This window comes from Pseudomonas sp. LS.1a, from assembly GCF_022533585.1.
Lineage (GTDB): Bacteria > Pseudomonadota > Gammaproteobacteria > Pseudomonadales > Pseudomonadaceae > Aquipseudomonas.
In genome coordinates this window covers 2,425,309-2,650,363 of the sequence record NZ_CP092827.1, presented here as the reverse complement: position 1 = coordinate 2,650,363, position 225,055 = coordinate 2,425,309, and the positions used below count along the sequence as shown (strand labels likewise).

Here is a 225,055-nt window from a genome sequence, read left to right as displayed (position 1 = left end):
CCAGCATTGCACGGTGATCGCGAACTGCTGTTCGAGGCGCTGGCCAACCTGGTGGGCAACGGCATCAAGTTCACGCCTGAGGGTGGGCGGGTGCGGATTGCTGCCACCCAGGATGACAAGGGCCTGCACCTGGCCATCGAGGACAGCGGGCCGGGTATTCCGCAAGAGGAACGTGCGGCAGTGCTGAAGCGCTTCTACCGTAGCGATGAAGGCCACCGCCATGCGGGGTTCGGGCTGGGGTTGTCGATCGTTGCGGCGATCGTCGACCTGCATGGGTTCGGGCTGGAGGTGGGGGAAAGCGAATTGGGTGGGGCCAGGTTGGTTCTACATTGCCCATTGGCTGGACTGGCCAAATAAAAGCCGGGGCCGCAAAGCGGCCCCCTTGAAGTCGATCAGTCAGCCAGACGCCAGGTAGTCCCACCCTTGCTGTCTTCCAGCACCACACCCATGGCGGTCAGCTGGTCGCGAATACGGTCGGACTCGGCCCAGTTCTTGTCCGCACGCGCCTGCAGGCGCGCCTGGATCAAGCCCTCGACCTCAGCGGCATCCACCTTGCCTTCGGCACCAGCACGCAGGAAGTCATCGGCTTCCAGCTGCAGCACACCCAGCACATCACCCAGCTCGCGCAGGCGACCGGCAAGGCCGGCAGCGGCCTCCACGTCGCTGTCGCGCAGGCGGTTGATCTCGCGCACCAGGTCGAACAGCACGGCGCAGGCTTCGGGGGTGCCGAAGTCATCGTTCATGGCCACGCTGAAGCGCTCGACAAACTCTTCGCCACCCTTGGCCGCCACCCGCGGCAAGCCGCGCAAGGCGTGGTAGAAGCGCTCCAGTGCGCCCTTGGCATCACGCAGGCTGTCTTCCGAGTAGTTGATTGCGCTGCGGTAGTGGCTGGCCACCAGCAGGTAACGCACCACTTCCGGGTGATACTTTTCGAGCACGTCGCGGATGGTGAAGAAGTTGTTCAACGACTTGGACATCTTCTCGCCATTGATACGGATCATGCCGCAGTGCATCCAGGCATTGGCGTACTGCTTGCCGGTGGCCGCCTCGCTCTGGGCAATCTCGTTCTCGTGGTGCGGGAACTCCAGGTCACTACCGCCACCGTGGATGTCGAAGCTTTCACCCAGGCAGCAGGTGGACATCACCGAGCACTCGATGTGCCAGCCCGGACGCCCCGGGCCCCATGGCGATTCCCAGCTCGGCTCGCCCGGCTTGACGCCCTTCCACAGCACGAAGTCCAGCGGGTCCTGCTTGGCTTCGTCGACCTCGATACGGGCACCGATGCGCAGGTCTTCGATCTTCTTGCGCGAGAGCTTGCCGTAGCCGACGAACTTGCCGACGCGGTAGTACACGTCGCCATTGCCCGGGGCGTAGGCGTAACCCTTGTCGATCAGGGTCTGGATCATTGCGTGCATGCCGGCGATATGGTCGGTGGCACGCGGCTCCTGGTCCGGCGGCAGGATGTTCAGGCGGCGCTCGTCTTCGTGCATCGCGTCGATCATGCGGGCGGTCAAGGCGTCGAAGCTCTCGCCGTTCTCGTTGGCCCGGTTGATGATCTTGTCATCGATGTCGGTGATGTTACGCACGTAGGTCAGCTCATAGCCGCTCTTGCGCAGCCAGCGGGTGACCAGGTCGAAGGCCACCATGCTGCGGCCATGGCCCAGGTGGCAGTAGTCGTATACGGTCATGCCGCACACGTACATGCGCACCTTGTTGCCATCCAGCGGCTTGAAGACTTCCTTCGCTTTGCTCAGCGTGTTGTAGATGGTAAGCACGGCGGTTCCTCAGCTGCCCCAGGAGTCACGCAGGGTGACAGTGCGGTTGAACACCGGGCGCCCCGGCTGGCTGTCTTTCAGGTCGGCGCAGAAGTAGCCTTCGCGTTCGAACTGGAAGCGGTCCTCGGGCTGCGCCTGGGCCAACGACGGCTCGGCACGGCAGCCGCTGAGCACTTGCAGCGAACCTGGGTTGATGTTGTCCAGGAAGCTGCCGCCCTCCTCGGTCTTTTCCGGGTTCGGCGAGCGGAACAGACGGTCGTACAGGCGCACTTCGCACTCGACGCTGCCCTCGGCCGGCACCCAGTGGATCACGCCCTTGACCTTGCGGCCTTCCGGGTTCTTGCCCAGCGTGTCCGGGTCGTACGAGCAACGCAGCTCGACGATGTTGCCGTCGGCATCCTTGATCGCCTCGTCGGCGCGGATCACGTAGCTGCCGCGCAGGCGCACTTCACCGGCCGGCTCCAGGCGCTTGTAGCCCTTCGGCGGCTCTTCCATGAAATCGTCGCGGTCGATGTACAGCTCACGGGAGAACGGCAGCACGCGCACGCCCATGTCTTCCTTCGGGTGGCGCGGCAGTTCGAGCTGCTCGACCTGGCCTTCCGGATAGTTGGTGATGACCACTTTCAGCGGGCGCAGCACGCACATGGCGCGCGGCGCGGTGCGGTCCAGGTCGTCACGGATGCTGAACTCGAGCATCGACATGTCGACCACGCCGTCGGAACGGTTGGTGCCGATCATTTCGCAGAAGTTACGAATCGAGGCCGGGGTGTAGCCACGGCGACGGAAGCCGGACAGGGTCGACATGCGCGGGTCGTCCCAGCCTTCGACGTGCTTTTCGTCAACCAGCTGCTTGAGCTTGCGCTTGGATGTGATGGTGTAGTTCAGGTTCAGGCGGCTGAACTCGTACTGGCGCGGGTGAGCCGGCACCGGCAGGTTGTCGAGGAACCAGTCGTACAGCGGACGATGCCCTTCGAACTCCAGGGTGCAGATCGAGTGGGTGATGCCCTCGATCGCGTCCGACTGGCCGTGGGTAAAGTCGTAGTTGGGGTAGATGCACCACTTGTCACCGGTCTGGTGGTGGTGGGCATGGCGGATGCGGTACAGGATCGGGTCGCGCAGGTTCATGTTCGGCGAGGCCATGTCGATCTTGGCCCGCAGCACGCGCTCGCCGTCCTTGAACTCGCCAGCCTTCATGCGGGCGAACAGGTCGAGGTTCTCTTCAACGCTGCGCTCGCGGAACGGGCTGTTCTTGCCCGGTTCCTTGAGATTGCCACGGTATTCCTTGGCTTGCTCAGGGGTAAGGTCGCAAACGTAGGCCTTGCCACGCTTGATCAGCTCGACCGCCCAATCGTGCAGCTGGTCGAAGTAGTCGGAGGCGTAGCGCACGTCGCCGGCCCAGTCGAAGCCCAGCCACTTGACATCGCTCTGGATGGCGTCGATGTACTCCTGGTCTTCCTTGGCCGGGTTGGTATCGTCGAAACGCAGGTGGCAAACGCCCCCGAATTCCTTGGCCAGGCCGAAGTTGACGCAGATCGACTTGGCGTGACCGATATGCAGGTAGCCATTGGGCTCCGGCGGGAAACGGGTGACGATGCTGCTGTGCTTGCCCGAGTCCAGGTCGGCCTGGATGATCGGCCGCAGGAAGTTCGCAGGGACAGCGGGGGCGCCTTTGGCAGCGGCGTTGGGCGCGTTGTCGGCAGTGGGCTTGCTCATAGGATCCTTGAATGCACGTGTCCGGCCTGGGTAGGCCGATTGAATCAAAGGGCCTATCATAGCCGAAGCAGTCAAGCTGCTGACAGCCGGGCCCGGACAAACTGGCGTGATTTATCACGGCTTTTTGCCGCAGCCTGGCAAAATGGCCAGTGCGCGCCATGTGTCGCGATCGCCTGATCCTGCGTCAGGTGATAACCCGCGCCCTGCGCACCCTAATTCCCGATTGCCTTGAAAGAGCGAGTTTCAGCATGTCCAAAGTCAAACTGAGCACCAACCACGGCGACATCGTCCTGCAACTGGACGCCGAGAAAGCGCCGCTGACTACCGAAAACTTCGTTCAGTACGTCAAGGACGGCCACTACAACGGCACCGTGTTCCACCGCGTGATCAAGGGCTTCATGATCCAGGGCGGCGGCTTCGAGCCTGGCATGAGCCAGAAGAAAACCCGCGCCAGCATCCAGAACGAAGCCGACAACGGCCTGAAGAACAAGAAGTACAGCATCGCCATGGCCCGCACCATGGAGCCGCACTCCGCCTCGGCGCAGTTCTTCATCAACTCGTCCGACAACGACTTCCTCAACCACAGCGGCAAGAACGTGCAGGGCTGGGGCTATGCGGTATTCGGCGAAGTGATCGAAGGCCGTGAAATCGTCGACGCCATCGAAAAAGTCGCCACTGGCTCCAAGGCTGGCCACCAGGACGTGCCAAAAGACGACGTGGTCATCGAGAAAGCCGAGATCATTGAGTGATCCTGCTGATCTCCGATCTGCACCTGCAAGAAGAACGCCCGGACATTACCCGGGCGTTTCTTGATCTGCTCGATGGCCGTGCCCGCCACGCCCAGGCGTTGTACATCCTTGGCGACTTCTTCGAAGCCTGGATCGGTGACGATGCCATGACACCCTTCCAGCAGTCGGTCTGCCACGCCATGCGTCGGCTGAGCGACAGCGGCACGGCCATCTACCTGATGCACGGCAATCGTGACTTCCTGATTGGCCAGGCCTTTTGCGACGCTGCCGGCTGCACGTTGCTGCATGACCCCAGCGTGATCGAACTGGGCGGTGAACAGGTGCTGCTGATGCATGGCGATACCTTGTGCACCCGCGACCTGGCCTACATGAAAATGCGCCGTCTGCTGCGCAACCCGCTGAGTCTGTGGCTGTTGCGGCACCTGCCGCTGTCGGCCCGCTACAAGCTGGCACGCAAGCTGCGCAGCGAAAGCCGCACGCAAACGCGGATGAAGTCCACCGAAATTGTCGATGTCACGCCGGAGGAAGTACCGAAGGTGATGGCGGCGCATGGTGTGCGCACCTTGGTGCATGGGCATACCCATCGGCCGGCGATACACAAGCTGGTGGTCGACGGGCAACCGGCACGGCGTATCGTGCTGGGCGACTGGGACCGCCGGGGCTGGGCCTTGCAGGTTGACGAGCAAGGGTTTCAGCTGGCGCCGTTCGAGTTTTCCTGACCGACCGAGTCGCCTTCTTCGCGGGCGTGCCCGCGAAGAGGCCGGTATGCCTTACTGCTGGACCACCGCCCCCTTGTCCCGCTCACTGATCACCACTTCCCGGTACTCGGGATCAGCCTTGATCTGCGCCTCGGTAAACGGAATCACCGCCAGTTGCCTGGCCGCAAACGCCCTGGTCTGGTCACTGGCATGCACCGAAGCCGCTTCACTCGACTGGGAAAACGCCAGCAATCCACGGGCCTCTGGCCCCTTGTCGGTAAAGCTGACCAGCTGCAGGTAGCTGGTACCACTGACCACCAGCCGCTTGCCCTGCCCTTGCGGCACACTGTAGATCGCGTTGTACACACCCAATGCCTGCGGGCCACCCGGCACCGGCGTGCCATCGCTCGCCTGTTGCACCTGCCCCCAACGCGCCTCCCCCGCTATGCCGCTGTCACTCACCTGCTTGAGCGAAGCCAGCGCGGCCTGGTGCAGCAGCTTGCGCACGGCCGCCTGCTCGACCGCCAGCCCACGCGGGGTGTGCTGCGGATCGGCCGGGTCGAAGGCCACCCGCCAGCTTTCCGGGTGCTCGGCCAGGGCATCGAACAGGTTCTGAAAGTGCACCAGGCCAATGCCACTGTCCAGGTCAGCCTTGCCATTCCAGGCCGCCAGGCTACTGCATACGGCACGCACATCCGCATCGGCGCCCTTGCACCATTGCAGCAGGTCAGGCAGTACCAGGCGGGCCAGGTAGACCTCGTCATCGGTCACCATGCGCTGCAGGTCGTCAACGCCCAACCGGGCCTGACCCTGCAGGCGTTGCAGGGCAAAGCGGCCACGCATGCCCAGCGGCTGGTCACTGCGGCTGACCAGCGGCGAATAACCGGTCAGCGGCTGCGCCGGGTTGGCCATCCAGGCCGGGTCGTTGGAGTTCTGCACGAAATCTTCGCGCTCCAGGCTCGGCAGCAGCCGTGCCGGGAAGATCCCCGGCTGCGCGGCCTGCGCATCGACCTTCCACTGGCATGCGCTGCGTGAACCATCCAGTACCACCAGGCGCCCTTGCGCCTGCGGGTTGCTGCATGCGCCCAGCAGTTGCTGATCCACATAAGGCACTACTGACTGGTTCAGGTACAGGGCCTTGCCAGCCTGGTCCACCGCCAGCGTGTTGACCCAGGGAATGCCCTGCAGTTGTTCGATCGAGTCTTTCAACGTCACCAGGCTATCGGCACGGTTGATCTGGTACCACTGCTGCAACACCCGGGTATTTTCGAGGTTGGCGTCGCGCAGGCTGTAGGCCACATGTGCATCCCAGTCCAGGCGCCCTGGCCATTGCACCACTGGGCCGAACTGCGAGCTGTAGACCTGGCGCTGTACCTGGCTCAGGCCGCCATCCTCGGCCTTGACCGCAACGCTGACGGTTTGCCGGGTCAGCGGAAGCGATTTGCCATCAAGCAGGTAGCGGGTCGGGTCCTTGGGGTCTAGTTGCAGGCGGTACAGGGTAAAGTGCTTCGACGTATCGACGGTGTGCGTCCAGGCCAGATGCTGGTTGAAACCGATGTTGACCACTGGCAGGCCCGGCAATGCCGCCCCCATCACATCGAGCTGGCCGGGAATGGTCAGCTGCATCTGGTAAAAGCGCAGGCCGCCCATCCATGGGAAGTGCGGGTTGGCCAGCAACAGGCCGCGACCATTAGCCGAACGCTGCGCCCCGACGGCCACTGCATTGCTACCGCGTTCCGTGGCAAAGCGTTGCTGCCGGGCCAGCGCCGTGGCAAACCCTGTCGGCGCTTGCTGGCTGGCCAGTGTTGGCGGTTGCGCCCCCGCCAGCGCTTCGACGAACTGCCCGACACCGCCTTCAGCCAGCAGCCGACGAGTCAGTTTGACCAGGTCCTCGCTGCTGATCGGCCGCAGCCACTCGCCGTTGCCACATTCGGCGGGCAACCCTTGGCTGCGGCGCTCGACCAGCGCCCGGTTGTAGCCGCTGGCATAGCCTGCCAGCAGTGCCTGTACCGGCACCGGCTGCGCCTGCAAGAACGCATCGACTGCCGCCGGCGTGTTGAGCCAGGTGAAGAACACATCACTGGCCAGGTTGTCACGCTGCTCCAGGGTCTTGCCCTTGGCACCGAAGTAGCGTGAGCGCTCGCCGCTCACGGTCAGCACTTCATTGGCCAGCAGGCACAGGTTGTCCTGGGCGTAGGCGTAGCCGATGCCGTAGCCCAGGCCACGCTCGTCCTTGGCCACGATGTGCGGCACTCCGTAACTGGTTCGGCGAATCTGCGCACTGGCATCGGCTGCGGCGGACTGCGCCGGCGCTGCACCGACGCTGAAGGCTATCAGGGCTGCGGCCAGGCCAGCGCAAATCATGGGACGGGAAAGTGGAAACACGGGCACTCCTCGGCTTCGGGGTCATCCCGATCAGACGAATGGCCAGGTGAAAATTTTACGTACTACAAGGCAATGGAACGTCTTGAACAGAACCAGGCAATTTTTTTTTCGAGTGGGCTGCAGTTTTTCCGTTCTCATTCGTCCTAGTCAGTGAGGCACCCATATTTCGGGTTCGTCCACGAAAAGGAGCATTCACATGTACAACCCGCAAACCTCGATCCAGGCTGGGCGCGTCCCAGGCAAAGCACCCAAGGAACAGGGCGTATTTGCTGACGAACGCATCGGCAACGAACATATCCGCGAACTATTGCGCAGCTTCGGCCTGCGCACCAGCCTGATCCGCCTGAAGGTCATCGATGCCTTGCACGCCGCCGACCGCAATGGCCGCAGCATTGGCGTGCGCGGCGTGCACGCGCAACTGGAACAGCTGGACATCCCGCTGTCGTTCCTCAGCGTGCGCGAAGTGCTCAAGCGGCTGTGCGCCGAGGGCGTCATCCAGCTGGGCAGCGACAAATGCTACAGCCTCAACCCCCAGGCGCGCGCCGTGCTGGAGCAAACGCCTTCGCGCTGAGCGCATGGCCGGCCATGACTGGCCGGCCCGCCAGGCTCAAGGCTTGACCTTGCGCCGCAGAATGCCGTTGATCACCACGACCACCACGGCGATGGCGATGGCCAGCATCTGGAAGGTCTGCTCACTGATCGTGCCCTGCTTCTGCAGGTGGGACAGGCCCAGCATCAGGCCCAGTACCACCAGGATGATCAGAAGAGAATATTTGAGGCGCTGCACGTGTGTCATCGAAGGTTCCTTGCAACATCAGGGGCAAATGGCTCGCAACGAGCCGCGCCAATGATACAACGGCCACCAGCCCCGGCGCTGCATTTCCTGCTGGGTGGGGCGGCGACTGCCTGAAAGCATGGGGCTCCCAAGCACTCATGCCGGAGGCACCATGTACAAACCCCTGCTGTTCACATCGCTGTTTCTGACACCCTTTTCCCTTCATGCACTGGACACCCACCAGGTCCCGGCCGAGCAACTGCTCGAACTGGGCCGCGAACTGGCTGCCCATGCCGGTGCCAGCCAATGGCAACAACTCTGGCAGCGCGTGCGCCAGGCGGGTTATCTGCAGGCGCAGGGTGCTCCGCTGCATTTCAGCGCACCGCCGGCGCAACTACCCGAACTGGCCATGCAAACCCTGGCCCGGGCCGACCAGGTACAAGCGCTGCACCAGACCCAGGCACTGTACCGCCGCAGCTTTGCCGACCAGATCATCGGCCGGCGTGGCGGGCAGCCGCTGCATGCGCTGTGCCTGCTGGTCGATTGGCGCACGTTGCCACAAGGCATGCGCGACACGCCACAGGCCTATCTGCGCAGCGCCAGTCTGCTGAGCAGCTATCCGTGCGAATGAGGGTTACCAGACCCAGTACGCAACACAGGGAGAAACCAGATGGGAAATCACTCGCCACATCCAAATGTTGAAGCCATGTCCTACAACGCCGGATATCGCTGCCTGCAAAACCTGTTCGCTGAAGCTACAACCCCCAACCCATATGCCGCCTAGCGACGCGCCTCGGCTGTCACAGAAAATCCAGTCACACCTTCGACATAACGCCGCTGGTGATCGGGTAGCACAGCCCATCCGCCCCGAAGGAGCGCCATATGCAATTGCCAGACTTGAGCCACATCGATATCAGCCAACTGCCCCACTCGCTGCAGGCCCTGATCGACTGCATCGGCATCGACAACGCCTACCAGCTGACCTGCGCCTACGGCGGCAGGCCCAAGTACATCCCCAAGCACCGCGAGCGCACCAAGCTTGCCGACGTGCTGCCGGCCGAAGCGCTCGACGCGCTGATCAAGCGCTTTGCCGGTGTGGCCCTGGAAATCCCCAAGGCTGACCACTTCCTGCGCCAGTTGCGCAACCTGCAGATCCAGAAGGAAAGCGCCAGCGGCTTGTCCCGCAGCCTGCTGGCCGACAAGTACGGCCTGAGCCTGCGCCAGATCGGCAACATCCGTCGCCAGGAACCTTGCGCTCGCTGAAGCCCAAGCATCGTGGCCGCCATTGACGGCCACCTTACCCCACTAGAAAGAGCATCCCGATATGTCGATCGATAACAGCCTCATCGGCTCCGTAATCAATGCCCTGCCGATGGACCGCATGATCGCAGGCCCCCTGCAGGCCATGGTCCAGGCGCAGGTCACCGCAAGCAAGTCGTACGCTGACTTCCTGATGCAAGTGTGCGTCCAGGATGGCAAGGCCGTTGCCATCCAGTTCGACTACGACGAAACCATCGTCGACGAACAAGGCGAGTACAAGGGCGTGGTCAGCAAGACCATGAAAGTGCCGCTGGTGGCGGCCATCACCCACCCGAACATCGCCATCGAAGAGGGTAATGTCGAGTTCGAATTGACCATCAATCAGATGTCGGAAGACGTATCCACCAAGGACATGAGTGCAACCGCGACCGGTTCACTGGGCTGGGGACCGTTCCGGCTGAACGTCAAGGGCAGCATCAGCCACAAGTCCACGCAAACCCGCAAGACCGACACCCGCGCCCGCTATGCCTTCAACACCACGCTCAAACGCCAGGAACCGCCTGAGGCGATGATGCGGGTGATCGAATTCCTTACAGACGCGGCCACCAAACCGACCGTGGTCAAGACGGCAGCCCTGAAAAGCCCCGACGAAATCTCGCAGGCTGACACCCTGAATGGCAAATCGGTCGGTGCGAGCGCTGGTGCTGGTGCTGGTGCTGGTGCTGATGTTGGTGCTGGTGTTGGTGCTGATGCCGGAGCCGAAATACCTTGAACTGCTGCCACCTGCAAAGCAGCCCCCATTATGTGAATGGGGGCACCATCGGCACAGAGGAAGCAAGTGAATGGACAAAGCCCCCGCCCCCATGACCTCCATCGACCTGCGCGAAATCACCCGCGGCCTGCAGGAAGCCGCCAGCGCTACCAACAGCCTGATCGCGCAGCAGTACATCAACCTGTTCGACCAGTTCTTCGACTGCGACACCGAGGCGTTGGGCGCCCCGATGAAAGCCAAGATGGTCGAGGTGGCCATGGACGGCCAACACATCATGCGCGTGCCGCTGTTCGCGCTGGTGTCGCCCAAGGGCCTGGCCCTTGAACGCATGCAGGTCGACCTGTCGGTAAGGGTCAAAGGCACCGAAGCACAACAGGCTGTGCTGACCGAGGGCGAAAACAAGGCCGCGAGCTTCAAGGTCACCATTGGCGGCCAAGGCCGTCAGGGCGACAGCCGTGACCCTGATGAAGTGCAGATCCGCATGCAGTTCCAGGCCAGCGAACCGAACTCAGCATTAAAATCCCTGCAAATACTGGATTTCTATAGTAGTTATCCCACCCAATGTGCTTTCTGATGTACTAATCGATCAACGTTGGCATGGGCAATATGCGCAACCAGGCCGCCGAACTGATCAACCCAATCAGTGAACCGGGCCAGCAGGGCCGCCTAACGCTTTGAGCTGGTAGTCGGTGACCGCCTGGAACTGCGACTCGGCAATCATCCGCAGACGCTCCACCTCTTCCGCCGGCTCATTCGAAGCCTGTGCCTCATGGTAACGCTTCAATGCCTCTACGGCGTCGGTGTACATGGGATGGTCAGGGTAAAGGATCGGCGGCTTACACTTCATCGGGGTTCCATCCTGAGGCGGCCATCATTGAATGGTAGCCGGTGCCCGTCCTGCTTGGATTAACTGGTAATCGATAACCGCTTGGTATAGCGAATCCGCCAATAGCCGTAGGCGCTCGACCTCTTCAGGCGGCGCGCCACGGTCCTGGGATTGGTGATACTCGCGCATCGCGTCGATAGCCTGCTGAATCAGCGGTTCGCCAGCCTCGACCATCCCGATAAAGGTGCGCTTGTCCATTGCCCTGCTCCGTCCCAGTAGACGCCTAATCATAGGCAAGCACTACGGAGCCCACCACCCCCCAAAAGCCGACCAGACAACACGAATCGCTATTGGTTCAAGATACGTTTGACGATACAATTTGCGGCTAACGCAAAAAAACAAACCGGGATCTCGATGTCTACTATCAGGGTTGATATACAAGTCTTACGTGGGCTTGCCGTCTTATTCGTTGTTCTTGAACACTTGGCTATACCGGGATTCCAGTATGGATATCTGGGCGTAGACATATTCTTTGTAATCTCAGGATTCTTGATTACATCGATTGTTGCAAGAGGACTTGAGCGCGATAAGTTCTCCTTCAAAGAGTTCTATCTTCGCCGCGCCAAGCGGCTGCTACCGGCATCGTTCGTAACGATCCTTGCAACTATCATTGCGGCTAAGTTCTTCCTGCCGCCAATGCAGATCGACTCGCTGAAGCAGCAGATCATCGGTGCGCTGACATTCTCCACAAACTTCGTACTGCTCAGCCAGGCTGGCTACTTCGACCTTGAGTCGGCAACCAAACCTCTGTTGCACATGTGGTCGCTGGCGGTCGAAGAACAGTTCTACTTCTTTGTACCTGCCCTGCTGGCCTTCACTCCGGCCAAGCACTGGCGGAAGATCCTTGTGGTGCTCGCCATCGCCAGCTTTGTTGGCTGCCTGTACCTGTCCTTGAGCAACCAGTCGGCAGCGTTCTACCTGCTCCCAACTCGGGCTTGGGAACTGCTGATCGGCAGCATTGCGTCGATGCTTGTGTACAGCACCGCCGTAAAAAGCGTTGCATCGAAGATGGCTATCCCTGCCTTTGCCGTGCTGCTGGCCTCGCCTTTCGTGAACTCTGGACTGTCGCACCCCGGCCTGGACGCAGTAATCGTTTGCTTCGCAACGGCCATCGTACTTCTGGCGAATCACCGGCTGATCAACAGCAAGGTTTGGACGCCAATCGAGAAAGCGGGCGACATTTCCTACTCCCTGTACCTGGTGCACTGGCCAATCATTGCAATCGCGAACGCCTCAATCGGTACCGAGAGCATGACAGTAAAGGCGACCCTGTTCGCTGCCTCGCTGGCCACGGCCGTCGCGCTGTACAACCTGGTGGAAAAGCCTTTCCGGGTTATGCAGTACGGCTTCAAGCCGTCGCTGGTCGTCTTCCCTGCCCTGACCCTGGCCCTGTTCGGCCTTTCGCATTCGTTCCTGAAGGTCCAGTCGGCGGAGAAGATCGAGAAGCTGTTCGCCCCTAACTACGGCCTTGACCGATCCTGCGGCACTAACATCTATAAAGACACCGAGAAGTGCCGGACCTCGCAAGATCCGAAGATCATCGTGTGGGGCGACTCCTATGCGATGCACAACATTCCCGGCCTGGCCCAGTCGCAGAAGATCGATATCCGCCAGGCCACCCGCAGCGCATGTGCACCCTTCCTGAACACCGCGCCGAACACCAAGCGGAGCAACTTCGAAGAGCAGGCCCGCCAGTGCGTTGGCTTCAACGACAGTGCCTTCAAGTTCATCAGCGAAACCCCATCGATCAAGACCGTTATCCTGGCGGGCTCGTACGGGCAGTACATGCAAGACACCTACGAGTCGATTTCCTTCGACACCAACGGTGCAATGCAGGTTGAGAAGTCGACCCCAGAGCGCGCCATGAAGGACATGCGCAATGTGGTTGAAAAGCTGAAGGCTCTCGGCAAGCAGGTCGTGATCATTGCCCCGCCACCGCCGCTCAACACTACTATCGTGAGCTGCATTCAGGGGGAGATGGCCAACCCGTCGCTCACCAATCAATCGAACAAGTGCCTGCTCGACAGGGCGTTGTTCGAGCGGTCGCACAAGAATGTGCTCAACCTCATGAAGTACGCCGAGACCACTCTCGGTGCCAAAGTGATCTACCTGTCCGACGCGCTCTGTGATGCCAAGTCGTGCAAAACGATCATTGATGGCGTTCCGATCTACCGGGACCCAGGTCACCTGAGCACCACCGGCTCTGTGAAGCTGTACCAGAAAATGCCTAACATCCTGGCAGGCATCAACAGCAATAGCTGACTGCAGGTGAAAGGTTGAATTCGCTGCGGCGCCTGGTCTACACGACGGGCGCCGCAGTGCTTTCAGTCCGCGAGTTTACGCGCCAGACAGGCAGTCATGAGCATAAGCAGTTCGTCGTACCGAACCCCATAGCGGTTCCCTGCCGGTGTTGCTGGCTTGGTCATCACCGTTTCCTCATGGGTGAATTCCCACAGGCTTTCCTCCGTGGCCATGCTCTCCTCGACCCCTTCGTAAAGCGTTACCTCTTCCGACTCCGGGGTTGCTGGAAAGAATACGCGCCCCAGGCGATGCACTTCATACACCGCATCAGTCGCAGGCCATTCGTCATAGCACAAGAGAGCGTACGCGAATGGATCAAGGCCCTCTGACTCAAACGCTTCCTTCACCTGCTGGGCACCTACCCCGAAGTGCCAACGCGCACCATCGCCCTTGGAGCTAACAGCGTCTTTGAGTCGGTAGCGAATGGCGTTAATTTTGGCGCAAGCCTTGGATTCAGCCTCCAAGATCTCGCTCTCGTCCTGCTTGTCACGCAGGTCTGACGTAATGATCGCGCCGGTACCGGCATATACAGCACTGGCTCGGTGAGCGGCATCGCCGAAGGACATTGCGTTGTCTGTACTTGGCGCGGTCGCGGCAGGTGCGATCTTCAGGCTGAACGAGTTATCACCGATCTGCCAATCACCAGTAGCGGCGTAGTACACGGCGAATGCATTCTTTGTTGGCGTTGCAACCTGCAGGCCAGCATATCCAACACCATCCGTCGCCACGCCATATGCGGTATTACCTACCGACTCGAGCACGTGACGAGCAGCAGACAGCGGAGAAGCACCGGAAACGTCATGCCGGTATCTCCACCGTCCAGACAGCGTACCCACGTAGTCACCGGTTGCATGGCAGTACACAGGGTTTGCCTTGTCGCCGCTCAAAGGGTTGCCCGAGACGTTGAGGATCGCACTGAGGATCGAAGTGCGCCGGCCTGGGTGCGCGATTTCCGTGACGTTCTTCTCGGCGCCGGCAGTCATCGTGACTGCATAGGTAGCCGTGTCATGCGAAGCGACTTGGGCGTAGTTCCGGTTGGCCTGCCAGCGCACAGGCTCCAGCATATCGCCTGCGGTGAGGATGCCCACGAACATGTTCTGGTCAGCGCCTAGCGCGGTGATGATGCCGCGCTTCTGTGCTCCAGTTGTCCCGGTGCTATTGATCATTGCACCACTGAACACGTTCAGGTCGCCCTTACCGACGACGATGCCAGTGTTGCAGGCAAGACTGACGATGCCGGTGGCAACGCAGCTGCTCACCCCGGTGTCATCCAGCGTTGTTTGCCCATAACCAACGGCGTATCCGGAGTTAAAGGCGATGATGTCCGAGAGAATCGAGTAACGGGTGTTGTTCTTGTACTCGATGGCATACTCCTTGATGCCCTTACAGAAGATCCCAGACTGCCTGGAAAAAACTCCGTTATCTATAAGCGTGCCGTTTGTGTTGTCGCTGTTATCGAAGTCACCACTTACGTAAATGTCTTCAAAGACAATGTTTTCTCTTCGAACGTTAATGTCAGTCGAGTAAGCAATAACGCCTGTGCCGATGCCGCCGTGTGATTTAACGGAAACGTTTTTCACGCGGGAGTGCGGCTGGTCGATCAGTACAATTCCGTGACCGTTATCCGTGGACAGCGCCTTGTTCATTTCAATCGTGAAATCGGAAAGACTCAAACCATCCAGGCCTTGGAAGTTCAGAAGGTTAGATGCGCCGACTCGGTTGAAAGTAGTTAAGTTGTTGCCCTCGCCACGGAGAGCGAAACGATCGGTTCCTGTCAGGCTGACCACTGACAGGTTAATCAGTCCAGGGCCAAGGATTGCGGTTTGCTTTTTCGCCCTTGCTTCAGCCGCAAGGTTGGCCATTGCCGTGTTGTTCAGCGTTGCGCCATCGGCAACCACGCCAACGTCAGCCCCGGTCAGGCGCTCGCCATTCTTGTCGTACTGAGTTCGGCCGCGGTAGCCGATCATGCCGGCGCCTTTGTAGGACAGCGTTCGGTTAGCGAGATCCAGTGCCAAATCAGAGGCTGAACCAGATGCCGGGATCACAAGGATAGGGTTGCCAGCGGCGTCAAACGCCAAGATCCGGTCTGCCCTAGAGGACGCGCCTGGCATCTGACTCAGGGTCTCGCCCTGGGGAGCACGCACGGTACGCAGCATCTGGGCGTCCGTGTACTGCATGTTTCCCGCCGAAAGGCTGTCTGCATATGCCTTCGTTACAGCATCTGCTGCCTCGGTTGGCACACCGAGGTTCTTGATCTGGCGGCCTTCGGCATCGTAGTAGTTGCGTCCGATGGGCCGGAGCAGCGCACGGCGAAGAATCGAGAAGGCCTGCTGAATCAGCATGGTCAGCCGGTCAAAGACCGTTTCGTGCGTCTCTGCCAGGAAGCGCCCTTGGTTGCGCAGGTCAGTAGGCTGAACCGCCTGCATGATTCGCGAGATGGTGAGCAGTGCGCCCGGCGTCGCCAGGTAGCCTGCTGCATACGCCGATGTGAGAGTGCCCCCGCTTTGGGATGAGGCTCCCGTCAGCGTGAACTGGGTGCCCAGCACAAGCGTTTCAGAGGTGCCATCCTGCTTGATCAGTACCGCCTCAATGTCGGAGTTCTGCAGGAACCGGTACGGGATCGGAAACGCCGGGCCCCCGGATACGTATTCAATCACGCTATCAGTGGTCGAGACGGTCAATTTTCTATGCTCCAGAAATGCGAAAGCCCCGCACTTGGCGGGGCTCTCTTGGGTCAAACAGGTGGGTTAGGTAAACTTCATGAACGTCTTCCTCATGGGTGCGCATGGGGTGGAAACAAAAAGCCCCGGGCGTTGCGAGCGCCTGGGGCTTTTGCTTTTGAAGGGGGCGTCAGTTGCCGACGGCGGCACCAAGATCTGGCGCCCTTGCTGGGCCTACTTCTCCAGGCTCCCACCAATAGCTTTGGCCGAACTCTCGCTGTGCACGGCGCTGCATGCGGTTCAGGTACCCAGGCGAGAAGTACTCCTGCAGCTGGTGGAAGACCATGTGATCGGTGGCAGCCTTGGTGTACCAAAGGTTCGCCCCGGGCAGGTGCCCTTTCCCAAGCTGGATCAGGCGGGCGCCGATCACGTCGGCATCCCGGTCGCCCAGGGCCGCATCAGCAGTGACGCCGCGCAGGTTCAGCAGAGTTTCGAGGTCACCGGCCAGCGGGCCGCCGAAGGCTGCGAGCGCAGAGGTGCCGCCCTGCGTGGTGTTGGAGAACAGGAAGTCGCCGTACAGCGACAGCGCGCCACCCTTGAGCATCGAGGCCAGGCCGAAGCGCAGGCCCGGCACGCCGCCCAGTTCGTCGTCCAGCATGTTCTTGGGATCACGGCCCGAGGCTATCTCGTTGACCTGAGTTGCGATTGCGCCAAGCACCGTGGCTGTGGCGAACAGCGCAGCGGCATATCCCGCCTTGCCCCAACCGGTCTGCTGGGCCATGGCCCGGCGCCAGTGCTTCGAAATCATCGAGATCGGGAACGACTTGAACTGCCAGAAGCTGCGCATGATCTCGCCGCTCCAGGTGCCGCGCTGGTTGTTCCCGTGCATGAAGGCGCGCTCACGGGCGCCTGGCGCCGGGATAGCCATGTTGGTCTCGTCGAGAACCATTCCAAGCAGGCGGGTGGCGGCTTGCTCCCGCAAGCGGGTTGGGGAAACGCCAACCTTCTGTGCTAGCGGCGTCAGGGCTGCATCGGATATGCGGTAGATGCTACCCGGGGTCAGTACCTGGTCGCCGGCCCCGCGCCAGTCTTCCGGCTCGGCAAGGCGCCATACCGACCAATCCTGATCAGTTATGCCGCGTTGCTGCATCAGCTTGCGGTCGCCCTCTTCCAGGGCTGCCAGGGAATCGAACCGGCGCGTGAGGTCACCGGTAACGTCCATCATGGTCGCGCCGAATGCACGGCGGTTGCCGGCGTCAATGGCGTTCATGCCAGAGATTTGCATGACCTTGGTGGCGGCGGCTTGCGACCACTTGGCAGCGCGGCCAGCTATCTCAGCATCGGTACCAAGACCTTCCTCACCCCAGCGCGCCAGGCTGCCGATCAGTTGATCGATGCCAAGGCCGGCGCGCATGGCCAGGCGCCGGTGGCTGGCGTTGGCCGGGTTGAGCATGCGCAGCTCGTTACCCAGCACCTTCATTACGGGCATGCCGTTCATCTTGGCAACCAGCGCCAGCGTCCCCTGGTCGCTGAGCCCGGTGATCACTGCCGAACCCAGCTTGCCCGCCACGTTCGTGGCGCGGTAGGTGTCGAACGCGTTGGCCAGCGCGGCCGATGCCGGTGGCTCGCGGGTACCGGCCACCTCGGTATACAGCTGCTCCAGGCGCTTCACGCGCTTATCGATCTTGGCCTTTGCCTCGGGCTTGGCCTGAGTCATCTGCTTGGCGGCCGTCTCGGTGTGGTACCGCATGGCGTGGTTGGGGTTTGGCCCCATCACCTCGATTAGCGCGATGTCGCGGGCGGCTCGGTCGATGTGCCCGAACATCAGGTCCATCAGGCCTTTGTCACCGTACTTGGCCTGGGCCGCCAGGTAGGCATCGGCATCGCGGTAATGGATCTGGCGCGACTCGCTGCCACGGTTGGCGCGGGCGCCGTTGCCCATGGCCCGCCCCGGCTCCAGCTTGTTCACGCCACCGGTGGCCACCGTCTCCCAGGCGTTGGTGAAGAACTCAGCCAGCTCGGCGTCACTCATTCGGGTGCCATCAGCCTTGAAGTATTTGGATCGGTTCGCCCACTGCACATGGTCGGCGATCCACTGATCTTTGGCCCTGGCCACCTTCAGTTGGCTGTGGCTACGCGGAATCGCCCAGTCATCGAGGTAGCCGACATCGCCGCCGGCGCGGTTGAAACGCTCACGTAGGCGATTGGCGACATCGGCGAATTGCTTGGCCCCGACCTTCGCCTCTGGCACACCGCTGTCCTGGCCGTGCAGTTCCTGCACCAGGGCCCGGGCCTTTGCCTCGTCCGCGAAGAGGCCGAGGAACTTGCCGCGCGTCATGTCGATGGCTTCGAGCATGGATGACATGGCTTCGTCCCGGATCGCGCGGCTGGACGACTCGATCGACATGATGCCGGGATAGTCCGAGGCGAAGGCCAGCAGGCGATCCAGGCCCTTGAGGGGATCATCGGGGAACTGAGCCATAACGTTCTGCACCCGGTCATGCGCCAGGATGGTCAGAGCAACGCGCTGCTTCTTCTTGGCGGCCTCTGCCTGCTGCTCCTTGGCGGCGGCATTGGCGGCTTCGGTCAGCCGATCTGCCGAGGTCTTCATCTGCCAAGCCTGCGGGTCTGCCTGGGCCAGCTGGCGCAAGTTGCGGCTTATGCGGCCCTCAATGTCCTTGATTTGTTCCTGGGTGAGCGCGCGGCCAATGGCCTGCTGAACCGCCTGGATACATTGCTGTTTCATCAGTTACCGAACCTCAGCGCGCACAGGGCGGCAGCAAGGAAGCCTTTGGAGTCGTTGGCAGCCTGGGCAATCTCGGCGTCAGCCTCGGCCAGGAGTTCACGGGCGGAGACGGTCACCGGTGTGCCGTCCTCGTTGATGGCGCCGGTAGGCACCTGCAGGTCACGTTCGCCCGCGGCTACTGCGTCGAGCAGCGCCGGCAATGCTGGGTCGATTCCGTCAATGGGAGTCGAACCAGGGAGGCCTGCAACGCTTTCCGCTGCCGGCGTTACGCTTTCGGCGCCAGGTGTTTCGGCTTGGGCCGATACTGTTTCAGGTGCTGCGGGAGCGGAACCACTGGTTTCAGCCTGCTGATTGGCCTGCGGCCCCCGTGGTTGCTGGACTTCACCTGTGGGAGCGGAATCGCTTACTGGCGTGCGCGGCTCGACGACTGGCGTGGGCTCTTCGATCAGCTGGCCGCTCTCGCGCAGCATGCGCTGGATGTCCTCGGCTGCCAGGCGGTTTAGGGCCATGCCGTGATCCGGTGCCACGCTGCTGGCCAGGGCGGAGCGCTTGAAGGCGCTGCCGATCTGCTCGGCGCGTTGATCCACCTGTTTTTGCAGTCGTGCCGGGGTTTCGCCTCGATCCATGGCGGCCAGCTCGGACCGGGCGCGCTCGGCAGCACGGTTGCCTTCCAGCTGCTGATTCAACTCATCGATGCGAGCTTGGGCAGAAACACGCTGCTCGTCGATGGCCTGCCGCTGCTGGGCAATGCTGTCACGGGCCGCCCGCTCGGCCTGCTTGCGGGTCATGCGCTGCTGCTGGAATTCCTTGGCAGCCTGCCGGTAGGTGTTGCCAGCTGCTTCGCGCGCCTGGTCCAGTTCGTTAAGGCTGCGGCGTAGGCCGGTCACTTCGGCGCGAATGTCGCGGACGTTGGGTAGGCCTGCTGCCGCCACTGGCTCAAGCTCTGCCCGGGCAGTGGCGAACACCTCTTGCTGTGCCTGGTCGCGCACCACCGCTTCCTCTGGCCCTACACGGTTGGAGCGGATGAAAGCGGTATCGTCCATGAGGCTGGTGACGTTGACCGGTTCGCCACGGCTCATCTGCTCAAGCGCAATATCAAGAGCATTCTGATGCGCAGCGCTTGACCGGGCGTTGACCGGCGCACCAGGTGCCGTGCCGTGCTGGGCGTGGAACCCATTGTTGCCAGCCAGCGCGGCGTCGACGGTTTCAGGTGACGCTGCTGGAGCGCCCGACATGGCCCGGCCAAGCCCCCAGAAAGCGCCACCGAGCAGGCCGTCGATGGCCATGGCCTGAGCATCAAGCGCCCTATACTGCTGGGCCTGCTGGGTGTAGCCGTTGCTCTCCAGCACCTGGCCAACGCCGCCGCGGGCCAGGGCGCCAAGCGCAACGTTGGCGCCGGCAGTTGCGGCAAGGTCTGCAACAGGCTGGGCCAGCAGACGGGCCGCCGGCAGGAATGCACCAGCAGCCAGGGTTCCGCCCTCGATCGCGCCTGCAAGTGCTGCAGTCTTGGGGTCGACGCCCTCGCCACGCAGTTCGCTGAAGCGCTGCTCACCCATGGATAGGCCGACGCCACCAGCGGCAACAGGCAGGCCGCCCGAAGCAGCGCCTAACGCAAAGCGGGTACCAACATCGCCCAGGCCGAACAGGATCTGCGCGGCTGTGCCGTTGGTTTGAGCATCCGGGCGCAGGCGCTCGGTCACCGCCAGGCGCTGCTGGCCGATGGCGGCGCGCCTTGCGATCTCTTCTTCATCGGTGGGCACTTCGAACAGAATGGCCTGGTCCGGGTCGTTCCCGTATTGGGCCGCCTGCAGCGCCAGCTGGGTGGCACCCTGGGCGATACCGCTGAACAGCGCTGTGCCAGAGCCATCCCAGAAATTGGGCTCCGGCGGGGTCAGCGCAGGGTTGGCCAGCGCATCCTGCTCAAGCGCCTGCTGATCGTTGAAGGCCAGGTCAGTGATAAAGCTCACTGGTCACCCCCGTTCACGTTGATCATTAGCGGCTTGCCGTCAGCACCGTACTTGTACTGATTGCCCTGCATCACGTAATAAACGCCGTCGCGGGCTTGGCGCAGGGTCAGTGCGCTGGCCGTGGCCAGGTCCTGTTCACTCATGCCCTGGGCTTTCATTGTTTCCGCCAGGCGCTGCTGGGCGACCTGCTCGAACGTATCGCCCGGCATGCCCCATGGCGCTAGAGTTGATGAGCCGTTGAAGTCGACGACATCACCCACGGTGGCCTTGATGGCTTTCTTCATAAGCGCGTTATTGACCTCGCCCGACACATCGCCGGCCTCGGCCGCAGCGCCGGTGTAGTAGGACTTCACAGCCTGGGCCGCCAGCGAATACGACTGAGGCTGACCGGCGAACACCGTCCCGAGCTGCTTGCCCAAGGCCAGATCGAAGTCAGTCTGCTTGGGTATCGGGAACCTGCCGCCGCCATCCTGACCTTTCTGGGCCTTGGACTTGTTCAGGATCGACTCACCAAGGGCCATGGTCTTGGCCACATCGCCGCTTTGAACCACATCATCCGGGCGGAACCAGTGGGTGCCGGTGGTCAGCGACCGCTGCTTACCCGCCAGCATGCCGGCCAGCGCGCGAACGGGAGAATCCGGGGCGATCTGCTGCATTGCCCCGGCATAGGCCCGGTCATCGCCCATCGCAGCATGAAGCTTGCCGAACAGTTGGGACTGCTGATCAGGGCTCATCTGATCGATCTGGGCAGAGAGTGCCTTGGCTTCCTGGGGCAGCAAAGGTTTCAAGGCGACCGTGGGGCCGAACTTCTGGCGCATTCCCTGGAGCGCAGAGACGCGATCAGCCAGCACAGCCGGCAGGTTTTCCGAGTTCAGGTCCAGTGGCTCAATGCCGCCGCCCAAGCGCTGCTGGAAGTAGTCGAGCGGCGCCTCGGCCATCATCTTGGCGTTCGTTTCAATCGCCCGGCCCAGCCTGGCAAGGTTGTTGGCCTGGGCAACGGTACCGCCATTGTTCTGCAGCTCGGCCTGAAGCTTGCCGTAGTAGGCGGCCTGCTGGTCAATTGGCTGGCGCAGCACTTGCTGGGTGGCCACCTCCTGCTTGCGCAGTTCGTTGAACTCGGCTGCGGCCGCCGTGCCCTGTACCTGCTTGCCCCAGTTGGACCACATATCGTCGGTGGCTGGGATGCCGCTGGCGATCTGAGCGTTGATCTTCCCCAGAGCGCGGTCGGCACGGGCCTCGGCGCGCAGCTGGGCCATCTCTGCCTTCTGCTGCAGGCGCTCGACCTTACCGTCGATCGAGCTGCCAACTTGGGTCAGGTCATCGGCCGTCAGGTACTGCTGGTACTGCTTGAGTGCGGATTGCGCCTTGTACGGGTCCTGGGCCGCCTGGCGCTTCAAGATGTCCGAATACATGTTGCTGGTGGCCTTCGTGCGGTTGGCCTCCAGCACCTCTGGCGCCCAGCCATTGCGCTGGGCCTGCAACTCCAGGATGCCGTCAATACGGGAATGGCTGGATGCGATGGCCTCTGGATCGTTGTAGTTCAGGGCCGCGGTGTTGAGCGCAGTGGCAATGGCCGCCTTGTCGACCTGGTTCTTGTACTCCTGCTGCTCACCAAACTCATAGCTGCCCAGCTTTCCCTGCAGTTGGGCCCGGCGTTGCAGTGCCGCCTGCGAGAACATCTGGCGCTGCTGCTCGTTGGCCAGGCTGCTGGCGATGGCCTCGCGCTGCTGGTCGAACTGGGTCAGCGTGTCGTTGGTGACGTTCAGGGCGGCCTGGCCCTTCTTGGTAAAGGCGCCTGTCTCAGGGTTGAAGATGGCCTCGTTCTGCCAGGTGCCGAGCTGGTTGTCGGCGTTGAGCACGGCAGTCTGGTTGGCCTCGCGCATTTCGCGTTCGTGAACATCGGCCAAGTCGCCGGCAAGGTTGGAAAAGCCGCGCGCCAAGCCCGACGCATCTACGGATGCCTGGGCCACGCGCGGCGCGGCGACGACTTCCGGCGCCACGCGGCGCATCTGGATCTGGGGGATTCGTGCGGCCATGCTCAACCCCTGCTGTACATGTTGTAGGCCTGGCCACCACCAGTCAGCAGCGAGCCGAAGGCATTTAGGCGCCGCGTGCGGAAATCAGCCTTGGCCTGCTTGATGCCCTCATTGCCCTGGGAGACTAGGCCCATCGCCTGGTTGAAGGCGTTGCGGCGAAGCTGATCAGCGTCCTGGCGGGCAATGTCCAGAGTGCCCTGCTCGATCCGGCCGGCAGAGCCTTCGCCGACCGTAACGCCATTGGCTGCGAAACCAGTGCGCTGGCTGGCTGCCGCCTGCCTTCCCTGCTCGTTGGCCAGGTCTGCGGCGAAGTCGCCCTGATTGATTACGTCGCGCGCCTGATCGTCCAAGTAACGCTGCTGCCGCTTGGCGGCCTTCACCGCGTCTTTGCCCTGCTGAATCTGGGAGTACGCGCTAAGCAGGCCACCGCCCGCTGCTGCGCCAGCACCTGCTGCTGCGCCCATTACAACCCCCTCAATGTCATTGGGTGGAACAACTCGCCGTTCACCCCATAGGGCACGGCCTTGTGCATGTGGAATCCGAGCCAGCGCAGCCAGCGAAGGGCCTTCACATAGCGGGCATCGGTGTAATTGATCAGCACCTTGTGGCGCTGGCGCATGGCGGCGACCTCCCGGTCGCACTCGATCAGGAAAGCGCGCTGGTTCCGCTCAATGGCCGTGGTGCTGATCAGCCAAGGAACACCGGTCTGTTCGTCCAGCTTGATGTCACCGAACATGGCAACCACGCGGCCATTCACCACGTAGGCCCTGGGGTTCAAGCTCTTCTCAACCGAGTAGCGCAGCTCCTGCTCTACGGTCAGGCCACGGATGGCCTCGAACTCCAGCTGATCCTGGATTCGCGCGTTCGCAACCGTCATTTCGATCAGCCGGTCATCGACCGGCAGCATCTCAGCCGCCGGCCTGGACATTGGGCATGACCCCCAGAATGGTGAGCGGAAGCGGGTCGGACTGGCGAATGAACAGGCGACCCTCGGAGTTCCAGTTGCAAGGGATCTCCATCTCAGCACGCCCTGTGAGCAGTTCGATCGGCTCGCCATAGTTCTCGCCAGCACGCTGCTTGAACTCGTCTAGGTTGTCGGCGTTCGGGCCGGCAAAGATGCCCCGGCTTTCCTGGCACAGCACAACCACCTGGTTAATGCGCTTCTTCGAGCCAAGGAACGCTTGGTTGTTCTGCAGGGTGATATCAAGCGTTTCGAAGTCGGCGGTGATAGGCAAGCCGACATGAGCCACCAAGGTTGGGTTATCCAGCGTGATGGCGCCTGCGGTGACAACCTGCTGACGCACTACGTTGCCATCGCCCAGGATGCTGACGGTCTTGCCTTCTAGGTGGCCCAGGCCGGAAATTGCCGTTGCAGCCAGGCCCCATCGAGTCGCGGGGATACCGCGTAGAGACTCCGGAACGATGGTCTGTGGCTCAACGGTAACGACGGTTGGCGAGGTGTAGGCGTTGATTTTCAGCACAACCCTGTCGCCCTCGACGGAATCCGTACCGGCGCCGTGCATGACCACATACCGGCTCACCATGCCGGAGTTGAAGGTAGCGACACCCACGGTCAGCGTGAGCAGGTTCGGGAATTTCCAGTCGGTACCGCCCGTCAGGACCGCGCTTCCTGGCTGGCGGCCGTCATAGGTAAGCCCGCAATCGACAAAGAACGCCCGGTCGAACCAATAGTCGCCGGTACCGAACTTGGTCAGCTGGCGGCTGGCCATGCGCTCGATGTAGCGCTTCGTCACACCATTGATGGTGCGCCGCACGACCATGTACAGGGCGTCCTCGTCATCTTCCGGCACGCTGGCCACCGCCTCGACTGCGCCATCTGTGTCATGCCAGCTCCAGCCGTAGACCTGCTGGTCTGGCAGGAAAGTGAAGCCCAAGAGCATGCCGTCGTTCCTAGCCATCCACAGCACGCCGTTTGGCGCCAGGGCGAATGCCTGATCCTGGATGGTGAACCCGCGCAGCAGGTGCGACGACAGCACGCTTACATCCTGCGGCTGGAAGCCGTCCGAAACGTAGTTGTAAGCCAGCGTCGAGAGCTTGCCGCCCCGCGCCTGGATGTAGAGCGCCGTGTTGGCGTAGATGGCCGGGATGACGTCGCTGGAGCCGAAGTAGCTCTGTTCGACCGCCGACACGTTGGCCGGCGTAACCCCAGAATCGCTAGAGCCGGTAATGGCGATCTCAGCGCCAGAGGTCATGGCCAGCAGTTCACGCAGCGACACCAGGTGACGGATCTGGTTGACCTGCCGGCTGGCGATGACGAATTCGATACTGTCGTGGTCCTTGCTCGGGTCGGAGTAACCGAAGTTGTGGAAGTCCCCGGTGCGCGACATCCACACGGTCTGCGGGTTGGCGGTGCTGGCAGCAAAGGCCATGCGCTGCTGGTAGTAACCAACGACCGAGGGGTTATTCCCATCAGCAAACGGGTTGTAGCCAATAGGCACGGTGTTGTCGGTTTCGGGCGTGATGTTGATGTCGTTGAAGGTCACGCCGGCCGACTGCCCGATGAAGCCGAACACACCAGATGACTTGTTCTTGTAAACGTTGTAGTGATCGGCGCCGGCAACTGCGGTCCATGCCAGGGTTGCCCCGGGCTTGTCGTCGAAGCTGTTCACCGTGGCCGTGTTGCTGGCCCACGACTCGACGGAGCCTTCCGAGATGCTGCTTACAGCGGTGACCTTGTATTGATATTCGGTGGTGTCGCCGGAACCGCCCGTACGCGGCGTTGCGGCAAGGCCAGTAGGCGCTGCAATGCCAGGCTCGAAGGTAATGGCCGTCAACGTCCAGTTGGTGGGCGCCAGGCGCGACAACTCACGCGGCGGGTGATCTGGATGCACGATGGTCATCACATCAGCCGACTGGGTGAACTTGAGGTCAGGCAGCTGGGCCGTGGTGTACGGGGAAGCGATCTCGTATGGTGTGACGCCGCTGACCACCTGCCCGCCCATGCTGATGAAGCGGATATACAGGTTGCCGAACTCCAAGATGTAGGTCTGTTCGGTCGAGAACTGAAACGGGATCAGCCTGGCACGGGCCGCGCTGTCCTTCACCTCGGCGATGAAGCGCGTGCCGGAGCGGTTCTGCACACCACCCTCAGGCAGCACCACGAAGTTCCGACAGGTCTTGAGCGCGGTGTAGTAACGAGCCAGATCAACCCGGGCATAGGTGGCCGGCGCGACCTCGCCAGCGCTGAAGGACGGCTGGATAACGTCAGTCATGCGCCGCGCCCCGTGATGAAAATGGATTCGCGCTGGTACTGCGTGACTCCCTCGTTGAGGGCTGCTGCAGCAGCGGTCAGGATCTCGGCCCTGTATTCGGCAGCACAGGCCGAGGCGATACCGGCATCTTTCGCCAGCGGTGCAACGATCTGGCTGGCCAGGTACCAAGACAGAGCCGAAACGAAGATGGGGTCGAACATCTCCGGTGACTCGACCTTCAACGTGTACTCCAGGGTTGCCGGCGAAACGTTGGTGCTGATCAGGCGCTGGCTGGTCCCGTTGATGATCCGGAACGGGATGCGCGGAATTTCCGGCATCTGGCAGTCCATGCCAGCCGGCCATACGCCCTGCGGAAAGACCGGGTTGACGATGCGGCGCACCCGCATGCAGTCGTTCGGCACGGCGTACGCGTAGGGGTATTCGGGGTTCGGGTTAACGGCGACTTCGGCCAGCTGAGCGAAGGCAGTGGCGAAACCCCAGTCGCAGTCGGCGCGCAGCACAAAGTCCCGGCAGCTCTCGTAGAACTGCTTGCAGATCCGGGCAGGCGTGCTGGCTTCCTCCAGGTCATCGATGCGAGTGCTATTGCCGATGCGGAAGAGCGCAATATTGCAGATGTCGATCACAGATGACATTGATGCTGGCTCCTTGAAAAAGGGCCCCGAAGGGCCCTGGATGCGGGATGGTGCTGACTCAGGCGTCCGGGCCGTCGTCGTCATCGTCGGGGTTGCCGCCTCCACCGCCATCCGCCCCGCCGCCCTGGCTGCCGGTGTTGGCGTTGGTGGTGTCGTCAGGCTTCACATACGGCTCGCCGCCAGCGATCAGGCGATCGGCTTCGGCCTGGGCCTCTTCCTTGTTGGCGCCGACGAAATCGCCGATCTTCTCGCCTGCTGCATTGATGACGATGTAGCGGCCGCCGCCGTTGTGCTTGACGGTGAAGGCTGGCTGCGGCGCCCCGCCGCCCTGGCTGCCGGTGTTGGTACCAGCCACAGGCTTGGTTGCGGCTGATGGCGTCCAGCCCTGCGGCTGCATCCACTTGCCCAGGTGGCCTTCCTTCTGGATCTCGAAGGGTTCGCCACCAGCCTCTGGTGGGTCTTGGATCTTTCCGCCGTAGTAGCCGCGCTCGAGTGCGATAACTTTCATGGCTGCTCCTTACGCAATTACGAAGCCGCTGGCGTAGGTAGCAGTGTCCTGCACATCCTTCACCAGGCCAGCCCAGAAAGTGCCAGCAGTGAGTGGACCGGTGCCAACGGTGTAGTTGACGCGGAGGTAGCGGCGAACGCCGCGCGGGACGGACACAGCCACAGGACGCTTGCCGGCAGCCATGTCGGCCAGAGCGGTAGCGCCAGAGTCAAACAGAGTGACCCAGGTGGCGTTGTCGTCACTGGTCTGCAACTGGAAGTTAACGGTTGCAGCGCCAGCAGCAGTGGCGGCAGCCAGCACAGCGACTACCAGAAACATGGGTTCGCCTGCCCCGATGTCGCGGCGGGTGTTGCCATGGGTCAACGGGCCCAGGTCGATAACGTCGGTCGATGCCGCCGTGGCGGTGACTGCCTGACCAGTCAAGCCGCTGAACAGGTTCAGCTTGTCGGTGATCATGAGGATTCTCCAAAGATGGATTGGCGGGTGAAGCGCCGATCAAACGACCGGCGATTCAGAGTTGAGCAGTGCGTCCACGGTGCGGAACGGCACGCCGCGCAGGCTGGTGATGAACTCGCCGTCGTACTCCTGGATCTTGAGCTGGACGTTGGCCTTGTTCATCGCCTGGATGTCCAGGCACTCGCGGATGGTGCGGTTCATGTAGAAGGCCGGGCGGCCCATGCGCAGGTTCGGGATGCGGTGAACTGCACGAATCATCGCCTCGATGATCTTGACGCTGGTGCCGTTGGTGTCGGCCAGCAGATCGCTGATGTCGATGTTGCAAATGCGGACTGCGTAGCGCCAGTCGCGCAGAGCGATACCGCAGTCCCACTTGTAGTGGTCGCGGTAGGCGCGGAACACGCGGTTGGTGCCAGAGCCGTCGTCTACCAGCTCGATACCCATGTCGTTGTGGTCCAGGCCGGCCTTGGAACCCTTCGGGTAGATGCCGTGCACGGTCTGGTCACCCCAGACAATCAGCCAGATAGAGGCGTTGTCCGAGCCAGCGCCACCCATCTTGATGATGTTCTGACCGTTCTTCGCCGTGCTGTCGCTGTAACGAGGCGCCATCCCCAGGAACTTGGCAGGCTCCAGAGCGCTGTTGTTGTAGAAAAGGCCGGTGGCCATGTCCTGGTTCATGCCCTCGATGTAAGCGGCGTTCTCGGACAGGCGGAATGCGGCAGTGTTGCCGTTGAGGTTGGCCAGAGCCTCGTCAACGATGCCGAGGTTTTCCAGCATCGCGCAGGTCTCGTCGACCTGAACGGTGGTGGACTTGGTGCGCAGAATACCGGCGTTCAGCGCACGGTATGTGCCGGTCGGCAGGCCGGTACGGATGGTGGTGCGGTGACCGGTAGCGAGGTTGCCTTCCTGCCAAAGCATGTCGGGCAGAATCTCGTTGGTCTGGCTCAGCATCTCAATGATGCGCGCCGGTTTGCTGTCGGGGTCCTGCCGCTTGGCCCAATCGGCCAGCGTCAGGGAGGTTTGGGCGATAACGGCCATGGTTCACTCCTTAGGATTTGCCGTAGAAGACTTCGGCGTCGGTTTTTCGGGATTGGTTGCCGGAACCGCTATGCAGCTGGCCCTCGGCCAACTGCTGGCCGATCCGGTGGAAGAGCCGAACAACTTCGGGATGGGAGCCCAGGCCGGACTCCTTGAGCATGGTGCTCAGCTCGGGGGTACCGAACTGGGCCAGGGCTTTCTGGGCAACGCCTACGTTGGCGTCGAAGTTGGCGCCGCCGAAGGCTGCGTCCTCGCGCAGGGACTTTTCCCAGCCGGAAACCAGGCCTTGGCGCTGTTCCAGGCCGGCTTGCTCGGCGGCCAGGGCGCGCTTGGCGTCGAAGGCAACGAGCTTGTCAGCCTGTTCCTGGGTCAAGCCCAGCTCCTTGAACAGGGGGCTGACCTCTGCCAGCTGCTGCTCGCTCATTGCGTAGCCTTCGGGTAGTTCCTTGAAGGCGTAGGCTTCGGGGACAACGGGCTTCTGCGCCTGCTCGCCCTCGCCTTCCTGCTTCTGGCCTTGCTGCTGGCCTTCCTGGGTTTGCTGGTTGGCGTCACCGGCCTGCTGTTGCTGCTGGCCTTGGGCGCCCTGGTCGCCGCCGAGGATGTTGCTCTGTGGCTCGGCAGAGGTCGTGGCAGCGGCTGCACCACCGGCCTGGCTGCCATCGGCGCCGGCTTCGTTCATGAGGAAGTGACCGAGACGGCCGTGGATGAAGAGGTTCATGCGTTTGCCTCGTCGGGTTTGGTGGTGTTCTCCGCGACCATCACCTGATACAGGTGCGGGCACAGGGTATTGATGCGCTCCAGCAGGCTCAGGCCGTGCTGGCGGCGACCTTCGTTGAAGGCCATTGGGATTGGCTGCGGGTCGTAGACCGGGTGGAACACGCGGGCGGCTTCAAGCTGCTTCCAGGCCAGGCGCCGGCCCCGGGGATCAGCCATCAGCCACTTGAAGTCCTGAGCCGCCTGCTCTTGCTCCAGGCGTGCGGCGTCCTCCCGCTTCTGCAGAATCTCGGCGTCGTCGAACATTTAGGCCCCCAGCATCTGGCCCAGGACGTTGTCCGGGGTGACTTCGGTTTCGGACAGGAGCTTGGCGCCCTGGATTGCAGAGCCCATGGCCTGCTGGGCTTGCTCGGCCTGCTGCTGTCGGGCGCGCTGCTCGCGAATAGCGGCGACCTCGTCATCACCGCGAACAACGGTCGGAACCACGCCGATAGCGTCGGCGTATTCCTCAATGAGCTGGTCTGAGTTGACCTTGTCCAGAACCTCGGGGAAGGCGCCAGACAGGTTGCCGGCCAAGGTCGCGAAGCGCTCCAGACCCAGCACGTTCTGAGACTTCTGCGCCTGAGCCAGGATCGACACGTACTCGGCCTGGATCTCGCTGTTGGCGTCAATCAGCTCCTGCGGCGGTGGCGGCAGCAGTGGGTCGCCATCGATGATGCCGGCCCAGATCGGCATGGACTGGCGCAGCATGATGTTGAAGGTGCGATCGATCAGCGGGTCGAGTAATTCATCGTTGATGCGCTCGAGCACTGGCCCGAGCATCAGCATCTTCTCTTCCTTGCGGGCCGCGATCTCCGTGGCGGTACGCACGGTGTCGAGCTGGCTCACCATCAGGAACAGGTCAACGAAGAACGCCTCGTTGATCCGGCCTTCGTGCTCCTGAATCTTCGCCTGAATTGGCGACAACCAGGATGGGTTTGGCTGGTAGATCGGCGCCATCTGGTTTTGGCCGCCCACCATGGGGACATAGGTCACACCACCTGGGATGGTGCTGCTGGGCTGGCCACGCAGTTCAGCGGGCGCCTGCAGGGGTGGGTTGGCCCCTGTCTCGGTCATGCGGGCAGCCTGGCGCTCGTACAGTTGCAGGGCCTTCACATCGCCCAGGCAGATTCGACCTGGGCCGGTACCGTAGGCATCACCCGGCATCGACTCCCAGCGCACGGCCATGGCCGGGAATTCGTGATAGCCGCGGTCCTCCAGCACCATGTCGCCTGGCGCACCCGTTTCCCAGGTCAGCGCCGAGAACGGCAGATTGCGGCTGCCAGCGCGGTCTGGGTTAGCGTGCATGTTCAGCTCGACGCGCTGGGCGCAGCTGATGAACTGGTCACCGTTGTTGTTCTCGTACAGAGCCCTGGAAGCTGGGCTCAGCGCCTCCAAGCCGAACTTCTGCACCAACTGGTTCACTGTCCACTTGAACTCGCGGTAGATGGCAGCGGCGCGGCCGTCTGCGCCGTTCGATATCCAGTATTCACCCCAAGTGAAGGCTTCGCAGCGGATCACGGTGTCTGGGTGCTCGTCTACCCAGATGCAGCCGGTGCCGAAGGTGCACATCTCCTGGTAACAGGTCGGCAGCACCTGATACAGGTTCGAGCGCAGGAAGACATCGCGCATGCGCTGGGTGCACTCGTAGAACCACGACTTGACCGGGCCGAACTCCATGATGGCCCTGGCCACAGGCGCTAGGTTGAACCATGGGCGCGCTGGCGAGGTGATGCCGCTCATCATCCCCGACGCCGTGGTGCGGCTGGCCATGGTGGCCCGGTTGTTGATGATCTTGTTGTTGCGGCGGTCGCCACGGTTGGTGTCGTCGTTCATCACCCGGGAGCGCATGGGCAGGATGAAGTCGGAGATCTCCTTGGCGTTGGTGTCCCAGGAAGCGCGCTCGTTCTTCAGCGCTGACAGCCGCTTCTCGGCCAGCTTGCGTGGGCTGTCGGTGGCCATGGTTATTGCCCCAGCAAAGTCTTGGTGGCGGTCGGTGCTGCGGCCGCGCTGGCCCCGCCAAGGATGGTGGAACTGATACCGGCAGCCTTGGCACGGCGGCGCTTGTCGTCGGCAAAGCCCTGCGCATCAGCGTTCGATACGTCGTTGGTATCAACGTCCTGGGCCGTGGTGGTATCGGTCTTCGGCGTGTCGAAGGAATCGCCGAGCACAGCACTGCTCAGGCCCAGGGTCGCGACGTTTGCCGCCTTCTTGACTGCTCCGCCCATGGGGTTTGTCCTCAGTTGAAAGGGTCGTATTCGGATTGATGGCTGCCGTTGACGCCGCCATTGCCTTGGTACTGGGCCTTCATCACCGGCATGGTGAAGGTCAGGGCCAGCGCGTCACCGTCGTCGGGGCTGATGCCTAGGCGCTTCTTGATGTCTTTCTTCTTCTCCAGCGCGATCTGGTCCGACGAGTTGTGGTCGTACTCAGGGCTGGTGAGCTCGGTTTCGAGCTCGGTGTCGCTCTCGATGGCCAGGCCCAACTTGATGGCCTCACGCATGCGCCACCAGATGTAGGTCCGCATGTTGGCGTAGTGCCGGTCGGGCGCCTGGCTGGCGAAGTTCACATCGATGATCATCACGCCAGGCAGCAGGCGCCGGAGCTGGTCAGCAACTGGACCGCCAACGCCGGTGGAGTCGACGAAGACCGCGTCCGGCCGGTGCTCCACCACCAGGGTGCAGACCTTGGCAATGAACGGCGTGGTGTTGCGCGTCTCGCTGCCCGGGATCTTGATCGGCTTGATGCTCTTGGCATCCATGCCGCGCCGGAAGCGGATGACGTTGTTGTCCATGCCGCCGCGGGCAATGTCGATGCCGCACACCAGGGCGTCGTCCAGGCCGTACACGCCTTCGCGCCGCATGGCCTCGGCCACCCAGTCGGTTGGAATCAGCTGCAAGTCGGAAGCCCTCGGGAACATGCCGCGTACGCGGATACGGACGAAGTCGCTGTCCTCGCCGTAGTCGGCGATCCACTTGGCGATTTGCGTCTTGTTGGTGCCGTCGACGGTTCGGCTGTCGACCTGCCGGTGCCGCCAGCGGTGCTTGAACTTGGTAAAGCACTCGCGGAAGCGGCCACTGTTACGGGTCGGGTTGCCGAAGGCAGCCCAGATGATCTCTGTGTCGGCATCGGTCAGGGCGCCCTCTGCCACTTCCCACACCAGGTCGGCGATAGCCGAGGCCTCGTCGAAGATCAGCAGGATGCGTTTGCCTTCGTTGTGCAGGCCGGCGAACGCCTCGGTGTTGGTGTCGGACCATGGCACCGCATCGATGCGCCAGTTCTTTTCGTGGTCCGGGTCGGTGCTGATCAGCGCGGTACCGGTCAGCTTGAACCAGTGGGCGGTGATCGAAAGCCTGTTCCACTTGGCCACCTCGGGCCAGGTCTTGGTCCGCAGCTGGCTCTCGGTGTTGGCGGTGACCACGCCACGGGTATCGACCTCGGTGTCGAGCGCCCACTTGATGACCCAGGACACCAGCGCCGACTTGCCGATACCGTGGCCGCTTGCCACCGCCTCGCGGATTACCTCGCCTCGGTCCTTCGCGCCGGCCCGCAGCTGTTCGCCGATCGAGTCCAGCACTTGACGCTGCCACTTTCGGGGGCCGGTCTTGTTGGCCAGCTCGCCGCCTGCCTCATCCCATGGGAACGCGTACAGCACGTACCCCAGCGGATCATCCGAGAAACTGGCGATGTCGTTTGCCAGTTCCTGCTCGTAATCAATCTCGCTGTTTGAGGCGTTCACGGGCTTTCGCCATCCTGTCGGCTAAGCCGGTAACGTTCACCTCGACCTGCTCCTTGAAGGCGTTCACGTTCACATGCTTGCCCAGCAGCTCCAGGTTGCGGACCTTGTCGGGCCATTTGATCTTCTTGAGGATGCCGACCATGTCCCGGTCCTTGCCCTGCCCTTCGAACATCTCGGCCAAGTCGAAGCCAACCAGGTACTGGCGCCACGCCTTGGGCCACTGCTTGAGCGGCTTGAGGGAAAGGTCGTCCTCCAGGATGTCCAGCAGGTCGAGCTGGTCGATCTCTACGAGCCGTTGCAGCACATAGTCGGCGTCGACCTTGAGCCGCTTGTTGCGCTCACCCATGGCCGCCTCGATGGCTTGGGCAACCTCTGGGATCTGCATCAGGGCATATGCCTGGTCCTTGGCCCCCTTCTTGGCGTATCCGGCCCTGATCGCTGCCTGGGTGGCATTCAGATCCACCAGGTACTCAGCCACAAACCGGTGGCGCTTCACGGTCATGGCCATGGGAATTCCTCACTGCGCGATGGGGCAGGCCTTGCTGACCCAGTCCTGCAGGGCTGTCAGTTGGCGGATGGCGTCGTCGCCGTCGTTGGCGATTCGGACAATTCGTTCAGCAGCCGCTGGGTCAAGTTCGGCTCGCGCTTCTGCATGGCCCAGGCCGGCGGTGGTGGAAGATCCTGTGGCGCCGCAGCTGGTGGCGAGGACTGACAACCGGCGCTGGCCAGCAGCGACATCAGCACGAAGGCTCGCATTGGTCTGGTTCGCACGTTCGCGCTCCTGGGTGTGTTGGGTGTCGAGGTCGGCCAGCAGCTTGATGGTGTTGCGGCGGGACTCGGCTGCGGCTTTCAGCGTTGCCACCTGCTGGGTGGCTTGGTCCAGTGCCAGGGACTGGGCCTCGATCTTCTGCCAGCCGGCGTAGATGACCACGCCGCAGGCAAGCAGGCCGGCCATCAGATAGTTGGTCATTGGCTCTTACCTCCGGTACCAGGTCAGCTGGTAGCAGCGTGCATCAGCGGGGATCTCGGCCATGGGCCAGCGCAGGCAATCCATGTGCTTGCGCTCTGGCCGTGTGCGGCTCAGCCGTAGCGTCTGGACCAGATAGGCAGACCCGGCAGCGGTGGTGATGAAGTCGCCGACCGCAATGCCATCGGCGCCATCGATGTACAGCTTGCAGGGGGTGTACGGCTGCTTCCGGCTCATTGCGCGCCCATGCACTTGGCGTGTCGTTCGAGCTGGCGCTGCCAGACGCCCCAGCACCGCTTGTTGCCCGGGGTCGAGCAGTCGTAGCCGGCGGCGAACTTGTACTTGAGCAGGTCGTTGCAGGCCTGGACGTAGTTGCCGGCCAGCAGGTCGCGGCGCATCGATGACGGCCGCCAGTTGCCCATGCCGTACTGGCCGACGAAGTCCATGTACAGGTCGAACTCTTCCTGATGCAGCTTTACGCCCGGCAGGCTGGCGGCAAACTGCTTCTCGGCCTGGCTGTTGAGCGTGCGGGCCAGCACCTCGGCGCGCTGGCGGGTGATGGTGTCGCCCATCTTGACCGGCCTGCCGTCTTCCCACCTGGTGGAGCCGTGGCCGATGGTGGGAACGTCGCCCTTGGTGGGGATGACCGCGACAGGCGTGAAGCCCTCACTGGCCTTCCAGGCGCCGAAGCCGGCCAGGCTCATGGTCAGCAGGCCCACGGCCACCCGATTGCGCACGCTCATCGCTGGCATTGCTCGCGCAGGGCCTGGATACGGGCCTGGCTCTCTGCCGCCTCCCGGCGATCCTTGCGGATCTGGAAGTACGTGTTGACCAGGAAGCCGATCAAGGCGATGGCCACGCCGGCGAAGCCAACCCAGTTCACCTGGGAAAGCCAGCCGACAAAGCCGGTACTGGCGCCGACGAGCATGCCCTTGTTCGCCACAGAGGCGCCGACTGCTTCAACGATGCCTTCCGGTTTCGACATTGGGTTGCTCCTTGCTGGGGCTTTCATGGGGCCTCCAGAAACGCAAAACCCCGCTCGATGGCGGGGTCGTTTGATTGTTTGCAGGCAAGAAAAAAACCCGCTCAATGGCGGGTTTTAGTGTTTCGGGTGCTGCTTGTCACAGTGGGGAAATCATGCCGAAACCCGCACATTTTTGTCAAGCTTGGGCAAAACGTCCCAAGTGGAAGCTGCAAACAGCTGAGATCTTTCCACGCCACAAAATCCCATTTTCAGGCATGGGGTTTTGACCAGGCGCGTAGAACTGGGCGTCTTTGAGGTGAATGAAATTGATCGAAGCTCCTGGCTCATCATCACCTGGTAGCGGATCTCCGTACGTCGAAATTGCATCCCGAAGAGGACCCTCATCTTCGCCTAACCAAGGCCCTGCGAATTCCTCAGCGAATGCCTTGAAGTAGGTTACATGGGAGATAAGCGTGCCGCTCACGATGCCTGTTGGGGTATGGAGTGTTAGTCCAAACTCCATCCCATTCTGGTTGGCCCACGACGCAAGCTTTTGAAGGAACCAATCAGTGCCCTTCCCGCGCCAAGATTGCTCAATATCGACTAGCGCTTTCGAAACATCCTCAGTGGCTGGAGGCTCGCCCACGCTCTGAACTTCACTTTCCATGTTGCATTCCTGATTGCTGAGTGAGTGCCGAGCATACTCCAACATAGAGGCATGGTGACATCATGCGGTCTCGCTATCATCACTCAGCACCATGCTTCGATGTGCGGCGAGGTCGCTCAAGGCTCCGTGCACGAACGCATTGAAAACCCTTGAGCAGGTCGTGAACTCATCAGCCGCCTCTTCAAGCCGCTCGACAGTCCATGTTCCATTTTTACCGCCGACTCTCTGTCCGCCGTCGCTGTCTGTGAAGGGATTTCCGTGAACGAAGTCGTTGCGGATATCAACCAGTGGATCAAATTGATCAGCGGCCTGTAGCAAGCTTGTTCTCAGGGCATCATCTTCAATTTGCTCCGAAAGCTTTCTGAATCTTTTCTTCACCACCCCAGACGTCAGTTCGGTGAGTTTTGTGATTGATCCAGGCTCCATGCGCTCGCAGCACCAAATAACATCCCATTCGAGTCTGCCAAAAGCATACAGAGCAACACCGAGCGCCGCTGCATAGCCAGGGTCCATTGGAATGCTTAGTCTGTCGTCCTTCAAGCTGCCTCCCTCTCTTCGCTTAGCACGCGCCCAACTGGGCGCAAGCACATGCCGTCGATGATACCAGCCTGATCGAACATCAGCTGCACCAGCCAGCCCCACTGCCTGGCCCAGTTGCGGCTATCCAGCTCAACGCCGTGGTTGTCTGCCAGCCAGTCGCGGAATACCCACTGGGCAGCCATCGGGTCAGGGTTGGCGCCCATTCCGCCCTGCACCATGTGCCGGTACCGAACCAGCACGCCACGGGCAACCCAGTACTCGCGGCTGTACAGGTGGCACGTGCGCTTCTCGCCGCGCTCTTTCAGGGCCAGGTGCACGTGGCTGGCCAGCAGCTCGACCGCCGACTCTTCCCAGTTGTTCGACACCTCGGTGCTGATCACTGGGGCGTACAGGTGGTGGCCGAACACCTGGTACCGAGGGTGAAGGCTGGCAATGGCATGCTGCACCCTCCCCGCCAGCGCCATGTGGGCGCACTTACCCGTGTTCTCCCAGCGCTCCGGCCGGGTTTCGTTCGCCACATACCCGCGCTTGGCGAGCTTTGCCCCCTCCAGCCCGTGGTGCATGACGCTGTCCCAGGGCGTGTAGAACGCGTCGTGCCATGCGAGGCGTGCGCTTCCAAGTCTCATACTGCCCCCTTGCGTAGTTCCGCGTAGATCGTTGTGTTGCGGGTCAAGCTGCTGCCTCCAGCGGCACAATGCGCACGTGCACGCCCGGAACTTCGCCGTAGCGCTTGCGCACGAACGCGTCGACGACCTGAACGTCGTCTTTCCATACCACGCCGTTGAGGCCGTCGTAGATCGCCTTGACTACGTTGTCCATGTCGGGTTTCTTGGTCGGGAACAGCTCGCCGGCAATGGCCATGGCCTTCCGCTTTTTCGACATGGATTGAGGGATGGCCAGGACGATGCGCATCTCGACCATGACGGCGCCTTCCAGCAGCGTGCGGCCGGCCATGGCTTCGGTACCGGCCAGCGCGATGAGGCCCTCGTAGCTGGCGGTCTTCTGCGGGGTGAACATGCGGGCATGGCCGCCTACGCGACAGATGCGTGGTCTGCCCTTCCCCACGGGTTCGCCTGGCACCAGGAACTGAACTGGCTTGAGGTCAGCCATTGGCCACCTCCGCAGCAGCCCGCTTGGCCTTCTCGATCAACGTCCTGGCCACATGAACCAGGGTCAGTCGTACCGGCGTCGGAATCGACTGGGGTTCGAAACTGGTGCTGGCTAAGAACCACTTCACCGCACGGAAGTACTGCGACTTCTGGCGGCGGGCGATGGAGACGTCGCGGCTTAACGCAAGAATCTGGCCGTGAGACTGGTCATGTGAGGCAGCCCATCCACGCCAGGCGATGTTCAGCACCGTGTTGGCGTAGGTGTCTTCGTAACGGCACGCCTTGATCACATCCACAGGCATGATGAATTGGCCACTTGCCCAGGCCTCGAATTGATCTCGAATGGTGGAATTGCTCATGCCGGCCTCCGAATGCCGAGCTTGGCCAGCAGCAGCGCACGTGCTGCCTTGCCATCAGTGGGGATGTTCTGTGCGGTTACCAGGTCGCGGGCTTCCTGGTGTGACTTGGCCAGCTGGGCCTTCATACCGCTGTCGTGCTCAATGCCCTGGGCGATACGGCCATCGAGTGGCTGGGCGTTCTGGGCGCGGCGCTGCACGATGGCGTAGTTGCGTTCGAAGCGCTGGTACAGGGCCTTGTCGCTGTGCTTGGCGCTGCGCAGATCGAACGTGCCGGTGGCTTCTGCGGCTACGCGCACCGCTTCGTGGCTGTACTTGCCCATCAGGGCCTCGGTCCATGCCTGGTCGACTGGCGGCAGGCCAGGCACATGCAGGCACATGGCGCGAAACTCGGTTGCATCCGGCGGCCAAGACTCCTTGCCTGTATTGGCGGCAGCCAGCTCGATCATGCGGCGCAGGCCGTTCGCGATTTGCAGGCCACTGAGCCCGCCGAGGATCTTTGCCCATGCGTGGTCAGCCTTCGGCGCGTCACCGAAGTTGCTGGTCCACTTGTGGCCATACGTCTGGGTCATCGTGATCCAAAGTTTCTCCAGCAGTCCAAGGCTCAGCGGTTCCGGCGCCTTCTCCGCGGGCTGCTCGCTGCGCTGCGACGTTCGCTTCGACCCTGTCGACGGCAGAGAGACGACGTTGTTGACCAGGTTGTTGAGCTGAGCCTGTACCTGTTCTTGAGTTTGCATGGGTGTTCCCCCCGGCTTGCGCCTGGCGAAGATTGCGTTTCAGGTGGCTGGCCAGTGCGTGCTCCCACTTGGCCTGGGTGCGGTGGTCGTCCGGCGATGCGAGCCAGAACGAGCGAAATTCCAGGAACTGGTCCTGGTCGAAGGCCTGCTGCGTGATGCCCATCTGGAGCAACACGGCCTGGAAAGTCTTCTGGCTTGGCTGCCAGTCGGCAGTCATGGCGAAGCGGACGCGGGAATCGAAATCGTCCTCGCGCGCTGGTGGTGGTGTTTCTTCTGTATCTGTATCTGTATCTGGGGGCGTTACCGTAACGTTACGTGCCTGTTTCTTCTTTGCTCGATGCGCTGCAACCCTTGCCTTGCTTGAGTCGGATGTGAACTGTCGCTTGTCCCAGGCGATGACGCGGCACGCTTCATCAATCAGCCCTTTGGCCAAAAACAGCGCTTTTGTGGCCTGCCACTGCTCATCGGTAATGCGCATCTGAAATGCGATTTCCGTTTCATGTAACGTTACATCGCCGTTACTGCAACGCAGGCAAAGCAGCATGATGAAGCGGCGCTGGTCAGCCTCGCTCATCATCTGCACCTTGGGGTCGGTGGCGAACTCGCCATACATCCGGAACCAGTCCACGGGTTACCCCTCCTCGAGCTGGTCCAGGCCTTGGACGTGCTCCATCCACCGCTTGGAACCGTGAATGAACATCTCGATGTCGCGCTCGTTGAAGCAGCGCATCTCGCTGGGCACGACCTTCAAGTCGAGGACTGCAAGGATCTGCGCGAACTGCTCGAACTTCTCCGGGCGCATGCGGCTGATGGTCGCTTCGTCGCAACCGACTGCAAGCGCAATCGGCGCGTTACCGACCGAAGTCACGCGCTGCAAGATGAAGTGCAAATTCTTGCGGGCCCTTGTGGCCTGCTCCGGGCTTAATTGGGTGGTCGTCATGATCAGGCCGCCGATTTCGAATCAGCGTTCGGATAGAGATCCGGTCTGAGCTCATGACGCGGGATGCCCGTCGCCTCCTCGACCGAAAGCACGCGCTCAGCTGGGATTTTTCCGGTCGTGCACCAGTGCTGCACTGCCTGAGGCTTTATGTTCAGTAATCGGGCCAATTTGGATTGGCCCCCTGCAGCCTTCGCCGCTCGGGTTGGGGGGTTATCACTCATAACGGTCTCTCCTTGAAATTTGTAGAAACTCTACAAATTACAATCGAGACCTACAAGCAAAATTTGCAATGATGCTTGTAAGGACAAAAGGTATTTTCAGGCGATGACTACTATCGCAAACCGTATTGCCGAGGCCAGGAAGGCTTTGGAAATGAACCAATCCGAGCTTGCCCGGACCCTTGACGTTTCGCCGCAGGCCGTCCAAAGCTGGGAGTCTGGAAAGGCCAGACCTAGAGGAGCACGGCTAGAGATCCTCGCCAAGGTTCTGGGGAGGAGCGTTGAGTGGCTGATGACAGGCCAGGATCCGAACCTCACCGTTGAAGAGGCAGCATTCCGCATGGACGCTGCGTACCGCATCAATCAGATTAGATCCAAGATCTACGATACGAGCAGCACGCCAGAAGAAGGCGCGCGCAGGATGAAGGGTATTGCAGAGTATTTGATGCTTAAGGACCAGCTCAAGCAGGCCGAAAGCGAGATGCGGGAGCTGCTGATCAACGCCATGAGGGAAAACGATTGGTACAACAGGATCACAGATACTCGGCTGATGATGGAAATCCTGACCATCACGCAGGCTGCCGCTGAGGGAAAGCTGTTGATGACAGAAATATCGATGCTGGACACGATTTACGAGCGCCTCAGCAAGCTTGAGGGTGCGCCAGATCATACTGAGTAGCAATGCTCCCCTTTCGAAAGCCCGGGTATCCGGGCTTTTTTTTGCCCAAAAAAAATGTGCGCCCCATTGATTTACAAGCAATCTACAATTTTCATCGCCTGAAATTACAAATTACACTTGGCAAATACAATTTTCATTTGTAGATTTTGCTCATCCGGACCTAACCGAACGCAATCGGAAGGAATCGGATGGGCCGCAGCGAGCCAAGGCCCCATCCAGTGGTTTGACGGGTGGAACGGGATACAGGGGAAGCCTCACCCCAGGTGCGCAGCGTGGAGCACCGCATAAACGAGAGCCGACAGCATGCAGAGCGTGGTCGGCTGTTGGGCCCCAAGGGCCCCCGAACCAAGTCATCGCCCAGTCCGCAGGTGGCGTGTAACAGCGGCCCGCACCAGAAGATTTCGCGTCAGCGCCCAGCTCGGGCGCTTTCGGAAGTCAACCGGAGCACTCCCCCATGAACACCAACTACACCGTCATCCACCCGGATGGCACCGAACTGAACTTGCACATGAACCTGCCGGCGGCGCCGACGCTGCAAACCCTGCGCAGCCTGATCGTGCCGCACCTGGCCGGCGGCGACCTGGAGCAGGTCGGTGTGCTGCACAACGGCAAGGGCACCGACATGTTCGTCGACGAAGAGGGCCTGCTGAAACGCCTGCCCCGCAACGACAAGGCGACGGAGATCTACCGCGCCCACTACCTCAAGCAGAACCTGGGCGTTGACCCGGAGCAGCTTGGCTTCATCGCCGGCACCGCGGTCATCTTCGATCGCCGCGTCTGGTTCTGATTTCACTGGAGGAACAAGCAATGGGTTTGGACGTTTCTGCATACAGCAAGCTGGTCGAGGCGCCTGACGCCGAGCGCGACACTGACGGCGAGCTGGTCGACTACGACAACTACCGCGACTTCTATTTCAACCAGCATTTCCCTGGTCGAGCTGAAGGCCTGAAGGAAGGGATTGCCTACAAGCTTGGCGAAGAAGGATCTGGACTCAGCACCGGCTACGGCCAGTACAGCGCCTGGCGGGAAGAGTTGGCAAAGCTCGCAGGCTACGTGCCAGACGACAACCCAAGCGACGAGTACGAAAAGCGCTTTCCTCACTTCGGCGGTGCCAACCGAGCAGGCCAAGGCCCGTTTTATGAGCAGATCTTGTTCTCGGATTGCGACGGCACCATCGGCCCGGTGGTCAGCGCCAAGCTTGCCAAGGACTACGCCGACTTTGCAGAGAAAGCCGAGGCTGTTGGCGGCTACTTCTGGGAAAAGTACCAGGAGTGGAAAGTTGCCTTCGAAGTTGCTGCTGACGGCGGTGCCGTAGTTTTCCACTGATTCCCTGACAGCCGGAAAGACGGCCCGGTGCACCTGGTTCCCCCATCACCAGGCTGTATCGGGGTGTGATCTGCAATGCGCATGCTGATGCGCTGTTTACTGGGCACAAGCGGCCACAGGCAGAAATGCCGTGATTAGAGCAGCTGGATGGCTCCGCTTCCAAGCCAGCATGCCGGAGATTAGCACCGGCCAGATCGCACCCCGATGCAGACCCCTGCACACCCTAAGACTCACCTTCGTGAGCCTTACACACCCTAAAGCTCACCGGTTTGAACATTAAGCCGGCACAACTGAGGGCTCCACCATGTTCAACCAAACCGCGCAGACGGTGTTCGACGAGAGCATCGAGCGAGCGCTTGCGTCACCACCGGGCGAACTGGTGGCGGCCTCCGAAACTGAACTGAGCTATGTGGCCGGCATGGCCGCTTACGCCCTGGCACGCGGAGACATCACTGCCGAGCAGCGCGACCTGATCACCATGCGCATCGACATGGCGCGCTTTCGCTTGCTGGCTCAAATGCTCCGCACTCAGCGCCTTGCCTTGGCTGCACGGCCATGAGCGCTTATGACCGCTGGCTTGACCCGCCCGACCCGGACGACGAGCCAGAACCCGAAGAAGACGATGCCGAGCCGGACGCTTACCCGTTCCAGGCCGGCGACTGGCGCTCGGACGAGCGCGACATTCAACTGGAGCGCCGTTATGACTGCTAAGTGCCGGGGCTTCATCGCCCCAAACGCCCAGCAAATGGTTGAAGCCCTGCAACGTCAGGGCTTTTTCATGTTCCGCGACCTGCCACTGGGCACCACGATCCGCATTCGTCGCGGGATGTTCGTTGTGAGGTTTCCATGAGCTACTCACGGACCGACTACTACGCCGAGGGGTTGGCCGAAGCCTTCGAAGAACATGGAGTCACGGCGACCGCTGAGCAGATCCGCGCAATCGCAAGTGACGTTGCTGGCTGGGCCGAGTGCATAGGCATGGCATTCCATGTTCCGGCTGGAGATCCGCGCGACAGCGAGCTCGCCGACCTTCGCAAGCAACTTGAGCGAGAACGCAACAAGGTTGTGTGTGGAGCCTGCAAAGGCTCAGGCCTTCTGCGCTTTCAGGGCCCGTACCACGGCTCAACGTCCACCTGCCACAAATGCAATGGCGCAGGCAGGCACGAGCCATGACCGCCGCCCAACGCCGGCGCCGCCACCTGATCTGGCGCGGCGCTACCACTTCCCTCCTTGGCTGGGCCGGCTGGCTGACGCTGGTTGCCCTGGCTGACCTCATTACCCGATAGGAACCTCTCGCCATGAGCGATCTTGCGATCAAGCCCACGTTCAGCCTCGCCCCGCAAAACATCGAGGAAGCGCTGAAATTCGCCGACTACCTGTCCAAGTCGACCATTGTCCCCAAGGACTTCGCCAACAACCCCGGCAACATCCTGGTTGCCATTCAGTGGGGCATGGAACTGGGCCTGCAGCCCATGCAGGCCATGCAGAACATCGCGGTTATCAACGGCCGCCCAGCCCTGTGGGGTGACGCCGTAATCGCCCTGGTCCGCTCTTCGCCGCTCTGCGAGTACATCTACGAGAGCGACGACGGCGAGACGGCCACCTGCCGGGTGAAGCGCCGCAACGAAGAAGAGCAGGTGCGCACGTTCAGCATGGCCGAGGCCAAGGCGGCCGGCCTGGCCGGCAAGCAGGGCCCATGGAGCCAGTACCCGAAGCGGATGCGCCAGATGCGCGCCCGGGCATTCGCCATGCGCGACGTTTTCCCCGATGTGCTGCGCGGCATGCCGGTCGCCGAGGAACTACAGGACACCCCAACCGAGCGCGAGCTGAACCAGGCCCACGTGCGAAAGGCCGACCAGCCGAAGCAGTTGCCTGCCTACCCGGATAGCAAGCTCGACGAGAGCAGCGAGCAGTGGCGCGGCCTTATCGCCGCAGGGCGAACCAGCCCTGACCACCTGATCGCAACGATCCAGAGCAAATACACCATCACTCCCGAGCAGATCGAGCGTATCCGCTCCCTGGCTCCAATCGAAGGAGAAGCCACCAATGCAAGTGCATAACGTCCAGCAAGGCACGCCCGAGTGGCACGCCCTTCGCTCCAGCTACTTCACCGCTTCGGAGGCGCCCGCGATGATGGGCGCCTCGAAGTACCAGAACCGCAACGATCTGCTGGCAATGAAGAAGACCGGCATCGTGCCGGAGGTAACGCCCCAGCAGCAGGCCATCTTCGACCGCGGGCATGCTACCGAAGAAATGGCCCGCCCCCTGGTCGAGGAAATGCTGGGGGAGGAGCTTTACCCAATCGTCGGTACCAGCGGCAACCTACTGGCCTCGATGGACGGGGCCACGATGCTCGGCGACACGCTGTTCGAGCACAAGCTGTGGAACGCCACCCTGGCAGCAGCAGTGGTCGCCGGAGAGTTGGAGCCGCATTACTACTGGCAGCTGGAGCAGCAACTGCTGGTCAGTGGCGCAGAGCGCGTGATCTTCGTCTGCTCGGACGGCACCCGCGACAACTTCGTGCACCTGGAGTACCAACCGGTAGCCGGTCGCCGCGAGCAACTGGTGGCAGGCTGGGCCCAGTTCGAAGAAGACCTGGCCTACTTCGAGGTGAAAGAGGCCAAGGTCGAGGCCATCGGCGCGGCGCCCGATCAGTTGCCGGCTCTGCGCATTGAAGTAACCGGCATGGTCACCGCCAGCAACCTGGATGCCTTCAAGTCACACGCCCTGGAGGTGTTCAGCAACATCAACACCGAGCTCAAGACCGATCAGGACTTCGCGGACGCCGAGAAGACCGTGAAGTGGTGCGGCGATGTTGAGGAGCGCCTGAAAGCAGCCAAAGAGCACGCCCTGAGCCAGACCGAGAGCATCGACGCCCTGTTCAAGGCGATCGACGACATCGCCGCCGAGGCTCGCCGCAAGCGCCTGGAGCTCGACAAGCTGGTCAAGTCCCGCAAGGACAGCATCCGAACCGAGATCGTGATGGACTCGGCCAAGGCCCTGCAGGACCACATCGACCAGATCGACGCCACCCTAGGCGGCCGCATCCGCATGCCGAAGGTGCACGCCAACTTTGCCGAGTCCATCAAAGGCAAGCGCACCATCGACAGCCTGAACGAAGCGGCCGGCGCCGAACTAGCCCGGGCGAAGATCGAGGCCAGCCGCATCGGCGACCTGATCCGCTTGAACATCGCCAGCCTTAACGAACTGGCCGCCGACCACAAGTTCCTGTTCCACGACGCGCAGGACCTGGTGCAGAAGGCCAACGACGACCTGGTGGCACTGATCAAGGTCCGGGTCAGTGAACACGAGCAGGCAGAGCAGAAGAAGCGCGACGACGCCGAGCTGGCGCGCCAGCAGGCTGAACAGAAGGCCGCCAAGCAGACTCTGCCCCGGGATGACGAGAAACCTTTGCAGCAGGCTCCGCAACAGGTCGCCCAGGCAGATCCGGCGCCAGCAGTTACGCCGATCACCAGCGCAACGCCAACTGCACAGTCCGTCGCCGATGATGGCCGACGCATCAAGCTGGGCGACATCAGCAACACCCTGGGCTTCAACCTAACCGCCGACTTCCTGGCCTCGCTGGGCTTTGAGGCGGTCGCGCAAGAGTGCTCGGCCAAGCTGTACCGCGCCAGCGACTTCGAAGCCATCTGCACCGCGCTGATCCACCACATCCAATCGGTTCGGCACAGCCAGGCAGCCGCGTAATGGCCAGCCAGAGCGTGGAAGAACTGTACGACCAGGTCGAAGAGTTCACTTCCCTGCTGGCTGCTGCCGAGCTGCACGCCAATGGCGCCTGGGAAGAAGAATTCATCGAAAATATGCGGGCCAGCTTCAAGCGCTACGGCCCGCGCACCCTTCTGAGCGTTCACCAGCAGAAAAAGCTGGAGCAGATCGCCAAGTACTGAGGAAACCCCATTAAAGTAGAACACCGCGAAGCCATCGAGAAAGCCAAGCTGCACGGAACCTCCCCAATGGTGTTCGCCCACCAGTTGCTGGTGCACGACCTGGTCGAAGCCGCCCTCTTCGAACTGCGCAACATCAAGATGCCCTTTGGACGACTGGGCGAAGACGACCAGCAAGAAGTCATCGACCGCATCACCAAGCAGGCCGAGGATGCCGCGTGGACCGCAGTTGGCATCATCAGCTCGCGCAGCGTGGACACCATCCCCATCACCATTGCCGACTCGAAGTTCAAGTCCAAGAACATCACGGTGACCGGCGTGGTGGATGCTCAAGACCCGAACCGGCACGGCCTGGTTGATCTGTCCGGCAAACTGGCGCTGCTGGTGCTGGCGCCAAGCGACTATGCCGAGGGCCTGGACGGCATCCGGGCCGAGCGTGACCAGCATGAGTTGCCGCTGAGTGCTGCTGAGCGGATCGCCGGCATGGGACTGGATCTTGGCCCGGGTCGCCAGCAGGAAGAAGAGGAACTGCCCGACGGACCTGACCCGCTCTACGAAGAGGCGCTGTCCTTCGTCCGCAGCACCCGCCGCGCCTCGATCTCGGCGATCCAGCGCCACCTGAAGATCGGTTACAACCGGGCAACCCGGATGATCGAGCAGATGGAAGCCGATGGCGTGGTTACCCCCATCGACTCCAACGGTGGCCGCGAGGTTATTTGCCAGGCTGAGCAGCACCCGGTCGACAAGATCATCGAACAGGGTGACGCCGGCAGCACCATTCTGGGCAAGGAGTTCGGCGACTACGACTATGACGATGCCAAGCAGTTGGTGGTGCTCAAGTCGAACGGCAGCCCGTTCAAGGCCCACTGGCTGCAAAGCCGCCTGGCACTGAGCACTGAGCAGGTTACGGCTCTGCTGATTCGCTTGCTCGACGACAAGGTGCTGGAACTGGATGAAGAAGGTGAATCGTCCATGGACCACATCTACAAGGTCGTGGCAACGCTCGACCAGGTCGTCTGACCTCATCACTGCAACACCCTCAGGGCGCGGAATGGCGCCCTTTTTCATGCCTGCGCCAGTCCAGCTGGCGCCACCTCTTCAAGGACGGCAGCATGCTGATCAAGAAAAAACTGACTCACTTCCACTTCTGCTGCGGCCTGGGCGGCGGCGCCAAGGGCTTCAATCGGGCCAAGCCTATCGTTGGCAACATGCAGGCAGAGTGGGAATGCCTTGGCGGTGTGGACGTTGACCCGGCCGGCCTGGCTGACTTCAAGCGCCTGTCCGGTGTCGACGGAACGCTGATTGACCTGTTTACCCGCGACCAGTACACACGCTTCCACGGTAAGGAGCCGCCAGCCGGCTGGGTTGAGGCTGGCCCCGACGATATTCGCCGCGCCGCGCAGTACCGTCGTCCCGATGCCGTGTTCATCAGTTCCCCCTGCAAGGGCGCCAGCGGTCTGCAGTCGGAGAAGATGAGCCTGACCCCGAAGTATCAGGCCTTGAACGAACTTACCCTGCGCTGCATCTGGCTTATGGGCGAGGCCTGGCGCGATGACCCGGTTCCGCTGCTGGTGTTCGAGAACGTTCCCCGCCTGGCCAGCCGTGGCCGGCACCTACTGGACCAGATCGGCGCCCTGCTCAGCCACTTCGGCTACGCGGTTGCCGAAACCACCCACGATTGCGGCGTCATCGGCGGCCTGGCCCAGAGCCGCAAGCGCTTCTTGCTGGTGGCTCGCCATGTCGAGAAGGTGCCCCCGTTCCTGTACGAGCCAGAGAAGAAGTGCCTGCGCGCCGTTGGCGACATCCTCGGCCGTATGCCGCTGGCCGGCGATATCGAGCAGGCCGGCCCCATGCACCGGGTACCGGCCCTGCAATGGAAAACCTGGGTTCGATTGGCTCTGGTGGAGGCCGGCAAGGACTGGCGCAGCCTGAACGACCTGGCGATCGAAGATGGCTACCTGCGCGACCTGATCATCGTTCCGCAATTCCGCGACGGATTCCTTGGCGTGCATGACTGGCAGGAGGCCGCTGGCACCGTCGCTGCTCGCAGCGGGCCAACCAACGGCAAGTTCTCGGTCGCCGACCCGCGCGCGATGGCCGGGGCCCTGCAATACCAGCAATACGGGGTTCGTCGCTGGCAAGACACCAGTGGCGCGGTGATCGGCGTCAAGAGCCCGGGGCAAGGCACATTCAGCGTTGCGGACCCGCGCCGAGGTGGAGAAGGCTTCGGCAAATACCAGGTGACGCCGTTCGCTTGTTCCGCCAACACGGTAATTGCCGGCAGCACCACTGGCCAGGGCGCCTTTGCCGTACAGGACCCGCGCTATCACAACTGGCACCCAGGCGCGTCGAGCCGAAAGCTCAACGTGGTAGCCATGAACCAGACTGCTGGAACCGTGACCGGCTCGCAGCAGGTGGCCAGCGGTGCCCTGTCGATCGCTGACCCACGCCCGGGCATGCGCCGCAGCAAGGGCGATGCCTACCTTACCGGCGGCCATTACGGCGTGGTGCCCTGGAATGGCCAGGCTGGTGCGGTTTCCGCCAGCGCCATGCACGACAACGGGCGCTGGAGCATCGCAGACCCTCGCCTGCCCGAGGCCAATGACCGGCTGACCTGCGTAATCGAATCGCTCGACGGAACCTGGCACCGGCCTTTCACCACTCTGGAGCTGGCGGCGCTACAAAGCCTGGTCGAGCCCGAGGAGCAACTAGAGCTGGACGGACTGAGCGATCAGGCCTGGCGCGAACGAATCGGCAACGCGGTGCCGCCGGCAGCCGCGGAAGCCATCGCCAACGTGATGGGCACCACCCTGCTACTGGCCGCCCAAGGCGAAACCTTCATGCTCAGCAGCATGCCCATCTGGGTTCGCCCGGTTGCAGTAGGACTGAGTGTTTCCCAGCAAGTGCGGGATTAGGATGTGGCACCAGCGGCAATCTCCTGGCCGCGCTTAATGCCGTCATTGATCGCCTGTTCAATCGTGAGGCCTTTTACATCCTCCTGATATTCCTCATGAACAGGTTTTCCCTCAGCAGTGTAAACGCCGATAAATAGCTGAACCTCTCCCGAATCAATTCTTCGGCCACGCACATCCACGTAGCCACCACCAGGAAGAGCGGCCTCCATGCTCGAAAAGTTCTTGGGATTAGCCGCCCACTGGAAATAAGTCTTCGTACGAGCCGTTGATCTCACATTCACCGCAGTTCTCCCGCTGAAAGTTGAAACACGAGTAAGGCACAGCCTTCCAGATCTCGCCAATCAACCAGGTGACACCATGAACCCAATCGCCCAGGCGGCCCTTGACCGGGCCCGCCGCCCTACCCCTGCGCCCGCGCCAGCCACGGCGTACTCCACCGAAACTGCCACCCGCCCCAAGCCAATCCCGGTGCTGGTAGTGCACGGCCCCATCAACGAATTCATGCGCCAGCAGGCTCGCAAAGAGGCCACCGACACGGTTCTGGCCATGCACCGAACGCTGGCCGCCACCAACGGCGTGGCCCTGGTCGTGGAACACCTCAAGCGCACCGCCGCCGACAAGCCCGGCAGCCACATCGCCGGTTACCTGGACGTCATTCAACTACTGGAGCAAGGGCAATGAACAACGACAACAGACTGCCGCCATGTGACGCGGAAGTGTTCGAAAACGGTGAAAGCGTTGGGCTATTCGATAGCTTCGAGAAGGAAGACATTGAACGCCTGTGCAAGGGCTTGTCAGCCGTGACTGGCTGGCGAATCGACTGGAGCTACTTCGCTGGTCGCCCGCATGTTCGCGCGCTTTCGCCAGCCGAGCAGTACCCAGGATTGGCTACCGCATGGTTTGACCCAGGCTATCAGGAGTTCATAACAGCAGAAGGGCGTGCGGCAACGCTGCGCATTGGAGACGGTGACAGGCTTACACGCTACAGCGTGCCGCTGTTCACCGGAGCCCAGGTTGGCGAGATTGTGGCGCTGAGAAGCGCCCACCTGCGGGCCGGTGAGCGTGAGGAAGAACTGCGCACTGAGTTGGCTGCGGTTCGCCAGCACAAGAACGACTACATGCAAGCTGCCGAGGAAACACGGGCCGCACTGATGGCCGACATTGAGCGCCTGCGCAATGAACTCGGGGAAGCCAAGGACGAGTACGACAGATCAGCGAACCGGGTAAACCAGCTGCAGGCCGACCTGACGGCGCGGGACCAACAGATCGATGCGCTGCGCCAAGGAATGAAGGGTGATTACGACCTGGACGCCTGGCTGGCCTTTGTCGAAGAGGCGCCGCAATTGCGCCTGGATGCCGAGCGTTATCGGTGGCTGCGGGACAAAGCTCACACCGCCGACTGGGAATTCATCGGCGGCCAAACGCCTGACGCTGGAGAGGCAGAGATCGATGCGGCCATGGCCAAGGAGGCGCAGACATGAAGCCCCTCACCGTCTTCTGGGCCTGCCTCACCGCAGCTGCCTTTGCCTTCCTGATCGGCGTGGTGCTCACCATCTACGCCACCAACCACCGCATTGCCCAGGCCGATGACCAGCACCCGCCACCACCCGCCGGCGACCAGTTCGACGAAGGGCCGGTGCTGGTCCGGCTGCCGGCCGCACACCTTGCCCCTGTCCGTTACATTTTCTGAGAGGTCACCATGAACACCGCCGAGATACCCGACGATGTCGAACTTATCCGCGTGGCCGAAGTGCTGCGCATCACCGGCCTGAGCCGCAGCACCCTCTACGAGAAGATGATGGCAAACCAGTTCCCGAAGCAGGTCAACTTGGGGACGCGGTCGGTGGCCTGGGTGAAGTCTGAGGTACAGGCCTGGGCCAGGGAGAGGATCAGCGCGGCTCGAAACTGCTGATCAATCTGCCAGCAGGCCGTCCAGGTAGTCTGCCCAATCCTGCATCATTCCCTTCCTCTGCTCCACGAACTCAGCATGGTTGTATGCGTCGCCGATGTGCGATAGCTGAGCGTCGACCCACTTCTCGTTGTATCCCATCTCGTTCAAGGCGGTAGAGATCGTCGCGCGTATTCCGTGCCCGGTCAGCCTGTCCTTGTATCCCATGTTCTTCAAAGCATTATTCACCGAGTTATCACTCATCGGCTTTCGCGGGTCATGGCGACCCGCGATAAGCAGGTGGCCGTGATTGCTCAGTTGATGCGCACGCTTTGCCTCTTCCACCGCTTGGCGCGACAACGGGACCAAGTATGGTGGGATATCTCCCCCCTTCGTTCGAACCCTGCTTTGCAACTGTTTCACGACGCCGGCCGGCACTGACCACATACCGCCATCGAAGTCGAACTGATCGATCGTTGCCTTGCGCAACTCGATCGTTCGGACACCGGTAAGCAGTAGCAGCTTGATCGCACTGCGAACAGATTCGCTGCATCCGGAATCGCGCAACGTCAACAGGAACTCTTTCAGCTCATGCCGACGCAAAAATGGATGGTGCTGCACTGGCGGTTCCGGTATGGAAACGATGTCCAGGTCAGACGCCGGGTTTACCTCCAGCAATCCTTCTGCCATGCCATAGCGGAAGATCTCGTTCAGCCAGGTTCTACACTTCCTGGCGACATTGAGCGCTCCACGTTTCTCCACCTTCCGCATAGTGCGCAGCACATCAGCGCGCTTTATTTCGCCAATTGGCAGTCGACCAATTTCGGGGATCAGGTCCTTGTCCAGGTATAAGCGGGACAACACAGCGGAGCCCTTTCTCGCTGCAGACCATCGCGGCAACTTGAACTCATACCACCGGTTGGCCACAGCCTCGAAGGTGTTCGCATGATTCACAGCTGCCTCTGCTCGAGCATGCCGTCGTTCTACGCGCGGATCGATACCCTTGGCCACCAATGCTCTGGCCTCATCTCTACGGACGCGGGCGTCACGCAAGCCAATGGCTGGGTAGACGCCCATCGAGATGCGCGCCTGCTTTCCGTGCCAGGTGAAACGGTAGTGCCAGGACTTCGTCCCATTCTCGGCGATGTACAGGAACAGGCCGTCCGAATCCTTCAGGGTGTAGGGCTTGTCTTTGGACCTGGCTTGCCTGGCCGCAGTATCTGTGAGGGGCATTTAGTACATCCAATGGCAATCGAATTTCCGATGTGCTGATGAATGTACTAAAAATGTTCGGAATGTACAGGGCGTGGTCGTATTATATCGGACAACGACTTTCCGGCATGACCAGCAAATGCTGGGTTACTCGGACACCTCAAGACAACCTAGGACCCACATGCAGTTCCAGGCCAGCGAACCACCAGAAGCCCTCAACCGGCTGATCGAGGAATACACCAGCATGATCGTCCCGGTACGTGCCCCCAGCCCGCCGCCCTCGCCCGATACCAATGAATTCATCGAGGCGGCCACCGTCCGCTGATGGCCGCCCCGCACCGGCTCAGAAGTCACGCTTGTAGAAGATGTCCAGTGAGCTGGCCAGCCCGCTGGCGGCCTCAAGGTACACTTTCTTGCTCAGCTTGTAGCGCAACGCAATGGTGTTTGCGGGCTCGAACACCCCTACCCCGTAGCGCAGGCTCAGTTTCTCGGTAAGGTTGCCGCTGGCGACCACGCTGGTCGTATTGCCCGAACCTTCGGTGTCCAGCTGGAAGTCGTCGATGCCCAGGTTCGAGGCCAGGCTGCCGGTGATGCCGGCGCTACCCGCCAGCCCCAGGCCCAAGGCCGCCTCGGCGAGCATGTTGTTGTCTTCGCCGGAGGCGCCCAGCGGCCGTCCCAATACCAGGTACGACAGCGCCTGCTCCTGGCTCATGGCCGGCTCGGAGAACACTTTGCTGGTGGGCTGTTCGGCACTGCCGCTCAGGCGGATACCGGCAATCACGTCGTCGACCTTGCGGATCGCCTCAATGTCCAGGTAGGGCTGGTCGATCGGGCCTGCGAACAGCAGCCGCGCACGGCGGATGGTCAGGCGCTGGCCGTAGGCACGGTAGCGGCCGTCGGCCAGGCTCAGCTCGCCACGGGTATCGAGGTTGTCGCCGATGTGCACATGGCCGAGCAGGTTGGCCTTGAGGCCAAAGCCACTGAACGAAAGCTTGTCGCGGCCCACTTCGACATCGATGTCCATGGCCATCGCCATGGGTGGCTTGCCCTCTTCGGTCTGGTGGCCGACGATCACCGTGTCATCCGAGACCTTGACAGTGGAGGGTGGCAGCTCGCGCACGGTGATCGTGCCCTTGGGCACCTGGACCTTGCCGGTCACCGCCAGCTTGTCATCGATCAGGCGCAAGGTCAGGTCGGGGGCGACCTCCAGCGTCGCATAGGGCTCGACCGTGACAGGTAGTTGCTGGCCCTGCAGACGCAGGTCCATGCCCAGTGCCTGGCCCCAGGTGAGGTTACCACTCAACTGGCCACGCCCCGCCTCGCCACTGCGCCAGCTGCCATTGAGCTGTACCTGCTCGCCAGCAATCAATGCCTGCAATGACAAGTCCTCGAGACTGACCGGCAGCTCGGCGCCACTGACTTCGCCGCCGCTGAGCATCAGGTTGCCATTGACCTGCGGGGCCAGCAAGGTGCCCGACAGCCGGCCACTGCCATTGAGCTGCCCGGCAAGGCGCTCGACCATCGGCACGAACGGACGCGCCACTGACAGGTCAAGGCCGGCCAGGCGGAAATCACCTGACAGTGGCTTGTTCTTGCCCAGTGGGTCGAGGCGGGTGTTGACGTTCAGCTCGCCCAGGCGCTCGCCGCGGAACGCCAGCCGGGTATCGATGCGCCGCGGCGCCAGGGTGCTATCCAGGCGCAGGGCCTGGTACGGGAAGTCGAGCCAGCGGTCCTTGTCACGCACGCGCAGGGTACCGCCACTGGCGTCGACGACGATGTTGCCCTTGGGACCGCTAGCCGGGATGTCCAGATTGATGTCGGCATTGAGCAGGCCCTGCCAGGCAAAGTCCTTCGGCAGCCACTGGGCCAGGCTGTCCAGCGGAAACTGCTTGAGGTGGTAACGCAAGCGTGGCTCGGGGGCCAGGCGCTGGTCTTCACCACACAAGCTGGCCTGGCCGGAGCGCCAGCAGTGCGCAGCAAAGTCCAGTTGCCCGCTGGCGAGCCGCTGCAGGCGCGCCGGTGCCTGCAATTGCCAGTCCTGGCCGCCGGCCTGGACCCGTCCACTGGCCAGGCGCCCACGCCAGTCACCCTTGTTCAACTGGCCATCCAGGCCGAGGTCGAGCTTGAGTTGCGGGCCGTCCAGCGCCAGGGTCAGCGCTTGCTGGCGAATGTCGCCTTTGCCGTTGGCCTGCAAGGTGCCCAATGCCGTGTCACCCAGGTGAATGCCGCTGGCCTTGAGCTCGATCACGCCGCGCTGGGCGTTGTCCAGGCGGGCATCCAGGTCCAGCTGCTGCAGGCGGTTTTCCGCCTGTGCCAGCCGCAGGCCCTGCAGGGTCAGCGTACCTTGCGGGGCCTGCAAGGTGCCGGCGACGTCCAGCCGGCCCTTGACCTGGCCCTGCAACCCTGGCCACAACTGGCCCAGGCGCGGCAGGTCGAGGTCGAGCCGCCCGGCCAGGCGCTGCTGCAGGCTGCCACTGCCATTGATACGGTTATCACCCAACTGGACTGCCAAGGCGCCCAAGGTCCAGCTCTGCCCTGCCCCTTGGGCCTGCACCTTGAGCATTGCCGGCTGGCCGCGCAAACGGCCTTTCAGGTCAAGCTGGGCATCGAGGCTCAGCGCGTCGCCTTTCATTTCGCCTTTGCTGCGCAGCGGCCCCGCCAGGGTACCCGGCAGCTCGGCCAGCCAAAAGGCCGGGTCGAGCGCCGACAGCTGCAGGTCGACATCCCATGCCAGGTTGTCGGCAAAACGCACGGCGACACTGCCGGCAGCCTTGCCTTGCCCGGCGGTCAGCGCCAATTGCGGCAGCTTCACCTGGCTCAGGTCACCCTCGAACGGGCTGGCCAGGCTGAACGCGCCGGCCGGGCCGATCAGGTCGCCATTGAAGGTGCCCTGGTAGTTGCCATCGCGATAATGCACCTGGGCCCCGAGGCGCTTGAGCGTGACCTCGGGCGGCGCCTCCAGTGGATACAGCCGCAGCCACGGGAAGTCCTGCCAGTCCAGTCGGGCATCGGCGACCAGGCCTTGCTGCCAGTCAGCCGTGGCCTGCAACTTGACCCGCTGGGTATCGCTGGCATTCAGGTCCAGGGCATCGAGCCTGACGCCTTTGCTGTCGACCAGCCCGGACAACAGCAGGGCGATCGGCGACTGCTCGGCCGGCAGGCTGGCCGCCCCCGACAGTTGATAGCCCTTGAGCAGGTCACCACTGGCATCGAGCTTGAGCTGGTTGAACTGCACGGTATCGGGCAACGAGCCAACCGGCTTGAATGCCTCGGAGCGGATCTGCAAGGTCGCCGGCAGGTGCTCGGCCAACGCCTGCAATTGCCCGCTCAACGTGGCGTCAAGGTAACCGCTACTGGCGCCGGCAAGCTTCAGGGTTTTCTGTAACTCACCAGTGGCGGTCAGCGCCAGCTGCCAGGGTTTGCCGTCTACCGCAGGCAGTTGCAGCTGCGCCTGGAGTTGCACCGGCCAGTCAGCTTCGGGCTGCAGGTTGCCCTGCAGGTTCAATTGCAGGGCGTCACGCTGCAGGTGCAGGCTGTCGATGCGCAGCCCGGTGCTGGTCCAGTGCGCCGCCAGTTGCAAGTCGCCAAGCAGGTCACTGCCATCCAGGCGCAACTGGCCAACCTTGACCTCACCCAGTTCGATGTCCAGCGGCAAGCGCAGGGCCGGCAACTGCAGCGGGCCACTGTCGGCCGACTCGGCGCCGGGCGCAAAGGCCATGTCGATACGCTGCGCCTGCAATTGGTCAATGCACAAGGCAGAGCGCAACAGGCATGCCGGTGACCAGGCCAGCAGCGGTGCCTGCACCTCTACCGTGCTGCCACCATCGGCCCAGCTCAGCCGGCTGGCTTGCCAGCTACCTGCCAGGCGGCCCTGGAAGTCAGCGACCTCAAGCCCGGGCACCTTGCCCAGCACCCAGCGGCTGCCAGCCTCGGTCCCCAGCAGCAGGCCGAGTGCCAGGCCCAGGCTCGCAACGACCCCGAGCAGGCCCGGCAGAATGTACTTGATCACGCGTTTCACAACTCAGGCCCCATGGAAAAGTGCAGGCGAATTCCCCCTTCATCATCCAGCGCCTTGGCCAGGTCCAGGCGCAGCGGCCCGACTGGCGACACCCAGCGCACGCCAAAACCGACACCGGTCTTGAGGCTTGGCAGTTCCAGGTCGTTGAACGAGTTGCCCTGGTCGACGAAGGTTGCCAGCCGCCACTTTTCGGTCAACGAATACTGGTACTCGACACTGCCGGCCACCAGGTAGCGCCCGCCAATGCGGTCACCGTCGCTGTTCTTCGGCGACAGGGTCTGGTAGTCGTAGCCGCGCACGCTCTGGTCGCCACCGGCGAAGAAGCGCAGCGAGGGCGGAATGTTGTTCTTGAAGCCATTGGTCGCGCTGCCACCGAACTGCACCCGGCCAAGCAGGCGGTGGTCATGGCCAAGGGTGGTCAGGCCCTTGAGCAGCACGTTGCCATGCAGCAGGTTGGTGTCCGAGACCAGCCCTTCCTTGGCCGCCTGCACATCGAACTGCAGGCGGTAACCGTTATGTGGGTCGATGCGGTTGTCACTGCGCAGGAAGGAGAAACTCACACCCGGCATCAGCAGGTTGCTCAACCCGGAGTCATCACCCAGGCGGTATTCCTCGCGCTGGTACTTGAGGGAAATCACCCGCTGCCAGCCGCTGGCCAGCTTGCTGTGCCACTCGGGGCCCACCGTCAGCAGTTTGCTGAGGGTATCGGTGCCGGCAATTTCTTCGTTCTGGTAGCCGCCGGCAAAGCGCAACTTGTCGGTCAGCGGTGGGTCGAGGGGAATGTCGTACCAAAGACCGACGTTCTGCCGTGGCGCCGACAGTTCGGTTTCCCAGCCGTAGCTATGGCCCTGCGGGTTGACCCAGTGGCGGGTCCAGTTGGCCTTGCCGCGTGGCCCGACGTCGGTCGAGAAGCCCAGGCCCAGGCCCATGGTGCGCGGCTTGCGGGTTTCCAGGCGGACATCCACGGGGATTTCTTCGCCCACGGCGGCGGTGGGCGCCGCATCCACGCGCACGCCTTCGAAGTAGCCGCTCGATTGCAGGTCATTGTTCAGCTCGGCGATCAGTTCCGAGTCGTAAGGTGTACCCGGCTTGAACGAGACCATGCGTTGCAACAGGTCGTCGTCCAGCGGTGTGTCGCCACCAAAGGTGACGGCGCCCAGGTGATAGCGCGGGCCGCTCTGGTAGACCAGTTCGATATCGGCCACCCCGGCCTGGGGGTCGACCGCCAGGCGCTGGCGGCTGAAGCGCCCACTGAAGAAGCCATAGCGCGACGCCTGGTTCTGGATCAGCCGCTTGGCATCTTCGTAATGGCCGTGGTTGAGTTGTTCGCCCGCGCGCAGGGCCTTGCTGTCGGGCACGCGAAAGGCCTTCATATCGCTGGCGGGGCCTTCGATGCGCACGGTCACGTTGCGCAGGCGAATGGGCTCGCCGGGGTCGATGGTGATGATCAGTTGCGGGGAACGGTCAGCCTCGCTGGCGGGCTTGACCTCGGTATCGATCTGCGCCTGGTAGTAGCCAAGTGCCTGCGCAGCTTTGCGCGCCTGCTCCTGGGCGCCGCGACTGAAGCGCAGCAGCGCTTCTTCATCGCGGTCACCAAGGGTACCGATATAGCCTTCGACATTGGCCTTGAGCGCCTTGTTGGCCGGTTTGACCTTCACCAGCAACTCACTCTGGCCCCATGCTGCGAAACTGGCGACCCAGATAACCAGGCCCCAGGTCAATCTTCCTGAATACGTCATGCGGCGCATGCTACCAGAGCCGGGCGCTCAAGGGAGCCGCCGCACGGTCTGCTCAGGCAAAAGCAGAATTGGAAGAGACCGGATTGGGATGGAAGAACACCCTCTCCCGGATTGGTCCTACAGCTACCTCGCCAATTTCCTCATAGCCCTGGCGCTGGTAAAAGGCCAGGTAGTGCTCGTTGCCAGTGTCCAGCACCACACCTTGGGTGCCAGGGTCGTCTGCGCACCAGTCATGCACAGCTTGTAACAATTGCTCGCCGTAGTGCTTGCCCTGAAATTGCGGGTGCACGCCCAACAGCGGCAGCACATGCACCTGATCGGTGGGCAGGCAGGTGGCCAGGGCGGCCTGATAGTCCATGTAGCGACGCGTACAGCGCAGGCCGGTACCCAATATCATGCGCAGGCGCCAGGCCCAGCTATCGGCCACCCCCAGCCGGCGCAGGGGCGGCACGATCAGGGCCAGGGCGATCAGACGGTCCTCCACCAGCAGGCCGATGGCAGGCAACTGCAAGTAGAAATGCTGGCGTACCCATTCGCGCACCATCACCCGCAGGCGCTGCTCATAGCCTGGGCGTTGGGCCTCGAAGATATAGGCGAAGGTAGGTTCATGACGGTAGGCGTTGTACAACAGCGAACGCGCCTCGCGGCTGTAGCCGTCATCGAGCAGGCAGACTCGGGCCGTAACGGCAGTGGTTTCAGGCATTGCGGGCAGTCCTCCTGGAATGGGCGTACAAGTGCCCTGGCAAGGACGTTAGCAGCAGGCTCCCGAAGCCGCCATGCTGGTGATGGCAAGCGATGTCGGCTAGCATCGCGCCTTTTACCGGGATTATCTTTCCATGAAGATCGTCTGTTTCAACATCAACGGCCTGCGGGCCCGCCCGCACCAGCTGGCGGCGCTGATCGAAAAGCACCAGCCGGACGTGATCGGCCTGCAGGAAACCAAGGTCAGCGACGATCAGTTCCCGCTGGCCGACGTGCAGGCGCTGGGCTACCACGTGCATTACCACGGCCAGAAAGGCCACTATGGCGTGGCCCTGCTGTCGCGCCAGGCACCGCTGAGCCTGCACAAGGGCTTCGCCAGCGATGAAGAAGACGCCCAGCGCCGCTTCATCTGGGGCACCTTCGCCGATGCCGATGGCACCCCTATTACCATCATGAACGGCTACTTCCCCCAGGGTGAAAGCCGTGACCATCCCACCAAGTTCCCGGCCAAGCAGCGCTTCTACAGCGACCTGCAGGCGCTGCTGGAAGGCCAGTTCCGCAACGACCAGCCACTGCTGGTGATGGGCGACATGAATATCTCGCCGCAGGACTGCGACATCGGCATCGGCCCGGACAACGCCAAGCGCTGGCTCAAGACCGGCAAGTGCAGCTTCCTGCCGGAGGAGCGCGAGTGGATGGAACGTTTGAAAGGCTGGGGCCTGGTGGACAGCTTCCGCCACCTGTACCCGGAGGTGAGCGACCGCTTCAGCTGGTTCGACTACCGCAGCCGCGGCTTCGAGGACGAGCCCAAGCGCGGCCTGCGCATCGACCTGATCATGGCCTCGCAGCACCTGGTGCCGCGGATCAAGGCGGCGGGTGTGGACTATGAACTGCGCGGGATGGAAAAGCCGTCGGACCATGCGCCGATCTGGCTGGAATTGAGCTGAATTTGGGATGAGCCACTAGACTTGGGTCTTGTGTTGCCTGTGGGATCGAGCGCCGCGCGGGCGGCGCTCGATCCCACAGACACCACAAGACCCATGGCATGCCCCTTGAGCCTCCTGCTCACAAACCCAACCGCAACGCCTCCCCCACCCCCGCCCCGCGCACATCGTCCGCCGCGCTGACCAACGCAAAGTTGTAAGCCCCATGCGACCAGTACCGCGCCTCCAGCTGGCCATCCACCCGCTGCCCGTCAGGCATGCGCCGGTACTGATCGCCCGGTGAGCGCAGGAACAGGCTGATGCGCTGGCCCTTGCCATCCTCGAACACCAGCAATGCCGCCGGCCCTCGCTCATTGCTGAGCAGGCGCGCACCCACCGGTTTGAAACCGTAGCCGGCCAGGTCCGGCAACTGGCCCACGCTTTTGAAGTGGCGCCCCAGCCAGTCGCGCAACTGCTCCGGGTCGCTGGCCTGAATATCCAGTGCCTCGCTGCCGGCAAACAGGCGGTGCGCCTGAACCGCATCGGCCATCGGCAGGTCGGCACGCGCCAAGGTGGCATCGCGCACCTGCCAACCACCCAGGCCACCCACGCCCAACGCCAACAACAATACCGCCGCCGTGGCCCAGCGGCGCTGGCGGCGTTGGCGCAATTGCCGGCGCAACTGCCCCAGGTCCAGCTGCGCAGCCCCGGGCACTTCGCCAAACCCGGCCAACACCGCACGCAGGCGCCGGGCATCGGCACGCCAGCCCTCGACCTTGGCCGCAGCCTGCGGATTGGCCGCCAGCCAGGCCTGCACCTCGGCCCGGCGCACAGGCTCCAGGCGCTCGTCGACATAGGCGTGCAGTTCGTCTTCGCTGGGGATCAGGCGCGTCATTTCAGTCTCCGCAAGGCCGGGGGCTGGGGGCTGCCCTCGGTGAGTTCGCGCAAGGCATTGCGGGCGCGCGACAGGCGCGACATCACAGTGCCGATAGGGATACCCAGGGCCTGGGCGGCCTCCTTGTAGCTCAAACCTTCGATGCTGACCAGCAGCAGCAACGCACGCTGTTCTGCCGTGAGCCGGGCGAAAGCCTGCAGGTCGGCCTGGGCCAGGACAATGGCCTCGAGGTTGTCGCCAACCGGCTCGTCGTCGCGCTCGCCGCGGCCGAACCAGGACAGCCAGCGCGCATGCAGGCGCTCGCGGCGCTTACCGTCGAGGAAAAGCCGATAAAGGATGGTGAACAGCCAGGCCCGCAGTGCATCGGCGTCGCGTTGCTGGTCGCGCCGGCTCAAGGCCCGCTCGACCGTGGCCTGCACCAGGTCGTCGGCACTGCCCGGCTCGCGGGTCAGCCACACGGCAAAGCGGCGCAGGCGGGCCAGTAGCTCGCGCCACTGGTGGTCGTCCAGATCATGCATGGCAAAGTCCCGGCCTCTGGGGTTGTCAGTGTAAAAGGCTGACGCCTGTGAGGAAATTCTATTCCCGAAAAGGGAATAAGTTTTTCCCTGCACCGTCGTACCGGCACCTTCACTGAACCGGACAATCACCATGAACTCACCCCTGCACGGCCCGGCCAAGGCCCTGCGCCTGGCCGCCATCGGCGCCGTGATGCTGGCCGCGGGCGCCGGCTTTGCCTATGCCGCCGGCTGGTTTGGCGAAACCCGCCTGACCCCACAGCGCATCATCGACACCTTCGAAGCCCAGGCCGGGCATTACCCGGGTTACCGGAAAAACCACGCCAAGGGCCTGTGCGTCAGCGGCTACTTCCAGCCCAGCGGGCAGGCCGCCAGCCTGTCCACGGCGCGGGCGTTCAGCCAGCCGCGGGTGCCAGTGATCGGCCGCTTCGCCATTGGCGGCGCCAACCCGTTCGCGCCGGACACCGGCATACCGGTGCGCAGCCTGGCCATCGAGCTGAGCACCGACGACGGGCAGGTCTGGCGTACTGGCATGAACAACCCACCGGTGCTGGCGGTAAGCACGCCGCAAGCCTTCTATGAGCAGGTACTGGCGGGAGCACCAGACCCGGCCACCGGCAAACCGGACCCGGGCAAACTGCAGGCATTTTTCGCCGCCCACCCGGAAAGCGCGGCGTTTCGCCAGTGGGCGGCGGGCTACACGCCCAGCAACAGTTTCGCCAGCACGCAATACCACAGCATCAACGCCTTCCGCCTGATCGACGCAAGCGGTGCGGCCCACCCGGTGCGTTGGCAACTGGAGCCGCAAACGGCGTTTGCCGCCCTGCCTGCCCAAGTCGATGACAAACAGTTCCTGCAGCACGACCTGCAGCAACGCCTGGCCCAAGGCCCGCTGCGCTGGACGCTGCGCCTGGTGCTGGCGGAGCCTGGCGATGCGGTGGACGACCCTGCCAGACCCTGGCCTGCCGAACGGCGCAGCGTGGACGCCGGCACGCTGGTGCTGGAGCAGGTCGACGGCCCCGAGCAAGGGGCCTGCCGCGACCTCAACTTCGACCCGCTGATCCTGCCCCGGGGCATCCAGGCCTCCGCCGACCCGATCCTCGCGGCCCGTTCGGCCGCCTACTCAGAATCCTTCAACCGCCGCAGCCGCGAATCGCTCGGCACCGGAGCCCGCCCATGAAAACCGACACCTTCCACCCCCTTGCCCGCCTGTTGCACTGGCTGATGGCCGTGCTGATCCTGGCCATGTTGTTCATCGGTGTGAGCATGGTCGCCGACCTGTCGCCACGCCACCCCGTGCTGATCGGGCTGCACAAGGCCACCGGCCTGGCCCTGCTGGTACTGGTGTTGCTGCGCATCGGCGTACGCCTGGCCCTGCCCCACCCGCCCCTGCCGCACGACCTGCCCACACTGCAGCGCTGGGCCGCCGGGGCCTCGCACCTGCTGCTCTATGGCCTGATGCTGGCCATGCCGCTGCTGGGCTGGGCCATGCTGTCGGCCGGTGGCTACCCACGCCCGTTGGGTTTACCGGCCATCGCCCCCCATGACCTGCAGTTGTACGCCGTGCTGCGCCAGGCCCATGGCTGGGCTGGCTACCTGCTGTTCGCCACGGTGCTGGTGCATGTGGGCGCGGCCTTGATGCACGGGTGGGTGCGCCACGACGGCGTGTTGCGTAGCATGTGGCCAGGCCCACTGCGCCGCAGCGAATGACGCTCGGCAACCCAGGGCCTCGACAATCGATAATAGTTCTTATCATTTTCGGCTTTTTATTTGCCGCACCGCCCTGGACTGCCCTATGAACGTCGCAAAGGATCCTGCCACCCTTACCCCCGCCAGCACCCTGGACCTGCGTCCCCTGCTGCTGGCCAACATGGCCTGTACCATGTCGATGATGGCCTTCGTCGCCCTGATCGGCCCGATCGCCCGTCAGCTCGGCATGGCCACCTGGCAAGCCGGTGCCGCCGTTACCGTGGCGGGCGTGGTCTGGGTGCTGCTGGCCCGGCCCTGGGGGCGCGCGGCGGACCGCCTGGGCCGTCGGCGCATCCTGCTGCTGGGCAGCGCCGGCTTCACCCTGGCCTATTGGCTGCTATGCCTGTTCGTCGAAGGCGCACTGCGCTGGCTGCCGGGGGCGAGCCTTGCCTTCATCGGCCTGATGGTCGCGCGCGGCTGCATCGGCGCCTTCTATGCGGCCATTCCGGTGGGCTGCAATGCGCTGATCGCCGACCATGTCGAACCGCAACGCCGGGCCCGGGCCATGGCCTCGCTGGGGGCGGCCAACGCCGTTGGCCTGGTGGTGGGGCCGGCGCTGGCGGCGCTGCTGGCGCGGCATAGCCTGAGCCTGCCGTTCCATATCATGTCGCTGCTGCCAGCCAGTGCCTTCCTGGTCCTGCTGTTCACCCTCAAGCCGCAGGCGCTGCCGCACAGCCATGCCCCCAGCCCGGTGCGGCTGAACGACCCGCGCCTGCGCCGGCCCTTGCTGGTGGCGTTCAGCGCCATGCTCAGCGTCACGGTGTCACAGATCATCGTCGGTTTCTTCGCCCTCGACCGCCTGCACCTGGGCCCGGCCCAAGCCGCCCAGGCCGCCGGCATCGCCCTGACCACGGTGGGCGTGGCACTGATCCTGGCACAGGTGCTGCTGCGCCAGCTGGAATGGCCGCCGCTGAAGATGATCCGGGTCGGCGCCACGGTGTCGGCCTTGGGCTTTGCCTGCGGCTCGCTCGCCACCACGGCACCCTGGCTGTGGGCTTGCTACTTCGTCGCGGCGGCGGGCATGGGCTTTGTCTTCCCGGCGTTTTCGGCGCTGGCAGCCAATGCCATGCACGCCTCCGAGCAAGGCGCCACGGCCGGCTCCATCGGTGCTGCCCAAGGCATGGGCGCAGTGATCGGACCACTGGCCGGCACCCTGGTATATGCCATCGATCCACGCTTGCCATTCCTGGCGGTGGCAGCGCTGTTGCTGCTGGTCGGGTTATGGCCGATACCGCGCGATCAGCGGGCCTGACAAGCACAGCGCGCAAGTGTGCAGAGTGTGTTTTAATGCGCATCGCTCATTATTTTTGACACCTCTGATTACAAGGCGGCTATGGACACGGGGACGCGACTCAAACTGGTGCGTGAACGCAACAACCTCTCCCAACGGGAACTGGCCCGCCGCAGCGGGCTGACCAATTCGACGATCTCACAGATCGAGCAGAATCGCGTCAGCCCTTCGGTCAGCTCCCTGAAAAAACTGCTCGAAGGCATTCCGATGAGCCTGGCGGAGTTCTTCAGCTTCGACGAGCCGGTGCGCGAAGAGCGCTACGTGTTCCGTGGCAGCGAACAGCCAGACCTGGGCCGCAACGGCCTGCGTATGCTGCTGGTCGGAGCCAGTGTCGAAGGCCGGCAGATGCGCATGCTGCGTGAGCTGTATGCACCGGGTGCCGATTCGGGCGAACCGATCGTGCATGCCGAGGGTGAAGAGTGTGGCCTGGTCACCCGCGGCACCGTCGAGTTGTGGGTCGATGGCCAGGTGAGCGTGCTCAACTCGGGCGACGGGTACTACATTCCCACTACCCTGCCGCACAGTTTCAAGAACATCGGCCCGGACGAGGCCGAGATCATCAGCGCCAACACCCCGGCTAACTTCTGATTGCTTCATGCGTGGGGGATGGCACCGGCTTCGCCGGTGTTCGCGGCTAAAGCCGCCCCCACAGGTAAAGCGCCAACCCTGTGGGAGCGCGCATTCAGGTGGGGCTGCCGGCGCCCTGACGCAGAGCCTCTTCGACAAAGTCCAGGCGGTCCTGGCCGAAGAACATCTCGTCACCGACGAAGCAGGTCGGCGCGCCAAACACCCCGCGCCCCACTGCCTCTTCGGTCGCGTGCCTGAGCGCAGCCTTCACCTCGTCATCACCCGCCAGCGCGCGAAATGCTTGCGGGTCGAAGCCGCCCTGGCTGAGCGTCTCGTCGAGGACGGCGCTATCGCCCAGGTTACGGCGCTGCACAAACAGCCCGTTGAACAGCACCGCCACTAACGCCTCGAACCGTTCCGGCGAACGCAGCTGGGTGCCCATTGCCCCGCGCATCAGGGTCAAGGTATTGACCGGGAAACCCGGCGGCAACTCGAACGGAACCCCATAGCGCGCGGCGAAGCGCGCCAGGTCGGTGAACATGTAACGACCCTTGGCCGGAATCATGACCGGCGAGGCGTTGCCGGTGGCCTGGAAAACCCCGCCCAGCAGCATCGGCCGGTAGCGCAGCGTGGCACCCTGGCGGGCACACAGGCCAGGCAGTCGGGTCCAGGCCAGGTAGCTGGCCGGGCTGCCCAGGTCAAAAAAGAAATCGACAGTCTTGTGCATGGTTACGGTCCTTGCTCGGTGAAAGGGGTTTACCAGCGTTCCATCCAGGGGCGCAGGTCCAGCTCGAAAGTCCAGGCGTCGCGGGGCTGGGCGTGCAGGAACCAGTAGCTGTCGGCGATGTGGGCCGGGGCGAGGATGCCATCCTGGTCCTTGAGGGCGTAGCGGTCAGGGAAACTGTCACGAATGAAAGCAGTGTCGATAGCCCCGTCCACCACCACATGGGCGACATGGATGTTCCGCGGCCCCAGTTCGCGTGCCATGCTCTGGGCCAGGGCGCGCAAGGCGTGCTTGGCCCCGGCGAAAGCCGCAAAGCCCGCCGCGCCACGGGTGCCGGCGGTGGCACCGGTGAACAGAATGGTGCCGCGCTCGCGCTGGACCATGCGCCGGGCCACCGCCTGAGCGGTAAGGAAACCGGCAAAACAGGCCATCTCCCAGATCTTGAAGTATTTGCGCGGGGTTTCCTCAAGAATGCTACAGGGCACATTGGCGCCGATATTGAACACAAATGCTTCGATCGGGCCGATATCACGCTCGATGGTTTCGACCAGCGCGGCCACCTCCTCCTCCTTGCGCGCATCGGAGCCAAAACCGTGGGCCTGGCCGCCGGCAGCGCGGATTTCGTCCAGCAGCGGCTGCAACTTGTCAGCCTGGCGCCGGGTCACACAGGCAATGTAGCCCTCGCGGGCAAAGCGCTTGGCGATCTCGCCACCGGTGGCATCCCCCGCACCTATCACCAGCACTACTTTTTGTTGTTCTGCCATGCCTGCCTCCATAGGTAAATGATCGTTTAGTAAACGAACGCTATGTTATGATCGCCGCCACCGTCAAGCCCGCCTGCAGAGGCAAGTGAATGCGCTACACCAACGAACACAAGCAGCAAACCCGTCAGCGGTTGCTGGCCAGCAGCGGCGCGCTGGCCAAACGAGGGGGGTTTTCCAGCACCGGTGTGGCCGGGCTGATGAAGGCAATCGGCCTGACCGGTGGCGCCTTCTACAACCACTTCCCGTCCAAGGACGACCTGTTCACCGAGGTAGTGCGGCAGGAACTGTGCAACAGCCCGCTGGCGCGCCTGGCCAACCAGGCGGCCAGCCGCGAACGCCTGGGCCGTTGCCTGCAGCAGTACCTGAGCCTGGCCCACCTGCACAATGCCGAAGGTGGCTGCCCGCTGCCGCCGTTGGGAGTGGAGATTGCCCGGGCCCAAGCCCCCGTGCGCGCGGTGGCCGAGCATTGGCTGGTGGAACTGCACCGGGCCTGGAGCGCGACCCTGGAGGACGACGAGTTGGCCTGGGTGCTGATCAGTCAGTGCGTCGGCGCCTTGCTGGTCGGGCGCATGCTGGCCACAGAAAGCGTGCAGTCGCAGGTACTGGACGCCAGCCGCCACTTCGTCGAGAAGGCCCTGCATGAAGCGGATTAGCCTCCTGCTGGGGCTGCTGCTGGCCCTGCCTGCCCTCGCCGAACAGGCCTGCCCGCCAGGGCAGTACCAGGTGTGCCTGATGGGGTGTTTCTGTGCGCCCATCGACCCCGGGCAAGCCGGGCAGATTTTCAAGGACGTGGAAGTGCTGGCTTCGTCCAGCCTGACCTACGCCTTGCATCAGGCACGCGACGAAGCCACTGCCAGCGGCGTCGAGCCGATCCCGTTGCATATCCGCGCGCAACTCGAACCCTGGTACGACTTTGCCGTACTCGACGCGGCACGCTTCCGGGTAGGTGACGAACAGCAGATGAGCGCGGCCAATGCTCTGCTGCAGAACCCCGACGTGAACGCCGTGACGCTGATCGACACGATCATCTTCCGCCGCCCCGCCGATGCCGAGGACAACGTGGCGTTGTGGGCCCACGAGCTCAAGCATGTGCAGCAGTATCAGCAGTTGGGTGTGGAAGAGTTCGCCCGGCGCTATACGCGCAACTACGACGACCTGGAAGCGCCGGCCTACAAGATCGAGGCCGAGGTCAGCAAGGCGCTGCGCGAGCGTGGTTCAGGGCAGGCGAGATAGTAGCAGCGGCGCTTTACCCTGTGGGAGCGGCCTTGTATCGCGAAAGGGCTGCGCAGCAGCCCCCTGAGTTCGGCGTGGGGCATATATTGCCGGGGCCGCTTTGCGGCCCTTTCGCGACACAAGGCCGCTCCCACAACTGTTACGCCGCCGAAGCTTCTTCAGCCACCTGCTCACGGCTGGCATAACGCTGCGCCAGCACCGCACAAACCATCAGCTGGATCTGATGGAACAGCATCAGCGGCAGGATCATCGCACCTATGCCACTGCCGACGAACAGTACCTGGGCCATGGGAACGCCAGTGGCCAGGCTCTTCTTCGAACCGGCGAACAGGATGGTAATGCGGTCCTCCAGGTCAAAGCCCAGCAGCTTGCCGAGCAGCCGGGTACCGAACAGCACCACCGCCAGCAATATCCCGCACACGGCAAACAACCCGGCCAGGTGCTGCGGCGATACCGTGTGCCACAGCCCGGTAACCACCGCCTCGCTGAACGCGGTGTAGACCACCAGCAGGATCGAGCCCTGGTCCACCACCTTGAGCCAGCGCGCATTGCGCTTGACCCAGGCGCCGATCCAGCGCCGGGCGACCTGCCCGGCCACGAACGGCACCAGCAGCTGCAGGGTGATCTTCAGCACTGCATCCAGGCCAGAACCGGTATCACCGCTGGCCCCCAGCAACATCATCACCAGCAACGGCGTGAGGAAGATGCCCAGCAGGCTGGATGCCGCCGCGCTGCAAATGGCCGCTGGCACATTCCCACGCGCCAGCGAGGTGAAGGCGATGGCCGACTGCACGGTGGCCGGCAAGGCACACAGGTAGAGCACGCCCAGGTACAGTTCGTTGCCCACCAACGGCACGAACAGCGGCTTGAACGCCAGGCCCAGCAGCGGGAACAGCACGAAGGTGCAGGAAAACACCAGCAAGTGCAGGCGCCAGTGCCCGGCACCGGCGATGATCGCCTCGCGCGACAGCTTGGCGCCGTGCAGGAAGAACAGCAGGCCGATGGCCAGGTTGGTCAGCCAACCGAAATACACCGCGCCGTCGCCCGAGCAAGGCAGCACGGTGGCTATCAGCACCACCCCGAGCAAGGCCAGGGTGAAATTGTCGAATAACATGCGCAAATACTTCATCACAGTTTCCGTCTTGTCATTGTGCAAGGGCAGACGATAAGGTCTTCGGCTTTTCGCCGCTAACGCCGGAACCCCCACCGGTATCGCTCAACGGACACGCTCCAGCACAGGACCCGCCCATGCCCCTCTCCCGCCTGGCTGCACTTGCTGCCGCCCTCACCCTCACCTTGGGCCACAGTGCCGCCCACGCCAATGACCAGTTGCAGGCCAAGGTCGACCAGATCATCCGCCCGCTGATGCAGGAGCAAGGCATCACCGGCATGGCCGTGGCGATCTATGCTCGCGACCACGCGCACTACTTCAGCTATGGCGTGGCCAGCAAGGCCGACAATGTGCCGGTCAGCCGCGACACGCTGTTCGAGATCGGCTCGCTGAGCAAGACCTACACCGCCACCCTGGCCGCACTGGCCAGTGCCGAAGGCAAGCTGGACCTCGATGCCCCGGCCAAGCGCTATCACCCGGCCCTTGCCGGTACCTCCATCGGCGAGGCGAGCGTGCTGGAGCTGGGCGCCTACAGTGCCGACTGCCTGCCGTTGCAGTTCCCGGATGCGGTGCAGACACCGCAGCAGGTGGTCGATTTCTTCCGCCACTGGCAACCCCGCGCCAAACCCGGCACCCAGCGCTGCTACTCCAACCCCAGCCTGGGCTTGTTCGGCGACCTGGCCGCCCGCGCGCAACATCAGCCGTTTTCCACACTGATGAGCGAGGGCCTGCTGAAACAGATGGGCCTGGAAAACACCTATCTGCAGGTCCCGGCGAGCGCCCAGGGGCTGTACGCCCAAGGTTATGACGCTGACGACAAGCCAGTGCGTGTCAGCCCCGGCCCTTACGCCGACGAAGCCTACGGCATCAAGACCAGCGCCAGCGACCTGCTGCGCTATGTGCGCCTGCACATGCAGCCGGAGGGCCTGCCCCCGGCGCTGGTGCAAGCCACGGCCATTACCCGGCAGGGCTACTTCCAGGTCGGCGCCATGACCCAGGGCCTGGGTTGGGAGCGCTACCCCTACCCGGTCACGCTAAGCACCTTGGTAGATGGCAATGGCCCGCAGCTTATCCGTGAACCGCAGGCAACCACGCGGCTGCAACCCGCCCAGCCTGCGCTGTCGGCAGCCTGGTACAACAAGACCGGCTCGACCAATGGTTTCGGCGCCTACGCCGCCTTCGTGCCCGCCGAACAACTGGCCGTGGTGTTGCTGGCCAACCGAAATTACCCGAACGAAGCCCGGGTGCGCGCAGCCTTCGACATTCTGTCCGGGCTGTAGTGCCGGCAACGATTGTCGAACAAAACGACAGAATGTAGTGAGAAAAAATATTCACTACAAAACGGTTGACGCCGTTCATCGCCCTTGGGCATGATGAAGCCGTCTCCCCGATCGGGAGCGGTGGCAAGGGTGTTCCAGACGGCCTGCGCGGTAACGCAGGCCGTCCGTGGAGAGGGAAACTGTCCAAAAGGCAGCGTGAGAAAGCCCCTGTTGCGATGCTGCTGTAGCAGCCTTGGTAGAGCGCTACACCGTGGTAGCGCCAACTGTGAAAAATCACCTATGAATGGGTAATGGGGGCTTTATGATGAACTTGAACAACAATCCGACTATCGACCAATTGGCCCAGCTGTTCGCCGTGCGCAAGGACAGCCTTGACGACCATTTGCTGTGGGTCAGCCAGACCGGTGAAGTGCGCCTCGACCGCCTGCCACCGAACACCGTCGAAGATGAATTCGAAGAGCACCTGCCCAGCATGCGTGCCCGCTTCAAGGTCTACCGCCGTGGCCAAGGCTACGTCGGCAAGAAGGCCGCCGCCGACACCGAGTTCGTTGGCCGCGTCCTGCAGACCCTGCAACAAGAATGGCCCGCTGCCCGTGAGCAGCAGGCAGTCAAGGTGATCGAACCGCTCAACTGAGGGTTCCCACCCTTACCTGAGCCCGGCCCGCATAGGCCGGGCTTTTTCATGCCTGGCGCCGCTGGCTGGCGCGTTCCGGCAGCGGCAAGGCGCCGGTTGCCATCGCCCGGGCGCGGTCAACACCCCACACCAGGGCGCGGGTCATGGTCTCGCCTGGCCGTGCGGGGTAGTACTCCTCCAGCAGTGCCCGCCCATCCCCGGCATACAGCCCCAGGAACAGTTGGGTCGCCCCCAGGCGCGACAAGCGAACCTGCACGTCCAGGGTGGTACCGTCACTGAGTGCTTCGTCGTGGCAGCGGCTGTGCAGCTGGGCGTCGGCCCACTGCCAATAGGTCTCTTCCCTGACTCGCATGCGCATTCAATCCTCCGTTGCTGGAATGCCGCGCCAGAAAACCACAGCCTTGGCCATCCTGCGAGCGCTACCCGACAATGCCATGAGGCGGATCAAGAAATGGCAATAAAAACCCCGCCATTCGGCGGGGTTGTGCTGGAGCGGGATCACTTCTTCAGCGGAACCCGCGGCATGAAGCGGCCTTTTTTACTGCGCTGCAGGTGTGCAGGCTGGAGCTGTTCGGAATCATCCAGCGTCATGTGGGCGAAGCCCAGGCGGAATGCCGCCTGGCCGCAACGCACCTGGCTGTTGATCGGGAACGCGTCGTTCAGGTCTTCGAAAAAGGATTCGCTCATGCCCTGTCTCCCTCCAGTGGCGGACGCGCCGGCAACCAGAACAGTTGCCCAGGTAAACGCGACCAGTGAAAGTGAGACTAGCTGGTCATTTGCAGACCGCCCAGGCTGATGCCCTGGACCCGACCAGCGGCAGAACGCTCTACTTCAGGCGCACCGCCGTGCCGGTAGCAAATACCACGACCATGCCGCCCTGTACCGACGGCATGCTGATCTCGAAATCCACCCCCACTACCGCATCGGCTTGCAACTGGCGTGCCCGCGCCTTCAGTTCTTCGGTGGCCTGTTCACGCGCTTCGCGCAGTGCGCTTTCCAGGGTTTGCGAACGGCCGCCGAAGAAGTCGCGAAAACGTGCAAAGAAATCGCGCACGAAGTTGATGCCCTGCACCGATTCGGAACTGACCACGCCCAGGTATTCGGCAATCGGGTGGCCTTCGAGCTGGCTGGTGGTGGAAATGATCATGGGGTGCACTCCATTGGCCTGGCAAAAAAGGCCGATTCTAACAGAGCGCAATTCCCCTCGCGGATACGCCTCCATTGTGGGAGCGCGCAGTTTTTCAGATTTTCAGTCAGGCTGTGCTTGAAGGGGACAACTACGCGCTGACCGCGCGTAGCCGCTGGCCAATGCGGGCGCCGAACACGTTCACCAGCAACCCGGCCATTACCAGCAAGGCGCCCCAACCCTGGGTTGCAGTCAAACGCTCGCCCAGCAACAACGCCGACGAACTCAGGCCAATCACTGGCACCAGCAGCGAGAATGGCGCCACCTTGCCGGCCGGGTGGCGCGACAGCAGTTTGCTCCACAGGCTGTAGCCGAGCATGGTGGCGACAAATGCCAGGTAGGCCAGGGCCAATACCGAACTCCAGCTGATATTGGCCAGGGCATGGCCAATGCGCTCTGGCCCTTCCAGCCACCAGGAGAGTGCCAGGAACGGCAGTGGCGGGATCAGCCCGCCCCAAATCACCAGCGCCACCAGGTCAACCGAGCCAAAGCGCCGGGTAATGATGTTGCCCAAGCCCCACATGGCGCCGCCACACAGGGTCAGCACCAGCGCCAGCATCGGCACATGGCCACCGTCTTCGCTGCCGATAAGCGCCAGGCCGCTGGCCGCTACCAGCAGCCCCAGCACGCTGGCCAGGCGCAGCCGCTCACCGAGGAACAGAGCGGCGAAACCCAGGGTGAAGAACGCCTGCGACTGCAGGATCAGCGAGGCCAGCCCTGGCGGCATGCCGCTGTACATGGCCTGGAACAGGAACGCGAACTGGCCCAGCGAAATGGTCGCACCGTAGGCGATCAGCCAGCGCCAGGGCAGCTTCGGCCGCTTGACCAGCAAGATCGCCGGAAACGCCACCAACAAGAAGCGCAATGCCCCCAGCAACATCGGCGGCAAGCCATCGAGGCCAACCTTGATGACCACGAAGTTGACTCCCCACGCGACAATCACCACCAGCGCGATGAGCAGGTCCTTGAGTGGCATTGCAGCTTCCTTCTTCAGGTTTTCTAGACATATTTCGTTACAGCATAAGGTTATTTCGTTGCCAGGGACCAGCACAGTTACCGCCGATCATTGCGCAACAGCACACTGTTCAACTCCCAACACACTGCTTGACCTGACTTGTATATACATGCTCACATGATGACCAGGTCATCCGCCTCGCGTCCCCGCCGATGACTGACTCGCTTAGACAAGAACAATGAAGCGGAGCCACTGTATGTCCAGCAAACCCGTACTCGAGCGGCGCTCGATCGACTACATCCCCGAGACTGAACGCCATGGGCGCGTGTACAGTCAGTTCACCCTGTGGCTCGGCGCCAACTTGCAAATCACGGCGATCGTGACCGGCGCCCTGGCCGTGGTGCTCGGTGGCGATGTGTTCTGGTCGCTGATCGGCCTGCTGCTCGGTCAAGTGATCGGCGGCGCGGTCATGGCCCTCCATGCCGCTCAGGGCCCTCGTCTGGGGCTGCCGCAGATGATTTCCAGCCGCGTGCAGTTCGGTGTCTACGGCGCGGCCATCCCGATGGTGCTGGTATGCCTGATGTACCTGGGCTTCACCGCCACCGGCACGGTGCTCTCCGGACAGGCGATCGGCCAGTTGCTCAACGTCAGCGACAGCACCGGCATCCTGATGTTCGCCAGCATAATCGTGCTCGCCACCCTGGCCGGATACCGGGTGATCCACTGGATCGGCCGAGTCGCCAGCGTGCTGGGCATCATCGCCTTCGTCTACCTGTTCAGTCGCATCATGCTGCTGGCCGACATCGGGCAGTTACTCGACAATCGCCACTTCAGTTGGGCATCGTTCCTGCTCGCCGTATCGCTGGCGGCGTCCTGGCAGATCGCCTTCGGCCCCTATGTGGCCGACTACTCGCGCTACCTGCCCAGTAACACGTCACCACTCAAAACCTTCCTCGCCGCGGGTCTGGGTTCGGTGATCGGCGCCCAGGCGTCAATGATCCTCGGGGTATTCGCCGCCGCCATTGCCGGTGCCCGGTTCTCCGGTCACGAAGTGGCCTACATCGTCGGCCTGGGTGGCGCCGGCAGCACCGCAGCGCTGCTGTATTTCTGCATCGCCTTTGGCAAGGTGACCATCTCGACGCTGAATTCCTATGGCAGCTTCATGTGCATTGCCACCATCATCAGCGGCTTCCGTGGCCACCTGGCGATCAGCCGTGCACAGCGCCTGCTGTTCGTGCTGGGCATCGTCGGCGCCGCCACCCTGGTGGCTTTGCTTGGCCAGCATTCGTTTCTCAGCGCGTTCAAATCCTTCATCCTCTTCCTGCTGACGTTCTTCGTGCCGTGGAGCGCGGTCAACCTGGTCGACTACTACTTCATCACCAAGGAGCGATACGACATCCCCGCCCTTGCCGACCCGCAGGGCCGATACGGCCGCTGGAACTGGCCAGGAATCATCGTCTACACCGTGGGCGTGTTGATACAGATGCCGTTCATCGACACCAAACTGTACACAGGGCCGCTGGTCGCGCACCTGGGCGGTGTGGATATCTCGTGGCTGATCGGCCTGGTAGTGCCGAGCGTGCTGTACTACTGGGTGGCACGGCGGCGGGCGCAAGAGGCACCGGCAGCGATGATCGTGCCTGAGCTCCGCTAAGCCCCTCGCCGACAGCCTAGAAACGTCTTGCCCTCGCAAGCGCGATGCGAGGGCAAGACGGCTTTCACCGCGAGCGCGCCAATGTCAACGACGATAGTCCGGCGCGACTCGCTCCAGCATCCGCAACAACGCCGCCCACGCCAGCTGCAGCGCATCCGGATCCGTCAGCTCGCCCTGCTTCAAGCCCCGCCCCGGATCATTGAACTGCCGCTCGGTATGCGTACACACTTCGGCGGGCGGTAAAATCACCTGCCCGGCACTCTGTGCCGCCAACTGGATCTCGCACGCCTTCTCCAGGTAGTACATGCGCAGGAACGCTTCGGCCACGCTGCGCCCGGTGGTCAGCAGACCATGGTTGCGCAGGATCATCACCGGCTTGTCGCCCAGGTCGGTCACCAGGCGTTGCTGCTCATCCATATCCAGCGCAATCCCTTCGTAGGCGTGGTACGCCACCTTGCCGTAAAACTCCATGGACATCTGGTTGAGCGGTAGCAGCCCGCACTCCAGCGCCGCCACTGCGCAACCTGCCCGGGTGTGGGTATGCAGCACGCAATGGGCATCCTCGCGGGCGGCGTGGATGGCACTGTGAATGACGAAACCGGCCGGGTTGACCGGGTGCGGCGTCGGTTCGACCGGCCGGCCCTGCAGGTCGATCTTCACCAGGCTCGAGGCCGTGATCTCATCGAACAACAGGCCGTACGGGTTGATCAGGAAGTGATGTTGCGGCCCCGGCAGGCGCAGGGAAACATGGGTGAAGATCAGGTCGCTCATGCGCAAATGGGCGATCAGTCGATAGCAGGCGGCCAGCTCCTGGCGCAGGCTTTGTTCCGTAGCGTTCATCATCGTTGTCCCTGTGCAGAAAGCTACTTGCTGGCCCACGCATTGAAGCGCTGCTCCAGCTCTTCTCCATGGTCGACCCAGAATTCCACATTCATCGCCAACGCCCCTTGCAGGTTTTGCGGCGAAGTAGGCACCCAACTGGCCAAGGACGGGTCAAGCTTCGCTGCCGCCCGGGTGTTGGTCGGCCCATACGGAATCTGCTCCACATAGCGCACCTGGGTATCCGGCTGGTTGGCATAGGCGATCAGCCGCTTGGCCTGGTCGACATGCCGCGAGCCCTTGATGATCGCCCAGTAATCCATGCCATACAGGCTGCCAGGCCAGACCACCGCCAGCGGGCTGCCCTGTTGAGCCGCCACGGCGATGCGCCCGCTGTAGGTCGAGGTCATCACCACGTCACCCGCCGCCAGCCACTGGGCAGGCTGGGCGCCGGCGTCCCACCACTGGATATACGGCTTCAGTTCGCCGAGTTTGGCAAAAGCACGCTCGACCCCGGCCGGCGTGGCCAGCACCTGGTACACATCCTCGACCTTGACCCCGTCGGCCATCAGGGCGAACTCCAGGTTGTACACCGCACGCTTGCGCAGGCCGCGCTTGCCCGGGTACTTGTTCACGTCCCAGAAGTCGGCCCACGACGCCGGCGCCTGGGCCAGCTTGCTGCGGTCATAGGCGATGGCCACGCTCCATACCAACGCGGCCGAGCCACAGGCCTGCGCAGCATCGGCAATCAGTTCGCCCGCGTGCCCCAGGCGCTGCCAGTCCAGCTGCTCGTAAATACCCTCGTCGCAGCCGCGCATCAGGTCAGGCCCTTCGATCTGCACCACGTCCCAGTCGACATTGCCGGTATCTGCCATTACCTGGATCCGCGCCATTTCACCGTTGTACTCGCTCTGGATCAGCTTGCTGCCATCCTGGGCACTGAACGGCTTGAAGATCGCCTCGTCCTGGGCTTTCTGGCCTGCACCACCGTAGCCGACCACGACCATCTGCGGTGCCGCTTGCGCACTGCCCAGGCCCATGGCCAGCAACGCTGCGCAAAAGCCGCTTACACGTGGGAATACCTGCATCGTAGTTGCCTCCTGCCGGTGCCCGAGGGGCCCGTTTTCTTGTTGTAGTGAGGTCACGCCCTCGCCACGAGGGTGAGAAAAACCTAGTCGCCGAGCAGTAAAAAAACAAGTTGATTTTTTACTGGCGCTACACTTTCATAACAAAACAAGAACAACACCGCACCGGAGCCGCCTGTATGCAGACCGCCTTCCCTCACCTGTTCGACGCCTTGCAGATCCGCGGCAAACGCTTGAAAAACCGCATCATGTCCACCGGCCACGACACCTGCCTGCCCACCGACAACCTGGTCAACGACAAGCTCATCGCCTACCAGCGCGCCCGCGCTGCCGGTGGCGTCGGCCTGATCGTGCTGCAGGTGGCCGGGGTTCATGACAGCGCCCGCTACACCTCGCATGTGCTGATGGCCACCGACGATGCCTGCATAGAGGGCTACCGCCAGCTTGCCGAGGCCTGCCATGAGCATGGCACCGTGGTGCTGTCGCAACTGTTCCATCCTGGGCGGGAGATCATGGAATCGGCGGACGGCTTGCTAGCGGTGGCCTACTCGGCATCCGCGGTGCCCAATGAACGCTTCCGGGTGATGCCGCGCGCACTGGACCAGGCAATGATCGACGAGATCGTTCAGGGCTATGCCAGCGCTGCACGCCGCCTGCACCAGGCCGGGCTGGATGGCGTTGAAGTGGTGGCCAGCCATGGCTACCTGCCTGCGCAGTTCCTCAACCCGCGGGTAAACCAGCGCACAGACGGCTACAACGGTGAACTGGAGCAGCGCCTGCGGTTCCTGCGCGAAGTGCTGGCCGCCGTACGCGCGGCCACCGACGAGCAGTTCATCATCGGCCTGCGCATCAGTGCCGACGAGCGCGACAGCCAGGGGCTGAGCGAGGACGAGTCGCTGGCCGCAGCGGTTGCCCTGCAGGGCCAGCTCGATTACTTGCACATAGTTGCCGGCACGTCGGCGTCCCTGGGCGGCGCGGTGCATATCGTGCCGCCGATGGCCATCGAGCCGGCATACCTGGCCCGTGAGGCCGGCACCTTCAAGCAACACCTGGATATCCCGCTGTTCGTCACCGGCCGTATCAACCAGCCACAGGAAGCCGAACTGATCCTGGCCCGTGGCCAGGCCGATGTCTGCGGCATGACCCGTGCGCTGATCTGCGACCCGCAGATGCCGAACAAGACCGAGCAGGGCCAGGTCGAGGACGTACGTGCCTGCATTGCCTGCAACCAGGCCTGCATCGGCCATTTCCACCGTGGCCTGCCCATTTCCTGCATCCAGCGGCCGGAAACCGGCCGCGAGTTGCAGTACGGGCAGCTGACACCCACCCCCCATCCCAAACGTATTCTCGTGGCCGGTGGCGGGCCCGCCGGCATGAAAGCCGCCGCAGTAGCCGCTGCGCGCGGGCATCAGGTCACGCTGTACGAAGCGGGCCCGCAGCTCGGCGGCCAGGTGCTGCTGGCCCAGTTGCTGCCACGGCGCAGCGAGTTCGGTGGCGCCAGTACCAACCTGCAACGGGAAATGGCCCTGGCGGGCGTGGAAGTGGTGCGCAACACCCGGGTCGACCGCGCACTGGTCGCGCGTGAACGCCCCGACCTGGTGATCGCGGCCACCGGTGCCACCCCCTACTGGCCGGCGTTCGAGCGTACCGGTGATCTACAGGTAGTGGATGCCTGGCAAATACTGCGCAATGAAGCAAAACCGGGGCGCTCGGTGCTGGTGATCGACTGGCGCTGCGACTGGATCGGCCCAGGCATCGCCGAACGCCTGGTGCGCGAAGGCCACCAGGTACAACTGGCGGTCAATGGCACCCATTGCGGCGAAAGCCTGCCGCTGTACGTGCGCGACCAACTGGCCGGCGAGCTGCATCGCCTGGGCATCCCCATCACACCCTATGCCCGCCTGTATGGCAGCGACGACAACACGGTGTACCTGCAGCACACCGCCAGCGGCGAACCGATGATCTTCGAAGGCATCGACACCCTGGTACTGTGCCTGGGCCATCAACCGGAAGACCGCCTGGCCATGGAGCTGGCTGGCCTGGTGGAGGTGCGCCGCGTTGGCGACTGCCTGGCGCCGCGTACCGTCGAAGAAGCGATTCATGATGGCCTGACGGTTGCCTGGGCGCTCTGAGGCTGTACATACTGCAGCTTTTACGATGGACCGACGTGCATGAGCCAACTCCCCCAGCCCCCCACCAGCGAAGCCGGGGGCGCCGCGCCGCAGTTTCTCGGCAGCCGCATTCGCGGCCTGCGCAAGCGCCGTGGCATGACCCTGGCGGAGCTGGCCACGCACAGTGAACTGACCGCTGGCTACATCAGCCAGCTGGAGCGCAACCTCTCCTATCCGTCGATCCCGGCGCTGTTCAACATCGCCCGCAGCCTGGGTGTAACCATCCAGTGGTTCTTCGCCAGTGAAGCCACCACTGCGCCCGAGGACCAGGGCTATGTGGTACGACGCAACAGCCGCCTGAGCGTGCACTACGAAGATGGCATCGTCGATCAACTGCTCACGCCCCAGCCCAACCGCCAGCTGGAAATCCTGCATTCGCGCTTCCCCCCGGGCAGCTACAGCCAGCAGAGCTACAGCCATGACGGTGAAGAGGCTGGCTACATCCTCAGTGGCAGCTTCGAGCTGTGGGTGGGCGAACGGCATTTCCAGCTGGGTGAGGGGGACAGTTTCAGCTTCTCGAGCCAGGAACCGCATCGCTATGGCAACCCCGGCGAGGTGGATGCCGTGGTGATCTGGGTAATCACGCCGCCAACATTCTGAAGCATGCTCGCTCCCCAATATCCAGCAACAGGGTCTACCTTGTTAACCGAACTTTAGAGGAGCACCACCATGAAGCAGATCCTGATCATTGGCGCGGGCTTTGCCGGCCTGTGGAGCGCGCTCAGCGCCGTCCGCCAGCTTGACCTCCATGGCCGCAAGGATGTCGAGGTCACCTTGCTTGCCCCCCAGGCCGAGCTGCATGTGCGCCCGCGCTTCTACGAACCCGACGTACACACCATGGCCGCGCCGTTGCAGGAGCTGTTCGATGCCGTCAACGTCCGCTTCGTGCAAGGCACGGCCTTCCACATCGATGAAGCGGCCCGCCGCGTCAGCTACCGCACCCGCAGCGGCACCCAGTGCGCCCTGCCCTACGACCGGCTGATCATGGCCTGCGGCAGCGAGCTCAACCGGCCTGACATGGTCGGCATCGAGCATGTGTTCGATGTCGACAAGCTCGACAGCGCCGCGCGCCTGGAAACCCATCTGAAATCACTGGCCAGCCTGCCCGACACACCGGCACGCAATACCGTAGTGGTGGCCGGCGGTGGCTTTACCGGCATCGAGACCGCCACCGAACTGCCGGCCCGCCTGCGCGAAATCCTCGGAGAGGGCCCGGCGTTGCGCGTGGTGGTGGTCGACCGTGGGGCGAGGATTGGCGCATCCCTGGGTGATGGCATCCGCCCCGCCATCGAGCAGGCCTCCGAGGCCCTGGGCGTGGAGTGGATCTGTGGCGCCACGGTAGCCTCGGTGGACCCTGCCGGCGTGCAGCTGGACAACGGCCAGCGCATCGACGCCAGCACGGTGATCTGGACCGTGGGCTTCAAGGCCAACCCGCTCACCGAACAGATCAGTGGCGAGCGCGACCGCCAGGGCCGCTTGCATGTCGATGGCAATCTCAAGGTGGCAGGCAATGCTGCCGTGTACGCAGCGGGTGATGTGGCCTACGCCGCCTGCGACGAGCTTGGCAACTACGCGGTGATGTCCTGCCAGCATGCGATTCCGTTGGGACGTCATGCAGGCAACAATGCGGCGGCCGAGCTGATTGGCGTGGCACCGAAGACCTACAGCCAGCCCAAGTACGTGACCTGCCTGGACCTTGGGGCCTGGGGAGCGGTGTATACCGAAGGGTGGGAGCGCACGGTGTCGCCACCGGAGGACAAGGCCGAGGCCAAGGTGTTGAAGGCGCAGATCAATACGGTGTGGATCTATCCGCCAGCAGCCGATCGTGCCACGGCGCTGGCGGCGGCTGACCCTGCTATTCCAGTGGCCTGAGGCCGCTCCCACAGAGTTCGCGCAAGCCTTAGAGGCTTGCGCAAGACAGCAGGATCAGGCAGCAGCAAACAGCTCGTTGGCAATCTGCGCCTGGGCAGCATCGATCGCCTGGCTGCGGTGCTCAGGGCCATAGGCCAGGCCATGGGCACGGACGATTTCCAGGTCGGTGACACCGATGAAGCCCAGGAACACCTTGAGGAAGTCCTCATGCCCGGCGCCAGTCGGCTGGCCAGCGTGCAGGCCACCAGCGGTGGAAACCAGCACTACCTTCTTGTTGCCGCACAGGCCTTCCGGGCCGGCTTCGGTGTAGCGGAAAGTCTTGCCGGCGACGGCGACGCGGTCGATCCAGGCCTTGAGCTGGGTCGGCACGGTGAAGTTGTACATCGGCGCACCAATCACCACGGCATCGGCAGCCAGGAACTCTTCCAGGGTTTCCGCGCTCAGCTTGGCTTCGAAGGCCTGGGCTGCGTCGCGCATGTCTTCCGGGGTACCAGCCGCTACCAGGGTAGCCGCAGAGAAGTGGGCGATGGCATCAGCGGCCAGGTCGCGGTACACCACTTCCACGCTCGGGTCGGCGGCTTTCCAGGCTTCGACCACTTCGCGGCTCAGTTGGCGGGAGGCGGAATTGTCGCCCAGGATGCTCGAATCGATATGCAACAGTTTCATGGGACTCTCCTGTGAATGAAGACCGCGATGTTGGGCGATCACGATGGGGATAATCCTACCGACCTCACCAATGGCTGATAAGTCGGCAAAAATGCGTTAGTTTGTCCCACAGATGGAACAGTGAGACATTCCCATGCAAGACCTCAACGACCTCTTCTACTTTGCCCGCGTAGTCGAAGCCGGTGGTTTCGCCGCTGCCGGCCGCCAGCTGGGCATCCCCAAGTCGCGCCTGTCGCGGCGTATCGCCGAGCTTGAAGAACGCCTGGGCACACGCTTGCTGCAACGCACCACCCGGCAACTGAAGCTCACCGCGGTGGGCGAGCGCTACCTGCACCACTGCCAGGCCATGCTGCTGGAAGCCGAAGCCGCCGATGAAGCCGTGGCCAGCATGAGCAGCGAACCGCGCGGGCGTTTGCGGGTGTCCTGCCCGGTGGCATTGGCCCACGCCTTCCTGCCAGATGTGATCAGCCGATTTCTCGCGCAGTACCCGCTGGTGCAACTGGACATGGTGCTGCTCAACCGCCGGGTCGACCTGATTTCCGAAGGCATCGACGTAGCCTTGCGCGTGCGCGACCTGGGCGATGAAGACCCGGCCCTGGTCACCCGCCGCCTGCGCCAGGCACAGATGCAACTGGTTGCCGCGCCTGGTTTCGCCGACCACATCCGCGAACCGGGCGAACTGGCCTCATTGCCGGTGCTGGGCGCCGCCGAGGCAGACCGGCTGGTACACTTCCGCCTGTTCGGCCCCCATGGCAAGCAGCAGGAAATCGCCCTTGAACCGCGCCTTGCCATCGATGATTTCGTAGTACGTAATGCTGCTGTACGCGCTGGCCTCGGGTTTACCGCGCTGCCCAGCATGTTCTGCGAGGAAGAGCTGGAACGCGGCGAACTGGTGCGCCTGCTGCCCGACTGGTCGCTACCGGGTGGCTACTTGCAGGCGGTGTACCCGCACCGGCGCGGTTTGCTGCCTGCGGTACGGGTGTGGATCGATCATCTGGCGACGTCGTTCGAGGCCTGTGGAGAAAAGTATGTCTGAGCGAACCATGAGCGAAGCCGAGGTGGCGGCGTTTTGCCTGAGCCTGCCGGGTGCGCGGGAAGACTACAAATGGGGCGGCATTCGGGTGTTTTCGGTGGCAGGCAACAAGATGTTCGCGGTGCTCGACCTGGCAGGTGCGGGGCTGTCGTTCAAGGTGGCCGACGAACTGTTTCTCGGCTATTGCGACCGCCCGGGGGTGCGGCCTGCGCCGTACCTGGCGAGGGCGCGATGGATCAGCATGGCGCTGCCCTACCCCATGGGGCGTGATGAGCTGTGTGATGCGTTGCAACGCTCGCACCAGCTGGTGGTGCGGCGGTTGCCGAAGCGGTTGCAGGTGGGGTTGGTGATCTAGATACCCTGTGCCGGCCTCTTCGCGGGCTTGCCCGCTCCCACAGGATTTTCACAGCCCTCAAGACTTGTGTGGTACCTGTGGGAGCGGGCAAGCCCGCGAAGAGGCCGGCACAGCCACCTGTCAACCAAAAGCCAGATAGCGCCCACCAAGAAACAGCCAGTCCGCCCAGAACACCTGGTGCACTAGGACAATGCCCCAGAACACCAACTGGTACGACACCTTGCGCGTCTTGTGCCGATACAGCTGCTGCGCCAGCAGCGCCCCCGGCCAGCCGCCCAGCAGCTCACTGGCATGCAGCACTTTCTCGGGCGTTCGCCAGGCCTGGGTACGCGCCTGCTGTTTATCCTGCCAATACAACAGCAGGCTGATCAGGCTCATTGCCGGGTACAGCGCCAGCGGCCACCAGGCCTGATCGACCCAGGCCATGCGCGCCGCGCCCAGACCCGGCAGCAGGCACAGCAGGCCCAACACCAGCAGCTTCAGGCGCACATTACGTACGCCCTCCCCCCTTTGCCCCCGTGCGGCCTCAGCCATGAGCCGTCGCCCAGTCGACCCAGCCAAACTGCCAGGTCGCCAGAATCAGCAGGCCAAAGGCAATGCGATACCAGGCGAACGCCGCGTAGCTGTGGTTGGCAATGAACTTGAGCAGGCCACGCACGGCAATCATGGCAAAGATGAACGAGGTCACGAAGCCAATGGCAAAGACCGGCAGGTCGCCGGGCTGGAACAGGTCGCGGTACTTGTAGCCCGAGTACACCGCAGCACCGACCATGGTCGGCATCGCCAGGAAGAACGAGAACTCGGTCGCTGCCTTGCGCGACAGGCCGAACAGCAGGCCACCGATAATGGTCGAGCCGGAGCGCGAAGTGCCCGGGATCATCGCCAGGCACTGGATGAAGCCGATCTTCAGCGCGTGGCTCCAGCGCATGTCGTCCACGTGGTCCACCTCCACGCGGTGCTCGCGGCGCTCGGCCCACAGCATGATCACCCCGCCCACCACCAGCGCCGCCGCCACGGTGATCGGGTTGAACAGATATTCGTGAATCAGGTCGGCGAACAGCACACCCAGCACCACTGCCGGCAGGAACGCCAGCAACAGGTTACCGGTGAAACGCCGCGCCGTGGGCTGGCTGGTCAGGCCGAAGACCACGTCGAAGATCTTGCCGCGAAACTCCCATACCACCGCCAGGATCGCCGCCAGCTGAATGATGATGTTGAAGGCCATGGCCCGTTCGCCGCCAAACCCGATCAGGTCGGCGACGATGATCTGGTGGCCAGTACTGGAGATCGGCAGAAACTCCGTCAGCCCTTCGACCACGCCTAAGATGATTGCCTGGAAGGCAGTCCAAAAATCCATCGTTCCCCCGATGGAGCGCTGCTCGTTGCAGGCCCCTTGTTCTTGATTTGCTTGAAATTGCCGCACGCGGCCCGGCTGTTTTACAGCGACTGTTGGGCGCAATGCCAGTAGAAAAGTTCACGCCGCCTAAAGGTTTCATCTGGCGCGGCCGAAATCCTAGCAGAGCGCCTTTGCAAACGCCTTGTACAACCTGCTGCAGACTATTGGATGGATAGCACTTAGCCATTAGTCGGGTGGGGGCCAGACGCAAAGCATGCTTGGATGCGCCTGAATAAAAAGAACAATGCGGGAGCTGTGGGATGAAAACCCTGAGATCGATGTCTATCAGCCGCCGTCTGTGGCTGATCCTTTTGGTGGCGGTGGCCATGCTGGTGGTATTGGGCCTGCTGATGCTGCGCCAGATCCACGGTGACCTGTACCAGGCCAAAGCGGAAAAGACCCGCCACGTGGTGCAGACCGCAGCCGGTGTGCTGGCCTATTACCAAGGCCTGGAGGCGGCCGGCACGCTCAGCCGCGAAGCCGCCCAGCAACAGGCACTGCAAGTGGTACGCGCGCTGCGCTACGACCACGATGACTACTTCTGGATCAACGACCTGGGGCCGAAGATGATCATGCATCCGGCCAACCCCAAGCTCGACGGCCAGGACCTGTCGGCCATCCGCGACCCCGATGGCTTTGCCGTCTTCAACGAGATGGTCGCCCTGGCCCGACAGCAGGATGCCGGGCCGGTCAACTACCGCTGGCCCAAGCCCGGTGCCAGCGAGCCGGTGGCCAAGACGTCCTATATCCAGCTGTTCAAGCCGTGGGGCTGGATCATCGGCTCAGGCGTGTACGTCGACGACGTGCAGGCCGAATTCGCCCGTCAGTTGCGCGATGCCTCGCTGGTGGGCGTGGCCATTGCTCTGCTGATGGCGCTGGTGGTCATGCTGATTGCCCGCAGCATCGCCCGCCCGTTGCAAGAGGCAGTGCAGGCCATGGGTAACATCGCCAGCGGCGAAAGCGACCTGACCCGGCGCCTGGACACTCACGGTCGCGACGAAATCACCCAGCTGGGCGAGCACTTCAACCGCTTCAACGGCAAGCTGCAAGGCGTGATCGGCCAGTTGCAAGGGGCAGCACATGCCCTGGCCCAGTCCGCCGGACATGTCGGCGACAATGCCGGGGCCGCGCAACAGCACAGTGCCCAGCAATCGTTGCAGATGGACCAGGTGGCCACTGCGGTCAACGAAGTGACCTACGCCGTGCAGGACGTGGCCAAGACCGCCGAGCAGGCTGCCGGGGAAATGCGCACCGCGCAACAGCAGGTGGCACACGGTCAGGAGGCCATTCACGGCAGCCTGGCGCAGATCGACCGGCTGTCGCTGACCATCGACCAGGCCGTGCAGGTGATCCGTGACCTGGCCGGGCACAGCACGCGCATCGGTGGTGTGCTGGACGTGATCCGCTCCATCGCCGAACAGACCAACCTGCTGGCGCTGAACGCAGCCATCGAGGCGGCGCGGGCCGGCGAGCAAGGCCGTGGCTTTGCCGTTGTCGCCGACGAGGTCCGCCTGCTGGCCCAGCGCACGGCGCAGTCGACGGCCGAGATCCATACCATGATCGAGCACCTGCAAAGCCAGTCGGACGCTGCGGTCAAAGCCATCGACACCAGCAGCGAGGCCTCGCGCCAGACCGTCGAGCAGGCCCGCGAGGCCGGTGCCAGCCTGGATGCCATCAACCAGGCGCTGAACAACCTCACCGCGTTGAATGCCTCCATTGCCAGCGCCACCTTGCAGCAGTCGCACGTGGTCGAAGAGATCAACCGCAATGTGCTGGATACGGCGGGGTTGTCCCAGCAGACCGCCGATGCGGCGCGGCAGTCCAGCGATGCCGGGGCGGCACTGGGGCAGTTGAGCGAAGAGCTGGAGCAGCTGTTGCGGCAGTTCCGGGTATAAGGCCAAGCCCCTGTGGTCGCGTAGATAACTGAAATTGCAAGCAATCCGCGTACCCTGTGGGAGCGGCTTTAGCCGCGAAGAATCCAGCGCGGTGCTTGGCACCGGCTGCGCCGGTATTCGCGGCTAAAGCCGCTCCCACAGGCTCCCTGCTAACTCAATGAGTCATGTGCAGTCCTGTGGGAGTGGCCCCAACGCCCTACACCTTCCCCAACCGACCCGCTACAATCACGCCCCTCCCGTAGTCTCCAAGGATCGCCGATGTCCGGCCTTGAACTCATCGCCGCCGTCCTCGGCGTCACCGCTGTCTGGCTCACGGTCAAGCAGAACGCCTGGTGCTGGCCGATCGGCCTGGTCATGGTGCTGATCTATGGCTGGCTGTTCTACGAAGTAAAGCTGTATTCAGGCATGCTGCTGCAACTGGCCTACGCCATCCTGCAAGTTTACGGCTGGTGGCAATGGAAGCGCCCAGGCCATGCTGAAGACGCCCGGCAGGTCTCACGCCTGCAACGCCCGGCATTGTTCACCGGCCTGGCCGTCGGGGTGCTGCTGAGCGCCGCCCTGGGCGCGGCCATGGCCAACTGGACCGACGCCGCCCTGCCCTGGCTGGACGCCAGCCTGACCGGCTTCAGCCTGGTGGCACAACTGTGGATGGCGCAGAAGCGCCTGCAGTGCTGGCCGCTGTGGGTGGTGGTAGACATCGTCTACGTGGGCTTGTACCTGCACCAGCAGCTGTACTTCACCGCGGGCTTCTTCGCCGTGCTGACCCTGATTGCCGTGCGCGGCTGGCTGGAATGGCGCCGTGACCCGGCGCTGGTGCAGCCATGAGCGCGGCGCAGGCCATGAAAGTGGTGGTGCTGTGCGGCCCGGAATCCAGCGGCAAAAGCTGGCTCAGCGGGGTGATCCAGGCGCATTTCGGCGGCGTGGTGGTGGCCGAATACGTGCGCCACTTCATCGACCAGGAAGGCCGCGACACCTGCTACGCCGATATCCCCACCATCGCCCGCGGCCAGCTGGCCTGGGAAGACCACGCCCGCGAGCAGGCGCCGCCGCTACTGATTCTCGACACCCACCTGCTCAGCAACATGCTCTGGAGCCACGCTCTCTTCGACGACTGCCCTGCCTGGCTGGAACAGGCTTTGCTGGCGCGGCATTACCACCTGCATCTGTTGCTAAGCCCGCAGGGCGTGGATTGGGTTGCCGATGGCCAGCGCAGCCAGCCCGAACTGAGCGACCGCCAGCGCTTTTTCGACGACAGCCTGCACTGGCTGCAACGGCATGACCAGGCATACCAAATAATTGAAGGCAATTGGCCACAGCGCCAGTTGCTGGCACTGCAAACAGTGGCTAAGCTCATTGATAGCGATGCGCCATCCTGCCCCACCGAATGTTAACCCACTGACACACTCCAAGGGGCAAAGGCCCCGAAATTGCGGGGTTTCCCCCTGCTTCGGGGGTAGTGTCAAGCCGCTGATACACCCTTGCAAAGACCCTTCCAATCAAGGCCACCACGGGCTTTGCCGGCAGCGCTCACGGCTGCCTGTTTCAACCCTGAGACAGAATACGCCGCAGTTTGTCAGGCATTGACCTTAAGCTGTTGATCTGAAAACGCTTCTCAAAAGCGGCACACCTTCTGCTCGCTCCTTCGTATCGCTGAACAGGGCCAGCGTTCTATAGAAGGAGTTGCCGTCGTGAGGAAACCTGACAAAGGCCTTTATTACCTGTTGCTGATGAGCTGTGTGCTGGGCTCGTTGAGCCTGACGGCCCAGGCCGACAACGGCATCATCGTGATAACCCGTGATGTGCAGACACGCAACGCCGTGGTCCCGCCGTTGCGACCCGACCCGAACCCCACCACCGCCAACGCCAACCCTTCCGCCCACATCCTCAAGCAAACCAGCGAACTGAGTGATGGCGACTTCGCCAACATCAGCAGCGGTGCGGGTATCAGCACGCTGATTACCCAGCAGACCAACAACCTGGGCGGCAACCTCAACAATCAGACCCAGTTGCCCAACCTGGCCGGTGGCCGTGGTACAGGCTCGGGCAGTGGCATCTCGAACATGGTCAATTCGAGTTTGCAGCGCGGCCTGGCGCCGCTGCAGATCCTGACCGGAGGCAAGTGAGATGAAGCACACGCTGCTGATTCTGGCCACGTTGTGCAGTACTTCGGCCTTCGCGCAATCCCCGGTTCCGGTGATCAACAACGCAGACATCAATAGTTCGGGCAGCCGTTACCAGGGCAACCTGTCGGTCAACCAGGCAGCCGGTGACCAGCAGCAACAAGCCAACGCCCGCGCCTTCGCCGTGGGGCCCGGGGCCAGCGCCACTACGCTGATCCGCCAACGCCTGAACACCCCCGCAGCCCCGGCGATGGATGCCCGCTCGAGCATCCAGGGCAACGCCTTCAGCAACGGCAGCGGTGCCCTCGGGGTGAACCAGAGCGCCGGCGCCAACACCCAGCAAGCCAATGCACTGCGCATAAGCCTCAGTGCCCAGCCGCAAAGCATCGACGACAGCGTCCTCATGCAACAGAACGTGGCGCTGTTCAACAACTCCGATCCAGCTGACACCCCACCCGGCCATCGCCAGGTCACCACCAGTGACCAGGCATTCACCGGTGGCCGCGGGGTGATCCAGCTGAATCAGAGTGCCGGGGTGGGAAACCGAATGGCCAACACCTTGAGCATACGGGTCGCGGATTGACCCATCCAGTTAAGAACAACACTTAACCTATAAAGTACGGAGAATCACCATGAAACCCTCGATGGCAATCAAGCCTCTGGTTTTCGCAATTGCTGCGATCATGGCTGTTGCTGTACAAGCTGGGCAAAATGATCGGCGTAATGACCACCATAACGGCCACCACCATAACAATGGTCATCACACGCCTCCCCCAACCAAGATCCCTGTGTATGCAACGGCCAATGCCTGGGACAGTCAGAGCAGCACCGACAACACCATCACCAACCAAGGGACCATCAACGAAGCCGAGATGAACCAGTCGGCCGTTGGCGCCAGCGGTAACGTCGGTGTCAACGTTGCGGCCGGTAACGGCAACCAGCAGGACAACGCCGCGGCCATTGCCAACGCAGCGTCCGACTCGAGCCTGGACAACAGCTTTGTCTTCGGCACCGCCGAAGCCACCGCTGACGTTCGCCAGTACAGCAACGGCAACCGCGTCGACAACTGGTCTACCCAGTCTTCGGCGATCATGAGCGGCTCGGCCGACGGCGCTGAAGGCAACGTGGGTGTCAACATTGCTGGCGGCGACCTGAACCAGCAGAAAAACACCATGGCCATTGCCAACACCCACGCACCACTGGGTAACGCCACGGCCACTGCCTCTGCCGACCAGGACGGCCCAGGCCTGGTGGTGAACAACAGCGCCGACCGCACCTACCGGGTTGATACGCTGACCTTCACCAAATCGGCCAGCGGCAGTGCCTCTCGGGAAAGCGCGTCGAACCTGAGCATCGACAAGAGCTCGTCGTCGAGCTTCGAGAAGCGGGGCAGCAACAGCTGGGATGCCAGCGGCTCCAAGTCGGTGGATGTCAGCGGCTCGCGCAACAAGGAATCGAGCTCCAGCTACAACGCGACGCTGAGCGCGACCCTGGAAGCGGCCGCCGAAGCTTCGCACACCGTCACCCGCGACCATGGCCGTCACGACCACACTCGCAGCGAGTCTGTGGACGCTTCGCTGAGCGCATCGCTTGAGGCGTCCATCGAAAAAACCCGCGACAAGTCGTCCAGTTCGTCGTTCCAGAAGTCGTTTGACTCCTCGTTCGAGGAAGCTTTCGACTCCTCCTTCGAGAAATCGGGTAGCAAGCAGAAGGAGTCGTCGAAAGACGTGGTGAAGAGCTACAGCGAAAGCAGCTCGTACGACCTGAGCAATACCGTGTCCTTCCAGGTACTGACCCCGACCGGCTGGGCTAACCCTGTGACCAACACCGCAACCCTGAGCGGTTCGGTGAACGGTGGCAGCGGCAACCTGGGCGTGAACGTGGCAGCCGGTGTGGGCAACCAGCAGAGCAACTCGCTGGCCATCTCCAACACCTCGTTCTGATCGTTGTGCTTGAGGCCCCCTTCGGGGGGCCTTTCTTCAACAGAACCGGAAGGCATCCGACAATGCGCATTATTGCCTTGGCGTTTTTGCTGTGCCTGGCCAGCGTGAGCGAAGCGGCACAAATGCCGCTGTCCGTCTTGCCGGGTGGTGCCGTGGTGTTCAAGCCCATCCAGAGCGTACGCGAACGCAAGTTCGCCGACCTGGTGCAACAGAAGACCGACTTCAGCTGCGGCGCCGCCGCACTGGCCACCATCCTGCGCCAGGCCTACTGGCTGGATGTCGACGAACAACAGATCATCGAGGGCATGCTGGCCCACGCCGACCAGGACCTGGTGCGCACGCAAGGCTTCTCGATGCTCGACATGAAACGCTACGTGGAAAGCCTGGGAATGCGTGCCCGCGGCTACCGGGTAGCACCCGAGACCCTGCACAGCGTGCGCATCCCGGTCGTGGTACTGATGGACGTGCGCGGCTACAAGCACTTCGTGGTCATGCAGAAGGTCGACAAGGGCTGGGTGTACATCGGTGACCCGGTACTGGGCCACAAGCGCTACAAGGTCGATGATTTTCTCAAGGGCTGGAACGGCATCATCTTCGCCGTGATCGGCCAGGGCTACGACAAGAACAACGTCTTGCTCGATCCGCCCCTGCCCCTGACCGCCAAGGGCCGGGTGAACAACTTCACCCCGGTGCAGGACGCAGAGCTTCTGGACTTCGGTTTCATCAAAAGCGACTTCTTCTAACGACGCTTGCAACGACAAGGAGCACGACGCTCCGGGGAGCACCCAATGAAGAATCCATTCTGGATCGCTGTGGTTTGCCTGGCAGCCAGCCTGCCGGCCCACGCCGAAACGTTCAAGCCCATCGAACTGAAAGACCAGGAGTTGGCGAACTTGCGCGGGCGCTATGTGCTGCCGGGGCGCATCGTCAGTTTCGGCATCGTCATGACCAGCACCTGGCAGAACGCCAACGGTGAGGTGATCGGTGCGACTTCCACCCTGCAGATCCAGCAGTCGACCATCAAGCCACAGTTCTATGTGTCGCTGATCGACGAAAAAGGCAGCGGTTCGACCGCCGCCGGCGCTGCCTCCGCCGGCAACGGTACGGTCACCGGCGGCAGCGGGCTCAACAACACCGAAGGGGTGACCCAGGTGGTGCGCGCGGCCGGTGACAACAACACCGCCTACAACAACGTTGACATCAATGTGACCAAGGCCAACCAGGCACCAGCCACACAACCACAGGGCCAGGTACTGGCCGCGGGCCAGACCCTGGTCGGCGAAAACGGTGCAGGCTCGTTCAGCGTGTCGTCGACCGGTGTTGGCGTGCAACTCAACATCAATGCCAGCAACAACCAGGGTAGCAGCGTACAGCGCCTGGCCCAGGGTGGCCTGATGCAGAACTCGACGCTGCTTGGCAATGGCAACCACGTCAACAACGTCACATCCCTCAACGTGGTCATGCGCGAGAACGTGCCGACAGCCGCGTCGCTGAACGGCAGTCTCGACCAGCTCAAAGGTCTTCGCACTTTCGGATACTGATCTACGCTCAGTCTCATCAAAAGTAGTCGGCAGGGACGGCAATTCCATGCACCGATCTTTAACGCTACAAGCTTTTGTATGCTTGACTACCTTGGCCCCGGCCACATTGCTCTATGCAGCTGCCGACCCTCAGGTCGAGGCTCTCAAGCAGGAACTGAACGAGCTGAAACGGCGCTACGAAGCCCAGCAGCAAGCGCTGATGGTGCTGGAGCAACGCGTACGCCAGGTTGAGGAAACCCCGGCAGCGCCGCCACCCAAACGCCTGGTCAGGTCCCCCGCCGAAGGGGTAAAGGGCGCGCAGACAGTGGCCTCGGGCGCGCCGGGCACCACCGGCAGCTCCTATGGCCAGGCGCTGACCGCCGACGCCGAACCGGCACAGAGCGTATCCAACCTGTATGACGAGGCCAGCGGCTTCTTCGGCGGCGGCAAGTTCAGCTTCGAGACCGGCGTCACCTACACCCACTACGATACCCGGGCACTGGTGCTCAACGGTTTCCTGGCGCTGGACTCTATCTTCCTGGGCAGCATCAACCTCGACCGGATCAAGGCAGACAACTGGACCCTGGACATGACCGCGCGCTATAACGTGGCGCAGCGCTGGCAGTTCGACATCAACGTACCGGTGGTGTATCGCCAGTCCACCTATTCCTCCGGCGGCGCGGGCGGTGCCGGGCCGAGCACCTCCGACGAAACCGTCACTCGCGACCCGGAAATCGGCGATATCAACGTCGGCGTGGCCTACAAGTTCCTCGACGAATCGGAGACCTGGCCCGACGCCGTGGCTACCCTGCGCATCAAGGCACCCACCGGCAAGGACCCGTATGGCATCAAGCTGCGCGAAGTGCCCGGCAACGACAACCTGTCAGTGCCGGAAAGCCTGCCGACCGGCAACGGCGTCTGGTCGATCACGCCAGGCATCTCGCTGGTCAAGACCTTCGACCCGGCCGTGCTGTTCGGCAGCCTGTCCTACACCTACAACATGGAAGACTCGTTCAGCGACATCAGCCCGCAGGCCAACAGCAAGGTGCCGGGTGACGTGAAGCTGGGGGACTCCTGGCAGATCGGCGGCGGTATCGCCTTTGCCCTGAACGAGAAGATGAGCATGTCGTTCTCGGTGTCCGACCAGTTCGCCCGCAAGAGCAAGATCAAACCGGATGGCGGCGACTGGCAGTCGATCTCCAACAGCGACTACAACGCGGCCAACTTCAATATCGGCATGACCTTCGCCGCCACCGACAACCTGACCATCGTGCCCAACCTGGCCATTGGTCTGACCGATGACGCGCCAGACTTTTCCTTCAGCCTGAAATTCCCCTACTACTTCTGAGACTTGCCATCGGCGGGCCCGCGCGAACGGGCCCGGCTTTTGGTTACCAGCCTTGTCCCGGACCGCCTTCATTGCCCCGTCCTGTTATCATCAAGCACAGATGCATGACGTTTTAATGGCAAAAGGGATGTTTTTGTGAAGAACCTGTCAGACCACCCACGTACCCGGCTTGTCGCCCTGGCGACCCTGGTACTGGTGATCCCACTGGGTACGCGCGCCATGCTGGGTTGGTCCAACCCGCTCGGTTACCTGTCCGACCTTGCCCTCGGCAGCCTGCTGGTCTTGCTGCTGCACCGTCGGCCGTGGTGGCTGGCGCTGCCCGTATTGCTGGCCTGGGTGGCCCTCTGGGTGGCTTCGGCCGAATTGGTGAGCGCGGTGGGCCGCCTGCCCACCAGCGCCGACCTGACGTATCTGGTCGACCCGCAGTTCATGGGCAATTCGACCGGTGGCGGTCTGGCCCATGCCTGGCTGCCCTGGGCCATGGGCGCCGGCCTGCTGGCCTGGCTGGCCACCGCCTGGCGCAGCCGCACACAACGCAGCCAGCCACTGCCACGCAAGGCCTGGGCCATTCCGCTGCTGCTGTTTGGCGCCCATTGGGGCAGCCAGCAACTGGTACCTTCCGACGCCGACCAATGGCGGCAATACAACCTCACCCACCAACTGCTGTCGGCCGGGGCCGGTAACCTGCAACGCCAGGTCGAAGGCTGGATGGGCCGGACGCAAACCTTCACGCCCCTGGCCAGCACTGGCCTGACCCAGTCCGACCTGCATGGCCAACGCCTGCTAGCCGGCCCAGGTAACGCCCGTAACCTGCTGGTCATCACCGTGGAAGGCATCCCCGGGGCCTACCTGCGGCCCAACCGCCAGGCCCTGCACAGCCGCTTCGACGAAGAGCTGATGCCCAAGCTCAGCCAGTGGGCCGAGCGCGGCATGAACACCCCGGACTACGTGCTGCATACCCACCAGACCATCCGTGGCCTGTACGCGATGCTGTGCGGTGACTACGACAAACTGGCCAACGGCACGCCCAAGGGCATGGAACTGCTGACCCAGAACGAACGCAACCAGGCCTGCCTGCCGGCGCAGTTGCGCCAGGCCGGTTTTACCACCCACTACCTGCAAGGCGCCGGCCTGCGTTTCATGGCCAAGGACCGCATCATGCCGCACATCGGCTTTGACGCGGTGCACGGCCAGGAGTGGTTCCGCAACAAGAACTACCTGGAATTCCCCTGGGGCAAGGATGACCGGGCCTTCTTCGAAGGTGCGCTGGACTATGTCGGGCAGCTGCAAAAGCAGGACAAACCCTGGATGCTGACCCTGCTCACCGTGGGCACCCACCAGCCGTACTCGGCACCGGCCGAATACCTGGAGCGCTATGACACGCCGAAACAGGCGGCAGTCGCCTACCTGGACGACGCGCTCGGGGCGTTCCTCGACAACCTCGAACGCCAGGGCGTACTCAAGGACACCCTGGTGGTGGTAACTTCCGACGAGTCCCACGGCATCGACGGTGTGCGCCTGGCCTCGTCCTGGGGCTTCAACCTCACCCTGGCGCCGGAGCAGGGGCAGTTGCCACGGATCAAGCGCGGAACCTACGGCCATATTGACCTGGCCACTTCCCTGCTCGACTACTTTGCCCTGCCCATCCCAGTGGCGCTCGGCGGTCGCTCGCTGTACCGCGACTACGACAGCGGTCGCGAGATGATCTCCTACACCAACGGCATGCTGCGTTATCACGACGGCCAGGGCGTGTTCACCGAATGCGACTTCCAACAGCGCTGCCGGCGTTACGCCAGCGAGGGCTTCATCGCCGACCAGGCACGTTACCTTGGCCCTGGCGACAGCCTGCTCGGCCAGCAGATCGTTGCCCTCGCCGGGGTGCTCGACCAGTCCCTGCTGCAAACACCGCTCAACCTGCGTTACCAGTTCGGCGGCCCATCGCCGATCAAGCTGCGCAAGCGCATTCACGATGACTGGGCCGACAACCTGATCGGCGCCCAGTACCTGGAAATGCCCGAGGGCTCGCATACCCGCGTGCGGGTCAAGGTACGCTCGCTGGACCCTCAGCGCGCAGCCTATATCCAGCTCAAGGCCAAGCAGTTGGAGCAGGACGTACCGCTGGGCTTGCCTGACGAAGTGAAAGTCACCACCGATGAGCCGCTGGAGATGGAGTTCAGCTTCGACAACCCGACCGCACGCAAGGCGTTTTCCTTCCATTTGCTGGGCTATGGCGGTGGCCAGGTGGAAATCAGCGACTTCAGCGTGATCACCGCGCTGCCTGGGGAAGATGAGGCAGCGGATGAACTGAGCGAGGGGCATATCGCCCATTCGGGCTAAGCGCAGTACCGCTCATCGCCCGGCCTGCGCGGCCTGTCGATTCAACCCGCCCGTGCTCGACTAGTGTGTGAATCCCCCAATGTGGAGATAGCACCATGAGCACGAGCGAAAGCAGTCACCCGGTGGTTTCCCGCAGCCAGTGGCTGGCGGCCCGCCGGCAGCTGTGGCTGCACGAAAAAGCCTTTACTCACCACCGCGACGCGCTGGCCGCAGCCCGTCGCGCCCTGCCCTGGGTCAAGCTGGAGCACGGCTATCGCTTCCACGGGCCGGACGGCGAACTGAGCCTGGCCGACCTGTTCGCGGGCCGCAGCCAATTACTGGTCTACCACTTCATGTTCGCCGAGGGCTGGAGCGAAGGCTGCCCCGGCTGCTCGTTCCTGGCCGACCACTTTGACGGCGCCAACCTGCACCTGGCGCATCACGACGTGTCACTGGTGGCGGTGTCGCGGGCGCCGTATGCCGAGTTCCAGGCCTTCCGCCGGCGCATGGGCTGGCAGTTCCCCTGGTATTCGTCACATGGCAGCGGGTTCAACGAGGACTTTGGCGTCAGCGTTGGCAGTGAGGGCCAGCGGCAGTACAACTATGAGCCCTATGACGGCAACGAAAGCGAGCTTCCCGGGCTGAGTGCGTTCTACCGCGAGCCGGATGGCAGCGTGTACCACACCTACTCAACCTATGCCCGCGGGCTGGATATCCTGGTCAATACCTACAACTTCCTCGACATTGCGCCACTGGGGCGCAATGAGGGTGGGACCATGGACTGGGTGCGGCACCATGACCGTTATGAAGGGCAGCCGGACAAACCTCACTGCTGCCATACATAACGTGAGGCAACATATATCCCTGTGGGAGCGGCTTTAGCCGCGAAGAAGCCAACGCGGTGGGTGGCACCGGCTGCGCCGGTGTTCGCGGGTAAACCCGCTCCCACAGGAATTGCGCCATGGTCCAGACGGCGTTCAACCCGTTACATCACCCGCGCACGCCCAGCATCCCGCGCTCGACGATGAAATCGATCACCGCCTGCAGCCCCTCGCCCTTCTTCAGGTTGCTGAAGGTCCATGGCCGCTGTGGGCGCATGCGCTGGGTATCGCGCTCCATCACTTCCAGAGAAGCGCCCACATAGGGCGCCAGATCGGTCTTGTTGATCACCAGGAAATCCGACTTGGTAATCCCCGGCCCGCCCTTGCGCGGAATCTTCTCGCCTTCGGCCACATCGATCACGTAAATGGTCAGGTCGGCCAGCTCCGGGCTGAACGTGGCACTCAGGTTATCACCGCCGCTTTCGACGAAGATCACCTCAAGGTTGCCAAACTTGCGCGCCAGTGCTTCGACCGCCGCCAGGTTCATCGAGGCGTCTTCACGAATCGCCGTGTGCGGGCAACCGCCGGTTTCCACCCCGACGATGCGCTCCGGCTCCAGGGCCCCGGCTTCGGTGAGGATGCGCTGGTCTTCCTTGGTGTAGATGTCGTTGGTGACCACAGCGATCTGGTAGTGGTCGCGCATGGCCTTGCACAAGGCCTCGAGCAGCGCCGTCTTGCCGGAGCCGACCGGGCCGCCGACACCGACGCGCAGGGGTTGTTGATAGCTTTGCATGCAGGCAGTCCTCAGGAACGGAACAAACGGGTGTATTGGGTTTCGTGACGCGATGAGGCAATGGCCAGCAACGGCAGGCCGCCGCCAAGCTGGTCATCGCCCAGGGCCAGTGCCTGGTCGAGGGCTGCAGGCAGCCCTGCCCCCAGGTCGCGCAGCAAGGTCTGGGCAGCCTGCTGGCCGAACGGCACCAGCTTGACCCCAGCCATTACCGCGCCCTCCAGCCAGGCAAAGCCATGACCCAGGGCCAACTGGCGCAATGGGATCGCCCAGTGCGCAGCCAGCCAGGCCATACCGCCCAGCTGGGTGAGTTCGAGGCTGGCACGCCAGGCCGGCGCCTGACCCAGTTGCCAGCCATCCAGCAGCCGTGCCAGCGCCGCGCCGCGCTGCTGCTCTTCCAGGCGCAGTTCGGCGGTTTCGCGGTTGGCCAGCAGAAAGCGGCTCCAGTGGCCGAAAGCCTCGGCGTCCTCGGCCTGGCAGGCACGGTACAGGCGCGCCAGCACCGGCCAGTCGAGGCAGGCCAGGGTGTCGTCGATCTGTTCGCGCTGCCAGGCAGCGAAACCATCCACGTCCCGTACCCAGCCGACTTCGACCGCCCACTCCAGGCCTTGCGAGTAGGTAAAACCACCCACCGGCAAGCCAGGGCTGGCCAGCTGCAACAGGCGCAGCAACGCCAGGTCGCTGTCCATCAACCGGCCAGTACCAGCGCGGCGCCGGCCAGCAGGCCACCGCCAAAGGCTTTCTGCAAGCCACTATGCCTGCGCAGCAGACAACCGACCGCGAAGCCGGCCGCCAGCAAAAGGCCGCTGACCGTGACGAAGCCGGCACTGAATTGCCAGAACGCGCTTGGTGTGGCCTCCACGCCATGGGCCCAGCCATGGAACAGGGCGAACACCGGCATGGCCATGGCCAGCAGCAGTTGACGGCGAGGCAGCAGCACGGCCCCGGCAGCCACCAGCAGCGACACGGCAATCAGGGTTTCCATGCCCAGCACATCGCCGAACAGGTGGCCGCACACCGCGCCGCCGAACATCGCCGCGAGGGTTGCCAGGGGTAGCGTCAGGCTGCGCCGGGTCAACGCGGCGAGCACACCGGTGCCCAGCAGCATAAGCAGGTGGTCAAGCCCGGTCAGCGGGTGCAGCAGGCCGTCCTGCAGCGGGTTGGCGTCGTGCCCGGGGTGGGCGAAGGCTGGCAGCGCCAGCATCAGCAGAAACAGGGCGAAAGTCTTTTTCATCGGTTGCTCCAGGCAGTTCAGGAATGGGCAGGCAGGCGCACGAACGGATGATCGTGGCCGTGGGCATGGCTATGGCTGTGCGGCGCGCTTTGGTAGGCGCCCGCTTCGGGCTCGAAGGGTGCCTGTTCGGCTTCTACCGTCAGGCCCAGACCACGCAACATGTCGTCCAGCACATGGTCGTGCTGGAAGCGCAACAGGCCGGGTTCAATCTGCAGCGGCACATGGCGGTTGCCCAGGTGATAGGCCGCGCGGGCCAGCAAGTGCGAGTCGGTACAGCGCACCGTGGACACTGCTTCGGGTGCCGCCAGCACACGGATCAGCTGTGTACCCTCGGCATCGGCCAGCAGTTCGCCTCCGCGCAGCAGGTGGCCGCGCTCGAGCATCAGCCCGGCCTCGCGGCCATCATCCAGGGTCACCCGCAGGCGGCTCTTGATGCGGCTGTCCACGTCCAGGGTGACGGTTCCGGTTTCGCCCAGCGTGCCGGGGTCGGTGATACGGCGGGTCAAGACAATCATCGATGCTCCTTCAGAACAGGAAGTAACGCTGGGCCAGCGGCAGTTCGCGGGCCGGCTCGCAGACCAGCAGTTCGCCGTCGGCACGCACCTGGTAGGTCTGCGCATCGACCTCGATCAGCGGCTGCAGGGTGTTGTGGACCATGTCCGGTTTGCGCACCCGGCGGCAGCCGTGGGCCACGCCGATCAGGCTGCGCAGGTTCAACTCCTCGGCCAGGCCGCGGTCCATCGCTGCCTGGGGCAGGAAGGTCATGCGCGTGGCATGCCGTGCCGCGCCCAGGGCGCCGAACATCGGCCGGTAATGCACCGGTTGCGGCGTGGGGATGGAGCCATTGATGTCGCCCATGGGCGCAGTGACGATCATCCCGCCCTTGATCACCAGGGCCGGCTTGACCGCAAAGAACGCCGGCGCCCACAGCACCAGGTCGGCCAGCTTGCCGACCTCCACCGAGCCCACTTCGTGGCCGATGCCATGGGTCAGTGCCGGGTTGATGGTGTACTTGGCGATGTAGCGCTTGACCCGGAAGTTGTCGCTGTAGCTGGTATCTGGCGCCAGTGGCCCGCGGCGCAGCTTCATCTGGTGGGCCACCTGCCAGGTGCGCAGCACCACCTCGCCAACCCGGCCCATGGCCTGGGAGTCGGACGAGGTCATGGCAAAGGCGCCCATGTCGTGGAGGATGTCCTCGGCGGCGATGGTTTCGCGGCGGATGCGCGACTCGGCAAAGGCCACGTCTTCAGCGATGCTCGGGTCCAGGTGGTGGCAGACCATGAGCATGTCCAGGTGCTCGTCCACGGTGTTGACCGTGTACGGCAGGGTCGGGTTGGTCGAGGACGGTAATACGTTGGCCTGCCCCGCTGCGCGGATGATGTCCGGGGCGTGGCCGCCACCCGCACCCTCGGTGTGGAAGGTGTGGATGGTGCGGTCGCCGATGGCCGCCAGGGTGTCTTCGATACAGCCGGACTCGTTGAGGGTGTCGGTGTGGATCGCCACCTGGATGTCCATTTCCTCGGCCACACCCAGGCAGCAGTCGATGGCCGCCGGTGTCGAACCCCAGTCTTCGTGCAGCTTGAGGCCCACGGCACCGGCCGCGATCTGCTCGCGCAGTGCTTCCGGCCGCGAGGCGTTGCCCTTGCCCAGCAAGCCGATGTTGATAGGCAGGCTGTCGGCGGCCTGAAGCATGCGCGCCAGGTACCAGGGGCCGGGCGTGCAGGTGGTGGCGTTGGTGCCGGTGGCCGGGCCGGTACCGCCACCGATGAAGGTGGTGACACCGCTGTTCAGCGCTTCGTCCACCTGCTGCGGGCAGATGAAGTGGATGTGCGAGTCGACGCCACCGGCGGTGACGATCTTGCCCTCGGCCGCGATCACCTCGGTGCCGGGGCCCACCGGCACGTTCACGCCGGGCTGCACATCGGGGTTGCCAGCCTTGCCGATCACCGCGATGCGCCCGTGCTTGATGCCGATATCGGCCTTGACGATGCCCCAGTGGTCGATGATCAGGGCATTGGTCAGTACCAGGTCCATGGCTTCGGCGGCCAGCATCTGGCCCTGCCCCATGCCATCGCGGATGACCTTGCCGCCACCGAACTTGACCTCTTCGCCATAGATGGTGAAGTCCTGCTCCACCTCGACCCACAGCGCAGTGTCGGCCAGGCGTACGCGGTCGCCCACGGTGGGGCCGAACATATCGGCATAGGCCTGGCGGGAAATACGGCTCATGCCCTGCCCTCCAGCGCGCCCATCACCTTGCCCTGAAAGCCATGGACCTCGCGCTTGCCGGCGTAGGCCACCAGTTGCACGGTACGCGCCTGGCCGGGTTCGAAACGCACGGCGGTACCCGCGGGGATGTCCAGGCGAAAGCCCAGGGTCGGTGCGCGCTCGAACACCAGCGCCTCGTTGACTTCGTAGAAGTGGTAGTGCGAGCCGACCTGCACCGGCCGGTCGCCATGGTTGGCCACGCTGACGCTGACCGTCGCGCGGCCGCTGTTCAGCTCGATGTCGCCGGCGGCGACCTGGATTTCACCTGGGATCATGCGGGGCTCCTGGGCAGTTTCAGACGATGGGGTCATGCACGGTCACCAGCTTGGTGCCATCCGGGAAGGTCGCTTCGACCTGCACGTCGTGGAGCATTTCGGCAATGCCGGGCATTACCTGCTCGCGGCTCAGCACTTCGCGCCCCAGGCTCATCAGCTCGGCGACGGTGCGGCCATCACGGGCGCCTTCGAGCACGGCGGCGCTGATCAGCGCCACCGCTTCCGGGTAGTTGAGCTTCAGGCCACGGGCCAGGCGCCGCTCCGCCAGCAACGCGGCGGTGAACAGCAGCAGTTTGTCTTTCTCTCTCGGGGTCAGCTCCATGGCGCTCTCTCAGGTAGCCCAGATACGCGGCGGGCAGGCAGGCAGGCCGAGGACGGCCGGGCGCAGCACATGCCACAGGCGTTGCAGGGTGCGTTGCAGGTGTTGGTTGTCATGGTCGAGCACGCGGATCACCAGCAGCGACCCGAGCAGGGTCGCGCCAGCCGGGTTGGCCAGTTCGTCAAGCAGCGGGCGCACCAGCTCCAGCACGGCCTGGTCGGCTGGTGCGGCGCAGAAGGTGGCCAGCAGCGGATGCCCGCCTAGCTTGTCCAGGCGCCCGCCTTCAAGACGCAGGCGCTCGTGCAGGCCGACTTCGTCGGGCAGTTCGATGTGCAGGCGGCTGTCGAGGGCACCCTGGTCGAAACGCTCGCCCATCACCGGGCGCCCCAGGCACAGGGTTTCCCAGGCCAGCAGGCGCGCCCCCGGTTCGAGGGTGAAACGGCTTTGCAGGCTGGCACGGGCGCCGGAAAAGAAGATGCTGTCCTGCGGTAGCCACTCCAGGGTGCTGCCAGCGGCCAGGTGGAAGCGCTGGGCCAGCCGCGCGGTCGGGCCGATGCTGCGGTAGAACTTGCTGGCGCCGGGCATGGTCAGCAGCGCGTGGCTGCCCGGTTCCAGCTGGATGTCCAGTTCCAGGCGGTCGCCGGCGACGATGCCGCCGGGTGGGTGCAGCACGTAGACATGGCAAGGTGCACCTTCCGGATAGAACGGCCGCTGCACCAAAAGAGGTCCGAAATGCCGCCACGCACCAAGGCGGGTCACCTCGTCGTGCCTGACGAAGCGCAACTGCAGGTGGGCGCTCCAGCCTGCATCGTCTTGCTGTTGTTCAATCTGCTCCGCGAGCGACATCCTGCGGCCCCTGAAATCCGTGGCCTGCTGGCCGTTTAGAGGGGCAGGCACGCACGGCTACAGCGCGCGCGGCCTGACCACTCGATCAAATTCTCAGGCTGGATATAGCAGGTTGCGGGCCAACTCCGCAGGTGAACGAAAATGAAACTTTTGCCGCAGCCGCTCTGGCATCGGGCATACGGGGGGATGGCGCACAAGGCGGGGGCGTGCATCGGCCCTGTTTCGGTGCCGGGCCATCTCAAGGCAAAAAATTACCCGATGCTGTGACACGGCCTCTGTGGGCGCGGGTTTACCCGCGAAGCATCCCACCCAGTGCATGGCACGGGCTTCGCCCGTGTTCGCGGGTGAACCCGCTCCCACAGGGTTGGAGCTAGCCCTTTATACAGCGGCAAAGCCTCAGTAATCGAAGCGGTCCACCGCACGCCGGCGTTCGTTGTCATCACGCCGGTCATAGATGGCCGTGGTCTGGATATTGGCGTGATGCGCCAGCTTCTGCGCAATCGACAGGTCATGCTCTTCGATCACCCGGGTGATGAACGCCCGGCGGAAGTCGTGCGGCATGATCTTCACGCCCACCTGCGCGCCACGCTGGCGGGCGATGTAGTAAATGGCATGCTTGGTGATACGCGCCCGGGTGATGTGGCTGCCACGGCGGATGCGGTTGAACAGGAACGGGTCGTCTTCAGCCCCTGCCGGCAGGTCCTGGCGGCGCAGGTCCAGCCACGCCTGCAACTTCTCGAACGCCCATGGCGGGGCGTACTTGATCAACTGGCGGTTACCCTTGCCCAGCACCTGCAGGCTGCGCGCCTCGAAATCGACCTGGTCCAGGTCGATGTCCACCGATTCCGACTTGCGCATGCCTGTGCCGTACAGCAAAGCGATGATCGCCGCGTCACGTACCCCCTGCGGCCGTGGGTCGGCCGCACACACATCCATCAGCTCGCGGATCAGGCTGCGGCGCAGGTTGCGCCCCGGCGGCAGGCGGCTGCCAGTGTCCGGCTTGACCTCGCGAATGCGCAGCAACTGCTCGTGATCGATCAGGCCCTGGCGCCAGGCTTCGTTCATCACACCGCGGATGGCGTTGACGTACAGCGACGAGCTGTTGGGTGCGTAACCGTCGGCACGCAGCGCCGCTACCAGGGCGATCACATGGCCGGGCTCGAGCCGATGCCAAGGCACATCGACGATATTGCAGTCGACAAAACCCAGCCGGTCGGCGGCGTCCTGAAGGATGTAGCGCATGGTTTGCTGGCTGGATGGGGCCAGGCGGGCCATGTACTGCAGCAGCGGATTTTTCGAGAGCTCGGACAAAACGTGAATCCTGTAGCGAAGCGTTGACCAGCGGCGAACCGGCCAAACCCTGAAGCAAGTCAAAACGACATATAAGCAAGTCTGAATGACAGCAAAGTACGCATGTCATTCGGACCCAGAGAGGTGCCATCACCTTGATATACAAGGGGTTTGAAGCTGGCACGGATCGTGATCTTACCCCAATTGAGCCTACTGAACGAACGAAGGACCGCCCATGCTTGTACAGCCGATCGAGTCACGCCCGCGCCAGACCGTCTGGGGCCTGGGTTTCCGCCCATTCTTCCTGGGGGGCAGTTTGTTTGCGCTGCTCGCCTTGCTGTTGTGGGCCGGCGTTCTGGCCGGGGCGCTGGAGCCCACGCCCCCCGGCGGCATGCTCGCCTGGCACCGCCACGAGATGCTCTATGGCTTTGCTGCCGCCATCATCGCCGGCTTCCTGCTGACCGCCGTGCAGAACTGGAGCGGCACCCCAGGCTTGAGCGGGCGTGCGCTGCAGGGTCTGTTCCTGCTTTGGCTGCTGGGCCGGGCAAGCTGGTTCCTGCCATTACCGGGCAGCTTGCTGGTTGTGATCGAGGGCAGCTTCCTGCCACTGGTGGCACTGGCCCTGACACGGCCGATCGTGCAACGGCGCTTGCGTAACAACTACCCGATCGTCGGCCTGGTGCTGTTGATCGCCGCCTGCCAGTGGCTGACCCTGGTCGGCTGGCTGCGCCAGGACGAACTGTGGCAGCGCCGCGGGGTGTTTGCCGGGTTGTGGCTGGTGGCCGCGATGATGACCGTGCTTGGCGGGCGGGTGATCCCGTTCTTCACCCGGCGCGGCCTGGGCAACATGGCCCCGCCCCCTGCCCGCCCCCGGCTGGACCGGGCCTGCCTGCTGCTGAGCGTGGCGGTACCGCTGGCCTTTGCCTCGGGCTTGGCCGATACGCCACGTATCGCCCTGGCCGTGCTGTTCAGCGCCTTGTTCGCCCTGCATACGGCCCGCCTGGCCTTGTGGCATGACCGTGGCTTGTGGCGGTTGCCCCTGCTGTGGTCGCTGCACCTGGCCTATGCCTGGATTGCTATTGCCTGCTTGGGCATGGCGCTGTGGCATGCCGGGGTGGCGCTGGGCCCGAGCCTGGTGACCCACGCCCTAACCGTAGGCGCCATGAGCGGCTTGATCCTGGCGATGATGGCACGGGTCAGCCTGGGCCACACCGGCAGGCCGCTGCAGGTGCCGACCAGCATTGCCTGGGCCTTTGCCTTGATACAACTGGCGACGCTGGCGCGGGTGGTGCTGCCGCTGTTAACGCCGCTGGGGGTGAGCCTTTCAGTAGTGTGCTGGAGCCTGGCGCTGCTGCTGTTCCTGCGTCACTACCTGCCCATTCTGCTGCAGCCACGGGCTGACAGTATGCCGGGCTAGCCTTGATGCCCAGATTGGGGCCGCTTTGCGGCCCCAAGGTTTCAGCGCAGACGCACAAATTGCCGGGGCCGCGTTAACCTCCCGGCGCTGGCCACCACCCCGGGAACATCTGCTGCACCCGGGGTTCGGCGAAGCGCTCGTCGATCAAGACCAGAACGCCACGGTCCTGGTCGCCCCGGATGACCCGGCCTGCCGCCTGGATGACCTTGCGCACGCCCGGGTAGAGATAGGCGTAATCGAACCCCGCACCAAACTGCCGCCCCAGGCGCTGCTTGAACTGCTCGTTGACCGGGTTGACCTGGGGTAGCCCGAGGGTGGCGACAAACGCGCCGATCAGCCGTGTGCCCGGCAGGTCCACCCCCTCCCCGAATGCGCCACCCAGCACCGCAAAGCCCACCCCACGGCCATCCGCCACAAAACGGTCGAGAAACCCCTGGCGGGCCGCCTCGTCCATGCCCGGTTCCTGGACCCACAAGGGTATCTGTGCATGCCGCTCGGCCAGCAGCCCGGCCACCTGTTGCAGGTACTCGAAACTGCTGAAGAACGCCAGGTAGTTGCCCGGCATGCGCTCGTACTGCCGGGCAATCAGCTCGACGATCGGCGCCAGCGAAGCCTGGCGTTGCTGATAGCGGGTGGATACCTGGCTGGCGATGCGCACTTCCAGCTGTTCAGCGCGAAACGGCGCGGCCACTTCCAGCCAGGCGGTATCGCCCGGCATGCCCAGCAGGTCGCTGTAGAAATGCCGTGGGCTCAGGGTCGCGGAAAACAGCGTCACACTGCGCGCCGCCTGCATGCGCGGGCCCAACAGGCGCGCCGGGGTGACATTGCGCAGGCACAGGGTGGCCAGCCGGCGCTTGCGCGGGCCCTGGCGCTGGCTGATGTCGAACAGGAAGTGCTCGTCGAACAGCTCGGCAACCCGGCTGAACTGTAACGCCTGGTAGAAGAACTGCAGCACCTGCGGGTCCATTTGCGCAGGCGTCTGGTTCATCTGCTCCTGGATCAGCCCGATGCATTGCTGCAGGGCACGCAGCAATGCGTCCGGCAGCGCCTCGCTGGCCTGGTACGGCGCACGCTGTTCCTTGTAGAGGGCGTTCCACTGCCGGTTCAGCCGGTCCAGCGCACTGACCAGCCCGTGCGGTTTGCTCTGGCGCAGGGCCAGCAACTGGCCCTGGTCGAGACTGGCGCTGTACATGCCGCGCCCGCGCTCGACCAGGTTGTGCGCCTCGTCCACCAGCACCGCGACCCGCCACTGGTTGGCCTGGGTCAGGCCGAACAACAAGGCGTGGGCATCGAAGTAGTAGTTGTAATCCGCCACCAGCACGTCTACCCAGCGCGCCATTTCCTGGCCCAGGTAATACGGGCACACCTGGTGCGCCAGGGCCACGTCGCGCAGCTGGGCGCGGTCGAGCAAGGGCAACGCTGCCGCCGCCTCCCGCGCGGCCGGCAGGCGGTCGTAGAAGCCTGCAGCCAAGGGGCAGGATTCGCCATGGCAGGCCTTGTCAGGGTGCTCGCAGGCCTTGTCGCGGGCGATCAGTTCCAGCGTGCGCAAGGCCGGCTGCGGCGTGGCGTGGGTGATCTGGCGCATGGCATCGAGGGCCAAGGCCCGGCCCGGGGTCTTGGCGGTGAGAAAGAACAGCTTGTCCAGTTGCTGCGGCACCATGGCCTTGAGCAGGGGAAACAAGGTACCGAGGGTCTTGCCAATTCCGGTGCTGGCCTGGGCCATCAGGCAACGGCCGGTACTTACCGCCTTGTACAGGGTCTCCGCCAGTTGCCGCTGGCCCTGGCGGAACGCCGGATAGGGGAAGCCCAGCGCTTGCAGGCCCCGGTTACGCTCGGCCAGGCGTTGCTCCTGCCCTTGTGCCCACGCCAGAAAGCGTTGGCACTGGGTTGCGAAGAAGGCCTGCAGTTCGGCAGCCGTGCAGTGCTCGCTGATCAGCGTCTGGCCGTCGCTGTCCACGTCCAGGTACACCAGCGCCACCTCGATGGCCGGCAGTTGCCGTGCCTGGCACATCAACCAGCCATAGACCTTGGCCTGTGCCCAGTGCAGCTGGCGATGGTTGGCCGGCTGGCGCGACAGCTCGCCACGGTGGGTCTTGATCTCTTCCAGGCGGTTGCAGGCGGGGTCATAACCGTCGGCTCGGCCGCGCACCGTCAGGGTTTCGAACTGGCCTTCGAGGGCAATTTCCGACTCGTAGCCCGTAGCGCGCCCCGCCACCACCCGCCGATGCCCCTCGATCCCCTCCTGGGCGGTGGGTGATGGCGTGAAGCGCAGGTCCAGGTCGCCGACCTTGGCGCTGAACTCGCACAAGGCGCGTACCGCCACGCTGTAGCTCACGGCGTTTCGCTCCAGCGCACATGGCACACCGCGACGGGCAGGCCGTGGGCCCGGCAGAACTCCAGCCAGCGCAGCTGGTTGTCCTGCAGGCGGTCGCCGGGCCCCTTGACTTCGACCATGCGGTAGCGGCCCTGTTGGGGCCAGAACTGGATCAGGTCGGGCATACCGGCGCGGTTGTTGCGGATATCCTGCAGCAGGCGCAGGAAGCACTGTTTCAAATGGGCTGCCGGCAGGCAGGCCAAGGCTTGCTCAAGCAATTCTTCACTGAGCATGGACCAGAACACGAACGGCGACTGCAGGCCTTGCTTGGCGGCGTAGCAGTCGAGAATCGCCCGGTGATGGCTGCCATCGTCAAGCCGCGCCAGGCAACGTTCGAACAGAGCACTGCGGCGTTGCTGGAAGTCGCTGTCGTGCAGGTCCTGCGGGGCGGCCTGAAACGGGTTGAAGAACGCGCCAGGCACCGGGGCGAAGATCGCCTCCCAGCACAGCAAGCCGAACAGGCTGTTGAACAGCGTGTTCTCCACGTAATGCACTGGCCCACCGTCTTCGGCCAGGTGCTGGCGTACCGCTTCCTCCACGCCCAGCGCTGCCAGTTCCCGGGGCAGCTCCAGCTCGATCAGGTCCAGGGGCGCGACACGCTGGCGCCGCTGTGGCGGGCCACCTAGCTTGCGGGCCAGGCGTGGCAACATGCGCTCCAGCGCCTGCACTTCCAGGGCGTTGGCCGGTGCCGCCGCCAGTTGCAGCGCCAGCGCATGGGCCTGGGGCCACTGCTCGCTGCGCTCCAGCACCCGCACCTGGCGGATGCGCGCCTGGGCATGGCTGCACTGCGCGTAGACCGCCATGGCCTGCGCCCAGTCACCCAGGCGTTCGCATTGCTGGCCCAGGGCGAACTGCAGGCGCGCATGGCGCCGGGCCAGCCACGGGTTGTCGCTGCGCAGGCCTTGCATGGCAGCCAGGATCGACAGCGGCTCGTCGCCCTGCTCCAGGCGCTCGGCGCATTGGTGCAAGGCCATGGCCAGGTCGACTTCGGCACGTTGCTGCAGGGCACGCGAATCGGCACTGAACGGCACCTGTTCGTAGCGCAGCACACCGAGGTCGGCAAGGACGAAGTCCGACCAGTCCTGGTACAGGTTGCCGAAGAACAGCAGGCGCATGCGGTCGCACAAGGGTTGCAGGCACCACTGGAGGATGCGCACGCCGCTGTCCGGAAACCACTCGGCCAATGACCGGGCTTGCAGGCCCAAGGGTTGCAGCTGTGCAAGCAGGTCATGCTTGGCGGCGCGGGGACGGCTCAGCTGCGGGGCAAAACAGCGGGCAAGTTCGTCCTTGCGCAGCAAGACGAACAGTTGCTCCAGCGCCAGTTGCGCAGGTTCCTGTACCCAGCCGAGGGCCAGCAACGGCTGCAGGGCCTGCCCGGTATCGCCGATTTCGGCATAGTCGAGGCGATCACTGCGAAACAGCTCGCCTTTGCGCATGACCATGCGCACCATCAGGGCTTGTGCCGGGGCGTGCAGTTGGCTGAAGGTGCGGATGAAAGCGAGTTCCTGATCATCGAGCAGGTCTTCGTAGCGCTGTTCGACCCACAGCAGCACCTGGCGGAAGTTGTGCAGGTAATAGAACGGGTCGTCGACGGAATGGGCGATCACGGGCTGGGGTCAGGCGGCTGGAATGGATACTGGTTATACATACAGACCAGTGTGCCTGGCAAGTGCCGTGGGTCGCTCAACAATCGGCTATCGGCTTGGGGGCTGCTTTGCAGCCCAATCGCGACGCAAGGCCGCTCCCACAGGTATTGCAGTGCTGTTGAAACCAGCACGATACCTGTGGGAGCGGCCTTGCGTCGCGATTGGGGCGCAAAGCGCCCCCCGGAATTCACACCTGTTCCGTCGCCCCGACCATCTCCGCCGCCTTGACCTTGGCACTGCCAATCGGCGCCTGCAGCAGCAGGAAGTACGCCACCGCCGAACACAGCGCCACCCCTGCACTGATCATGAACGCCGTGGTGAACGAACCCGAGTACTGGATGCTGAAGCCGGTGACGATCGGCGCCACCGAGCCGGCAATGTAGCCGCCGAAGTTCTGGATCGAGCCAAACGAGGCCACGCGCTGGCTGTCGACGATGGTGTTGACGATCATCCAGGCGGTGGCACTGGCCATGTTGATGCTGAACAACGCCAGGCACAGCAGGATGATGCAACCGGTCAGGCCGGTGACGAACGACAGCGGCAAGGTGAACAGTGCCGCCAGCACCAGGCCGGTGATGACGCTGAACTTGCGACTGGCCAGCACGCTCATGCCGCGCTTGACCAGCACGTCGCAGAAGCGCCCGGCGACGATCGTGCCCGCTGCGCCAAAGCCGTAGGCCAGCGACACCACCCAGGCAGTCTTGTACAGGTCCAGGCCGTGCTCACGCTCGAAGTAGCCAGGTAGCCAGGTCAGGTGCAGCCAGAGCATGTAGATCACGCCCATGAAGCCCAGTACCGCACCCCAGGTGCTGCGGTGCTTGAACAGGTCGAGCCAGCCGGCAAAGTAGGAGGCCTTCGGCGCTGGTGCAGCGGCTACCGGCGCCGGCTGTTCGCCTGGCAGCGGCTTGCCTTCGGCAGCAAGCTCCGCCAGGTAGCGTGCCTTGCTTTTGTAGAAGGTCAACCAGCACAGCGCCAGCACCACGCCGATCACGCCTGTGATGATGAACATGCCGCGCCAGCCGAAGTTGACCATGAACAGTGTCAGCAAGGGTGGCGCCAGGCACGGGCCGAGGCAGGTCGAGGACCAGACCACGCCGGTCGGGGTGCCGCGTTCGTTGGCATCGAACCACTCCGACAGGGCCTTGGCCGCCGACGGGAACATCGGTGCCTCGCCAATCCCCAGCAGCACCCGCAGGCCCATGAAGCCGGCAAAGCTGTTGACCATGCCGAACGCGGCCTGTGCCACCGACCAGCCCAGCAGCGAGGCGCCGAGGGCGATCTTGCTGCCCAGGCGGTCGATGATCATGCCCATCGGCAGCTGGGCGAAGGCATAGGCAATGGAAAACGCCGACAACAGGATGCCCATCTGCGACGGGCTGATCATCATGTCTTTCTGGATCGAGGTGTTGGCGATCGACAGCGCACTACGGTCCAGGTAGTTGACGATACCGATCAGCAGCAGGAACACGACGGTGATGCGTTGGTACTTCTTCATAGGCTTCATGTGATGACCTTTATTATTATTGTTGCCGCGCTGTCAGCGCCTTGACGATCCTTCGTTGATGCTACGCCCTCCCTGACGCAGCGCGCCGCTCAAGGCTGGCGCGCGGTGGTTGCGACCTCCAGCAGCCCGCGCCGGCCGAGGCTGTGGATCAGCGCACGCAGGCCAAAGTCCCACTGCGGCGCCAGGTCGCTGGTGGTCACGCGGTTGCACAGGGTACCCAGGTGCGGGTTGCTGATGCTCACCACATCGCCCGGCTTGTGGGTGAAACCGTTGCCCGGTTGGTCGCGGTCCTGCGTAGGGGCGAACAAGGTACCGAGGAACAGCACCAGGCCGTCGGGGTACTGATGGTTCTCGTTGAGGGTTTGCTGCACCAGGTCCTGCGGGTCGCGGCTGATCTGGCGCATGGAGCTGCGGCCGGCGAGGATGAAACCGTCTTCGCCCGTCACCTGCAAGTCCACTTCGGCGGCGCGCACATCATCCAGCCCGAAACTTTCGTCGAACAGGCGCAGCAGCGGGCCCAGCGCGGTGGAGGCATTGTTGTCCTTGGCTTTTGACAGCAGCAAGGCGCTGCGGCCTTCGAAGTCGCGCAGGTTGACGTCGTTGCCGAGCATCGCGCCCTTGATGCGACCATCACTCGACACCGCCAGCACCACCTCCGGCTCCGGGTTGTTCCAGCTCGACTTGGGGTGGATGCCAATGTCGGCGCCGTGGCCGACCGCCGACAGCGGCTGAGCCTTGGTGAACACCTCGGCATCCGGGCCAATACCCACTTCCAGGTACTGCGACCAAAGGCCTTGCTCCACCAGCACCTTGCGCAGCGCTTCGGCCTGGGCCGAGCCCGGCACGATCTGCGACAGGTCGGCGCCGATGCGGCTGGCCAAGGTGTCACGGATTGCATCGGCCTTGGCCGGGTCGCCCTTGGCCTGCTCTTCCACCACGCGCTCCAGCAGGCTGGTGGCGAAGGTCACACCAGCGGCCTTCACCGCCTGCAGGTCGATGGGTGCCAGCAGCCATGGCTGGTGCGGGTCGCGCTGGGCCGGGTCGCTGTTGCCCAGCAAGGCTGGCAGCCCGACCAGCGGTTCGGCCAGCGGCAGGCTGCGCAGGTAGGCGACCGGGTCGGCCACTTCCAGCAGGGCCGAGACAGTGGCTACATAGGGGCTGATATCGTGCACGGCGCCGGCCTTCACCAGCACCACCGCAGGGCCCTGCTCCGGCAGCCAGACCCGCCCTACCCAACTGCCGCTGTCGAACGCGCTGGCATCGTGATTCAGAGGCAGCGGTCGCTTGCCGTTCGCTCGATCAGTCATCTGTGTACCCTTACTGTCATTCATTGGGAAAGTGCTGGCAGTTGCAGCTGCACGGCCAGCCGGTCAAGGTCAGCCACCAGCTGTGGTGAAAGACGTGCCCCCTGCTCCAGCGCTTGGCGGCGCAGGGCGAGGCCAGCTTGCCCAGGCAGGCGCACCGGGCGCTCAGCATCGAGCGGCCGGCTGGCCAGGACCAGCTGGCCGAGGAAGCTGGTTTCGTCGGTGAACGCTTGCAGGCCACCGAAGAAACGCGGGTCGATGACCACGGCCGTGGCCGAGGCCCCCCACTGGTCTGGTGCATCCTTGCGCCCGTGGCCGGCCAGCCCCGAGGTCAGGGCTTCGACCAGCAGCGCCAGAGCAAACCCTTTGTGGCCAAAGGCCTGGCCACCCAGGGGCAGGATGCTGCCTGGCGGGCTGGTGAAGAAGTCACGCGGGTCGTCGCTCAGTTGCCCGTCATTGCTCACCAGCACCGGGTGTGGCAGACGGCTGCCGGCATCGCGGCACTGGCCGACCAGGCCGAGGGTGACGGTAGACATGCTGACGTCCAGCAGAATCGGCTCGCCCCGGGTCGGGATACCCGCGGCAATCGGGTTGGGGGTGTAGACCGGGTCGACGCCGCCATGGGCGCAGACCAGCCCCACTGACGGGTCCGAGGAATACAGCACGGCCACCAGGCCCTGGTCGGTGTAGGGCTTGAGGTAGGCTGCCAGGCAGCCGATATGCGCGGCGCGGCGTACCACGGCGATACCGATGCCCTGCCCGGCCGCGCCTTTTGCCGCGCAGTCCAAAGCACGGCTGACGCAGTACGGCCCCAACACGTAGTGGCCATCGAACAGGCTGGAAATACCACTGTCGGACACCTGCTCCAGTGCCTGTGCACGGGCCTTGACCTGCCCGCTGTGCATGCCGTCGATGTAGCGGCTGACCAGGTTCAGGCCATGGGTGCGATGGCCCAGCAATTCGCCTTCGAGCAGTACCCGGGTCACGACCTGGGCAACTTCGGTATCGGCGCCGGCCTTTTCGAACAGCCGCTCGACGAAGGTGGTAAGCGCTTGCACGTTGTAATGTGTGGTTTGAGTCATTGCGGTTGCCTCGGAAATGGGACAGGGCTTGGCGATCAGGTCACGGCACCGATCTGCCAGGGCACGAACTCGTTCTGCCCGTAGCCGTGCTGTTCGCTCTTGCTGCGCTCCCCGGAAGCGATGCGCAGCATCTGCTGGAAGATGAATGCGCCGCGTTCCTCGATGCTGGTGGAGCCGTCGGCGATGCCGCCGCAATTGACGTCCATGTCTTCTTCCTGGTGCTCGAACACCCGGTTGTTGGTCGCCAGCTTGATCGACGGCGCCGGGGCGCAGCCGTAGGCCGAGCCACGGCCGGTGGTGAAGGCGATCAGGTTGGCCCCGCCAGCCACCTGGCCGGTGGCCGAAACCGGGTCGTAGCCGGGGGTATCCATGAACACCAGGCCCTGGGCACGCACCGCTTCCGCGTACTGGTACACGTCGACCAGGTTGCTGGAGCCGGCCTTGGCCACCGCGCCGAGGGACTTCTCGAGGATGGTGGTCAGGCCCCCGGCCTTGTTGCCGGCCGAGGGGTTGTTGTTCAGTGCGGCGTTCATGCGCTGGCAGTAGTCTTCCCACCAGCGGATGCGGGCCACCAGCTTTTCGCCGACCTCGCGGCTGACCGCCCGGCGGGTCAGCAGGTGCTCGGCACCGTAGATTTCCGGGGTCTCGGACAGGATCGCGGTGCCACCGGCCGCCACCAGGCGGTCGACGGCATTGCCCAACGCAGGGTTGGCGGTAATGCCGGAATAGCCATCGGAACCGCCACACTGCAGGCCGACCACCAGGTGCCGCGCACTGACCGGTTGACGCTGTACCTGGTTGGCCTCGGCCAGCAGCGCCTTGACCTGTTCGATGCCGGCAGCGATGGTTTTGGAAGTGCCGCCGATACCCTGGATGGTGAACGCGCGCAGCTGGGCGCTGGCCTGCAGGCCCTGGGTTTCCAGCAGGCTTTCGATCTGGTTGGTTTCGCAGCCCAGACCAATGATCAGCACGGCGGCAAAATTGGGATGTACGGCGTACCCGGCCAGGGTGCGACGCAACAGGCCCAGGGCTTCACCGCTGGGGTCCACCGCACAGCCGGCGCCGTGGGTCAGCGCCACCACGCCGTCGATGTTCGGGTAAGCGGCCAGCACTTCAGGGTGAATGTCGCGGCGGAAATGGTCGGCCACGGCCCGGGCCACGGTTGCCGAGCAGTTCACCGAGGTGAGGATGCCGATATAGTTGCGGGTAGCGACCCGGCCATCGGCGCGCACGATGCCCTGAAACTGCGCTTCGCTGCCGGGCTGGTTGCGGGTGTCGACACCAAAGGCGTAGTCACGGGCGAAATCGCCCATCTGCACGTTGTGCACATGCACGTGTTCGCCGGCTTCGATGGCCTGCGAGGCAAAACCGATGATCTGCCCGTAACGGCGCAGGGGCTGGCCCTGCTCCACCCGTTCGGCAGCGACCTTGTGGCCCGAAGGGATCGGCTGGCGCACGGTAATCGCCTCGGCGTCCAGGCGCAGGCCTTGCGGCAGGGCCTGGCGGGCGATGAGCACGTTGTCCAGCGGGTTGAGACGGATGACGGCAAGGTCACCGGACTTGGCAATCAGTTGCATGGGACCTCTCAGGGCGGTGCGGCTGACTTCTTGTTATGGCTGCGACCACTGTAAGAAGCCTTGGGCAACATTCCCAATGAGATGATCCGATCGAGCGATAACCCTGGGTTATCAAAAACAGATATTAGTGCCTGTTTATCAATCGCATTTTAGGGCCATTGGGGCTGCTCTGCAGCCCTTCGCGGGCTTGCCTGCTCCCACAGGTACAGCGCATGCCTTGAACCTTGTGCTGTACCCGTGGGAGCTGGCTTGCCTGCGATGGGCTGCGCAGCGACCCCATGGGCTTCACCCCTGCTCCTGCTGACGGCGCCGAGCCCCCTCCAGCAAGATCTCGACAAACGCGCGGGCCGAAGCGCTCAGCGGCTCATCCTTGCGGGTAACCACGCCGTACTCCAGCGCCGCCAGGTGCAAGGGGCTGCGCAACTCTTTCAGTTGGCCGCTGGCCAGCTGCGCGGCAACCATCGAGCGCGGCAACATGGCGATCATCGGCGCCGCTTGCAGCAGTTGCAGGAACATCGGCATGGAGATGGTTTCGACGCTGTCGGCTGGCGTGGCAATGCCGGCAACCCGGAAGGCCTGCTCCAGGCGGTTGCGGATCGGCGTGCCTACCGGGTACAGCACCCATGGCCAATCGCCCAGCGCTTTCAACGGCGTGCTTTCCAGCTGGTTGAGCGGGTGCTCGCTGTTGACCACCAGGCTGAACGGTTCGGGCTCCAGGGGCTGGAAGTCGAACAATTGACTGAAGCGTTCTTCAGTGAAGCGGCCAATCATGATGTCGAGCTTGTTCTGCTCCAGCATGGTCAACAAGTGATCGCTGGAATGCTCCACCACTTCGATCGACAGCAATGGGCTGCGCGCCTTGATCGCGGCGATGGCCTGCGGCAGCACCAGCGCGGTGGCGGCAAAGATCCCGCCGACGCGGATAAAGCCGTGCCCGCCGTTGCGCAGGCGGTTGACCTGGTCGACGAACTGTTGTGACTCGGCCAGCGCGCCCTGGGCATAACGCACCACGTATTCGCCCAGTTCGGTGGGTGGCATGCTACGCGGCAGGCGCTCGAACAGGGCGAAGCCGAACTGCTCCTCAAGGTCACGCAACATCTTGCTCAGTGCCGGCTGGCTGAGGTTCATGCGCGTGGCGGTGGCGTGCATGTTGCGGGTGCGCGCCAAGGTGTCGATCAGCACCAGGTGCTTGTAGCGGATCCAGTTGCAAAAGCTGGAATGGGTCATCTCCGGCGGCATTGACGCAGGGCCTCAGGCAAGTGAAAAGGCAGGGCTATTGCGCCCGCAGGTAGTGCAGCAAGGTGTCCAGGGCAACCGAGTTGGGCCGCGCGCGCAAGGTCAGCACGCCCAGGTTGGCCATCGCCAGCGGCAGCTCCACAGGCAGGATGGCGACCATGCCATAGCGGGCATAATGCTTGGCCACGTCATCGGGCACCACCGCAATCATCTCGGAGGCTTCGAGCATGGCGGTGGTAGCCAGGATCGAGGCAGTTTCGACGATATCCAGCGACTGCACCATGCCACCGGCCTGCAGCGCGCTTTCGACACGGCGGCGCATCGGGCTGCCGATGGGGTGCAGGATCCAGGTAAGCGTCACCAGGTCGGCCAGTTGCAGCCCGGCCGCATTGGCCAGCGGGTGGCCGGCGCGGGCGATCACGCGCATCTGCTCACCGCCTTCGAACAGTTCGATGTTCAGGTCCTGGCTGTCGCTCTGGTCCGGCAGGCGCCCCACCACCATGTCGAAGTCGCCGCGCAGCAAGGCCGGCAGCAAGGTGTCGCTGGTGCCGACTTCCAGGGAAATACGCACCTTGGGGTGGTCGCGCTTGTAGGCCAGTACCGCCTTGGTCAGCACGCCCGGCACCGGCCCCATGACGCTGCCCACCCGCACCAGGCCCAGGGCCCCGCGCGCCAGCTCGGCAATCTGCGCCTGGGCATGCTCGAACTCATGCAGCGCGTTCTGCGCATAGCGGATCATCACTTCGCCATACAACGTCGCTTGCATTCCCCGTGGCAAACGCTCGAACAAGCGTACGCCCAGGCGCTCCTCAAGCTGCTGCAGCAACAGGCTGGCTGCCGGTTGCGTGGTGTGCATCGCCGCGGCAGCACGGCGCAGGTTAGCGAACTCGCCCAAGGCGTTGAGCAACGTGATCTGCCGGCTGGAAATCTTCAATGCGCCGAGGCTGGCAGGCGCCTGGGCGCTGTCGAGTGGCAAGCGAGACATATCGAATCCGGTATCGCTGGTTAAGAATTGGCGATTATGCCTGTATCGCTCGACAACCTACAGTCAGGTCTCCCTGTGCTTGAACAGAACAAGAGCCGACCATGAGCATACGTATTACCCACCTGAGCGTTCGCGACATTCGTTTCCCCACTTCGCTGTCGCTGGATGGCTCCGACGCCATGAACAGCGCCCCCGACTATTCGGCAGCCTACGTGGTGCTGCACACCGACGCCGAGGCGCTCGAAGGCCACGGCCTGACCTTCACCATCGGCCGTGGCAACGAGATTTGCGCGGCGGCGGTGCAGTCGCTGGCGCCGCTGATCGTTGGCCTCACCTTGGAGGAAATCACTGGCGACATGGGCGGTTTCTGGCATCGTTTCACCGTCAGCGACAGCCAGTTGCGCTGGCTGGGCCCGGAAAAAGGCGTGATCCACCTGGCCACCGCCGCCATCATCAATGCCGTGTGGGACCTGTGGGCCAAACATGAGGGCAAGCCAGTGTGGAAGCTGCTGGCCGACATGACGCCCGAGCAGCTGGTGCGCTGCCTGGACTTCAGCTACGTCACCGACGTGCTCACCCCCGAAGAAGCCATCGCCCTGCTGCGCCGCCAGGCACCGGGCAAGGCCCAGCGCGAGGCACAGATGCTGCGCGAAGGCTACCCCGGCTACACCACTGCGCCAGGCTGGCTGGGCTACAGCGAAGCAAAGATGCGCAAACTGGCCCGCGAGGCGGTGGAGGATGGCTGGACCCATATCAAGCAGAAGATCGGTGCGGACCTGGAAGAAGACATTCGCCGTGCCAGCATCCTGCGCGACGAAATTGGCTGGGAGCGCACCCTGATGATGGATGCCAACCAGGTATGGGGCGTTGAGGAGTCGGTCGCCAACATGCGCCGCCTGGCCGCCTTCGAACCACTGTGGATCGAAGAACCGACCAGCCCGGACGACATCCTCGGCCACGCCACCATCCGCCAGCGTATTGCGCCGATTGGCGTGGCCACCGGTGAACATTGCCACAACCGGGTGATGTTCAAGCAGATGTTCCAGGCCGGCGCGCTGGACTTCTGCCAGCTGGACGCGGCTCGCCTGGGCGGCCTGAATGAAGTGCTGATCGTGCTGCTGATGGCTGCCAGGTACGACGTGCCGGTGTGCCCGCACGGCGGCGGTGTCGGCCTGTGCGAATATGTGCAGAACATTGCCCTGTTCGACTACATCGCGGTGTCGGCCTCGCTGCACAACCGGGTGCTGGAATACGTCGACCACCTGCACGAGCATTTCATCGACCCGGTGGTGATCCGCCGCGGGCGCTACATGCCGCCGCAACGCCCGGGCTACAGCATCGAAATGCATGCCGAGACTCTGGAACGCTACCAGTACCCCAACGGCGCGGTGTGGCTCGACATCAACCGTTCCTGACCCACAGACCTGGGTGTGCCGCCTTTGCGCGGCGCGCCACCAGTACTTTTCACGGGGAAAAAAACAATGACAATCCTCACCGGTACTGCAGCGGCCCCCGCCCCTGCCGCTACCACCGAACAGCGCCTTAACGGCCTGCTGCTGGGCAAATTGCTGCCGCTGCTCATCGTTGTCTACGTGATGAGCTTCCTTGACCGGACCAACATTGCCCTGGCCAAGGCCAGCATGGGTATCGACCTCGGCCTGTCGGCGGCGGCCTATGGCCTGGGCGCCGGCCTGATCTTTCTTACCTATGCCCTGGCCGAAGTACCCAGCAACCTGATCATGCATCGGGTGGGCGCACGTTTCTGGATCACCCGCATCATGATCACCTGGGGCCTGCTCTCGGCGGGCATGGCCTTCGTCCAGGGCGAAACCTCGTTCTACATCATGCGCCTGTTGCTGGGGGTGGCCGAAGCGGGCCTGTTCCCTGGCGTGATGCTGTACCTGACCTACTGGTTCGACCGTGAACAGCGTGCCCGCGCCACGGGTTACTTCCTGCTGGGCGTGTGCCTGGCCAATATCCTCAGCGGCCCGCTGGGGGGCGCCTTGCTGGAAATGGACGGTGTGCTGGGTTGGCACGGCTGGCAATGGCTGTTCGTGCTCGAAGGCCTGTCCGCCGTGGCCCTGGCCTATGTGGTATGGAAGAAATTGCCTGATGGCCCAGCCTCGGCACCCTGGCTGTCGGCCACCGATGCCGAGGACATCGAGCGCCGCCTGGCCGCCGAACGGGCCGCCGCACCGCAGCAGAGCAAGCTGGGGCAGATGTTCCGCGACCGGCAGATCTGGCTGGCGATCGTGGTGTACTTCGTGCACCAGATCACCATCTACACGGTGATTTTCTTCCTGCCGGGCATCATCGGCACCTACGGCGCGCTGTCGCCCTTCCAGGTCGGCCTGCTGACCGCCGTACCGTGGGTTGCCGCCGCCATCGGCGCCGCCACCTTCCCGCGCCTGGCCACCTCGCCGCGCCGGTGCCGCACCTTGCTGTTCTTCGGCCTGCTGACCATGGCCGCCGGGCTGCTGCTGGCGTCGCTGTCCAACTCGTTCATCGGCCTGATCGGGTTTTCGCTGACTGCCCTGATGCTGTTCGTGGTCCAGTCGATCATCTTCGTCTTCCCCTCCAGCCGCCTGAGCGGCAGCGCGCTGGCGGCCGGGTTGGCCTTTGTCACCACCTGCGGCCTGTTTGGCGGTTTCGTCGGGCCATCGGTGATGGGCCTGATCGAGCAGGCTACCGGCAGTACCCGAAATGGCTTGTGGATCATTGCCGCGTTGCTGGTGGTAGCCGCGCTGGTCAGTACCCGCTTGCGGCAGGGGCAGGAGCAAGCGCATCGCTGACAGGAGGTTTTACCTGCCAGGGCCTCATCGCCGGCAAGCCGGCTCTCATAGAACTGCACATAACTCATTGAATTAGCAGGGACCCTGTGGGAGCGGCTTCAGCCGCGAACACCGGCGCAGCCGGTGCCATGCACCGCGCTGGATGCTTCGCGGCTAAAGCCGCTCCCACAGGGTACGAGGATCGCTTGCGAATTCAGTTATCTGTGCGACAGCGCCGCCCAAAGGGCTGGGCAATTTCCCACAAGGTCAACGCCTGACTCGTTGCATTGGCAGGGACCTTGTGGGTGCAACGGGTTGCAACGCGACCCCGGCAGCTCAAGGTGCAACCCCGGCGGGCCGGCCGCAGCGCAGTTCCAGCGACTGGGCCAGGCGCTCGACAGCCTGTTGCAGTTCCTCCGGGTGATCACCCAGCCACGCCAACGCCAGGTACTGCTGGTAGCGCCCCTGCAGGCTGAACTGCTCACCCGGCAGTGCGTGCAGTGCCGAACCAGCCAGCGCTTCAGCAATACCCTCCCACGACAACGGCTGGCGAAAGCGCACCCACAGTGTCCACCCACCCTCCGGCATTTCCAACGCCACCCGCTGGCCGAACTGCTGCTGCAGCGCATGCGCCAGGCATTGCATGCGCTTATGCAGGTCCGTGCGCAACCTCACCAGTTGCGCCTCGATCTCACCTTTACCCAGCATGTGCGCCAGCGCTTGCAGGCGCAGCGGTGCAAGCCGGAATGCACGTTCAGCGAACGCCCTGGCCAGCACGGCATCATGGCCCAGCAGGTAGGCATAGGGCGCCTCGCCCCCCACCGCGGCATCGAACGCCCCCATCACCAATAGCCAGCGGGGGTCGACCCAATCGCGCAGGCGCGTATTCGGCGGCCCGCTGTAACAGTGCTCACTGTCCAGGTCGTTTTCCAGCAACCATACAGGGTGCTGGCCGAGCAACTGGCCAAGCTGCTGCTGGTAGTGCGCTGAAAACAGCCGCCCCTGCGGCATGCCAAGGCACGACGGCATGACCAGCATGCGTACCGGCTCGCTCCCCAGCAGCCGGGCCAGGGCGCGCAGATCCGGGTTGCCGCGGGTATCCAGTGGCACCTCCAGCACACGCATGCCGGCACGTGCCAAAGCGCGCAACACCTGCCAACAACAGGGCGAGTGCACCAGCACGGTCCCCCCTTGCAGGGCCAACGCCGCCAGCACCGTCTCCAGTAACGCCTGCACATCAGGGGCCAGCTGAACGTCCTCGGCAGACCAGTACTGGCTGGAGGAGCGGGTATAGCGCTCGGCAACGGCATTGCGTAGGCGGGCGTTGCCGGGCGCTTCCCAAGGGGCAACACTGTGCATGCGCTGACGTGCCAGGCGCCGCTCGTGGGTGAACAGGGCCCGCTCCAGCATCGACTGTGCCGGCAAGGGTGGCTGCCGGGGCATGGCCGCGGCGTCCCCCTTGCCAGCACCCTGTACGTAGTAGCCCGACCTCGGCAGGCACTGCACGCGGCCCTCCTCCTCCAAAAGGCCGTAGGCACTCTGCACGGTGGCCAGTGACACCCTCAGCCGCCGGGACAATGCCCGCAGCGACGGTAAACGGCATGGGCCACTGCCTTGCGCCTGGCCGATCAAGGCTTCCAGGTAGCGATAGACCTTGCGGTAGGCAAACTCGCCGCGGGCCGATTGCTCCATCAAGGCAGCCCCGCATGACCACGCCGCCGCCCCGAGGCCTGCCGTGGCAGCAACCGCAGTTGTACATCGCGACGGGCCAGGTGGCTCATCAGGCGCCAGGAGGCCAGCGGCAGGCGCCCGTCATAGATCACCCGCAGTTGCCCCAGCGGCAGGCCACTGGTGTTTACCAGCCAGTTTTTCACCGCATCAGGGCAGGGTTTACCCTGCAACGCCCGATGCAGGTAAGGCAACGCCACCAGCATGTCGGCATGCCGACATTGCAGAAAACGCTCGAGGTTTTTCCCCTGCCTGGCGAACGGGCTGAACAGCAGGCATACCTGTTGGATCTGGTTGATACCGTAGGCCTTGCCGAGCTGCAGCTGATTCACATCACGCCGCTTGATGCCTTCCGGCTGGCCAGCCAGCCGCAATGCCGGGCGACTGGCCTGCGGCTCGAGACTGCGTGCGCGCAGTTCGTGCAACTGAGCCGGCGCCAACGGATCGACGAAGGCAGTCAATGACCAGGCATCCTCGGCAGCCTCGAAGCAACCACCGAGCATGAGGTCGAGTTGCTGCGCTTCGAGCAACGGCGGCAACAGGTCATCAATGGCAATTACCCGCACCGGCGTATCCCGCTGCACAGCCCCCGATGCCGACGCCGTCAGGGCGCCCAGCGGTACCCCGATGCTGCCGTTCAGCCGACTCAGCCCATGGGCCAGCGCCGCCAGGCATTGATGCACCCCATGCGGACCACGCTCCCCAGCCAGGCGCAGGCTGCGCCGGGCCCAGGCCAGGTACCGGCGACGCTGGTGCGCGGGGATGCCGGTGATCAATACATCCGCGGCTGCCTGTGCCTGCAACGCAAACCCCACGGCACCCGCCAGTTCCAGGTGCAGCCGGCTACCTAGCAGTGCTTCGGGACTGGCATCGACCAGGTGACCGAACATCAGCATGGCGTCCCTCGCCAACAGCCAGCGTTCGGGCGCGGCAGCGGGGTGCCGGCTGAACGGCACCACTTCACGTCCCTCGATCATCTGCAGCTGCACCCGCGGGTCATCCTGCATGAACAGCGCACTGAAGCTGCGCTCATGGCCTTCGAGCGTGGCGCTGCCAGCCACCGGCAGGCTGACCACCAGCACCCGCAGCTGGAAGGTGACCGGCGCACGCAGGGCGATACTCAGTTGCGCGGCACGCAGCATGGCCAGCAGCCGGGCGCTGCGGCGATCGTTGCCTTGCAGCACCAGCAAGCGGAAGGTGCCGATGTATTCGGGCCCGCCCGCAGCAACCAGCAACCGTTGTATCAGCAACTGCAAGGAAGCCCGCTGCGCTTGTGACATGTGACTGAGCAAGCGCTCGAGCACTTGCTGGTAGATATAATGCATTGCCTGGTCGTGAATAGCAGTCACGTAATCACCTCATCAACTTCATGCAGCCAGCGCACATTGAACAGAAGACCTGAACGTCAACATGCCCTGAACTTGGCCAGAAGAAATTCCCTACAACTAAAAGGAAGTAATGACGTAACCAGTCACTGTCGCCATGCCATCGAGAAAAACGCGTCGCTGCGACGCCCCGCCGCTGCCATGTACCGCCCTGGCTCGGGCATAGCCATGCTCATTCCACGCTCCTTGCGCAAACCATCATTGAGCCATTATCGAGGGATGCAAGGCGAATAGAAGATACAGATCAAGGTAAAAAAACCATTCAGCCGAAGTGAGAAAACACATTGACCGCCAGGCAAAAACAGTTCAAGCCAAAAAACTTGGCGGAATATTTCCACGAGCCACTGAATAATCGCGCCAAATGTAGTCCGCTTCGCTCTTTATTGTAGGAACATTCTTCTTTTGAGCATCAACCTTATGTACCGGGCACAAAAAACCCGGGACTCTGCCCGGGTTTCCTGATAATGCAAACAGCCGTCAGTGTTGCGCCATGTCCAGCACCACACGCCCGCCACACGGGCATTGGTCCATGTAGCGATGCGCTTCTACTACCTGCTCGAACGGGTACACCTTGATGATCTGCGGTGTCAGCAACTGGTCGGCGGTGAACTGGTTGATATCGCGCAGGGCGCGCTGTAGTGCCACCTGGTCCTGGCTGATGCCCAGTTCCGGCTTGCCGGTGAAGTTGCCAATGCAATGCACATGGAACTGGATGTTCTTCTGGAATGCCGCGCAGGCCGGGAACGGCGTCTGATTGCCGCCTTGCAGGCCATACAGCACCAGGCTGCCACGCGGTGCCAGCACATCGCCCAGCAGCGACATCTGCGGCCCGCCCATGCCATCGAGGACCATGTCCACGCCACGGCCATCGGTGTACTTGCCAATCTGCAGCAGCAGGTCCTGTTCTTCGGTGACAATCACCTTGTCGGCGCCCAGGCCCAGCAGGTACTCACGCTGTTCCGCCTCCTTGGTGGCGGCGAACACCTTCAGCCCCAGGGCCTTGCCCAGTTGCACGAAGGCAGGGCCCGCGCAGTGGCTGGCGTCGGTGACCAGCGCGGTCTGCCCGGCCTTGGCCCGGGCCAGGTCAACGTAGGCGAAATAGGCGATCAGCAGCGGCGTGTAGTGCACGCTGGCCTCGATCGGGGTAAGTACATCCGGATAACGGGTAATGGCCGTACGCGGCAGCACGATGACATCGCCATACACGGGGTGGTCGTTGGCACTGGTGGCCGGGAAGCTGGCAACCCGGTCGCCCACGGCAATATCCTCGACCCCTTCGCCAACCGCGGTCACCACCCCGGCCATCTCGTGGCCGATCCCCGCCGGCAGGCGTGCCTGGGATGGTGCCAGGTTCTGGCGCCAGAGCACGTCATACCAGCTGACGCCAACCGCCTCGACGCGGATCTGTACCTCGCCGGCAGCGGGTGACTGTTCGGGCTGCTCCTCGCAACGGAGCACATCGGCAGCGCCGAACTTGTGGAAACGGATCATGCGGGACATCGCATACCTCGCCATTGTGAACCTCTAATTACCACGAACTCTATCCGGGCTTTGCCGGATAGACCATCAGTGGTCATTAATAGTCGACATGCTTGTCATCGATTGGGCACCTGACTTTCCCTGCGATTGGTCCCCCTAAACCCGTGCAGGGTACCAGCCTTTGGCCTTAAGATTCACCTCTGCCCCACTTTAGGCGAAGCGCACCGATGAATCGAAACGACCTGCGTCGCGTAGACCTCAACCTGCTGATCGTGTTCGAAACGCTGATGCACGAGCGCAGCGTGACCCGTGCCGCGGAAAAACTGTTCCTCGGCCAGCCCGCCATCAGCGCGGCCCTGTCACGCCTGCGCAACCTGTTCGACGACCCACTGTTCGTGCGCACCGGCCGCAGCATGGAGCCGTCGGCCCGGGCCCACGAAATATTCTCCCTGCTGTCCCCGGCGCTGGACTCGATTTCCACTGCGGTCAGCCGCGCTGCCGAATTCGACCCGGCCACCAGCAATGCTGTGTTCCGCATCGGCCTGTCGGACGACGCCGAATTTGCCCTGCTGCCGCAGTTGCTCAAGCGCATCCGCGCCGAAGCGCCAGGTATCGTGCTGGTGGTACGTCGGGTCAATTACCTGCTGATGCCGACGCTGCTGGCCTCGGGCGAGATCTCGGTGGGGGTCAGTTACACCAGCGAACTGCCAGCCAACGCCAAGCGCAAGGTGCTGCGCCGCAGCATGCCGAAACTGCTGCGAGCCGACAGCGTGCCCGGCACCATCACCCTGGACGACTTCTGCGCGCGCCCGCATGCGCTGGTGTCGTTTGCCGGGGACCTGTCGGGGTTCATCGACGAGGCCCTGGAGGAAATTGGCCGCAAGCGCCATGTGGTGCTGGCGGTGCCGCAGTTCAACGGGCTGGGGAGCTTGCTGGCGGGCACCGATATTGTCGCTACGGTGCCGGACTACACGGCGGATGCGCTGACCGCGGCGGGTGGGTTGCGGGCCGAGGATCTGCCGTTGGATGTGCGCAGTTTCGAGCTGCACATGGCCTGGCGCGGGGCGCAGGACAATGACCCGGCGGAGCGGTGGTTGCGGTCGCGGATACAGATGTTCTTCGGCGACCCCGATAGCCTGTGAGCGAGTTCTACTGAATTCCAATAACCTCTGCAAATACAGATAGATAGGCGAATTTTCTGTCCGTTGCCATCCGTCGTATTCCACTCATTTCCAACGTAACTGGGGGTATCGTTTGGGGTACTTTTCATTTCCTGAAAACGATACCCCCAGATTTTGCCGACCCATCCCGCACCGGCGTTCCGGCAAAAACTCAGCGATGCCTTCCTGCGCAGCGTGACCGCCCCCGGCAAGTACGCCGATGGCGAAGTCCCCGGCGTGTACTTGCAGGTCCAGACCTGGCTCAAGGAGGGCGCCGTTTTTGGTTGAAAGCCTTACACCACGCCGACGAAATCGCTCGCTGTCAGGGCGACATGCCCGACCAGATCAATCTGGAAATCTGCGCCATTACCGCTGTTGACATTGCCCTCCACATACGTGTGTTCAACCCCACCGACATTGGCGAAGTGGTACTTCAATTGCGCTTGGTTACTGAACTCAGTGCCGACGCCATTCCACTCGCCAAGGAAGGCAAAGTCCTGATTACCGGCGGAACCTGCGCCGGAAGTGCGGGCATCGATCAGCGTCAGATCGATGTGGTCAGCTCCCTGCGCAAAGTCGGTGATCACATCGCGGCTAGCGGTCGAAGTGCCGGAGTCGTTCATTGCGCTGAACATAAAGATGTCCGCCCCCGCCCCACCGGTCAAAATGTCGCGGTTGCCGTTGCCGGTCAGTGTGTCAGCGCCGCCTCCACCAATGAGGGTGTCGATGCCGCCTTGCCCGGTCAGGGCATTGTTGGCGCTATCGCCGGTCAAGCTGTTGGTACCGTTGCTGCCGAGAACATTCTCGATGCCGCTCAAGGTGTCATTACCGGTTTGCGAACTGCTCGCCAGGCCAGTAGACAGGTTGACCGTGGCGTTGGCCAAGGTCCCCGACAGGTCGTAGGTATCAGTGTCGCCACCACCCTCGTAGCTGTCATTGCCGTCATTGACCGACGCCCGGAAGGTATCATTACCAAGACCACCAAACAGGCTGTCCAGACCTTGCCCACCGACCAGGATGTCGTCTCCGCTGCCACCGTCGATCCAGTCGTTGCCGCCCTGGCCTTGCAAAAGGTTGCTAACGCTGTCGCCCTGGATGTGATCGACGCCAGAACTGCCGGTGACGTTCTCGATGTCGGTCAGGGAGTCATTGCCGGTTTGGGTGCTGGTTGACGTGCCAACAAGCAAATCGACCGTGGCCGACGCCGATGTGGCCGATAAGTCATAGGTATCGGTGCCCGTACCGCCGTCATAGTGGTCGTTGCCGTCATTCAGCGATGCCAGCAGCGTATCGTTGCCTGCCTCACCAAAGACGGTGTCGTTGCCGGCCACACCGCTAAGCTGGTTGTTACCGCTATTGCCATGGATGACGTTGTCCAGCCCGTTACCTGCGCCGTTTATGTTGTTCGCCCCCTGCAAGCTCAGGTTCTCGACGTTGGCACCCAGGGTGTAGCTGACCGACGACAAGACCGTGTCGGTGCCTTCGTTCAGGTTTTCCTGAACCGCATCGCCATTGGCATCCACCCTGTAAGTGTCGTTGCCGGCGTTACCCAGCATCGTGTCGTTACCGCTACCGCCGTCCAGTAAGTCGGAACCCAGTCCGCCGTTGAGGACGTCATTACCCGAGTAACCCATCAAGATGTCCTGATAGTTGGTGCCATTGAGCGTGTTGCCGAAGAAGTTGGTGCCTTCGATGAAGCGCCCTACCGCTTCCGAAGGGTCGGACGTCAGCTGTTCCACTGTGCCGTTGTTGTCGGTGTAAGTGGTGATGACCCGTAGCTGCTGGCCGAACTGCGCCGAGGTGGGCGCAAAGGTCGAAGCATTCGCCCCGGCAATACTGATCCAGGCCGCGCCCACCAGTGCTTGCCATTGGAAGGTGAACCCACTTGGCCCAGGCAAGCCGTCAGCGTCCTGTATGGTTGAGGTAATGGCGGTCAGCCGGTATTGAGCCGGCACCGGACGGCTAGGTGTGGTCGGCGCAGTGGCAAACCCCGACAGCAACGCATTGCCGGTTGGCAGACTGTTGGTGATGTTCAGGTTGACTGTGCGGTCGGCGAAGCGCAGTTTTTCAATGCCAGTCACGATATCAGTGCCATCGACATTCGCCGCGCCGACCCGCAAATCCACCACTTTGAACGCCGTGATCAACTCGCCACCCAGCCGAATGTCGGTGAACTTGGTAATGCTGTAGTCGGCAAAATTGCCACTGTACAGCGCTTCATCGGCTGCGCCATCGGCCGTGCCTGGGGCTGCGTGGTTATCACCCAAAATGAAGTCCAGACGGGCCGCTTGCAGTCCAGTAAAGTGCTGAGCGAACCCCTGACTGGCGAGCAAGTGATTCAGATCGGCGAGTTTGATCGAATCGCCGACGATTACGTCATTTCCGCCATTACCTTGAGAAACATCGTCGCCGCTGCCGCCTATCAACCAGTTTTCCGTGGCATTACCGATCAGCCCCGCCTGAGGGTTGGCCGGAGTCGTCGTGCTTGCACGACTATCGCTGAAGCGTGAACCGATCAAACCCTCAATGTCTGTCAGCAAGGCGTTGAACGGCTGGAACAGCACAGCGGTGCCCGGCGCCGCCACGATATTCTGATTGTTAAGGTCTGCCGCCGCATCCAGGGCAATGTTCACATCGCTAAAGGCCGCGATGTCGAAGCCCACGTCACCGAGGGCCTCATCGCCGTCACCTTGACCCGGAGCGCCACCCAGGCCAGGCAGCAGAATGTCGTCACCGACACCGCCGAACTCCTGGTCGCCAGTGGAACCGCCGGAAATGATGTCATCGCCGTCCTCACCGAACAGAATGTCCGGGCCGTCGCCACCGTAGATCTCGTCGTTACCGTCACCGCCATGCACAAGATCAGTGTCGCCGCCGGCATCGATGTAGTCATTGCCAGCGCCACCGTACAACTCGTCGATCCCGGCTTCACCGTAGAGGTGATCGTTGCCATTACCGCCAATCACCACATCGAGGGCACCTGCGCTGGTCCCGGCATAGATGGTGTCGTCCCCTTCCCCACCATCGAGGAAGTCTTCGATATCACCGCCGTAGATCACATCGTTGCCGTCACCGCCATAGATATGGTCGGCACCGGCCTTGCCATCAAGGATGTCATCGCCACCTTCGCCATAGATCGTATCGTCGCCATCGCCAGCGTCGAGCCAGTCGTTGTAGTCAGTGCCAGACAATACTTCGTGCGAGTTGTAGCCCACTGCCGCTGTGCCATCAGGGTTCTGGCCCTGGTCCGGACGGTAGTCACGGATATAGGTTTGAGCGGTATGCGTTTCCGGGCTGGTCAGGCTGACCAGCAAGCCGTTACCGCCAATTCCGCCCGCGCCACCGCTTGAGTAAACGCCGACATGGTTCGCCTCAATCAGCGTGCCATATTTGTGCTCGCCCTTGTACGCCGTCGCACTTGCGCCGGAGTCGGTGTTGCTCAGTTCGATGTAGCTGTCGGCGTAACCGAATACATCACCGGCCAGGTGCCGGGCATCGGTGGTGCGTTCAATGATGTCCTTGAATTGCTCGGTCACTACCTGTTCGTTGAGGTTGGTCATCGCCGGCAAGCCGAGATCAAGGCGGAACAGATAATAGAAACGGTCGCCATCCATCAACCGTTCCATCTGATCCTCGAAGATAGCGTTGAAGGTGGTGCCCAGTTGCCCGGTGTAGACATGTTTCTCCGCGAGGCCACCGATCCACAGATCAATCGCGTTGTAGCCGTCGTAACCGGCCACATGATTGCCGTTGGCATCTGCCGCACCGGAAAGGAAATAGGCCGCCTCTTCAGCCGTGACGCTGCCGCCGGCATAGTTGGTGGTAGCACCTGAGGTATCGGCATCGATGATGGCTTGGGCATGGGCCACATCACCATCAAATGAATAGGCGGCGATGAAATTCACCAGTGACTCGGGGTGAATCATGTTGTTGGCGAAGTCACTCCAACTGGTATAGGGCGTCAAGCCATCCACGATCAGGTTCGTGTGATGCTGCGCGCCTGCCGGCGACGCCCTCTCCTCGACGAGTGCATCGTGAATCTGCTGACGCGCCTGGTTCAGGGTAGGCAGACCCAAGTCGCGACCACGAGCCAGGTTGATGGTCGCGAGGTCCAGCGGTTGACCGAGCAAGCCTTGTTGCAGGGCCGGGGTCACGAATTCGTCGATTTCGTTGCTGATCTGCCGGGTCATGCCCAGAGCAATGGCTGTCGGCCCCACCTCGGCAAAACCGCCGGGGTTGAGAAAAGCCTGCTCTAGCGCGTAGTGAGTGATTGCACCGGTCAGGTCGTAGCCACCACTGGCATTTTTTTCCAGAGCATCGATGGTTTCGCGTAGTTGCGAGTGGCCGAAACGAAACGCGGCTTGGCCATACTCCAGAGAAATATTGGCGTTAATGCCCGAGTCATAGGTCACAAACTCTGGCAAATCCGGGGTGATCAAACGCGCGTATTGGTCGATCGCAACGTGCTGGTATTCCATTTCCACGGTCAACTTGGTGGCATAGAACAGTTTGTCCTGATCCCAGGACACGGTGACGCCATCGGGCAGAGTGAAATTACCGTTGGCATCAGTGTAAAAACCGCCGCTACCGTTGCTCACCTGGACCTGCCAGTTATGCCGCACATTGACGTCTGTCTGCCCCAGCACCTCGTTCTGCAGGTTGATTAGCTGCACGTTGTGGTCTTCATGGAATATGTGGTGAATGGCGGTGAGGCCGAAGTTTTCGTTCACCCGACCATCACCGGCAACGTAGTGATCACCCACCGACTGCAGCAGCAACTCGTTGGCCACCGCAAAATCGGCACTGCCGGGAACCGCGCTGATGGAGAAGTCGGAAAAGTTGACAAAGCTGAACAAGTTTTTCGGACCCGAATTGTCATAATTGATGACCATCCCATAAGGGTTGTTCGTGTCGAACGTGATGCTGGTGATGTGCGCATCCAGCGACATCAGTTTCGCTTGATCGATATGCATATCATCAAAGTGCGGGTTCATGTCCAGCAGGATCGCCTCGCGGGTGTAAACCGCTTGTACACCGGCGGTCCCAGGATCGGCATCCAGTACATGGCCGTTGGCATCCCGCACGCGGAAGTTCACGATATCGTCCCAGGTCAGATCGTCGCGACCGGTGGCCAGCACATGAGCGCGCAATTCGCTCAGGGTCGGCAACGTCTGATGGGTCAGCACACCGTTGAGGGTCCAGGAGGCTTCGTCGCTTAAGGTTGTGCCGTCAAACAGCGCCGCACCCGCGATGAACTGGCCGGGGTGATTGGGGTCCGCCACCCATTGACGCAGCAATTGAGTCACAGCCTCATTGGAGCCGTAAGTCTGATTCTGATCGATGTAGGGCGAGTCAAGGTTGACGTATTGCGCCTGGCCTTGACCGTCCACTTCGCTGACCGAAGCCCGATGCACTTTGATCGAGTAAACCGGCTGCCCGTCCGGGCCGATGGAGCCGTACAGCGGATCATCCGGCGCCAGAGGAATAGTGATCGTCGCGTTCTGATTGGGTTTGTTGATGAAATCCAGCCCATGGTCGAAAAACTGCCCGAACAAGGTGAACCAGCCGGTTGTCGACGGGTCACCGCTGACGGTGTTCTGGTTGCGAATGTAGTACTGCCCGGAATCCGGTGAGGTGCTATCCACCTCGCCAATGGTGCCCAGAATCCCCGGATCAGTAACGATCGCTACGCCCGTGTCGGTATGCTGGATGTACCCGTTGGCATCGGTAGCAAAAGTTACCCCGCCACTGACGATGGTCTGGCTGATCATCCGGGGGGTGTAGTCCACTAGTGAAGCTGTTGGATCGCTATACAGTGAGCTACTGTCAGCTATGGGCGTGACACCGGCGGGAATGCCCGGTCCGGCCAATGCGGCGTTATCCAGGTTCTGATGAACGTAATGCGTGTAGTCCGAATGGGTCAGGCGAATGAAGTTCTGACCAAAACTGCCCCAGCTCTGTCCGTCCTGGGTCAGGTTATTGAAGTGACCGGAGACGTCGCGCAAGCCGATCGGGTCCCGTGCGCCGTTGTACCAGCGGGATTCGCCGACCGGAATATCCAGGGGATTGAAGCTGCCGAGTATACCGAGCACATGGACCTTGCCGTCCGAACCACTGTAGCCGTAAAGAGGATCGCCGGCGGCATTATAACCGACGACATGAATGGTCGGGAACGTAACCTGCTGGTCAAGAAACGAAATATCGTTTTGATTAAGAGTGAAGCGCTTTAGCCCATACATGTCAGTCTCCAGATATCCTGAGTTGCTGGGTTTTTCAAACGACTTATCACGATGATCAGGGAACCAAGCCGATGGCAAAAGATGCAAAGGTCGAATCAAAAAATGAGACTTCTATCGCAGATGAAGCTCAGCCTTTGGTCGAACCAGCCCCTCCTGTTTGCGAGGAGGTTCGCAATGGAATCTGGCGCACCCGGATCAGGGGCCGAGCGCGCAAACTAAGTCACTCGACCCAGTTTGTCATTGCCGCTGCGGTGATCCTGGGACTGACCATGTTCTCCGTCGGCAAGCTGGTAAGCGAACGAATAGAAAGTGCCGCAGTACAAAGCGCGGCAGAAGCAGGCGCCCACTACATGGAAGCGTTTCTGGAACCCTATGTGCAGGAGATGATCCGGGACAACAGCCTTTCGACTGCAAGTGTCCAGTCCCTGGACCGCCTCATGGAAAATCGTGCGTTAAATCAACACATTGTCTCGATCAAGATCTGGCGAGCGGATGGCACGGTGGTCTACAGCACGAATAAAGCCATCACCAACCACAAATTCCCAATAGACGAGATCACCGAGGCGCTTAAGGGCAAAGTGGTCACTGCCCTTGAAGAGCTGAGCCAGAATGAGAACGAGTTCGAGCGCAATCTAAACGTTCCGCTCTACGAGATCTACGCGCCCCTGCGGGATTTAAGCTCCAGGAAAATCATCGCTGTGGGCGAATTTTATGAAAAGGCCGATACTCTGGAGCTCGAGATCAATCGCGTCCGACAGCAGGTATGGGGGGTCGTGGGCGCCGCGACGTTGGCAATGCTGGCGCTGCTTTTCTTCATCGTGCGACGCGGTGACAAGATTATTCAGCAGCAACAAGTGGCGCTGCACTTGCGGCTGCAGGAGCAAACCCGCTTACACATCAGCAATGCCGAACTCCAGCTCAAGATGGCGACAGCGACCCAGGAGTTTTCTCGAGTCAACGAACTCAACTTGAGGCGGATTGGTGCAGACCTGCACGACGGGCCGGCGCAGTTATTGACATTGATTCTAATCTGGCTCGACGAGTTGACCGAAAACTGCTCGGATGTCGATCAGGAGGCGTTCGAAACCATTCGTGGTGCCGCCACCGACGCACTGCGGGAGATCCGCGATTTATCACGAGGTCTGGCACTTCCGGAAATTAACGATTTGAACTTGGTGGAAGATTTGCAACTGGTGGCGCAACGGCACGAGCAACGTACCGGCACCAAGGTCAACTTAGCCCTAGGGCCGCTACCTGACGCCACGCCGCTGCCGCTCAAACTCTGTTTGTACCGTTTTGTGCAAGAAGCCCTCAACAACGCTTACCGTCATGCCAACGGCGAGGGTCAGGTCATCCAAGCGCAATACATTGATCAGGTATTAAATATCAGCGTCAGGGATAGTGGTCCGGGTATGGCGGCGGACGCCATGCAACTCGATATATCCGGCAGAACCAGATTAGGGCTCGCCGGTTTGCGTTATCGCGTTGAATCTCTGGGCGGGTTGTTCAGCATCGACTCTAGTACATCAGGAACGTCGATCAATGCACAGTTCAAACTTTAGTCAGAGCGGCTCCGGGCATACATTGGTGTTTTCCCTGCGCCGATGTGCAATCGCCCGAGAGCTTCGCGCTCCCTGTAATAACGTAGGGCCGTGACCGCTTCGACACGATTTCGTACGTGCAACTTCTGCATCACACAACTCATGTAGTGCTTGACTGTTTTTTCGCTTATAAACAGCTTTGACGCAACCTCCCTATTAGTCAACCCTTTTGAAACCTCATAAATAACTTGCTCCTCGCGCTGGGTCAGATCAAACGCGTGATTCTCCGCTTCATGTTTCTTGAAGTTACTCAGCAGTTTGTTGACAAAATCGGGGGTGATATACGTTTGCCCCTTGGCAACTAACCTGATAGCCGTGACCAGTTCCGGTCCGCTGACACCTTTCAACACATACCCGAGCGCACCGGCATCCAGCGCCAAAAAGGCGTCATTTTCGGATTCTGAAACCGTCAGCATCAGGACCCTCACATCCGATAGTTCAGTGGAAATGAACCGCACCGCAGCGAAAACATCACCCGGCATATTGACGTCCATCAGCATCACATCCGGACGCACCCTCTGGGCGATATCCTTGGCATCTTGCGCACTGGCGCCCTGTTCCATGACCTGAATATCCGCCCGTCTTCTCAGTATGTTGGCAACGCCCTCACGCAACAACGGATGGTCGTCGACAATGCCGATACGAATGAACGGATTCATGACGCGCTCCCGATAGGACTAGCACTCGAACGAAGAGTCATTCATTAATAGCAGAAAAGCCGGGATGACAGCGGTCATCCATCGTGTACTCCAGGCTCCAGGCGTTCGAAAATCAGGCTCAGGCCTGACACAAGTCGATCGTCAACGAACAATCACCTTTACAAGAAATATGAACAACTACACCACAACCCGTTGTTTTTAAAGCATTATGAAAGCGTCAAAAAAATGCAGCCGCATAGAACCCGGATCCAACCTTATCCGACCAACGGTCGCTTTTGTGAGATCGATACCATCGAGCCGAGCCTGGACTTGAGTGAGCCATCGCTCACCGGTTTTGAGCGTGGCTGCGCGCGGCTTACCCACGGTTCCCTGGATCTGATGCTCAGTTTCAGTCAGCCGTGTATCTATCGAATCAGGAGCGCCTTTCTCGCCACGCACGTGCGCCGTCTCGATGACTTTAAGACCTGCTTTGATCTTGTCCGCTATCGGTCGACAGCAGCCGATCGTGAATGCACTCCCTAATGGACACAGCCCTGTCCAAATGTTCTTCGGCGACCCTGACAGTCTTTAGGGAAAGTGTTGATGATGCCGGTCGATCATGCCTTGACAGGGCTCGACACCCTGACGCTCAGCGATACCCTCAGCCACGCTTATGACGGTTTTCCGGGTTACACCCAAGCGCTGCTGGACTTTTTGTCTCTACCGCTAACCGGCAAGGCTTGACTCTACCGTTAGGGGCAGACTTTACCCTTGGCACTTCATTATCTGGAGTTCGTCATGAAGAGCAAACGCATGCTCGTAATCCTCGGCCACCCTTCGAACGACAGCTTTTGCGGCGCTGTGTCCGAACGTTATGTCGAGGCCGCCACGCAAGCAGGCCATGAGGTGCGCCTGCTGCGCCTGGACACCCTGGACTTCGATCCGGTCTTGCACGATGGCTATAACCAGATCCAGTTGCTTGAGCCCGATTTGATCGACGCACAGAACGACATTACCTGGGCCGAACACCTGACATTGGTGTACCCGATCTGGTGGGGCGGCATTCCGGCGTTGCTCAAGGGGTTCTTCGACCGCGTGTTTCTGCCCGGTTTTGCCTTCAAGTACCGCAAGGGCTCGCCCTTCCCGGACAAGCTGCTCAAGGGCCGCACGGCTCACCTTTTGGTGACCATGGACACGCCGCCGTGGTACTACCGGTGGGTGTATCGCATGCCGGGCCTGCACCAAATACGCAAGACCACCCTGGAGTTCTGCGGCATAAAACCCCTGAAAACCCTGACCTTCGGTCCGGTATTGGGGTCCAAGCCGGAACAGCGTGAAGCCTGGCTCAAACAAGTCCAGGCAGTCGCCAGCCGCTGATCGGCCCCGGTCGGGCCGTGCCCCTGCGCTGCCCAACCGAGCCTCCCTGCCGTGACACCCTGTCCACCTTGGCTTCCCACCCCCTGACGCTTGTGCAAAGATGTCGCGCGCTTGTACGAGCGCGCGACATCTTTCCGCTTCTGATGCGTCAAAAAAGGGATTTTCATGTACATCGGCAAAGCCGCCCAGCTGTCGGGCACCACCGTCAAAAGCATTCGACATTACGAAGAAATCGGCCTGTTGCCCCCCCCGCAACGCGAAGGCAAGTACCGCGTCTACAGCCAGCAAAGCGTAGAGCTGCTGACCTTCATCAAATGCGCTCAGCAACTCGGTTTCAAGCTCAAGGAAATGCAGGCCATTCTGCAGGATCATCGCGGCCAGGAGCTGCCCTGGGATCTGGCCATGCAGGCCATCGATAACAAAAAGCAGGAATTGATGGGGCAGATCCAGGCCTTGCAGCAAGTGCATGACGGCTTGGTTGAGTTTGAGCTGAGCCTCAAGGATGCTCAGATGCAATGCCAGTTCGAACACCTGGAAAAAGCCCGCTGAATCCGCACCGCCGCCCCTGAACGGCCATGGCGCCCCGTGCCGTTTTCAGCACGCAGGCGCCCCGGCGATTTAGCCTGGCACAGTCTCACCCCCCGGCTGCTCGCCCTCTTGCACTGCTGGCTGCGGCACAATCGAGGCAAAGAACCACGGCGAAATCAGCGTGACCAACAAAATGGTCATGAAGCCGCTGGATGACAGCGCCAGTATCACCAATACACCCAGGTCAATGACGGGTTTGTAGGCGGAGAACAGCAGCGCGACAAAGCCCATCGAGAAAATCACGACGTTGACCACCGTCGAGCGCCCGACGCCCTGCATGGCCGCCAGGATGGCCTCGTCGATCTCGATGCCCTTCTGCACCAGCATCTTGATCCGTGACAGCAGGTGAACGGCGTAATCCACGACGCCCACCACCAGGAACGTCACCAGTGTGGTACCGATGTTCAACTCGATATCCAACAGGTACATGCTGCCGTACACCGTCACCGACGTGGTCAGCAACGTCAGCATGCCGAGGATGCCCAGGCGTACTGACTTGAGCCAGAACATCATCATCAAGGTCACGGCCAGCAACGCCAGCGAGAAGCTCAGCACCTGACCCTGGGTGATTTCCTGCAACACCCCGGTCCATATGTACGGCGTACCGGCATGGGTGACTTGCAGGTTGGCCGGTTTGTTGATGGCCAGCCAGGCGTCCAGTTTATCGAGCATCGCCTGGTAATCGCCCGCCACAGATGAGGTCATGGTGAACAGCGTCACCGCCTTCGAGTAATCGGCATTGAGCACGTTCTGCAAGTCGGTGCCGCCACCGTTCTCGAACATCATGATGTGTTGTTCGATGAGCGAGTTGCCGTCGACATCGAAGGTCTCCGGTTTCCCGTCATCATCGACCACCGTCACCTGCTCCACCGCCTGCGGCACCCGCAGGAAAGCAGGGTTCATGTCGTTGAGCACGAGGTTCATGCGCTTGATGTAGGTCGCTACCGAATAGGTGTAACTCACGTTCGGCTGGGCCCTGATGAACTGGTCCAGACGTTCGAGGAACTGCACGGTTTCAGTGGTCAGCGCGCCACGCGGAGTCTTGGTGTCGAAAGCGATCCAGCCCGGCGATGTACCCGCGACTCCAGCCCGGTTGATGAACTCGTCGGACATCCGTACCGGGCTGTCCTTCTTGAAGTAGGCAATGCCCGAGTCTTCGATATCCACCTTGAACGTGAACACCGTCATCATCGCCAACAACGGCAGGGTCACCAGCAATACCGGCTTGCGCCAGCGAATCAGCCAGGCACAGAACACCACCAGATAGTGGGAGATCAGCGACTCTTTGAGTTGCACTTTGCGCGGGACGGCATCTTTGCCCCAGATCGAAATCCACGCCGGAATCAGTAGCAACGAGATGATCAGCGCCGCCGTCAGGCCGATGGACATGAACACGCCAAAGTTGCGGATGCTGACAATGTTGTTGGTGGTTGAAATCAAGAACGTCGCAATAGTCGTGACCGTTGTCAGAACTACGGGTGTGACCATCAGGCGCTGGGTTTCACGGTTGGCTTCGCGGAAAGACTTACCCGAATTGAGCTGTTCGTAATACTCGGCCATAACGTGGATCGCGTCGGCACAACAGATGGTGAACAGGAACACCGGCAAGACACTGGTGAGCAAGTCCATCGGCACACGCAGCAGCGCCATCAGGCCAAGGGTCCAGATGGTGCAGAACAGGATATTGAACAGCGGCAGCACCACGCCAAGTGGTTTGCGAAAGAAGAAAACCAGCAGAGAGGTCACCAACAGGAACACGATCGGGAACAGCATCGCCAGGTCGTGATCGATGATTTCCTGCTGGGCCGCAATGAAGATCGGCATGCCGGCGATGAACACCTCATCGGTGAACTCCGGGTGAGCGGCCTGGTACTTCGCGATGATCTCGCGGACCTGGTGATAGGCACGCAACTGGGCCTGAGCGTCGTCCTGTTTGGTGCCCAGTTCGGCGACGACCATGGCGACTTTCTTGTCCGCCGAGACGACGCCACCGACCATCTGCTCGTTGCCCATGATCTGCGCTTCGACCTTGACCGGGTCCATATCCAGGGCGTGCAGGGTCTTGTGGATCCACAACTCGCCATCGGCACTCAAGCTGATGTTTTCCAGGTCAGCCATCGAGGCCATTTCCTGGATCGGGTTGAGCCGCTCGGCAAGAAAGCTCAGGAACTGCAGGTCATGGCTGTCCCAGTGCCGGGCAATCCCATGGTCGCGCAGCGCTTTGGCAGCAGCGTAATCGTTCTGCGAAAAACCCTCGGCGAGGATCTGCACCAGCAAGCCCTGGGCATCATGGTCGTCACTGTGCAGGCCGACGATGCGCTGCAGTTCGACACGGTCCTCATCGTTCGCCAGCATCAACCGGCGTATGGCCTGGGACAGCTCGAACTGGGCGTTCAGCGACGTGGTGTTGAAGACACTCTCAGGGTTGCTCAGCGCCACCATGACCGAGTCATACGTGCCGGTGAACTCGCGCTGCAAATCAATGATCGTCTTGCGCGCCGGGTGAGTGTCCTTGAGCAGATACGGATTGGTGTCCGACATCAGCGCGCCGAGCGTGTAAGTGAAGTAGGCGGTGATCGCCACCAGCACGAACACAATTGCCCGCGCATAGCGCTCGACGAAGTTCAAGTATCTTTCCATGAATGAGGGTTCCAGATGAATCGAGAGCGGCGCTTAGCGGGCAGACACGGCGTAATCCGGCAAGTCGCCGGCTTTCAGCCCGCGCTTGATCGCGGTCTGCGTGAACAGGCGGTCGTCCAGCGCGACGTTGTACTGCAACTGGTTGAAGCGCAGCTGAGAGCGCGTACCGGCGATGAAGTCCTCGGTTTCGCTGAGGGTAATGCTGTCGATCTGGTCGATGGTTTCAGTCTTCAGGGTGCGCATCTGCTTGAACATCACACCTTTTACATCGAAGAAGTCCTGGCGCAGCACCAGTGAGTTCTTCTTGTCAACCCAGACCTTGAGCTTGTTGTAGCCGGTCTTGGCCAGCACGGCAGGCGTCGCCGGCTCACGCTCGATCACGTAGCAATCGCGGCCCTGCAACTGCTCTTCGCCAACCAGCGTTTGGCGATAGTCTTCGGCGCGAATCTTGTCGAGGTCGGCATAGGAGTAGTCGCTACCCATGAACGCCCCGCGTTTGTCGGTGGTGGAAATCCTTCGGGTCTGTCGGCTGACCGGCAAGTACATCCATTGGCTGTCTTCGAGGCCCAGGGCCTCGCGCGGGTTTTCGATGTGGAAGGCGACGTCACGCACATCACTCGGCGCGGAGAAATACATGGTGAATTTGTCGCTGTCCGGGTAATCCTTTTGCAGGTAGCTGAACTCGCGGATGCGGGTGTTACCTTGCTTGTCGATCAGGATCAGGGACACCTGGGACATGAAGCTCTTGCCGTCATCGCGGTCCCGGGCCTGGCGAATGATGTCGTCGGCCGTGCGTGTTTCAGCTGCCATGGCGGCAGCGGCGCTCAGCAGCAGTGCGCTTACAGTCAGGGTCTTGAAGATGGGCAACATCGCGATTTCCTTTTCATTGTTTGAGTGGTTCGCACACCGCACCGGTGTGGTCAGAACAGATAACCGGCGGACAAGCGCACCTGGTCGCGGTTGGCGTACGCACCGAACTGGCGGTCGGGCTTGCCGAAGAACACATCGACTTCGAGCCCCAACTTGAGCCAGTCCACCGGTTTGTAGGTGAAGATCCCCTGAACGAAACTGTCGTCCTGCGCTGGCGGCGACATACCGAAAACCAGACGGGTCTTGAGGCGATCCTGGAACTGCGAGCCTTCGGCAGACACGGTGAACAGGTCGTCGCGTTTGTCCTGGACCATGCCGGGCTGCCAGTCGAGCAGCCGCTGATGCTGCCACTGCGTCGAGATCAGCCAGTCCCGCAATAGGTAATCGACGCCCAGCAGCGACTTGGTCATCGCCGTCTGGTCGCTGCCGTAAGCGCGGTAAGGGTTGGTGACGCGCCAATTGTCGAAGTAGGCGACTTCACTGCGTACCACGATGCTGTGGCCGGCATCGATGGCCACACTGGCGCCGCCCATGGAATAGCGCGGGAATTGCCGTTCGAGGCGAATCAGGCCCTCGTCGGTCTGGCCTTCGACGGCGTAAACCGGGTCCTGTTGGCGGGCGTTGAGGGCCACGAAGCTGACATCCACCGTGCCGATCCGGCCGTTGGCACTGGCGCCGTAACCGAAGCCACTGTGACCGTCATAACCGGGCCGCGAATCGACCACAAACATCTGCGGATCGGGTGTGGCAAAGATAGGTGCATCGAACTCGCTGCCGACGGCCGGCGCCTGGTTCTTCACAAAATCAGTGATCACCAGCGCTTCCAGCTCCCACTCGGCGACCGGCTGCACCAGGCGAATCATCGGCACGGCGATGCGGCTGTCTTCCAACAGACCGATCACACCCTCGCGATAATCCAGCGGGTTGATCTGATCGAGCACCCGTAATTCATCTGCACGCCCCCACACCACCTGCTGCCAGCCCACCGTCAGCTCGCCGTCACCGACGTAGAGCCCCCAGTAAAGGTGCCGCCAATCGGCAGTCGCCCGGTAATCGTCCCGGGCTTGCGCGCTGTAGGGGTTGTTGCCGTCATAACGGAAGTCGTAGCGGGCTCGGCCCTTGGCCTTGTAGTAGCCGCTGTCCCAGGCATCCTCCAGGCTGAACTTGAGGTACACGGCCTTTTGCGTGACCTGGTCGTCCCCGTGCAGACGCACGGCCGTGGCAACGCCGATCTCCGCTTCATGATGCCCCGGCAACCACTCGGCCATCGCCACTGGCGAGCCGAGGCTGACCAGCGCGGCCAAAAGGCCGCGGTTCAATCCCAGTCGAGCCATGGCTACATTCCCAACCCGGCACCGCCGTCGATCATCAGGCTTTGCGCCGTGACGCCACTCGCCTGCGGGCTCGCCAGATAACGGACCATGGCCGCCACTTCGTCACCCTGAATGAAGCGCCGCAGGGGCAACTTCTTCTTCGCATTGCGCAGGATTTGCTCGTGGGTGATCCCGGCGATGCGCGCTTGAGCCGCCAATTCGCCTTGCAGCATCGGTGTGTCGATCCAGGCGGGCAGGATGGCATTGACGGTGATTCGCCGTGGTGCCAGGTCCAGCGCCAAGGCTTTGGTCATGCCGATGATGCCGTGTTTGGAGGCGCAGTAAGCGGTGTTGCGGACCTTGCCCGCTCGGCCGAGGATCGACGACATGTTGACGATCCGCCCACCATCCGCCATCAGTGGCAGGCACAACGAGGTGACGTAAAAGGTGCCGTTGAGGTTGATCGAAATCACCTTGTGCCAGTTGTCGAGGTCTTCGGGTTCGTTCTCGTCGCAGACCCCGGCGCTGTTGACCAGCACATCGACAAAGCCGACCCGGTTGGCCAGGCCCTTGAACAGAAGTTGCAGGCTGGCGAGATCGGCGATGTTCGCTTCATGGGTTTCGATGCGAGCGGCAAATTCGCCCTCGGTGACCCACCTCTGCAAGGTTGGCAGATCCCGATCAAGCAAGATCAAAAGGTGCTCGGCCTGGGCTGCAAAATTTTCCGCGACGGCGCGGCCAATACCATTGGCCGCGCCGGTAATCACAATCGTGCGTGCCTGGCTCATAGCATTTTCAATCCGCCGTTGACGGACAAGACTTCGCCCGTGACGTACAGGCCGTGCTCGGCCAGATACAGCACCGCGTCGGCAATTTCTGCAGGCCGGGCGAACCGTTTGATCAACAGCCGCGACTGGATTTCCTGCTCATGGGCGCCGACCAGGGCTTCGCTCATGTCGGTGCTGACGATGCCGGGCGCTACCGCGTTGACCCGGATGTTGCGCGGCGCCAACTCCACCGCCAGTGCACGCGTCAATGCTTCTACACCGCCTTTGGCGGCGGCGTAGTTGCTCTGGCCCCTGCCGGGCTTTTGCGCGGCCACGGAACTTAGGTTGACGATGCACCCGCTGCGCTGGCGCATCATGCAGGGCAGCACCTGCTGACAGCACAACAACGTGCCGACCAGGTTGGTCTGGATGACCTCGGTGATGTCGCTCACCGATTGCGTGGCGAGCAAACCGTCACGGGTAATACCGGCGTTGTTGACCAACAAGTCGACACGCTCGAAACGCTGCTCGACCCGTTCGAAAAACGCCTGAATGCTCTGCGCATCCTTGACATCACACTGCGCGGCCAGGCACTCCCGGCCGAGCCCTTCGACCTGCGCCTGCAAGGCAGCGGCTGACGCCTCGTCACGGACATAACTGAAGGCAACCTGATAACCTGCGCCGGCCAGGGCCAGCACGATGGACTTGCCAATGCCGCGACTGCCGCCGGTCACGACAGCTATTTTCTGAGTCATGACCGCTCCTTAAAGTGAGTTTTGAGTTTTGAATTGCGCGAGGGTGAAGCCGTGGATCGCGGCCAGTGCGCGGACCTGCTGAACTTGCTCACGGCTGATATCGCCGTATGAGCCGTGCTGGCTCATGCCAGACAAGCCCATCAACACCGACTCGGCCATGCACGCATACAGCTGACCTTTTTTCAGGTAGGCCCGCACGTTGGGCGCCAGGCCGTCGTCGAACGGCGTCTGGACGATGCCGCCGTGCATGTAGAGCAGGTCTTCGCGTTGGCTCGGCAGGTCTTGATGGACGTTCAGCGGCACGGCGATATCGCAGATCACGCTGCGCTCGGCGAAATGTTCGGTGCCGAGGAATGGCTGAGGCGCATTGGCCGCACACAGGACAACCCGTGCGCCCTTGAGGGCGTCGAGATCGTTGGTGACCGTGATGAAAGCGTTCGCGCCAAGGCGCTCATCCACCAGACGGGCGATGTGCAAACCGAGGTCGGCTTTTTGCCCATGTGAGCGCAACAAGTCACAAAAACCATCAAGGGTCAGCAGTCGCTGCGCCAACCGGTCGTGTTCGGCCGTGCCCTTGAGGATCGAACGGGCCGCGTCGGCGTAAATCAGTTGGGCAGTTTTCTCCAGGCGCCGAACCGAGCCGTCACGACCGCTGCCAATCAGAATCAGGTGATCGACGGTGGCGGAAAGCACCGAGGCATAGGTCGAGGCAACGTTACCGGCGGCACCGACAACGGCAGCGGTTTGCTCGCGCAGTGCCAGACCCTGCTGTACGCAGCCTTGCTCGATGGCTTCGAGCCCCATGCCGATGGTCAGGGCATTGCCGGACGTCAGCGCCATGTCGGCAATCTTCAGCGCCTGACAATTGTTGGTGACGATCGAGGTGTACATCCCAAGGCCAGCGATGCTGCAGCCATCGGCGCGGGCATCGGTGACACGTCTGCCGACTTCTTCGCGAATGCTGTCCAGGTCACCGCTGAGGATGTACTCGGCCATGGCATCCGAATCCATGCACAGCGGGTACAACGTGAACTCCACCGCCATGCCGAGGCGCGACCGAATGGTCACCGGGCCGACTGGCGCAGCGCGGCGCTCAGGCTTGGTGCGGTTGATGAACGTGCGTTTTTGTTCCGGGCTCAGGGCTGCCAGCGAGGGATCGACGTCACCGAGGATATCGGCATCGATCAGGTGGTTGATGAACGCTACCCGAGCGACTACTTCGACCTTGGCCTCGTTGTTTTCAACGGGCTCGGCCACCCGAAAATCGTCCTGACGGGCTGGCACGGCGGGAATCGAGTCTGCGCAGATACCCGCCGCCAACGGCAACGCATCGCCACGGCGCAGCATGTCGCAGACCCGTTGCAGGGCACCGATCAGCCCGTCGATCTCGCTCAGGGTGATACAGGCTGGCGGCTCCAGGCGAATCACGTTGGAGTTGCTGCCCGACGGTGCTACCCGCAACGCTTCGAACTGCAACAGGTAACCGGCGATCAAGTAACCCAAGGCATCGTTGTACTGGGCCGACGCCTGTACCAGCGAGCTGCTGACACTCAAGTCGTGCAATTCCAAACCCACCAGCAAGCCACGCCCGCGCACATCGGCGATCACATCCGGATAGGCCATCTTCAGTTCATCGAGCGAGGCTTTGAGGTAGGCGCCCTTGCTGCGTATGTCTTTGAGCATCGCGTCATCATTGGCGAACAACCGGCGCAATGCCGACAGCGCGATATGGCAGGACGGATCGTCCTCGGCGAAGGTCGAGCTGTGGATGTAGCTGAACTCGCCTTCGTAGTGGCTGCTGCGGATCACCGTCGCGGCGATTTTCATCAAGCCGCCGCCGAGGGCCTTGGACAGGCAGTAATAGTCGCCTTGCAGGTTGAACTGGCTGCTGGCAAGAAACGTCCCGGCGCGACCAAAACCCGACTGCACTTCATCGACGATCAGCGGGCATTGTTGCTCGTTACACAGCTTGCGCAGCCCCAGGTAGAACTCGGCCGCGAACTCGTTGATGCCGCCTTCGCCCTGAATCGGTTCCATCAACACGGCGGTAATCGCACTGAACGGCAGTTGCAGCACGTTCAGGTGTTCGCCGTCCCATTGCAGGCTCAACCAATGGTGCCTGTGCCGGGCAGGCAATTCCTGCAACTGATGGGGCTGCTGTGGGTCGATGAACTCCACGTTCAGACCAAAACGGGCAAACGGCGCGCGGTACTGACGGCCATAGGTCAGTTGCACGGTATTGACCAATTTGCCGTGGAAGCTGCCGCGCAGGGCGACGAATACCGGTTCGATGTGCAACTGCGCCAGGTTGTGTTGGCGAACAGCTTCAACCAGCTGACGCAAGGTCACGCTGTTCAGGTTGGCCGGCAGGACACCTGCAGGCAGGTCGAGGTCGGCCACATCCAGCTCGCGGTAAGCGCGTTCGCTGGCGGTCAGGCTGGCCAGGGTGAAATCGATGTCGTCGAACTGCTTTTGCAGGCTTTTCTGGCGACGGAACTCCGCGTGCTTGACGGCGATTTCCACCGCCTCCGCGCCACTGTTGGAGAAGGTCGAAATATAACGTTCGGTGTTCTTCAGTTCGCGATTGAAGGCGTCGCTGAGCTCTCGCCCCAATTGCCCGGCCGCGCCGCGGATCGACATTTGTGCGTTGAACGGCACGTCGCTGCGTAGCAGCGCACATAGCTGATCGACAAACTGTGGGTCGTTGTGGCCGAACAGTGCCGCACCGTAACCGCCGAGAAAGTCGGTGACCGTGACCATGTCGCCCTTGCGGTTGCGGTAGAACAACTGGCTACCGAGGGCGCGCTGAAACTCACACTCCAGGCCCAGTGCCTGGAGCAGGCCGACGAATTTGGGCCGAACGAAATCGCGATAATCCATGACAGTCATATCCCTTGAAAGTAAAAAAGAGGCGGTAGTCAGCGGCAGTCCTGAGTGACCTTTGCGCTGTAGAGCACTTGATAGGCGGCGCTGAAGCCGTTGTCGTCGCGGTTCAGCACCAGGCAATGCGCAAGGTTCGCGGCGTGGGGTGCGCCCTGAATAAACGGCAGGTTTGCCACTGGCTGCTGCAAACCGGCAATCGGCGGCACGCTTTGGGCCTGCAATGCGCAACGCGCAAGTATCAGATCCACCAGGCTCGGCGCCGCGCTGAGAATGCCGTTGATCGCCAACCCGCTGGTGATGTGCGAGGCGCGCGCAAGGGCCAGCGTCTGGCACAACACGCGGTCTTTGTGCGCATCGCCGGTGCCGCTGCACACCAACACATCGGTTGGGCTGTCGGGCAGGCTCAAGCAACCGAGGGTGGCATGGGCCGTCATCTCGGCGAGGCACGCCTGAGGACCGGCCGGCAGGTCTTCGCGCCGGCGCAACACCAATGCTGCCGCGCCCTCCCCGGCAATGCCGCCGGTGCCCCGAAGGTCAAACGGCAGCAGAGTGTTCGAGCCGTTGGCGCTGATGACACCCGCCTGGACCAACCCGGACAGCGCCAGGGCATCCAGCTCGCTGCCCGCACCGACAACGATTGCCGCGTCAATCCGGCCATCCTGCAAAGCGGCCGTAGCCTCACGCAAGGCTGCCAGGTTGCCGGCGACACCTTGCATATAGGCGTTGCACTCACCCACCAGTTTCAGCGCCAGGCTGGTGACACCCAGCAAGCAGTTGCTCAAGCCTTTGAGCACCAAAAAAGGGTCCTGGGCACGGTCTTGCAGGATCCGTTTGGCGAACGCCGCCATGTCGGCCACGCCGTCCTGCCGACAGCCGAGCAACAACTCGGCATAGGATTCCAGAGACGGATGGGTGTAGCCGCCCTGACAGCAATACAAACCGAAACGGACATCCGGCTGCTCACCGGCCAGGCCTGCTTCTTCCAACGCCTGACGTACCGCGCTGACACCCCAGATCACTGCCGGCGTGCAGTAACGCTGAAGGTTTTGCGCAAGGTCCTGTCGGCTGCGTTGGTGGTCCTGATCCTGAATTTGCCCGAACGCCACCACGCGTTCGCTGCTGAACCGTCGGGCGTTCAGCGCCGTAATTGCACTGCGCCCTTCGGTTGCGGCCGCCCAGAACGACTCGACACCCCAGCCACTGGGCAACACGCAACCCGCACCGGCAATCGCGACCGCCTGTTTCATCGCAGCGCCTCCCGGTACTTGCCCAGCGCCAGCGAAGTGTTGAGGCCGCCGAAACCGAAGGAGTTGCTCAGGGCAACGTCGACCCTGCGCTTGACCGCTTGATGGGCGCAGTAGTCGAGGTCGCATTGTTCGTCGGCATCATGCAGGTTCAGGGTCGGCGTGACCCGATCATCCCGGCAGGCCAGGGCCGTGAGCATGAACTCCGGTGCTCCGGCGGCCGCAATCAGGTGGCCGAACTGGGATTTGTTGGCCGTCACCAGCAACCGCCGATAATGTTCGCGCTCGGCGAACAGGGTCTTGATCGCCAGGGTTTCGGCGGCATCGTTGAGGGGTGTCGACGTACCGTGGGCATTGATCAGATCGACCTGTTGCGGCGCCAGCCCGGCATCCGTCAGGGCCGCCTGCATCGCCAGCACCGCTCCCCGGCCCTGCGGGTCGGGTGCGGTGATTTTGTAGGCATCCAGGCTGCTGCCGAAACCCAGCACTTCGGCGTACGGCGTTGCCCCTCGGGCGAGCGCCCGTTCGAGGGTTTCGAGCACTACAAAACCACCGCCTTCACCCGCAATCAAGCCACTGCGATGGCGGTCGAACGGCCGACACAGTTCGGTACCCCAACGCTGTTCGCTGCTGGCGGCGCCGAGCAGATACAGCGCGGTCATGGTGTCCAGGCTCAGCACCGAATCGGCGCCCCCGGCAATGGCCACCTCGACCTCGCCGCGACGGATCATCTGGAATGCATTGCCGATGGCCTGGGACGCTCCCGCGCAGGCGCTGCTGATATTGATCACCGGACCTTCACTGCCAACGCCATCGGCAATCACCCGCGCAAGACGGTCGTTGCTCTGACACAGTGAACTGTCAGGATCGACCTGCGCCTGTCGCGCCATCAATTGAGCCCAGGACGGCGCCTGCGCCGGGTTATCCGCCAGGCTGAGCAGCATGTCCTGCAAACGATGAGCAGGTGCGCCGGACGCTGACAATACCGCCGCGCCACGCAACTGTTCGGGACTCAGGCCACTGTCGGCAATGGCTTGGGTGGCCGCGACCCAACCAAAGCGGGTGCGTTTTTCCAGCGACAACCCCCAGGCCGGATGGTCTTTCAAGTGTGCCGGCATCAAGCTCATGTCCACGGGCGCTGCGTAACGCACGGGAAACGCACCCGCCTCGACACCTTCCGGTTGCCATGGCCGAATGCAATGCTCGCCGGCCAACATTTTTTGCCACATGGACTGCCACTCGAAACCGAAGCCGGTGACGGCGCCCATGCCCGTGATCACGACCCGTGTGGGGCTCATGGGTAACTCTCCATTGTCTCTGTGTCCGACGACATTCTGGCCAGCAGCACCGCGCCCCAATGCCCGCCTCGGCTATGTTCGAGCAACAGCGTGTAACGGCTGCAATCCAGTGCCCAGGTCACAGCGATTTCGCTGAGCAAGGCGCTGGCGCCCAAGTCACCTACCAACGCCTTGGAGTGTTCGAGGGTGTGCCCCGATCGGGCAAACAACGCGGCAATCTGCGGATCCTGTGCATCGGCGACGACTTGCCCGACATCGCTGAGGCACAGTTCTTCGTTGCTCAAAGCACGCTCAATGACGTCGCGACCAACCGCCAGTCCACGCTCGGGTTGCGCGCTGTAACCACGGGCAAACCCGGCAATACGCAACGCAGACTGAGCACCGCTGCCCGGATTGGTCGTCAGCAACAGTGCCGCAGCACCTTCGCCGAAAACCCACGGGCCGGGGTTCACAGGTGGGTGAGTAGCGTCACGCAGGTACAACGCCGGGGTGATGTTCGGACTGCTACTGACGACGACGGCAGCATCGGCACGGCCTTCGCTCAGATGGGCGGCGGCCTCCATCAAAGCATCCAGCCCCGCATTACCCTGGGAGCAAAAACCGCCCATGGGTCCCTTGCAACGCAAGGCCTCAGCGGCGTGGGCCATGACGCTGCTGTTGAGCATCATCAGCGCATGCAGCGGCGGTGTGTGGGCAAAGAATTGCGCCAACAGATCCGCCGGTTGTGCGCCAATGGCCTGCACTGCATCCCAGCACGAGCTGGGGCCATCCACTTCCGGAATGGCAGCGATCAATGCGATCCGCTCGTCGGGCAGTTCCAGCCCACGCAAGGTCTCGGCGAGACGGCCGGCGCAATACAGCAGGCGCGCGCCCTGAGGCTCGAGGCTGCGGGACAGCTTGCGGTCGTACACACCAGCCGGCAAGGCGGGCGCTGCGACACAATGGGCCAGGCGTGCCGGGTCGAAATCCAGCGGTTGCGCGGCCGGAGGTTGACTGTCACGGGACGCACATTCAGTACCGGCGGCGTTGAGTACCGACGCAGCGGTGATATAAACAGCGGTTGAATTGGATCTGATCATGTCATGCCCTGCCCAGCACCAACGAACTGTTCACGCCACCAAACCCGAAGGAGTTGGAGAGCACGACATTGATCGGTTGCTGCAACGGTTCGCAAAGGAATTTCAACTCTGGAAATTCGGATTTTTCCGGCTGGAAATTGAGGGTCGGCAAGGCCACGCCCAACTGAATGCTCATCAACGACAGCACCGCCTCAATGGCACCACTGCCGGCCAACGAATGCCCTACGGCAGATTTGTTGGCGGTGAACGTCATCTGCTCCAGGGTTTCGCCGAAGACCTGCGCCAGGCCCAGGGCCTCGCAACGGTCATTGGCCTGTGTCGACGTACCGTGAACATTCACATGGTCCACAGCCGCACTGGTCAGTTCGGCATCGGCCAGGGCCGCCGTCATGCAGGCGGCATACTTGCTGCCGTCGCGGCTGCTGGAGGTGATCTTCTCTGCCTCGCACAGATTCGCGTAACCCAGCACCCGGCCCAGCGAACAGGCCTGACGACGCTCGGCATGCTCGCGGGATTCCAGCACCAACAGCGCCGCCCCTTCACTCAGCACAAAACCGCAACGGTCCGGCATGAACGGCCGGCTCTGTTCTTGTGGGGAAAAGTCCACTCGCTGGCAGAGTGCGCCCAGCCCATCAAAGCTGTAGTAGGACAATTCATGGGCCATCAACTCCACCGCGCCACACAACGCCAGGTCGATCTCGCCACGGGCGATCGCTCGATAGGCGCTGCCGATGGCCATGGTGCCGGCGGCACAGGCATCGGAATGTGTGGAGATATGGTCACGTACACCCAGCCATTCGGCGAGATGGCGGGTTTGCTGATCAACCCGACGGGCAAACGCCCCACCGCTGAGGGTGTGGTTATCCAGGTACTGGTCGAGATCGACCCGCCCCTGATCGTCCATGTAACGGCTGGCGTCCCGCAAATCACCGCTCGCGCAATATTTGTTGGCCCCAACGAAAATGCCGCTGGCGACTCGGGCAAATGCACCATCGGCCAACCCGGCATGGGCCAGCGCCTGGCGGGCCACGTAATGCGAGAGCCATTCCTGCCGGGAGGTGGTCTGCAGATCGCCCGGAAAGGCCGCCGCGATGACCTGCCATTGTTGCTCATCGATAAATCCGGCCGCCGGGTTCGCAAACCCCAGTTCGACAAACGCCGGGTGCTGGCGAATGCAGGAACGGTTTTCGCAGATCGTCGTGAACAGCGAGGCCGCATCCAGTGCCGTGGGAGCCACCAGGCCATAGCCGGTGACCAGAACCTCTCTGGCCTGCATCAAGGCAACCCCTACGCCGAAGCCTTCAACTGGGTGGCCGCGTACTGCTCAACCAACAGACGCGAGATCGAGTCACCGTCCAGAGGGGTCAGGCGAGCACTGCAACCGCCACACACCACTTGTTTGCGTTCATTGAGTAGGGCATGAACCGCGCCACACTCCGGGCAGGTCTCGGGGAGGTAGTTGAAAACGTTATGGCACTGCTGCGCCCAGTTACGCACGGTGGTGGCCGAGAAGACATCGCCCGGCTGCATGCCCGCGTGCAACTGGCCCGGCGCATAAGCGCTGAGGCTGTGCTCCAGCAAGGCCACGCCGTCCTGCGTGATTCGGCCATTTTCGACAAACCGGCTGGCGTCGCCGAACACCGCTACCGCGTGATCCAGCACGCTGGTTTTCGGCAAGGTGCAACCGTACTGACGGCCCAGCTGGAAGCTCAGGTCGACGATGTCCAGCGAGTCCGCGCCGAGGTCGTCAACGATACTGCTGTGCTCTGCCACGTCGCCCCTATCCAACACCAGCAACTGCGCAAGAATCTCCTGTGTACTGCTGATAACGCTGTCCAATTCCAACGGATTGTTCATTGATTGCTTCCCTACAAAAGCCGCATTGAATGAATAAAGTCATCGGGCCAAAAAAGCTGTTTTCAGGCCAGGTCTATCGAGGGCCGGGAGTCTAAAGTCTCCCCCTAAGGGGAGAGTCAACGTGCCATCGTTCAGTAGGTTATTGCCGCGTTCACTGGCCTGCCGAACAGGTGATACCCCCCCCACCGCAAAGCCGGCCAGAGGCAACAGCCAGATGGCCCAGCGGTGGGTTGCACGCCATTGGGTCGCGTGATCGAGGGAGAGCAGAAACAGCGCGGATGCCGATCCCGCAAGAAGCGCTACGGCGCTGGCAAGCACCAGTCATTTCCCGATGTAGGGAAGCACGTCGAGTTGTTCAGGTTTTCTGAGTTTTGACATGGGGTCAGCCGCACAACGGGAAAGTGAGCCTGACCAAAAAGGGATTTTACCCGCGAACGCCTACAGCCCAGTCTGGATCAGGTGTCTGTAGGCATCACCAGCTGCTACGGGCGCAGCGGTTGGTAAGTGAAGGAATGCCATCTCCAGTGCCCGCTCATGGAAATCTCGCCCAGAGATATAAAATTTCGTTACAGCGAAGAGTGGTGGCATTCCTAAAAATCGTGGGGGCGACAGAAACGTCGAGTCGCACCTCCCCCATGAATTTGAGTGTCTGCTTCTGTCCGCTAGCAGCCCTTGGAGAAGGTCTGATTTGGGTCGATAGCAGCCAATGCCAAACCCTATCAGGTCAAGACTCGCAGTGCTCCAGATTCAAAGACGGGGGTGATACAACGCTTGTTTTAATGCTGGGCCAGCACGGTTGAAATCCGAGTCTGAGTCAGCCCATCGCGTCTTTGGAATGAGTGAATTACTGCTACGCTTTTTAAAAGCTGTCCGGGAATATTCGACGCCGCATCAGTGATTCATCACAGACGAGTTCCGTTGTCGTTCGGGCCCAACCTTTGCTCATCCAAGGTGCCGACATGGCTGAGTTCAAGAAGCGTTCAACCAAACGGTTGTCCAGGGTAATAGACGACATCCGTGAAGATAAGAATTTTCACTCGTTCAAGGAGAGACTGGAGGCCGGCAAACGTCTACGAGATGTCGTGCCGCGGGCGGCTCATGCAACGTGGAAATCCAAGCCCAGGCAGCGTGATCCTGTCGGTTTGCTCGAACTGTCCAACCGTGACCGACATCCGGCACTGGTGCCTGTCCGTTACGGGCGAATGCTGCGCAGTCCATTCACTTTCTTGCGCGGTTCGGCCGGCCTGATGGCACGCGACCTCGCCACGCTGCCTTGAACCGGCGTACGCGTCCAAGCGTGCGGCGATTGCCACCTGCTCAATTTTGGCTTGTTCGCCACCCCCGAACGCAACCTGATCTTCGATATCAACGACTTCGACGAGACGCTTCCTGCACCTTGGGAATGGGACATCAAACGGTTGGCGGTCAGTTTTGCCGTCGCCGCCCAAGACAATCGGCTGAACGACAAGGAGGCAGGACAACTGGCCATGGCCTGCGTGCAGGCCTACCGCAAACGCATGCGTGAATTGTCGGAGATGAGTCCGCTTGACGTCTGGTACGACCGCTTGGATGCTCAAGCGATCATCGACATGGCACCCAGCATGAAATACCGCAAGGCGCGGCAAGAGTTGATAGCCAAGGCCAGAACGCGCATTGGGGACTACCTGTATCCCCAGATCAGTGATGAAGTGGGCGGTAGGCGGCGCTTGGTCGACCAGCCGCCAATCCTGTTCCATATCCATGAAGCCGGTTTTGCCAAGCGCGTTAAGCTGGCTCTTGAGGATTACCGCAGTTCATTGCTACCCGAGCGCAGATTTCTCTACGACCGTTATCGCCTCGAGGACTTTGCAGTGAAAGCCGTGGGCATCGGCAGCGTGGGCACGTTCTGCTTCGTCGGCTTGTTCTTTTCGGCCGAGAACCATCCGCTGCTGCTGCAATTCAAGGAAGCCTGCCCATCAGTGCTGGCGCCCTATGCCGGTAAGAGCGAATTCGCCAATCAAGGTCAGCGCGTGGTTACCGGCCAGCGCCTTTCGCAGTCCGCCAGCGACATTTTTCTGGGCTGGACCGAAAGCAGCAAGGGCCGGCAGTTTTTCGTCAGACAACTGCGCGATATGAAGATGTCATTGCCGGTAGAAGGTGCGTCTTTCGAGCAGATGAACATGTATGCGCAGGTGTGCGGCATGACATTGGCGCGGGCGCATGCCAAGTCAGGGGACGCAGCACTGATCAGCGGATATCTCGGCAAGTCGGACGCCTTCGATCAGGCCCTTGGCAAGTTTGCCCTGGCTTATGCCGAGCAAAATACCAGGGACTACGCGGCGCTGGTCAACGCCGAGAAAAAAGGCAGGATAAAAGCGTTTCGCGAGGAAGACGATTGAGCACTGCCATGGCCTATGCCCGGGAGTGCCCCAACTGCATTTGTCTGGATTCAAGAAGATGAATGAAAATCGTGTTTCCACAGCGTATTCGAGCTCCTGTCGTTTCAACAGAACCGTTCTAGTCGCGGCCACACTGATGCTGGTCGCCTGTTCCACGCTCGGCCCCTCTACTATCGAGCGCGATAGAAGCGACTACGCGACCGTCATAGCCACGACTTGGAAAGAACAGACCCTGTTGAACATCGTCAAGTTGCGCTACGCCGATGCCCCTGTTTATCTGGAGGTGTCATCGGTGATCAGTTCCACGGCCATCCAAAGTCAGGTGAACCTTTCCGCAAGTTGGTTCAGCGGTTCACCAGCCGAGGGTAATAGCCAGACATTGGGCGCTTCCGGCCTCTATACGGATCGTCCTACCATCAGCTACACACCGCTATCCGGTGAACGCTTTTCCCGCTATCTGCTCACGCCACTTTCGCCAGCGGCGATATTCTCGCTTGTTCAGGCGGGCTATCCGGTCGATCGCGTGCTGCACCTGACCACGCGTGCCGCAAACGGCTTGTACAACAGGTCTACCTCCCCGTCTCGGTTACGTTCAGCAGACCCTGAGTTCTATGCGGTGCTAGATGCACTTCGGCGGATTCAGCGTTCGGAAAAGCTGGGTATGCGGATCAGTCAACGTGCGGGGGCTGACAGTGAGTTGCTGCTGATCGCCGACACCAAATCGGAGATCGTCGAAAATGATCGCCGGTTGGTACGTCAGTCGCTACACCTTCGACCCGATGCGGAGGTACTGCACCTTACTTTCGGCTCGGTGCAGCGGGACGATGCCGAAGTGGCCTTGCTGACGCGCTCGATGTCGGAGATCTTCTCGGAAATCGCCGCCACCATCGACGCCCCCCCCCATCCATGTGCAAGAAGGGCGGGCAAACCCCGCGCCCGCCCTTCCTGTGATTTCCAGCGAGTGGGACGCGCCACTGGTGCGTATCCTCTCAAGCGAGCATAAGCCAGACAATGCCTATGCGGCCGTGCGCTATCGCGATCACTGGTTCTGGATAGATGATCGCGACCTGAAGTCCAAGTCCGAGTTTCTGTTCATCCTCGTGCTCTTGTCCCTTGCCGAAACCGGCGTCGCGCCGGAGACACCAGTCATCACTATCCCCGCCAACTAGTCTGGCAGCGGATACAGGCTTTGCAGCAAGCGGTCCTGTGCGGACTGTGGACCTAGGTAGCGAACGAACAGCGCCTCACCTTGCGGCCCCGAAAGGGCCTGACTCAAGGCGGTATCCACCAACAAGCGAAAATCTACATCTCCCCTTGGCATCGACAACGCCACCCGGCTCATGACGAACAGGTGATCCGGAACCCACAGCTGGTCGCGTTCGGATTGCCGGGCCTGGTAGGCCAGCAGGACCACCCTGTCTCCGAGGAACGCGTCGACCTTGCGTTCGGCCACCCGTTGCACACCCTCCTCGTACGTCGAAACTTCCTCGAGCGTGGATTGCAAGCCAAGCTGGCGAATCCGCTCATGGGCCCAGCGGCTGCTCAAGGTGCCACGCAATACGGCGAAACTGTGCTTGCTCAGCCCTGCATTGATCGTCGCGCGCCAGCGCGGTCCGGAATTGTCCGTGCTACCGCTGAGGGGGCTGAGCAGGCTGGCAGGTGCATCGCGCTTGACCAAAGCCGCGAGGCCGGAGGTAAACACCGGAATGGAAAAATCCAACGTGCCTCGTCTGGTTTTGGTTTCCACCATCGGTGTACACAGCAAGTCGACCTGCCCGTTATCCACGGCCCGAACAGCCTCTGGCTCTGCCAGTGAGTGCCAGCGCACCTGCAAGCCAGCGAGCCCTGGCAATTCCCGAATACGTGCGACGACTGCTTGGCAAAGGTCGATGGAATACCCCTCCGGAGCCTGTTCGCTGCCTGATGAGAAGGGTGCGAACCCCTCCATGAATCCGAGGTTGAGCACCTGCCCTTGACGTAACCGGCCCAACGTGTCGGGAGCGGCGAAGGAGCTGTCCGCTGACGCGCACAACAGCAAACTGACAAGACACCAACCGGTCACTTTCGATCCACGCTTCATGGCGCACCTCCGATCATGTCCAGCGCCTTGACGAAACGTTTGGCAATGAAGCCGAACAGCAGGTAACCCAGCGCCATGATCAATGCCGCACCGAATACGGCCTCCAGGCCCGAGGCGTAAAGTGCGTAGAAGCAATAGCAAACCGCGACCATCATGATTGCGCTGTTACGGCGAAAAATGGCTGCCTGTACCTGGGCCTTGTACATGATCACCAACAGCCCAGTCAGCGAGGTGATGTAGGGAATGATGTTGGTCACGGCAGCCAGGTTTACCAGTTTGCTGAACTGGGCGCTGGCATTGGGCGAGAGCGTCGACAGGGCAATCAGGCTCTGCAGCACCGCGCAGGTCAGCATGCCCGCCAGTGGCACGCCGCGGGCTGTAGTGCGTGTAAACAGCGTTGGGAAAAGCCCCTGCCCGGCGGTGACCCTGGCGGTTTCAGCCAAGGTGAACTGCCATCCGAGCAACGAACCGACGCAAGCGATCACCGCCAATGCCATGATCACGCTGCCGACGGAGTCGTTGAACATCTGCGCATAGACCATGGCGAAGGGCGCGCTGGCGTTGGCAAGCTCCGGATTAGGCACGATGCCCTGGATGACACTGGTCGAGAGGATGTAGATCACGGCCGCGCCAAGGGTGCCGAGCAAGCACGCCAGAGGAACATTGCGCTTCGGATTTTCCACCGCGTCGGAGTTCTGCGCAGCTGATTCCATACCCAGGAACGCCCATAAGGTCAGTGGAATGCTGTTGGTTATGGCCTGAGCCACTGGCATGTGACCTGGGTTCCAGGCGTCCTGGAAGGTTGCGAGGCTGAACCAGTACCAGCCAATCAAGCTCAAGCCAGCAACCGGGACGATGACACCCCACACGCTGACCGCGCCAATACGACCGGTAACCTCGGCTCCACCCAGGTTGGACAAGGTGGTAAACCAGATCAACGTCACCGCTCCTGCCAGTAGCGGCCCGCCGCCAGTGCCAAGCCAGGGAATGAAAGGCGTGAGATAGCCCACGGCGGAAATGGCGATGGCCACGTTGCCAATCATCAGTGACAAAAAGTAAAGGTAGGAGCACAGAAAGAAAGCAGACTTGCCATGGGCTTGTTCACTGTAGGCAGACATGCCACCCGATTGCGTGCAGTAGATGCCGCATTGGGCGAAACAGTAGGCGATAGCCATCGAGCCTATGGCCGTGATCACCCAGGACAATAGCGAGACAGCGCCGATCTGCGCCATGCTCGCCGGCAGCATGATGATGCCGGACCCCATCATGTTTACCGTGACCAGTGTCGTCAGTCCGACCAAGCCCATCTTCTTTGCTTTTTCACGCATGGCTGCAACCTCCGCGAAAGCCTGTCGAAGAACCGATCACTGGTGTGCAACACCTCACTTTCCTACGCTGCGTCCCAGCCGGCGGGCCCCAATTGCAGCGCTTATGCCGTGCAATACCACGCTGAGCACGACGCAAGCGATAGTCGTGGCGATGATCGTGCTGCCCTCTTGCAACCGTGCATCGAGTACCAGCACAGCGAAAACGATAGACGCTAGACCACGCGGCCCGAACCAGCCAATGAACAGACGGCTATCGGCAGTCAGTTCGCTCCCGGCAAGGCTGACCCAGACAGGCACCATACGCACCAGCGACAGGCTCAACAGTGCGTAGAACCATACCGAGGGCGACAGGATTTGCGAGGCCTTGGGCGCAACGTAGGCACCGAACACCACCCAGGTCAGCAGCGAAAGCGCTTCACCGCAGGATTCGCCGGTCTTGAGCAGCAGTTGCGTTTCCCGGTTGAACAGGTACCCCGTAAGCAATCCTGCGCAGAATGCCGCGATAAAACCACTTCCGCCCATTGCCTGGGCACTGGCGAAACTTAGCAACGCCAGGGCGGGCATTACCAGTTGTTGCCATGACTCCACCTGCAGGCAGCTGCGTTGGGAAAGACGCAACAGCCCTCCCACCATCAGCGCTAGCACAGCCCCCGTCAGTGCGCCAATACCCAACTCCTCGAACAAGAAGTATCCCCCCAGGGCAAAGGGCATCGTCGAGCGGCTTTCCATCAACAATGCCAGCAACAAGAGCAGCACCGGAACGCAAATGCCATCGTTCAACCCGCTTTCGACATTCAGGCTTTCACGCACATTGGCTGGCACGAGGGGGTTGGTCACCACTGCCTTGCCAAGGGCGGCATCGGTCGGGGCCAGGATCGTCGACAACAGGGCCATTTCCAACCAGGGCATGCGTGGAAACATCAACCACGCAGCTAGCCAACCGGCGACCAGGGTCAGCGGCAAGCCAATCGTCAGCAGGCGCAGCGGCAGGCTCCGGTTGCGGCGTAATTGAGCCAGATCAGCCTGGGCAGCATCGCTGAACAACACGATCGCCAGGGTAAGCTCGGCCAGTAGCCGAAGATCATGCCGGTCCAGGGAAAGGTTCAGCAACCCGAGACCAGCCGGGCCGGCCACCAGGCCCGCCAGCAGGAACAACAGGGGCCCGTTGACGGGTCTGGATTCGAGCGCACCGGCCAGGTTGGCGTACAGCACCAGCAAGGCAGCCAGGACAGCCAGATTCTGATACATGACAACCCACCGTGATCGACACGACTGTATAAAAACGCTATCACTGCGTCCGTGGCGCGGCGAGCCCAAAGGTGGCAGAAGTTATCTTAGGTCAACAGTTGAGGTAATTAACCTGCAAGACCGCTGCGCATCGGGCGATGCCAGCCCCAATGCCCTCGACATCGACATCGACATCGACATCGACATCGACATCGACATCGACCGCGAGCATCGTCGTGGATTTGACCTGTGCTTGGCTTTTATCAAGTCGAACTGGCGGTGGCAGCGTAAGTTGCCAATAACCATTGGCCGGCTACGGACAAGAATCATGAACCGCCCCGCTCCCTCACGCTTTCGCCTGTATGACGAACAAGATCTCGATAGCGTGCTGCGTACAATGGCGTATCAGGCCCTGGCGCTGATGCCTGCGCAACCCTTGGTACTGGTGGGAATTCAACGCCGAGGTGAGCCTTTGGCGCGTCGCCTGCAACTGCACTTGCAACAACTGACCGGTGGTGCCGCGCCACTGCCGCTCTACCCGATCAAGGTCAAGCGCTACGCCGACGACCTCAGCCTCCTGCATGCCCATACGCAGCTCACCGAGAACCCCGAGCTGGCCAACCTGAATCTGGCCGACACCACCTTGCTGGTGGTCGATGACGTGCTGTACGAAGGGCACTCCCTGCTGCGCACCTGCGCTTACCTGGCTGAGCTTGGGGCGCGACGGGTACTCAGCGCGGTGCTCGTCGACCGTCACGCCTGCCGGCAACCCGTGCATGCACATATCGTGGGTATACACCTGCAAGTCGCCGAGCAGGACATCGTCGAATGTCATGTGCCGCCTTTCGAAGCGGATTTCAGCGTGGAAGTGATTCGCCACGGCCGAGCCGGCGATACCGCCTGAATCAATCCGCTGACGGGGGCCTGACTGTCAGAATGCTGCACGGGGCATGATTGACGAGCCGTTCGGTAGTATCGCCGATCAGCTTGGCCCAACGTCTGGGCTGCGCCACGCCGACCACCACCACATCGATCTTCAGCGTGGGAACGAGAGACTGAATAACGCGCAGCGGCGCACCTTCGATAAAGTAGCGCTGCGCATAGGGAATGCCATGGATATCGGCCAGTTCATCGAATGGTAGCTGGAGTGACTCGCGCACCTGCTCCGCCCATGGCGCTGCAAGGTCGGGATTGGCCAGCATGGCCAACGGCAGATCATAGACCGACAGCAGATGGACCTGGCCGTTGCATGGGCTCGCCAGTTGCCGACCTGCCTCCACCAGCGCATGGTTCAGCGCTTGCTGCGCAAGGTCCGTCTTGGCCACATCCACGGCCACCAGTATGTTCGCGGGCATGGGCATGGCCCTGGCCTCGGCAGGTACGAGCAGCAATGGCACCTGACTGGTATGCAGCAACACATGGTCAACCGAGGATTTGTCGTTCAGGCCAAGTACCGGACTGGCGGGGAGCCCCTTGATTACCAAGTCAGGCGCAAAGCGAGCAATACACGCCGGTACGAGGTCACGCGCCGTGGAGGTTTCCAGCGCTTCGAAGGTGGTGTGCAACCCTGCGGGCGCCTGCTCGTCGAGCAAAGCCTTGAGCCCGGCACTGAAGTGCGCGAACGCGGCTGAAGGTTGTGAAGCTTGCTGCCCTGGCTCGGGCAGGCCAGGTTCAGTGGGGGTGTGGATGCCCAGTACGTGCAAAAAGGCACCTGAGGCGTGAGCCAATGCCATGGCCCGATGCATCGCGGCATGGGCCTGGACCTTGGTCATGACCAGAAGAATCCGGCGGTACAGGCTCATCAGCCACCTCCTGGCGCGAATATGGGGTGCCGCACCGCTGTCATTATCGAAGCTGCCGCTCAGCCAATCTTGATAAATATCAAGGCCATCAAACCCCACTGCGTCACCCTTGACCTGTACCGGTGGGCCTTCATCGAGGCTGCCATCGCCGTGGAGGCCATCATGAACGCTTACTCGCGACTGCTACTTATCTGCCATCCAGACCTGCACCCCTCGCCTGCCCTGACGCGTGCTCAGGCGCTGGCCAGTATGACAGGCGCCACCTTGCACCTGGTGGTGCTCAGTCAACTGCCCTCACGCCTGGCCACCCTGGACCAGGTGCTGCGCAGCAATGCCCGCAAGCAGGACGCCGAGCACCGCAAGGCCTGGCTCGCGGACCAGGTGAAGGCGCTGGGCGAACTGGGCATTACCGCCTACGCCGAGACACTGGACGATGAAGACCCGCTCAAGGACTTGATCCGGCTGGCCCAACTGCACCGGGTGGAGATGATGATCAAGGACATCAGGCACGAAACCGCCTTGAGCCGTGCCCTGCTCACCCCCTTGGACTGGCAACTGCTGCGCCGTTGCCCGATCCCGATGCACCTGGTGGCCCAGGCTGAAACCAGGCTGCCAGCGCGCATACTTGTCGCCGTGGATCTTGTCGAGCACGACCCGGTGATAGACAGGCTCAACGACCACATCCTGCAATCGGCACAGGCACTGGCACAGCGATGCAAGGCGCAACTGCATCTGCTGCAGGCCTATGAACCCAGCACCAGCTTCGTTGCCTATGCCGCCGCACCCGTGGCCTGGACTGACAAGCTGATAGAGGAAATATCTGGTCGCGCGCGCGAGCGCATGGCGACGTTCGGCGGCCGTTACGGCATCAAGGCAGATCATCTGCACCTGGTGCGAGGTGCTGCCCGCAACGTGGTCAGCGACTACGCGAACCAGCATGGCTTCGATGTGGTGGTGATGGGTACGCTCTACCACGAGGGGGTGAGCAAGGTCGTTGGCAGTACTACAGAGCAAACCCTGTACAAGGTTCACTCCAGCATTCTGGCGATCCACGGTTGAACGATCAGCCGTCTGGTTTCACGCCCTCCAGTTTGTCGCTGTGGCTTTTCTGGTACTTGTCCATTGGCATACTCTCGGTGCAGATTTAGGTGCGCAGGCCTTGACATGTTCTGGCCTGCCCAGTGTCCGACTGCTGGCTATGCTCGACTTGATAAACGTCAAACCCCACAGTCCAACGCAGCTTATGTTGCTATGTACGACCAATGGAGCGCAGGGCATGAATGACACACCGCCGTTACTGTTCGCCCTGCGAGGCAGCCAGGCCTATGGGAATGCCGTGGCGCAACGCCTGGGCCGGACACTGTCAGCACATGAAGAGCGCGACTACGAGGACGGAGAACACAAGTGCTGGCCTGGCGAATCGGTCGACGGTCGAGCGGTCATCGTCTTTCACTCGCTCTATGGCGATGCGCACCACAGCGCACACGACAAGCTATGCCAGTTGCTGTTCTTCTGTGGTGCGCTCAAGGACGCCGGTGCAAGCCAGGTGACGGCAGTCACGCCTTACCTGTGTTATGGCCGCAAGGACCGCAAGGTAGAGTTTCAGGATGCGACCATCACCCGCCATGTGGCTTGCCTGATGGAAAGCTGCGGCGTCGACCGCGTGGTGGCGCTGGACGTACACAATCCCAGCGCCTTCGACAACGCCTACCGAATCCCCAGCTGGAACCTGCAATGCACCGCGCTATTCGCCCAACACCTGGCCCCGCTGCTCGGTGAACAGACAGTCACGGTCGTGTCGCCGGATATTGGCGGCATCAAACGCGCCGAGCAGTTTCGCCAGGTTCTGGCGGACCTGCTGAGACGCCCGGTATCTGTGGCCATGATGGAAAAGCACCGCCAGCAGGCGGGCCTGAGCGGCGAACACCTGGTGGGTGACGTGGCAGGCAGCACTGTCATCATGTTCGACGACCTGATCAGCACGGGGCAGACACTGCTGCGCGCTGCCCAGGCCTGCCGGCAGGCCGGAGCCAGGCGCATGCTGGCCGCTGCCACCCATGGCCTGTTCACCACTGGTGGCGAGCTATTCGACAGCGGTGTGTTCGAACGGGTACTGGTTGCCGACAGCATCGCGCCCTTTCGCCTGCCCGTGCGATGCCTGCAGCAGCTGGATATCGTCGATACCAGTGCCCTGGTCGCCGAGTTGCTTGCCAACCGCCGGGGCTGCGGCGCATGACCCCGACGCATGGCCCTACACCGCCAGGATACTGCAGGGTACCTGGTACAACACATGCTCCGTGCTGCTGCCAAACAGTCGGTCCAGCCCCCTGGCGGCCCAACAGGAAGTGCCTGCGTTCGGCCGGCGCACCGTAGCGGTCGGCCAGCGCCTTGAAATCGGCGACCGGTGCCACAAGTGAACGGCTTGCGAAGGTCACCAGGGGCAGTTGGTGGGAGCACCGTTCCACTGAAATACGAGGGGGGAGCGTCCATGCTCCTGAACGCGGTCGGGTCGCTCATTTGCTGCTTGTGATGGGAATCACTTTTTCAGGGTGAATCGCTTCGGCGCGCTTGGGCAAGTGCACCAGCAGCACGCCCTTGGCAAACTGGGCCGTGATCTTTTCAGCGTCGACTTCACGGGGCAACTGGAAGACCCGCTCGAAGCTGCCGTAGTGGCGCTCCGACAGGTGGTATTCCTTGCGCTTTTCGTCGACTTCTTCCTGCTTCTCGCCGCGGATCACAACGCTGCCATTGACCAGCTTGATCTCGATGTCCTTGTCGTCCACACCAGGCAGTTCGGCGCTGATGCAAAACTCATCGGCCAGTTCGCTGATATCCATCGCCGGCATGCCATGGCTGAACAGCTCACGGCGCCAGAATGGCTCGACATCGAACGGCGTGTGGCTGAACGGCATGCGTAGTGGCCGGCGCCCGAAATCGTCGAACAAACTGTCGATCTGTCGCCGCAACTGCTGGAATGGACGCCACAAGTCCGATGGCTCGGTGCTTGGTGGCGAAGCCTTGGTGGGCTGGGTGGCAGCGGGTGTGACAGGTACTTTCTTGGCTGTTTCGGACATGGCGACCTCCTCGAATGAGTAATGCCTCACTGGGTGACACCTCGATCTTGCGCTGGCAGGCAAGCCCACGTTTGACCTTTATCAATCAGGATGCGGCCAGCATCATCTGTCGGTTTGATCCTGATCAAAGTGTTGCCATCGCAGGGGCTTAGCTTATATGGAGCGTGGCCCGCCCAAACCTGTTCGAGGCGCATATGGACGAGGATCACAGTGAATGTGTCCGTTTGCTGGAAACATTGCCGGGGCCCGGCATACAGTACCTTCGCCTGATGCTGTGCAACCCGCAACGCAGCGAGGCGATGCCAGGCCAGTATTGCCAACTGGCGAATCAAACCCAGCGCTGGACCTGCAACTACATCAGCATGCCTGGCGCAGCGGGTCGGTTCATGGTCGCCACCCGCAGCCTCCTGACATTGCAGGTCGGAGATCTGCTGGAGTACTCAGGGCCTCTGGGCAGCGCCTGGCCGGTGCCCTTGCAGAGTGTGCGACTGCTGGCTATCACTCACGGCGAGGGGGTTTTGGCGCTACTTTGCACACTGGATGAGGTTCGCTGTTGGCTACCTTGGGTAGAGGTGAGGCTGTTGCACGAAAGCTTTGAGCAGGAGCACCTGCCCGCCGAATGTCAGCCATGGATCTCAGCGTTTACCTCGGTGCCACGCAACAGCAGAAGCGTTTGGATTCAACTGACTGAACAGCTGGAGGATTTCAAGCCGGACACTGTCTACTGCTGCGCGCCGTCCTTGGTGGCAAGGCATGCCGCGCGCATCTGTTGGCAAAAAGGGGTCCCGATACAGCGTATCTGGTTGCGGGCAGACCATGTGTCGCGTCCATCCTGGAGTTGTCAATTTCCTCTGAATGGGCCTGTGCAACGTTATGACAGGATTCTCGAGGCCCTCAATTCGGCTCCTCCATCCGACCGAGCTTGAGCAGGCCTTGTTGATCGATGAGTCGGACCTCCCGGCCAACACATTGCAGGAGCCCAGCCTGATTGAACCGGCTGAACAGCCGGGAGACAGTTCTTCAGGGCCTGACATGACGATGTCTGCGCTTCTTCTTGCGGGCTCTATGAACGCTAGCCGCTTCGCCCGAAGTTTCTGAGGCAACTGACCAAGGGGCATGGTTGTGCCCTACTAAAGCTTGATCGAGATCAAGTCAGGCCAATGTGCTGCCCTCATGCTCGACGTGGACAGCCTTCAACCCGTTTTTCTACCTGAAGGCCCCTGTGGTTTGCCGGCCGTCGAAGCGGGTGAGGCGCTTACTGAGCGACTACCGCATCAGTGAGCCCTGTCGTTGAGCATGACTGGCAACCTTATAAGTCTGCATTGTCTGGTAACGTGAAGAGGATTTGTCATGAATACCTTACTGAACGAACTTCACGCCTATCATCATGACATGGCCAACAAGATAAGCCAGATCAGGAAATTGCTGAAAAAGCTAAAGCATGAGCCCGATGGCACTGATGACTGTAAGCTTTTGTTCGAGATGTTGGAGGCCTTGCACAGTAATGCAGAGCGGCACCACCATGAGAATGAAGAAATCATTCGGCGAGCCTTGCTAGCCACGGAGGCGCCGATCCACCCGCGGATCCTGGATATCGAGCGAGATCACCAGGCATTTGCGCGCATTGCTGGGCAATTGAATACATTAGCGGCTACAACAAAAAACACGAAAGTAATCGCTGACACTGTTGATGACTACATCGAAAAATATTACGACCACATGGAGTCGGAGGAAAACATATTCTTTCCAGCTGCAGACAAATGGCTTTCAAACAGTCAATGGCTGGAAATAAAACATCAATGGCACTAACTGGAGTGCACATTCAAGCGTCCAACCGCCCCATCTCCATCACACGAGGATACTGCCATGGCTCCTGCTGAAACTTCCCGTCAATATACCGCGCCCTCGTTTCCCAAGCCTGCGGGCGAACATTGGATCGAAGCCCTCGACAATGGCATCCACGTACTGATCAGGCCGCTGCAAGCCAAGGACCGGGAGCGCGAGAGGGCCTTCATCGAACGGCTGTCACCGCAGTCGCGGCATTTTCGCTTCCTGTGCCAGATCAAGGAGCCCGGTGAGGCGATGCTCGACCAGTTGATGGCGGTCGACCAGGACCGACAAGCCGCCTATGTCGCCCTCGCCCATGTGGACGGCGAGCTGCAGGAGGTGGGCATATCGCGTTATGCCGCCATTGCCGGCAAGGATGAATGCGAATGCGCCGTGACGGTGCTCGACAGCTGGCAGCACCATGGCCTGGGCCGCCTGCTGCTCAAGCACCTGACCGATCATGCCCGGGCAAAGGGCCTGCGGCAGATGTACTCGATCGACTCAGCCGCCAACCTGGCGATGCGCGACCTGGCCAAGGCGGCAGGATTCACCACCAGCACCGATCCGGATGATCCGGCCCAGGTCATCCATCGCCTCAACCTGACCTGAAGCGCCGTTGCGCCAGCGCCTGGGGCAGCCACCGTGCTGCCCCGCCGCTTCAAGCCTCACGACCTCCGGCCATATCCGCACGAGGAGGGTATCCATGAACAGCAACTCGCGGAAACTGATGGAAAAGCTCTACGGCAAGCAATGCCAGGTCGACAGCGCTGAGATCGCCCCCCTGCTGCATCAATTCGCCGAACCCTTGCCCGACCTGAACTCCCCCGCATTCGCTGCGCTGTTCGACCGCTACGCCGACGCCCGTGTAGTGATGCTGGGCGAGGCAAGCCATGGCACCAGCGAGTTCTATCGCGCCCGTGCAGCAATTACCCGGCGTCTGATCGAACAACACGGATTCAACATCGTGGCCGTCGAAGCCGACTGGCCGGATGCCGGACACGTCGACCAGTACGTGCGGGGCTTGGCCCATTCGGCATGGAAGCGCCATATTTTCAGCCGTTTCCCAACCTGGATGTGGCGCAACAGCGAGGTCAAGGCATTCTCCCACTGGCTGCATGGACACAATCGCCTGCTGGCCGTCGAGCGCCGCGTCGAGTTTAGAGGCCTGGACGTCTACAGCCTGCGCAACTCCATTCATGAAGTGCTGGCCTTTCTGGACCGGGCAGATCCGCACCTGGCTCGCGAAGCGCGCCGCCGTTATGGTTGCCTGACGCCCTGGCAGGATGACCCGGCCCTGTACGGCCACTTCGTCGAACGCGGTGGCGTCATGCCGTGCGAGCAGCCTGTGGTTGAACAGCTGAATGTGATGCTGGCCGAACAACTGTCGGGCCTGATCCGCAACGATGAAGCGTTCTTCAATGCCACCCAGAACGCACGGGTGATCATCGCTGCGGAGCAATATTACCGCGCGATCTACCGAGGCTCGACTGCCTCCTGGAACCTGCGCGACCGGCATATGTTCGATACCCTGCGCGCACTGCTGGAACATCGCGGGCCACACGCCAAAGCCGTAGTCTGGGCACACAACTCCCACATCGGCAACGCAGATGCCACGGAAATGGGCTGGAAAGGCCAGTTCAACATCGGTCAGCTGTGCCGCAACGCCTTTGGCCGGGAGGCCGTGCTGATCGGCATGGCCACTGATCGCGGTCAAGTGGCCGCCGCCAGTGACTGGGATGGCGACATGCTGATCAAGGACATCCGCCCTTCGCGGTCGGACAGCTGGGAGCACCAGTTCCGCCTGGCAGGCGTACCGGCTTCCTTGACCGACTGGCGAGACCTACAGCGCAAGGAGTTGCGTCGCATCTTGTCCATGCCACTGCTCGAGCGCGCGATCGGCGTCATCTACCGACCGGAGAGCGAACGGCTGAGCCATTACTTCGAAGCAGTGCTGGCCGAGCAATTCGATGCCATGCTCTGGATCGAACAGACCCAGCCGGTCAACGCCCTGCCTCTGCCGAAACAACAGCATCTCGAGCCGGAAGACGAAACCTATCCGTTCGGCGTCTGAATATCCGGCCTGCAAGCCTCAGGGGGAAGAGGCTTGGGGGCCGCGACTGGCGAGCATGTCCGCCACATACTGGCTTCTGCCGCTCAGCCGGCCGCTGCCATGGGCAAAAATGACCAAGGCACGGGTGTCGGTAGGTAACCGTCGGTCGGCCAGCAGTTCTACGCCCGGCCATTTCATCGAACGCAGCTGCACCTCAGTCATCTTCAGCCTCCCCGGCACGCACCCTGGAGGACTCCGCGAACCCGGCCTTGTCCATAAGCGCGATGACTTCTTCGTCCGAAGTCTGGGGAAAGTCCTGGTACCAGTAGCCGACCGAAACCATCCGCTCAGGCACCAGCGGGCAGACCACCTCGTCCACTTCGCCCCACATGGCCTCCAGCGTTTCCGGTGGCGCGACTGGCACCGCGACCACGATACGCACAGGCGACAACGCCCGTGTCGCCTGAATGGCCGCCATCATCGAGGCTCCGGTTGCCAGGCCATCATCAACCAGTATTACGGTCTGGTCCTTGAGCCGAAGCGGTGGTCGGGTACCTCGATAGGTGCGCTCGCGACGTATCAGTTCCTGGGTTTCCCTGGCAACTACGCTTTCCAGCAAGGTGCGATCGACCGGATAAGCCCGCAGCGCATCGTCGTTGAGAATCTTCACCCCACCCCCGGCGATCGCACCCATGGCATATTCAGGGTGCGATGGTATTCCAAGCTTGCGCACTACCAGCAGGTCCAGGCGAACCTTGAGGGCGGTAGCGACCTCGTAAGCCACCGGCACGCCGCCTCGTGGCAAGGCGAGCACGATCACATCAGACCGTCCGGCATATCGGCTCAACAACGCCACCAGGCAGCGACCGGCTTCAGCACGGTCGGGGTACAGGGTGCGACGAGCAAGATCATGCGACATGCAAACCTCCCGCGCCGCGACGGGCGCCTGTCGTTTCAGCTACTGGCAAGCACTACTACCATTCAAGGCACCGTCGCCCGGGCCCCTTCAGGCAGCAGGTCGAACTGCTCGAGGCAGCGCTTTTCGTCGTCTGCCGTCAACCCCTTGTATGCGCTCACTTCCCGCATCGGCGTTTCCAACAAGGCCAGGCGTATTACCCCATTGCGATCCAGAAACGTTTGCGCCAGGCAGGTACACACCGGCTTACCGACCAATGCCGTGAGCTTTTCATCCTCAGGGGTGTTCACCCGGGCCTGCAGGCTGTCTGTGCAATTCTCCACGATACGGTCCACCGAGCGCCCCGCCAGCCAAAGCGTGCCGCCAGCGAGCAACGCCAGGAGCAGCAACATGCTCAAGAGCACGTTCGACTCCTGGGTGACCGAGCGCAGGAAGGCAAGCCGAGCCTGCCAGCCCGTGGCCTGGCCATTGAATATGGTCTTGCCTACCGTGCGTTTCACGCCACGCTGCACCACCCACCCCAACGCCACGCACAAGGCGAGCAAGGCCAGCAGCATAAGTGGATGTTGCATCGGCAGGCGCCAGTTCGGGCTCAACGACCGGTAGGCAGCTACCACGACGAGCAATGCGAAGATTGCCACGATCACCCCCAGGCTACCTCGTGGCCGATGCATCCAGGCCCGCAGTTTCGCCCTTGCTTGTGTATCCATGACAGCCTCCCGGCCCAGGCTAGCGCACTGGGTCAATAGCAACCGTTTCGTGGTACTCGGGTACGTACACCTGCCAACCGAGCTCGATGCTGATCCGCCGCCGCAACGTGTCGGCGGCGTGCGGCTCACCATGGATGACATAGGTCTGGCGTGGCGGGCGGGCGAAACCGCGCAACCACTCCATGATCTCGTCGGCATCGGCGTGCGCAGAGAGATTATCCATCGCATGCACCTGGGCCCGGATAGGCACGTCTTCACCGTGCAGGCGCACACTGTGCGCGCCAGCTACGATATCGGCGCCGCGCGTACCTCCGGCCTGAAAACCAGAGAACAGAATGCTGTTGCGCGGGTTGGGTGCCAACGCCTTGAGATGGTGCAGAACGCGCCCACCGGTCGCCATGCCACTGGCGGCGATGATGACCGCAGGTTCACGCAGCTGATCCAGACGCCGGGATTCATCTACCGTGCGGATGATATGCGTGCCCCTGCACATTGCGGCGCATTCCTCCGGTGTCAACCGATGCTCGCTCCTGAACTGCTGGTACAGGACGGTTGCGTCGGTGGCCATCGGGCTGTTGAGGTAGACCGGGATATCAGGTATCAGGCCATCGCGCTTGAGCTTGTACAGGTAGTACATCAGCAATTGGGCACGGCCAACGGCGAACGACGGCACCAAGGTGATGCCATGACGCAGGAGGGTCTGGTTGATGACCTGGGCCAGGAATTGCTCGGTCGATTCGGTTGGATGCTGGCGGTCGCCATAGGTGGACTCCACCAGCAGCACATCTGCCGTCCTGATCAGTTCCGGTGCACGCATGATCGGGTCTTGTGGCCGTCCCAGGTCGCCGGAAAAGACCAAGGTCTGACCATCGGCCTTGATCTGCACCGTCGCCGCGCCGAGTATGTGTCCAGCCGTACGCAGCAGCAGCTCCATGCCCTGCGCGACCATGATCGGTTGATGCAGCGCCACAGGGCGCAACAGTGCCAAGGCGCGCTTTGCATCCTGTTCGGTGTAAAGCGGGCGTGCCGGCGAATGCCTGGAGTAGCCATGCCGGTTGGCATGCTCGGCCTGCTCCTCCTGCAGCCGGGCACTGTCGAGTAACAGGATCTCGGCCAAGGCACAAGTGGCCGGGGTTGCGTAGATAGGCCCGGTATAGCCCTCCCGCGCGAGCACCGGAAGATAACCGCTGTGGTCGAGATGGGCATGGGTCAGTACCACGGCATCGAGCGCGCTCAGCGCCGCCGACAACGGTTCCCAGTTGCGCAGGCGCAGTTGCTTGTAGCCTTGAAACAGCCCGCAGTCGATCAGCACGCGGCTGCTGTCGCGAGTCAGCAGGAACTTGCTGCCAGTCACGGTCCCGGTACCACCAAGAAATGTCAGTTGCATGGCCAGGGCTCCAGGGCTTCGAGCGCTTGCGGGTGAAACGCCAGGACGCTGCACGGTGGACGGCTGATGATGCGCTCGGTAGTGTCGCCCAGTAGCTTGTCCAGGCCCTTGGGTTGCACGACCCCCATGACCACCGTGTCGATGTCCAGCGCAGCGACCTGCTCGCGAATCACATGCACGGGGCCACCTTCCATGAAGTGGCGGCGATCCGCCGCGACCCCCTCGGCGTCCGCCAAGGTGTCGAACGGTTCCTTCAAGGCACTGCGCATCTCATCGATCCACGCCTGGGTGACGTTCATGTCCGAGGCGAACACGCCTGCCAGGTTGTAGGCCGAGAGCAGGTGCAACTGCGCATCGCATTGCAGCGCCAGCGCCTGCGCGGCACGGATCAGCCCACGGTTGAAGGACGCCTGGACGTCGGGTGTTTCGCTGAAAGAAGTGTCGACGGCGACCAGCACGCGCTTGGGCAGCGACACCGCGGCCGCCGGCACGAAATGCGTGACACCCTTCAAACCCCGCATCAAGGCGCAATCCAGAGGCGTGCGGAACAGTCGCACCATGGCTGGCGTCGCTTCGCTGTCCTTGATGACCATATCGGGCTGCAGTTCGCTGATGTAGTCGATGGCCTGGCTGCGGATGTCGTCCGCCTGCAGGCTGTCGACCGTCAAGGCGATGCTGCCGCCACGGTGACGCTCGACCAACCCCGCCAGCCGCACACGGTAGTGATCGAACTGGCGCTGGATATCTGCCTCGTTCAATCGCTCTTCGCGCAGCAGGTGCTCCTGCGTCGGTTCGAACAAGCCCAGCACATGCACACTGGCACCACTGACATGCGCCAGGGCCAGGGCCCTGCGCAGTGCGGCCGAATGCGGATCGACCTCGGTGAGCAGCACCAACAGTTGTCGATATTGACCCATGGTGAACCTCCGGGCTTGCGCGGCTGGCGTGATGATGTAGGCGATTGTCCGAAGACGGGCCGCTTCGCGCTTGATGCAGATCAGAAAAACCACCGTCGAGCCTGAACTTGACGATTGTCAGAACCGGCGCCGCCCAGCACGGTACAACCACTGCAGCAAGCATCGACCAGGTGACCGGGAGGCGACATGAACAGGCAGCAGACTGAACAGCCAGACGCGTGCGAGCATTGGATCGAAAAGCTTTCGGACGGCTCTGCCGTACTGATCCGCCCGCTGGATGAGAAAGACCGCGAAAGGGACCGCCGCTTTCTCGGCACGATCGCCTACGAGGCACGGCGTTTCCGCTTCATCGCCGGCCTCAGTGGCGGCCTTCCGAGCCTGGATGCGCAGCATATGCCTGTGGATCATCACCAGAGCGAAGCCTACGTTGCCCTGGTCCATGCAGATGGCCAGTTGCGGCAGATCGGGGTCAGTCGGTATGCCAGTGTTCCCGGCAGCCGGCTCTGCGAATGCGCCATAGCCGTACACGAAGAATGGCAACGCAAGGGGTTGGGCCGGCTGCTGATGCAGCACCTGATCGCGGCCGCGAAGCGCAATGGCTTTCACTGCATGATCTCCAGGGACCTGGCGAACAACTACGCCATGCACCGGCTGACCAAGGGACTGGGGTTCAGCTCACGCTACCTGGGTGGCGATGTCAGCGAAATCATTCACGAACTTGACCTTCGCGCCTGAAAACAAGGCCCTTTCGGGCCTTGCAGCCTAGCCTCTGGAATGCTCCGGTGAAATCACCAGCACGCTGCTGGACAATCGATGCAATACCCGCTCCGCCGTGCTGCCGATGAACCAGCCAATGCCGTGATGGTGGTAACTGCCCATGACCAGCACATCGATATCATTGTTCTCCATGAACAGCGCCAGCACCTTGGCCGGGTCTCCCAGCCTCAGGTGGCGGTGTTCGGCGGCGATACCGTTACGTTCGGCCAGTGCCTGGAATGCCTCGCTTTGCGCCTCGTGCAGTGTCTGGGCGAGGTTGGAGTCGAACAGAAACGAATGCTCGCGGCTGCCACCTGAGTCCAGGTACATGGACCCGAGGTCGTAGGCATATAGCAGTTCGATCTGAGCGTTGCACTGTAGTGCCAGTTTCAGCGCTTCACTGATGATCTGGTCGTTGAACCCCTCAAACTGGTCCTCGGGGCGGGACAGGTCCACGGCAGCCAGAATCTTGCGCGGCAGCGCGTGGCTGGCCTGATGCACCAGGTGCAGGGGGATGCGGGTTTCCCGCAGCAACTGAATGTCAAGCGAGGTGAACATCGCCCGCGCCCACCAGGGTTCATGCTCGAAGGCCTTGATCAGCATGGCGAACGGCTGCTCGCGCAGGTGGACGAGGATCTCGTCCAGCGGATGCTGCACCCATACCACTTCGGTGGTGACCGTGACCCCGTTACGGCGCATCGAAAGCGCTTGGGTTTCCAGCCATGCACGGTGTTGCTGTACATAACCTTCACGCATCACAGCCAGCGCCTGGTCGTTGACCATGCCCGCCGTGGCAAGGCCTTCGAGATAGTCGAAAGCAACGATATGCAGGGCCATGCCCTTGGCCTTGGCCAGCGCAGCCGCACGGTCGTAGGCCGGGGTGCGCCGCATCAGGGGCGAGGCGATCAGCAGGAGTCTTTGCGGGTTGTCCATGGCACACCTCAGCGGTTGGGAAGTGTTCCTGGATCATCCATCACCCGCACCTGACGGATTTGATGTTTATCAACTGAACCACTGGACGGACAAACGGCAACGCCCGCTGCGCGGAAATTTGATGCTGGTCAAAGCTTCTGGCCGTTAACGGCGCAATCTGGCCCTAAACCAACAACAATCATCGAATGCCCCGGAGGCGTGCCATGGCGCTCATGAAAACCATCGAAGTTGCCTATGGTCGTTCGCCAACCAGCGCGATGGCGTTATGAAAATGGCCGTTACACCCTGAACCACCCCTGTTGTCGGCAGGGATGCCTTCGTTTCGCATGGATTTGCAGCTGGTTTGCTCATGCATGCTTTTTGGAGGCTTCCATGAACATCTACGTCGAAAATAATCCTCAGCAGAACCGCTGGTGGGTCCGCATGGACGACTGCCGGGTGAGCTTCAATACGTCCGCCGAAGCGCAAGCCTTTGTCGACCGGTTGAATGCGCGCCTCAACGCGCCCCACTCGCGGGACATGCTGGCCGACTGGTCACCACGCTCAGGTATGGGCAACGTTGGCAAAGCCCATGCAGGGATGGCAGCCCAGGCAGATCTCCGATGCGCGAAGGAGGCCTGAAAATGACTGGCCTACTGAAGGTGACCTTGCTCGACCAACCTGCAGCGTCGAACCCGGCAACCCCGATTCACCTGAAACCGCTAACAACCCTGTGCACAGAGTGCCGTGTCAGCGGGCTGTGCCTGCCCACCGGTCTGCCCGTGCATGACAACAGTTGCCTGGGCGCACTGATCGGCCCGCGCATGCGTATTCGCAAAGGCGCCGCACTGTTCAACGCCAACGATCCGCTGACGACGCTTTATGCCGTGCGCTGCGGCAGCTTCAAGACCAGCCTGAACAGCGCCGAAGGCCAGGGCGTGGTGATCAATTTCTGGATGCCGGGCGATGTACTTGGGCTCGACGCCATCGCCACCGAGCATCACGTATGCGATGCCATTGCCCTGGAAGACAGCGAGGTGTGCCCTGTCCCCTATCGCCGGCTGCAGGCATTGGCGCGGGACTTTCCCGTCCTGCAGCAAAGCCTGAACCGTTTGATGAGCCGAGAAATCGTGCGCGAGCATGAGCGGGTGCTGATGCTGTGCAATCTCACCGCCGAACAGCGCCTGGCAAGCTTCCTGGTCGGGTTGTCACGGCGCTTCGTCAGCCGCGGTTATTCTGCCCACGGCTTCATGCTGCGCATGTCCCGGGAAGACATGGCTTCGTACCTGGGCTTGCGCCTGGAAACCGTGTGTCGCTCGGTCGCCCGCTTGCGCGCGCTGGGCATCGTCAGCATGCGTGGCAGACTCGTCGAGATACTCGATCTGCCAGCCTTGATAGCCCTCGAGCAAGGCGGCGCGGAAGTCAGCCCCAAGGACACCCCGAAGGCGCCATGCTCGACACGGTGAAGTCAGCCATGGTGCCGTCGCGCTGAGCATCGGCATGCTGGTGGGGCTCGAGCGCGAGCGCAAGAAAGACCGCAACGAAGATCATGCCGCCGCCGGCCTGAGGACCTTCGCCATCACCACCCTGCCAGGCTACGTCAGCCTGTTGCTGGCCGGGCCTGTGCTGGTTGGCAAGTCACAGCCGTGAGGCCCTTGGCCGCCGCCGCTGTACTGTCGAACCTCGCCAGCATCGCGCAATAAAAAACATCTCTGAGGGTGCGTTTTCCTTATGACTCTACGGCGCGCGCCATAACAGGACATAAATGATCATCGATATATCAACCGACTCAACAGACGCTCGACGATACCCTGCCGAACAAAAAAGCAAAAAAAACCTAGGAAACCCTAGGTTTTTTGCAAGTAGCACCTTGGATGGTGGCTTTAACGCCCAGGCTCAGGATACGTCGCGCAGAAATCAACCTCCACAGCCGGAAGCGCATCAATCTCGGGCGTTTTGCCAAGCGCGACCGCGTCTTCCAAAACAATTTCCCTGGATCCTAGTTCATGTTCAAGGTCTGCACGAATCATGCGAAGCAAAGACCAGGTCAGCACACCGAGCACAGGTATCAAAGGCAGCGCGACGACAATGGTTGAAGTCTGAACAGCTTTCAGCCCGCCGACCTTGAGAAGCCCGATGCCAATGACCGCCAGTAACAGCGCCCATACAATCCGCAGCCAGCGCTGAGGTTCTTCATAACCGCTCAGCTCATTGGATGTAACTGACGCAAGCACATAAGCTGCCGAATCAAGCGTCGTCGCCAGGAATACAAAGCAAAGAAGAACGAAAGCGCCAATAACGAGACTTGAAAACGGCATGGTTTTCAAGATGGCGAGTACTGCCGCCGGAATACCCTGTGCTGACAGAATAGCACTGACATCCAGCTCGCCTGTCAGCTGCAGATTAAGCGAGTAGCCGCCCCAGACAGCGAAGAACACCCAGCAACCCAGGCTGCCCCACACCAGCTCCGCCAAGATGAGTTCCTTGATTGTCCGACCTCGAGAAATACGAGCAACAAACAATCCCATCATGGGTGCATAGGCAATCCACCAGGCCCAATAGAAAATCGTCCAGTCCTGAGGGAACGTACCTTTTGCAACAGGGTCCGTCCACAGACTCATGTGGATGAAATTATTGACCATCAGGCCCAGGCTGTTGGCCCAACCATTGATGAGCAACAAGGTGGGACCAACAACCGCAGCGAACAAAAGAAGCGCAAAAGCCAAATAGACATTGATATCGCTGAGTATCTTTATCCCCTTACTCAGCCCAAACCAGACACTCATGCCGAACATCAATGTCCAGAGCGCCAAAACGCACATGTCAAATACAAAGGACTGCTGTATTCCAAAGATGTCGCTGGCCAAGGTCGAGACCAGGGGCACAGCCAAACCAAGGGACGTGCCCACGCCGCCAACAATACCGAAAACCACCACCGTATCAAGCGTAATACCCATCCAACCGTTCGACTTGTCACCCAAGACACCACGCGCGGCCACCGACAATCTCACACCAGGCTGTCGACGAACATACATCGAGTAGGCAATGGGTAACGCCGGCAAGCAGTAGAATGCCCACGGGGTCAGCCCCCAGTGGAACTGCCCATACGTCAACGCCCACTCTGCCGCCTCACGACTGTGAGCAGCCACATTCAAAGGGGGGGTATTAAAATAATAAATTGGCTCTACCCAGGCCCAGTTAACAATGGCTATGCCGATACCACCGCAAAAAATCATGGCGACCCAGCTGAAATAGGAAAACTCCGGAACGTCACTCTTTCGTCCAAGGCGAATATTGCCGTAACGCCCGAACGCCATCCACAGCAGGAATACGACAGTCATCAAGCCGGAAACCAGGTAGAGCCAGCCAAACTTCCCGGTCGCAAACGCGAACATCTGGTTTATTACCGCACTCCCCGCCTCGGGAAACACAATAAGCGGAATCGTGACACCAAGTATCACCGCAATCGATGGCCAAAATACGCGACCATCCAACGAGGCACCATCTTTTGACTTACTCATTTGGCATATCTCCTCAGAACGTTCGATTCAACACCAGGACTCTGTTGAATACAAATATGTCAAGCACGAATTAAAACCCCTGCTCAAACAGATCTAGTTCCATGGAGAAATGAAAGGCCGCTTGCCTTTCCCGAACATATATTGTGCTTATTATTCATATTCGCCTCGAATTGTATTTAATTATTATTTCAGCGGCACAACCAGGTAAACCTCAATTCGCAACTGACACCACCGGTATTCGGCACGACTGCGAGCGGAACTCATTGCCACAAAAAGATGGGTGCCTGGCGGCAGTCAGGCACTCACCTTGTCCAATCCTTACTTCATCGTCGGCATGGAGAACTCAACGCCCTCCCGGACACCTGACGATGGCCAGCGCTGGGTGACTGTCTTGCGTCGGGTGTAGAACCTCACGCCATCCGGCCCGTATGCATGCAAATCACCGAACAGCGAGCGCTTCCAGCCGCCGAAGCTGTGGTAGGCGACGGGCACTGGCAAAGGAACGTTGATGCCAACCATGCCCACCTTGATGTTGTCGGAGAAATAGCGTGCTGCTTCGCCGTCCCGGGTGAAGATGCACGTACCATTGCCGTACTCGTGTTTGTCGATCAGCGCCATTGCTTCCTGCATGCTGTTGACACGTACGACCTGCAGAACCGGCCCGAAGATCTCTTCCTTGTAGCTCTGCATGTCTGGGGTAACGTGATCGATCAGCGTGCCACCGACGAAGAAACCTTCCTCGTAGCCAGCAACGTTTGGCTCACGCCCGTCGACAACCACGGTTGCCCCCTGCTGTTCAGCACTGTTGATGTAGCCAACCACTTTTTGCTGATGCTGCCGGGTGATCAGCGGGCCGAAGTCGTTCTTGCTGTCGGTGTAAGCGCCCACCTTCAGGTTTTTCATGGCTTCTTTCATCTTGCCGATCAAGGCATCGGCTGCCGCGTCACCCACCGCAACGGCGACCGACAGCGCCATGCAGCGCTCACCGGACGAGCCGAATGCAGCCCCCAGCAGCTGGTTGACCGCATTGTCGATATCGGCGTCTGGCATGACGATGGCGTGGTTCTTGGCCCCACCCAGTGCCTGGCAGCGTTTGCCGTGGGCGGTGGCGGTGGCGTAGATGTACTCGGCAACCGGCGTCGAACCCACGAAGCTGACCGCCTGAATGCGCGAGTCGTGCAGCAGGATGTCGACCGCCTCCTTGTCCCCGTTCACCACGTTCAGCACGCCCTTGGGCAGACCGGCTTCGTGCAGCAGTTGCGCAATGAACAGCGTGGAGCTTGGGTCGCGTTCGGAAGGCTTGAGAATGAAGCAGTTCCCCGCTGCAATGGCCACAGGGATCATCCACAGCGGTACCATCACAGGGAAGTTGAATGGCGTGATGCCTGCAACCACGCCCAACGGCTGGAATTCGCTCCAGGCATCGATGTTCGGGCCAACATTCTTGCTGTGTTCGCCTTTGAGAAGCTCGGCAATCCCACAGGCGTACTCGACGTTCTCGATGCCACGCTGCAGCTCGCCTGCAGCATCATGGGAAATTTTCCCGTGTTCTTCACCAATGAGTTTGCAGATCGCATCTGCGTTCTGCTCCAGCAGCTCTTTGAAACGGAACATGATGCGGGCCCGCTTGATCGGCGGCGTATCACGCCAGGCCGGGAAAGCAGCTTCAGCAGTCGCGATGGCGTGCTCTACCGTTTGGCTGGATGCCAAGGCGACTTGGCGTGCCACCTGGCCGGTAGCGGGATTGAAAACATCCTGGGTGCGCCTGGATTCGAAAACGACTTCGCCGTTGATCAGATGACCGACAGTATTCATGTGAATCTCCACTTTTTGTTATTCAGATAATGCGTTGGTGCCGGATTACCAAAGGCTGCGGTAAAGCTCGACCATCTCTGCCTCGGTCGGCACACGCGGGTTATTGCCAGGTGAGCCGGAAGCCAGCGCCTGGGCGGCCATGGTTGGCATCAGCTCGAAGAATTTCTCGCGGTCGATTCCGAATTGCGCAGGGGTGGGCACATTCAGTTCCTCGTTGATAGCCACCAACTCTTCCAGCAGTTTTTCCACGGCGGATTGGTCCGTATCGCTTTCAGTGGCGACGCCCATTGCACGCGCGCAATCGGCATACCGGTCACGGGCAGCAGGGATCGAGAATGCCGTCACTTCGGGGAGCAGCATGGCGTTCGACAAACCATGAGGCACATGGAATGCGGCGCCAATTGGGCGGCTCATGCCATGCACCAGGGCAACAGAAGCCGCCGAGAACGCCAGGCCCGCCAGGGTCGATCCCAGCATCACAGCCTCCCGCGCGGCACGGTCCGCCCCGTCGTGGTAGACCTTGCGAAGGTTTGGCCCGATAAGGCGCATGGCGGCCAGCGCCTGGGCATCACTGAACAGATTCGCTTTCTTGCTGACGTAAGCCTCGATGGCATGCGTCAGCGCATCGATACCGGTGTCCGCCGTCACGCGGGGCGGCAACGAGAGCGTGAGTTCGTAGTCGACCAGTGCAGCGACAGGCATGAAGCCTGCGCCGACGCACAGCATTTTTTCGTCAGTCGACTCATCGGTGATGATGGTGAAACGGGTGACTTCGGAGCCAGTGCCGGCAGTCGTTGGAATGGCAATGATCGGCAAGCCCATCTCGGTGACATTGCGCGGGAACTTGTAATCGCGCATGACTCCGCCGAACCTGGCCAGGATGCCGATCGCTTTGGCGCTGTCGATCGGGCTTCCGCCGCCCAGTGCGATGATGCTGTCATAGCCCCCTTCCCTGGCGGTCGCGACGCCGGCCTGAATCGAAGCGACGGTAGGCTCGGGGACGGTATCGGAGAATACGTCGACCTCTATTGCGTGTTCTGCCAGAACTGCGCTGATACGACCGGCATAACCTAACTCAACCATCATTCGGTCAGTGATGATGAGTGGTTTATGGCAGCCGAGGCTGGCCAGTACCTGATGGATCTGCTGGCTGGCACCGGCACCGGTTTGCAGGATACGTGGGAGGATGCTGTTGTAAGTCATGGCTCTATCTCATTTCCTGGGCATGAACGCGCCCGCGAGCAGCCTCGGGCTCGTGTTCGCTTGATCGGTCAATCGGCAAGCAAAGGGGCGTTTCAAAGGCCTGCCCCCTGACCTGCCTTCAGCAGTCAGCTCGGCAGATATTCCTCACTCCAGGATTCGCCGATTGCGCCGGCGTCCAGGAGTGACTGAATCTGAGCCTCGGTATAGCCGTAGCGGCCCAGCACCTTGCGGGTCGAAGTGCCAAACTTCTCAGCGGGTGGTAGCGCTCGAATACGCGCTACCCGTGGGCGAATGGCGTAGGGGTCCAGCTGCGTGACCCGATGACCGCTCGGATGGTCGCTGTAGACGCTGAAGGAGTAGCTGCCATTCTCGGTACCTGGCAGGCCATCAGCGGCTCGGCTGTACTGGCTGCGCAGGTGATCGATGTTGTCCGGCACCGCGGCAGCGATGTTGGCCGCCTGCAGACGCTCCTGAAGGAAAGAGCTGCTCATGCGGGCAATGACCGCTTGCAGATAGGCAGCGCGATCACTGGCGGATGCCAAGCCGCTGAACTCTGTGATGTCGGCGAATTTGTGCAGTTCTGGCTCGGAAGCATCCAGGTAGATCCAGCCATCCGCCGTCTTGTAGAAGCGAGAAAGATCGCTGTAGCCAACCACGTCGCGCCCGGACGGCTCATTGAATGGCGCTCGACCTGCGTAGTCATAGCAGAACGGGATCTGCACCAGATTCCCCAGTGAAGCCAGAGAGGTGCGCGCCCGGTAGGCTTCGCCGGAGTGGTGTTTGCGATAAAGCGCCGTTGCGACGCCCAGAGCGGCAGCAAATCCACACATCACGTCGATGGTACCGACGTGGGCATGTTCTTCCGGGGTTTCCATGCCACCACCAAAACGCAGCATGATCCCGGTCGTGGCCTGGATGAGATCGTCATACCCCAGATAATCGGTGCGAGGGCCACGGCGGGGGCCACCGAAACAATCGAGCTGGCAGAAGATCACTCCAGGATTCACCGCCTGAAGGCTGGCCTCATCCAGACCCAGCGGCGCCAGTTGGCGATCGGGCGCGTTCATGACGATGACATCGACCTCCCGCACAAGACGATTGAACACCTCTCGCCCTTCGCAAGAGTTCAAGTCAACCAGGACACTTTCCTTGCACCGTGCCGAAGACATACCAAAGACCACGGTATTCCAGGGATCATAATTAGGAACGACAGGGTCGAGTTTGATGACGTCTGCCCCGAAGCGGCCCAGGAAAGACGTCGAGTGGGGCCCCGCGATGACGTTGGTCAGGTCCAGAATCTTGACGCCTTCCAGCCAGCCGGCAGGTTTGTCGAGCTTGGCAGACGGCAAGGCAGGAGCCGAACGCTCGGACAGTGTTGCCAACGCTTGCTCATAGCTCACCTCGCGACGCGAAAGAGGTTTCAGCATTGGCTCTGAGCACCCCTCCAACCACGCAATCGGGCCAGGCTGTTTCATGACGCCGAACTCGCGATCATTGACCTCAACGATCAGCCCGGCGGTATTCGAATGCTCGTCATGGAGCCACTCTTGGGTCGACCTGTGCGGAGCCCCAGGGAAACGCCCCTCACCGAAGATGACTTCCCACTCCGCCGCTGTCTTGGTCAGGAATACTTCTTTCATCCGCGCGGAGATGCGTGCGGCCCAATCAGCAGGCAACGGGTAAACCCCCAGGGATGCATTTCCTGCCCACTGGTCAATCGGCAGGTAGGGGTCATCAACTTTCGGCAAGCCGGCGGCAACCATTTCCTCGTAGATGCCCATTGCCTGCAGGCAGCGCTTGGCATGCTCACGATGCGATGGGCAAACGGCGTAGAATTTACGACCATCCGCACATTCATAGGTACGGTAGAACGGGTCGAGGAACTCCTGCAGATCCTGATAGCTCAAGTTCATCGGCAGGTTCTCAGCGCGACGACGCTCACTCTCCTTCTCTCGCAGGGTCTTGTAGCGCAGCGGGTAACCATCGATCTTGATCGAGTTGTACGACAGACCTTCCATCACCGCTGATGCCAAGGGAACTTCGATCTGATCGCCAACGCCATTCTTTTCACGCGCCTGCAGAGCAAGCACTACAGAAGATACAGCAAGCATGGTGCCGTACGCTGACGCCAAGGGAAGTGGCGAGAAACTAGGGTTGATACCCATCAGTACGCGGTTTTGACCCATGTCGGTGAACACACCGGAGGCCGAAGCGATCACCGCCTCGGTAGCACGCCATTGCGCACGCAGTACGTCATCACTGGCAAACCCTGGAATCGACAACGTGATCAACTCAGGACGAGCACGCCGCAGCTCTGCGAAATCGAGGCCCAGCCTGGGCATGACACCAGGCCGGAAATTTTCAATCACGATATCGGCACGGGAGATGAGTTCACGCGCCTGATGCAGCCCCTCTGGCGTTTTCAGATCCAGGCGCATGCACAGCTTGTTGCGATTGAGCGTGGCATTTGCCGGGCTATCCCAGAGAGGCCCTGCCTGCGGGTCGATGTGAACGACAGTCGCTCCCAGATCAGCGAGGATCATCGCTACTGCGGGGCCTGCGATGTATTGTCCGAAATCGATGACATTGACGCCTTGCAAAGGCAATTGGTTGGAGTGTGCCATGACGATAACCCTAGGTAGCCCCGTGCCAACGAGATTCGTCGGCGCGGTTATTGTTGTTATTGAGACCTCGTACTAACCGGTCACCTGGACGACTGCACCATCCAAGGGCTTGCGATGTGATTGCCACTTTCAGAAATTCGAAGGCATCGCGAAAGCAATAAAAAATGGCCCTAAGAGGCCATTTTTTTTATTGCTCGGGTACTTTGCTTATCACTAAGGGTGCTCGTCCTCGTCGGCGCCGGGCTCGACCTTGAAAGCCTGCGCCTCTTCGCACAGCCACTGGGCAAACGCCGCTGCATCCGGATTGACCATGCTGTGTGCTGAATAGACCAGGTAGAACGCCTCCTTGGTCGGTACATGACGCCCAAGGGGTGCGACGAGCCGGCCCTCGTCCAGAAGATGCCTGACCAATGAAGACCGCGCCAACGCAACGCCCTGGCCCAGTTCAGCCATCGTCAATGCCGAAATAAGGGTGTCGAACTGCATCCCCTGAGAAGAGTCGACGCTCTCTGCGTTGCTCCTCTTGAGCCAATAACCCCAGCCTTCTTCATAGCCCAGCACGTGCAGCAACGGGTGCTTTGCAAGGTCCTGAGGACGCTGCAACGGACGTTGCGCAGTGATCAATGCCGGTGAACATACCGGCACCAGCGTGTCCCACGTCAGACGCTCGGCCTTCATGCCAGGCCAGCGCCCTTGTCCATACCTGATTTCGAGGTCGGCATCGAATTCTGTTTCATCTACCCAGATGTTACTCGCGACGCGGATGCCCACATCCGGGTGCAATGCTTTGAATCGGGGTAACCGGGGAGCGATCCAATGAGTGAAGAACACCAGGCTGCTGCGGATACTGAGCGCGCTTCGATGCCCCTGCCCAAAGATCTCATCCGTCGATGCAGCGAGGCGCTCAACCGACTCTCTCACTACTGGAAAGTAGGATTTTCCTGCTTCCGTAAGCTCAAGCCCGCGCGGGAGACGCTTGAAAAGCGCCTGGCCTAGCTGCGATTCCAAAGCCTTGACCTGCTGACTGATCGCTGCCTGCGTGAGATTGAGCTCTTCGGCGGCATGGGTGAAATTCAGGAGCCGAGCAGAAGCCTCAAAAGCTCGAAGCCAGTTCAGGGGAGGTAAACGCTTTTTCATGACGCATCCAACGCTAAGGCCAATCGGAGATCGAGTCGCTCAGTGGTTGACATTAGAGACGGACAGTCTAAATTACAACGCATGAATGACTCCAAACCTGTTCCTCGAAGGGGCCGACCGCCCAAAATCGCACGTGAGCATGGCGAAACGCTAGAGCTTTTGCTGCGCTGCGGCATGGAAATCCTTACCGAACAGGGCTTTGCTGCCACCGGCATCGATACTGTGCTCAAACGCGTCCAGGTGCCCAAAGGCTCGTTCTATCACTACTTCGACAGCAAAGAAGCATTCGGCCAAGCGGTATTGCAGCGCTATGCCGACTACTTCGCCCGAAAACTCGATCGCTGCTTCAGCGACCTGAGCGTCTCGCCGCTACGAAGGCTTTCCAACTTCGTTGAACAAGCGAAGGTCGGGATGGCCAAGTACCAGTTCCGAAGGGGCTGCCTGGTAGGCAATCTCGGCCAGGAGGTATTGGTGCTGCCAGACAGCTTCCGTGAACAATTGGAACTGACCCTGCTGGACTGGGAGCAGCGCTTGTCTGCCTGCCTGGAGGAAGCGGTCAAGCTGGGCGAGGTATCTTGCGAACATGACTGCAAAGCCTTGGCGGCCTTTTTCTGGGTTGGCTGGGAGGGTGCAGTGCTTCGCGCGCGACTGACGCAGCATGTCCGCCCCCTGGACATTTTTTTCCAAGGATTTCTGATGGGAATCACTCGATGATTCTCTGGGGCAATTTAAAGACAAACGGTCTAAATGAGGATAAAGCATGTTCAAAGCCATTCTGATCGAAAAGCTGGAAGACAAGTATTCGTCCCGAGTCACCGAGTTGCAGGATGACCAGCTACCCACCGGGAACGTGACGGTGAAGGTGGCCTACAGCACCTTGAACTACAAGGATGCGCTCGCAATCACCGGCAAGGGGCCGGTTGTTCGTCAATTTCCGATGGTGCCGGGCATCGACCTCGCGGGCACTGTCGAAGCGAGTGACGACCCTCGATACCAGCCAGGCGATCGCGTGTTGCTCAATGGTTGGGGGGTGGGTGAAAGCCATTGGGGCGGGCTTGCGCAAAAGGCGAGATTGAACGGCGATTGGCTGATCCCTCACCCAGAGCGCCTGGACGAACGGCAAACCATGGCCATCGGCACCGCTGGATACACCGCCATGCTATGCCTGATGGCCTTGGAGCGCCATGGATTGAAACCCTCCGATGGGCCGGTGTTGGTCACAGGCGCCACAGGCGGCGTCGGTAGTTTCGCCATCAGCCTTCTGGCCGGTGCCGGGTATACCGTCACTGCCGCAACCGGAAAAACTAGCGAAGCCGCCTACCTGAAAAGCCTGGGCGCAACGACCATCATCGATCGGGCCGAGCTTTCTGCCCCGGGGCGTCCATTAGCAAAAGAAAAATGGGCGGCCGTTATCGACTCGGTCGGCAGCCATACGCTGGCCAATGCGTGCGCAAGCACAATGTCTGAAGGCTTGGTAGCTGCGTGCGGATTGGCCCAGGGAATGGATTTCCCGGCAACCGTTGCACCTTTCATTCTTCGAGGGGTCAGCCTGCTCGGCATCAACAGCGTTACTCAGCCATTCGAGCGACGAGTCGAGGCTTGGGAAAGGCTGTCCGATCAGCTGAACCTCGACGCACTATCGTTGATGAGCAAAGAAATTCGCCTTGAGAGCGCGATTGCCGCCGCCTCTGAACTGATGGACGGGAAGATCCGTGGCCGGTTGATTGTGGACGTGAACGGCCAAGCCGCCGATCGTTGACGCCAACCGTGAGGTAGACTCTGGACTGTTGGGTGCAGTTGAAAGACCGGTGTCTGCCATCAAACTGGGCGGGGCGCTAGTGATGGTGGCAGGCCTGGATATAGCTCTGTTCGGAGAGTGATGGTCATCACTTTTCTCCAACTGACGGCTGCGTCATGCGGAGCACAACCATTTCTTCCCTGAATACTGCCCATCACAAGCGTCCGCTTTACGCCCTGAGGAAGTCAGTCAACCTAAACCGAGCTTCCTCAGCGCGGCCGCCGATGATCAACACCGGCAGGGCTTTGAGCACCACCAGCGAGAGGTAACACTGCACGCCCAGGCGTGCGCCCCAGAGCAGCCGGCGACCAGCCCGACGAAGCCAGCGACAGCCCAAACCACCACCCACACCTTGGGCAGGTTGTCTGTACGTTCCCCATGCATGGCGACGGGCCTCAGGCCACGGCCACGGCTGCGCGCCTTTCCTGCTCCAGTTCGCGCACCAGCGGCAGTACGTGTCTGCCGAAGTACTCGACCTCTTCCTGGAAATGCAGGAAGCCGGAGAGAATCAGGTCGACGCCGATGGCCTTGAGCGCGACGATGCGCTCGGCGATCTGCCGTGGGGTGCCGATCAGGTTGGTCTTGAACCCATCGTTGTACTGCACCAAGTCCTCGAAGGTGGACTTTGCCCAGTTGCCCTCGCCTTCCGGGCTGGCCGCCCCAGCGTTCTTCACTTCGCTGCCGAAGCCGTTAACCGCCTCCGGGTCGGCCTTGGCGATGATTTCTGCCAATACCGCACGGGCTTCTTCCTCGGTGTCACGGGCAATGACGAAAGCGTTTACCCCGATCTTCACCGCGTGCCCGTTGGCTGCGGCCTTGGCACGGATGTCATCGACCTGTGCCTTGATACCCTCAACGCTGTTGCCGTTAGTGAAATACCAGTCCGAGACCCTGGATGCCATGTCACGCGCAGCCCGCGAGCTGCCGCCCTGGAAAATCTCCGGATGCGGCCGTTGCAGCGGCTTGGGCTTGAGGGTGTAGTCGTTGAAACGGTAGAAGTCACCGTGGAAGCTGAAGTTGTCCTGGGTCCAGATACCCTTGAGGGCACGGATGAACTCCTCGGAGCGACGGTAGCGCTCGTCATGTTCCAGCCAAGGCTCGCCGATGGCGCGAAACTCGCCTTTGAACCAGCCTGACACCACATTGACGGCAATGCGTCCGCCGGTGAACTGGTCAATGGTCGCCAGTTGCTTGGCCGCCAGCGCGGGCGACCACGGGCCGGGCAGGATTGCGGCGATGACCTTGAGCTTCTCGGTGGCTGCCAGCAGCGCATGGCTGATGGTCACCGACTCGTGCTGGTTGTCGGCGCCGTAGCCGGCAGTAAAACGGATCTGCGACAGCGCGTACTCGAACCCGGAACGCTCGGCGATCTGTGCCAGCTTGCGGTTGTAGTCGATGTCCCAGCTGGTGCGCTGCTCAATCTTGCTGACGACGAGGCCGCCGCTGACATTGGGGACCCAGTAGGCGAATTTGATTGGTTGGCTCATGGCGATGCTCCTGTTGCCGGGGGAAATGAAGTCAGGCCGCACTGGCGACCGGGATCTGGAAGAACGCGCTGACGGTGTCGAGCACCCGTTCGATGCGTTCGAACTGCGCGGGCTCGACCAGATGGTGCTGGTCGAAGGCCTCGACGCTGGCGTACAAGCCATACGGCAGGGTGTGCGCCTGGAAGAAGGCGAACAGGGGGCGTAACTGGTGATCGATCATCAGGGCGTGGCGCTCGCTGCCACCGGTGGCCGCCAGCACTACCGGGACCCCTCTGAGCGACTGGTGGTCTACCAGATCGAACAGGTGCTTGAACAAACCCGTGTAGGAGGCGCGGTAAACCGGACTGCCGACCAACAACAGGTCGGTCTGCTCAATGGCCTGCAAGTGAAGCTGTAAATCGGCGGAGGCGGTATCGCGCTCAAGCGAGCCGGACAAGGCGCTGCAAAGCTCGGCGATGCGCACCCAATGCACGTCAAGGTTCGACAACCTTGCCTGCAGCTTCTCCACCAGCGCCTGCAGCAACCCATGAGTACGTGATGGCGCGCGCAGGCTGCCCGATACCACCACGACCCTGATGACGCTTGTGTTCATGCACATCCCTCCTGCCCTCGCGGCTTCGTCCAGAAGCTCTTGAGCAGCTACCGTGCCAAACCAATAAAGCGTTCAAAATCAATGCGTTGGCCAAACCACTCAACAGCCATTGCTGCTCCGGCACAAGCAGGCTGTTGAATCACTGACTGCAAGCCAACAGCAGGGCCTGAGGCGCCGAATGACCGCCTGGCAACAGCCCTGCGACAGGCTGTTGCCAGCGACACAGCCCGCGCGTCAACGAAAGATGATCAAGCATTTGATTTAAAAGCACTTTCTTAAAGGGCACGGAGTTTGCGAAGGAGCGATGGTGCGCAACCGCACCCATCGAGGAGAACTGCAATGACCGCTCAAGCCCACCTGCCTCAACTGTCCATCGGAACCGACTACGAAACCCTTGCCGCCCGCTTCCGGCCAATCTTTGCGCGCATCGCCGAAGGTAGCGTGGAGCGGGAGCGCACCCGCAGCCTGCCTTTCGAGCCCATCCGCTGGCTCAAGGAGGCCGGCTTTGGCGCCGTGCGTGTTCCCGTCGAACATGGCGGCGCTGGCGCCTCGTTGCCGCAACTGTTCCAACTGCTGATCGAACTGGCCGAAGCCGACTCCAACGTGCCGCAGGCATTGCGCGGGCACTTCGCTTTCGTCGAAGACCGTCTCAATGCCCACGCCAGTGCAGCGCAGGACGTCTGGTTCAAACGCTTCGTCGAAGGTGATCTGGTGGGTTGCGCCTGGACGGAAGTGGGTTCGGTGAAGATTGGCGATGTCATCACCCGTGTCTCGCGCAAAGGCGACAAATGGGTGGTCAACGGAACCAAGTACTACAGCACCGGCAGCCTCTTCTCCGACTGGATCGACCTGTTCGCCCGCCGCGACGACACCGGTGGTGATGTGATCGCGGCGATCCGCACCCGACAGCCAGGCATCACCCAGAGCGATGACTGGGACGGCTTCGGCCAACGCACGACAGGCAGTGGCACCTCGGTGTTCGAGAACGCAGAGGTCGAGGAAGAGAACATCATCGACTTCGCCACCCGCTTCAAGTACCAGACCGCCTTCTACCAACTGGTACTGCTCGCCGTCATCGTCGGTTCGGGTCGCGCCGCCCTGCGCGACTTCAGCCAGGAAACCCGCAAACGCACGCGCGTGTTCAGCCATGGCAATGCACCAGCGGTAAGCCAGGATCCGCAGGTGTTGCAGGTCATCGGCAAGGCCTGCGCGCTGGTCTACGCCGCAGAGGCTGGCACCCTGCGCGCCACCGAGGCTGCGCAGCAAGCCTACCTGGCTCGCTTCGGCCATGACGAGGCCGCCGAGCGCCAGGCCAATATTGCCGCCGAACTGGAGTCAGCCCAGGCGCAGGTGGCGGCCGTGGAGCTGGTGCTGCGTGCCACCAGCGACCTGTTCAACACCCTGGGCGCCTCCAGCACCAGTACCACCAAGCAACTTGACCGCCACTGGCGCAACGCGCGCACCGCTGCCGTGCACAACCCTGTGATCTACAAGGAACGCATCATCGGCGACTGGCACGTCAATGGCACCGAGCCGCCCTACGTCTGGCAGATCGGCGGTGGTGCCAAGCAGCGCTGAAGCCGCCATTCCAATCCCCCTGCGATCACGCCCACCCCCGAGCCACACTCGCGGGTCGGCGTAACTTTTCATCCAGGACATCAAGCTCAACGACCGTTTCTAAAGGAGCCCTTTGATGAGCGAACCCCACCTGCAGCAGCGAGATGAAAGCATCGTGCTGCACCCATCCAGCAAACCAGCCCACCGCTTTGGCAGTGAGCGCGAAGCCATCGAGGCGGCGCACGCCCTGGCTCAGGACTTCCGCCGCGAGGCTGCCGCCCGTGATCGCGAACGCCGCCTGCCCCTGGCGGAGCTGGAGGCCTACTCGCAAAGCGGCCTCTGGAGCATCACCGTGCCTCAGGCTTATGGGGGCCTGGGAGCCAGCTACCGCACCGTCGGCGAGGTGTTCAAGATCATCTCGGCAGCCGACGGCTCACTCGGCCAGTTACCGCAGAATCACTTCGTCATCCTCGCGCACATCGGCTTCGACGCCAGCGACGCGCAGAAGCGCTTCTTCTTCGACCTTGCCCTGTCCGGAGCACGCTTCGGCAACGCCTTCTCCGAACGCAATGGCAAGCACGTCGCGGACCTCCAGACCAGGATCACACGCGATGGCGACGACTACGTAGTCAACGGGCAGAAATTCTTCTCCACCGGCGCCCTGGTGGCACACTGGATTCCCATCGTCAGCGTGGACGAGCAGGGGCGCCCGCATCTGGCCGTGGTGCCACGGGAAACCGAAGGGCTCAAGGTGATCAACGACTGGTCCAGCTTCGGCCAGCGCACCACGGCAAGCGGCACGGTGCTGATCGAGCAGGTGCGGGTGCAGGCCAGCCAAGTGGTACCAATCTGGCAGGCCTTCGACCGCCCCACCGCTGGCGGAGCGATCTCGCAGTTCATCCAGGCGGCCATCGATGCGGGGTTGGCACGAGAAGCGCTGGCCGACACCCTGGATTATGTGCGCCGACACACTCGTCCCTGGATCGATTCGGGACTGGAGAAAGCCACCGATGACCCTTACATCCTCCAGCAACTCGGCGACCTGCAGATTCGCCTGCGCGCCGCCGAGGCCGTGCTGGATCTGGCGGCAGATGCCATCGACCTGGCAATACGCGAACCCAGTGAAGAGAGCGTGGCCGAGGCCTCCATCCGCACGGCCGAAGCCAAGGTGCTCACGACCGAGGTGGCCATCCTTGCCAGCAATCGCTTGTTCGAGTTGGCAGGCACCCGCTCGACCCTGGAGGAATACTCCCTTGACCGTCACTGGCGTAATGCCCGCGTGCATACTCTGCACGACCCCGTACGCTGGAAATACCACCTCATCGGCAACTACCTGCTCAACGGCATCAAGCCGCCGCGCCATCCCTGGAGCTGAGCGCAGCCCTGGCCGGGCGCAGGATTCGGCCAGGGGGTTCCCGGAGCATTAAACAAGCATCAGTGCTGGATGATGCAAGGCGGTTGCAGATGCCGCCGCCCCATCAGCCGGCCTTGCCGCCCAGGTAGAAATGCCGGATGTCTTCCCGTGCAATCCGCTCGGCGGCCGCTCCCTCACCTACCACCCGGCCGTTCTCCAGGATGCAGGCATAACTGGCATGGCGCAGGAAGTGGATACGGCCACGGCCTGTACCAGACCGGAGATCGCCTTCAGCGTGGTGCTCTTGCCGGCGCCGTTGGCGCCTAGCAGCGCGACGATATCGCCACCCTGCAGTGAAACCCCGGCCACGGAGAGAATCGCGCCGTTGTAAATCACTTCTATGTCGTTTACCGCAAGCAGCGACTGGCCCGTGCAACGTGCCGCCCCTCAACCTGGCCGCCGTTGATCATCGCGGTCTGACAGCGTGACGACACCGACACCAGCTAGTCGGGGATCTCCTCGTGCGCCTGCAGGTGATGATTGAGCTGGGCGATATGTTCCGGACCAATGCCACAGCAACCACCCACGATGGTAGCCCCCTCCTCGACCCACTGCTGCGCCCACTGCAGGTAGGCTTCAGGCCCAAGGTCGGCGCGGATATCGAGCAGAGTGTCGTTGGCCTGGGCGTCTTCACGCACTGGAGGAAAGGCATTGGCATACACACCGAGTGGCAACTCGCGGGCCTGCTTCTTCAGCACCTGCCGGGCACTGTGGAGCGCGGCGCCCATACTTTCCGGCTGACTGCAGTTGAACAGCAAGGCGCTGGCACCCAGCTCAAGGGCCAGGAGAACTGCCTGCTCCACGCTTTCGCCCGAGCGCAGCAAAGGCTGCGACTGCTCCGTGTCGGGATCGAGCAGCGTGAAGGATAGCCAGAGCGGCTTGCACTCACCGTCCAGCGCGGCATGCACGGCGCGGGCTTCGGCCAGGGAGCTCTGGGTTTCCGCCAGCCAGAAATCCACATACGGCGCCAGGCCGGAGATCAGTTCACGGTGGATGGCCTGGGAGCGGACCGGGTCGAAGAGGTCCGGCCGATACGACCCTAGCGCGGGGGGCAGTGAACCGGCAACCCGCACCTGGGCGACTGCCTCGTCGGCGGCACCACGGGCAAGCTGCCCGGAAAGCCCGGCCAGGGCCCGGCCGGAGCGGGCAAAGCGTTCCTCGCCAATATGAAACGGCACCACCGCATAACTGTTGGTGGTGATCACGCTGGCGCCGGCCGCAATGAACGCGCGATGTACCTGCGCTACGTATTCAGGTGCTTCGAGCAGCGCCAGGGCCGACCATTCCGGCTGCCGGAACGGTGCGCCGATACGCTTGAGCTCTCGCCCCATCCCGCCATCAAGCAGGGTCCAGGCATTCTGAGTCATTGCGCTGCCACCTTGGTGCCAGCGGCACTCAACCAGTGATCGACGGTCGCCTGGTTGGCGGCGACCCAGGCCTTGGCCGCGGCGTCTGCCGGCTGCTTCTCGCGCTCGATCTTGAGGATCAGCTCGTTAAGGGATGCCGGATCGATGCTCACGTTTTCCAGGAATGCGGCGATCCGGGGCGCACGCTGCTGCAGCGCCGAAGAGGCGAGAATGTGCACCTTCGCGTCAGGATAAGCGCAGGTGACGCTGCTCTTGTTCAGCCAGTCGGCATCGACGGTCGGACTGATGAACTTCCAGCAGCCGTCAGCCTTGTACAGGGGATCGCCCTTCTTGTTGTCCTGGGCATAGCCATCGAACGGTGGCTCATCGAGACGGCGCAGGTCATAGGCAGAGAAGATCCAGTCCGGCGTATAGGCGTAGAAGATCACGCCGCGCTCAGCTTTGTAGGCAGCGTCGAGCTTGGCGTAGGTCACCGAGGCTTCGGTGGAGACAGACTCGAAGTTGCCGTCGAAGCCAAAGTCCTTGGCCTTGATCTGACCGATATAGGTCGACTCCCAACCCGCCGGCCCGACCAACAGCTGAGACTTGCCGCCCCCTGGCGGCGCGAACAGCTCGGCGACCTCAGGCCTCTTGAGGTCGTAAACCGACTTCACCCCGTACTTGTCCTGTATATAGCCGGGAATATAAAAACCTTGTACACCAACGTAGGGCTGCTTGTTGGGAACCAGCGAACGGGTGCCGCCGGTGACGTATCTGGCCCAGGCGGCGGACTGGTTCGGCAGCCAGATGTCGGTGAGCACATCCACCGAACCGTCGCCCTTGGCGGCGGCTGCGAACAGTACCGGCAGGTCACCGGCCAGGTAGGACACATCGCCGTCAAGCCGGCTGGTGATGACGTTACCGAGGATGTACTGGATGGCGATGGCGCCGGTCCAGTTCTGCTCGCCGATGACGATCTTGTCCTTGGCGAAGATTGCCGCGGTCGGCACTAGCGCACCCAGCAACGTGACACCAGCGAGTGCGCGGGAAAGGAATCTGGCCATGTAGGGGGTTTACTCCTGAGTGGGACGATGACGTTTGCGAAGGGATGCCTGGATGATCCGGTCGGGCACCAAGGCACAGAAAACAATGGCGATGCCGGCGAGGACGCCCTCCCCACCCTTGATGTTGCGCAGGGCGGTCATGACGTCGTAGCCGAGGCCACCGGCGCCGATCAACGCTGCCACGACGACCATGGACAGGCTCATCACGATGGTCTGGTTCACCCCTAGCAACAGGGAGCCGGAAGCCAGCGGCAACTCGACCCGGGTGAGCGTCTGCCAGGGCGTCGCGCCGTGGGCGACTGCGGCCTCTACTGCGGCCTTGGGCACCTCCTGAATACCCAGGGCGGTGAGGCGGATCATCGGCGCCAGGGCGAAGATCACCGTGGCGATCACCGCCGGTGTTTTGCCGACGGAGAAAAAGGCTACCGCCGGAATCAGGTAGACGAAGGTCGGCAAGGTTTGCATGACATCGAGCAGCGGCGTGATCACGCGCCGCGCCAGCGGCCGCTTGGCCAGCAAGATGCCGGTAGGAATACCGATCAGCAGCGACAGCAGCACCGATGAGCCGACCAGCGCGACGGTAGAGACCGTGCGTTCCCAGAAACCGAACAGGCCGATGTAGCCCAGGGCCAACGCACTGGTAAGGGCCAGGGTCGCGCCGGCGGAACGCCAGGCCAGGTAGATCAGGGCCAGCGCCGGCACCGGCCACGGAATCCAGCCCAGCGCGCCTTCAACGCCTTCGATGACAGTACGCACAGCGACGATCACCCCGACGAAGGCGCTCTCGAAGGTCAACTGAGACCAGCTGATCAACCGGTCGATGGCACCAGCTACCGCAAGCATGCTGTCGCGGTCGGAGGGAAACTGCAGCAGTGCGCCGGCAGCATCAGGCGTCAGGGCGCGCCATAGTGTCAGTGCCTGGCTCGCCAGCAGCAGCACCAGGGGCAATCCCGCGCCATGGGAGTCACGGTCGTGACCGCGCAGGCTCAGCCAAACGCAGGCGGTGCGGTTGACCAGAAGTGCTGCCAGTGCGATGGCCAGCATCCATCCGGCCCCCTCGCGCCACGCGCCAGCGAACCCGGCGAGGGCCGTCAACTCCACCAGCAGCGCCAGCCAGAACAGGCTACTTCGTCCTGCGGCAGCCAGCGCTGCCGGGCCCAACAGGCCTTGGCGAAGCCAGCTGTTTTTCGCAGGCGCTTGCAAAGCGGCCGGCGGCGACGCGCCGAGCACCTCGTCGCCAGGCGACGCAGCGGTGGGACCGATATGCGGCCGCTCGTCGAAGAAATCCGCCACGCCCTCGTCCGCCGGTTGTTCAAGCAGTTCACCGGGGGTGCCGACCTGAATCAGTCGCCCGGCGCGCAGCACGGCGATACGGTCGGCCAGACGCAACGCTTCACCCGGATCGTGGGTCACCAGCAGCGTCGTGATACCGCGTTCACGCACCAGTTGCAGGAAGCGACCCTGCAGGTCGCGGCGAATGGTCGGGTCCAGCGCGCTGAATGGTTCGTCCATCAGCAGGATGTCAGGGTCGGTGACCAGCGCCCGGGCAAGCCCGACGCGTTGCTGCATGCCGCCAGACAACTCGTGGGGGAAATGCTCGCCCCACTCTGCCAGCCCCACCGCCTGCAGTTGCCGTTGCGCCGCTGCGTGCCGCGCACTTTCCGGCTCACCTCGCAGCTCCAGAGGCAAGGCAACGTTGTCGCGTACGCTGCGATGCGGCAACAATCCGAAGTGCTGGAACACCATGCCGATGCGCTGCGAACGCAGCTGGCGCAGCGCGGGCAACGTCAGGTCGCTCAGCAGCTCGCCATCGATAAGCACATCGCCGCTGCTTGGTTCTATCAACCGGTTGACGTGGCGCAGCAAGGTCGATTTGCCGCTGCCGGATGTACCCATCAGGCAAAGCACCTCGCCACGCCGCACCGCGAGGCTCACTTGCTCAACCGCGCTACTAGAGCCTGACCTGCGGCTCTCGTAGCGTTTGGTCACCACGCGGAATTCCAGCGCGATATCGGCGATCGATGCCGAGGCAAAGGCAATATTTCGTCCACCTGAGCCGGCCAGCGCAGTGGCTTTCACTGGGTCACCGGCAATCAGTGGGTATTCATCAGCGATCACGTCGCCCCCTGGAGTTCACAAGATTCCAGAGCGACTGAGCAGACTCCATGCCAATCAGCCAGACCCCACGTATTTCCAGGCGTGCCTGCTTATTTAGCGGGAGCGGCATGCTGCGGTAGCAGCATCACTGTACGGCGGCTGTTGGATGGGCAACAGCAAGAAGGGAGCCCGTTATCCAAGGCGAAGGGATGAATACGGTCATTCACGACCGGCAGCCTACGACCCTGTATAAACCATCAAAACGACAGCAACCCGCCCTTGGTCAAATATCGACAAGCTAATTTTCGTCCCTCATGCAGCTTGGCTCAGCCTTGGACTCGCCGGTCAATACCTCCAGAAAACCGGCGTTACGAGTACCAAAACAGTCAGGATTTCCAACCTGCCTAGAAGCATTCCAACGGTGAGTAGCCACTTGGCGGCATCCGGTAGAGATGAGAAGTTACCTGCCGGCCCAATGACTGTGCCAAGTCCCGGCCCAACGTTACACACTGCCGTAGCAGCACCACTCAACGCGGTGGTCCAATCAAGCCCAATGAGAGCCAGGCCCAATGCAATGGCGGCAATCGTGATGGTGAAGAAAAAAGAGAAGGTCAAAAGCGAGCGGACGATCTCTTCGTCGATGGGATGGCCGTTGTACTTTTTCTGAATCACGGCTCGAGGATGGATCAACTGCTTCAAGCTGCTGACCAGTAGAGCAGCAGCCACCTGAAAACGGAAGATTTTAAGACCGCCTGCCGTTGAACCAGAACAGCCACCGACGAAGGTCAAATAGAAAAACAGCAAGACAGCGAAGCTGCCCCACAAGGTGTAGTCGCCAACTGCAATTCCGGTGGTCGTGACGACCGAGGTCACATTAACTGCCACGATACGAAACGCATCCCACCATGCGTAATCGCTGTGAACATACAGCCAGGTGCCCACGGCCAGCGATGTGACGAGCAAGAATGCAATAAAGCCGCGTACCTGATGATCCTTGATCAGCGCACGCCAGTTGCCTCGCAATGCCGCGACGTACAAGGTGAATGGCAGGCTGCCCAGAATCATGATGACCACTGCCAACCAGTGAATCGCGGGTTGCGTCCAATGCCCAAGGGACGCGTCCGAAGTCGAGAACCCCCCGGTAGAGATCAACGACATTGCGTGATTGACCGCTTCAAATGGCGTCATTCCAGCGAGCCAGAGCGACAGAGCTCCAATGCTCGTCAGCCCCACATAGAGCAAAAGAATGTACTTGGCTGCCACATGGGAGCGCGGTGTGACTTTCTCCGACCAATCCGAGGACTCTGTCTGGAACAGACGCATGCCACCGACTCGCAACAGTGGAAGGATCGCCACAGCCATGCCGATAAATCCGATGCCGCCCAACCAATGCAGCATTGAGCGCCAGATCAGCAATCCCGGAGATGAGCTATCCAGACCGGTGAGTACAGTCGAACCAGTAGTTGTGATGCCAGACATTGTTTCAAAGAATGCGTCGGTGTAACTAATATCGCTGATGAACACCATCGGCAACGCTGCGAAGGTGCACACCACTACCCAGCTTCCTGTAGTCAGCAGGTACATGTCCCGCGGTCGAAGTTGGCCAGTGTCCGGGCGCCCCCGCACGATCAAGAGAAGACCACAGATAAAGGTAATCAAACTCGACCCGAGGAAAGCCGAGAGATCGTCGCTACGCTCATAGACCACCAGTGTGATCATGGGAATGGCCATGCTTACGGCCAGCGTGATCAAAAAGATACCTAAAATGAAGCCGATAAGCCGAATTGCTGCGAGGGACATCACAATAGCGCTCCAAATTAGCACCGTGCAGTATCGGATGCACGTCCCAAAGCCTCTGTAAATTCTGCGTAAAACTTTTACGAGCATCCAGAAACCCGGCCTGTCCCGGTTGGCCGCTGTCGTGCACTACCTGAATGTAGGTGGAAGCCAGCCGACGACGTCGGCCGGCAACAGGCATCAACCACGCAGCATGTGGGCTGCCAGGCCGGCCAGAGCACAGGCAACCAGTACCTGGATCACGCCACGCTTGAAGCGGAACAGGGCCACTGCAGCAGCAATAGCGATCAGCGCCGAAGGCCAGTCGAACGCCCCGCCGAAACCCTTTGGCCAGAGCACGTGATAGCCGAAGAACAGGGCCAGGTTGAGGATCACCCCCACGACCGCAGCCGTGATGCCAGTCAGTGGCGCAGTGAACTTCATCTCATTGTGGGTCGACTCCACCAACGGGCCACCGATCAGGATGAAGAGAAAGGACGGCAGGAAGGTGAACCAGGTGACCAGGCTCGCCGCGACCGCACCGGCCAGGAACGGGTGCTCCGCGCCAAACACTGGATGCACATAACCACCGACAAAGCCGACGAAGGCAACCACCATGATCAACGGCCCTGGCGTGGTTTCCCCCAAGGCGAGACCATCGATCATCTGGGTAGGTGACAGCCAGCCGTAGTGCGCGACGGCGCCCTGGTAGACATAGGGCAGTACGGCGTAAGCGCCACCAAAGGTCAAAAGTGCGGCCTTGGTGAAGAACCAGCCCATTTGCGTCAGGGTGCCGGCCCAGCCAAACGCCAGTGTCAGCAGCCCCATGGGCAAGGCCCAGAGTACCGCGCCGATCAGTACCAGGCGCAGCAAATGCCCCACCCGAAAACGCGCATGCTCAGGCGTTGGTGTGTCGTCGTCGATCAGCGCCGGGCCGTAACTGCTATTGGCAGCGCCATGACCGCCACCAATCACGAATTTGCCGGGCGCGAACCGGCCGCCTACATAACCGATGATACCGGCGACCAGCACGATCAGCGGGAAAGGCACGTTGAGAGCGAAGATAGCCACGAACGACGCTGCGGCCATGGCCCACAGCCAGCCGTTCTTCAGCGCGCGCGAGCCAATCCGGTGAGCCGCGTGAACGACGATCGCCGTGACTGCAGGCTTGATGCCATAGAAGATCCCGGCCACCACCGGGACCTCGCCAAAGGCAATGTAGACCCAGGACAAGCCAATCAGGATGAACAGTGAGGGCAACACGAACAGTACGCCGGCAATCACCCCACCCCAGGAGCGGTGCATGAGCCAACCGATGTAGGTGGCTAGCTGCTGTGCCTCAGGGCCTGGCAACACCATGCAGTAGTTCAGTGCGTGCAGGAATCGCTTCTCGCTGATCCATCGCCGCCGCTCAACCAACTCCTCGTGCATGATCGAGATCTGCCCGGCAGGTCCGCCAAAGCTGATAAAGCCCAGCTTGAGCCAGAACAGAAACGCTTCAAACAAGCCAATCGGCTTGCGAGCAGCTTGCGATGGAGGCTGTTCGTTTACTGCGGAGGTGGTTTCAACCATTTGGGTTTTCCTCACTTGCGAAAGCCGTCAGCAGGCCGTCGAAGATGCCCCCGGCGACCGTTGTCAGTTGATCATCGTCGCCAATGCTTTCTCTCAAGCCCGCGAGGACGCGCTCGATGCCAGGCGCCTCTGAGGGCTGGCTTCCACCAACATCCAGGTAATGCACGACGGCGGCCAACCGAGACAGGCCTGGCTGCTGAATGGCAAAACTTTCGATGAGGGTTTCGAAGGACACACGCTCTCCGACATGGCTGAACGTTGCACCGTCGAAGTCGAAACCGAGCGCATCGCTCGGGCAGTCGTCAGGGCTGCCCAACCAGATGAATCGGGCGTCAGCATCGATGAAGCGACGTATCAACCAGGCACATGCCAGCCGATCCACCCAGGGACGCCTACGGGTTGCCCAGCAGCGGCCCTGGTAGTCGATACGTTCCAGTCGGGTGATAACCTGATCGTGCGCACTCGGCTCATCGCAAGACAGTGCGCGGCTAATCGCGGCTTCAAGCTCCTGCAGCGCCGAGTCGGCTTGTGCCCTGGGCACGCCCGGGAAAAAATCGATCGCTGCCAACTGGCCGAAGGCCTTCCTGAGCTTGCGCACCTGCCGTGCTGTCTGCAGCGCATTGTCCGGCGCCAGTTCAGCCCTGCAGCCTGCGATTTCTGCCATCAGTCTGGCGTACTCATCGCTCCTGTCGAACAGCTTGCTGAAGCGCTCTTCACGCTCCGGCAGCGACAGGAGAAATGCCGTGCCGTTGATGGCCAGTACGTCTCGCTCGACGGCTTCGAAAACCTCCCGACCCGAGCGTTGCTCGGGCAGCAGGTAAACACCATCCCTCAACACTGCGGCTCCAGAGGCCTTCAGGGCTCTCCAGGCACGCATTCGCTCTGTGGCATTGGCCGTCGGCAATCCGAGAATCAGTAGCAACCAATCCATTATGTAGCTCATTCAACATAAATTGTTTAATTCGCTACATTAATCCAGAACTACGGAAAATCAACAGGCGCGCTCCAATTCGGGCCAAAAGCTGAAGCTCGGTGCATGACGTGCCTTTTTTTGAGGCACACCTGTCGGCGGTCCCTCGGGCCGCTCCGCTACGGCTGCGCGCTGCGCAGTCATTGAATGCAGCAATAAAATCTCGCGGTTTCAATGTGTTACCGCTCGCTTCTTGCCATTTCGCAGCTGTGCCGGGCTTTCGGCACCTTCATTGCAACGGCCCTTGCGTGCACGACGCACCAGCAATTGATTGGATTCGAGGCTCACCGCAGACACAGCACCCACCGACCCCAGCAAGGCCGCACCCGAATATGTAGATGAACCGCAATGAAGCTGCCGGCAACGGCGGCAAGGAGTGGGTATGTCCCGGGCATTTTTCAATGAAATGTACGAAACGAACGGAAGTTGCCGCCCGCATTACCAGGAGTTCGCTCGCTGGTTGGCAAACACCCCATTGGAGTTGCTGGAGCAACGCCGACGCGAAGCCGACCTGCTGTTTCACCGCGCCGGTATCACCTTCACCTTGTACGGTGACAAGCAAGACACCGAGCGCCTGATCCCCTTTGACATCATCCCGCGCAGCATTCGCGCCAGCGAATGGCGCATGGTCGAGCGCGGCTGTATCCAGCGGGTGCACGCCCTGAACCTGTTCCTGCAGGACATCTACCACGACCAGCGCATCCTCAAAGCCGGCATCATCCCGCCGGAGCAAGTGCTGGCCAATGAAGGCTACCAGATCGCCATGCAGGGCCTGGGGCTGCACCGTGGGCTCTATGCCCATATCGCCGGCGTCGACCTGGTCCGCGATGGTGATGGCAGCTACTTCGTGCTGGAGGACAACCTGCGCACCCCCAGCGGGGTCAGCTACATGCTCGAAGACCGCAAGATGATGATGCGACTGTTCCCCGAGCTGTTCGCCGCACAGCGCATCGCCCCGATCGACCACTACCCCAACCTGCTGCTGGACACGCTCAAGAGCGCCAGCCCACTGGACAACCCCACCGCCGTGCTGCTCACACCTGGCCGCTTCAACAGTGCCTATTTCGAGCACGCCTTCCTGGCTCGGGAAATGGGTATCGAACTGGTCGAGGGCGCGGACCTGTTCATCCGTGACGAGCATGTCTACATGCGTACCACCGCCGGTCCGCAGCAGGTGGACGTGATCTATCGCCGCCTGGACGACGATTACCTCGACCCGCTGTCGTTCAACCCTGACTCGATGCTGGGCGTGCCGGGGCTGATCTCGGTATATCGCGCCGGCAACGTGGTGCTGGCCAACGCGGTGGGCACCGGTGTGGCAGATGACAAGTCGATCTACCCGTATGTCGACGACATGATCCGCTTCTATCTGGGTGAAGAACCGGTGCTGAACAACGTCCCTACCTGGCAGTGCCGCAGGCCTGCAGACCTGTCCCATGTCCTGGCCAACCTGCCCGACCTGGTGGTCAAGGAGACGCAGGGTTCCGGTGGCTATGGCATGTTGGTCGGGCCAGCGGCAACCAGCGCACAGATCGAAGACTTCCGCGCCCGCATCAAGGCCCGCCCGCATGCCTACATCGCCCAACCTACCCTGTGCCTGTCCACCTGCCCGACCTTTGTCGACAGCGGCATCGCACCGCGCCACATCGACCTGCGCCCGTTCGTGCTGTCTGGCAGTGAAACCCGACTGGTGCCAGGCGGCCTGACCCGCGTGGCACTTCAGGAGGGCTCGCTGGTAGTCAACTCGTCGCAGGGCGGCGGTACCAAGGACACCTGGGTGGTGGAGGACTGAACCATGCTTTCGAGAACTGCTTCCGACCTGTACTGGATGTCGCGCTACCTGGAGCGTGCGGAGAACCTTGCGCGCATGCTCGAGGTCAGCTATTCGCTATCACTGATGCCCCAGGCCGGGCGCAGTGACGGCCATGCCGAGCTGGCCATGTCGCTGCTGGCATCCGGAACGCTGGACGACTACCGCCGCCGGCACACCGAACTCGACACCGAGCGCATGCTGCACTTCTTCGCCCTCGACGCGACCAACCCCAGCAGCATCTATTGCTGCCTGCAGGCGGCCAGGACCAATGCCCACGCAGTGCGTGGCCGCATCACCGCCGACATGTGGGAGAACATCAACGCTACCTGGATCGAGATGCGCAACATTGCCAGCAATGGCCTTGGCCGTTACGGCATCAGCCAGTTCTGCGACTGGGTCAAGGAACGCTCGCATCTGTTCCGCGGTGCAACCTCAGGCACCATCATGCGCAACGACGCATACAGTTTCATCCGCCTGGGGACCTTCCTGGAGCGAGCCGACAACACCCTGCGCCTGCTCGATGCACGCTATGAAATGTTCGGCGAGGCCTCTGAAGAGGTCAGCGATGACTCTGCCCGCGGCTACTACCAATGGAGCGCCTTGCTGCGCGCGCTAACCTCCTACGAAGCCTTCAACGAACTCTATCGCGCCGCGCCCAGTGCACGGCCGGTATCGGAGCTGCTATTGCTGCGGGTCGACGTGCCCCGCTCGCTGCATGCCTGTATCGAGGAACTGGACCAGATCCTTGCCTGCCTGCCGGGCAGCACCGGGCGCGCCGCCCAGCGCATGGCCGCCGAACTCAACGCTCGTCTGCGCTACACCGCGATCGACGAAATCCTCGAAGCGGGGTTGCACCCGTGGCTGAGCGACTTCATCGGACGCATCAACCAACTGGGCCAGGCGGTCCATCACTCCTATCTGGAGGTCGTATGAAACTGTCCATTCGCCACGACACTACGTACAGCTACGCAAGCGATGTCTGCAACAGCATCCAGTTCCTGCGCCTGACACCCCGCAGCAGCGAGCGCCAGCGCATCAATGAATGGCAACTGGACCTGCCCTGCAAGGTCAACGGCCAGATCGACCCGTATGGCAACATCCTGCATGTACTGACCCTGGACAAACCCCACGGTCACCTGGCGCTGACCGCCAGCGGCCAGGTGGAGATCGACCCGGAGCGCGAGCAGGAGGCCGGCGAACATTCTCCCCTGCCATTCCTGCGCGGCAGCCACCTGACCCAGGCCGATGACGCACTCAAGGCCTTCGCCAAGCGACACTGTGGCGAACACCGCGACCGGGCGGCGCTGGTCGGGCTGATGCAAGCCCTGGCCGAGCACATGCCATACAGTCCCGGGGCCACGTCGGTGGGCACCACCGCCATCGAAGCCTTCGGCGGCGCTGCCGGGGTCTGCCAGGACCACACCCATGCATTCCTCGCCTGCGCACGTAGCCTGGGTATTCCGGCACGCTACGTCTCCGGTTACCTGTGCACCGAAGACGAGCAGCACCTGGCCAGCCATGCCTGGGCCGAAGCCTGGGTCGATGACGCCTGGTACAGCTTCGACATCACCAATCGCCTTACCCGGCCAGAGCGTCACCTGAAGCTGGCAGTGGGCCTGGACTACCTCGATGCCTGCCCGGTCAGGGGCGTGCGCCGCGGAGGTGGCGCCGAATCGATGCAGGCCAGCGTGCATGTGCATCGCCAGTGACAGGCGCTGCACCCGTTCATAAAGAAAACAAGGGAAACAGCATGACCTATTGTGTCGCCATGCACCTGGCGGACGGGCTTGTCTTCATCAGCGACTCACGCACCAATGCGGGCATCGACCAGATCGCCAGCTTTGCCAAGTTGTTCGTGTTCGGCGTGCCGGGGGAACGCCTGATCGTGCTGCAGACCGCTGGCAACCTGGCGACCTCGCAGTCGGTGGTGAACCTGCTGCAGCAACGCACCCGGGGCCCCGGCCCCCACCTGCTGAACGTTGCCACGCTCTACGATGCGACGGTACTGGTTGCCGACACCCTGCGCGAAGTGGTCGGCCGTGATCGCAGCAAGCTGTCGGCCGGAATCGACCTGAGCAGTTCGTTCATCGTCGGCGGCCAGATTGCCGGCGGCGCCATGGGCATCTACAACGTCTATGCGCAGGGCAATTTCTTCCAGGCCACGCCGGACACCCCGTTCCTGCAACTGGGCGAAAGCAAGTATGGGCGGCCGATTCTGGACCGTAACCTCGGCTACCAGATGCCTCTCGATGAAGCGTTGCGCTGTGGCCTGATCTCGTTCGACTCGACCATTCGCAGCAACCTGTCGGTGGGTATGCCGTTGGACCTGTTGGTATATCACAAGGACAGCCTGGAAACACCGAAACGCCAGCGTATCGCCAGCGACGATGCCTATTACGAGCAGATACGCAGGCAGTGGAGCGACGGGCTCAAAAGACTGTTGGCCGAACTGCCACCGCCGCCGTACTGATTGGCAGGGCCACTGTGGGAGCGGGCATGCCCGTTCCCACAGTGGTCTTGGTCCTACTCCAGCGGAATAGTCAGGCGATTAATGACGGTGCAGGTTTCTGGCCGCACCCCGCGCCACCAGGCGAACGCCTCCGCCGCCTGCTCGACCAGCATGCCGACACCATCGGCCAGTCGCGCCACACCCTGCGCCTGGGCCATGCGCAGGAACGGCGTCAGGCCTTTGCCATACGCCAGCTCGTAAGCCAGCCGCGTGTCGCCCAGCACACCCTCAGGCAGCGGCGGCAGCTCACCGGTGAGGCTCGCGGACGTGGCGTTGACCACGATGTCAAAGGACTGTCCTTCCAGTTCCTCATAACGGCTGATGCGCAGCCTTGGGTGATCCAGCTCGTTGCGCAGTGTGAGCGCCTTGGCCATGTCGCGGTTGGCGAGCACCAGTTCGCTCGGCCCCGCCTGCAGGAACGGCAGCAACGCACCACGCACCGCGCCACCGGCGCCGAGCAACAGTACCCGTCGATTGCCCAGCGGTTCACCGAGGTTTTCCTCGATATCCCGCAACAAGCCAATGCCGTCGAAGTTCTCGGCAACGATACGGCCATCCTCGAACTTCAGTGCATTGGCCGCCCGCGCCAGCTGGGCGGCCTCGCTGCGCTGGTCGGCCAGCTCGAAGGCACGCAACTTGAACGGCGCGGTGATGTTCATGCCCAACCCGCCATCATCGCGAAACTGCAGTACCTGGGCCTCGAAGCCCTCGAGTTCGCCCTCGATGGCGCCGTACTCCAGGCACTGGCCAGTGGCCTGGGCGAACAGGCCATGAATCAACGGGGACTTGGTGTGGTTGATCGGTCGGCCGATCACTGCATAGCGGTCGCTCATCGGGCATCTCCGTGGGTGAACAGCACACCGTCAGCTTGCATGGCGGTGATTTCTTCAGGGCTGAAGCCAAGCCCGGCGGCTACTTCGGCATTGTGCTGGCCGAGGTCCGGGGCCACCTGGTGGATCGTGGTGTCGCAGTCGGAAAAGCGGAACGGCAGGTTGGGCAGGCGCAAGGTACCGTAGCGCGGGTGCTGCTGCTCGATGACCATGTTGCGCGCCTGGATCTGCGGGTCAGCCACGACCTCGTCGATGCGCTGCACCTTGGCGCTGGGAATGTCGATGCCATCGAGCAATTGCAGGATATCGGCTACCCGCCGTGCGCCGACCCAGTCACGCACCACGGCCAGGATCGCCTGGCGATGGGCGTTGCGGCCATTGAGGCTGTGGTAGCGGCTGTCGCTGCCGAACCCGGGCGGGCCACCGTTGGCCTCGAGCATCGCGGCAAAGCGCTTCCAGGCGTCGTCGACCTGGGCGGCGATCACCAGGTCGCCATCGGCGGCGCGAAACACGCCGTACAGGGTGGAGGTCGGCATGTCATGGCCGGTCTGCTCAGGCAGGACGGTGCCGTCGGACAAGGTGTAGCACTGCACCGCGTATTCATGCATCGACACCAGCGTGTCGTACAGGGCCATGTCGATGTGCTGGCCACGACCACTGCTCACCCGGCCCAGTAGCGCCGCATTGATCGCCGCCACGGCATGGATGCCGGTGTACATGTCGCCCAGGGAAATGCGCAGCAACGGCGGCGCTTCGCCCGGCACGCCGACCATCTGCATGATCCCGCTCTTGGCCTCGGCAATCAGCCCGAAACCGGCGCGGTGGGCATCCGGCCCGGTGTGGCCGTACGCGGAGATGGAGCAGTACACCAGTCGCGGGTTGCGCGCCGACAGCTCGGCATAGCCCAGGCCCAGTTTGTCCAGGGCGCCGGGGCGATAGTTTTCGATGAACACATCGGCCGAGTCGGTCAGGCGTTGCATGAACGCTTTGCCACGCGGGTCCTTCATGTTCACGCTGACGCCCTGCTTGCCCATGTTCAGCTGCAGGAAGTAACCGCTCTGCTGCTCATCCAGGGTGAATGCATGCTGGCGGCCGGCATCGCCGCTGCCCGGCCGTTCGACCTTGATCACCTCGGCGCCCAGTGCTGCCAGGCAGCGGCCCACATAGGGCCCGGCCAGGAAGTGGCTGTAATCGATGACGCGGATACCCGCCAATGGCAATGCCTGGCTCATGCCTGCACTCTCCTGGGCACCATCAGCCGGTGCTCGCCACGCTGCACGACTTCGCCGTGCTGGTTGATCAGTTCCGACGGCAAGACCACGATGCCCCAGCCCGGTCGGCTGTTGCTCGGGCGCATCGCCCCCACGCGCATGCGCACGTGCAGCACATCGTTGACCTTGATCGGCAGCACGAAGTCCCAGGTCCAGCCCAGCGACATGCCCGGCACAAAGCGGTATTCGCACTGGGTCTTCAGGCCGTCGGCGATCGACAGCCCGAACAGGCCATGGGCAACCAGGCAGCCGAAGTGACTCGCGTTGGCGTACGCCTCGTCGACATGCACCGGGGTGTGGTCACCGGTGAGGTCGGCATAGGCCAGAATGCGTTCGCGGGTCACGGTGTAGGTGGGGCTGATGCATTCATCGCCTTCGCGGGCATCGTCCCAGTATTTTTCCACCACGCTCATGCCTTCACCTCCGCACGCGGGTCGATGGCCAATGCCTGGGCGACACACTTCGCCGGCAATGCCTGAATGAACTCCACCGCCAGGCCGTCCGGCAGGCGCAGCCAGTTGCGGCCCTGGGGCATTTCGCTGACGCCGAAACGCTGTGCAGCGGCCAGGACAGCTTCAAGGTCCTCGCACATGATGCCCAGGTGCGCCATGCGCCCTTCCGGGCCGGCAAAGTCCGGCTGGTGGATGAACTGCAGGCCACCGAGGGTCCAGTACTGCGCCGGCTGCTCGACGTCACCCTGTATCTCGCGCATGGTCATGCCGCACACCTCGCTGAAAAAGCGGATGTGCCACTGGATGTCCCGCACCCAGAACGCAACGTGTTCCAGGTAGGCTTTCGGCTGACTCATGGATGACTCCCCTTCTGCTGATCGGTCATTGCGCGTTCGATACCCTTGATGCAGGCCACCAGGGTCGCGTTGACCGGCGTCGCCACGCCGTGGCGCTGGCCCCAGCGCACGACGGAGCCGTTGATGAAATCGATCTCGGTGACCGAGCCCTTCTCCAGGCTCTGTAGCATCGAGGTACGGAAGCTTGCCGGCAGGCCTTCGGCGGCCAGCCGCCAGGCAGCATCCGGGCTGGTGAGGCTCAGGTGGATGCCTGCTTGCCCAGCGACGGCGATGGCTTCAGCCACCGCTGCCTTGGCGGTGCTTTCCAGCAGCGGCTCGCTGTAGAGCTGGCCATAACCGAGCCTGGTGATAGCGCTGAGCGCGCCCGTCGCGACGTTGACCAGCAGCTTGTCCCACATGGTGCCAAGGATGTTGTCGCTGACCGTGGTCGCGAGCCCGGCGCTGTTGAAGACCTCGGCAATGGCCTGCACACGGGGCGTCAGCTTGCCGTCGAGTTCGCCGATGAAAGTCTGCTTGCCTGCTACACCGGCTCGGATCGAACCCGGCGCCAGCAATACGCCGCCGACGTAGGTCTTGCCGGCCAGCACCCGCTCACGCCCCACCGCTTCGGCCAGGATGTCTTCATGGCCAAGGCCATTCTGCAGTGACAGCACCAGCGTCTGCGGCCCGATCAGCGCCCCGGCACCGTCAATCGCCTCGCGGGTGTGGAACGATTTGACCAGCACCACCACCAGGTCGGCCACACCCACGTCTTCGGCGTCGCAGGCCGCATTGACCCGCACCTGCCGCTCGCCGCGTTCGTCCTGCACCCGCAGCCCGTGCAGGTTCATCGCCTCGACATGTGCGCGGCCACGGTTCAACAGCCAGGTTTCATGCCCCGCCTCGCTCAAGGCCGCGCCTATGGCGCAACCCAGGGCGCCGGCACCCAGAATGCAGATTTTCACGTCGCAGACCTCCTGTTGTTTGCGACTACCTTATGCAGCGAGGCTTATTTCGGCTATACAATGGGCTTAATATGCCTATTGAGATTCGCAATAATGAGCGCGCTCGACGCCTTGCCTGACCCCAAGCTGCTGCAGCTGTTCGATGTGCTGTACCAGTGCCGCAGCGTGACCCGTAGCGCTGAACAGCTCGGCCAGAGCCAACCTACTGTGAGCATCTGGCTGGGGCGCTTGCGTGAAGAGTTGAACGACCCGCTGTTCGTACGCACGCCAGGGGGCATGGCCCCTACCCCGCGCGCAGACCAGTTGATCGGGCCATGCCGCGAGGTGCTGGAGTCGCTGCGGCGCCTGACCGCCTGGGAGCCGCAATTCGTTCCGGCCACGGCGCAACGGCGCTTTCGCCTGTGCGTCAGTGATGCCAGCCATATCACCCTGCTGCCCAGCATCCTCAACCACCTGCGTACCCACGCGCCCGGTATTCGCCTGGAGGCGGCGCGCATCGATGGCAATACCGAAAGTGCGCTGGAGTCGGGTGAGGCGGACCTGGCCATCGGCTTTGTGCCTTGGCTGGGCGCGGGGATGTATCAACAGGTGTTGTTCGAGCAGGACTGGGTCTGCCTGAGCAACCCACAACACCCTCGTTTGGGTAAAGGCATGAGCGTGGCGCATTACCAGGGCGAGGGGCATGTACAGATCAGTGCCGGGACCGGGCAGAAGCTGCTGGAGGCTGGCCTGGCGCGGGCCGGCATCGAACGCAGGATCATACTGGAGCTGCCAGCGTTTCTGGGCTTGGGGATGATCGTCGGGTCGACCGACCTGGTGGCGACGCTGCCACGGCACATCGGACAGACCCTTGCCGACATGCATGGTTTGCAGGTGCACGATTGCCCGTTTCCAGTGGAGGGCTTCACGGTCAAGCAGCACTGGCACGCACGGTACCAGCAGGACAGCGGGAATCGCTGGATGAGGGAGGTGGTTCGGGCATTGTTTCAGACAGGGTGTGGTTAGAAGACGAACGCGTCCCTCGCCAAGCTTCCTTCCCTGGAGGCATCGGTATACGGATCAAGCAGCAGGCTTGAGCACCACCTTCGTCCAGCCATCATCCCGCGCATCAAAGTGCTTGTAGGCGTCGGGGCCTTCAGCAAGCGTCAAACGATGGGAAATGATCCGGGAAGGCGTGGTGCGCCCGTGATGAATGAGCTGCGCCAGGCGGCGGTTGCAGGCTTCACGTTCGCCTGGCCCGTGCGGATGGATTGGCCCTTGAACCAGAACGCACCGAAATCGAAGGCCATCTTGCCCTGCTTCGCCAGGTCGTTCTTCGCCCCCGGATCTTCTGGCACGAACACACCCACGGCGTCGATGCCAGCGGTGGCCTTGGTTGAGGCAACCAGGGACGCGGAGGCCGCTTTCGATCCATAGCTGCCGCTCGTGGAGGACAGCTATCGGCCAAAAGCGGTCGTTCAGTGCCTGTGAAATCAAAAGCGATTCAAAATGATTGCGCGCGCGGGCGCGATGGCTGATATGTTTTCCGCACATCAGGTCGCACCCAACCGACGCTGGCCTCATCAAGGAAGATAAGCCAATGAAAACAGTATTCGGCTTCTTGCTCTATGTCTGCCTGAACATATCCGCATTCGCAGGCTACAAGACCATCGGCTTCCAGGTCTCGACGTTGCCGGGCGCGCAAAATGGCCGCCCGCTGGAGCTGGCAGTCTGGTACCCGAGCACAACCACCGCTACACCACAATTGATCGCTGAGACCCAGGTATTCGCCGGTGCCCTCGGCGTCCGCGATGCGCCCCCGGCCACAGGTGCACTTCCATTGGTGGTACTTTCCCACGGCTTTCGCGGCAACTGGGGGAACCAGTCATGGTTAGCCAGTGCACTGGCTCACCAGGGCTACATCGTGGCGGCAGTCAACCACCCTGGCACCACCACCCACGATCGCCGCACTGAAGCCGCGGCACAGTTGTGGCAGCGCCCCATCGACTTGCAACGGGCCATCGATGCAGTCATGGCCCAGCCGGATCAGTTTGGACGGGTAGCCAAGCGTCAGATCGCAGTGGCTGGCCATTCACTGGGTGGCTGGACCGCGCTGGAAATCGCGGGTGCCCGTTTCGATCCCAAGCGTTTCGTCCAGGACTGCATCACCCGTCCCAAGCTATCCAGTTGCAGCGTTTACAAGCAGATCAATCCCGATCGCGCACCGGCTTCGAAAGCTCGACTGGGCAGCGATCTGCGCGACAAACGTGTCACTGCCATTGTTACCCTGGATCTGGGCCTTTCACGCGGCCTGACCGATGAAAGCCTGATGGCGTTGCCAGTACCGACTCTGGTGATCGCGGCGGGCGCAGCGTCTGAAGATCTCCCTGCACAGCTGGAATCCGCCGCCCTGGCCAAGCGTTTGCCTCCGGCGACGACTCGTTATGTCGAGATCGAGGACGCCAGCCACTTCAGCTTCCTGTCCATGTGCAAACCTGGCGCCACGGCATTGCTTGAAGAAGATGCACCTGGCGATGGCATCATTTGCCAGGACGGCGTTAACGCACGACCGCGCGCGCTGATACAGGCGCAGATTGCCTCGCTGATTACCGAGTTTCTGGAACAATCCTTTCGCCACTGACAAGCGCTGATTCCGTTGATGGTAGGAATGTCAGATGAATATCTCGAATGGGTTGCTAAAGAGTAAGCAGCCAGCGTACACACCTTGCACGGATCAATCAGGCATCCACAGATGCGCAAGCAGTTGCTAGATATCTCTGGCTCACTGCGTCAGCACATCATTCAGATACGCGCATGGCTGATGACCATTCAGCCGCGCAGAAGCCGAGATCTGGGGACACTCGAACGTATCCGCTACAGGGAAACTGCCACCTCCCCGTCCGCTTGGCCATCCACCAAAGCCTGGATCTCTGCGAAAATATCTGAAGCCAGGCTGGCCGGGACGCCCCAATAATCAAAGATCCCGCCCTCATCTCGATTCTGGCCACAGGTCACAAAAACGCCGGTCCCAAACTTCTGCTTCAGGCGCATTGCCAACCAGCCAACGAAACCGCTGTTGTCGGAGCCTTGCGGAAAATGGAATCGGCAGACGCCGAACAGCTCTTGCTCGACGTCGGCACAGGGGACCAGTTGACTCCACACCTGGTCATCTCGTACGAGCGCCAGTGCATCAGGGCGAGCGGCATCAGGAAACGATGACAACGGAAACTCGAGAAAGGCGTAGGTGCCGGGGAAGAGCCTCAAATGGGCTTGGGTAATGACGTGCAACAATCGACGCTCCGTATCCTGGACTGTTTCATGGGAAATGTTCACCATTTCAGACTCTCCGTTCAGTAAAGCGCGCAGCGCTTCTTTTTTATTGACCGAGGCGATACTAAGCACGAAGATCTTCAAGATAAATGCTCAAAAATCAATAACATTAACAACCAAAGATTGTAGATATGGATAAGCTAAAAAGCATGGCGGCGTTCGTAGCAGCAGCCGAGTCAGACTCCTTCTCGGCAGCAGCTGCCGTGTTAGGCGTGACGCCGCAGCTGATTGCCAAACAGGTCAGCAATCTGGAATCTGAGCTAGGTCTTAAATTGATCACCCGCACCACGCGCCGACAAAGCCTGACCGCCGTGGGCAGGGACTATTACTTGCGCTGCAAGGCTATCCTGAGCGACGTTGAAGACGCCGATCAGCTGGCGCTGTCAGCAAACTCGACTCCGCGCGGAAAAATCCGTATCAGCGCCCCCTATAATTATGGTTCTCATCGACTCATCCCGTTCCTGACCCAATACCTAACGCGTTACCCAGAAACGGAAATCGAGTTGGAGTTGACTGACAGGTTCGTGAATATCGTAGAAGAGGGATTCGAAGTCGTGTTTCGGCTTGGCAAACCCCAACTGGCCGACAGCGCGGCATTGGTTCAGCGCAGCTTGAGACCTTTCAGGATGTTTGCTTGCGCATCTCCCGCTTATCTGTCACGAAAAGGGACCCCACTCCATCCCGAACAACTCGTGGACCATGATTGTCTGGGCTATCTGTTCTCCGATCGAATGACGGACAAACTCTGGCGATTCACCAAAAACATGCAGACGTTCACGGTCCCCATTGCGAGTCGACTGAAAGTCAATAACACCCTGGCCAAGGTGAATGCCGCATTGTCGGATTTCGGCATCACGCTGTGTGTCGAGGATGTACTGATGCCCTATGTGCAACGGGGGGAGCTGGTCGTACTCTTCGAGGAATTCGAAGGACCCACGTATCCCGTCAATCTGATCTACCCCCTCGACCGTCGCCCCTCCGCAAAGCTCAGGCACTTCATAGACGAAGTTGTTGCTGCATTGGGTTCGCCGCAGGCTTAGCAGGTTCCGGCCCTGGGTGAATGGCAGCTAATCGCCCCTCTGTCTGGCTCGAACCGCCGGGAAACCACGAGTCGAGCGCCACAGGCGCACTCTCCCGAGCCATCGATTCCCAGTAGTGCCGATTGCCCTTGGATTTGCGGGCGTCGATACTGGATTGAAACCGATGGCTCCGGTTCAGCACGAAGCGCGCGAACGTCAGAAGTTGTACTTGAAACCCGTCATGATGTTTCTTGGAGCACCGTACATACCGTGGTCGCCGGCATAGCTGAGGTATTCACGGTCGAACACGTTGTTCAGATTGACTGACGCACTCAGATGCTTGTTGAAGTCGTAGCGAGCCAGGAGGTTGGTGACGGCATAGCTACCCTGAGTGAAGGTGTGCAGGTCGGCACCGGTTTTGCTCTGCCAGTTCACACCGCCGCCAAGGGTGAGCTTGTCCAGAATCCCCGGCAGGCGATAGCTGGTGAAGGTCTTGAGACTGTGGCGAGGCAGGGTGGTAACGATACGCTGGTCGTCAGCGTCGGTGCTGACTGCATAGGCATAACCGGCAGATGCCTGCCAGCCTTCGGCCAGCTCTCCGTCCAGGGTGAATTCAGCGCCTTTGGTAGTGGTTCCCTGCTCCGACTTATACGTGTTACCGCCTGGGGTATCGATCCAGATCGCCAGGTTGTCCTGCTCGATCTTGAACAGCGCGACGCTGGAGTTCAGCTTGCCGTCGAAGTGGCTTCCCTTGACGCCAACTTCATACCCGGTGCCCTCCATCGGATCCAGTGGTTTGTTGTCGATGTCGCGAACCCAGGACGACTGTGGGTTGAAGATTTTCGTATAACTGGCATACAGCGACCACGTATCGTTGACGTCATACACCACGCCAGCATACGGGATGTAGACGCCGGTTTCCGCCTCCTTGGTCTTGGTTTGCTCGGCGTTGTAGGGTTTATCCTCGATGTCACGATGCCAATCGATCACGCGGCTACCCAGCAAGACACTGAGATCGTCGGTGGCGTGCAGGCGCGTGGCGAGATAAGCGGCGTATTGGGTTTCGTCGGCAGTGGATTTGCCAGTGACGTCGAATTCCGGTTTGACCGAGCCGCCGTTCCAGTTCAACAGGTTATCGATCGCGCCAGCCGGAGAGCCGGAATAGTCGTATTTCCAGCCGCCGTAGCTTGGCACGTCCTCGTAGTAGTTGGACAAGGTCACGCCGGCGATCAATTCGTGCTCGCGGCCCAACAGACCGAACGGGCCGGTCAGGTAGGCATCGATGTTGTTCTGGCGCGGGATGCCGGAGAAGCGCACTGGCAACTGAGTGGTGCCGCTTCCGTCCGGGTTGAGGCTGCCGTTGACGTAGTTGAAGACTTCATCAAACTTGTTTTCGGAGTGGGTCAGCTCGATCTTTCCGCTCCAGCCATTGGCGAACTGCTGTTCGATCGAGGTAAAAAAGCTGGTTTGCTCATGGTCGTTGTAAGACCACGTTTGAGCCGAATTGAGCGAGCTTTTTAGGTTGGTGCGAGACCCGTCGGTGAAGCGGGTCGGCAGGCCGGAGCGCATGGGCGAGTCAACGTCTGTGCGTTGATAACTGAAGCCCATTGTCAGCAGAGTGTCTTCAGTCAGGTCGAACTCGGTAATGCCGTAGATCAGCTGCGAGTCCTGCTTGTAGCGGTCTACCCATGACTGCTCTGTCTTGAAGTCGGCGACCAGACGACCGCGTACGTTGCCGGTTTCGGTCAGCGGGCCAGATACATCAAAGCCAGTTCCGTAGCGGTCCCAGGTACCAGCTTCTGCGGTGACGCTGGCCTGAGCCTCGGAGGTCGGACTCTTGCGGATCAGGTTGATCGTCGCTGAAGGGCTGCCCAGGCCGCTGATCAGGCCGGTAGCACCGCGCACCACCTCCACCCGGTCATACATGGCCATGCTCTGGGTGTAATTGTCCATGCGCTTGACGGTAGGCACACCATCGATTTCAAAGTTCTGAACCTCGAAGCCGCGCGAGAAGTAACCATCGGATTCGGCACCCAGCCCGTCGCGCAACACGATGATGCCCGGTGTGGCATCGAGGGTATCGCTTAGATTGGTCAGGCGCTGGTCATCCAGGCGCTGGCGGGTCATGACGGTCAGCGACTGCGGGGTCTCTTTGGGGGTCAGGTTCAGACGGGTGGAACTGCTGGATGAGTAGGTGGTGTAAAGCCCGGTACCTTCTGTAGTAGACCCGGGCGCTTTGCCCGAAATTGAAATGCTTTGAAGCTCCAGCGCGGTAGAAGCCGGCGCTCGCTGGAGGGTGTATCGCCCATCCGGCTGGCGCACCGCTATGAGCTGGCTGCCCTCAAGCAGCGCCTGTAGCGCACCGTCGACCGTGTAATCACCCTTCAAGCCAGGGCTGTTTTGTCCGGCAATCAATTCATTGGGAAACGACAACAACAAATGGGCTTGCTGGCCCAGGTGATTGAGCGCAGTGCCCAGTGGCGCCGCAGGGATTTCATAGTGTTGCACGCTGCTATCGGCGGCTGCCCACACTGGCGATGAACTGGCAATCAGAACCGCCGCGGCGCAACCCAGGGTGCTGGCGAGCGGGGTTGCGTAGCACGACGAAATACTGCGGTGATGCATGTGAAGTTCCCCGATGTCTTTTGATGTATGGCCTATAAGTCTCGCCAGAAATCAAAACGGCTCATCGAAGACGAAAATAGTTCAAACGGTTGCCGGCAAGGCGCGCAAGTTGACCCATAGGCGAGTGAAACGCTGGACATCCAGTTTCAGCGTCTGGGCAACGGCATCGATGATTCGATCGCTGTCTGCCAGCGGGTAGGATCCCCATACACGCAGGTTGGCCAATGCGGGGTCGCACCCGAGATGCCCATGACGATACCGACCCAGTTCATCCAGGAAAGCCTGGAGCGGTTGGCCGTTGGCGACGATCATGCCTTCTGCCCAGGCCGGAGCGTTTGCTTGCAGTGCATCCTGATCGAGCAGGCCGAGCGCCCCGAAACGAGCCAGTTGCCCGGCCTGCAAGGAAGTCCACGTGCTCGCTTTTGCCGGGCTTACCTGAAGTGAGCCACGATAGACCGCCAACTGAGTCGAGCCATTGTCAAATTGGCGTACCGTGAAGCGCGCCGAGGACGCCTGTGCGCGAATCTGAGTGGCTTCGATGGAGAGTGCCTGGTTCAAAACCGTGTCGACCAGGATCTCGCCGCTGAGTAATCGAAGGTGCCAGCGATGATCTGTATGACGAACATTTATCGCGCTGCGGGTATTGAGATCAAACGACAGATTGGCGTTCAGCGCGACGCGTCGCTGCTCTCCAACACCCGTGACGTAATCGGCGCTCAAGCGCGAAACCACTTCGCTGCCTCCGGCCAACCATGCACCCGCGCTTGTGGTCAGCAGCAAGGCCAGGCCCTTGATGGCCCGTCGTCTGCTCAACCCTTCCTGAGAAGAAAGCAACAGGGCCTGTCGGGCAAGGTTTGGATCGCCCTGGGTGCGCAATGAGTCTAGCTGCGCAGCCAGAGCCAAGGCTCTTTCCCAGGCCAGATCATGCAAGGGGTGTTCACTACGCCATGCCATGAAGGCGGCCTGTGCGGGTGAATCAAAATTAGCTTCCTGCATATCGAGCCACCACGCCATCGCCTCCTCACACATTTTCGGTGATGGCGCGGGTTCTCGGGTAAAGGCGTTTTCGGTGATCGTCATTCCAGCGCTTCCGTCACCAGCATGCACTGCGCACCTGCCTTGATGATGTGGCGTTTGACGGTAGCGATTGAAATACCCAGCCGCTCGGCAATTTCCCCATGGCTGAGCCCATCCAGTTGCGACCAGAGGAATGCCTTTTTGACGGCGATATCCAACTTACAGAGTGCTTCGTCGAGTCGAACCAGCGTCTCGAAAATAATCAATTGGGTCGCCAGATCCGGCAGCACGTTTTCGTCTTCCGTCTGGATCGCATCCAGATAGGCTTTTTCCAGGCGTGTGCGGCGGTAGTGGTTTGACAGGACACTGCGTGCCACCTTCGCCAGAAACGGTCGAGGCTGCCGGACTTCCAACGCCTCTTTGCTGAGCAACAGGCGCATGAAGGTGTCCTGCATCAAATCAGCGGCGCGGTGTGAGCAGCTCAATTGCCGATACAGCCAGCGACGCAGCCAGCGGTGTTGCTGTTCGTAAAGAGCCGTGAGCTGAGCACTGTCGACGGATGCCATGAGTTGCCACTGAATCGATGCAAATGAGACTTAGTATCATATGCAACTATTGGGCTGTCGACAAGGACGCAGAATGTCTGCTTAGGGTCGAAAGCTGCCGGCCTTGGTTGGCCGCTTTCGACCCATTGCTGCCTCCCGAGAAGCGGGTAACGGCTGGCAACTTAGCCTTCACGTGGCGGCAGGAACGTTGATCGGAATGTCTTGTTGGGCTTCCTTAGCCGGGTAGCTTGGCAGCAAGGACATCAACTTTCTCGATTGACGGCGGTTTGGTAAACAGCTCGGCAGCCTTTGCCATAAGCGCCGCTGCGACCTTCCCCGAAAGATGCGCTTGTCGCCCAGCTTCATCCGGGAAGGCGTCAAAGATGCCAAAGGTGGAAGGCCCCAAGCGGATTGCGAACCAAGCGGTGGTGGCAGGCTCCTCCTCCACTATTGGAAGGCCGCCCATGAGAAAGCTCTCTACATCCTTCTCTTTCCCGGGTTTTGCTTCCAGACGAACGAACAACGCTACGTTGACCATGACGTGGCTCCTGTTGTTACGGTGCGGCTGGCGCTATCAGGTCGCGATAGCCACAAGGGGCATCCGACTCTTAACTATGGTCGATGATGGCAGGATTACAAACCCCAAAAGACCAAGGGTAGCGGCGGGTGGCGCACGGGTAGTGAGAATGAGGTAGTGGGCAGCGTGTAAGCCGCAAGCCAGCCGCTTGATCACTTTGTCCCAATCTGCGGTCTAATAATAGTGATTCAACGATATCTGAAATTTAGGAAAACATAAGAGATCATGGTTGCTGTCAGGCCGACCAATATGTACTCGACGCGGGGTAGAAATATGACCAATACACCCAAAGAAAACACGATCAAGGTGTTTTGCAGTATGTATTTCCTTATTCTACTTACGGCTATGAAATAGCCATACTGCTTGCCTAGGAAAAACAAGGCCATGCCGATGAGCGACATAATCTGGAAATCGCGCATCGCAATGTCATTCAGGATCGCATGCCTGATCAAATTAGCCAGGAGTGCAAGCCCCATAAAAAGAAAAAGGTGCGAGTAGATCAAGGAGTGCCCGCTCATTCTGATTTGATTTTTGCTCAGCAGGTAAAAGCTATCAAAATAGATCCACCATATACTGCAAATCATGATAAATCCGGTGATTGCCGCCATCACATTGTAGCGATCCCATTGAATGTCAGATAAGCCTCCAGAAAGGCTAAACACTGACTCACCCAATAAAATGAGCGTGAGCAAGCCTATCCGTTCAATCAAGTGTTCTGTATGTGCCGGTAATGGTTTTAGTTTAGTCCAGAAAAAAACAGGAAGCAAAATATCAAGAATGATCCCAATATAAGCAACAAAGTAACGCGCGGGCGGGCTAAAAAGAACTGATGAAAGACTAACAACTGCGCTAACTAACAGGGCGAAGCCAAGCCTAGAGGAGAGTTCGCCACGAGAATCGAGCTTGCTTATGGACGAAATGTACATGATGCTGATAATGGCACGTATACCAAAATAGCAGGCAATAATAAGCGGGTAGTTAACTTCCAGGTCTTCTCCGATCCGTGCAGATAGCACAATGAGCAGCAGCATTATGAATAATGTTGCCAAACGGTGAAGTTTGCTGTCTGTATCAAACCTATTGGAGTAAATCGTGTGACTGGACCAGACCCACCACAGTGGTATAAAAAGCAGCAAAAAAGCCCATAATTGCCCATGCTCAAAGTGGCCTTGATGAACATGTCCGAGAGTATGCGTAACCTGGCCAATTGTAACAACAAAAGTCAGGTCAAAAAACAACTCCAACCATGTGGCGCGTCGATTTTTTTCATAATATTTCAAAGACTTCATTAGCTGCCGGCTCCGTGTACACCTCTTTAATGAAGAAGGCAGCTGACGCTGGCTTTCCCTCGGCTCTGGGGTGGGTGATACCAAGCCGATATCGCTCTCTACCGATTTCGTCCACGCACCAAGAAAAGTTCAATCATCTGAATCATCTCGTTGAACTCTGGAACCCCGTCATAGCGAACCGCATCAATGTAGAATGTTGGGGTGCCGTTCACGCCGCTTCGTTACCCCGCCATTGAAGGCGGCTTGAATTTTGGGGATGTAAGTATCCTCTCGGCGTATTCTCTGAATGTGGGTAGCAACTGGTTGTACAATGTCAGTTGGTCACCGCACACCGAAGTCCAGTCAGCGGGATAAAACGCCAGTACCACGGGATTTCCCTTGAGTTCACGCAGCGACAACTGTTGATCAGGGGTTGCGTAAAGGGTGAAGTTGGGCGCGACAGTGCCGGCCGGCAGCGGCCCCTGAACCAGATCGCCATTCGTTTCTTTTGCATCATCAAATTCTGAAGTTTTCATTGCTTGAACCTTGATAGATGGGTGGTTGGGGCGTGCTCAGTGGGATACGACGTGCCCGGCGGGATAACTCCATCCACCATCAAGGGGTTTACAAAAGACAACGGTGCCTCGATCTCAGCCTGAGCCTGAGTGATTTCGGCAACGAAACGTTCACGTTCCGCATCACGGAACACATGGAGATCCGCCGTGTAATCGCGGAATTGGATTTAGGCCAGTTTGGCTGGGAAAGGGTCGGATTAGCTCTGGCTCACCAATAACTATAGTCGTTGGTGAGGCTTACCGTTGTCGCTGAGCGAATTTTCGGTATCCTCCAGTGCCAACAATGCCACTGAGCGCTTCTGGCCGTTAGCTGTCCTCAACGAAGGGCAGCTATGGGTCGGAAGCGGACAGTCGTGAATGGCTGCTTTCGACCCATGGCTGCCATTGGTTAGCAATGATGGCTAAGCAGTGGCTATGCTTGATCGGTAACCTGAACGGGCTGAACCGAACAACGCCCAGCAGATCAGTCCTGAGTACCTTTAGCTCAGCGTTAGGGCTCGGAGGGGCAGCAATGAACAATCACAATGTACCAAGCCGGACTCCCCCAGAAACATCGGATGACATTTCCGATGGCCGAAGCGCAATGGTTGCCGCATCAGCTTATTACCCGAACACGGTTCCTTTCAAGGTCCGATTACGAAACACTACGTTGTCAGTCACTTTCCTGATTTATGGAACATTTGGACTGATTACGAATAACTTTGTGCTCCCTGCAAGGCGCGGGGTGTTAACGTTGTATGGATATCCTGCATGGGTCATGTATGGGGCCCTGTTGTGCCTTGTGGCTAATCTCATTGCGGTGGTCATTGATCATTACGATACGAGAAATAATGAGGGAGGGTATGGGAAATTTAGAAGAGTGTCGGAAAGAACTGGGTGGGTCCTGTGTGTGCTTGCGTTGACCTTGAGCATCGTAAAGCACGAGCAGGATTACGTTTGCGAGAATAAGGTAGTCATTAAGTCAACCAATGAAAAGTTAGGTCTTACGGCATTCGCTTATGATCGCTATTGCGCTCTTCATAACCCATTCAATGCGATTGAGCCTTCCCTCCAAGTCACTGTTGTCCCCGCAGTCTCTTCTATGCCAGTCAAATATAGAATAGCAATGCACATGAATCGAACAGAGATTGTGCGTATGTACTGGGCTGAAGAAAAGTTGGTCATTGAGTACCGTCCGCGTCCAGATAAAAAGCGTGCGAAGCCCCTTCCGGAAGGCGGCGCAGACACATCAGTGCCGGTCAAGCTTATCAATGTGAGCGCTAACCCAGGGGCGCAACACGATGAAGCCGTTCTTCGCCCTGGCCCTGAAGGTTATCGGTAGACCGTTCTCGGCTGATTTTTACCTGTAGTGGCCGACGGAAAGCGGCTAAAAGCTAACGCTTCTCGTCAGTTTGCGAACACAAGTGCACGAAGCACGACGTAGTCAGCGCATTGATCCGTGATGTTGACAGAAAACGGCCACAACCAATCGGTGGGAACTGGAATACAGATGGTTTCCTGCTACCCTCCTTACCGTAGCCGGGCTTGCCGTTACCCCTGTCGGGTTATCCCCGATAGATATCGCGCTTACCGCGACAGGAAGCGCTACATGGCATGTCACCTAATGATAGAGTATCAGGATAGCGCCATGAAAGTTAAATGCCCTGGCTGTGGTCATATAGCAGGCACGCGTCCCTTGAGCCTTAAATGCCCTAAGTGCGACGAATTTTCCGATGATTGGCTGATTTATGACTGGGACAGCTTTTCCTCAATTAAGCGCCGGCATATTATATACAATCTCCTGATTGTTGGTGTGGCCCTGGTTAATTTGCTGGCCGCGATTGCCTTCAAGCCAACAGATGTGCGTCACTTACTATTCAGCTTGTTGCTTATACCAGCAATATTCAGCTTGTTTAATTGTCGGAAACAACTCAGAAGGAAATCTGAGTATAGGGGGCATAGAAGCGCGGATACGAGCCCCTGGTTCACCGGTGGCGGGCCTTTTTGGGGTTGATGAGGTGAGTCTCGATTTTAAGTCCAGATGCCCCTACTGACAGCTATCGACCCTAAGTTGCCTCTCATAACGAGCCGCGCTCGGCTAAAGGCGAGCAGCCCGCTAATTCTTGAGATTTTGGTATTTCTCGTAAAGCGCACTTGCAGCTATCATTCTGCTCAGAAAAAACCAAATGGTAAAAGTGCCGTGACCAATGTTAAGCTTTGGGACTACACTCAGCTGGCAATCGCGCAACCATATCAAAAGTTTTTAGATTGGAAAAGTTCCTATGCTTGACGCACGAATAATGAATCTAACCCACTCCTTCTGCCTGGAGCGACTGGAGAATAGTGGTTATCAGAAGCTTATCTTAATAGGTAGCCGTGCGCGCGGGGATCACAGAGCCGACAGCGATCACGATTTTGTTGCAGTGGTGGACGTCGATGCACCGCAGGACGTACTTGTCGGCCGCAACGATCAACTACTTGAGAGCTTTCGCCAATATTATAAGCAACAAGGAGTTTAGCAATCCTGAAAAAGATGATTTTGTACGGTATGCATGCCAAAACGACAGTATAGTGGTTTGGAAATATTGCAACGATTAGTAGCTGGATTGCCGGAAATCACCTTGCTTCAACTGAATTTTTGCTTTGTTGTTAGTAGCTGACCGGCCGCCTCTGGCCATTTTCTGCTTGTCGCCAACGTCAGTTGTGGGTCGAAAGCGGTCAACCAAGGCCGGCAGCTTTCGACCCATAGCTGCCAGTGGAGAAAGGCAGCATTCGGCCATGAGCAGTCATGGATGTACCTACGAAACTATGAACCACTCACTACTTGCAGATTGAGCCCCTTTACAGAGCGCTCTGGGCTCTCACCGCCCACCCGACGGACATGGATTTTTCTGAAGCCGAGCTGGCCGATTGGGATGTACAGAGGCGTTTTCAGCTGCGTTTGACCTCGGCACGGATTGCGTCGCGGTTCATCCAGGGACCAGCCGTCGAGGGCCACTGGGCCAGCATGATGAAACCATGCTGACCCTTCTGACGATTGGTCGCGTCAGGGAGCAGGGGTGATCTGGTCAGGGGAGCTGCTCAAGGGGGATCTGGTCCGATCATGAAGGTTTACATTCAGTGCGTATGATAATAAGGTTCTAATCATACGGAGTGTATGTAATCGTGCCTTGGCGCATGACTGCGCAAGGGCCTTTCGATAAGGAGAGTCGAGCATGTTCAGTACCTACCGCGAGTTGTTCCAGGCCAGAGGGGCCAAGGGCTTTGCCCTAGCTGGCCTGTTGGCCCGGCTACCGTTGCCCATGACCGGTATCGGAATCATCACCATGCTGTCGCAAATAACCGGCAGTTACGGCCTGGCCGGTGCCGTGGCAGCCACCTTCGTGCTGACCTATGCGCTGATGTCGCCGCAGATCTCGCGCCTGGTCGACGGCCATGGCCAGCGTCGGATATTGCCAGCCGCCGCCGGACTCAGCGTGCTGGGCATCCTCATGCTGCTGGCTTGCAGCTATTGGCGGCTGGCGGAGTGGACGCTATTCATCGGGGCCGCGCTTGCCGGCTTCATGCCCAGCATGTCAGCGATGGTGCGCGCACGCTGGACCGCGATCTACCGCGGCAAGGCGCAACTGCAGACCGCCTATTCGCTGGAAACCGTTCTCGATGAAGTCACCTTCATCGCCGGTCCGCCGATTTCGGTGGGTCTGAGCGTGGCGGTACTGCCGCAGGCCGGGCCACTGGCTGCCGCCGTGCTCCTGGCCATCGGCGTGTTCGCCTTGGTGGTGCAGGTCGGCACCGAGCCGCCGGTAGAGACCGAAGCCATCACCGGGCAAGACAGCAATTCGGTGTTCCGAGTGGCCGACGTGCGCCTGCTGACCTTGCTGATGGTCGCCATGGGCGTGATCGTCGGTACCGTCGACATCGTCAGTGTGGCATTCGCCGAGCAGATGGGCATGCCGGCCGCGGCAAGTGTGGTGCTGTCCTGCTATGCCATCGGTTCCTGCGTCGCCGGGCTGGTGTTCGGTGCGCTGAAACTCGATACCCCGCTACATAAGCTGCTCCTGCTGGGCGGGCTGGCGACTGCGGCGACGACCTTGCCGCTGCTGCTGGTGGGGAACATTGTCGGGCTGGCCGGCGCCGTGCTGATCGCAGGCCTGTTCTTTGCCCCGACCATGATCGTAGCGATGTCTCTGGTAGAGCGCATCGTGCCCGAGAGCAAGCTGACCGAAGGCATGACCTGGTTGCTCGCCGGCCTCAACGTTGGCGTGGCCGGCGGCGCAGCGGCATCTGGGCAGGTGGTTGATGCATGGGGCGCCAAGACCGGATTCAACGTGGCCATGGCCGCTGGGGCCGCAGTGTTGCTGGTCGCGCTCTGGGGCTACCAGCGCATTCGCGCCCGGGCCCGACAGGCGTCGTATTCGTTTTGATCGGCTTCAGGCTGGCGACGGGCCATGCGGACTGAGGTTCGCTCGGCGCTCGACGAGGCGACAGGCTTGTCAGGGCGCCTCGCGCCCAAGACAATGCGCGCGAGGCATGAATACGTTTTGCCCACCCCATGCTGTTGAAGACAAGGATTAGCTTGATGGTTCGTCGCACCCGCGCCGCAATGCAAGAAACCCGGGCCCTGTTGCTGGCCACCGCCCGCCAGATGTTCAGCGAGCTAGGGTATGCGCACACTTCGATGGACGATTTGACCGCCCGGGCGGGTTTGACCCGGGGGGCGCTGTACCATCACTTTGGTGACAAGAAGGGGTTGCTGGCGGCTGTCGTCGAGCAGCTCGACGCCGAAATGGACGAGCGCCTGCGTGCCATCACCGACACCGCCGAGAACGCCTGGGACGGTTTTCGCCAACGTTGCCGCGCCTATCTGGAGATGGCGCTGGAGCCCGAGATTCAGCGCATCGTGCTGCGCGACGCCAGAGCGGTGTTGGGCGGCGGCTCGCCTGAGGCCCAGCGGCATTGCATAGAGTCGATGCGCCAGTTGATCGAGAACCTGGTGCTGCAGGGTGTATTTGTCCGGGCGCAGGCTCAAGCGCTGGCCGCATTGATATACGGCAGTTTGGCGGAAGCGACAGTATGGATCGCGGAGGCCGAGAACGGCGACACGCGGTTGGCGCAGGCGAGCCAGGCGTTCGACCTGCTGTTGCGCGGGGTGCTAAAACGGCCTACAGACTCTATGGACGCGTGACCGCACTCGACATTCAGCGCGTTGCCATCGCGATTTTGTGCCCATCATCAACCGTAATCATCTCACAGTGGTTCGTCTAGCTAAAACATGCTCAAACCTGTAGGAGGTCAACCCACCGCAGGTATTCGCGCCTAGCCCTTCCGACCTAAAGCCAACACCGTTATCCGGAAGTTGTATCGTCGGGCGTTGGTAAGCCTCCAAAGGTGACAGCCAATACCCAGGCTGTAAAACGGAACTGGTTGGACCTACTGCTGCCGCTCGGCAATGGCCGCTCTGGGTCGAAAGCGGCCACTCTCAAGTAATGGATTTGGCCATTTCCGAGGTGCCAGTCCAACCGGTCTGCTCGTAGACCGGTTTGCCCGTCCTGGTGGCGTGCAGGACAGCGAAGGTGATTCCTCGGCGGGCGAACTCGGCATCAGCTGCTTGCATCAAGGCCGAAGCCAGGCCTCGGCGGCGGTAGGCCGGCTGGACGAACACATTCAACACATAACCACGCTTGTCCTGGGTTGGGTGCGATGGATGTGGCGGCCAATCAATGCTCATCAGGCCAATGGCTGCGACCGGTTGGTCGCCATCCAGAAGTTTGAACCCGTAATACCGACCGTCACCGAGCCGCTCCTCCAGCCAAGGGCGAAAGTGCTGAGTCATGACCTGTAGCTCTGCAGGGTCCCCACCCGCCTCAAGAAACATTTCCTGGCGGTGCGAGCAGATCATTTCTGCGTCGGATGGCCCCACAGGCCGGCACTCCAGACCGGAAAATCCTAAACATCCTTGTAATTCGCTCATCGTCTACCCAGTGTCATAGCATCGATTCACAAGCAGGCAGCCTAGGGCATCTTCGGGCACAGAACAACTTGCTTCGTCATGGATCGAGGTCGCGAGCCGCTTGCATCTGTCAAAGCAGCTCGGGGAATGCAACACCAAGCAAACCGGGGTCCTTCAGAATCGATGCGCTGCTGGCAATATCCGGGGCCAGCCAACGGTCCTGGGCGTAGGCCGGAACCCGTTCGCGCAGCAACCGCCAGGCAACGTTGGTACCTGCGCCAAAGCGCTGCTCCTTGAGGAACTCGAAGGCCTGGGCCGCCAACAAGTATTCGATGGCGAGGATCTGCGTACAGTTCTCCAGGGCGCGGTGCAGCTTCAACCCGGCATTGGTGCCCATGCTCAGGTGATCTTCCTGCAGGCCGGAGGTGACGTAGTTGTCGACGACTGCCGGTTGTGCCAGCTGACGGTTTTCTGCGCACAGCGAAGCGGCCACGTACTGGACAATCATCATGCCCGAATTCACCCCCGGTTGACTGACCAGGAAGGCCGGTAAACCGCTGACCAACGGGTTGATCAGGCGATCGAGACGACGCTCGGCAATCGCCCCGATCTCCGCTACCGCGATTGCCAGCAAGTCGGCCGCCATGGCCACGGACTGCCCGTGCGGATTCGCCTGGGAAACCACCCGATACGACTCGGGGGTACCCAGTAACATCGGGTTGTCGGTCGTGGAGTTGAGTTCGGTTTCGATCTGCCGCGCAGCGTGTTCCAATTGATCGCGCGCAGCACCGTGAACCTGCGGGATCGAGCGAATGCTCAAGGCGTCCTGGGTGCGAATGCCTTGGCTGCTGGCAATGATTTCGCTGCCGTCGAGCAGGCGACGCAGGTTACTGCCCACGCGCTGCATGCCGGGGTGCGGTTTCATCGCGATGATTTCAGGGTCGAAGGCATCGAGCTGGCCGCGCAGGGCCTCGAAGCTCATGGCGCTGATAACGTCGGCCCATTGGCTCAACCGGGTGGCGTCGTCCAAGGACAGGCAGCTCAGGCCAGTCATGCACGGGGTACCGTTGACCAGGCAAAGACCATCCTTTGCACCCAGTTTGATCGGCGCCAGGCCGACCTCGGCCAAGGCCTGCTGCGCCGGCATGATCTGGCCGCGAAAGCTGACCTGGCCTACGCCCAGCAAGCTGATGCTGATATGTGCCATGTGGGTCAGATACCCCACCGACCCCTGTTTCGGAACCTGCGGGGTGACATGCTGGTTGAGCAAGGTCAGCAGCGCCTCGACCACCTTGCGCTGAAGGCCTGAACGGCCTTGGCAGAAATTGATGATCGCCGCGCACATGATCGCCCGGGTCTGTTCGTCCGACAGCGCCGTACCCACGCCACAGGCATGGCTGAGCAAGGTGTTGTGCGACAGCTGGCTGAGTTGTTCGTCCTGCAACGAGACATTGCACAAGGCGCCAAGCCCGGTGTTGACGCCATAGGCGCGGTCACCGCTGGAAACGATGCGCTGGACAATCGCCTGGGCGTTCTCGATCCGCGCCCAGGCCGATGGGGCCAGCTCAAGCTTCGCGCCATGCCGGGCCACAGCCACCACGTCCTGCCAACGAACTGGCGCCTCGGCGATGATGATTTTTTCGGCAAACGACATACACGCGGTTCCTTAAAGCGAAGCTACGCGACGCTGCACGAAACGATCGACGTATTCGTCCGCAGGCTGGTAGAGGATTTCTTTCGGCGTGCCGACCTGGACCAGGCGACCGTCCTTGAGGATGGCAATCCGGTTGCCGATACGCACCGCTTCGTCCAGGTCATGAGTGATAAAGACGATGGTCTTGTGCAGGGTTTTTTGCAGTTCCAGCAACTGGTCCTGCATTTCGGCGCGAATCAGCGGGTCGAGCGCACTGAAGGCTTCGTCCATCAGGATGATGTCGGTGTCGGCAGCCAGAGCACGGGCCAGGCCGACGCGCTGACGCATGCCGCCCGACAACTGGTGCGGGTACGATTTTTCGTAACCCTTGAGGCCCACGGTGTTGATCCAGTGCAGGGCTCGCTCCGCGCATATGGCCTTGCTCTCGCCCCGGACTTTCAGGCCGTAAGCGACGTTGTCCAGCACGGTGCGGTGCGGCAACAGGCCAAAGCTCTGGAACACCATGCTGATCTTGTGCCGGCGGAATTCGCGCAGGGCGTCCATGTCGTATTGCAGAATGTCCTCGCCATCGACCAGGATCTCGCCGCTGGTCGGGTCGATCAGGCGGTTGAAGTGGCGCACCAGGGTCGACTTGCCAGAGCCCGACAGCCCCATGATCACGAAGATCTCACCACTGCCGATGGACAACGAGAGATCGTTGACCCCGACCACGCAGCCGGTTTCGGCCAGGACCTGATCCTTGGCTTTATTCTGGCGGATCAGTTTCAGGGCATCTTCGGCGCGAGCACCGAAGATCTTGAAGACATGCTTGACTTCGATCTTGTTCATCGTCTGCGTAACGCTCATTTGCCCACCCCATGCCGTGGTCGGCCATAGGCCTGGGTAATGCGGTCGATCACAACCGCCAGAATCACAATGGCCAGGCCCGCTTCGAGGCCGCGGCCCACATTCAGGGTCTGGATGCCGACCAGGACGTCCTCACCCAGGCCACGGGCACCGATCATCGACGCGATGACTACCATCGACAGGGCCATCATGGTGGTCTGGTTGATACCGGCCATGATGCTCGGCAACGCCAGTGGCAGCTGCACGCCGAACAGTTGTTGCATGCGATTGGCACCGAACGCGTTGATCGCTTCCATGACCTCGCCATCCACCTGGCGAATGCCCAGGTCGGTCAGGCGAATCAGCGGCGGGGCGGCATAGATGACGGTGGCGAAGATCGCCGGCACCTTGCCCAGGCCGAACAGCATCAGAACCGGAATCAGGTACACGAAGCTGGGCATGGTTTGCATGATGTCGAGCAGCGGCATCAACACCGCCCGCAGGCGATCGCTGCGTGCCGAAAGGACACCCAGCGGAATGCCGACCAGGACCGATATCAGTGTTGCTACCAGCATCAGCGCCAGGGTCTGCATCAGCTTGTCCCAGAGACCGACCGCACCGACCAGGAAGAGCAAGCCGACGATCACGGCAGTGGTCACGACTTTACGAGTGGCATGCCAGGCAATACCGGCGACGATCGCCAGCATCAGCCACCAGGGCATCGCGCGCAGCAGGCCTTCGAGGTTGACGATGGCCCACAGCAGGGTGTCGGAGATGTGCCGGAACACGTCACCGTAGTTGGTTACCAGCGCATCGACCCAGCCATTGACCCAGTCGGCAATGGAAAACGTGAAGTTCTTGGGAAACATGGGATTCTCTCGAGCAAGTGTATGAAGCGGACTGTCATGCGCCTTGTCCGGCAGGAGCCGGACGAGTTCACACGCTCAGAGTGCCGCGTCCACCTTTTTGGCTGCGTCTTCGCTGACCCAGCCATGCCAGACCTCGGGGTGCTCCTTGAGGAACAACCTGGCCAGTTCCGGCGACTCGATACGATCTTTGCTCATGCGCGCCAGGTTCTGATTCAGCAGATCGATCGGCAGATTGACCTTTTCCAGCACCGCCACCAGTTCCGGCGCCTGCTCGTGGAAGGCCTTCGACAGGCCCACCTTGATGGTCAGGGTTTTATCCACGCCTGGCTTCTCGTCCAGCTTGACCAGGTCAACCATGCCCATCAGCGGTGTCGGCGACCAGTAGTAGAACAGGATCGGCTCGCCACGCTTGTAGCTCGACAACACGGCGGCATCCAGTGCCGGGCCGGTGCCCGGGCGGAAGTTGGTGTAGCTGCTTTCCAGGCCATAGCGCTTGAGCATCTCGCTGTTGTCCAGCTCGCAGGTCCAGCCGGCCGGGCAATTGTAGAAGCGCCCCTTGTCCGGTTCTTCCGGGTCCTTGAATACCTGGGCGTATTGCCCAAGATCGGCGATGGTCTTGAGGTTCGGAGCCTTGGCTTCGAGTTTGCGCCCGGCATCGCCTTCGATCACATAGCGCGGCACATACCAGCCTTCTACCGCGCCAACGA

Annotated in this window: 214 protein-coding genes, 10 pseudogenes and 1 riboswitch (2 of these 225 running past the window's edge); of the genes and pseudogenes, 90 read left to right on the top strand and 134 right to left on the bottom strand. The window is 61.7% G+C overall.

The window, feature by feature from the left end:
* A protein-coding gene (locus tag MKK04_RS12250; RefSeq protein WP_207835002.1) for a sensor histidine kinase crosses the window boundary here: on the top strand, positions 1 to 357 show its final stretch. It extends 1,035 nt beyond the left edge of the window; the window shows 357 of its 1,392 coding nt (coding positions 1,036-1,392); the start codon falls outside the window, past its left edge; it ends in the stop codon at positions 355 to 357.
* Between the two features lie 35 nt (positions 358 to 392).
* On the opposite strand, the gene cysS is transcribed toward MKK04_RS12250, so the two are convergent.
* Both cysS and MKK04_RS12240 read right to left on the bottom strand, forming a co-directional pair.
* Positions 393 to 1,775 (bottom strand): cysteine--tRNA ligase, encoded by a 1,383-nt coding sequence (gene cysS / locus MKK04_RS12245; RefSeq protein ID WP_112253490.1) that lies wholly within the window; start codon positions 1,773 to 1,775, stop codon positions 393 to 395.
* 9 nt (positions 1,776 to 1,784) lie between these two features.
* Complete coding sequence (locus MKK04_RS12240; RefSeq protein ID WP_087500591.1) at positions 1,785 to 3,488, bottom strand: glutamine--tRNA ligase/YqeY domain fusion protein; 1,704 nt, start codon at positions 3,486 to 3,488, stop codon at positions 1,785 to 1,787.
* A 248-nt stretch (positions 3,489 to 3,736) separates the two neighbouring features.
* Here MKK04_RS12240 and MKK04_RS12235 point away from each other — a divergent pair, with 248 nt between their 5' ends.
* Together MKK04_RS12235 and MKK04_RS12230 are read left to right on the top strand one after the other, a co-directional pair.
* Entirely contained in the window at positions 3,737 to 4,237 is a 501-nt protein-coding gene (locus MKK04_RS12235; RefSeq protein WP_087500592.1) for a peptidylprolyl isomerase, read from the top strand.
* Complete coding sequence (locus MKK04_RS12230) at positions 4,234 to 4,956, top strand: UDP-2,3-diacylglucosamine diphosphatase (RefSeq protein ID WP_207835006.1); 723 nt, start codon at positions 4,234 to 4,236, stop codon at positions 4,954 to 4,956. Before MKK04_RS12235 ends, MKK04_RS12230 begins: the two co-directional genes overlap by 4 nt.
* 51 nt (positions 4,957 to 5,007) lie before the next feature.
* Here the strand turns inward: MKK04_RS12230 and pvdQ are convergent, their stop codons facing one another.
* Positions 5,008 to 7,320 carry a bifunctional acylase PvdQ gene (gene pvdQ / locus MKK04_RS12225; RefSeq protein ID WP_241106688.1) on the bottom strand — a complete coding sequence of 771 codons (2,313 nt, stop codon included), beginning with the start codon at positions 7,318 to 7,320 and terminating at the stop codon, positions 5,008 to 5,010.
* A gap of 196 nt (positions 7,321 to 7,516) precedes the next feature.
* On the opposite strand from pvdQ, the gene MKK04_RS12220 reads away from it, so the two are divergent.
* Positions 7,517 to 7,891 carry a fe2+ zn2+ uptake regulation protein gene (locus tag MKK04_RS12220; RefSeq protein WP_207835010.1) on the top strand — a complete coding sequence of 125 codons (375 nt, stop codon included), beginning with the start codon at positions 7,517 to 7,519 and terminating at the stop codon, positions 7,889 to 7,891.
* A gap of 36 nt (positions 7,892 to 7,927) precedes the next feature.
* Here MKK04_RS12220 and MKK04_RS12215 read toward each other — a convergent pair whose 3' ends face one another.
* Positions 7,928 to 8,116: a hypothetical protein gene (locus MKK04_RS12215; RefSeq protein WP_003248064.1), complete on the bottom strand. Its 189-nt coding sequence runs from the start codon at positions 8,114 to 8,116 to the stop codon at positions 7,928 to 7,930.
* Positions 8,117 to 8,267: 151 nt separating this feature from the next.
* Between MKK04_RS12215 and MKK04_RS12210 the strand changes: the two genes are divergently transcribed.
* The 4 genes from MKK04_RS12210 to MKK04_RS12195 all read left to right on the top strand — a co-directional run bounded on the left by MKK04_RS12210 (position 8,268) and on the right by MKK04_RS12195 (position 10,701).
* Complete coding sequence (locus tag MKK04_RS12210) at positions 8,268 to 8,726, top strand: hypothetical protein (protein ID WP_207835013.1); 459 nt, start codon at positions 8,268 to 8,270, stop codon at positions 8,724 to 8,726.
* Positions 8,727 to 8,977: 251 nt separating this feature from the next.
* Positions 8,978 to 9,358, top strand: a complete 381-nt coding sequence (locus tag MKK04_RS12205; protein WP_063914843.1) for a Mor transcription activator family protein — start codon at positions 8,978 to 8,980, stop codon at positions 9,356 to 9,358.
* Between the two features lie 61 nt (positions 9,359 to 9,419).
* Positions 9,420 to 10,127: a DUF2589 domain-containing protein gene (locus MKK04_RS12200; protein WP_241106687.1), complete on the top strand. Its 708-nt coding sequence runs from the start codon at positions 9,420 to 9,422 to the stop codon at positions 10,125 to 10,127.
* Positions 10,128 to 10,197: 70 nt separating this feature from the next.
* Positions 10,198 to 10,701 (top strand): DUF2589 domain-containing protein, encoded by a 504-nt coding sequence (locus tag MKK04_RS12195; RefSeq protein WP_336247159.1) that lies wholly within the window; start codon positions 10,198 to 10,200, stop codon positions 10,699 to 10,701.
* A 66-nt stretch (positions 10,702 to 10,767) separates the two neighbouring features.
* Here the strand turns inward: MKK04_RS12195 and MKK04_RS12190 are convergent, their stop codons facing one another.
* Together MKK04_RS12190 and MKK04_RS12185 are read right to left on the bottom strand one after the other, a co-directional pair.
* Positions 10,768 to 10,974, bottom strand: a complete 207-nt coding sequence (locus tag MKK04_RS12190; RefSeq protein ID WP_241106686.1) for a hypothetical protein — start codon at positions 10,972 to 10,974, stop codon at positions 10,768 to 10,770.
* 24 nt (positions 10,975 to 10,998) lie between these two features.
* Positions 10,999 to 11,211 carry a hypothetical protein gene (locus MKK04_RS12185; protein WP_241106685.1) on the bottom strand — a complete coding sequence of 71 codons (213 nt, stop codon included), beginning with the start codon at positions 11,209 to 11,211 and terminating at the stop codon, positions 10,999 to 11,001.
* A gap of 156 nt (positions 11,212 to 11,367) precedes the next feature.
* Here MKK04_RS12185 and MKK04_RS12180 point away from each other — a divergent pair, with 156 nt between their 5' ends.
* Positions 11,368 to 13,275, top strand: a complete 1,908-nt coding sequence (locus MKK04_RS12180; protein ID WP_241106684.1) for an acyltransferase family protein — start codon at positions 11,368 to 11,370, stop codon at positions 13,273 to 13,275.
* A 62-nt stretch (positions 13,276 to 13,337) separates the two neighbouring features.
* On the opposite strand, the gene MKK04_RS12175 is transcribed toward MKK04_RS12180, so the two are convergent.
* The 30 genes from MKK04_RS12175 to MKK04_RS12030 all read right to left on the bottom strand — a co-directional run bounded on the left by MKK04_RS12175 (position 13,338) and on the right by MKK04_RS12030 (position 39,583).
* Positions 13,338 to 15,995 (bottom strand): tail fiber domain-containing protein, encoded by a 2,658-nt coding sequence (locus MKK04_RS12175; protein WP_241106683.1) that lies wholly within the window; start codon positions 15,993 to 15,995, stop codon positions 13,338 to 13,340.
* A 169-nt stretch (positions 15,996 to 16,164) separates the two neighbouring features.
* Positions 16,165 to 18,720, bottom strand: coding sequence for a hypothetical protein (locus tag MKK04_RS12170; protein ID WP_241106682.1), 2,556 nt, complete (start codon positions 18,718 to 18,720; stop codon positions 16,165 to 16,167).
* A complete protein-coding gene (locus MKK04_RS12165; protein ID WP_241106681.1) occupies positions 18,720 to 20,687 on the bottom strand; it encodes a hypothetical protein in 1,968 nt (655 codons plus the stop codon). Before MKK04_RS12165 ends, MKK04_RS12170 begins: the two co-directional genes overlap by 1 nt.
* On the bottom strand, positions 20,684 to 22,723 hold the full coding sequence (locus MKK04_RS12160; RefSeq protein ID WP_241106680.1) for a hypothetical protein: 2,040 nt from the start codon (positions 22,721 to 22,723) through the stop codon (positions 20,684 to 20,686). Before MKK04_RS12160 ends, MKK04_RS12165 begins: the two co-directional genes overlap by 4 nt.
* Positions 22,724 to 22,725: 2 nt before the next feature.
* On the bottom strand, positions 22,726 to 23,187 hold the full coding sequence (locus MKK04_RS12155; protein ID WP_241106679.1) for a hypothetical protein: 462 nt from the start codon (positions 23,185 to 23,187) through the stop codon (positions 22,726 to 22,728).
* Positions 23,187 to 23,630 (bottom strand): hypothetical protein, encoded by a 444-nt coding sequence (locus MKK04_RS12150; RefSeq protein WP_241106678.1) that lies wholly within the window; start codon positions 23,628 to 23,630, stop codon positions 23,187 to 23,189. The genes MKK04_RS12155 and MKK04_RS12150 overlap by 1 nt, the downstream gene beginning before the upstream one ends.
* 1 nt (position 23,631) lies before the next feature.
* A complete protein-coding gene (locus MKK04_RS12145; RefSeq protein ID WP_241106677.1) occupies positions 23,632 to 25,956 on the bottom strand; it encodes a hypothetical protein in 2,325 nt (774 codons plus the stop codon).
* Entirely contained in the window at positions 25,953 to 26,588 is a 636-nt protein-coding gene (locus tag MKK04_RS12140) for a hypothetical protein (RefSeq protein WP_241106676.1), read from the bottom strand. Before MKK04_RS12140 ends, MKK04_RS12145 begins: the two co-directional genes overlap by 4 nt.
* Before the next feature lie 58 nt (positions 26,589 to 26,646).
* Entirely contained in the window at positions 26,647 to 27,096 is a 450-nt protein-coding gene (locus tag MKK04_RS12135) for a hypothetical protein (RefSeq protein ID WP_241106675.1), read from the bottom strand.
* 9 nt (positions 27,097 to 27,105) lie between these two features.
* Positions 27,106 to 27,552 carry a Bbp16 family capsid cement protein gene (locus tag MKK04_RS12130; RefSeq protein WP_241106674.1) on the bottom strand — a complete coding sequence of 149 codons (447 nt, stop codon included), beginning with the start codon at positions 27,550 to 27,552 and terminating at the stop codon, positions 27,106 to 27,108.
* 39 nt (positions 27,553 to 27,591) lie between these two features.
* Positions 27,592 to 28,590 (bottom strand): major capsid protein, encoded by a 999-nt coding sequence (locus MKK04_RS12125; RefSeq protein WP_241106673.1) that lies wholly within the window; start codon positions 28,588 to 28,590, stop codon positions 27,592 to 27,594.
* Positions 28,591 to 28,600: 10 nt separating this feature from the next.
* On the bottom strand, positions 28,601 to 29,308 hold the full coding sequence (locus MKK04_RS12120; RefSeq protein ID WP_241106672.1) for a hypothetical protein: 708 nt from the start codon (positions 29,306 to 29,308) through the stop codon (positions 28,601 to 28,603).
* Complete coding sequence (locus MKK04_RS12115; RefSeq protein WP_241106671.1) at positions 29,305 to 29,610, bottom strand: Bbp19 family protein; 306 nt, start codon at positions 29,608 to 29,610, stop codon at positions 29,305 to 29,307. The genes MKK04_RS12120 and MKK04_RS12115 overlap by 4 nt, the downstream gene beginning before the upstream one ends.
* Positions 29,611 to 31,305 carry a portal protein gene (locus tag MKK04_RS12110; RefSeq protein WP_241106670.1) on the bottom strand — a complete coding sequence of 565 codons (1,695 nt, stop codon included), beginning with the start codon at positions 31,303 to 31,305 and terminating at the stop codon, positions 29,611 to 29,613.
* A 2-nt stretch (positions 31,306 to 31,307) separates the two neighbouring features.
* On the bottom strand, positions 31,308 to 31,571 hold the full coding sequence (locus tag MKK04_RS12105; RefSeq protein WP_241106669.1) for a hypothetical protein: 264 nt from the start codon (positions 31,569 to 31,571) through the stop codon (positions 31,308 to 31,310).
* Positions 31,572 to 31,582: 11 nt separating this feature from the next.
* A complete protein-coding gene (locus MKK04_RS12100) occupies positions 31,583 to 33,082 on the bottom strand; it encodes a terminase (protein ID WP_241106668.1) in 1,500 nt (499 codons plus the stop codon).
* A complete protein-coding gene (locus tag MKK04_RS12095; RefSeq protein WP_241106667.1) occupies positions 33,057 to 33,590 on the bottom strand; it encodes a terminase small subunit in 534 nt (177 codons plus the stop codon). Before MKK04_RS12095 ends, MKK04_RS12100 begins: the two co-directional genes overlap by 26 nt.
* A gap of 9 nt (positions 33,591 to 33,599) precedes the next feature.
* Positions 33,600 to 34,052, bottom strand: coding sequence for a lysis system i-spanin subunit Rz (locus tag MKK04_RS12090; protein ID WP_241106666.1), 453 nt, complete (start codon positions 34,050 to 34,052; stop codon positions 33,600 to 33,602).
* A gap of 6 nt (positions 34,053 to 34,058) precedes the next feature.
* Positions 34,059 to 34,286 (bottom strand): hypothetical protein, encoded by a 228-nt coding sequence (locus MKK04_RS12085; protein WP_241106665.1) that lies wholly within the window; start codon positions 34,284 to 34,286, stop codon positions 34,059 to 34,061.
* Positions 34,283 to 34,792 (bottom strand): glycoside hydrolase family protein, encoded by a 510-nt coding sequence (locus tag MKK04_RS12080; protein ID WP_241106664.1) that lies wholly within the window; start codon positions 34,790 to 34,792, stop codon positions 34,283 to 34,285. Before MKK04_RS12080 ends, MKK04_RS12085 begins: the two co-directional genes overlap by 4 nt.
* Positions 34,789 to 35,034, bottom strand: coding sequence for a holin (locus tag MKK04_RS12075; RefSeq protein WP_012271404.1), 246 nt, complete (start codon positions 35,032 to 35,034; stop codon positions 34,789 to 34,791). Before MKK04_RS12075 ends, MKK04_RS12080 begins: the two co-directional genes overlap by 4 nt.
* Before the next feature lie 175 nt (positions 35,035 to 35,209).
* Positions 35,210 to 35,680, bottom strand: coding sequence for a gas vesicle accessory protein GvpU (gvpU, locus tag MKK04_RS12070; RefSeq protein ID WP_241106663.1), 471 nt, complete (start codon positions 35,678 to 35,680; stop codon positions 35,210 to 35,212).
* A gap of 60 nt (positions 35,681 to 35,740) precedes the next feature.
* On the bottom strand, positions 35,741 to 36,220 hold the full coding sequence (locus MKK04_RS12065; protein ID WP_241106662.1) for a hypothetical protein: 480 nt from the start codon (positions 36,218 to 36,220) through the stop codon (positions 35,741 to 35,743).
* A complete protein-coding gene (locus tag MKK04_RS12060; protein ID WP_241106661.1) occupies positions 36,217 to 36,846 on the bottom strand; it encodes a hypothetical protein in 630 nt (209 codons plus the stop codon). Before MKK04_RS12060 ends, MKK04_RS12065 begins: the two co-directional genes overlap by 4 nt.
* A gap of 43 nt (positions 36,847 to 36,889) precedes the next feature.
* Entirely contained in the window at positions 36,890 to 37,330 is a 441-nt protein-coding gene (locus tag MKK04_RS12055; protein ID WP_241106660.1) for a RusA family crossover junction endodeoxyribonuclease, read from the bottom strand.
* A complete protein-coding gene (locus MKK04_RS12050; protein WP_241106659.1) occupies positions 37,323 to 37,688 on the bottom strand; it encodes a hypothetical protein in 366 nt (121 codons plus the stop codon). The genes MKK04_RS12055 and MKK04_RS12050 overlap by 8 nt, the downstream gene beginning before the upstream one ends.
* A complete protein-coding gene (locus MKK04_RS12045; protein WP_241106658.1) occupies positions 37,685 to 38,257 on the bottom strand; it encodes a hypothetical protein in 573 nt (190 codons plus the stop codon). Before MKK04_RS12045 ends, MKK04_RS12050 begins: the two co-directional genes overlap by 4 nt.
* On the bottom strand, positions 38,214 to 39,050 hold the full coding sequence (locus MKK04_RS12040; RefSeq protein ID WP_241106657.1) for a DnaT-like ssDNA-binding domain-containing protein: 837 nt from the start codon (positions 39,048 to 39,050) through the stop codon (positions 38,214 to 38,216). Before MKK04_RS12040 ends, MKK04_RS12045 begins: the two co-directional genes overlap by 44 nt.
* A 3-nt stretch (positions 39,051 to 39,053) precedes the next feature.
* Complete coding sequence (locus MKK04_RS12035) at positions 39,054 to 39,362, bottom strand: CII family transcriptional regulator (protein ID WP_241106656.1); 309 nt, start codon at positions 39,360 to 39,362, stop codon at positions 39,054 to 39,056.
* A 2-nt stretch (positions 39,363 to 39,364) separates the two neighbouring features.
* Positions 39,365 to 39,583, bottom strand: a complete 219-nt coding sequence (locus MKK04_RS12030; protein ID WP_241106655.1) for a transcriptional regulator — start codon at positions 39,581 to 39,583, stop codon at positions 39,365 to 39,367.
* A 103-nt stretch (positions 39,584 to 39,686) separates the two neighbouring features.
* Here MKK04_RS12030 and MKK04_RS12025 point away from each other — a divergent pair, with 103 nt between their 5' ends.
* The 11 genes from MKK04_RS12025 to MKK04_RS11975 all read left to right on the top strand — a co-directional run bounded on the left by MKK04_RS12025 (position 39,687) and on the right by MKK04_RS11975 (position 48,405).
* Positions 39,687 to 40,259: a helix-turn-helix domain-containing protein gene (locus tag MKK04_RS12025; RefSeq protein ID WP_241106654.1), complete on the top strand. Its 573-nt coding sequence runs from the start codon at positions 39,687 to 39,689 to the stop codon at positions 40,257 to 40,259.
* 454 nt (positions 40,260 to 40,713) lie between these two features.
* Complete coding sequence (locus MKK04_RS12020) at positions 40,714 to 41,046, top strand: DUF3846 domain-containing protein (protein ID WP_241106653.1); 333 nt, start codon at positions 40,714 to 40,716, stop codon at positions 41,044 to 41,046.
* A 20-nt stretch (positions 41,047 to 41,066) separates the two neighbouring features.
* Complete coding sequence (locus tag MKK04_RS12015; protein ID WP_241106652.1) at positions 41,067 to 41,585, top strand: hypothetical protein; 519 nt, start codon at positions 41,067 to 41,069, stop codon at positions 41,583 to 41,585.
* A gap of 304 nt (positions 41,586 to 41,889) precedes the next feature.
* Entirely contained in the window at positions 41,890 to 42,144 is a 255-nt protein-coding gene (locus tag MKK04_RS12010) for a hypothetical protein (RefSeq protein WP_241106651.1), read from the top strand.
* Complete coding sequence (locus tag MKK04_RS12005) at positions 42,141 to 42,296, top strand: hypothetical protein (RefSeq protein ID WP_241106650.1); 156 nt, start codon at positions 42,141 to 42,143, stop codon at positions 42,294 to 42,296. The genes MKK04_RS12010 and MKK04_RS12005 overlap by 4 nt, the downstream gene beginning before the upstream one ends.
* On the top strand, positions 42,286 to 42,435 hold the full coding sequence (locus MKK04_RS12000) for a hypothetical protein (RefSeq protein WP_241106649.1): 150 nt from the start codon (positions 42,286 to 42,288) through the stop codon (positions 42,433 to 42,435). The genes MKK04_RS12005 and MKK04_RS12000 overlap by 11 nt, the downstream gene beginning before the upstream one ends.
* Positions 42,436 to 42,883: 448 nt before the next feature.
* Entirely contained in the window at positions 42,884 to 43,645 is a 762-nt protein-coding gene (locus MKK04_RS11995) for a recombinase RecT (protein ID WP_241106648.1), read from the top strand.
* On the top strand, positions 43,632 to 45,293 hold the full coding sequence (locus MKK04_RS11990; RefSeq protein ID WP_241106647.1) for a YqaJ viral recombinase family protein: 1,662 nt from the start codon (positions 43,632 to 43,634) through the stop codon (positions 45,291 to 45,293). The genes MKK04_RS11995 and MKK04_RS11990 overlap by 14 nt, the downstream gene beginning before the upstream one ends.
* Positions 45,293 to 45,493, top strand: a complete 201-nt coding sequence (locus MKK04_RS11985) for a hypothetical protein (RefSeq protein WP_241106646.1) — start codon at positions 45,293 to 45,295, stop codon at positions 45,491 to 45,493. Before MKK04_RS11990 ends, MKK04_RS11985 begins: the two co-directional genes overlap by 1 nt.
* A 66-nt stretch (positions 45,494 to 45,559) precedes the next feature.
* Positions 45,560 to 46,510, top strand: a complete 951-nt coding sequence (locus tag MKK04_RS11980; RefSeq protein ID WP_241106645.1) for a DNA translocase FtsK — start codon at positions 45,560 to 45,562, stop codon at positions 46,508 to 46,510.
* A 92-nt stretch (positions 46,511 to 46,602) separates the two neighbouring features.
* Positions 46,603 to 48,405 (top strand): DNA cytosine methyltransferase, encoded by a 1,803-nt coding sequence (locus MKK04_RS11975; RefSeq protein ID WP_442964561.1) that lies wholly within the window; start codon positions 46,603 to 46,605, stop codon positions 48,403 to 48,405.
* Here the strand turns inward: MKK04_RS11975 and MKK04_RS11970 are convergent.
* Entirely contained in the window at positions 48,402 to 48,614 is a 213-nt protein-coding gene (locus MKK04_RS11970) for a hypothetical protein (protein WP_241106644.1), read from the bottom strand. The two genes, MKK04_RS11975 and MKK04_RS11970, sit on opposite strands and share 4 nt — an antisense overlap.
* Positions 48,615 to 48,762: 148 nt before the next feature.
* Between MKK04_RS11970 and MKK04_RS11965 the strand changes: the two genes are divergently transcribed.
* From MKK04_RS11965 to MKK04_RS11950, 4 genes are read left to right on the top strand one after another with little or no spacing between them, the layout of a single operon-like run.
* Positions 48,763 to 49,086 (top strand): hypothetical protein, encoded by a 324-nt coding sequence (locus MKK04_RS11965; RefSeq protein WP_241106643.1) that lies wholly within the window; start codon positions 48,763 to 48,765, stop codon positions 49,084 to 49,086.
* Positions 49,083 to 49,886, top strand: coding sequence for a hypothetical protein (locus MKK04_RS11960; protein ID WP_241106642.1), 804 nt, complete (start codon positions 49,083 to 49,085; stop codon positions 49,884 to 49,886). Before MKK04_RS11965 ends, MKK04_RS11960 begins: the two co-directional genes overlap by 4 nt.
* Positions 49,883 to 50,095: a hypothetical protein gene (locus tag MKK04_RS11955; RefSeq protein WP_241106641.1), complete on the top strand. Its 213-nt coding sequence runs from the start codon at positions 49,883 to 49,885 to the stop codon at positions 50,093 to 50,095. The genes MKK04_RS11960 and MKK04_RS11955 overlap by 4 nt, the downstream gene beginning before the upstream one ends.
* Positions 50,096 to 50,104: 9 nt before the next feature.
* Positions 50,105 to 50,317, top strand: a complete 213-nt coding sequence (locus MKK04_RS11950; RefSeq protein ID WP_241106640.1) for a helix-turn-helix transcriptional regulator — start codon at positions 50,105 to 50,107, stop codon at positions 50,315 to 50,317.
* On the opposite strand, the gene MKK04_RS11945 is transcribed toward MKK04_RS11950, so the two are convergent.
* Positions 50,318 to 51,526, bottom strand: a complete 1,209-nt coding sequence (locus MKK04_RS11945; protein WP_241106639.1) for a tyrosine-type recombinase/integrase — start codon at positions 51,524 to 51,526, stop codon at positions 50,318 to 50,320.
* A 157-nt stretch (positions 51,527 to 51,683) separates the two neighbouring features.
* Between MKK04_RS11945 and MKK04_RS11940 the strand changes: the two are divergent.
* A pseudogene (locus tag MKK04_RS11940) lies at positions 51,684 to 51,830 on the top strand (DUF2589 domain-containing protein); the annotation flags it as partial.
* An 18-nt stretch (positions 51,831 to 51,848) separates the two neighbouring features.
* On the opposite strand, the gene MKK04_RS11935 reads toward MKK04_RS11940, so the two are convergent.
* From MKK04_RS11935 to MKK04_RS11925, 3 genes are read right to left on the bottom strand one after another with little or no spacing between them, the layout of a single operon-like run.
* Positions 51,849 to 55,523 carry a translocation/assembly module TamB domain-containing protein gene (locus tag MKK04_RS11935; RefSeq protein WP_241106638.1) on the bottom strand — a complete coding sequence of 1,225 codons (3,675 nt, stop codon included), beginning with the start codon at positions 55,521 to 55,523 and terminating at the stop codon, positions 51,849 to 51,851.
* Positions 55,520 to 57,262, bottom strand: coding sequence for an autotransporter assembly complex protein TamA (locus MKK04_RS11930; RefSeq protein ID WP_241106802.1), 1,743 nt, complete (start codon positions 57,260 to 57,262; stop codon positions 55,520 to 55,522). Before MKK04_RS11930 ends, MKK04_RS11935 begins: the two co-directional genes overlap by 4 nt.
* 52 nt (positions 57,263 to 57,314) lie before the next feature.
* Entirely contained in the window at positions 57,315 to 57,965 is a 651-nt protein-coding gene (locus MKK04_RS11925; protein ID WP_196188811.1) for a GNAT family N-acetyltransferase, read from the bottom strand.
* Positions 57,966 to 58,098: 133 nt separating this feature from the next.
* Between MKK04_RS11925 and xthA the strand changes: the two genes are divergently transcribed.
* On the top strand, positions 58,099 to 58,911 hold the full coding sequence (gene xthA / locus MKK04_RS11920; RefSeq protein ID WP_063914848.1) for an exodeoxyribonuclease III: 813 nt from the start codon (positions 58,099 to 58,101) through the stop codon (positions 58,909 to 58,911).
* Between the two features lie 118 nt (positions 58,912 to 59,029).
* Here the strand turns inward: xthA and MKK04_RS11915 are convergent, their stop codons facing one another.
* Together MKK04_RS11915 and MKK04_RS11910 are read right to left on the bottom strand one after the other, a co-directional pair.
* Positions 59,030 to 59,782 (bottom strand): anti-sigma factor family protein, encoded by a 753-nt coding sequence (locus tag MKK04_RS11915; RefSeq protein WP_241106637.1) that lies wholly within the window; start codon positions 59,780 to 59,782, stop codon positions 59,030 to 59,032.
* Positions 59,779 to 60,300 (bottom strand): sigma-70 family RNA polymerase sigma factor, encoded by a 522-nt coding sequence (locus tag MKK04_RS11910; protein WP_046616598.1) that lies wholly within the window; start codon positions 60,298 to 60,300, stop codon positions 59,779 to 59,781. The genes MKK04_RS11915 and MKK04_RS11910 overlap by 4 nt, the downstream gene beginning before the upstream one ends.
* Positions 60,301 to 60,424: 124 nt before the next feature.
* Here MKK04_RS11910 and MKK04_RS11905 point away from each other — a divergent pair, with 124 nt between their 5' ends.
* The 4 genes from MKK04_RS11905 to MKK04_RS11890 all read left to right on the top strand — a co-directional run bounded on the left by MKK04_RS11905 (position 60,425) and on the right by MKK04_RS11890 (position 63,925).
* On the top strand, positions 60,425 to 61,477 hold the full coding sequence (locus tag MKK04_RS11905) for a catalase family peroxidase (RefSeq protein WP_207835130.1): 1,053 nt from the start codon (positions 60,425 to 60,427) through the stop codon (positions 61,475 to 61,477).
* On the top strand, positions 61,474 to 62,007 hold the full coding sequence (locus MKK04_RS11900) for a cytochrome b (RefSeq protein ID WP_241106636.1): 534 nt from the start codon (positions 61,474 to 61,476) through the stop codon (positions 62,005 to 62,007). Before MKK04_RS11905 ends, MKK04_RS11900 begins: the two co-directional genes overlap by 4 nt.
* Before the next feature lie 85 nt (positions 62,008 to 62,092).
* A complete protein-coding gene (locus MKK04_RS11895; protein WP_241106635.1) occupies positions 62,093 to 63,298 on the top strand; it encodes an MFS transporter in 1,206 nt (401 codons plus the stop codon).
* Between the two features lie 81 nt (positions 63,299 to 63,379).
* Entirely contained in the window at positions 63,380 to 63,925 is a 546-nt protein-coding gene (locus MKK04_RS11890; protein ID WP_046616603.1) for a cupin domain-containing protein, read from the top strand.
* A 94-nt stretch (positions 63,926 to 64,019) separates the two neighbouring features.
* On the opposite strand, the gene MKK04_RS11885 is transcribed toward MKK04_RS11890, so the two are convergent.
* Both MKK04_RS11885 and MKK04_RS11880 read right to left on the bottom strand, forming a co-directional pair.
* On the bottom strand, positions 64,020 to 64,631 hold the full coding sequence (locus MKK04_RS11885; protein WP_207835027.1) for a 2-hydroxychromene-2-carboxylate isomerase: 612 nt from the start codon (positions 64,629 to 64,631) through the stop codon (positions 64,020 to 64,022).
* Between the two features lie 29 nt (positions 64,632 to 64,660).
* On the bottom strand, positions 64,661 to 65,392 hold the full coding sequence (locus tag MKK04_RS11880) for an SDR family oxidoreductase (protein ID WP_207835040.1): 732 nt from the start codon (positions 65,390 to 65,392) through the stop codon (positions 64,661 to 64,663).
* An 89-nt stretch (positions 65,393 to 65,481) separates the two neighbouring features.
* Between MKK04_RS11880 and MKK04_RS11875 the strand changes: the two genes are divergently transcribed.
* Both MKK04_RS11875 and MKK04_RS11870 read left to right on the top strand, forming a co-directional pair.
* The gene (locus MKK04_RS11875; protein ID WP_241106634.1) at positions 65,482 to 66,045 is read left to right on the top strand and encodes a TetR/AcrR family transcriptional regulator; all 564 of its coding nucleotides are present in this window, start codon (positions 65,482 to 65,484) and stop codon (positions 66,043 to 66,045) included.
* Positions 66,032 to 66,625, top strand: a complete 594-nt coding sequence (locus tag MKK04_RS11870) for an eCIS core domain-containing protein (RefSeq protein ID WP_207835044.1) — start codon at positions 66,032 to 66,034, stop codon at positions 66,623 to 66,625. The genes MKK04_RS11875 and MKK04_RS11870 overlap by 14 nt, the downstream gene beginning before the upstream one ends.
* Before the next feature lie 139 nt (positions 66,626 to 66,764).
* On the opposite strand, the gene MKK04_RS11865 is transcribed toward MKK04_RS11870, so the two are convergent.
* On the bottom strand, positions 66,765 to 67,754 hold the full coding sequence (locus tag MKK04_RS11865; protein WP_207835046.1) for a bile acid:sodium symporter family protein: 990 nt from the start codon (positions 67,752 to 67,754) through the stop codon (positions 66,765 to 66,767).
* A 119-nt stretch (positions 67,755 to 67,873) separates the two neighbouring features.
* Here MKK04_RS11865 and ampC point away from each other — a divergent pair, with 119 nt between their 5' ends.
* A complete protein-coding gene (ampC, locus tag MKK04_RS11860) occupies positions 67,874 to 69,016 on the top strand; it encodes a class C beta-lactamase (protein ID WP_233687417.1) in 1,143 nt (380 codons plus the stop codon).
* A gap of 301 nt (positions 69,017 to 69,317) precedes the next feature.
* On the top strand, positions 69,318 to 69,650 hold the full coding sequence (locus MKK04_RS11855; protein WP_003253895.1) for a hypothetical protein: 333 nt from the start codon (positions 69,318 to 69,320) through the stop codon (positions 69,648 to 69,650).
* Between the two features lie 46 nt (positions 69,651 to 69,696).
* Here the strand turns inward: MKK04_RS11855 and MKK04_RS11850 are convergent, their stop codons facing one another.
* The 4 genes from MKK04_RS11850 to MKK04_RS11835 form a co-directional block, all read right to left on the bottom strand.
* Positions 69,697 to 70,008 carry a hypothetical protein gene (locus MKK04_RS11850; RefSeq protein WP_207835050.1) on the bottom strand — a complete coding sequence of 104 codons (312 nt, stop codon included), beginning with the start codon at positions 70,006 to 70,008 and terminating at the stop codon, positions 69,697 to 69,699.
* A 140-nt stretch (positions 70,009 to 70,148) separates the two neighbouring features.
* The gene (locus tag MKK04_RS11845; protein WP_003253897.1) at positions 70,149 to 70,337 is read right to left on the bottom strand and encodes a hypothetical protein; all 189 of its coding nucleotides are present in this window, start codon (positions 70,335 to 70,337) and stop codon (positions 70,149 to 70,151) included.
* Between the two features lie 139 nt (positions 70,338 to 70,476).
* Positions 70,477 to 70,797 (bottom strand): YbjQ family protein, encoded by a 321-nt coding sequence (locus MKK04_RS11840; RefSeq protein WP_207835052.1) that lies wholly within the window; start codon positions 70,795 to 70,797, stop codon positions 70,477 to 70,479.
* A gap of 130 nt (positions 70,798 to 70,927) precedes the next feature.
* Positions 70,928 to 71,812, bottom strand: a complete 885-nt coding sequence (locus tag MKK04_RS11835; protein WP_233687418.1) for an EamA family transporter — start codon at positions 71,810 to 71,812, stop codon at positions 70,928 to 70,930.
* A gap of 235 nt (positions 71,813 to 72,047) precedes the next feature.
* On the opposite strand from MKK04_RS11835, the gene MKK04_RS11830 reads away from it, so the two are divergent.
* Positions 72,048 to 73,445, top strand: coding sequence for a purine-cytosine permease family protein (locus MKK04_RS11830; protein ID WP_233687419.1), 1,398 nt, complete (start codon positions 72,048 to 72,050; stop codon positions 73,443 to 73,445).
* Between the two features lie 84 nt (positions 73,446 to 73,529).
* Here the strand turns inward: MKK04_RS11830 and MKK04_RS11825 are convergent, their stop codons facing one another.
* Complete coding sequence (locus tag MKK04_RS11825) at positions 73,530 to 74,285, bottom strand: class II aldolase/adducin family protein (RefSeq protein ID WP_207835071.1); 756 nt, start codon at positions 74,283 to 74,285, stop codon at positions 73,530 to 73,532.
* A 23-nt stretch (positions 74,286 to 74,308) separates the two neighbouring features.
* A complete protein-coding gene (locus MKK04_RS11820) occupies positions 74,309 to 75,352 on the bottom strand; it encodes an ABC transporter substrate-binding protein (protein WP_207835073.1) in 1,044 nt (347 codons plus the stop codon).
* Positions 75,353 to 75,528: 176 nt separating this feature from the next.
* On the opposite strand from MKK04_RS11820, the gene MKK04_RS11815 reads away from it, so the two are divergent.
* The 3 genes from MKK04_RS11815 (at position 75,529) to MKK04_RS11805 (ending at position 79,392) form a co-directional block, all read left to right on the top strand.
* The gene (locus MKK04_RS11815) at positions 75,529 to 77,481 is read left to right on the top strand and encodes an oxidoreductase (protein ID WP_207835082.1); all 1,953 of its coding nucleotides are present in this window, start codon (positions 75,529 to 75,531) and stop codon (positions 77,479 to 77,481) included.
* 39 nt (positions 77,482 to 77,520) lie between these two features.
* Positions 77,521 to 78,120: a helix-turn-helix domain-containing protein gene (locus MKK04_RS11810; RefSeq protein WP_063914864.1), complete on the top strand. Its 600-nt coding sequence runs from the start codon at positions 77,521 to 77,523 to the stop codon at positions 78,118 to 78,120.
* A 69-nt stretch (positions 78,121 to 78,189) separates the two neighbouring features.
* Positions 78,190 to 79,392 (top strand): NAD(P)/FAD-dependent oxidoreductase, encoded by a 1,203-nt coding sequence (locus MKK04_RS11805; protein ID WP_207835084.1) that lies wholly within the window; start codon positions 78,190 to 78,192, stop codon positions 79,390 to 79,392.
* Positions 79,393 to 79,446: 54 nt separating this feature from the next.
* On the opposite strand, the gene MKK04_RS11800 is transcribed toward MKK04_RS11805, so the two are convergent.
* Complete coding sequence (locus MKK04_RS11800; protein WP_049277030.1) at positions 79,447 to 80,058, bottom strand: FMN-dependent NADH-azoreductase; 612 nt, start codon at positions 80,056 to 80,058, stop codon at positions 79,447 to 79,449.
* A gap of 133 nt (positions 80,059 to 80,191) precedes the next feature.
* Here MKK04_RS11800 and MKK04_RS11795 point away from each other — a divergent pair, with 133 nt between their 5' ends.
* On the top strand, positions 80,192 to 81,094 hold the full coding sequence (locus MKK04_RS11795; protein WP_207835094.1) for a LysR substrate-binding domain-containing protein: 903 nt from the start codon (positions 80,192 to 80,194) through the stop codon (positions 81,092 to 81,094).
* Positions 81,087 to 81,446 (top strand): MmcQ/YjbR family DNA-binding protein, encoded by a 360-nt coding sequence (locus MKK04_RS11790; RefSeq protein WP_207835096.1) that lies wholly within the window; start codon positions 81,087 to 81,089, stop codon positions 81,444 to 81,446. Before MKK04_RS11795 ends, MKK04_RS11790 begins: the two co-directional genes overlap by 8 nt.
* 120 nt (positions 81,447 to 81,566) lie before the next feature.
* Here MKK04_RS11790 and MKK04_RS11785 read toward each other — a convergent pair whose 3' ends face one another.
* Entirely contained in the window at positions 81,567 to 81,980 is a 414-nt protein-coding gene (locus MKK04_RS11785) for a DUF1294 domain-containing protein (RefSeq protein ID WP_063914868.1), read from the bottom strand.
* Positions 81,973 to 82,803, bottom strand: coding sequence for an undecaprenyl-diphosphate phosphatase (locus MKK04_RS11780; protein WP_003258998.1), 831 nt, complete (start codon positions 82,801 to 82,803; stop codon positions 81,973 to 81,975). The genes MKK04_RS11785 and MKK04_RS11780 overlap by 8 nt, the downstream gene beginning before the upstream one ends.
* Positions 82,804 to 83,102: 299 nt before the next feature.
* On the opposite strand from MKK04_RS11780, the pseudogene mcpP reads away from it, so the two are divergent.
* The 12 genes and pseudogenes from mcpP to MKK04_RS11725 form a co-directional block, all read left to right on the top strand.
* Positions 83,103 to 83,864: pseudogene (gene mcpP, locus MKK04_RS26675) on the top strand (methyl-accepting chemotaxis protein McpP); the annotation flags it as partial.
* Positions 83,865 to 84,002: 138 nt separating this feature from the next.
* Positions 84,003 to 84,737, top strand: coding sequence for a methyl-accepting chemotaxis protein (locus tag MKK04_RS26670; RefSeq protein ID WP_442964571.1), 735 nt, complete (start codon positions 84,003 to 84,005; stop codon positions 84,735 to 84,737).
* A gap of 258 nt (positions 84,738 to 84,995) precedes the next feature.
* The gene (gene pnuC, locus MKK04_RS11770) at positions 84,996 to 85,562 is read left to right on the top strand and encodes a nicotinamide riboside transporter PnuC (protein ID WP_207835108.1); all 567 of its coding nucleotides are present in this window, start codon (positions 84,996 to 84,998) and stop codon (positions 85,560 to 85,562) included.
* Complete coding sequence (locus tag MKK04_RS11765) at positions 85,559 to 86,128, top strand: AAA family ATPase (RefSeq protein ID WP_207835110.1); 570 nt, start codon at positions 85,559 to 85,561, stop codon at positions 86,126 to 86,128. The genes pnuC and MKK04_RS11765 overlap by 4 nt, the downstream gene beginning before the upstream one ends.
* 297 nt (positions 86,129 to 86,425) lie before the next feature.
* Entirely contained in the window at positions 86,426 to 86,860 is a 435-nt protein-coding gene (locus tag MKK04_RS11760) for a hypothetical protein (RefSeq protein ID WP_233687424.1), read from the top strand.
* A 1-nt stretch (position 86,861) separates the two neighbouring features.
* The gene (locus MKK04_RS11755; RefSeq protein ID WP_233694195.1) at positions 86,862 to 87,440 is read left to right on the top strand and encodes an adhesin; all 579 of its coding nucleotides are present in this window, start codon (positions 86,862 to 86,864) and stop codon (positions 87,438 to 87,440) included.
* Positions 87,441 to 87,489: 49 nt separating this feature from the next.
* Positions 87,490 to 88,800 (top strand): heme utilization protein, encoded by a 1,311-nt coding sequence (locus MKK04_RS11750; protein WP_207835116.1) that lies wholly within the window; start codon positions 87,490 to 87,492, stop codon positions 88,798 to 88,800.
* 62 nt (positions 88,801 to 88,862) lie between these two features.
* Positions 88,863 to 89,543 carry a C39 family peptidase gene (locus MKK04_RS11745; protein ID WP_144173672.1) on the top strand — a complete coding sequence of 227 codons (681 nt, stop codon included), beginning with the start codon at positions 88,863 to 88,865 and terminating at the stop codon, positions 89,541 to 89,543.
* A gap of 45 nt (positions 89,544 to 89,588) precedes the next feature.
* Complete coding sequence (locus MKK04_RS11740) at positions 89,589 to 90,341, top strand: hypothetical protein (RefSeq protein WP_241106632.1); 753 nt, start codon at positions 89,589 to 89,591, stop codon at positions 90,339 to 90,341.
* Positions 90,342 to 90,387: 46 nt separating this feature from the next.
* A complete protein-coding gene (locus MKK04_RS11735) occupies positions 90,388 to 91,668 on the top strand; it encodes a hypothetical protein (RefSeq protein WP_207835121.1) in 1,281 nt (426 codons plus the stop codon).
* Positions 91,669 to 91,803: 135 nt separating this feature from the next.
* Positions 91,804 to 94,005, top strand: coding sequence for an LTA synthase family protein (locus MKK04_RS11730; RefSeq protein WP_241106631.1), 2,202 nt, complete (start codon positions 91,804 to 91,806; stop codon positions 94,003 to 94,005).
* A 95-nt stretch (positions 94,006 to 94,100) separates the two neighbouring features.
* Positions 94,101 to 94,829, top strand: coding sequence for a DUF899 domain-containing protein (locus tag MKK04_RS11725; protein ID WP_207835125.1), 729 nt, complete (start codon positions 94,101 to 94,103; stop codon positions 94,827 to 94,829).
* Positions 94,830 to 94,974: 145 nt separating this feature from the next.
* Here the strand turns inward: MKK04_RS11725 and ureG are convergent, their stop codons facing one another.
* From ureG to MKK04_RS11680, 9 genes are all read right to left on the bottom strand, one after another.
* The gene (gene ureG / locus MKK04_RS11720; protein ID WP_010953755.1) at positions 94,975 to 95,598 is read right to left on the bottom strand and encodes an urease accessory protein UreG; all 624 of its coding nucleotides are present in this window, start codon (positions 95,596 to 95,598) and stop codon (positions 94,975 to 94,977) included.
* An 11-nt stretch (positions 95,599 to 95,609) separates the two neighbouring features.
* Positions 95,610 to 96,284, bottom strand: coding sequence for an urease accessory protein UreF (locus MKK04_RS11715; RefSeq protein ID WP_241106630.1), 675 nt, complete (start codon positions 96,282 to 96,284; stop codon positions 95,610 to 95,612).
* Positions 96,284 to 96,829, bottom strand: coding sequence for a HupE/UreJ family protein (locus MKK04_RS11710; RefSeq protein WP_207838014.1), 546 nt, complete (start codon positions 96,827 to 96,829; stop codon positions 96,284 to 96,286). Before MKK04_RS11710 ends, MKK04_RS11715 begins: the two co-directional genes overlap by 1 nt.
* 17 nt (positions 96,830 to 96,846) lie before the next feature.
* Positions 96,847 to 97,344: an urease accessory protein UreE gene (ureE, locus tag MKK04_RS11705; RefSeq protein WP_241106629.1), complete on the bottom strand. Its 498-nt coding sequence runs from the start codon at positions 97,342 to 97,344 to the stop codon at positions 96,847 to 96,849.
* Between the two features lie 10 nt (positions 97,345 to 97,354).
* Positions 97,355 to 99,058 (bottom strand): urease subunit alpha, encoded by a 1,704-nt coding sequence (gene ureC / locus MKK04_RS11700; RefSeq protein ID WP_063913453.1) that lies wholly within the window; start codon positions 99,056 to 99,058, stop codon positions 97,355 to 97,357.
* On the bottom strand, positions 99,055 to 99,372 hold the full coding sequence (locus MKK04_RS11695) for an urease subunit beta (RefSeq protein ID WP_025339426.1): 318 nt from the start codon (positions 99,370 to 99,372) through the stop codon (positions 99,055 to 99,057). The genes ureC and MKK04_RS11695 overlap by 4 nt, the downstream gene beginning before the upstream one ends.
* 19 nt (positions 99,373 to 99,391) lie before the next feature.
* Positions 99,392 to 99,694 (bottom strand): urease subunit gamma, encoded by a 303-nt coding sequence (locus MKK04_RS11690; RefSeq protein WP_003256923.1) that lies wholly within the window; start codon positions 99,692 to 99,694, stop codon positions 99,392 to 99,394.
* A 9-nt stretch (positions 99,695 to 99,703) separates the two neighbouring features.
* On the bottom strand, positions 99,704 to 100,537 hold the full coding sequence (locus MKK04_RS11685) for an urease accessory protein UreD (RefSeq protein ID WP_241106628.1): 834 nt from the start codon (positions 100,535 to 100,537) through the stop codon (positions 99,704 to 99,706).
* A 396-nt stretch (positions 100,538 to 100,933) separates the two neighbouring features.
* On the bottom strand, positions 100,934 to 101,848 hold the full coding sequence (locus MKK04_RS11680; protein WP_207838005.1) for a site-specific integrase: 915 nt from the start codon (positions 101,846 to 101,848) through the stop codon (positions 100,934 to 100,936).
* A gap of 214 nt (positions 101,849 to 102,062) precedes the next feature.
* On the opposite strand from MKK04_RS11680, the gene MKK04_RS11675 reads away from it, so the two are divergent.
* Positions 102,063 to 103,244 carry an NnrS family protein gene (locus MKK04_RS11675; protein WP_241106627.1) on the top strand — a complete coding sequence of 394 codons (1,182 nt, stop codon included), beginning with the start codon at positions 102,063 to 102,065 and terminating at the stop codon, positions 103,242 to 103,244.
* A 73-nt stretch (positions 103,245 to 103,317) separates the two neighbouring features.
* Here the strand turns inward: MKK04_RS11675 and MKK04_RS11670 are convergent, their stop codons facing one another.
* The 8 genes from MKK04_RS11670 to MKK04_RS11635 all read right to left on the bottom strand — a co-directional run bounded on the left by MKK04_RS11670 (position 103,318) and on the right by MKK04_RS11635 (position 114,952).
* Complete coding sequence (locus MKK04_RS11670; RefSeq protein ID WP_241106626.1) at positions 103,318 to 105,579, bottom strand: ATP-dependent DNA helicase; 2,262 nt, start codon at positions 105,577 to 105,579, stop codon at positions 103,318 to 103,320.
* Positions 105,576 to 107,225 carry a VRR-NUC domain-containing protein gene (locus MKK04_RS11665; protein WP_241106625.1) on the bottom strand — a complete coding sequence of 550 codons (1,650 nt, stop codon included), beginning with the start codon at positions 107,223 to 107,225 and terminating at the stop codon, positions 105,576 to 105,578. The genes MKK04_RS11670 and MKK04_RS11665 overlap by 4 nt, the downstream gene beginning before the upstream one ends.
* 226 nt (positions 107,226 to 107,451) lie before the next feature.
* Positions 107,452 to 108,768, bottom strand: a complete 1,317-nt coding sequence (locus MKK04_RS11660; protein ID WP_402801601.1) for an MFS transporter — start codon at positions 108,766 to 108,768, stop codon at positions 107,452 to 107,454.
* Positions 108,769 to 108,857: 89 nt separating this feature from the next.
* Positions 108,858 to 110,075: a fumarylacetoacetate hydrolase family protein gene (locus tag MKK04_RS11655; protein ID WP_241106624.1), complete on the bottom strand. Its 1,218-nt coding sequence runs from the start codon at positions 110,073 to 110,075 to the stop codon at positions 108,858 to 108,860.
* Positions 110,076 to 110,095: 20 nt separating this feature from the next.
* A complete protein-coding gene (locus MKK04_RS11650; RefSeq protein ID WP_241106623.1) occupies positions 110,096 to 111,154 on the bottom strand; it encodes an Ldh family oxidoreductase in 1,059 nt (352 codons plus the stop codon).
* Positions 111,155 to 111,189: 35 nt separating this feature from the next.
* The gene (locus MKK04_RS11645; RefSeq protein ID WP_241106622.1) at positions 111,190 to 112,731 is read right to left on the bottom strand and encodes a UxaA family hydrolase; all 1,542 of its coding nucleotides are present in this window, start codon (positions 112,729 to 112,731) and stop codon (positions 111,190 to 111,192) included.
* A gap of 285 nt (positions 112,732 to 113,016) precedes the next feature.
* A complete protein-coding gene (locus MKK04_RS11640) occupies positions 113,017 to 113,970 on the bottom strand; it encodes a LysR family transcriptional regulator (RefSeq protein ID WP_207837985.1) in 954 nt (317 codons plus the stop codon).
* Positions 113,971 to 114,004: 34 nt separating this feature from the next.
* Positions 114,005 to 114,952, bottom strand: coding sequence for a LysR family transcriptional regulator (locus MKK04_RS11635; protein ID WP_207837983.1), 948 nt, complete (start codon positions 114,950 to 114,952; stop codon positions 114,005 to 114,007).
* Positions 114,953 to 115,053: 101 nt separating this feature from the next.
* On the opposite strand from MKK04_RS11635, the gene MKK04_RS11630 reads away from it, so the two are divergent.
* Positions 115,054 to 116,367: an L-fuconate dehydratase gene (locus MKK04_RS11630; protein WP_233687436.1), complete on the top strand. Its 1,314-nt coding sequence runs from the start codon at positions 115,054 to 115,056 to the stop codon at positions 116,365 to 116,367.
* 66 nt (positions 116,368 to 116,433) lie between these two features.
* Positions 116,434 to 117,744 carry an MFS transporter gene (locus MKK04_RS11625; RefSeq protein WP_241106621.1) on the top strand — a complete coding sequence of 437 codons (1,311 nt, stop codon included), beginning with the start codon at positions 116,434 to 116,436 and terminating at the stop codon, positions 117,742 to 117,744.
* 315 nt (positions 117,745 to 118,059) lie between these two features.
* Here MKK04_RS11625 and MKK04_RS11620 read toward each other — a convergent pair whose 3' ends face one another.
* From MKK04_RS11620 to MKK04_RS11610, 3 genes are all read right to left on the bottom strand, one after another.
* The gene (locus MKK04_RS11620) at positions 118,060 to 119,415 is read right to left on the bottom strand and encodes a GntR family transcriptional regulator (RefSeq protein WP_207837211.1); all 1,356 of its coding nucleotides are present in this window, start codon (positions 119,413 to 119,415) and stop codon (positions 118,060 to 118,062) included.
* Positions 119,415 to 120,800 (bottom strand): hypothetical protein, encoded by a 1,386-nt coding sequence (locus MKK04_RS11615; RefSeq protein ID WP_233687439.1) that lies wholly within the window; start codon positions 120,798 to 120,800, stop codon positions 119,415 to 119,417. The genes MKK04_RS11620 and MKK04_RS11615 overlap by 1 nt, the downstream gene beginning before the upstream one ends.
* Before the next feature lie 513 nt (positions 120,801 to 121,313).
* Positions 121,314 to 122,336 (bottom strand): zinc-dependent alcohol dehydrogenase family protein, encoded by a 1,023-nt coding sequence (locus MKK04_RS11610; protein WP_063913469.1) that lies wholly within the window; start codon positions 122,334 to 122,336, stop codon positions 121,314 to 121,316.
* Between the two features lie 206 nt (positions 122,337 to 122,542).
* Between MKK04_RS11610 and MKK04_RS11605 the strand changes: the two genes are divergently transcribed.
* Positions 122,543 to 123,457, top strand: coding sequence for a LysR family transcriptional regulator (locus tag MKK04_RS11605; RefSeq protein WP_233687440.1), 915 nt, complete (start codon positions 122,543 to 122,545; stop codon positions 123,455 to 123,457).
* 153 nt (positions 123,458 to 123,610) lie between these two features.
* Positions 123,611 to 123,748: pseudogene (locus tag MKK04_RS11600) on the top strand (integrase); the annotation flags it as partial.
* A 20-nt stretch (positions 123,749 to 123,768) separates the two neighbouring features.
* Here the strand turns inward: MKK04_RS11600 and MKK04_RS11595 are convergent.
* Positions 123,769 to 129,714: a peroxidase family protein gene (locus MKK04_RS11595; protein ID WP_207837201.1), complete on the bottom strand. Its 5,946-nt coding sequence runs from the start codon at positions 129,712 to 129,714 to the stop codon at positions 123,769 to 123,771.
* Positions 129,715 to 129,785: 71 nt separating this feature from the next.
* Between MKK04_RS11595 and MKK04_RS11590 the strand changes: the two genes are divergently transcribed.
* Positions 129,786 to 131,276: a sensor histidine kinase gene (locus MKK04_RS11590; RefSeq protein ID WP_207837199.1), complete on the top strand. Its 1,491-nt coding sequence runs from the start codon at positions 129,786 to 129,788 to the stop codon at positions 131,274 to 131,276.
* On the opposite strand, the gene MKK04_RS11585 is transcribed toward MKK04_RS11590, so the two are convergent.
* Entirely contained in the window at positions 131,273 to 131,974 is a 702-nt protein-coding gene (locus tag MKK04_RS11585) for a response regulator (RefSeq protein ID WP_207837196.1), read from the bottom strand. The genes MKK04_RS11590 and MKK04_RS11585 overlap by 4 nt on opposite strands.
* A 582-nt stretch (positions 131,975 to 132,556) precedes the next feature.
* On the opposite strand from MKK04_RS11585, the gene MKK04_RS11580 reads away from it, so the two are divergent.
* The 3 genes from MKK04_RS11580 (at position 132,557) to MKK04_RS11570 (ending at position 133,879) form a co-directional block, all read left to right on the top strand.
* Positions 132,557 to 132,697, top strand: coding sequence for a hypothetical protein (locus MKK04_RS11580; RefSeq protein ID WP_207837192.1), 141 nt, complete (start codon positions 132,557 to 132,559; stop codon positions 132,695 to 132,697).
* Positions 132,698 to 132,751: 54 nt separating this feature from the next.
* Positions 132,752 to 133,330, top strand: coding sequence for an NAD(P)H-dependent oxidoreductase (locus MKK04_RS11575; protein WP_207837189.1), 579 nt, complete (start codon positions 132,752 to 132,754; stop codon positions 133,328 to 133,330).
* A gap of 165 nt (positions 133,331 to 133,495) precedes the next feature.
* Entirely contained in the window at positions 133,496 to 133,879 is a 384-nt protein-coding gene (locus MKK04_RS11570; RefSeq protein WP_207837225.1) for a MerR family transcriptional regulator, read from the top strand.
* 69 nt (positions 133,880 to 133,948) lie between these two features.
* On the opposite strand, the gene MKK04_RS11565 is transcribed toward MKK04_RS11570, so the two are convergent.
* From MKK04_RS11565 to MKK04_RS11515, 11 genes are all read right to left on the bottom strand, one after another.
* On the bottom strand, positions 133,949 to 136,558 hold the full coding sequence (locus MKK04_RS11565; protein ID WP_207837187.1) for an efflux RND transporter permease subunit: 2,610 nt from the start codon (positions 136,556 to 136,558) through the stop codon (positions 133,949 to 133,951).
* Positions 136,559 to 136,591: 33 nt separating this feature from the next.
* Positions 136,592 to 137,428, bottom strand: a complete 837-nt coding sequence (locus tag MKK04_RS11560) for an outer membrane lipoprotein-sorting protein (RefSeq protein WP_241106620.1) — start codon at positions 137,426 to 137,428, stop codon at positions 136,592 to 136,594.
* A gap of 50 nt (positions 137,429 to 137,478) precedes the next feature.
* A complete protein-coding gene (locus tag MKK04_RS11555; RefSeq protein WP_241106619.1) occupies positions 137,479 to 138,762 on the bottom strand; it encodes a DUF1302 family protein in 1,284 nt (427 codons plus the stop codon).
* A gap of 2 nt (positions 138,763 to 138,764) precedes the next feature.
* Positions 138,765 to 139,529 (bottom strand): SDR family NAD(P)-dependent oxidoreductase, encoded by a 765-nt coding sequence (locus tag MKK04_RS11550; RefSeq protein WP_233694208.1) that lies wholly within the window; start codon positions 139,527 to 139,529, stop codon positions 138,765 to 138,767.
* A complete protein-coding gene (locus MKK04_RS11545; RefSeq protein ID WP_233694209.1) occupies positions 139,526 to 140,263 on the bottom strand; it encodes a 3-oxoacyl-ACP reductase family protein in 738 nt (245 codons plus the stop codon). The genes MKK04_RS11550 and MKK04_RS11545 overlap by 4 nt, the downstream gene beginning before the upstream one ends.
* Before the next feature lie 9 nt (positions 140,264 to 140,272).
* On the bottom strand, positions 140,273 to 143,143 hold the full coding sequence (locus tag MKK04_RS11540) for an aminotransferase class III-fold pyridoxal phosphate-dependent enzyme (protein WP_207837174.1): 2,871 nt from the start codon (positions 143,141 to 143,143) through the stop codon (positions 140,273 to 140,275).
* A gap of 38 nt (positions 143,144 to 143,181) precedes the next feature.
* A complete protein-coding gene (locus tag MKK04_RS11535) occupies positions 143,182 to 144,393 on the bottom strand; it encodes a beta-ketoacyl synthase N-terminal-like domain-containing protein (RefSeq protein WP_241106618.1) in 1,212 nt (403 codons plus the stop codon).
* Positions 144,390 to 145,688, bottom strand: a complete 1,299-nt coding sequence (locus tag MKK04_RS11530; RefSeq protein WP_241106617.1) for a beta-ketoacyl-[acyl-carrier-protein] synthase family protein — start codon at positions 145,686 to 145,688, stop codon at positions 144,390 to 144,392. Before MKK04_RS11530 ends, MKK04_RS11535 begins: the two co-directional genes overlap by 4 nt.
* The gene (locus MKK04_RS11525; RefSeq protein WP_233687513.1) at positions 145,685 to 146,599 is read right to left on the bottom strand and encodes a beta-ketoacyl synthase; all 915 of its coding nucleotides are present in this window, start codon (positions 146,597 to 146,599) and stop codon (positions 145,685 to 145,687) included. The genes MKK04_RS11530 and MKK04_RS11525 overlap by 4 nt, the downstream gene beginning before the upstream one ends.
* A gap of 169 nt (positions 146,600 to 146,768) precedes the next feature.
* Positions 146,769 to 148,043, bottom strand: a complete 1,275-nt coding sequence (locus tag MKK04_RS11520; protein ID WP_233687445.1) for a beta-ketoacyl-[acyl-carrier-protein] synthase family protein — start codon at positions 148,041 to 148,043, stop codon at positions 146,769 to 146,771.
* 11 nt (positions 148,044 to 148,054) lie between these two features.
* Positions 148,055 to 148,624 carry an acyl carrier protein gene (locus MKK04_RS11515; RefSeq protein WP_207837158.1) on the bottom strand — a complete coding sequence of 190 codons (570 nt, stop codon included), beginning with the start codon at positions 148,622 to 148,624 and terminating at the stop codon, positions 148,055 to 148,057.
* Positions 148,625 to 149,083: 459 nt separating this feature from the next.
* Positions 149,084 to 149,156: riboswitch (Fluoride riboswitch) on the bottom strand.
* Between the two features lie 427 nt (positions 149,157 to 149,583).
* Between MKK04_RS11515 and MKK04_RS11510 the strand changes: the two are divergent.
* The 3 genes and pseudogenes from MKK04_RS11510 to MKK04_RS11500 all read left to right on the top strand — a co-directional run bounded on the left by MKK04_RS11510 (position 149,584) and on the right by MKK04_RS11500 (position 152,171).
* A pseudogene (locus MKK04_RS11510) lies at positions 149,584 to 151,002 on the top strand (DUF2252 domain-containing protein).
* A 58-nt stretch (positions 151,003 to 151,060) separates the two neighbouring features.
* Positions 151,061 to 152,005 (top strand): hypothetical protein, encoded by a 945-nt coding sequence (locus MKK04_RS11505; protein WP_241106616.1) that lies wholly within the window; start codon positions 151,061 to 151,063, stop codon positions 152,003 to 152,005.
* Positions 151,980 to 152,171, top strand: coding sequence for a hypothetical protein (locus MKK04_RS11500; protein ID WP_241106615.1), 192 nt, complete (start codon positions 151,980 to 151,982; stop codon positions 152,169 to 152,171). Before MKK04_RS11505 ends, MKK04_RS11500 begins: the two co-directional genes overlap by 26 nt.
* Here MKK04_RS11500 and MKK04_RS11495 read toward each other — a convergent pair.
* From MKK04_RS11495 to MKK04_RS11485, 3 genes are read right to left on the bottom strand one after another with little or no spacing between them, the layout of a single operon-like run.
* Complete coding sequence (locus MKK04_RS11495; RefSeq protein ID WP_207837152.1) at positions 152,168 to 153,082, bottom strand: transporter substrate-binding domain-containing protein; 915 nt, start codon at positions 153,080 to 153,082, stop codon at positions 152,168 to 152,170. The two genes, MKK04_RS11500 and MKK04_RS11495, sit on opposite strands and share 4 nt — an antisense overlap.
* Complete coding sequence (gene potE / locus MKK04_RS11490; RefSeq protein WP_207837151.1) at positions 153,079 to 154,410, bottom strand: putrescine-ornithine antiporter; 1,332 nt, start codon at positions 154,408 to 154,410, stop codon at positions 153,079 to 153,081. The genes MKK04_RS11495 and potE overlap by 4 nt, the downstream gene beginning before the upstream one ends.
* A gap of 54 nt (positions 154,411 to 154,464) precedes the next feature.
* Positions 154,465 to 155,658: a cation:proton antiporter gene (locus MKK04_RS11485; protein WP_241106614.1), complete on the bottom strand. Its 1,194-nt coding sequence runs from the start codon at positions 155,656 to 155,658 to the stop codon at positions 154,465 to 154,467.
* A gap of 307 nt (positions 155,659 to 155,965) precedes the next feature.
* Here MKK04_RS11485 and MKK04_RS11480 point away from each other — a divergent pair, with 307 nt between their 5' ends.
* Positions 155,966 to 156,541: a phosphoribosyltransferase family protein gene (locus MKK04_RS11480; protein WP_207837216.1), complete on the top strand. Its 576-nt coding sequence runs from the start codon at positions 155,966 to 155,968 to the stop codon at positions 156,539 to 156,541.
* 1 nt (position 156,542) lies between these two features.
* Here the strand turns inward: MKK04_RS11480 and MKK04_RS11475 are convergent, their stop codons facing one another.
* On the bottom strand, positions 156,543 to 157,439 hold the full coding sequence (locus MKK04_RS11475; RefSeq protein ID WP_241106613.1) for a universal stress protein: 897 nt from the start codon (positions 157,437 to 157,439) through the stop codon (positions 156,543 to 156,545).
* A gap of 69 nt (positions 157,440 to 157,508) precedes the next feature.
* On the opposite strand from MKK04_RS11475, the gene MKK04_RS11470 reads away from it, so the two are divergent.
* Both MKK04_RS11470 and MKK04_RS11465 read left to right on the top strand, forming a co-directional pair.
* Positions 157,509 to 158,498, top strand: a complete 990-nt coding sequence (locus MKK04_RS11470; protein ID WP_233694212.1) for a universal stress protein — start codon at positions 157,509 to 157,511, stop codon at positions 158,496 to 158,498.
* 217 nt (positions 158,499 to 158,715) lie between these two features.
* Positions 158,716 to 159,675, top strand: coding sequence for a ribose-phosphate diphosphokinase (locus MKK04_RS11465; RefSeq protein ID WP_241106612.1), 960 nt, complete (start codon positions 158,716 to 158,718; stop codon positions 159,673 to 159,675).
* Between the two features lie 15 nt (positions 159,676 to 159,690).
* On the opposite strand, the pseudogene MKK04_RS11460 reads toward MKK04_RS11465, so the two are convergent.
* Positions 159,691 to 159,835, bottom strand: a pseudogene (locus MKK04_RS11460) (universal stress protein); the annotation flags it as partial.
* Positions 159,836 to 159,952: 117 nt separating this feature from the next.
* On the bottom strand, positions 159,953 to 160,513 hold the full coding sequence (locus MKK04_RS11455) for an Hsp20/alpha crystallin family protein (protein WP_233687449.1): 561 nt from the start codon (positions 160,511 to 160,513) through the stop codon (positions 159,953 to 159,955).
* 194 nt (positions 160,514 to 160,707) lie between these two features.
* Between MKK04_RS11455 and MKK04_RS11450 the strand changes: the two genes are divergently transcribed.
* Entirely contained in the window at positions 160,708 to 161,439 is a 732-nt protein-coding gene (locus MKK04_RS11450; RefSeq protein ID WP_233694215.1) for a hypothetical protein, read from the top strand.
* Here the strand turns inward: MKK04_RS11450 and MKK04_RS11445 are convergent.
* Positions 161,408 to 161,530 (bottom strand): annotated as a pseudogene (locus MKK04_RS11445) (transcriptional regulator FNR); the annotation flags it as partial. The gene MKK04_RS11450 and the pseudogene MKK04_RS11445 overlap by 32 nt on opposite strands.
* Before the next feature lie 333 nt (positions 161,531 to 161,863).
* Between MKK04_RS11445 and MKK04_RS11440 the strand changes: the two are divergent.
* The 3 genes from MKK04_RS11440 (at position 161,864) to MKK04_RS11430 (ending at position 164,411) form a co-directional block, all read left to right on the top strand.
* Positions 161,864 to 162,322 carry a hemerythrin domain-containing protein gene (locus tag MKK04_RS11440; protein ID WP_233687451.1) on the top strand — a complete coding sequence of 153 codons (459 nt, stop codon included), beginning with the start codon at positions 161,864 to 161,866 and terminating at the stop codon, positions 162,320 to 162,322.
* A 57-nt stretch (positions 162,323 to 162,379) separates the two neighbouring features.
* Positions 162,380 to 162,949: a GNAT family N-acetyltransferase gene (locus MKK04_RS11435; protein ID WP_241106611.1), complete on the top strand. Its 570-nt coding sequence runs from the start codon at positions 162,380 to 162,382 to the stop codon at positions 162,947 to 162,949.
* Between the two features lie 94 nt (positions 162,950 to 163,043).
* Positions 163,044 to 164,411: an erythromycin esterase family protein gene (locus MKK04_RS11430; RefSeq protein ID WP_241106610.1), complete on the top strand. Its 1,368-nt coding sequence runs from the start codon at positions 163,044 to 163,046 to the stop codon at positions 164,409 to 164,411.
* A gap of 18 nt (positions 164,412 to 164,429) precedes the next feature.
* Here the strand turns inward: MKK04_RS11430 and MKK04_RS11425 are convergent, their stop codons facing one another.
* The 5 genes from MKK04_RS11425 to MKK04_RS11405 all read right to left on the bottom strand — a co-directional run bounded on the left by MKK04_RS11425 (position 164,430) and on the right by MKK04_RS11405 (position 168,320).
* Positions 164,430 to 164,612 carry a hypothetical protein gene (locus MKK04_RS11425; RefSeq protein WP_241106609.1) on the bottom strand — a complete coding sequence of 61 codons (183 nt, stop codon included), beginning with the start codon at positions 164,610 to 164,612 and terminating at the stop codon, positions 164,430 to 164,432.
* Complete coding sequence (locus tag MKK04_RS11420) at positions 164,605 to 165,309, bottom strand: phosphoribosyltransferase (RefSeq protein WP_233694216.1); 705 nt, start codon at positions 165,307 to 165,309, stop codon at positions 164,605 to 164,607. Before MKK04_RS11420 ends, MKK04_RS11425 begins: the two co-directional genes overlap by 8 nt.
* Before the next feature lie 62 nt (positions 165,310 to 165,371).
* On the bottom strand, positions 165,372 to 165,980 hold the full coding sequence (locus tag MKK04_RS11415) for a hypothetical protein (protein ID WP_207837214.1): 609 nt from the start codon (positions 165,978 to 165,980) through the stop codon (positions 165,372 to 165,374).
* Positions 165,981 to 166,035: 55 nt separating this feature from the next.
* Positions 166,036 to 167,403, bottom strand: a complete 1,368-nt coding sequence (locus MKK04_RS11410) for an MBL fold metallo-hydrolase RNA specificity domain-containing protein (protein ID WP_207837085.1) — start codon at positions 167,401 to 167,403, stop codon at positions 166,036 to 166,038.
* The gene (locus MKK04_RS11405; protein ID WP_087502220.1) at positions 167,394 to 168,320 is read right to left on the bottom strand and encodes a universal stress protein; all 927 of its coding nucleotides are present in this window, start codon (positions 168,318 to 168,320) and stop codon (positions 167,394 to 167,396) included. Before MKK04_RS11405 ends, MKK04_RS11410 begins: the two co-directional genes overlap by 10 nt.
* 186 nt (positions 168,321 to 168,506) lie before the next feature.
* Here MKK04_RS11405 and MKK04_RS11400 point away from each other — a divergent pair, with 186 nt between their 5' ends.
* Positions 168,507 to 169,055, top strand: a complete 549-nt coding sequence (locus MKK04_RS11400) for a GNAT family N-acetyltransferase (protein WP_207837083.1) — start codon at positions 168,507 to 168,509, stop codon at positions 169,053 to 169,055.
* A gap of 27 nt (positions 169,056 to 169,082) precedes the next feature.
* Here the strand turns inward: MKK04_RS11400 and MKK04_RS11395 are convergent, their stop codons facing one another.
* The gene (locus tag MKK04_RS11395; protein WP_207837082.1) at positions 169,083 to 170,009 is read right to left on the bottom strand and encodes a universal stress protein; all 927 of its coding nucleotides are present in this window, start codon (positions 170,007 to 170,009) and stop codon (positions 169,083 to 169,085) included.
* A 372-nt stretch (positions 170,010 to 170,381) separates the two neighbouring features.
* Between MKK04_RS11395 and MKK04_RS11390 the strand changes: the two genes are divergently transcribed.
* The 3 genes and pseudogenes from MKK04_RS11390 to MKK04_RS11380 all read left to right on the top strand — a co-directional run.
* The gene (locus MKK04_RS11390; protein ID WP_241106608.1) at positions 170,382 to 170,630 is read left to right on the top strand and encodes a hypothetical protein; all 249 of its coding nucleotides are present in this window, start codon (positions 170,382 to 170,384) and stop codon (positions 170,628 to 170,630) included.
* Between the two features lie 2 nt (positions 170,631 to 170,632).
* On the top strand, positions 170,633 to 171,454 hold the full coding sequence (locus MKK04_RS11385; RefSeq protein ID WP_207837080.1) for a helix-turn-helix domain-containing protein: 822 nt from the start codon (positions 170,633 to 170,635) through the stop codon (positions 171,452 to 171,454).
* Between the two features lie 34 nt (positions 171,455 to 171,488).
* Positions 171,489 to 171,620, top strand: a pseudogene (locus tag MKK04_RS11380) (hypothetical protein); the annotation flags it as partial.
* Positions 171,621 to 171,871: 251 nt separating this feature from the next.
* On the opposite strand, the gene MKK04_RS11375 reads toward MKK04_RS11380, so the two are convergent.
* The 5 genes from MKK04_RS11375 to gcvA all read right to left on the bottom strand — a co-directional run bounded on the left by MKK04_RS11375 (position 171,872) and on the right by gcvA (position 180,288).
* Entirely contained in the window at positions 171,872 to 173,509 is a 1,638-nt protein-coding gene (locus MKK04_RS11375; protein WP_207837078.1) for a BCCT family transporter, read from the bottom strand.
* Positions 173,510 to 173,827: 318 nt separating this feature from the next.
* Entirely contained in the window at positions 173,828 to 175,324 is a 1,497-nt protein-coding gene (locus MKK04_RS11370) for a CoA-acylating methylmalonate-semialdehyde dehydrogenase (protein ID WP_207837075.1), read from the bottom strand.
* Between the two features lie 45 nt (positions 175,325 to 175,369).
* The gene (locus MKK04_RS11365; protein ID WP_207837072.1) at positions 175,370 to 176,527 is read right to left on the bottom strand and encodes an iron-containing alcohol dehydrogenase; all 1,158 of its coding nucleotides are present in this window, start codon (positions 176,525 to 176,527) and stop codon (positions 175,370 to 175,372) included.
* A gap of 125 nt (positions 176,528 to 176,652) precedes the next feature.
* Positions 176,653 to 179,151 (bottom strand): CoA transferase, encoded by a 2,499-nt coding sequence (locus tag MKK04_RS11360; RefSeq protein ID WP_241106606.1) that lies wholly within the window; start codon positions 179,149 to 179,151, stop codon positions 176,653 to 176,655.
* 213 nt (positions 179,152 to 179,364) lie between these two features.
* On the bottom strand, positions 179,365 to 180,288 hold the full coding sequence (gene gcvA, locus MKK04_RS11355) for a transcriptional regulator GcvA (RefSeq protein ID WP_207837061.1): 924 nt from the start codon (positions 180,286 to 180,288) through the stop codon (positions 179,365 to 179,367).
* An 81-nt stretch (positions 180,289 to 180,369) separates the two neighbouring features.
* Here gcvA and acuR point away from each other — a divergent pair, with 81 nt between their 5' ends.
* Together acuR and acuI are read left to right on the top strand one after the other, a co-directional pair.
* Positions 180,370 to 181,002, top strand: coding sequence for an acrylate utilization transcriptional regulator AcuR (gene acuR / locus MKK04_RS11350; RefSeq protein ID WP_207837059.1), 633 nt, complete (start codon positions 180,370 to 180,372; stop codon positions 181,000 to 181,002).
* A gap of 46 nt (positions 181,003 to 181,048) precedes the next feature.
* Positions 181,049 to 182,047, top strand: a complete 999-nt coding sequence (gene acuI / locus MKK04_RS11345) for an acrylyl-CoA reductase (NADPH) (protein WP_233694221.1) — start codon at positions 181,049 to 181,051, stop codon at positions 182,045 to 182,047.
* Positions 182,048 to 182,303: 256 nt separating this feature from the next.
* Here the strand turns inward: acuI and MKK04_RS11340 are convergent.
* The 3 genes and pseudogenes from MKK04_RS11340 to sfnS all read right to left on the bottom strand — a co-directional run.
* Positions 182,304 to 182,446 (bottom strand): annotated as a pseudogene (locus MKK04_RS11340) (branched-chain amino acid ABC transporter permease); the annotation flags it as partial.
* A gap of 35 nt (positions 182,447 to 182,481) precedes the next feature.
* Positions 182,482 to 183,573 carry a dimethylsulfone monooxygenase SfnG gene (sfnG, locus tag MKK04_RS11335; protein WP_207830149.1) on the bottom strand — a complete coding sequence of 364 codons (1,092 nt, stop codon included), beginning with the start codon at positions 183,571 to 183,573 and terminating at the stop codon, positions 182,482 to 182,484.
* Between the two features lie 31 nt (positions 183,574 to 183,604).
* Positions 183,605 to 184,165 (bottom strand): NADH-dependent FMN reductase SfnF, encoded by a 561-nt coding sequence (sfnS, locus tag MKK04_RS11330; protein WP_241106605.1) that lies wholly within the window; start codon positions 184,163 to 184,165, stop codon positions 183,605 to 183,607.
* Positions 184,166 to 184,504: 339 nt separating this feature from the next.
* On the opposite strand from sfnS, the gene MKK04_RS11325 reads away from it, so the two are divergent.
* Positions 184,505 to 185,743, top strand: a complete 1,239-nt coding sequence (locus MKK04_RS11325) for an acyl-CoA dehydrogenase family protein (RefSeq protein WP_207830156.1) — start codon at positions 184,505 to 184,507, stop codon at positions 185,741 to 185,743.
* Positions 185,744 to 185,858: 115 nt separating this feature from the next.
* Entirely contained in the window at positions 185,859 to 187,097 is a 1,239-nt protein-coding gene (locus MKK04_RS11320; protein ID WP_233687463.1) for an SfnB family sulfur acquisition oxidoreductase, read from the top strand.
* 243 nt (positions 187,098 to 187,340) lie between these two features.
* Here MKK04_RS11320 and MKK04_RS26665 read toward each other — a convergent pair.
* The 7 genes and pseudogenes from MKK04_RS26665 to MKK04_RS11285 form a co-directional block, all read right to left on the bottom strand.
* Positions 187,341 to 187,496, bottom strand: a pseudogene (locus MKK04_RS26665) (ATP-binding cassette domain-containing protein); the annotation flags it as partial.
* 83 nt (positions 187,497 to 187,579) lie between these two features.
* A complete protein-coding gene (locus tag MKK04_RS11310) occupies positions 187,580 to 188,503 on the bottom strand; it encodes a homocysteine S-methyltransferase family protein (RefSeq protein WP_233694222.1) in 924 nt (307 codons plus the stop codon).
* Positions 188,500 to 189,546, bottom strand: a complete 1,047-nt coding sequence (locus tag MKK04_RS11305) for an ABC transporter substrate-binding protein (RefSeq protein WP_207830164.1) — start codon at positions 189,544 to 189,546, stop codon at positions 188,500 to 188,502. The genes MKK04_RS11310 and MKK04_RS11305 overlap by 4 nt, the downstream gene beginning before the upstream one ends.
* 9 nt (positions 189,547 to 189,555) lie before the next feature.
* Entirely contained in the window at positions 189,556 to 191,610 is a 2,055-nt protein-coding gene (locus MKK04_RS11300) for an ATP-binding cassette domain-containing protein (RefSeq protein ID WP_241106801.1), read from the bottom strand.
* A 378-nt stretch (positions 191,611 to 191,988) separates the two neighbouring features.
* Entirely contained in the window at positions 191,989 to 193,443 is a 1,455-nt protein-coding gene (locus MKK04_RS11295) for a TrkH family potassium uptake protein (protein WP_241106604.1), read from the bottom strand.
* A gap of 177 nt (positions 193,444 to 193,620) precedes the next feature.
* Positions 193,621 to 194,991: a chromate efflux transporter gene (gene chrA / locus MKK04_RS11290; protein ID WP_233687464.1), complete on the bottom strand. Its 1,371-nt coding sequence runs from the start codon at positions 194,989 to 194,991 to the stop codon at positions 193,621 to 193,623.
* Positions 194,984 to 195,925, bottom strand: coding sequence for a chromate resistance protein ChrB domain-containing protein (locus MKK04_RS11285; RefSeq protein ID WP_207830634.1), 942 nt, complete (start codon positions 195,923 to 195,925; stop codon positions 194,984 to 194,986). The genes chrA and MKK04_RS11285 overlap by 8 nt, the downstream gene beginning before the upstream one ends.
* A gap of 418 nt (positions 195,926 to 196,343) precedes the next feature.
* Here MKK04_RS11285 and MKK04_RS11280 point away from each other — a divergent pair, with 418 nt between their 5' ends.
* The 4 genes from MKK04_RS11280 to MKK04_RS11265 are packed head-to-tail and all read left to right on the top strand — an operon-like array spanning position 196,344 to position 200,244.
* Positions 196,344 to 197,753, top strand: a complete 1,410-nt coding sequence (locus MKK04_RS11280) for a circularly permuted type 2 ATP-grasp protein (RefSeq protein ID WP_207830170.1) — start codon at positions 196,344 to 196,346, stop codon at positions 197,751 to 197,753.
* Positions 197,754 to 197,756: 3 nt separating this feature from the next.
* Positions 197,757 to 198,707 (top strand): alpha-E domain-containing protein, encoded by a 951-nt coding sequence (locus MKK04_RS11275; protein WP_063913495.1) that lies wholly within the window; start codon positions 197,757 to 197,759, stop codon positions 198,705 to 198,707.
* On the top strand, positions 198,704 to 199,483 hold the full coding sequence (locus tag MKK04_RS11270; protein ID WP_063913496.1) for a transglutaminase family protein: 780 nt from the start codon (positions 198,704 to 198,706) through the stop codon (positions 199,481 to 199,483). Before MKK04_RS11275 ends, MKK04_RS11270 begins: the two co-directional genes overlap by 4 nt.
* Positions 199,484 to 199,524: 41 nt before the next feature.
* Positions 199,525 to 200,244, top strand: a complete 720-nt coding sequence (locus MKK04_RS11265) for a proteasome-type protease (RefSeq protein ID WP_063913497.1) — start codon at positions 199,525 to 199,527, stop codon at positions 200,242 to 200,244.
* Positions 200,245 to 200,297: 53 nt separating this feature from the next.
* On the opposite strand, the gene aroE is transcribed toward MKK04_RS11265, so the two are convergent.
* The 5 genes from aroE to MKK04_RS11240 are packed head-to-tail and all read right to left on the bottom strand — an operon-like array spanning position 200,298 to position 204,136.
* The gene (gene aroE / locus MKK04_RS11260) at positions 200,298 to 201,116 is read right to left on the bottom strand and encodes a shikimate dehydrogenase (protein WP_241106603.1); all 819 of its coding nucleotides are present in this window, start codon (positions 201,114 to 201,116) and stop codon (positions 200,298 to 200,300) included.
* Positions 201,113 to 202,345 (bottom strand): CaiB/BaiF CoA transferase family protein, encoded by a 1,233-nt coding sequence (locus tag MKK04_RS11255; RefSeq protein WP_063913499.1) that lies wholly within the window; start codon positions 202,343 to 202,345, stop codon positions 201,113 to 201,115. Before MKK04_RS11255 ends, aroE begins: the two co-directional genes overlap by 4 nt.
* Complete coding sequence (locus MKK04_RS11250; RefSeq protein WP_063913500.1) at positions 202,342 to 202,797, bottom strand: MaoC family dehydratase; 456 nt, start codon at positions 202,795 to 202,797, stop codon at positions 202,342 to 202,344. The genes MKK04_RS11255 and MKK04_RS11250 overlap by 4 nt, the downstream gene beginning before the upstream one ends.
* Positions 202,794 to 203,192, bottom strand: a complete 399-nt coding sequence (locus MKK04_RS11245) for a VOC family protein (protein ID WP_241106602.1) — start codon at positions 203,190 to 203,192, stop codon at positions 202,794 to 202,796. The genes MKK04_RS11250 and MKK04_RS11245 overlap by 4 nt, the downstream gene beginning before the upstream one ends.
* On the bottom strand, positions 203,189 to 204,136 hold the full coding sequence (locus tag MKK04_RS11240; protein WP_241106601.1) for a ketopantoate reductase family protein: 948 nt from the start codon (positions 204,134 to 204,136) through the stop codon (positions 203,189 to 203,191). Before MKK04_RS11240 ends, MKK04_RS11245 begins: the two co-directional genes overlap by 4 nt.
* Positions 204,137 to 204,229: 93 nt before the next feature.
* Between MKK04_RS11240 and MKK04_RS11235 the strand changes: the two genes are divergently transcribed.
* Entirely contained in the window at positions 204,230 to 205,141 is a 912-nt protein-coding gene (locus tag MKK04_RS11235) for a LysR family transcriptional regulator (protein ID WP_233694225.1), read from the top strand.
* Between the two features lie 54 nt (positions 205,142 to 205,195).
* On the opposite strand, the pseudogene MKK04_RS11230 reads toward MKK04_RS11235, so the two are convergent.
* A pseudogene (locus MKK04_RS11230) lies at positions 205,196 to 205,527 on the bottom strand (aldehyde dehydrogenase); the annotation flags it as partial.
* 188 nt (positions 205,528 to 205,715) lie between these two features.
* Here MKK04_RS11230 and MKK04_RS11225 point away from each other — a divergent pair.
* A complete protein-coding gene (locus MKK04_RS11225; protein WP_241106600.1) occupies positions 205,716 to 206,756 on the top strand; it encodes an alpha/beta hydrolase family protein in 1,041 nt (346 codons plus the stop codon).
* A 233-nt stretch (positions 206,757 to 206,989) separates the two neighbouring features.
* Here MKK04_RS11225 and MKK04_RS11220 read toward each other — a convergent pair whose 3' ends face one another.
* Complete coding sequence (locus MKK04_RS11220) at positions 206,990 to 207,529, bottom strand: DUF6196 family protein (protein ID WP_241106599.1); 540 nt, start codon at positions 207,527 to 207,529, stop codon at positions 206,990 to 206,992.
* A 47-nt stretch (positions 207,530 to 207,576) separates the two neighbouring features.
* On the opposite strand from MKK04_RS11220, the gene MKK04_RS11215 reads away from it, so the two are divergent.
* Positions 207,577 to 208,485, top strand: a complete 909-nt coding sequence (locus MKK04_RS11215) for a LysR family transcriptional regulator (RefSeq protein ID WP_241106598.1) — start codon at positions 207,577 to 207,579, stop codon at positions 208,483 to 208,485.
* A 195-nt stretch (positions 208,486 to 208,680) separates the two neighbouring features.
* Here MKK04_RS11215 and MKK04_RS11210 read toward each other — a convergent pair whose 3' ends face one another.
* The 6 genes from MKK04_RS11210 to MKK04_RS11185 all read right to left on the bottom strand — a co-directional run bounded on the left by MKK04_RS11210 (position 208,681) and on the right by MKK04_RS11185 (position 215,032).
* Positions 208,681 to 211,089, bottom strand: coding sequence for a TonB-dependent siderophore receptor (locus MKK04_RS11210; protein WP_241106597.1), 2,409 nt, complete (start codon positions 211,087 to 211,089; stop codon positions 208,681 to 208,683).
* An 81-nt stretch (positions 211,090 to 211,170) separates the two neighbouring features.
* Positions 211,171 to 212,169: a FecR domain-containing protein gene (locus MKK04_RS11205; RefSeq protein WP_241106596.1), complete on the bottom strand. Its 999-nt coding sequence runs from the start codon at positions 212,167 to 212,169 to the stop codon at positions 211,171 to 211,173.
* A complete protein-coding gene (locus tag MKK04_RS11200; RefSeq protein ID WP_207830195.1) occupies positions 212,166 to 212,672 on the bottom strand; it encodes a sigma-70 family RNA polymerase sigma factor in 507 nt (168 codons plus the stop codon). Before MKK04_RS11200 ends, MKK04_RS11205 begins: the two co-directional genes overlap by 4 nt.
* A gap of 214 nt (positions 212,673 to 212,886) precedes the next feature.
* Positions 212,887 to 213,189, bottom strand: coding sequence for a putative quinol monooxygenase (locus MKK04_RS11195; RefSeq protein WP_207830198.1), 303 nt, complete (start codon positions 213,187 to 213,189; stop codon positions 212,887 to 212,889).
* Positions 213,190 to 213,416: 227 nt separating this feature from the next.
* The gene (locus MKK04_RS11190) at positions 213,417 to 214,517 is read right to left on the bottom strand and encodes a low temperature requirement protein A (RefSeq protein WP_241106595.1); all 1,101 of its coding nucleotides are present in this window, start codon (positions 214,515 to 214,517) and stop codon (positions 213,417 to 213,419) included.
* A gap of 221 nt (positions 214,518 to 214,738) precedes the next feature.
* Complete coding sequence (locus tag MKK04_RS11185) at positions 214,739 to 215,032, bottom strand: redoxin domain-containing protein (protein WP_241106594.1); 294 nt, start codon at positions 215,030 to 215,032, stop codon at positions 214,739 to 214,741.
* Between the two features lie 550 nt (positions 215,033 to 215,582).
* Between MKK04_RS11185 and MKK04_RS11180 the strand changes: the two genes are divergently transcribed.
* The 4 genes from MKK04_RS11180 (at position 215,583) to MKK04_RS11170 (ending at position 220,235) form a co-directional block, all read left to right on the top strand.
* Positions 215,583 to 216,392 carry a hypothetical protein gene (locus MKK04_RS11180; protein WP_241106593.1) on the top strand — a complete coding sequence of 270 codons (810 nt, stop codon included), beginning with the start codon at positions 215,583 to 215,585 and terminating at the stop codon, positions 216,390 to 216,392.
* Positions 216,393 to 217,332: 940 nt separating this feature from the next.
* A complete protein-coding gene (locus MKK04_RS26660; protein WP_442964560.1) occupies positions 217,333 to 217,569 on the top strand; it encodes a nucleotidyltransferase domain-containing protein in 237 nt (78 codons plus the stop codon).
* A gap of 696 nt (positions 217,570 to 218,265) precedes the next feature.
* The gene (locus MKK04_RS11175) at positions 218,266 to 219,474 is read left to right on the top strand and encodes an MFS transporter (protein ID WP_241106592.1); all 1,209 of its coding nucleotides are present in this window, start codon (positions 218,266 to 218,268) and stop codon (positions 219,472 to 219,474) included.
* Positions 219,475 to 219,629: 155 nt separating this feature from the next.
* Positions 219,630 to 220,235 (top strand): TetR/AcrR family transcriptional regulator, encoded by a 606-nt coding sequence (locus MKK04_RS11170; protein ID WP_241106591.1) that lies wholly within the window; start codon positions 219,630 to 219,632, stop codon positions 220,233 to 220,235.
* A gap of 294 nt (positions 220,236 to 220,529) precedes the next feature.
* On the opposite strand, the gene MKK04_RS11165 is transcribed toward MKK04_RS11170, so the two are convergent.
* From MKK04_RS11165 to MKK04_RS11145, 5 genes are all read right to left on the bottom strand, one after another.
* Positions 220,530 to 221,021, bottom strand: coding sequence for a GNAT family N-acetyltransferase (locus MKK04_RS11165; protein WP_063913507.1), 492 nt, complete (start codon positions 221,019 to 221,021; stop codon positions 220,530 to 220,532).
* 109 nt (positions 221,022 to 221,130) lie between these two features.
* Positions 221,131 to 222,654, bottom strand: coding sequence for a histidine ammonia-lyase (hutH, locus tag MKK04_RS11160; protein WP_063913508.1), 1,524 nt, complete (start codon positions 222,652 to 222,654; stop codon positions 221,131 to 221,133).
* A gap of 12 nt (positions 222,655 to 222,666) precedes the next feature.
* The gene (locus MKK04_RS11155) at positions 222,667 to 223,500 is read right to left on the bottom strand and encodes a quaternary amine ABC transporter ATP-binding protein (RefSeq protein WP_233694228.1); all 834 of its coding nucleotides are present in this window, start codon (positions 223,498 to 223,500) and stop codon (positions 222,667 to 222,669) included.
* Positions 223,497 to 224,348 (bottom strand): ABC transporter permease, encoded by an 852-nt coding sequence (locus MKK04_RS11150; RefSeq protein ID WP_207830213.1) that lies wholly within the window; start codon positions 224,346 to 224,348, stop codon positions 223,497 to 223,499. The genes MKK04_RS11155 and MKK04_RS11150 overlap by 4 nt, the downstream gene beginning before the upstream one ends.
* 75 nt (positions 224,349 to 224,423) lie before the next feature.
* Positions 224,424 to 225,055, bottom strand: the 3' portion of a protein-coding gene (locus MKK04_RS11145) for an ABC transporter substrate-binding protein (protein ID WP_207830216.1). 337 nt of this gene lie beyond the right edge of the window; the window shows 632 of its 969 coding nt (coding positions 338-969); its start codon lies beyond the right edge, outside the window — the gene reads right to left on this strand; it ends in the stop codon at positions 224,424 to 224,426.

Bases quoted from the DNA above. Each gene is read 5' to 3' on its own strand.
- MKK04_RS11965 (WP_241106643.1), top strand. From the start codon at position 48,763: ATGAACCCAATCGCCCAGGCGGCCCTTGACCGGGCCCGCCGCCCTACC.
- MKK04_RS11385 (WP_207837080.1), top strand. From the start codon at position 170,633: ATGACTGGCCTACTGAAGGTGACCTTGCTCGACCAACCTGCAGCGTCG.
- MKK04_RS12095 (WP_241106667.1), bottom strand. From the start codon at position 33,590: ATGGCCATGACCGTGAAGCGCCACCGGTTTGTGGCTGAGTACCTGGTG.
- MKK04_RS12125 (WP_241106673.1), bottom strand. From the start codon at position 28,590: ATGGCCGTTATCGCCCAAACCTCCCTGACGCTGGCCGATTGGGCCAAG.
- MKK04_RS11465 (WP_241106612.1), top strand. From the start codon at position 158,716: ATGAATGACACACCGCCGTTACTGTTCGCCCTGCGAGGCAGCCAGGCC.
- MKK04_RS11645 (WP_241106622.1), bottom strand. From the start codon at position 112,731: ATGCAACTGATTGCCAAGTCCGGTGACCTTGCCGTCATCCGTCTCAAC.
- MKK04_RS11545 (WP_233694209.1), bottom strand. From the start codon at position 140,263: ATGACTCAGAAAATAGCTGTCGTGACCGGCGGCAGTCGCGGCATTGGC.
- MKK04_RS11245 (WP_241106602.1), bottom strand. From the start codon at position 203,192: ATGAGTCAGCCGAAAGCCTACCTGGAACACGTTGCGTTCTGGGTGCGG.
- pnuC (WP_207835108.1), top strand. From the start codon at position 84,996: ATGTCCGGCCTTGAACTCATCGCCGCCGTCCTCGGCGTCACCGCTGTC.
- MKK04_RS11960 (WP_241106642.1), top strand. From the start codon at position 49,083: ATGAACAACGACAACAGACTGCCGCCATGTGACGCGGAAGTGTTCGAA.
- MKK04_RS11155 (WP_233694228.1), bottom strand. From the start codon at position 223,500: ATGAGCGTTACGCAGACGATGAACAAGATCGAAGTCAAGCATGTCTTC.
- potE (WP_207837151.1), bottom strand. From the start codon at position 154,410: ATGCGTGAAAAAGCAAAGAAGATGGGCTTGGTCGGACTGACGACACTG.
- sfnG (WP_207830149.1), bottom strand. From the start codon at position 183,573: ATGAGCCAACCAATCAAATTCGCCTACTGGGTCCCCAATGTCAGCGGC.
- MKK04_RS11455 (WP_233687449.1), bottom strand. From the start codon at position 160,513: ATGTCCGAAACAGCCAAGAAAGTACCTGTCACACCCGCTGCCACCCAG.
- MKK04_RS12020 (WP_241106653.1), top strand. From the start codon at position 40,714: ATGAACACCAACTACACCGTCATCCACCCGGATGGCACCGAACTGAAC.
- MKK04_RS11265 (WP_063913497.1), top strand. From the start codon at position 199,525: ATGACCTATTGTGTCGCCATGCACCTGGCGGACGGGCTTGTCTTCATC.
- MKK04_RS11780 (WP_003258998.1), bottom strand. From the start codon at position 82,803: ATGGATTTTTGGACTGCCTTCCAGGCAATCATCTTAGGCGTGGTCGAA.
- MKK04_RS11360 (WP_241106606.1), bottom strand. From the start codon at position 179,151: ATGGCACACTCCAACCAATTGCCTTTGCAAGGCGTCAATGTCATCGAT.
- MKK04_RS11635 (WP_207837983.1), bottom strand. From the start codon at position 114,952: ATGTCTCGCTTGCCACTCGACAGCGCCCAGGCGCCTGCCAGCCTCGGC.
- MKK04_RS11550 (WP_233694208.1), bottom strand. From the start codon at position 139,529: ATGAGCCAGGCACGCACGATTGTGATTACCGGCGCGGCCAATGGTATT.
- MKK04_RS11900 (WP_241106636.1), top strand. From the start codon at position 61,474: ATGAAAACCGACACCTTCCACCCCCTTGCCCGCCTGTTGCACTGGCTG.
- MKK04_RS11980 (WP_241106645.1), top strand. From the start codon at position 45,560: ATGGTGTTCGCCCACCAGTTGCTGGTGCACGACCTGGTCGAAGCCGCC.
- MKK04_RS11555 (WP_241106619.1), bottom strand. From the start codon at position 138,762: ATGGCTCGACTGGGATTGAACCGCGGCCTTTTGGCCGCGCTGGTCAGC.
- MKK04_RS11395 (WP_207837082.1), bottom strand. From the start codon at position 170,009: ATGGACAACCCGCAAAGACTCCTGCTGATCGCCTCGCCCCTGATGCGG.
- MKK04_RS11400 (WP_207837083.1), top strand. From the start codon at position 168,507: ATGAACAGGCAGCAGACTGAACAGCCAGACGCGTGCGAGCATTGGATC.
- hutH (WP_063913508.1), bottom strand. From the start codon at position 222,654: ATGTCGTTTGCCGAAAAAATCATCATCGCCGAGGCGCCAGTTCGTTGG.
- MKK04_RS11805 (WP_207835084.1), top strand. From the start codon at position 78,190: ATGAAGCAGATCCTGATCATTGGCGCGGGCTTTGCCGGCCTGTGGAGC.
- MKK04_RS11695 (WP_025339426.1), bottom strand. From the start codon at position 99,372: ATGATCCCAGGTGAAATCCAGGTCGCCGCCGGCGACATCGAGCTGAAC.
- MKK04_RS11990 (WP_241106647.1), top strand. From the start codon at position 43,632: ATGCAAGTGCATAACGTCCAGCAAGGCACGCCCGAGTGGCACGCCCTT.
- MKK04_RS11450 (WP_233694215.1), top strand. From the start codon at position 160,708: ATGGACGAGGATCACAGTGAATGTGTCCGTTTGCTGGAAACATTGCCG.
- MKK04_RS11660 (WP_402801601.1), bottom strand. From the start codon at position 108,768: ATGAAGCCTATGAAGAAGTACCAACGCATCACCGTCGTGTTCCTGCTG.
- MKK04_RS12145 (WP_241106677.1), bottom strand. From the start codon at position 25,956: ATGACTGACGTTATCCAGCCGTCCTTCAGCGCTGGCGAGGTCGCGCCG.
- MKK04_RS11910 (WP_046616598.1), bottom strand. From the start codon at position 60,300: ATGCATGATCTGGACGACCACCAGTGGCGCGAGCTACTGGCCCGCCTG.
- MKK04_RS12190 (WP_241106686.1), bottom strand. From the start codon at position 10,974: ATGAAGTGTAAGCCGCCGATCCTTTACCCTGACCATCCCATGTACACC.
- MKK04_RS11625 (WP_241106621.1), top strand. From the start codon at position 116,434: ATGACAATCCTCACCGGTACTGCAGCGGCCCCCGCCCCTGCCGCTACC.
- MKK04_RS11745 (WP_144173672.1), top strand. From the start codon at position 88,863: ATGCGCATTATTGCCTTGGCGTTTTTGCTGTGCCTGGCCAGCGTGAGC.
- MKK04_RS11270 (WP_063913496.1), top strand. From the start codon at position 198,704: ATGAAACTGTCCATTCGCCACGACACTACGTACAGCTACGCAAGCGAT.
- MKK04_RS11410 (WP_207837085.1), bottom strand. From the start codon at position 167,403: ATGCAACTGACATTTCTTGGTGGTACCGGGACCGTGACTGGCAGCAAG.
- MKK04_RS11880 (WP_207835040.1), bottom strand. From the start codon at position 65,392: ATGGCAGAACAACAAAAAGTAGTGCTGGTGATAGGTGCGGGGGATGCC.
- MKK04_RS11945 (WP_241106639.1), bottom strand. From the start codon at position 51,526: ATGCCCCTCACAGATACTGCGGCCAGGCAAGCCAGGTCCAAAGACAAG.
- MKK04_RS11535 (WP_241106618.1), bottom strand. From the start codon at position 144,393: ATGAAACAGGCGGTCGCGATTGCCGGTGCGGGTTGCGTGTTGCCCAGT.
- MKK04_RS12090 (WP_241106666.1), bottom strand. From the start codon at position 34,052: ATGACCAACTATCTGATGGCCGGCCTGCTTGCCTGCGGCGTGGTCATC.
- MKK04_RS12140 (WP_241106676.1), bottom strand. From the start codon at position 26,588: ATGTCATCTGTGATCGACATCTGCAATATTGCGCTCTTCCGCATCGGC.
- MKK04_RS12000 (WP_241106649.1), top strand. From the start codon at position 42,286: ATGACTGCTAAGTGCCGGGGCTTCATCGCCCCAAACGCCCAGCAAATG.
- MKK04_RS12135 (WP_241106675.1), bottom strand. From the start codon at position 27,096: ATGAAAGTTATCGCACTCGAGCGCGGCTACTACGGCGGAAAGATCCAA.
- MKK04_RS12010 (WP_241106651.1), top strand. From the start codon at position 41,890: ATGTTCAACCAAACCGCGCAGACGGTGTTCGACGAGAGCATCGAGCGA.
- acuR (WP_207837059.1), top strand. From the start codon at position 180,370: ATGAATGACTCCAAACCTGTTCCTCGAAGGGGCCGACCGCCCAAAATC.
- MKK04_RS11250 (WP_063913500.1), bottom strand. From the start codon at position 202,797: ATGAGCGTGGTGGAAAAATACTGGGACGATGCCCGCGAAGGCGATGAA.
- MKK04_RS11655 (WP_241106624.1), bottom strand. From the start codon at position 110,075: ATGACTGATCGAGCGAACGGCAAGCGACCGCTGCCTCTGAATCACGAT.
- MKK04_RS11420 (WP_233694216.1), bottom strand. From the start codon at position 165,309: ATGTCGCATGATCTTGCTCGTCGCACCCTGTACCCCGACCGTGCTGAA.
- MKK04_RS11540 (WP_207837174.1), bottom strand. From the start codon at position 143,143: ATGGATTATCGCGATTTCGTTCGGCCCAAATTCGTCGGCCTGCTCCAG.
- ureG (WP_010953755.1), bottom strand. From the start codon at position 95,598: ATGCAAAGCTATCAACAACCCCTGCGCGTCGGTGTCGGCGGCCCGGTC.
- MKK04_RS11215 (WP_241106598.1), top strand. From the start codon at position 207,577: ATGGATAAGCTAAAAAGCATGGCGGCGTTCGTAGCAGCAGCCGAGTCA.
- MKK04_RS11825 (WP_207835071.1), bottom strand. From the start codon at position 74,285: ATGAACGCTACGGAACAAAGCCTGCGCCAGGAGCTGGCCGCCTGCTAT.
- MKK04_RS12240 (WP_087500591.1), bottom strand. From the start codon at position 3,488: ATGAGCAAGCCCACTGCCGACAACGCGCCCAACGCCGCTGCCAAAGGC.
- MKK04_RS12130 (WP_241106674.1), bottom strand. From the start codon at position 27,552: ATGATCACCGACAAGCTGAACCTGTTCAGCGGCTTGACTGGTCAGGCA.
- MKK04_RS11415 (WP_207837214.1), bottom strand. From the start codon at position 165,980: ATGCATCGGCCACGAGGTAGCCTGGGGGTGATCGTGGCAATCTTCGCA.
- MKK04_RS12235 (WP_087500592.1), top strand. From the start codon at position 3,737: ATGTCCAAAGTCAAACTGAGCACCAACCACGGCGACATCGTCCTGCAA.
- MKK04_RS11790 (WP_207835096.1), top strand. From the start codon at position 81,087: ATGTCTGAGCGAACCATGAGCGAAGCCGAGGTGGCGGCGTTTTGCCTG.
- MKK04_RS12160 (WP_241106680.1), bottom strand. From the start codon at position 22,723: ATGGCCGCACGAATCCCCCAGATCCAGATGCGCCGCGTGGCGCCGGAA.
- MKK04_RS11975 (WP_442964561.1), top strand. From the start codon at position 46,603: ATGCTGATCAAGAAAAAACTGACTCACTTCCACTTCTGCTGCGGCCTG.
- MKK04_RS11605 (WP_233687440.1), top strand. From the start codon at position 122,543: ATGAATCGAAACGACCTGCGTCGCGTAGACCTCAACCTGCTGATCGTG.
- MKK04_RS12055 (WP_241106660.1), bottom strand. From the start codon at position 37,330: ATGGCTGACCTCAAGCCAGTTCAGTTCCTGGTGCCAGGCGAACCCGTG.
- MKK04_RS11190 (WP_241106595.1), bottom strand. From the start codon at position 214,517: ATGAAGTCTTTGAAATATTATGAAAAAAATCGACGCGCCACATGGTTG.
- MKK04_RS11735 (WP_207835121.1), top strand. From the start codon at position 90,388: ATGCACCGATCTTTAACGCTACAAGCTTTTGTATGCTTGACTACCTTG.
- MKK04_RS11830 (WP_233687419.1), top strand. From the start codon at position 72,048: ATGTCCAGCAAACCCGTACTCGAGCGGCGCTCGATCGACTACATCCCC.
- MKK04_RS11870 (WP_207835044.1), top strand. From the start codon at position 66,032: ATGAAGCGGATTAGCCTCCTGCTGGGGCTGCTGCTGGCCCTGCCTGCC.
- MKK04_RS11590 (WP_207837199.1), top strand. From the start codon at position 129,786: ATGGCAAAAGATGCAAAGGTCGAATCAAAAAATGAGACTTCTATCGCA.
- MKK04_RS11840 (WP_207835052.1), bottom strand. From the start codon at position 70,797: ATGATCATTTCCACCACCAGCCAGCTCGAAGGCCACCCGATTGCCGAA.
- MKK04_RS11280 (WP_207830170.1), top strand. From the start codon at position 196,344: ATGTCCCGGGCATTTTTCAATGAAATGTACGAAACGAACGGAAGTTGC.
- MKK04_RS11800 (WP_049277030.1), bottom strand. From the start codon at position 80,058: ATGAAACTGTTGCATATCGATTCGAGCATCCTGGGCGACAATTCCGCC.
- MKK04_RS11200 (WP_207830195.1), bottom strand. From the start codon at position 212,672: ATGGCATCCGTCGACAGTGCTCAGCTCACGGCTCTTTACGAACAGCAA.
- MKK04_RS11765 (WP_207835110.1), top strand. From the start codon at position 85,559: ATGAGCGCGGCGCAGGCCATGAAAGTGGTGGTGCTGTGCGGCCCGGAA.
- MKK04_RS11430 (WP_241106610.1), top strand. From the start codon at position 163,044: ATGAACAGCAACTCGCGGAAACTGATGGAAAAGCTCTACGGCAAGCAA.
- MKK04_RS11630 (WP_233687436.1), top strand. From the start codon at position 115,054: ATGAGCATACGTATTACCCACCTGAGCGTTCGCGACATTCGTTTCCCC.
- MKK04_RS11305 (WP_207830164.1), bottom strand. From the start codon at position 189,546: ATGGCCAGATTCCTTTCCCGCGCACTCGCTGGTGTCACGTTGCTGGGT.
- MKK04_RS11365 (WP_207837072.1), bottom strand. From the start codon at position 176,527: ATGACTTACAACAGCATCCTCCCACGTATCCTGCAAACCGGTGCCGGT.
- MKK04_RS11480 (WP_207837216.1), top strand. From the start codon at position 155,966: ATGAACCGCCCCGCTCCCTCACGCTTTCGCCTGTATGACGAACAAGAT.
- MKK04_RS11475 (WP_241106613.1), bottom strand. From the start codon at position 157,439: ATGAGCCTGTACCGCCGGATTCTTCTGGTCATGACCAAGGTCCAGGCC.
- MKK04_RS11925 (WP_196188811.1), bottom strand. From the start codon at position 57,965: ATGCCTGAAACCACTGCCGTTACGGCCCGAGTCTGCCTGCTCGATGAC.
- MKK04_RS11320 (WP_233687463.1), top strand. From the start codon at position 185,859: ATGAGCGAACCCCACCTGCAGCAGCGAGATGAAAGCATCGTGCTGCAC.
- MKK04_RS12200 (WP_241106687.1), top strand. From the start codon at position 9,420: ATGTCGATCGATAACAGCCTCATCGGCTCCGTAATCAATGCCCTGCCG.
- MKK04_RS12015 (WP_241106652.1), top strand. From the start codon at position 41,067: ATGGGTTTGGACGTTTCTGCATACAGCAAGCTGGTCGAGGCGCCTGAC.
- MKK04_RS11950 (WP_241106640.1), top strand. From the start codon at position 50,105: ATGAACACCGCCGAGATACCCGACGATGTCGAACTTATCCGCGTGGCC.
- ampC (WP_233687417.1), top strand. From the start codon at position 67,874: ATGCCCCTCTCCCGCCTGGCTGCACTTGCTGCCGCCCTCACCCTCACC.
- MKK04_RS11685 (WP_241106628.1), bottom strand. From the start codon at position 100,537: ATGTCGCTCGCGGAGCAGATTGAACAACAGCAAGACGATGCAGGCTGG.
- MKK04_RS11295 (WP_241106604.1), bottom strand. From the start codon at position 193,443: ATGTCCCTCGCAGCAATTCGGCTTATCGGCTTCATTTTAGGTATCTTT.
- MKK04_RS26670 (WP_442964571.1), top strand. From the start codon at position 84,003: ATGGACCAGGTGGCCACTGCGGTCAACGAAGTGACCTACGCCGTGCAG.
- MKK04_RS12210 (WP_207835013.1), top strand. From the start codon at position 8,268: ATGTACAAACCCCTGCTGTTCACATCGCTGTTTCTGACACCCTTTTCC.
- gcvA (WP_207837061.1), bottom strand. From the start codon at position 180,288: ATGAAAAAGCGTTTACCTCCCCTGAACTGGCTTCGAGCTTTTGAGGCT.
- MKK04_RS11325 (WP_207830156.1), top strand. From the start codon at position 184,505: ATGACCGCTCAAGCCCACCTGCCTCAACTGTCCATCGGAACCGACTAC.
- MKK04_RS11640 (WP_207837985.1), bottom strand. From the start codon at position 113,970: ATGCCGCCGGAGATGACCCATTCCAGCTTTTGCAACTGGATCCGCTAC.
- MKK04_RS11845 (WP_003253897.1), bottom strand. From the start codon at position 70,337: ATGAGCGAATCCTTTTTCGAAGACCTGAACGACGCGTTCCCGATCAAC.
- MKK04_RS12220 (WP_207835010.1), top strand. From the start codon at position 7,517: ATGTACAACCCGCAAACCTCGATCCAGGCTGGGCGCGTCCCAGGCAAA.
- MKK04_RS11235 (WP_233694225.1), top strand. From the start codon at position 204,230: ATGAGCGCGCTCGACGCCTTGCCTGACCCCAAGCTGCTGCAGCTGTTC.
- MKK04_RS11985 (WP_241106646.1), top strand. From the start codon at position 45,293: ATGGCCAGCCAGAGCGTGGAAGAACTGTACGACCAGGTCGAAGAGTTC.
- sfnS (WP_241106605.1), bottom strand. From the start codon at position 184,165: ATGAACACAAGCGTCATCAGGGTCGTGGTGGTATCGGGCAGCCTGCGC.
- MKK04_RS11875 (WP_241106634.1), top strand. From the start codon at position 65,482: ATGCGCTACACCAACGAACACAAGCAGCAAACCCGTCAGCGGTTGCTG.
- MKK04_RS11690 (WP_003256923.1), bottom strand. From the start codon at position 99,694: ATGGAGCTGACCCCGAGAGAGAAAGACAAACTGCTGCTGTTCACCGCC.
- MKK04_RS11835 (WP_233687418.1), bottom strand. From the start codon at position 71,812: ATGCCACTCAAGGACCTGCTCATCGCGCTGGTGGTGATTGTCGCGTGG.
- MKK04_RS11170 (WP_241106591.1), top strand. From the start codon at position 219,630: ATGGTTCGTCGCACCCGCGCCGCAATGCAAGAAACCCGGGCCCTGTTG.
- MKK04_RS11560 (WP_241106620.1), bottom strand. From the start codon at position 137,428: ATGTTGCCCATCTTCAAGACCCTGACTGTAAGCGCACTGCTGCTGAGC.
- MKK04_RS12115 (WP_241106671.1), bottom strand. From the start codon at position 29,610: ATGTTCGACGACGCCGAGATTCTGCAGAAGCGGGAGGACGCCGCACGC.
- MKK04_RS12180 (WP_241106684.1), top strand. From the start codon at position 11,368: ATGTCTACTATCAGGGTTGATATACAAGTCTTACGTGGGCTTGCCGTC.
- MKK04_RS11970 (WP_241106644.1), bottom strand. From the start codon at position 48,614: ATGGAGGCCGCTCTTCCTGGTGGTGGCTACGTGGATGTGCGTGGCCGA.
- MKK04_RS11620 (WP_207837211.1), bottom strand. From the start codon at position 119,415: ATGGAGCAATCGGCCCGCGGCGAGTTTGCCTACCGCAAGGTCTATCGC.
- MKK04_RS11495 (WP_207837152.1), bottom strand. From the start codon at position 153,082: ATGAAGCGTGGATCGAAAGTGACCGGTTGGTGTCTTGTCAGTTTGCTG.
- MKK04_RS11715 (WP_241106630.1), bottom strand. From the start codon at position 96,284: ATGGACAGCGACCTGGCGTTGCTGCGCCTGTTGCAGCTGGCCAGCCCT.
- MKK04_RS11740 (WP_241106632.1), top strand. From the start codon at position 89,589: ATGAAGAATCCATTCTGGATCGCTGTGGTTTGCCTGGCAGCCAGCCTG.
- MKK04_RS12005 (WP_241106650.1), top strand. From the start codon at position 42,141: ATGAGCGCTTATGACCGCTGGCTTGACCCGCCCGACCCGGACGACGAG.
- MKK04_RS11440 (WP_233687451.1), top strand. From the start codon at position 161,864: ATGAATACCTTACTGAACGAACTTCACGCCTATCATCATGACATGGCC.
- MKK04_RS11885 (WP_207835027.1), bottom strand. From the start codon at position 64,631: ATGCACAAGACTGTCGATTTCTTTTTTGACCTGGGCAGCCCGGCCAGC.
- MKK04_RS12050 (WP_241106659.1), bottom strand. From the start codon at position 37,688: ATGAGCAATTCCACCATTCGAGATCAATTCGAGGCCTGGGCAAGTGGC.
- MKK04_RS11205 (WP_241106596.1), bottom strand. From the start codon at position 212,169: ATGACGATCACCGAAAACGCCTTTACCCGAGAACCCGCGCCATCACCG.
- MKK04_RS26660 (WP_442964560.1), top strand. From the start codon at position 217,333: ATGCTTGACGCACGAATAATGAATCTAACCCACTCCTTCTGCCTGGAG.
- MKK04_RS11855 (WP_003253895.1), top strand. From the start codon at position 69,318: ATGATGAACTTGAACAACAATCCGACTATCGACCAATTGGCCCAGCTG.
- MKK04_RS12170 (WP_241106682.1), bottom strand. From the start codon at position 18,720: ATGAAACAGCAATGTATCCAGGCGGTTCAGCAGGCCATTGGCCGCGCG.
- MKK04_RS12085 (WP_241106665.1), bottom strand. From the start codon at position 34,286: ATGAGCCGGAAGCAGCCGTACACCCCCTGCAAGCTGTACATCGATGGC.
- MKK04_RS11750 (WP_207835116.1), top strand. From the start codon at position 87,490: ATGAAACCCTCGATGGCAATCAAGCCTCTGGTTTTCGCAATTGCTGCG.
- MKK04_RS11275 (WP_063913495.1), top strand. From the start codon at position 197,757: ATGCTTTCGAGAACTGCTTCCGACCTGTACTGGATGTCGCGCTACCTG.
- MKK04_RS11575 (WP_207837189.1), top strand. From the start codon at position 132,752: ATGAAGAGCAAACGCATGCTCGTAATCCTCGGCCACCCTTCGAACGAC.
- ureC (WP_063913453.1), bottom strand. From the start codon at position 99,058: ATGAGCCGTATTTCCCGCCAGGCCTATGCCGATATGTTCGGCCCCACC.
- MKK04_RS11915 (WP_241106637.1), bottom strand. From the start codon at position 59,782: ATGACGCGCCTGATCCCCAGCGAAGACGAACTGCACGCCTATGTCGAC.
- MKK04_RS11565 (WP_207837187.1), bottom strand. From the start codon at position 136,558: ATGGAAAGATACTTGAACTTCGTCGAGCGCTATGCGCGGGCAATTGTG.
- MKK04_RS12030 (WP_241106655.1), bottom strand. From the start codon at position 39,583: ATGAGTGATAACCCCCCAACCCGAGCGGCGAAGGCTGCAGGGGGCCAA.
- MKK04_RS11375 (WP_207837078.1), bottom strand. From the start codon at position 173,509: ATGAGTAAGTCAAAAGATGGTGCCTCGTTGGATGGTCGCGTATTTTGG.
- MKK04_RS11310 (WP_233694222.1), bottom strand. From the start codon at position 188,503: ATGACTCAGAATGCCTGGACCCTGCTTGATGGCGGGATGGGGCGAGAG.
- MKK04_RS12025 (WP_241106654.1), top strand. From the start codon at position 39,687: ATGACTACTATCGCAAACCGTATTGCCGAGGCCAGGAAGGCTTTGGAA.
- MKK04_RS12120 (WP_241106672.1), bottom strand. From the start codon at position 29,308: ATGAACCTCTTCATCCACGGCCGTCTCGGTCACTTCCTCATGAACGAA.
- MKK04_RS11755 (WP_233694195.1), top strand. From the start codon at position 86,862: ATGAAGCACACGCTGCTGATTCTGGCCACGTTGTGCAGTACTTCGGCC.
- MKK04_RS11650 (WP_241106623.1), bottom strand. From the start codon at position 111,154: ATGACTCAAACCACACATTACAACGTGCAAGCGCTTACCACCTTCGTC.
- MKK04_RS11785 (WP_063914868.1), bottom strand. From the start codon at position 81,980: ATGGCTGAGGCCGCACGGGGGCAAAGGGGGGAGGGCGTACGTAATGTG.
- MKK04_RS11255 (WP_063913499.1), bottom strand. From the start codon at position 202,345: ATGAGCCAGGCATTGCCATTGGCGGGTATCCGCGTCATCGATTACAGC.
- MKK04_RS11995 (WP_241106648.1), top strand. From the start codon at position 42,884: ATGAGCGATCTTGCGATCAAGCCCACGTTCAGCCTCGCCCCGCAAAAC.
- xthA (WP_063914848.1), top strand. From the start codon at position 58,099: ATGAAGATCGTCTGTTTCAACATCAACGGCCTGCGGGCCCGCCCGCAC.
- MKK04_RS11175 (WP_241106592.1), top strand. From the start codon at position 218,266: ATGTTCAGTACCTACCGCGAGTTGTTCCAGGCCAGAGGGGCCAAGGGC.
- MKK04_RS11815 (WP_207835082.1), top strand. From the start codon at position 75,529: ATGCAGACCGCCTTCCCTCACCTGTTCGACGCCTTGCAGATCCGCGGC.
- MKK04_RS11850 (WP_207835050.1), bottom strand. From the start codon at position 70,008: ATGCGCATGCGAGTCAGGGAAGAGACCTATTGGCAGTGGGCCGACGCC.
- MKK04_RS11150 (WP_207830213.1), bottom strand. From the start codon at position 224,348: ATGTTTCCCAAGAACTTCACGTTTTCCATTGCCGACTGGGTCAATGGC.
- gvpU (WP_241106663.1), bottom strand. From the start codon at position 35,680: ATGGAAAGTGAAGTTCAGAGCGTGGGCGAGCCTCCAGCCACTGAGGAT.
- MKK04_RS11210 (WP_241106597.1), bottom strand. From the start codon at position 211,089: ATGCATCACCGCAGTATTTCGTCGTGCTACGCAACCCCGCTCGCCAGC.
- aroE (WP_241106603.1), bottom strand. From the start codon at position 201,116: ATGAGCGACCGCTATGCAGTGATCGGCCGACCGATCAACCACACCAAG.
- MKK04_RS11930 (WP_241106802.1), bottom strand. From the start codon at position 57,262: ATGACGTATTCAGGAAGATTGACCTGGGGCCTGGTTATCTGGGTCGCC.
- MKK04_RS11515 (WP_207837158.1), bottom strand. From the start codon at position 148,624: ATGAACAATCCGTTGGAATTGGACAGCGTTATCAGCAGTACACAGGAG.
- chrA (WP_233687464.1), bottom strand. From the start codon at position 194,991: ATGGTTGAAACCACCTCCGCAGTAAACGAACAGCCTCCATCGCAAGCT.
- MKK04_RS11710 (WP_207838014.1), bottom strand. From the start codon at position 96,829: ATGAAAAAGACTTTCGCCCTGTTTCTGCTGATGCTGGCGCTGCCAGCC.
- MKK04_RS11505 (WP_241106616.1), top strand. From the start codon at position 151,061: ATGAATGAAAATCGTGTTTCCACAGCGTATTCGAGCTCCTGTCGTTTC.
- MKK04_RS12185 (WP_241106685.1), bottom strand. From the start codon at position 11,211: ATGGACAAGCGCACCTTTATCGGGATGGTCGAGGCTGGCGAACCGCTG.
- MKK04_RS11795 (WP_207835094.1), top strand. From the start codon at position 80,192: ATGCAAGACCTCAACGACCTCTTCTACTTTGCCCGCGTAGTCGAAGCC.
- MKK04_RS12060 (WP_241106661.1), bottom strand. From the start codon at position 36,846: ATGAGACTTGGAAGCGCACGCCTCGCATGGCACGACGCGTTCTACACG.
- MKK04_RS11865 (WP_207835046.1), bottom strand. From the start codon at position 67,754: ATGAAGTATTTGCGCATGTTATTCGACAATTTCACCCTGGCCTTGCTC.
- MKK04_RS11675 (WP_241106627.1), top strand. From the start codon at position 102,063: ATGCTTGTACAGCCGATCGAGTCACGCCCGCGCCAGACCGTCTGGGGC.
- MKK04_RS11225 (WP_241106600.1), top strand. From the start codon at position 205,716: ATGAAAACAGTATTCGGCTTCTTGCTCTATGTCTGCCTGAACATATCC.
- MKK04_RS11530 (WP_241106617.1), bottom strand. From the start codon at position 145,688: ATGAGCCCCACACGGGTCGTGATCACGGGCATGGGCGCCGTCACCGGC.
- MKK04_RS11370 (WP_207837075.1), bottom strand. From the start codon at position 175,324: ATGAATACTGTCGGTCATCTGATCAACGGCGAAGTCGTTTTCGAATCC.
- MKK04_RS11180 (WP_241106593.1), top strand. From the start codon at position 215,583: ATGAACAATCACAATGTACCAAGCCGGACTCCCCCAGAAACATCGGAT.
- acuI (WP_233694221.1), top strand. From the start codon at position 181,049: ATGTTCAAAGCCATTCTGATCGAAAAGCTGGAAGACAAGTATTCGTCC.
- MKK04_RS12075 (WP_012271404.1), bottom strand. From the start codon at position 35,034: ATGTCGAAACCGGAAGGCATCGTTGAAGCAGTCGGCGCCTCTGTGGCG.
- MKK04_RS11820 (WP_207835073.1), bottom strand. From the start codon at position 75,352: ATGCAGGTATTCCCACGTGTAAGCGGCTTTTGCGCAGCGTTGCTGGCC.
- MKK04_RS11165 (WP_063913507.1), bottom strand. From the start codon at position 221,021: ATGAGCGAATTACAAGGATGTTTAGGATTTTCCGGTCTGGAGTGCCGG.
- MKK04_RS11810 (WP_063914864.1), top strand. From the start codon at position 77,521: ATGAGCCAACTCCCCCAGCCCCCCACCAGCGAAGCCGGGGGCGCCGCG.
- MKK04_RS11405 (WP_087502220.1), bottom strand. From the start codon at position 168,320: ATGGGTCAATATCGACAACTGTTGGTGCTGCTCACCGAGGTCGATCCG.
- MKK04_RS12080 (WP_241106664.1), bottom strand. From the start codon at position 34,792: ATGAGCGTGCGCAATCGGGTGGCCGTGGGCCTGCTGACCATGAGCCTG.
- MKK04_RS12110 (WP_241106670.1), bottom strand. From the start codon at position 31,305: ATGGCCACCGACAGCCCACGCAAGCTGGCCGAGAAGCGGCTGTCAGCG.
- MKK04_RS11185 (WP_241106594.1), bottom strand. From the start codon at position 215,032: ATGAAAACTTCAGAATTTGATGATGCAAAAGAAACGAATGGCGATCTG.
- MKK04_RS11610 (WP_063913469.1), bottom strand. From the start codon at position 122,336: ATGTCCCGCATGATCCGTTTCCACAAGTTCGGCGCTGCCGATGTGCTC.
- MKK04_RS11425 (WP_241106609.1), bottom strand. From the start codon at position 164,612: ATGACTGAGGTGCAGCTGCGTTCGATGAAATGGCCGGGCGTAGAACTG.
- MKK04_RS11585 (WP_207837196.1), bottom strand. From the start codon at position 131,974: ATGAATCCGTTCATTCGTATCGGCATTGTCGACGACCATCCGTTGTTG.
- MKK04_RS11890 (WP_046616603.1), top strand. From the start codon at position 63,380: ATGGACACGGGGACGCGACTCAAACTGGTGCGTGAACGCAACAACCTC.
- MKK04_RS12205 (WP_063914843.1), top strand. From the start codon at position 8,978: ATGCAATTGCCAGACTTGAGCCACATCGATATCAGCCAACTGCCCCAC.
- MKK04_RS11955 (WP_241106641.1), top strand. From the start codon at position 49,883: ATGAAGCCCCTCACCGTCTTCTGGGCCTGCCTCACCGCAGCTGCCTTT.
- MKK04_RS11485 (WP_241106614.1), bottom strand. From the start codon at position 155,658: ATGTATCAGAATCTGGCTGTCCTGGCTGCCTTGCTGGTGCTGTACGCC.
- MKK04_RS12035 (WP_241106656.1), bottom strand. From the start codon at position 39,362: ATGACGACCACCCAATTAAGCCCGGAGCAGGCCACAAGGGCCCGCAAG.
- MKK04_RS12045 (WP_241106658.1), bottom strand. From the start codon at position 38,257: ATGACCCAGACGTATGGCCACAAGTGGACCAGCAACTTCGGTGACGCG.
- MKK04_RS12215 (WP_003248064.1), bottom strand. From the start codon at position 8,116: ATGACACACGTGCAGCGCCTCAAATATTCTCTTCTGATCATCCTGGTG.
- MKK04_RS11725 (WP_207835125.1), top strand. From the start codon at position 94,101: ATGAGCACGAGCGAAAGCAGTCACCCGGTGGTTTCCCGCAGCCAGTGG.
- MKK04_RS11595 (WP_207837201.1), bottom strand. From the start codon at position 129,714: ATGTATGGGCTAAAGCGCTTCACTCTTAATCAAAACGATATTTCGTTT.
- MKK04_RS12155 (WP_241106679.1), bottom strand. From the start codon at position 23,187: ATGGGCGCAGCAGCAGGTGCTGGCGCAGCAGCGGGCGGTGGCCTGCTT.
- MKK04_RS11390 (WP_241106608.1), top strand. From the start codon at position 170,382: ATGAACATCTACGTCGAAAATAATCCTCAGCAGAACCGCTGGTGGGTC.
- MKK04_RS11195 (WP_207830198.1), bottom strand. From the start codon at position 213,189: ATGGTCAACGTAGCGTTGTTCGTTCGTCTGGAAGCAAAACCCGGGAAA.
- MKK04_RS11520 (WP_233687445.1), bottom strand. From the start codon at position 148,043: ATGCAGGCCAGAGAGGTTCTGGTCACCGGCTATGGCCTGGTGGCTCCC.
- MKK04_RS11435 (WP_241106611.1), top strand. From the start codon at position 162,380: ATGGCTCCTGCTGAAACTTCCCGTCAATATACCGCGCCCTCGTTTCCC.
- MKK04_RS11895 (WP_241106635.1), top strand. From the start codon at position 62,093: ATGAACGTCGCAAAGGATCCTGCCACCCTTACCCCCGCCAGCACCCTG.
- MKK04_RS12150 (WP_241106678.1), bottom strand. From the start codon at position 23,630: ATGCTGCCGGTCGATGACCGGCTGATCGAAATGACGGTTGCGAACGCG.
- MKK04_RS11570 (WP_207837225.1), top strand. From the start codon at position 133,496: ATGTACATCGGCAAAGCCGCCCAGCTGTCGGGCACCACCGTCAAAAGC.
- MKK04_RS11580 (WP_207837192.1), top strand. From the start codon at position 132,557: ATGATGCCGGTCGATCATGCCTTGACAGGGCTCGACACCCTGACGCTC.
- ureE (WP_241106629.1), bottom strand. From the start codon at position 97,344: ATGATTGTCTTGACCCGCCGTATCACCGACCCCGGCACGCTGGGCGAA.
- MKK04_RS12195 (WP_336247159.1), top strand. From the start codon at position 10,198: ATGGACAAAGCCCCCGCCCCCATGACCTCCATCGACCTGCGCGAAATC.
- MKK04_RS12105 (WP_241106669.1), bottom strand. From the start codon at position 31,571: ATGGGCGGAGCAGTCAAGAAGGCGGCAAACGTCGCGACCCTGGGCCTG.